Origin of the sequence: Microbacterium forte (assembly GCF_031885415.1) — a bacterium.
GTDB classification, from domain to species: domain Bacteria; phylum Actinomycetota; class Actinomycetes; order Actinomycetales; family Microbacteriaceae; genus Microbacterium; species Microbacterium forte.
In genome coordinates, this window is sequence record NZ_CP116871.1 from 1,422,563 (window position 1) to 1,653,248 (window position 230,686).

Annotated in this window: 209 protein-coding genes and 3 tRNA genes (2 of these 212 cut by a window edge); 66 read left to right on the forward strand and 146 right to left on the reverse strand. The window is 67.9% G+C overall.

Annotation, left to right across the window (positions count from 1 at the left end; all coding sequences use genetic code 11):
- The 4 genes in view from OB895_RS06950 to OB895_RS06965 are tightly spaced (at most 30 nt apart) and all read left to right on the forward strand, a layout consistent with a single transcriptional unit that may run on beyond the window.
- Positions 1-505 carry the 3' end of a sigma-70 family RNA polymerase sigma factor gene (locus tag OB895_RS06950; RefSeq protein ID WP_311879605.1) on the forward strand. It extends 1,661 nt beyond the left edge of the window, so the window shows 505 of its 2,166 coding nt (coding positions 1,662-2,166); its start codon lies beyond the left edge, outside the window; it ends in the stop codon at positions 503-505.
- 30 nt (positions 506-535) lie between these two features.
- Positions 536-907: a YrdB family protein gene (locus OB895_RS06955; RefSeq protein ID WP_042539325.1), complete on the forward strand. Its 372-nt coding sequence runs from the start codon at positions 536-538 to the stop codon at positions 905-907.
- Positions 904-2,268 carry an FAD-binding oxidoreductase gene (locus OB895_RS06960; RefSeq protein WP_311879607.1) on the forward strand — a complete coding sequence of 455 codons (1,365 nt, stop codon included), beginning with the start codon at positions 904-906 and terminating at the stop codon, positions 2,266-2,268. The genes OB895_RS06955 and OB895_RS06960 overlap by 4 nt, the downstream gene beginning before the upstream one ends.
- Entirely contained in the window at positions 2,261-2,668 is a 408-nt protein-coding gene (locus OB895_RS06965; RefSeq protein WP_042539321.1) for an NUDIX hydrolase, read from the forward strand. Before OB895_RS06960 ends, OB895_RS06965 begins: the two co-directional genes overlap by 8 nt.
- A 12-nt stretch (positions 2,669-2,680) precedes the next feature.
- On the opposite strand, the gene nagB is transcribed toward OB895_RS06965, so the two are convergent.
- From nagB to OB895_RS06990, 5 genes are all read right to left on the reverse strand, one after another.
- Positions 2,681-3,460 carry a glucosamine-6-phosphate deaminase gene (gene nagB / locus OB895_RS06970; protein ID WP_311879610.1) on the reverse strand — a complete coding sequence of 260 codons (780 nt, stop codon included), beginning with the start codon at positions 3,458-3,460 and terminating at the stop codon, positions 2,681-2,683.
- Positions 3,453-4,418: an ROK family protein gene (locus OB895_RS06975; protein WP_079112412.1), complete on the reverse strand. Its 966-nt coding sequence runs from the start codon at positions 4,416-4,418 to the stop codon at positions 3,453-3,455. The genes nagB and OB895_RS06975 overlap by 8 nt, the downstream gene beginning before the upstream one ends.
- A 58-nt stretch (positions 4,419-4,476) precedes the next feature.
- On the reverse strand, positions 4,477-5,664 hold the full coding sequence (locus OB895_RS06980; protein WP_042539314.1) for an ROK family transcriptional regulator: 1,188 nt from the start codon (positions 5,662-5,664) through the stop codon (positions 4,477-4,479).
- A 79-nt stretch (positions 5,665-5,743) separates the two neighbouring features.
- A complete protein-coding gene (locus OB895_RS06985; protein WP_311879611.1) occupies positions 5,744-8,998 on the reverse strand; it encodes a family 20 glycosylhydrolase in 3,255 nt (1,084 codons plus the stop codon).
- A complete protein-coding gene (locus OB895_RS06990) occupies positions 8,989-10,206 on the reverse strand; it encodes an alanine racemase (RefSeq protein WP_311879613.1) in 1,218 nt (405 codons plus the stop codon). The genes OB895_RS06985 and OB895_RS06990 overlap by 10 nt, the downstream gene beginning before the upstream one ends.
- Before the next feature lie 25 nt (positions 10,207-10,231).
- Here OB895_RS06990 and OB895_RS06995 point away from each other — a divergent pair, with 25 nt between their 5' ends.
- Positions 10,232-10,639, forward strand: coding sequence for a RidA family protein (locus OB895_RS06995; RefSeq protein ID WP_042539310.1), 408 nt, complete (start codon positions 10,232-10,234; stop codon positions 10,637-10,639).
- Between the two features lie 96 nt (positions 10,640-10,735).
- Positions 10,736-12,256: a L,D-transpeptidase family protein gene (locus OB895_RS07000; protein ID WP_376708837.1), complete on the forward strand. Its 1,521-nt coding sequence runs from the start codon at positions 10,736-10,738 to the stop codon at positions 12,254-12,256.
- Positions 12,257-12,411: 155 nt separating this feature from the next.
- Here OB895_RS07000 and OB895_RS07005 read toward each other — a convergent pair whose 3' ends face one another.
- Positions 12,412-14,631, reverse strand: coding sequence for an NADP-dependent isocitrate dehydrogenase (locus OB895_RS07005; protein ID WP_042539464.1), 2,220 nt, complete (start codon positions 14,629-14,631; stop codon positions 12,412-12,414).
- A gap of 180 nt (positions 14,632-14,811) precedes the next feature.
- Between OB895_RS07005 and OB895_RS07010 the strand changes: the two genes are divergently transcribed.
- The 7 genes from OB895_RS07010 (at position 14,812) to OB895_RS07040 (ending at position 23,513) form a co-directional block, all read left to right on the forward strand.
- Positions 14,812-15,270, forward strand: a complete 459-nt coding sequence (locus tag OB895_RS07010; RefSeq protein ID WP_309686644.1) for a GNAT family N-acetyltransferase — start codon at positions 14,812-14,814, stop codon at positions 15,268-15,270.
- 210 nt (positions 15,271-15,480) lie between these two features.
- Entirely contained in the window at positions 15,481-16,494 is a 1,014-nt protein-coding gene (locus OB895_RS07015) for a LacI family DNA-binding transcriptional regulator (RefSeq protein ID WP_311879616.1), read from the forward strand.
- Positions 16,495-16,618: 124 nt separating this feature from the next.
- Positions 16,619-17,926, forward strand: coding sequence for an ABC transporter substrate-binding protein (locus OB895_RS07020; protein WP_042539304.1), 1,308 nt, complete (start codon positions 16,619-16,621; stop codon positions 17,924-17,926).
- A 58-nt stretch (positions 17,927-17,984) separates the two neighbouring features.
- Positions 17,985-18,950: a carbohydrate ABC transporter permease gene (locus OB895_RS07025; RefSeq protein ID WP_153302285.1), complete on the forward strand. Its 966-nt coding sequence runs from the start codon at positions 17,985-17,987 to the stop codon at positions 18,948-18,950.
- Positions 18,950-19,837, forward strand: coding sequence for a carbohydrate ABC transporter permease (locus OB895_RS07030; protein ID WP_079112406.1), 888 nt, complete (start codon positions 18,950-18,952; stop codon positions 19,835-19,837). The genes OB895_RS07025 and OB895_RS07030 overlap by 1 nt, the downstream gene beginning before the upstream one ends.
- On the forward strand, positions 19,837-22,071 hold the full coding sequence (yicI, locus tag OB895_RS07035) for an alpha-xylosidase (protein WP_311879618.1): 2,235 nt from the start codon (positions 19,837-19,839) through the stop codon (positions 22,069-22,071). Before OB895_RS07030 ends, yicI begins: the two co-directional genes overlap by 1 nt.
- Positions 22,068-23,513, forward strand: a complete 1,446-nt coding sequence (locus tag OB895_RS07040; RefSeq protein WP_311879619.1) for a GH1 family beta-glucosidase — start codon at positions 22,068-22,070, stop codon at positions 23,511-23,513. Before yicI ends, OB895_RS07040 begins: the two co-directional genes overlap by 4 nt.
- A 39-nt stretch (positions 23,514-23,552) precedes the next feature.
- Here OB895_RS07040 and OB895_RS07045 read toward each other — a convergent pair whose 3' ends face one another.
- The 8 genes from OB895_RS07045 to OB895_RS07080 form a co-directional block, all read right to left on the reverse strand.
- Complete coding sequence (locus OB895_RS07045) at positions 23,553-24,356, reverse strand: hypothetical protein (protein ID WP_079112403.1); 804 nt, start codon at positions 24,354-24,356, stop codon at positions 23,553-23,555.
- A gap of 111 nt (positions 24,357-24,467) precedes the next feature.
- Positions 24,468-26,282 (reverse strand): ABC transporter ATP-binding protein, encoded by a 1,815-nt coding sequence (locus OB895_RS07050; protein ID WP_311879621.1) that lies wholly within the window; start codon positions 26,280-26,282, stop codon positions 24,468-24,470.
- Positions 26,279-28,210, reverse strand: coding sequence for an ABC transporter ATP-binding protein (locus tag OB895_RS07055; RefSeq protein ID WP_311879622.1), 1,932 nt, complete (start codon positions 28,208-28,210; stop codon positions 26,279-26,281). The genes OB895_RS07050 and OB895_RS07055 overlap by 4 nt, the downstream gene beginning before the upstream one ends.
- A gap of 367 nt (positions 28,211-28,577) precedes the next feature.
- The gene (locus OB895_RS07060) at positions 28,578-29,075 is read right to left on the reverse strand and encodes a methylated-DNA--[protein]-cysteine S-methyltransferase (RefSeq protein ID WP_311879624.1); all 498 of its coding nucleotides are present in this window, start codon (positions 29,073-29,075) and stop codon (positions 28,578-28,580) included.
- Positions 29,072-30,571, reverse strand: coding sequence for a DNA-3-methyladenine glycosylase 2 family protein (locus OB895_RS07065; RefSeq protein ID WP_311879625.1), 1,500 nt, complete (start codon positions 30,569-30,571; stop codon positions 29,072-29,074). Before OB895_RS07065 ends, OB895_RS07060 begins: the two co-directional genes overlap by 4 nt.
- A 154-nt stretch (positions 30,572-30,725) precedes the next feature.
- A complete protein-coding gene (gene purH, locus OB895_RS07070) occupies positions 30,726-32,333 on the reverse strand; it encodes a bifunctional phosphoribosylaminoimidazolecarboxamide formyltransferase/IMP cyclohydrolase (protein WP_311879626.1) in 1,608 nt (535 codons plus the stop codon).
- A 40-nt stretch (positions 32,334-32,373) separates the two neighbouring features.
- A complete protein-coding gene (gene purN / locus OB895_RS07075) occupies positions 32,374-32,961 on the reverse strand; it encodes a phosphoribosylglycinamide formyltransferase (protein ID WP_079112399.1) in 588 nt (195 codons plus the stop codon).
- Positions 32,962-33,005: 44 nt separating this feature from the next.
- Positions 33,006-34,391, reverse strand: coding sequence for a cell division protein PerM (locus OB895_RS07080; RefSeq protein WP_311879628.1), 1,386 nt, complete (start codon positions 34,389-34,391; stop codon positions 33,006-33,008).
- Positions 34,392-34,482: 91 nt separating this feature from the next.
- On the opposite strand from OB895_RS07080, the gene OB895_RS07085 reads away from it, so the two are divergent.
- Together OB895_RS07085 and OB895_RS07090 are read left to right on the forward strand one after the other, a co-directional pair.
- Positions 34,483-35,940, forward strand: a complete 1,458-nt coding sequence (locus OB895_RS07085; protein WP_311879630.1) for an NCS2 family permease — start codon at positions 34,483-34,485, stop codon at positions 35,938-35,940.
- A 120-nt stretch (positions 35,941-36,060) separates the two neighbouring features.
- On the forward strand, positions 36,061-36,990 hold the full coding sequence (locus tag OB895_RS07090; RefSeq protein WP_311879632.1) for a homocysteine S-methyltransferase family protein: 930 nt from the start codon (positions 36,061-36,063) through the stop codon (positions 36,988-36,990).
- 48 nt (positions 36,991-37,038) lie between these two features.
- Here OB895_RS07090 and sucD read toward each other — a convergent pair whose 3' ends face one another.
- The 5 genes from sucD to OB895_RS07115 all read right to left on the reverse strand — a co-directional run bounded on the left by sucD (position 37,039) and on the right by OB895_RS07115 (position 42,344).
- Positions 37,039-37,941: a succinate--CoA ligase subunit alpha gene (gene sucD / locus OB895_RS07095; protein WP_042539277.1), complete on the reverse strand. Its 903-nt coding sequence runs from the start codon at positions 37,939-37,941 to the stop codon at positions 37,039-37,041.
- A gap of 27 nt (positions 37,942-37,968) precedes the next feature.
- Entirely contained in the window at positions 37,969-39,135 is a 1,167-nt protein-coding gene (gene sucC / locus OB895_RS07100) for an ADP-forming succinate--CoA ligase subunit beta (RefSeq protein WP_042539275.1), read from the reverse strand.
- A 140-nt stretch (positions 39,136-39,275) separates the two neighbouring features.
- Entirely contained in the window at positions 39,276-40,715 is a 1,440-nt protein-coding gene (locus tag OB895_RS07105) for a hypothetical protein (protein WP_153302146.1), read from the reverse strand.
- Positions 40,708-41,922 carry a S8 family peptidase gene (locus OB895_RS07110; RefSeq protein WP_311879637.1) on the reverse strand — a complete coding sequence of 405 codons (1,215 nt, stop codon included), beginning with the start codon at positions 41,920-41,922 and terminating at the stop codon, positions 40,708-40,710. Before OB895_RS07110 ends, OB895_RS07105 begins: the two co-directional genes overlap by 8 nt.
- Positions 41,922-42,344, reverse strand: coding sequence for a hypothetical protein (locus OB895_RS07115; protein WP_079112394.1), 423 nt, complete (start codon positions 42,342-42,344; stop codon positions 41,922-41,924). Before OB895_RS07115 ends, OB895_RS07110 begins: the two co-directional genes overlap by 1 nt.
- 147 nt (positions 42,345-42,491) lie before the next feature.
- On the opposite strand from OB895_RS07115, the gene OB895_RS07120 reads away from it, so the two are divergent.
- Together OB895_RS07120 and OB895_RS07125 are read left to right on the forward strand one after the other, a co-directional pair.
- Positions 42,492-43,154, forward strand: a complete 663-nt coding sequence (locus tag OB895_RS07120; RefSeq protein ID WP_311879638.1) for a TetR/AcrR family transcriptional regulator — start codon at positions 42,492-42,494, stop codon at positions 43,152-43,154.
- A 78-nt stretch (positions 43,155-43,232) separates the two neighbouring features.
- Positions 43,233-44,468, forward strand: coding sequence for an acyl-CoA dehydrogenase family protein (locus OB895_RS07125; RefSeq protein ID WP_311879639.1), 1,236 nt, complete (start codon positions 43,233-43,235; stop codon positions 44,466-44,468).
- Between the two features lie 27 nt (positions 44,469-44,495).
- Here OB895_RS07125 and OB895_RS07130 read toward each other — a convergent pair whose 3' ends face one another.
- Entirely contained in the window at positions 44,496-45,380 is an 885-nt protein-coding gene (locus OB895_RS07130; RefSeq protein ID WP_079112391.1) for a helix-turn-helix transcriptional regulator, read from the reverse strand.
- Positions 45,381-45,503: 123 nt separating this feature from the next.
- Between OB895_RS07130 and OB895_RS07135 the strand changes: the two genes are divergently transcribed.
- On the forward strand, positions 45,504-46,448 hold the full coding sequence (locus OB895_RS07135) for an SDR family oxidoreductase (RefSeq protein ID WP_311879640.1): 945 nt from the start codon (positions 45,504-45,506) through the stop codon (positions 46,446-46,448).
- A 9-nt stretch (positions 46,449-46,457) separates the two neighbouring features.
- On the opposite strand, the gene OB895_RS07140 is transcribed toward OB895_RS07135, so the two are convergent.
- Positions 46,458-46,943 carry a hypothetical protein gene (locus OB895_RS07140; RefSeq protein ID WP_056375837.1) on the reverse strand — a complete coding sequence of 162 codons (486 nt, stop codon included), beginning with the start codon at positions 46,941-46,943 and terminating at the stop codon, positions 46,458-46,460.
- A 41-nt stretch (positions 46,944-46,984) separates the two neighbouring features.
- Here OB895_RS07140 and OB895_RS07145 point away from each other — a divergent pair, with 41 nt between their 5' ends.
- Both OB895_RS07145 and OB895_RS07150 read left to right on the forward strand, forming a co-directional pair.
- Positions 46,985-48,436 carry a phytoene desaturase family protein gene (locus OB895_RS07145; RefSeq protein WP_311879643.1) on the forward strand — a complete coding sequence of 484 codons (1,452 nt, stop codon included), beginning with the start codon at positions 46,985-46,987 and terminating at the stop codon, positions 48,434-48,436.
- Between the two features lie 52 nt (positions 48,437-48,488).
- Positions 48,489-49,532 carry an ATP-dependent DNA ligase gene (locus OB895_RS07150; RefSeq protein WP_311879645.1) on the forward strand — a complete coding sequence of 348 codons (1,044 nt, stop codon included), beginning with the start codon at positions 48,489-48,491 and terminating at the stop codon, positions 49,530-49,532.
- A gap of 3 nt (positions 49,533-49,535) precedes the next feature.
- Here OB895_RS07150 and ligD read toward each other — a convergent pair whose 3' ends face one another.
- The 6 genes from ligD to OB895_RS07180 all read right to left on the reverse strand — a co-directional run bounded on the left by ligD (position 49,536) and on the right by OB895_RS07180 (position 59,387).
- Positions 49,536-50,588 carry a non-homologous end-joining DNA ligase gene (gene ligD, locus OB895_RS07155; RefSeq protein ID WP_311879647.1) on the reverse strand — a complete coding sequence of 351 codons (1,053 nt, stop codon included), beginning with the start codon at positions 50,586-50,588 and terminating at the stop codon, positions 49,536-49,538.
- A gap of 40 nt (positions 50,589-50,628) precedes the next feature.
- Positions 50,629-51,753 carry an SseB family protein gene (locus OB895_RS07160; RefSeq protein ID WP_311879649.1) on the reverse strand — a complete coding sequence of 375 codons (1,125 nt, stop codon included), beginning with the start codon at positions 51,751-51,753 and terminating at the stop codon, positions 50,629-50,631.
- 26 nt (positions 51,754-51,779) lie between these two features.
- The gene (locus OB895_RS07165) at positions 51,780-54,233 is read right to left on the reverse strand and encodes an ATP-dependent helicase (protein ID WP_042539251.1); all 2,454 of its coding nucleotides are present in this window, start codon (positions 54,231-54,233) and stop codon (positions 51,780-51,782) included.
- 157 nt (positions 54,234-54,390) lie between these two features.
- Positions 54,391-57,219 carry a lamin tail domain-containing protein gene (locus OB895_RS07170; protein ID WP_311879920.1) on the reverse strand — a complete coding sequence of 943 codons (2,829 nt, stop codon included), beginning with the start codon at positions 57,217-57,219 and terminating at the stop codon, positions 54,391-54,393.
- Positions 57,220-57,360: 141 nt separating this feature from the next.
- Positions 57,361-58,380: an ABC transporter permease gene (locus OB895_RS07175; protein ID WP_042539247.1), complete on the reverse strand. Its 1,020-nt coding sequence runs from the start codon at positions 58,378-58,380 to the stop codon at positions 57,361-57,363.
- A complete protein-coding gene (locus tag OB895_RS07180) occupies positions 58,377-59,387 on the reverse strand; it encodes an ABC transporter ATP-binding protein (RefSeq protein ID WP_311879651.1) in 1,011 nt (336 codons plus the stop codon). Before OB895_RS07180 ends, OB895_RS07175 begins: the two co-directional genes overlap by 4 nt.
- Positions 59,388-59,485: 98 nt before the next feature.
- Here OB895_RS07180 and OB895_RS07185 point away from each other — a divergent pair, with 98 nt between their 5' ends.
- Both OB895_RS07185 and OB895_RS07190 read left to right on the forward strand, forming a co-directional pair.
- Entirely contained in the window at positions 59,486-59,881 is a 396-nt protein-coding gene (locus OB895_RS07185; RefSeq protein WP_042539456.1) for a YccF domain-containing protein, read from the forward strand.
- A 32-nt stretch (positions 59,882-59,913) separates the two neighbouring features.
- Positions 59,914-60,375 carry a hemerythrin domain-containing protein gene (locus OB895_RS07190; RefSeq protein WP_153302145.1) on the forward strand — a complete coding sequence of 154 codons (462 nt, stop codon included), beginning with the start codon at positions 59,914-59,916 and terminating at the stop codon, positions 60,373-60,375.
- Between the two features lie 9 nt (positions 60,376-60,384).
- Here the strand turns inward: OB895_RS07190 and OB895_RS07195 are convergent, their stop codons facing one another.
- Positions 60,385-61,371, reverse strand: a complete 987-nt coding sequence (locus OB895_RS07195; protein WP_079113916.1) for a glycerophosphodiester phosphodiesterase family protein — start codon at positions 61,369-61,371, stop codon at positions 60,385-60,387.
- A gap of 87 nt (positions 61,372-61,458) precedes the next feature.
- Between OB895_RS07195 and OB895_RS07200 the strand changes: the two genes are divergently transcribed.
- Both OB895_RS07200 and OB895_RS07205 read left to right on the forward strand, forming a co-directional pair.
- Positions 61,459-62,385, forward strand: a complete 927-nt coding sequence (locus tag OB895_RS07200; protein ID WP_042539242.1) for a Bax inhibitor-1/YccA family protein — start codon at positions 61,459-61,461, stop codon at positions 62,383-62,385.
- A 161-nt stretch (positions 62,386-62,546) separates the two neighbouring features.
- Positions 62,547-62,819, forward strand: coding sequence for a GlsB/YeaQ/YmgE family stress response membrane protein (locus OB895_RS07205; RefSeq protein WP_042539239.1), 273 nt, complete (start codon positions 62,547-62,549; stop codon positions 62,817-62,819).
- 78 nt (positions 62,820-62,897) lie between these two features.
- Here the strand turns inward: OB895_RS07205 and OB895_RS07210 are convergent, their stop codons facing one another.
- From OB895_RS07210 to OB895_RS07260, 11 genes are all read right to left on the reverse strand, one after another.
- The gene (locus OB895_RS07210) at positions 62,898-64,187 is read right to left on the reverse strand and encodes an RNA polymerase sigma factor (protein WP_311879653.1); all 1,290 of its coding nucleotides are present in this window, start codon (positions 64,185-64,187) and stop codon (positions 62,898-62,900) included.
- 1 nt (position 64,188) lies between these two features.
- Positions 64,189-64,617, reverse strand: a complete 429-nt coding sequence (locus OB895_RS07215; RefSeq protein WP_042539235.1) for a YciI family protein — start codon at positions 64,615-64,617, stop codon at positions 64,189-64,191.
- A gap of 113 nt (positions 64,618-64,730) precedes the next feature.
- Positions 64,731-65,669 (reverse strand): L-lactate dehydrogenase, encoded by a 939-nt coding sequence (locus OB895_RS07220; protein WP_042539233.1) that lies wholly within the window; start codon positions 65,667-65,669, stop codon positions 64,731-64,733.
- A gap of 81 nt (positions 65,670-65,750) precedes the next feature.
- Positions 65,751-67,337, reverse strand: a complete 1,587-nt coding sequence (gene guaA / locus OB895_RS07225; protein WP_042539232.1) for a glutamine-hydrolyzing GMP synthase — start codon at positions 67,335-67,337, stop codon at positions 65,751-65,753.
- Positions 67,334-67,804, reverse strand: a complete 471-nt coding sequence (locus OB895_RS07230; protein ID WP_042539231.1) for a DUF3817 domain-containing protein — start codon at positions 67,802-67,804, stop codon at positions 67,334-67,336. Before OB895_RS07230 ends, guaA begins: the two co-directional genes overlap by 4 nt.
- Before the next feature lie 41 nt (positions 67,805-67,845).
- Positions 67,846-68,823 carry a class I mannose-6-phosphate isomerase gene (locus tag OB895_RS07235; protein ID WP_311879659.1) on the reverse strand — a complete coding sequence of 326 codons (978 nt, stop codon included), beginning with the start codon at positions 68,821-68,823 and terminating at the stop codon, positions 67,846-67,848.
- Positions 68,820-70,016 (reverse strand): ADP-dependent glucokinase/phosphofructokinase, encoded by a 1,197-nt coding sequence (locus OB895_RS07240; protein ID WP_311879661.1) that lies wholly within the window; start codon positions 70,014-70,016, stop codon positions 68,820-68,822. The genes OB895_RS07235 and OB895_RS07240 overlap by 4 nt, the downstream gene beginning before the upstream one ends.
- Positions 70,017-70,046: 30 nt before the next feature.
- Positions 70,047-70,910, reverse strand: a complete 864-nt coding sequence (locus OB895_RS07245; RefSeq protein ID WP_042539225.1) for a ketose-bisphosphate aldolase — start codon at positions 70,908-70,910, stop codon at positions 70,047-70,049.
- Between the two features lie 46 nt (positions 70,911-70,956).
- Positions 70,957-71,802, reverse strand: coding sequence for a carbohydrate ABC transporter permease (locus tag OB895_RS07250; RefSeq protein ID WP_042539223.1), 846 nt, complete (start codon positions 71,800-71,802; stop codon positions 70,957-70,959).
- Between the two features lie 2 nt (positions 71,803-71,804).
- A complete protein-coding gene (locus OB895_RS07255) occupies positions 71,805-72,728 on the reverse strand; it encodes a carbohydrate ABC transporter permease (RefSeq protein ID WP_042539221.1) in 924 nt (307 codons plus the stop codon).
- Between the two features lie 83 nt (positions 72,729-72,811).
- Positions 72,812-74,104, reverse strand: a complete 1,293-nt coding sequence (locus OB895_RS07260) for an ABC transporter substrate-binding protein (protein ID WP_042539219.1) — start codon at positions 74,102-74,104, stop codon at positions 72,812-72,814.
- Between the two features lie 249 nt (positions 74,105-74,353).
- Here OB895_RS07260 and OB895_RS07265 point away from each other — a divergent pair, with 249 nt between their 5' ends.
- Complete coding sequence (locus OB895_RS07265) at positions 74,354-75,157, forward strand: DeoR/GlpR family DNA-binding transcription regulator (protein ID WP_042539216.1); 804 nt, start codon at positions 74,354-74,356, stop codon at positions 75,155-75,157.
- 89 nt (positions 75,158-75,246) lie between these two features.
- Here the strand turns inward: OB895_RS07265 and OB895_RS07270 are convergent, their stop codons facing one another.
- From OB895_RS07270 to OB895_RS07280, 3 genes are all read right to left on the reverse strand, one after another.
- Positions 75,247-79,875: an ExeM/NucH family extracellular endonuclease gene (locus tag OB895_RS07270; protein ID WP_311879666.1), complete on the reverse strand. Its 4,629-nt coding sequence runs from the start codon at positions 79,873-79,875 to the stop codon at positions 75,247-75,249.
- 236 nt (positions 79,876-80,111) lie between these two features.
- Entirely contained in the window at positions 80,112-80,870 is a 759-nt protein-coding gene (locus tag OB895_RS07275) for an SURF1 family protein (RefSeq protein WP_311879921.1), read from the reverse strand.
- 57 nt (positions 80,871-80,927) lie between these two features.
- Entirely contained in the window at positions 80,928-82,043 is a 1,116-nt protein-coding gene (locus OB895_RS07280; RefSeq protein WP_042539210.1) for a GuaB3 family IMP dehydrogenase-related protein, read from the reverse strand.
- A 76-nt stretch (positions 82,044-82,119) separates the two neighbouring features.
- Here OB895_RS07280 and OB895_RS07285 point away from each other — a divergent pair, with 76 nt between their 5' ends.
- The gene (locus tag OB895_RS07285; protein WP_079112378.1) at positions 82,120-83,199 is read left to right on the forward strand and encodes an FAD-dependent oxidoreductase; all 1,080 of its coding nucleotides are present in this window, start codon (positions 82,120-82,122) and stop codon (positions 83,197-83,199) included.
- Position 83,200: 1 nt separating this feature from the next.
- On the opposite strand, the gene OB895_RS07290 is transcribed toward OB895_RS07285, so the two are convergent.
- The 9 genes from OB895_RS07290 to guaB all read right to left on the reverse strand — a co-directional run bounded on the left by OB895_RS07290 (position 83,201) and on the right by guaB (position 93,149).
- The gene (locus OB895_RS07290) at positions 83,201-84,889 is read right to left on the reverse strand and encodes an ABC-F family ATP-binding cassette domain-containing protein (protein ID WP_311879668.1); all 1,689 of its coding nucleotides are present in this window, start codon (positions 84,887-84,889) and stop codon (positions 83,201-83,203) included.
- A 69-nt stretch (positions 84,890-84,958) separates the two neighbouring features.
- Positions 84,959-86,743 (reverse strand): sensor histidine kinase, encoded by a 1,785-nt coding sequence (locus OB895_RS07295; RefSeq protein WP_042539204.1) that lies wholly within the window; start codon positions 86,741-86,743, stop codon positions 84,959-84,961.
- Complete coding sequence (locus OB895_RS07300) at positions 86,740-87,087, reverse strand: response regulator (RefSeq protein ID WP_042539202.1); 348 nt, start codon at positions 87,085-87,087, stop codon at positions 86,740-86,742. The genes OB895_RS07295 and OB895_RS07300 overlap by 4 nt, the downstream gene beginning before the upstream one ends.
- The gene (locus tag OB895_RS07305) at positions 87,084-87,227 is read right to left on the reverse strand and encodes a hypothetical protein (protein ID WP_171821987.1); all 144 of its coding nucleotides are present in this window, start codon (positions 87,225-87,227) and stop codon (positions 87,084-87,086) included. The genes OB895_RS07300 and OB895_RS07305 overlap by 4 nt, the downstream gene beginning before the upstream one ends.
- Positions 87,224-88,726, reverse strand: a complete 1,503-nt coding sequence (locus tag OB895_RS07310; RefSeq protein WP_228385658.1) for a glycosyltransferase family 2 protein — start codon at positions 88,724-88,726, stop codon at positions 87,224-87,226. The genes OB895_RS07305 and OB895_RS07310 overlap by 4 nt, the downstream gene beginning before the upstream one ends.
- Entirely contained in the window at positions 88,711-89,424 is a 714-nt protein-coding gene (locus tag OB895_RS07315; RefSeq protein ID WP_042539200.1) for a PHP domain-containing protein, read from the reverse strand. The genes OB895_RS07310 and OB895_RS07315 overlap by 16 nt, the downstream gene beginning before the upstream one ends.
- Positions 89,421-90,410, reverse strand: a complete 990-nt coding sequence (locus tag OB895_RS07320) for an ATP-grasp domain-containing protein (protein WP_311879671.1) — start codon at positions 90,408-90,410, stop codon at positions 89,421-89,423. The genes OB895_RS07315 and OB895_RS07320 overlap by 4 nt, the downstream gene beginning before the upstream one ends.
- Positions 90,410-91,468: a response regulator gene (locus OB895_RS07325; protein ID WP_231567489.1), complete on the reverse strand. Its 1,059-nt coding sequence runs from the start codon at positions 91,466-91,468 to the stop codon at positions 90,410-90,412. The genes OB895_RS07320 and OB895_RS07325 overlap by 1 nt, the downstream gene beginning before the upstream one ends.
- A 178-nt stretch (positions 91,469-91,646) precedes the next feature.
- Positions 91,647-93,149: an IMP dehydrogenase gene (gene guaB / locus OB895_RS07330; RefSeq protein WP_042539194.1), complete on the reverse strand. Its 1,503-nt coding sequence runs from the start codon at positions 93,147-93,149 to the stop codon at positions 91,647-91,649.
- A 299-nt stretch (positions 93,150-93,448) separates the two neighbouring features.
- Between guaB and OB895_RS07335 the strand changes: the two genes are divergently transcribed.
- From OB895_RS07335 to OB895_RS07350, 4 genes are read left to right on the forward strand one after another with little or no spacing between them, the layout of a single operon-like run.
- Positions 93,449-94,765, forward strand: coding sequence for a branched-chain amino acid ABC transporter permease (locus OB895_RS07335; RefSeq protein WP_042539449.1), 1,317 nt, complete (start codon positions 93,449-93,451; stop codon positions 94,763-94,765).
- Between the two features lie 5 nt (positions 94,766-94,770).
- Positions 94,771-95,748, forward strand: a complete 978-nt coding sequence (locus OB895_RS07340) for a branched-chain amino acid ABC transporter permease (RefSeq protein ID WP_042539192.1) — start codon at positions 94,771-94,773, stop codon at positions 95,746-95,748.
- 46 nt (positions 95,749-95,794) lie between these two features.
- Positions 95,795-96,760, forward strand: coding sequence for an ABC transporter ATP-binding protein (locus OB895_RS07345; RefSeq protein ID WP_042539447.1), 966 nt, complete (start codon positions 95,795-95,797; stop codon positions 96,758-96,760).
- Positions 96,757-97,524 (forward strand): ABC transporter ATP-binding protein, encoded by a 768-nt coding sequence (locus OB895_RS07350; protein ID WP_042539190.1) that lies wholly within the window; start codon positions 96,757-96,759, stop codon positions 97,522-97,524. Before OB895_RS07345 ends, OB895_RS07350 begins: the two co-directional genes overlap by 4 nt.
- Before the next feature lie 192 nt (positions 97,525-97,716).
- Here the strand turns inward: OB895_RS07350 and OB895_RS07355 are convergent, their stop codons facing one another.
- From OB895_RS07355 to OB895_RS07365, 3 genes are all read right to left on the reverse strand, one after another.
- Entirely contained in the window at positions 97,717-98,991 is a 1,275-nt protein-coding gene (locus tag OB895_RS07355; protein WP_042539188.1) for an ABC transporter substrate-binding protein, read from the reverse strand.
- A gap of 143 nt (positions 98,992-99,134) precedes the next feature.
- Positions 99,135-100,073, reverse strand: coding sequence for an EamA family transporter RarD (rarD, locus tag OB895_RS07360; protein ID WP_056375809.1), 939 nt, complete (start codon positions 100,071-100,073; stop codon positions 99,135-99,137).
- A gap of 100 nt (positions 100,074-100,173) precedes the next feature.
- The gene (locus OB895_RS07365; RefSeq protein WP_311879675.1) at positions 100,174-101,589 is read right to left on the reverse strand and encodes an MFS transporter; all 1,416 of its coding nucleotides are present in this window, start codon (positions 101,587-101,589) and stop codon (positions 100,174-100,176) included.
- 102 nt (positions 101,590-101,691) lie between these two features.
- Between OB895_RS07365 and OB895_RS07370 the strand changes: the two genes are divergently transcribed.
- Positions 101,692-102,567: a helix-turn-helix transcriptional regulator gene (locus tag OB895_RS07370; protein WP_042539184.1), complete on the forward strand. Its 876-nt coding sequence runs from the start codon at positions 101,692-101,694 to the stop codon at positions 102,565-102,567.
- Positions 102,568-102,651: 84 nt separating this feature from the next.
- Here OB895_RS07370 and groES read toward each other — a convergent pair whose 3' ends face one another.
- Positions 102,652-102,948 carry a co-chaperone GroES gene (gene groES, locus OB895_RS07375; protein ID WP_039394204.1) on the reverse strand — a complete coding sequence of 99 codons (297 nt, stop codon included), beginning with the start codon at positions 102,946-102,948 and terminating at the stop codon, positions 102,652-102,654.
- 144 nt (positions 102,949-103,092) lie between these two features.
- On the opposite strand from groES, the gene OB895_RS07380 reads away from it, so the two are divergent.
- A complete protein-coding gene (locus OB895_RS07380) occupies positions 103,093-104,301 on the forward strand; it encodes a class I SAM-dependent methyltransferase (RefSeq protein ID WP_042539182.1) in 1,209 nt (402 codons plus the stop codon).
- A gap of 17 nt (positions 104,302-104,318) precedes the next feature.
- On the opposite strand, the gene OB895_RS07385 is transcribed toward OB895_RS07380, so the two are convergent.
- From OB895_RS07385 to coaA, 11 genes are all read right to left on the reverse strand, one after another.
- Positions 104,319-105,527: a hypothetical protein gene (locus OB895_RS07385; RefSeq protein WP_042539181.1), complete on the reverse strand. Its 1,209-nt coding sequence runs from the start codon at positions 105,525-105,527 to the stop codon at positions 104,319-104,321.
- Positions 105,511-106,593: a hypothetical protein gene (locus tag OB895_RS07390; RefSeq protein ID WP_311879678.1), complete on the reverse strand. Its 1,083-nt coding sequence runs from the start codon at positions 106,591-106,593 to the stop codon at positions 105,511-105,513. The genes OB895_RS07385 and OB895_RS07390 overlap by 17 nt, the downstream gene beginning before the upstream one ends.
- Positions 106,594-106,596: 3 nt before the next feature.
- Positions 106,597-107,103: a hypothetical protein gene (locus OB895_RS07395; RefSeq protein WP_311879679.1), complete on the reverse strand. Its 507-nt coding sequence runs from the start codon at positions 107,101-107,103 to the stop codon at positions 106,597-106,599.
- The gene (tsaD, locus tag OB895_RS07400; RefSeq protein ID WP_311879680.1) at positions 107,103-108,173 is read right to left on the reverse strand and encodes a tRNA (adenosine(37)-N6)-threonylcarbamoyltransferase complex transferase subunit TsaD; all 1,071 of its coding nucleotides are present in this window, start codon (positions 108,171-108,173) and stop codon (positions 107,103-107,105) included. The genes OB895_RS07395 and tsaD overlap by 1 nt, the downstream gene beginning before the upstream one ends.
- The gene (gene rimI, locus OB895_RS07405) at positions 108,170-108,676 is read right to left on the reverse strand and encodes a ribosomal protein S18-alanine N-acetyltransferase (protein WP_311879682.1); all 507 of its coding nucleotides are present in this window, start codon (positions 108,674-108,676) and stop codon (positions 108,170-108,172) included. Before rimI ends, tsaD begins: the two co-directional genes overlap by 4 nt.
- Positions 108,673-109,296 carry a tRNA (adenosine(37)-N6)-threonylcarbamoyltransferase complex dimerization subunit type 1 TsaB gene (gene tsaB / locus OB895_RS07410; protein WP_311879684.1) on the reverse strand — a complete coding sequence of 208 codons (624 nt, stop codon included), beginning with the start codon at positions 109,294-109,296 and terminating at the stop codon, positions 108,673-108,675. The genes rimI and tsaB overlap by 4 nt, the downstream gene beginning before the upstream one ends.
- A 20-nt stretch (positions 109,297-109,316) precedes the next feature.
- Entirely contained in the window at positions 109,317-109,814 is a 498-nt protein-coding gene (gene tsaE / locus OB895_RS07415; protein ID WP_311879686.1) for a tRNA (adenosine(37)-N6)-threonylcarbamoyltransferase complex ATPase subunit type 1 TsaE, read from the reverse strand.
- Positions 109,811-110,917, reverse strand: a complete 1,107-nt coding sequence (gene alr / locus OB895_RS07420; RefSeq protein WP_311879688.1) for an alanine racemase — start codon at positions 110,915-110,917, stop codon at positions 109,811-109,813. The genes tsaE and alr overlap by 4 nt, the downstream gene beginning before the upstream one ends.
- Complete coding sequence (locus OB895_RS07425) at positions 110,914-111,273, reverse strand: holo-ACP synthase (protein ID WP_042539168.1); 360 nt, start codon at positions 111,271-111,273, stop codon at positions 110,914-110,916. Before OB895_RS07425 ends, alr begins: the two co-directional genes overlap by 4 nt.
- Positions 111,274-111,340: 67 nt before the next feature.
- Positions 111,341-113,188, reverse strand: coding sequence for a glutamine--fructose-6-phosphate transaminase (isomerizing) (gene glmS, locus OB895_RS07430; protein ID WP_042539166.1), 1,848 nt, complete (start codon positions 113,186-113,188; stop codon positions 111,341-111,343).
- A gap of 57 nt (positions 113,189-113,245) precedes the next feature.
- Positions 113,246-114,190 (reverse strand): type I pantothenate kinase, encoded by a 945-nt coding sequence (gene coaA / locus OB895_RS07435; protein WP_042539164.1) that lies wholly within the window; start codon positions 114,188-114,190, stop codon positions 113,246-113,248.
- A gap of 36 nt (positions 114,191-114,226) precedes the next feature.
- On the opposite strand from coaA, the gene OB895_RS07440 reads away from it, so the two are divergent.
- Positions 114,227-115,171, forward strand: a complete 945-nt coding sequence (locus OB895_RS07440) for a Ppx/GppA phosphatase family protein (protein WP_311879691.1) — start codon at positions 114,227-114,229, stop codon at positions 115,169-115,171.
- A gap of 34 nt (positions 115,172-115,205) precedes the next feature.
- Here the strand turns inward: OB895_RS07440 and glmM are convergent, their stop codons facing one another.
- From glmM to OB895_RS07485, 9 genes are all read right to left on the reverse strand, one after another.
- A complete protein-coding gene (gene glmM / locus OB895_RS07445) occupies positions 115,206-116,564 on the reverse strand; it encodes a phosphoglucosamine mutase (protein WP_056375796.1) in 1,359 nt (452 codons plus the stop codon).
- A gap of 14 nt (positions 116,565-116,578) precedes the next feature.
- Complete coding sequence (gene rpsI, locus OB895_RS07450; RefSeq protein WP_042539158.1) at positions 116,579-117,064, reverse strand: 30S ribosomal protein S9; 486 nt, start codon at positions 117,062-117,064, stop codon at positions 116,579-116,581.
- Positions 117,065-117,091: 27 nt separating this feature from the next.
- Positions 117,092-117,538: a 50S ribosomal protein L13 gene (rplM, locus tag OB895_RS07455; RefSeq protein ID WP_042539156.1), complete on the reverse strand. Its 447-nt coding sequence runs from the start codon at positions 117,536-117,538 to the stop codon at positions 117,092-117,094.
- Positions 117,539-117,716: 178 nt separating this feature from the next.
- On the reverse strand, positions 117,717-118,385 hold the full coding sequence (locus tag OB895_RS07460) for an endonuclease/exonuclease/phosphatase family protein (protein WP_311879695.1): 669 nt from the start codon (positions 118,383-118,385) through the stop codon (positions 117,717-117,719).
- A gap of 77 nt (positions 118,386-118,462) precedes the next feature.
- Entirely contained in the window at positions 118,463-119,356 is an 894-nt protein-coding gene (locus tag OB895_RS07465) for a hypothetical protein (RefSeq protein WP_311879696.1), read from the reverse strand.
- Between the two features lie 173 nt (positions 119,357-119,529).
- Entirely contained in the window at positions 119,530-120,825 is a 1,296-nt protein-coding gene (locus OB895_RS07470; RefSeq protein WP_311879698.1) for a hypothetical protein, read from the reverse strand.
- Entirely contained in the window at positions 120,822-121,670 is an 849-nt protein-coding gene (gene truA, locus OB895_RS07475; RefSeq protein ID WP_056375792.1) for a tRNA pseudouridine(38-40) synthase TruA, read from the reverse strand. Before truA ends, OB895_RS07470 begins: the two co-directional genes overlap by 4 nt.
- 41 nt (positions 121,671-121,711) lie before the next feature.
- A complete protein-coding gene (locus OB895_RS07480; protein WP_042539145.1) occupies positions 121,712-123,253 on the reverse strand; it encodes an APC family permease in 1,542 nt (513 codons plus the stop codon).
- A 99-nt stretch (positions 123,254-123,352) separates the two neighbouring features.
- A complete protein-coding gene (locus OB895_RS07485) occupies positions 123,353-123,718 on the reverse strand; it encodes a winged helix-turn-helix transcriptional regulator (protein ID WP_042539143.1) in 366 nt (121 codons plus the stop codon).
- 94 nt (positions 123,719-123,812) lie between these two features.
- Between OB895_RS07485 and OB895_RS07490 the strand changes: the two genes are divergently transcribed.
- On the forward strand, positions 123,813-124,658 hold the full coding sequence (locus tag OB895_RS07490; protein ID WP_079112367.1) for an SDR family oxidoreductase: 846 nt from the start codon (positions 123,813-123,815) through the stop codon (positions 124,656-124,658).
- 103 nt (positions 124,659-124,761) lie between these two features.
- Here OB895_RS07490 and OB895_RS07495 read toward each other — a convergent pair whose 3' ends face one another.
- The 7 genes from OB895_RS07495 to OB895_RS07525 all read right to left on the reverse strand — a co-directional run bounded on the left by OB895_RS07495 (position 124,762) and on the right by OB895_RS07525 (position 130,285).
- Positions 124,762-125,115 (reverse strand): hypothetical protein, encoded by a 354-nt coding sequence (locus OB895_RS07495; protein ID WP_056375788.1) that lies wholly within the window; start codon positions 125,113-125,115, stop codon positions 124,762-124,764.
- Entirely contained in the window at positions 125,112-125,735 is a 624-nt protein-coding gene (locus OB895_RS07500; RefSeq protein WP_042539137.1) for an Asp23/Gls24 family envelope stress response protein, read from the reverse strand. The genes OB895_RS07495 and OB895_RS07500 overlap by 4 nt, the downstream gene beginning before the upstream one ends.
- Positions 125,732-126,298, reverse strand: coding sequence for an RNA polymerase sigma factor (locus tag OB895_RS07505; protein ID WP_311879703.1), 567 nt, complete (start codon positions 126,296-126,298; stop codon positions 125,732-125,734). The genes OB895_RS07500 and OB895_RS07505 overlap by 4 nt, the downstream gene beginning before the upstream one ends.
- Before the next feature lie 123 nt (positions 126,299-126,421).
- Positions 126,422-126,889 carry an Asp23/Gls24 family envelope stress response protein gene (locus OB895_RS07510; protein ID WP_311879704.1) on the reverse strand — a complete coding sequence of 156 codons (468 nt, stop codon included), beginning with the start codon at positions 126,887-126,889 and terminating at the stop codon, positions 126,422-126,424.
- 157 nt (positions 126,890-127,046) lie between these two features.
- Positions 127,047-128,240 carry a M20 metallopeptidase family protein gene (locus tag OB895_RS07515; protein WP_311879706.1) on the reverse strand — a complete coding sequence of 398 codons (1,194 nt, stop codon included), beginning with the start codon at positions 128,238-128,240 and terminating at the stop codon, positions 127,047-127,049.
- Positions 128,241-128,243: 3 nt separating this feature from the next.
- Positions 128,244-129,680, reverse strand: coding sequence for an MFS transporter (locus tag OB895_RS07520; RefSeq protein ID WP_311879708.1), 1,437 nt, complete (start codon positions 129,678-129,680; stop codon positions 128,244-128,246).
- Positions 129,677-130,285, reverse strand: a complete 609-nt coding sequence (locus OB895_RS07525) for a TetR/AcrR family transcriptional regulator (protein WP_042539127.1) — start codon at positions 130,283-130,285, stop codon at positions 129,677-129,679. The genes OB895_RS07520 and OB895_RS07525 overlap by 4 nt, the downstream gene beginning before the upstream one ends.
- A gap of 105 nt (positions 130,286-130,390) precedes the next feature.
- On the opposite strand from OB895_RS07525, the gene OB895_RS07530 reads away from it, so the two are divergent.
- Both OB895_RS07530 and OB895_RS07535 read left to right on the forward strand, forming a co-directional pair.
- A complete protein-coding gene (locus OB895_RS07530) occupies positions 130,391-131,005 on the forward strand; it encodes a TetR family transcriptional regulator (protein ID WP_079112364.1) in 615 nt (204 codons plus the stop codon).
- Complete coding sequence (locus tag OB895_RS07535; RefSeq protein WP_042539122.1) at positions 131,006-132,682, forward strand: MDR family MFS transporter; 1,677 nt, start codon at positions 131,006-131,008, stop codon at positions 132,680-132,682.
- Positions 132,683-132,746: 64 nt separating this feature from the next.
- Here OB895_RS07535 and OB895_RS07540 read toward each other — a convergent pair whose 3' ends face one another.
- The gene (locus OB895_RS07540; RefSeq protein ID WP_056375780.1) at positions 132,747-132,929 is read right to left on the reverse strand and encodes a hypothetical protein; all 183 of its coding nucleotides are present in this window, start codon (positions 132,927-132,929) and stop codon (positions 132,747-132,749) included.
- A 125-nt stretch (positions 132,930-133,054) separates the two neighbouring features.
- On the opposite strand from OB895_RS07540, the gene OB895_RS07545 reads away from it, so the two are divergent.
- Positions 133,055-133,618, forward strand: coding sequence for a GNAT family N-acetyltransferase (locus OB895_RS07545; protein WP_311879712.1), 564 nt, complete (start codon positions 133,055-133,057; stop codon positions 133,616-133,618).
- A gap of 45 nt (positions 133,619-133,663) precedes the next feature.
- Here the strand turns inward: OB895_RS07545 and OB895_RS07550 are convergent.
- From OB895_RS07550 to OB895_RS07585, 8 genes are all read right to left on the reverse strand, one after another.
- A tRNA-Met gene (locus tag OB895_RS07550) sits at positions 133,664-133,737 on the reverse strand.
- Between the two features lie 34 nt (positions 133,738-133,771).
- Positions 133,772-133,843: transfer RNA gene (locus OB895_RS07555), tRNA-Thr, on the reverse strand.
- 67 nt (positions 133,844-133,910) lie between these two features.
- Complete coding sequence (locus OB895_RS07560) at positions 133,911-135,038, reverse strand: M23 family metallopeptidase (RefSeq protein WP_311879713.1); 1,128 nt, start codon at positions 135,036-135,038, stop codon at positions 133,911-133,913.
- A 280-nt stretch (positions 135,039-135,318) separates the two neighbouring features.
- Entirely contained in the window at positions 135,319-136,113 is a 795-nt protein-coding gene (locus OB895_RS07565) for an inositol monophosphatase family protein (RefSeq protein WP_311879714.1), read from the reverse strand.
- Entirely contained in the window at positions 136,110-137,009 is a 900-nt protein-coding gene (locus tag OB895_RS07570; RefSeq protein ID WP_311879715.1) for a hypothetical protein, read from the reverse strand. Before OB895_RS07570 ends, OB895_RS07565 begins: the two co-directional genes overlap by 4 nt.
- A 167-nt stretch (positions 137,010-137,176) precedes the next feature.
- The gene (locus OB895_RS07575) at positions 137,177-137,971 is read right to left on the reverse strand and encodes an enoyl-CoA hydratase/isomerase family protein (protein ID WP_311879716.1); all 795 of its coding nucleotides are present in this window, start codon (positions 137,969-137,971) and stop codon (positions 137,177-137,179) included.
- A 46-nt stretch (positions 137,972-138,017) separates the two neighbouring features.
- Positions 138,018-138,509, reverse strand: a complete 492-nt coding sequence (locus OB895_RS07580; RefSeq protein ID WP_079112358.1) for an FBP domain-containing protein — start codon at positions 138,507-138,509, stop codon at positions 138,018-138,020.
- A gap of 177 nt (positions 138,510-138,686) precedes the next feature.
- Positions 138,687-139,394: a FadR/GntR family transcriptional regulator gene (locus OB895_RS07585; protein WP_042539105.1), complete on the reverse strand. Its 708-nt coding sequence runs from the start codon at positions 139,392-139,394 to the stop codon at positions 138,687-138,689.
- Positions 139,395-139,531: 137 nt separating this feature from the next.
- On the opposite strand from OB895_RS07585, the gene OB895_RS07590 reads away from it, so the two are divergent.
- From OB895_RS07590 to OB895_RS07600, 3 genes are all read left to right on the forward strand, one after another.
- Positions 139,532-140,941, forward strand: a complete 1,410-nt coding sequence (locus OB895_RS07590) for a GntP family permease (RefSeq protein ID WP_376708829.1) — start codon at positions 139,532-139,534, stop codon at positions 140,939-140,941.
- A gap of 7 nt (positions 140,942-140,948) precedes the next feature.
- Entirely contained in the window at positions 140,949-141,467 is a 519-nt protein-coding gene (locus OB895_RS07595) for a gluconokinase (RefSeq protein ID WP_311879718.1), read from the forward strand.
- A gap of 223 nt (positions 141,468-141,690) precedes the next feature.
- Positions 141,691-141,987 carry a hypothetical protein gene (locus OB895_RS07600; RefSeq protein WP_153302142.1) on the forward strand — a complete coding sequence of 99 codons (297 nt, stop codon included), beginning with the start codon at positions 141,691-141,693 and terminating at the stop codon, positions 141,985-141,987.
- Positions 141,988-142,089: 102 nt separating this feature from the next.
- Here OB895_RS07600 and OB895_RS07605 read toward each other — a convergent pair whose 3' ends face one another.
- The 5 genes from OB895_RS07605 to OB895_RS07625 form a co-directional block, all read right to left on the reverse strand.
- Positions 142,090-142,563: a heme-binding protein gene (locus OB895_RS07605; RefSeq protein WP_079112356.1), complete on the reverse strand. Its 474-nt coding sequence runs from the start codon at positions 142,561-142,563 to the stop codon at positions 142,090-142,092.
- Between the two features lie 54 nt (positions 142,564-142,617).
- Complete coding sequence (locus tag OB895_RS07610; protein WP_153302141.1) at positions 142,618-142,779, reverse strand: hypothetical protein; 162 nt, start codon at positions 142,777-142,779, stop codon at positions 142,618-142,620.
- A 24-nt stretch (positions 142,780-142,803) separates the two neighbouring features.
- Positions 142,804-143,667 carry an FHA domain-containing protein gene (locus OB895_RS07615; protein ID WP_311879721.1) on the reverse strand — a complete coding sequence of 288 codons (864 nt, stop codon included), beginning with the start codon at positions 143,665-143,667 and terminating at the stop codon, positions 142,804-142,806.
- Between the two features lie 15 nt (positions 143,668-143,682).
- Positions 143,683-143,949, reverse strand: coding sequence for a hypothetical protein (locus tag OB895_RS07620; protein WP_042539097.1), 267 nt, complete (start codon positions 143,947-143,949; stop codon positions 143,683-143,685).
- Positions 143,950-144,043: 94 nt separating this feature from the next.
- A complete protein-coding gene (locus tag OB895_RS07625) occupies positions 144,044-144,541 on the reverse strand; it encodes a MarR family winged helix-turn-helix transcriptional regulator (protein WP_311879723.1) in 498 nt (165 codons plus the stop codon).
- 79 nt (positions 144,542-144,620) lie between these two features.
- Here OB895_RS07625 and OB895_RS07630 point away from each other — a divergent pair, with 79 nt between their 5' ends.
- A complete protein-coding gene (locus OB895_RS07630; protein ID WP_311879724.1) occupies positions 144,621-146,738 on the forward strand; it encodes an MMPL family transporter in 2,118 nt (705 codons plus the stop codon).
- A 331-nt stretch (positions 146,739-147,069) separates the two neighbouring features.
- Here the strand turns inward: OB895_RS07630 and OB895_RS07635 are convergent, their stop codons facing one another.
- A complete protein-coding gene (locus OB895_RS07635; protein WP_079112351.1) occupies positions 147,070-147,267 on the reverse strand; it encodes a hypothetical protein in 198 nt (65 codons plus the stop codon).
- Positions 147,268-147,387: 120 nt separating this feature from the next.
- Here OB895_RS07635 and OB895_RS07640 point away from each other — a divergent pair, with 120 nt between their 5' ends.
- Positions 147,388-149,328 carry a hypothetical protein gene (locus OB895_RS07640; RefSeq protein ID WP_311879726.1) on the forward strand — a complete coding sequence of 647 codons (1,941 nt, stop codon included), beginning with the start codon at positions 147,388-147,390 and terminating at the stop codon, positions 149,326-149,328.
- A 32-nt stretch (positions 149,329-149,360) separates the two neighbouring features.
- Here OB895_RS07640 and OB895_RS07645 read toward each other — a convergent pair whose 3' ends face one another.
- Both OB895_RS07645 and OB895_RS07650 read right to left on the reverse strand, forming a co-directional pair.
- Positions 149,361-150,422 (reverse strand): hypothetical protein, encoded by a 1,062-nt coding sequence (locus OB895_RS07645; protein ID WP_153302139.1) that lies wholly within the window; start codon positions 150,420-150,422, stop codon positions 149,361-149,363.
- Between the two features lie 171 nt (positions 150,423-150,593).
- Positions 150,594-151,658 (reverse strand): hypothetical protein, encoded by a 1,065-nt coding sequence (locus OB895_RS07650; protein WP_079112348.1) that lies wholly within the window; start codon positions 151,656-151,658, stop codon positions 150,594-150,596.
- A 99-nt stretch (positions 151,659-151,757) separates the two neighbouring features.
- Between OB895_RS07650 and OB895_RS07655 the strand changes: the two genes are divergently transcribed.
- Positions 151,758-154,109 (forward strand): hypothetical protein, encoded by a 2,352-nt coding sequence (locus OB895_RS07655; protein ID WP_153302138.1) that lies wholly within the window; start codon positions 151,758-151,760, stop codon positions 154,107-154,109.
- Between the two features lie 21 nt (positions 154,110-154,130).
- Here the strand turns inward: OB895_RS07655 and OB895_RS07660 are convergent, their stop codons facing one another.
- Positions 154,131-154,604 carry a hypothetical protein gene (locus OB895_RS07660; protein WP_194286009.1) on the reverse strand — a complete coding sequence of 158 codons (474 nt, stop codon included), beginning with the start codon at positions 154,602-154,604 and terminating at the stop codon, positions 154,131-154,133.
- A 232-nt stretch (positions 154,605-154,836) separates the two neighbouring features.
- Between OB895_RS07660 and OB895_RS07665 the strand changes: the two genes are divergently transcribed.
- On the forward strand, positions 154,837-157,149 hold the full coding sequence (locus tag OB895_RS07665) for a KAP family P-loop NTPase fold protein (RefSeq protein WP_194286008.1): 2,313 nt from the start codon (positions 154,837-154,839) through the stop codon (positions 157,147-157,149).
- A 1,064-nt stretch (positions 157,150-158,213) separates the two neighbouring features.
- Here the strand turns inward: OB895_RS07665 and OB895_RS07670 are convergent.
- The 3 genes from OB895_RS07670 to OB895_RS07680 form a co-directional block, all read right to left on the reverse strand.
- Positions 158,214-159,389: a hypothetical protein gene (locus OB895_RS07670; protein WP_079112341.1), complete on the reverse strand. Its 1,176-nt coding sequence runs from the start codon at positions 159,387-159,389 to the stop codon at positions 158,214-158,216.
- 251 nt (positions 159,390-159,640) lie between these two features.
- A tRNA-Tyr gene (locus OB895_RS07675) sits at positions 159,641-159,725 on the reverse strand.
- A gap of 86 nt (positions 159,726-159,811) precedes the next feature.
- Positions 159,812-160,741 (reverse strand): PfkB family carbohydrate kinase, encoded by a 930-nt coding sequence (locus OB895_RS07680; RefSeq protein WP_079112340.1) that lies wholly within the window; start codon positions 160,739-160,741, stop codon positions 159,812-159,814.
- A gap of 85 nt (positions 160,742-160,826) precedes the next feature.
- Here OB895_RS07680 and OB895_RS07685 point away from each other — a divergent pair, with 85 nt between their 5' ends.
- A complete protein-coding gene (locus tag OB895_RS07685) occupies positions 160,827-161,417 on the forward strand; it encodes a hypothetical protein (RefSeq protein WP_042539089.1) in 591 nt (196 codons plus the stop codon).
- Positions 161,418-161,545: 128 nt separating this feature from the next.
- On the opposite strand, the gene rpoC is transcribed toward OB895_RS07685, so the two are convergent.
- The 7 genes from rpoC to OB895_RS07720 form a co-directional block, all read right to left on the reverse strand.
- Positions 161,546-165,421, reverse strand: coding sequence for a DNA-directed RNA polymerase subunit beta' (rpoC, locus tag OB895_RS07690; protein ID WP_042539086.1), 3,876 nt, complete (start codon positions 165,419-165,421; stop codon positions 161,546-161,548).
- Between the two features lie 85 nt (positions 165,422-165,506).
- Positions 165,507-169,010 carry a DNA-directed RNA polymerase subunit beta gene (gene rpoB, locus OB895_RS07695; protein WP_042539084.1) on the reverse strand — a complete coding sequence of 1,168 codons (3,504 nt, stop codon included), beginning with the start codon at positions 169,008-169,010 and terminating at the stop codon, positions 165,507-165,509.
- Positions 169,011-169,231: 221 nt separating this feature from the next.
- Positions 169,232-169,846 (reverse strand): hypothetical protein, encoded by a 615-nt coding sequence (locus OB895_RS07700; protein ID WP_079112339.1) that lies wholly within the window; start codon positions 169,844-169,846, stop codon positions 169,232-169,234.
- Between the two features lie 44 nt (positions 169,847-169,890).
- Positions 169,891-171,597 (reverse strand): ABC transporter ATP-binding protein, encoded by a 1,707-nt coding sequence (locus tag OB895_RS07705; RefSeq protein WP_079112338.1) that lies wholly within the window; start codon positions 171,595-171,597, stop codon positions 169,891-169,893.
- The gene (locus OB895_RS07710; RefSeq protein WP_079112337.1) at positions 171,594-172,559 is read right to left on the reverse strand and encodes an ABC transporter permease; all 966 of its coding nucleotides are present in this window, start codon (positions 172,557-172,559) and stop codon (positions 171,594-171,596) included. The genes OB895_RS07705 and OB895_RS07710 overlap by 4 nt, the downstream gene beginning before the upstream one ends.
- A gap of 34 nt (positions 172,560-172,593) precedes the next feature.
- Positions 172,594-173,598, reverse strand: a complete 1,005-nt coding sequence (locus OB895_RS07715) for an ABC transporter permease (protein WP_079112336.1) — start codon at positions 173,596-173,598, stop codon at positions 172,594-172,596.
- Between the two features lie 86 nt (positions 173,599-173,684).
- Positions 173,685-175,358, reverse strand: coding sequence for an ABC transporter substrate-binding protein (locus OB895_RS07720; protein ID WP_042539074.1), 1,674 nt, complete (start codon positions 175,356-175,358; stop codon positions 173,685-173,687).
- A gap of 167 nt (positions 175,359-175,525) precedes the next feature.
- Here OB895_RS07720 and OB895_RS07725 point away from each other — a divergent pair, with 167 nt between their 5' ends.
- Positions 175,526-176,446 (forward strand): sugar kinase, encoded by a 921-nt coding sequence (locus tag OB895_RS07725; protein ID WP_079112335.1) that lies wholly within the window; start codon positions 175,526-175,528, stop codon positions 176,444-176,446.
- Positions 176,447-176,453: 7 nt separating this feature from the next.
- On the opposite strand, the gene OB895_RS07730 is transcribed toward OB895_RS07725, so the two are convergent.
- Genes OB895_RS07730 through OB895_RS07750 form a run of 5 tightly spaced genes read right to left on the reverse strand, consistent with a single transcriptional unit; the run spans position 176,454 to position 181,957 of the window.
- Complete coding sequence (locus OB895_RS07730; protein WP_042539070.1) at positions 176,454-177,320, reverse strand: MurR/RpiR family transcriptional regulator; 867 nt, start codon at positions 177,318-177,320, stop codon at positions 176,454-176,456.
- Between the two features lie 14 nt (positions 177,321-177,334).
- A complete protein-coding gene (locus tag OB895_RS07735; protein WP_079112334.1) occupies positions 177,335-178,846 on the reverse strand; it encodes a glycoside hydrolase family 3 protein in 1,512 nt (503 codons plus the stop codon).
- Complete coding sequence (locus tag OB895_RS07740; protein WP_042539066.1) at positions 178,843-179,676, reverse strand: carbohydrate ABC transporter permease; 834 nt, start codon at positions 179,674-179,676, stop codon at positions 178,843-178,845. The genes OB895_RS07735 and OB895_RS07740 overlap by 4 nt, the downstream gene beginning before the upstream one ends.
- Positions 179,673-180,650 carry a carbohydrate ABC transporter permease gene (locus OB895_RS07745; protein WP_079112333.1) on the reverse strand — a complete coding sequence of 326 codons (978 nt, stop codon included), beginning with the start codon at positions 180,648-180,650 and terminating at the stop codon, positions 179,673-179,675. Before OB895_RS07745 ends, OB895_RS07740 begins: the two co-directional genes overlap by 4 nt.
- 14 nt (positions 180,651-180,664) lie before the next feature.
- On the reverse strand, positions 180,665-181,957 hold the full coding sequence (locus OB895_RS07750) for a sugar ABC transporter substrate-binding protein (RefSeq protein ID WP_311879736.1): 1,293 nt from the start codon (positions 181,955-181,957) through the stop codon (positions 180,665-180,667).
- A gap of 143 nt (positions 181,958-182,100) precedes the next feature.
- Here OB895_RS07750 and OB895_RS07755 point away from each other — a divergent pair, with 143 nt between their 5' ends.
- The 4 genes from OB895_RS07755 to OB895_RS07770 all read left to right on the forward strand — a co-directional run bounded on the left by OB895_RS07755 (position 182,101) and on the right by OB895_RS07770 (position 185,443).
- Entirely contained in the window at positions 182,101-183,351 is a 1,251-nt protein-coding gene (locus OB895_RS07755) for an LCP family protein (protein ID WP_079112332.1), read from the forward strand.
- A 17-nt stretch (positions 183,352-183,368) separates the two neighbouring features.
- Entirely contained in the window at positions 183,369-184,229 is an 861-nt protein-coding gene (locus OB895_RS07760) for a spermidine synthase (protein ID WP_079112331.1), read from the forward strand.
- Positions 184,230-184,330: 101 nt separating this feature from the next.
- Positions 184,331-184,858: a hypothetical protein gene (locus OB895_RS07765; protein WP_042539055.1), complete on the forward strand. Its 528-nt coding sequence runs from the start codon at positions 184,331-184,333 to the stop codon at positions 184,856-184,858.
- 96 nt (positions 184,859-184,954) lie between these two features.
- The gene (locus tag OB895_RS07770) at positions 184,955-185,443 is read left to right on the forward strand and encodes a SprT-like domain-containing protein (RefSeq protein WP_042539053.1); all 489 of its coding nucleotides are present in this window, start codon (positions 184,955-184,957) and stop codon (positions 185,441-185,443) included.
- Positions 185,444-185,540: 97 nt separating this feature from the next.
- On the opposite strand, the gene OB895_RS07775 is transcribed toward OB895_RS07770, so the two are convergent.
- The 11 genes from OB895_RS07775 to OB895_RS07825 form a co-directional block, all read right to left on the reverse strand.
- Complete coding sequence (locus OB895_RS07775) at positions 185,541-186,062, reverse strand: DUF3054 domain-containing protein (protein ID WP_079112330.1); 522 nt, start codon at positions 186,060-186,062, stop codon at positions 185,541-185,543.
- A 137-nt stretch (positions 186,063-186,199) separates the two neighbouring features.
- Positions 186,200-186,856 carry a 2-phosphosulfolactate phosphatase gene (locus OB895_RS07780; protein WP_079112329.1) on the reverse strand — a complete coding sequence of 219 codons (657 nt, stop codon included), beginning with the start codon at positions 186,854-186,856 and terminating at the stop codon, positions 186,200-186,202.
- Positions 186,857-186,938: 82 nt separating this feature from the next.
- Positions 186,939-188,411: an ABC transporter permease gene (locus OB895_RS07785; RefSeq protein ID WP_079112328.1), complete on the reverse strand. Its 1,473-nt coding sequence runs from the start codon at positions 188,409-188,411 to the stop codon at positions 186,939-186,941.
- The gene (locus tag OB895_RS07790; RefSeq protein WP_042539048.1) at positions 188,408-189,169 is read right to left on the reverse strand and encodes an ABC transporter ATP-binding protein; all 762 of its coding nucleotides are present in this window, start codon (positions 189,167-189,169) and stop codon (positions 188,408-188,410) included. The genes OB895_RS07785 and OB895_RS07790 overlap by 4 nt, the downstream gene beginning before the upstream one ends.
- A 94-nt stretch (positions 189,170-189,263) precedes the next feature.
- The gene (locus tag OB895_RS07795; protein ID WP_042539046.1) at positions 189,264-189,899 is read right to left on the reverse strand and encodes a response regulator; all 636 of its coding nucleotides are present in this window, start codon (positions 189,897-189,899) and stop codon (positions 189,264-189,266) included.
- Positions 189,896-191,071, reverse strand: a complete 1,176-nt coding sequence (locus OB895_RS07800) for a sensor histidine kinase (RefSeq protein WP_079112327.1) — start codon at positions 191,069-191,071, stop codon at positions 189,896-189,898. The genes OB895_RS07795 and OB895_RS07800 overlap by 4 nt, the downstream gene beginning before the upstream one ends.
- 80 nt (positions 191,072-191,151) lie before the next feature.
- Positions 191,152-191,943 (reverse strand): class I SAM-dependent methyltransferase, encoded by a 792-nt coding sequence (locus OB895_RS07805; RefSeq protein ID WP_311879740.1) that lies wholly within the window; start codon positions 191,941-191,943, stop codon positions 191,152-191,154.
- 42 nt (positions 191,944-191,985) lie between these two features.
- The gene (locus OB895_RS07810; protein ID WP_079112325.1) at positions 191,986-193,143 is read right to left on the reverse strand and encodes an AMP-binding protein; all 1,158 of its coding nucleotides are present in this window, start codon (positions 193,141-193,143) and stop codon (positions 191,986-191,988) included.
- A 16-nt stretch (positions 193,144-193,159) separates the two neighbouring features.
- Positions 193,160-194,071, reverse strand: a complete 912-nt coding sequence (locus OB895_RS07815; protein WP_042539039.1) for a 1,4-dihydroxy-2-naphthoyl-CoA synthase — start codon at positions 194,069-194,071, stop codon at positions 193,160-193,162.
- Between the two features lie 79 nt (positions 194,072-194,150).
- Positions 194,151-195,110 (reverse strand): permease prefix domain 1-containing protein, encoded by a 960-nt coding sequence (locus tag OB895_RS07820; protein ID WP_042539037.1) that lies wholly within the window; start codon positions 195,108-195,110, stop codon positions 194,151-194,153.
- Between the two features lies 1 nt (position 195,111).
- Positions 195,112-195,444, reverse strand: coding sequence for a PadR family transcriptional regulator (locus OB895_RS07825; RefSeq protein ID WP_042539035.1), 333 nt, complete (start codon positions 195,442-195,444; stop codon positions 195,112-195,114).
- Between the two features lie 113 nt (positions 195,445-195,557).
- Between OB895_RS07825 and OB895_RS07830 the strand changes: the two genes are divergently transcribed.
- Both OB895_RS07830 and OB895_RS07835 read left to right on the forward strand, forming a co-directional pair.
- Positions 195,558-196,577, forward strand: coding sequence for a GNAT family N-acetyltransferase (locus OB895_RS07830; protein WP_079112324.1), 1,020 nt, complete (start codon positions 195,558-195,560; stop codon positions 196,575-196,577).
- 58 nt (positions 196,578-196,635) lie between these two features.
- Positions 196,636-197,613: an o-succinylbenzoate synthase gene (locus OB895_RS07835; protein WP_079112323.1), complete on the forward strand. Its 978-nt coding sequence runs from the start codon at positions 196,636-196,638 to the stop codon at positions 197,611-197,613.
- A gap of 9 nt (positions 197,614-197,622) precedes the next feature.
- On the opposite strand, the gene OB895_RS07840 is transcribed toward OB895_RS07835, so the two are convergent.
- Entirely contained in the window at positions 197,623-198,246 is a 624-nt protein-coding gene (locus OB895_RS07840; protein WP_042539029.1) for a TetR/AcrR family transcriptional regulator, read from the reverse strand.
- A 121-nt stretch (positions 198,247-198,367) separates the two neighbouring features.
- Between OB895_RS07840 and OB895_RS07845 the strand changes: the two genes are divergently transcribed.
- The 3 genes from OB895_RS07845 (at position 198,368) to OB895_RS07855 (ending at position 203,890) form a co-directional block, all read left to right on the forward strand.
- Positions 198,368-201,169 (forward strand): MMPL family transporter, encoded by a 2,802-nt coding sequence (locus tag OB895_RS07845; protein WP_079112322.1) that lies wholly within the window; start codon positions 198,368-198,370, stop codon positions 201,167-201,169.
- Positions 201,166-203,130 (forward strand): YhgE/Pip domain-containing protein, encoded by a 1,965-nt coding sequence (locus tag OB895_RS07850; protein ID WP_079112321.1) that lies wholly within the window; start codon positions 201,166-201,168, stop codon positions 203,128-203,130. The genes OB895_RS07845 and OB895_RS07850 overlap by 4 nt, the downstream gene beginning before the upstream one ends.
- A gap of 163 nt (positions 203,131-203,293) precedes the next feature.
- Positions 203,294-203,890, forward strand: a complete 597-nt coding sequence (locus OB895_RS07855; protein WP_228385655.1) for a 2'-5' RNA ligase family protein — start codon at positions 203,294-203,296, stop codon at positions 203,888-203,890.
- A gap of 15 nt (positions 203,891-203,905) precedes the next feature.
- On the opposite strand, the gene ccsB is transcribed toward OB895_RS07855, so the two are convergent.
- The 5 genes from ccsB to OB895_RS07880 form a co-directional block, all read right to left on the reverse strand.
- Positions 203,906-204,883 carry a c-type cytochrome biogenesis protein CcsB gene (gene ccsB, locus OB895_RS07860; protein WP_079112320.1) on the reverse strand — a complete coding sequence of 326 codons (978 nt, stop codon included), beginning with the start codon at positions 204,881-204,883 and terminating at the stop codon, positions 203,906-203,908.
- Between the two features lie 4 nt (positions 204,884-204,887).
- Positions 204,888-206,672: a cytochrome c biogenesis protein ResB gene (gene resB / locus OB895_RS07865; protein ID WP_153302135.1), complete on the reverse strand. Its 1,785-nt coding sequence runs from the start codon at positions 206,670-206,672 to the stop codon at positions 204,888-204,890.
- 28 nt (positions 206,673-206,700) lie between these two features.
- A complete protein-coding gene (locus tag OB895_RS07870; RefSeq protein WP_079112318.1) occupies positions 206,701-207,477 on the reverse strand; it encodes a cytochrome c biogenesis CcdA family protein in 777 nt (258 codons plus the stop codon).
- A gap of 16 nt (positions 207,478-207,493) precedes the next feature.
- Entirely contained in the window at positions 207,494-208,147 is a 654-nt protein-coding gene (locus OB895_RS07875; RefSeq protein WP_079112317.1) for a TlpA family protein disulfide reductase, read from the reverse strand.
- A 64-nt stretch (positions 208,148-208,211) separates the two neighbouring features.
- A complete protein-coding gene (locus tag OB895_RS07880) occupies positions 208,212-208,616 on the reverse strand; it encodes a MerR family transcriptional regulator (RefSeq protein WP_079112316.1) in 405 nt (134 codons plus the stop codon).
- Between the two features lie 60 nt (positions 208,617-208,676).
- Here OB895_RS07880 and OB895_RS07885 point away from each other — a divergent pair, with 60 nt between their 5' ends.
- Complete coding sequence (locus OB895_RS07885; protein ID WP_311879746.1) at positions 208,677-209,576, forward strand: NAD(P)/FAD-dependent oxidoreductase; 900 nt, start codon at positions 208,677-208,679, stop codon at positions 209,574-209,576.
- Positions 209,577-209,664: 88 nt separating this feature from the next.
- Here the strand turns inward: OB895_RS07885 and OB895_RS07890 are convergent, their stop codons facing one another.
- Together OB895_RS07890 and OB895_RS07895 are read right to left on the reverse strand one after the other, a co-directional pair.
- Positions 209,665-210,294 (reverse strand): histidine phosphatase family protein, encoded by a 630-nt coding sequence (locus OB895_RS07890; protein ID WP_042539013.1) that lies wholly within the window; start codon positions 210,292-210,294, stop codon positions 209,665-209,667.
- Position 210,295: 1 nt separating this feature from the next.
- Positions 210,296-210,670, reverse strand: coding sequence for a DUF5684 domain-containing protein (locus OB895_RS07895; RefSeq protein WP_042539011.1), 375 nt, complete (start codon positions 210,668-210,670; stop codon positions 210,296-210,298).
- Between the two features lie 129 nt (positions 210,671-210,799).
- Between OB895_RS07895 and aspS the strand changes: the two genes are divergently transcribed.
- Complete coding sequence (gene aspS, locus OB895_RS07900) at positions 210,800-212,581, forward strand: aspartate--tRNA ligase (RefSeq protein ID WP_079112314.1); 1,782 nt, start codon at positions 210,800-210,802, stop codon at positions 212,579-212,581.
- A 232-nt stretch (positions 212,582-212,813) separates the two neighbouring features.
- Here aspS and OB895_RS07905 read toward each other — a convergent pair whose 3' ends face one another.
- On the reverse strand, positions 212,814-213,644 hold the full coding sequence (locus OB895_RS07905; RefSeq protein WP_042539007.1) for a sulfite exporter TauE/SafE family protein: 831 nt from the start codon (positions 213,642-213,644) through the stop codon (positions 212,814-212,816).
- A 169-nt stretch (positions 213,645-213,813) separates the two neighbouring features.
- Here OB895_RS07905 and OB895_RS07910 point away from each other — a divergent pair, with 169 nt between their 5' ends.
- The 5 genes from OB895_RS07910 (at position 213,814) to OB895_RS07930 (ending at position 218,031) form a co-directional block, all read left to right on the forward strand.
- Positions 213,814-214,953: an ABC transporter substrate-binding protein gene (locus OB895_RS07910; protein ID WP_079112313.1), complete on the forward strand. Its 1,140-nt coding sequence runs from the start codon at positions 213,814-213,816 to the stop codon at positions 214,951-214,953.
- Positions 214,950-215,897 (forward strand): ABC transporter permease, encoded by a 948-nt coding sequence (locus OB895_RS07915; RefSeq protein ID WP_311879753.1) that lies wholly within the window; start codon positions 214,950-214,952, stop codon positions 215,895-215,897. Before OB895_RS07910 ends, OB895_RS07915 begins: the two co-directional genes overlap by 4 nt.
- Entirely contained in the window at positions 215,894-216,688 is a 795-nt protein-coding gene (locus tag OB895_RS07920) for an ABC transporter permease (RefSeq protein WP_042539000.1), read from the forward strand. Before OB895_RS07915 ends, OB895_RS07920 begins: the two co-directional genes overlap by 4 nt.
- Positions 216,685-217,764 carry an ABC transporter ATP-binding protein gene (locus OB895_RS07925; protein ID WP_042538998.1) on the forward strand — a complete coding sequence of 360 codons (1,080 nt, stop codon included), beginning with the start codon at positions 216,685-216,687 and terminating at the stop codon, positions 217,762-217,764. Before OB895_RS07920 ends, OB895_RS07925 begins: the two co-directional genes overlap by 4 nt.
- Before the next feature lie 87 nt (positions 217,765-217,851).
- Entirely contained in the window at positions 217,852-218,031 is a 180-nt protein-coding gene (locus OB895_RS07930; RefSeq protein ID WP_042538996.1) for a YegP family protein, read from the forward strand.
- A gap of 83 nt (positions 218,032-218,114) precedes the next feature.
- Here the strand turns inward: OB895_RS07930 and OB895_RS07935 are convergent, their stop codons facing one another.
- The 3 genes from OB895_RS07935 to OB895_RS07945 are packed head-to-tail and all read right to left on the reverse strand — an operon-like array spanning position 218,115 to position 220,514.
- Entirely contained in the window at positions 218,115-218,870 is a 756-nt protein-coding gene (locus OB895_RS07935) for an amino acid ABC transporter ATP-binding protein (RefSeq protein ID WP_042538994.1), read from the reverse strand.
- Entirely contained in the window at positions 218,867-219,664 is a 798-nt protein-coding gene (locus OB895_RS07940; RefSeq protein ID WP_079112312.1) for an amino acid ABC transporter permease, read from the reverse strand. The genes OB895_RS07935 and OB895_RS07940 overlap by 4 nt, the downstream gene beginning before the upstream one ends.
- A 34-nt stretch (positions 219,665-219,698) precedes the next feature.
- Positions 219,699-220,514, reverse strand: a complete 816-nt coding sequence (locus OB895_RS07945; protein ID WP_056375690.1) for a transporter substrate-binding domain-containing protein — start codon at positions 220,512-220,514, stop codon at positions 219,699-219,701.
- Positions 220,515-220,750: 236 nt separating this feature from the next.
- Here OB895_RS07945 and OB895_RS07950 point away from each other — a divergent pair, with 236 nt between their 5' ends.
- Genes OB895_RS07950 through OB895_RS07960 form a run of 3 tightly spaced genes read left to right on the forward strand, consistent with a single transcriptional unit; the run spans position 220,751 to position 226,774 of the window.
- Positions 220,751-221,551, forward strand: coding sequence for a hypothetical protein (locus OB895_RS07950; RefSeq protein ID WP_079112311.1), 801 nt, complete (start codon positions 220,751-220,753; stop codon positions 221,549-221,551).
- A complete protein-coding gene (locus OB895_RS07955; protein ID WP_079112310.1) occupies positions 221,541-225,470 on the forward strand; it encodes a Pls/PosA family non-ribosomal peptide synthetase in 3,930 nt (1,309 codons plus the stop codon). The genes OB895_RS07950 and OB895_RS07955 overlap by 11 nt, the downstream gene beginning before the upstream one ends.
- Entirely contained in the window at positions 225,467-226,774 is a 1,308-nt protein-coding gene (locus OB895_RS07960; protein ID WP_079112309.1) for a M1 family metallopeptidase, read from the forward strand. The genes OB895_RS07955 and OB895_RS07960 overlap by 4 nt, the downstream gene beginning before the upstream one ends.
- A 44-nt stretch (positions 226,775-226,818) precedes the next feature.
- On the opposite strand, the gene OB895_RS07965 is transcribed toward OB895_RS07960, so the two are convergent.
- The 8 genes from OB895_RS07965 to OB895_RS08000 form a co-directional block, all read right to left on the reverse strand.
- A complete protein-coding gene (locus OB895_RS07965) occupies positions 226,819-227,442 on the reverse strand; it encodes a 4'-phosphopantetheinyl transferase family protein (RefSeq protein ID WP_079112308.1) in 624 nt (207 codons plus the stop codon).
- A 44-nt stretch (positions 227,443-227,486) separates the two neighbouring features.
- Positions 227,487-227,786, reverse strand: coding sequence for a Dabb family protein (locus tag OB895_RS07970; RefSeq protein WP_042538983.1), 300 nt, complete (start codon positions 227,784-227,786; stop codon positions 227,487-227,489).
- Entirely contained in the window at positions 227,783-228,073 is a 291-nt protein-coding gene (locus OB895_RS07975) for a glutaredoxin family protein (protein WP_042538981.1), read from the reverse strand. Before OB895_RS07975 ends, OB895_RS07970 begins: the two co-directional genes overlap by 4 nt.
- Complete coding sequence (locus OB895_RS07980; protein ID WP_042538979.1) at positions 228,070-228,372, reverse strand: rhodanese-like domain-containing protein; 303 nt, start codon at positions 228,370-228,372, stop codon at positions 228,070-228,072. Before OB895_RS07980 ends, OB895_RS07975 begins: the two co-directional genes overlap by 4 nt.
- 83 nt (positions 228,373-228,455) lie before the next feature.
- Positions 228,456-228,554 (reverse strand): 30S ribosomal protein bS22, encoded by a 99-nt coding sequence (locus tag OB895_RS07985; protein WP_003792170.1) that lies wholly within the window; start codon positions 228,552-228,554, stop codon positions 228,456-228,458.
- 136 nt (positions 228,555-228,690) lie between these two features.
- A complete protein-coding gene (locus OB895_RS07990; protein WP_042538977.1) occupies positions 228,691-228,882 on the reverse strand; it encodes a helix-turn-helix domain-containing protein in 192 nt (63 codons plus the stop codon).
- Positions 228,883-228,959: 77 nt separating this feature from the next.
- Positions 228,960-229,886: a cyclase family protein gene (locus OB895_RS07995; protein WP_311879762.1), complete on the reverse strand. Its 927-nt coding sequence runs from the start codon at positions 229,884-229,886 to the stop codon at positions 228,960-228,962.
- A gap of 267 nt (positions 229,887-230,153) precedes the next feature.
- The gene (locus OB895_RS08000; RefSeq protein ID WP_042539424.1) at positions 230,154-230,570 is read right to left on the reverse strand and encodes an ArsR/SmtB family transcription factor; all 417 of its coding nucleotides are present in this window, start codon (positions 230,568-230,570) and stop codon (positions 230,154-230,156) included.
- Between the two features lie 103 nt (positions 230,571-230,673).
- Here OB895_RS08000 and OB895_RS08005 point away from each other — a divergent pair, with 103 nt between their 5' ends.
- Positions 230,674-230,686, forward strand: partial view of a TrkH family potassium uptake protein gene (locus OB895_RS08005; RefSeq protein WP_042539422.1) — the beginning only. It continues 1,418 nt past the right edge of the window; only the first 13 of its 1,431 coding nucleotides appear in the window; it begins with the start codon at positions 230,674-230,676; its stop codon lies off the right edge, out of view.

Below are 230,686 nucleotides of genomic sequence, written 5' to 3' on the forward strand. Positions count from 1 at the left end.
GCTGGGTGACGCCGGAACCGGAACGATCGAGCTGCGACCCGGACTCGTGCAGATCCTCCTCGGCGCGACGGTCGAGATCCACTATGCGACAGAGGCCGGTCCGGTCCTGCCGGTCACCACCAGCCTCTCGGCGCTCGGGGTGACCCTCGAATCCGTCCTGCTCGCGCCTGCCTGCGGTGCGCCAGCCGAAGATCCCGTCGAGGACGCGCCGGCGGTCCCGACCCCGGACGACACGGTCGTGCCTGCACCGGAGCCGACGGACGAGGCCGCCCCCGCTGCACCCGACGAGGCCGCCCCCGCGGCTCCCGTCGAGGCTCCCGACGCGGAGGTCGCTCCCGAGACTCCGGCTCCCGAACCGGCCGCGCCCGTCGAGCCCTCCGCTCCGGTGGAGACGGCTCCTCCGGCCGAGCCGGCGGTCGAAGAAGAGACCGCTCCCGTCGACGAGACTGCACCCGCAGTCGACGAGGCCGTCCCCGCGGCAGACGAGGCCGTCCCCGCGCTCTGACCCGTCATCTGCGGCGAATAGACTGGATCCATGCCCCAGGATCCCGCCTCCGTCCCCGGCGTCGACCGCCCGAACATCACCGCCCTCGACATCGTCCGATCGGTCGTCCTGATCGTCGCCGTGGGCACGCTCGCGCTGTGGGGATTCGCCCTGTGGCCGTTCCCGTGGAACGTCGTCATCGGCATCGGTGCTCCCCTGGTCGTGATCCTGGTCTGGGCTCTCTTCCTCTCCCCGCGTCCCGTGCTGCGCCTGCACCCGTTCCTGCGGGTCGTCGTCGAGCTGTTGATCTACGTCGGGGTCACGATCGCGTGGTGGCTGATGGATCAGCCGATCATCGGCACCGCATTCGCCGTGGTCGCAGTCGGCGCCGGAGTGGTGAGCGGGCGGCGTCGCATCCGATGAGCGCTCTCGACCAGCTCGTCGCCGCACTCGGCGACATCGTCGACACCGATGCCGCGATCCTCGAAGAAGCCCGCGCCGACCGGTCAGGGCACGCAGCGCCAGGTCAGCCCCTCGCGGTCGTGCATGCCGAGACCGTCGAACACGTCCAGACCGTGATGCGCATAGCCACCCGCACGGCCACGCCCGTCGTGGTGCGCGGGGCCGGCACCGGTCTCGCCGGTGCCGCGAACGGCGGCGAGGGAGAGATCGTGCTCTCCACCCGCCGTATGACCGCGATCCGCGAGATCCGCGCCGATGACCTGCTCGCCGTCGTCGAACCCGGCATCCTCAACTCCGACCTCAACGACGTCCTCGCAGAGCACGGACTCTGGTGGGCCCCCGACCCCGCCAGCCGGGCGATCTCGACCGTCGGCGGCAACATCGCCACTGGAGCAGGCGGGCTGCTCTGCGCGAAGTACGGCGTCGTGAAGGACGCCGTCCTCGGGGTAGACCTGGTGCTCGCGGACGGCCGCCTGATGCGCCTCGGTCACCGCAGCGTCAAGGGCGTGACGGGGCTCGACCTCACCTCGCTCGTGATCGGCTCGGAAGGCACTCTCGGCGTGGTCGTCGGCGCCACGCTGAAGCTGCGCCGACTCGTCGAGGGAACCACCTGCACGGTGACGACGATCTTCCCCGACGTGCGCACAGCGGCATCCGCATCCGCCGCGGTCACCGCGTCCGGTGTGCAGCCGGCGATCATGGAGCTGATGGACTCGGCGAGCCTCGCGGCTGTCGCCGCCCTGCTGGAGCTGCCCTCCCCCGCCGCCGGAAGCGCGCAGCTGACGATCCAGACGGATGGCCCGGCCGCCGTCGCCGAGGCGACGACGATCGCCGAGATCCTGACTTCTCACCGCGGTGTGACTCAGGTCTCGCACGACCGCGACGAAGGCGAGCGCCTGCTGGCGATACGTCGCGCCATGCACCCTGCGATGTCCGCTCTCGGCACGACCCTCATCGAGGACGTGTCGGTGCCGCGCAGTGCGATGCCCGCGATGTTCGACGAGATCGCCCGTATCGAGAAGGCCTACTCGATGACCATCCCCACGGTGGCGCACGCGGGAGACGGAAACCTGCACCCGAACTTCATCTTCGAGGGCGCCGAGCCACCCGCTGAGGTCTGGGCCGCCGCAGACGAGCTGTTCCGGGCCGCGATCGCCCTCGGTGGCACGCTGACCGGCGAGCACGGGATCGGAACCCTGAAGAGCCGCTGGCTGGCCGACGAGCTCGGAGACGACCAGTGGGAGCTGCAGCGTCAGATCACCCGGGTGTTCGACCCGCTCGGCATCCTCAACCCCGGCAAGGTGTTCGCACCCGATGCCTGACATCCACGTCAGCGCGGCGGTCATCGTCGACGACACCGGCCGGGTGCTGGTGGTCCGCAAGCAGGGCACGACGCGCTTCATGCAGCCCGGCGGCAAACCGGAGCCCGGCGAGACGCCGTCGCAGACACTGATCCGCGAATTGCACGAAGAGCTCGGCCTGCGACTCGACGAGGCCGACCTCGAGCCCCTCGGCACGTTCGTCTCCGAGGCGGCGAACGAGCCGGGTCACCGGGTCGTGGCCGAGGCGTTCTCGGTGTCCATCGCCGCCGCCGAGGTGGTCGTGCAGGCCGAGCTCGCCGAGCTGCGGTGGATCACCCCCGCCGACGCCGAGACGCTGCCGCTCGCGCCGCTCAGCGTCGAGCACCTGCTGCCGCTCGCGTGGCCCGCGACGCGGGCCTGAGGGCCGATCGGATCAGATGCCCTGCCAGCTCGGCTTGTTGGCGTAGGTGTAGCGGTAGTAGTCGGAGAGCTTGAGGCGAGACGCGGCGGCTTCGTCGACCACGACGGTGGCGTGCGGATGCAGTTGGATGGCCGAACCGGGGAGGATGGCCGACAGCGGCCCCTCGACGGCGTCCGCGACCGCCTGAGCCTTGCCCTCGCCGAAGGCGAGCAGCACGAGGTGACGCGCGCGAAGGATCGTTCCCAGACCCTGCGTGATGCAGTGCTTCGGCACGTCGTCGATCGAGTCGAAGAAGCGCGCGTTGTCTTCGCGCGTCTGCACGGTGAGTGTCTTGACGCGTGTCCGCGAAGCGAACGACGACCCCGGCTCGTTGAATCCGATGTGTCCGTCGGTGCCGATGCCGAGGATCTGCAGGTCGACTCCTCCGGCTGCCTCGATGGCGGTCTCGTAGTCGTCGCCCGCGTGCTGGATCGTCTCCTGTGCGCCGTTGGGCACGTGGATCCGGCGCGGGTCGAGCCCGAGGGGCTCCACGACCTCGCGGGTGATGACCGAGCGGTAGCTCTCGGGATGAGCCGGGTCGAGTCCCACGTACTCGTCCAGCGCGAAACCGCGCACCTGCGAGACATCGCGACCCGTGAGCTTCTCGCGCAACGCCTTGTAGACGGGAAGGGGCGTCGAGCCGGTGGCGAGGCCGAGCACGGCGTCCGGACGCCCGTCGATCAACTCGACGATCTCGGCGGCGACCAGTGCGCCCGCTGCTTCTGCGTTCTCGACGATGACGACTTCAGCCATGGGAAACGATCTCCTTGGAGGGGGTGGTTGCGCCGACGACCGCTGCCCCGAAGGCCGCGGCGGGAGAGCCGGCAGGGAGCAGTTCGATCCTGTCATCCAGGTGCAGCGAGCGCATGAAGGGCGAAGCCTCGGCGCCGGTCTGGAGGGCTCTGCGGACGCCCGCGAAGAGTCTCTCTCCGAGCGAGGTGAGGCCGCCGCCGATGATCACACGTTCGACGTCTGCGGAGAGCACGAGGGCCCTGACCGCCGCCGCTGCGCCGTGGAACAGGTCGGCGCGCAGGCCCGCGGCGCGCTCATCGCCCGCCTCGGCCGCGTCGAGGATGTCGCGCACCGGCAACGCCCCCGGTCGATCCCAGGCACGGGCGAGCGCGCCACCGCCGCAGAAGGTCTCGATGCATCCGCGCTGCCCGCAGCCGCAGAGCCGTCCGTTCGGGTCGACCGAGAGGTGTCCGACCTCGCCGGCGGTCCCCCGCGCGCCACGCCAGATCGTGCCGTCGATGACGATGCCGGCAGCGACACCCGTGCCGAGGTTGAGATAGGCCATCGAGCCGTCGACGCCGCGCAGCACCGCAGCACCGAGCGCGGCTGCCTTCACATCGTTCTCGACCCGCACCGGGATCCCCAGCTGTCGACCGGCGAGACCGGCGAGATCCAGCGACTCGACACCGAGGTTCACGGCATGCAGGACTCTGCCGGTGTCCGCGTCGACGAGCCCGGGGATGCCGACGCCCACCGATTCGACGGCGGAACGGGCGAACCCTCCGTCGACGGCGAGTGCGTCGACGGCGTCGATGATGCTGACCACGACCGCCTCCTCGCCCCATCCGGTCGGACGGCGCAGGCGCGCCAGGATGTCTCCGTCGGGCGACACGGCCACGGCATCGATCTTGGTTCCGCCGACGTCCAGGCCCACTCGAACGGGTCGACCGGACAGGCCGACGGGGATCGCACCCGTCATCGGATGGCGCTCCTGCTCGTCTTCGTGTCGAGGCTGCGGTCACGTCCGCAGATGCAGGTCACGAGACGCCCAGCTGGCTGGAGAGCACCATCACGGCAGCGCCGCGCAGAACGATGTCCTCCTGATGCGTGCGTCGGATGAGCGCATCCTCGAAGACGCCCTCGAGCGTCCGTGCGTGCAGGGTCTCGACCGCGGCGTCGATCAGCACGCCGTCGAGCAGATCCTCCGGGCCTGAGAGCACGACTTCGGACAGATCCAGGGCCGCCACGATCGGGGCTATCGCGATGCCCATGCGTGTTCCGGCGTCGCGGAGGATCTCGTCACGTGACTCGGGAGCGGCCGCGATGGCCGGGCGCAGTCGCGTCTCGCTCAACCAGGCTTCGAGACAGCCGTCCTTGCCGCACGCACAGCGGGGACCGCCGTCTGTGCCGACGACGACGTGCCCGATCTCGCCTGCGGCGAAGCGGCTGCCGAGAAGCGGCTGGCTGCCGGTGATGACCCCTGCTCCGACGCCTCGACCGATCTTGATGAGCATGAAGTCGGCCTTCGCCTCGCCGAACGTGTATTCGGCGAGCACGGCGGCGTTGGCGTCATTGCGCACGAGCACCGGCAGGTCGAGATCGATGCCGAGCTTCGCCTCGAGAGGCAGGTTGCTCCACCCCAGGTTCGGCGAGCTGAGCACGACGCCGTCTGGGCGCACGACACCCGGGCTGCCGATTCCGACGCCGAGGATGGGCTGTGTCGCCGTCTCGGCGAGCGCGCGCGCCAGCTCGAGGGTGGCGGCGTAGGCGGCGTCGCCGTCTGCGCTCTCGGGCCGTGGCACTTCGCGGCGCTCGAGCACGTCGCCGTCGAGACTGAGCAGAGCGCCCACGAACGCATGGGGGCCCGAGAGATCGAGTCCGATGATCTGGTGACCGACGCGGTCGATGTCGATGAGGATCGGAGGCTTGCCCGGTCCGACCGTCTCGCGCACTCCCATCTCGACGACGATGCCGTCGGCGATGAACTCGGCGACGAGGTCTGAGATGGTGACTCGCGTCAGGCCGGTCTCTCGTGAGAGGTCCGCACGACTCATCGCGCCCGAGTGGTAGAGAGTCTGCAGAACGAGAGCGCGGTTGTGGCCGCGAGCGTGCTCCGGGAGCACCTTCGATCGAGAGCGCAGGTGGCGCCCGGGGCCGAAGGCGTGTGCGCTCGCGGCGACGTAATCTGGCGACGTCGAAGGACGCGATCCATCCGATACGGACATGTTTGTTAGTAGACCTTACGAACAAAAATTTCGCAACCCCTGCCTCTTGTAGCACAGGGAGGGTTACGGAAACGTTACATTATGCCGAGAGTACCCCGTCGGCGGTGCCGTGGGACCCGGACAGGCGCTCCACGAGCCCGGCCACGATCTCCTGCCGAGCCTCACGAGTGAGGGGCTTCCCCGGTACTCCAGGACGCCTCTGCGTCGGTGTCGGACCGTCGAGAGGACGATACCGCACCCCCGACTCCGCGAGGCGTCTGAGGTGGGTCGGAAGCCTGCGGGCGAACCCCTCGTACGGGGGAGGTTCTCCGCCGTCCCACAGTCGCTCGGCGATCGCCGCGAGACGAGGGAACATCGCGAAGTCGACACGGTCTCTCGTCGGGAGGTGCTCGGTCCACACGTTGGCCTGCCCTCCGGACGCGCCGTCCTCGACGCGCAGCGCATACGCGCGCTCGATCGGCAAAGGCGGTCCGACCCTGATCGGCTCCTCCCCCGACTCCGACTGCGGGTAGTCGAGATACACCTCGAGATCGGGGCACGCGATCACAGGGATGCCGCGCCGCAGGGCCTCCCGCATGGCGACAGGCCCACGCCACGCGAGGACCTGCACTCCTTCGGGGACGTCGCCCTCGAGCACCTCGTCCCAGGCGAGGGCGGTGCGTCCGCGGCTGCGGACGTGCGCCACGAACTGATCCGTGAACCACGGCTGCACATCGTGCGGAGTCGCGAGACCGAGCTCGCGCATCCGTTCGCGCGCAGCGGCGCTCTGCGTCCACTCGGTCACCGGAACCTCGTCACCGCCGATGCCGATCCACGGAGAATCGAAGAGATCGCACAGCGCGTCGATCGCCGCCCGCCCGAAGGCGAGAGCCTCGTCCGTCGGGGCGAGCGTCCGAGGATTCACGCCGAAGCGCGACCACGGCACGACGACAGGCTCGCCGACGTCGGTGTTGCCCAGCTCGGGATAGGCGGCGAGACCCGCCTGGATATGCCCCGGCAGCTCGACCTCGGGCACGACCGTCACGAATCTCTGGGCGGCGTAGGCGACAAGGCGGCGCAGCTCGGCATCCGTGTAGTGCCCCTCGTGCACACCGGCCTCGACCGTCGCGTGAGGACCGTGGCCCCGCTGCGTCTCCTCGCGGCGACCGCCCACTTCGGTCAGACGCGGGAACCCCGGCACCTCGAAGCGCCATCCCTGGTCGTCGGTGAGGTGCAGATGCAGGTGCGTGAGGTGGTGGTCGGCCATCAGATCGACCAGTCGCTCGAGATCCTCGGCGGGGCGGAAGTGCCGCGCGACGTCGAGCATCACTCCCCGCCAGGCGTAGGCGGGCGCGGACTCCCAGACCCCCGCGGGGACCCGTGCACGATCAGCGCCCGGTTCGCGCAGCTGCCGCAGCAGGGTGACACCTCGGAACACTCCTGCGGGGCTGGCACCCGAGACCTGGATCCCGTGGGCGGCGACGGTCACCCGGAAGGCTTCTGCGCCCACGCGCTCTCGGGCGAACGGCTCGTCGGAGAGCGACTCGTCGATGCGGAGGGTGATCACGGCGGGCGAGTCCGGAGCCGCGCGAAGGCCGCCGAGACGGGTCGCGCTGATGGCGAGCGCGTCGGGAGCCGTGACCGGTGTGCGAGCAGTCCAGTCGAAAGGGGCAGCGGCCGGATCGATCACCGAGCGGATGTTCGGGACAGGCGCACGATGGGGCGCGGGAGTCATGGTCAGAGCACGACCCGGCGTCGCACCGGACGCGCGACCCGCCACCACCACGGGCACACCGCCGACGAGCACCTCGTCGATCCCCACCGGTGCGCGGTGCGGTTCATCGAACGTCGCCCCCGCCGAGATGGTCTCGGGATCGAACAGCACCAGATCGGCCGTCGCTCCTCCGCGGATCAGGCCTCGTGGTGCGTCGCCCCGATCGAGGCCCAGTCGCATCGCCGGCGTGCCGGACAGATGCCGAACGGCCTGTTCGAGGGAGAGGACACCGAGCTCGCGCACATAGTGCCCGAGATAGCGGGGGAAGGTTCCCCGGCCCCGCGGGTGCGGTCGCGCCCCGATCAGGATCCCGTCGCTGCCGCCGCAATGGCGCGGGTGCCGCATGATCGCGCGGACGTTGTCCTCGTCTCCGATGTGCATCAGGATGCCGGTCGCACCGCCGTCCTCGATGATGGTGTCCAGCACGACGTCCACGGCGCGTCTGCCGGACGATGCGGCGATCTCGTCGACGGTGCGCCCGACGAGGTCTGCGAGGTCGGGCGAGGAAGTGCCGGAGATCTGGATCGCCGACCAGTCGGCGCGTTCTCCATGGAATCCGTCGCAGCCGATCTCCTCGAGCTCGACGCGCACGGCCTCGCGACCCGCCTCGTCGAGGGCGGCGATGGTCGCCAGCAGGTCACCTGTCTCGGCGAGCCTGCTCGGAAGCAACGCCGACAGCGTCGTGGCGCCGGGAAGGTAGGGGTACGTGTCGAGAGTGACGTCGACGCCGTCGTCGAGCGCCTCGTCGACGAGTGCCAGCAGCTCCGCCGCGCGTCCGCGATTCGGCGCGAAGTTCATCGTCGCGTGCGTCAGATGGATCGGGCACCCCGTGCGGCGACCGATGTCGAGCGCCTCACGGTAGGCGTCGAGGGCTCCCCCGCCATAGCTTCGGGTGTGCGGCGCCCAGTATCCGCCACGCTCGGCGACGACGCGGCAGAGCGCCTCCAGCTCGGCGGTGTCGGCATACATCCCGGGGGTGTACGTCAGCCCGCTCGACATCCCGAACGCTCCCGCGTCGAGCGCCTCGCCGAGGATGCCGGACATCTCCGCGATCTCCTCGCGGGTCGCCGCGCGGTTCTCGTGGCCCACCACCATCATCCGCAGGTTGCCCTGAGGCACCAGGACGGCGGCGTTGGCCACCGACACCTCGTCGATCGCGGTGAGCAGATCACCCATCGAGCGCCAGGGGGCAGCGGACGGCATGCCGTTCCAGCCCGCGATCTGAGCGGGGATCACTGCTGCTGCCGCATCGTCGAGCGGCGCATAGCCGAGTCCGTCCTGGCCGAGCACCTCCGTCGTGACGCCCTGCAGGATCTTGGCGTCGTGCGCGGCTCCGCGCAGCACGGCCAGCTCGCTGTGCGCGTGCATGTCGATGAAACCGGGCGCGAGGACCAACCCCGTGGCGACGATCTCGACCGCATCCGCCGGCAGCTCCAGCCGCCTCTCGTCGCCCTCGCGGATCACCGCCACGATGCGCGATCCCTCGACCGCGACATCGGCGACGTACCGCTCGGCGCCGGTGCCGTCGACCACCGTGGCACCGCGGTAGACCCGCACCGGCTTCTCGGCGCTCAGAAGCATGTCGCCACCGCTCCGATCACACGCGGATCCGCTGCGTCCGGGTCGTCGATCATCGCCACCACTCGCCACTTATCGAAGGCCGTGCACGGGTGCGACAACCCGAGGCGCACGACGTCGCCGACGGCGACACCCGCGCCGTCTGCGAGGTCGAGGAACGCGTGCTGATCATTGAGAGCGGTGATCCGTCCTTCAACCGACTGCGGCACGGGCAGATCTAGGTCGAACGGCACGTCGCGACGCCCCGCATCCAGGAGTGCGAGTCCGTGCTCTGGCTGAGAGACGACGCGCGACCAGGCATGCATCGCCGATCGCAGCGGTTCTGTCGATGTCAGCGGACCGAACGGCGACATGCGCGAGTAGAAGCCGTCGTCGTGGATCTGGAATGCCCCCGAGCGCAGCACGATGTCGGCATCCCCGCGCTGCGGGGCCAATACGGCCGCGGCTCGGTCGGGAAAAGCGCTGCCGCCTGCGCTGAGCACGGGGCGGACGTCGGGCGGGTAGGCGAGACGTCGATGCAGCTCGACCAGCGTCGACAGATAGGCGTCGACGGCCGCGACCGATGCGTCTTCCCGGTCGGGGCCGAACGGCCCCTCGTATCCCGTGACGCCGGCGAGCCGCAGACCGGGTGCCTCGAGGATCGCCTGGGCGATGCGCTCGCCCTCCTCCACGCTGCGGGCACCGGTGCGGCCGCCCCTGCCGCCGAGTTCGACGAGCACGTCGAGCGGGCGATCAGCGCCCTCGAGCGCGTCTGCGAGGATGCCGACGGTGCCGACGGAGTCCGCCCAGCACAGGATCCGCAGATCGCGATCCGCAGCGAGCAGTTCGCCGAGATGGCGTGCGGCCGTGCCATCGGTGACCGAGTTCGCGATGAGCACGGTGGAGACCCCTGCCTCGACGGCGACCTCCGCCTGCCACGGCGTCGCGACCGAGATGCCCCACGCCCCCGCGTCGAGTAGTCGCTGCCACAGTGCCGGTGCCATCGTCGTCTTGCCATGCGGCGCGAGGAGAACACCCTGTCGCTCCGCCCACGCGAAGACGGTCGACTCGTTGTGCGCGAGCGCGGCCTCATGCACCGTCAGGACCGGAGTGACGAGGTCGGAGAGGTGCAGACCCGCCCCGGCGACCTCCGAGAGTCGGAGCCCCGCGGATCGCGAAGGGAAACCCTTCGCCCAGGTGCCGAGAACAGGATCCGGGATTTGTAGAGGCATCTAACAAGGCTACTAGGCTGGCCTCATGACCGCGAAGATCCGAGTGTCGACCGACGCCGCCCCCGCCCCCGCCCACACCTTCTCGCAGGGCATCCGCAAGGGCCCGATCGTGCAGGTCTCCGGTCAGGGTCCCGTCGATCCCCAGACGAACGAGTATCTCTTCCCGGGCGATGTCGCAGCTCAGACCACGCGCACCCTCGAGAACGTCAAGGCGATCGTCGAGGCGTCGGGAGCGACGTTCGACGATGTCGTGATGCTGCGCGTCTACCTGACCAAGCGCGAGGACTTCGCGATCATGAACGACGCGTACGGCGCCTTCGTGACCGCGCACACGACCAGCGGCGTCCTGCCGTCGCGCACCACCGTCTTCACCGGTCTCCCGCGCGAGGAGATGCTCGTCGAGATCGACGGGCTGGCGGTCGTCACCGACTGACGCGAGAGGGATCTCCACAGGTCCACGGACCGTTGCCTCCCCGTTATACGCGATCGCGTAGCATATTGCTAAAGACACGCGAGAAACCGGGGGGTGATGTTCGTGACCGATCTGATCTCAGCGCAGGATGCGAAGACCGAGAAGCTGACCGAGGCGACCGCCTCCGGCGACCAGCTGCAGAACGGCGCGCCCGGCGACTCCGGCAATGCTCCCACCGACTCCCAGCCGCCGAGCAGCGGCGACCGGGAGCTCGCCTGGGCACCGAACGAGCCCGCTCCCAAGAAGAAGCGTCTCGGCCTGTGGATCGGCCTCGGCATGGGAGCCCTGGCCCTCGGCGCAGGCGCCGCATCGATGATCCTGATCGCCCCGGGCACGACTGTCGCCGGAATCCCCGTCGGCTGGCTCACTCCCGGAGCCGCCGCAGAGACCATCCAGGCTCACGTCGCCGAGACCGAGGTGACTCTCACCGGAGCCGGTGACGACATCGTCCTGACAGGAGCCGACCTCGGTGCCGCGATCGATGCGACCGCGCTCGCCGACGCGGCCTTCGCGGAGCGTCCGCTCTGGAACGTCACCGCATGGATGGGCGATCCCGTCGCCGGGGACATCACTCTCGACCCCGCCACCGCGGAATCCGCGCTGCGCGAGGCAGTGCCCTCAAGCTTCGAAGACCCGGTCGATGCCGGCGTCGTCTTCGACGCCGCGGGCGGAGGCTATGCGATCACGCCTTCGGCACCGGGCACGGGTGTCGACGTCGACGGCCTCACCGCCGCGATCGTCGCGACGATCGCGGACGGCGGGAAGAGCCTCGAGTTCTCCGGAGATCCGGCCGAAGCTGCCCCCGCCGTCACCGACGAGGACGCCACGACCGTTGCCACCTCACTGAACACGATGCTGGGTTCGATCGGCTTCTACATCGGCGAAGAGCGCACGGTCCCCGTCGACCCGGCGACCGCCTCGACCTGGATCTCGGTCGTCGAGGAGGAGGGAGAGCTGAGCGTCGTCGCGGATGAAGCCGCGATCCAAGCGACGATCGACGCCCTTCCCGCAGCCGTCAACCGGGAACCCGTCAACGCGACGAACATCGTCGACTCCGGGGGCGAGATCCTCCGCACCGTCGCCGAAGGCGCCAACGGCCGCACGATCGGCGACACCTCGAGCCTCGCATCCGACGTCGCGGCGAAGCTGGAGGCCGGCGAGGGCGTCTTCCCCATCGAGGTGACCGAGACCCCGTTCGAATCGGTCAACCTGGTCCGCAAGATCGATGTGGACCTGAGCTCTCAGACGGCGACTCTCATCGAGAACGGCGCCGTCGTCCGTTCGTGGGCGATCTCGTCGGGCAAGAGCGCGACGCCCACCGACACCGGCAACTTCCGGGTCTACGCGCATGTGCGCGAGCAGACGATGAAGAGCCGCGAGCCGGACGGGTCGATCACCGAGACGCCGAACGTCCCCTGGGTCACGTACTTCAACGGCGACGAGGGCTTCCACGGCACCTACTGGCACAACGACTTCGGCAACCCGCGCAGCCACGGCTGCGTGAACATGCCGATCGACGTCGCCAAGTACGTCTACGAGTGGTCGCCGGTCGGCCTCGAGGTGTCGGTCCACTACTGAGCCTCGCTCGCGACAGAGCTGGCGACCAGTCGGCCCTGAAGGCCGCGGCCTTGCGTATCGCCCGGCTCTGAAGGCCGCAGCCTTGCGTGTGGTGGAAGAACGACGAAGGAGGGGCAGGATGCGCGTGCATCCGGCCCCTCCTTCGTCTGTCCGTGTCAGCTCAGTGCGTCGACGATGCCGTTCAGCGTCGTGGACGGGCGCATGACGGCCTCGACCAGTGCGTCGTCGGGGCGGTAGTAGCCGCCGATCTCGACGGGCTTGCCCTGCACGGCGTTGAGCTCGGAGACGATCTTCTCCTCGTTCTCCGCGAGCGTGGCGGCGATCGGCGCGAACGACGCCGCGAGCTCGGGGTCCTTCGTCTGCGCCGCGAGCTCCTGCGCCCAGTAGAGCCCCAGGTAGAAGTGGCTTCCGCGGTTGTCGATCGTGCCGAGAGCGCGACCAGGAGAGCGGTCCTCTTCGAGGAAGGTTCCCGTCGCAGCGTCCAGCGTCTCCGCGAGGACGCGGGCCTTCTCGTTGCCCGTGCGGTCTGCGAAGTGCTCGAGCGATGCGGCCAGCGCGAAGAACTCGCCCAGGGAATCCCAGCGCAGGTAGTTCTCCTCGACGAGCTGCTGCACGTGCTTGGGCGCAGAGCCACCGGCACCGGTCTCGAACAGTCCGCCGCCCGCGAGCAGCGGGACGATCGACAGCATCTTGGCGCTGGTGCCGACCTCGAGGATCGGGAACAGGTCGGTGAGGTAGTCACGCAGCACGTTGCCCGTCACCGAGATGGTGTCGAGGCCGTGACGCATGCGCGCGAGCGTGTAGCGGGTGGCCTCTTCGGGGGCGAGGATCGTGATCGTGAGCCCCTTGGTGTCGAGCGTCGCGAGACCCTGGTGCACCTTGGCGATGATCTGCGCGTCGTGCGAGCGGTTGGCGTCCAGCCAGAACACCGCGGGCGCTCCCGAGGCGCGAGCGCGCGTGACGGCGAGCTTGACCCAGTCCATGACCGGAATGTGCTTGGTCTGCGTCGCGCGCCAGATGTCGCCGGCGCCGACCTCGTGCTCGATCAGCACGGTGCCCTCGCTGTCGAGGACCTGGACCGTGCCGGGAGCGGCGATCTCGAAGGTCTTGTCGTGGCTGCCGTACTCCTCGGCCGCCTGGGCCATGAGCCCCACGTTCGGCACGGTGCCGATCGTGGCGGGGTCGAGCGGGCCGTTCGCGATCACATCGTCGATGACGGCCTGGTAGACGCTCGCGTACGAGGAGTCCGGGATGACCGCGAGGGTGTCGGCCTCGCCGCCATCCTCGCCCCACAGCTTGCCGCCGTTGCGGACGAGCGCGGGCATGGAGGCGTCGACGATCACGTCGCTGGGCACGTGCAGGTTCGTGATGCCCTTGTCGGAGTTCACGTACGAGACGCGCGGGCCCTCGGCGAGCGCGCGGTCGAAGGCTGCGGCGATCTCCTCGCCGCCGGCGATGCCGCCGAGACCCGAGAGGATCGACCCGAGACCGTCGTTCGGGTTGAGGCCCGCCTCAGCGAGCTTGTCACCGTACTGAGCGAACACGTCCTTGAAGAACACCCTCACGACATGCCCGAAGATGATCGGGTCGCTGACCTTCATCATCGTGGCCTTGAGGTGCACCGAGTAGAGGATGTCGTCGTTCTTCGCCGTCTCCATCGTCTCGGCGAGGAAGGCGTCGAGGTGCGCGGCCGAGAGGAACGTGGCGTCGATGATCTCGCGCGGAAGGACCTTCAGCCCCTCCTTCAGAATCGTCACGGTGCCGTCAGCGGCGGTGTGGCGGAAGCTCAGGACGTCGTCGTGTGCGGCGACCCAGGAGCGTTCGTTGTGCTTGAAGTCGTCGTGACCGAGCGTCGCGACGCGGGTCTTCGAGCCCTCCGCGAACGGCTTGTTGCGGTGCGGGTGCTTCTTGGCGTAGTTCTTGACTGCCAGAGGCGCTCGGCGGTCGCTGTTGCCCTCGCGCAGCACGGGGTTGACCGCGGAGCCCTTGATGCGGTCGTAGCGAGCGCGGACGTCCTTCTCCTCGAGGGAGGTCGGCTCGTCCGGGAAGTCGGGGATGTCGTATCCCTGCGACTGCAGCTCGGCGATCGCGCCCTTGAGCTGCGGGATCGAGGCCGAGATGTTCGGGAGCTTGATGATGTTCGCCTCGGGGAGCGTCGCGAGTCCGCCGAGCTCGGCGAGCGAGTCGCCCACCTGCTGCTCGGGAGCGAGCTTCTGCGGGAATGCGGCGAGGATGCGTCCGCCGAGCGAGATGTCGCGGGTCTCGACCTCGATGCCCGCCTGCCCCGTGAAGGCCTTGATGATCGGCAGGAAGGAGGCTGTGGCGAGAGCCGGTGCCTCGTCCGTGTAGGTGTAGATGATGGCGTCGTCGGTCACCAGGAGGTTCTCCGTTCGCGAGGGCATATTTGTCTCGATACCAAGATACCTGAGGCGCTCCCGGCGCACGTTCGCCGCGAGGAGGCGCCGACATCGACTTCCGGCATTCTGCGCGTGCGCACCCCTGACGAAAGTCGAGGTTTCTGCGCGGGCACCCCCGCGAGGGGCTAGCCTGTGACTATGTCCGAACTGCGCATGGTCGAACTCTCAGCTGCGACGATCGTCGCCGTGAACAACCTGTCGCTGAAGCCCGGACAGGAGCAGTTCCTCGCTCCGGTGTCCTACGGCATCGCGGCGACGGTCATCAACCCGCAGACCTCCTGGCAGCGGGTCGTCCTCGAAGACGATCAGGTCGTCGGGTTCGTCAGCGCCAACTTCGACGCCGAGGCTCCGGAGGAGCATTTCCGTTCGGTGCTGTGGCGCATCAACGTCGACGCTGAAGGCCAGGGCAAGGGCGTCGGCCGCTTCGCGGTCGAGAGCCTGCTCGAGGAGGCCCGCAACCGCGGCTTCGACCACGTCAACGTCATCTACGAGGCCGGAGAAGACGGCCCGGAGGCGTTCTTCCTGCGTGTCGGGTTCACTCCGGTCGGCGAGACCGAGTACTCAGAGGTCATCGCCCAGATCCGCGTCACTTCGTAGACCGGCGGCGGGGTCTCGAATCCCCTCCCCCATCGAGGCCCCGTCGCCCTGTCAGGTGACGTGATGGGACCGCTCCCGCAGCCTCGAGCACGAATTTGTTGCGGATGACCACAAAAGTGTTGCGCGCGGCGTCGAACTCTGCCTATCATCACTTTCGGAAGCGCAAGCGAAACGCTTCGACGATGAACCGATAGCGACGATGGAGTCCTGATGACGACGATTCACGAGGTGGCCCAGGCCGCCGGAGTGTCGATCAGCACGGTCTCCTACGCGCTCAGCGGCAAGCGCCCGGTCTCGGAGAAGACGCGTCGGCGCATCGAGGACGCGGTCCAGACGCTCGGTTACGAGCCCGATGCCGGAGCACGGATGCTGGCTGGCCGCCGCACGCAGATCTTCGGACTCACCGAGCCTCTCCGTGCCGACACCCACGCCCCCACGCACATGGCCTTCGTGCTCGCTGCAGCAGTCGCCGCCCGCCGCCGTGGCTACGACATCCTGCTGCTGACCGACGAGCAGGCATCCGAGGGGATGAACCGCGTCGCCGCGAGCAACCTCGTCGACGCCATCCTCGTGCTCGACGTGGCGCCGGACGACGAGAGAGCGGAGATCGCCCGATCCCTGCGTTCCCCGACCGTCTTCATCGGCATCCCGAACGACGCGGACGGTCTGACCTGCGTCGACCTCGACTTCGAAGGCACAGGGCATCTCGCCGTCGACCGACTGGCCGATGCCGGGCACACCTCCGTCACCCTGCTCGGACAGACCGAGGTCTCGTACCGCAAGTCGAACTTCCCCCGACGACTGCTCCTCGGCGTGCAGGACCGAGCGGCCCAGCGAGGAGTCGACCTCGACTGGGCGACGACCGGAGACACGACGACCGACGCGTCCGCTGTGCGCGCCGCCGCCGAGCTGGCATTGAGCCGCGGCGTCCGTGCGTTCATCGTGCACGCCGTCGGCGATGTGCACGAGATCCTCCTCGAGACGATCGCAGCCCACGGGCTGACGGTCGGCGAGGACGTGTCGGTGATCTCGGCCGCCGCCTCGTTCGACACGTCCTCGCTCGCGGTTCCCGTCGACACGATCCCGCTCGTGCCGCAGAAGTCGTGCGAGCTCGCCGTCGATCTCGCCGTGCGGCGCCTGGAAGAGCCGGGCACGCCCGCCCAGATCCATCTCATCCCCCCCGAGTACCACGTCGCCGGCTCGATCGCCCCCGCCCGGGAGTGACCACCCGCCGAGAACGCAGCCGCATCGCTGTTGTCGAAACGCTTCGACGACAGCCTCATCACAACTGAACACCCGACCCACTGAAGTGTCCGGCCCCAGGGCCACTGAGAAAGGAGTGCCGACGATGGCACGCACCACACGCAGGACGAAGACGCTGGCGGCCCTCGCCGCGCTCACCGCGACAGGCATCGCACTGAGCGGCTGCACTGCCGGTTCGGCAGACGAGGGCGGCGACGGAGACACCCTCAAGCTCTGGCATTACGAGGGTGCGGACAGCGCCATGGGAAAGGCCTGGGCCGAGGCGATCGCGATCTTCGAAGAAGAGACCGGAGCGACCGTCGAGTTCGAGGAGAAGTCCTTCGAGCAGATCCAGAAGACGGCCAGCCAGGTGCTCGACACCGACGCGGCACCCGACCTCATGGAGTTCAACAAGGGCAACGCGACGGCGGGATTCCTGGCCTCCACCGGACTGATCACGGACATCTCCGACGCGGTCGAGGAGTACGGATGGGATGAGAAGCTCGCTCCCTCGCTGCAGACCACCGCGAAATACTCCGAAGACGGCGTCATGGGCGGCGACACGTGGTTCGGCGTCCCGAACTACGGCGAGTTCGTCGGCGTCTACTACAACCAGGATGCCTTCGCCGCGGCGGGTCTCGAGATCCCCACCACCTACGAGGAGTTCGTCGACGTCCTCGACGCGTTCGTCGCGCAGGGCGTCACCCCGCTCGCCGAGGCCGGCGCCGAGTACCCCCTCGGACAGCTCTGGTACCAGCTCGCGCTGCTCGAAGGCGATCGCGGCTTCGTCGACTCCTACCAGCTGTACGACGGCGAGGTCGACTGGCAGGGCCCGGAGGTCACTGCCGCGTCCGAGACGCTCAAGGACTACGTCGAGAAGGGCTACATCGCCTCGGACGTCTCCTCGGTCAAGGCCGAGGACGCCGGCGTCTCGTTCATCAACGGCACCTCGCCGATCTTCGTGTCGGGATCCTGGTGGTTCGGTCGCTTCGTGTCGGAGGCGACCGGCTTCGACTGGACGATGACCGCGTTCCCCGGCGCCGACCTGTCGCTCGGCTCGTCCGGCAACCTCTGGGTCGTCCCCGAGAACGCCGCGAACAAGGAGCTCGCCTACGAGTTCATCGACATCACGATGCGCCCCGAGATCCAGGCGATCATCGGCAACAACGGCGGCCTCCCGGTCGCCGCCGACACCGCCGACATCACCGACGAGAAGAGCGCGGCGCTCATCGAGACCTTCAACGGCGTGCTCGACGCAGACGGGCTCTCGTTCTACCCGGACTGGCCCGCTCCCGGCTTCTACGACGTGATCGTGCAGGAGCTCCAGGGTCTGATCACGGGCACGCAGGATGCGGAGACCACCAACACGAACCTCGGCGAGCAGTACGACGAGGGCACGTCCGAATTCCGTTGATCCGCCCGCGGGGGCGACGACCGCACGGCGTCGCCCCCGCATCCTCCTGGAGATGAACATGTCACTCGTCACCCGACGCGAGGGCCGCACGAAGCTGCCGCCCGAAGAGCCGTCGATCCCGCAGCGCAGCGGCGGGACCGGGGCCTACTGGTTGTACCTGCTCCCCGGCTTCGTGCTTCTGCTCGTCGTCGTCATCGTCCCGCTGATCTGGAACGTCTACCTGACCTTCACCAAGTGGAAGGGAGTGCGCGCCCCCGAGTTCATCGGTCTCGAGAACTGGCAGAAGATCCTCACCGACAGCGACTTCTGGACCTCGTTCACGAACTCCGTGTGGATGATCCTCGCCATGGTCGTGGTGCCGACGATCGTCGGCCTGATCGTCGCAGCCCTGCTCTTCGACGTGGTCGGGCGCAAGTTCGGCGGCAAGGTCGGCAGCTTCCTGCGCGCGACCTACTATCTCCCCCAGATCCTCCCCATCGCCGTCGCCGGCATCGTGATCGGCTGGATCGTCCGGCCGGGTGGCGACGGCGCGCTCAACCAGATCCTCGGTTGGTTCGGCATCCCCGCCTACGACTGGCTCGGCCAGATGCCGTCAGCCCTCATCGTGCTGATGGTCGTCATGGTGTGGGTGCAGCTCGGCTACCCCGTCGTCGTCTTCATGGCGGCGCTCCAGCGCGTCGATCCCGAACTGTACGAAGCCGCCGAACTCGACGGCGCGAACTGGTTCCAGCGATTCACCGCGATCACGATGAGCATCATCCGCCCGGAGATCTTCGTCGTCACGCTCACCTGCACGATCGCCGCCCTCAAAGTCTTCGGCCCCGTGTACATCATCACGCGCGGCGGCCCCGCCGGTGCCACTCTGGTGCCCGCCTACTACGCCTACCAGGAGTTCTTCACCAAGCGGAACGTCGGCTACGGCGCGACCATCGCCACCGTGCTGACCATCGTCGTGGTGATCGTGTCGATCATCTTCATCCGCGTGCAGAACTCGCTCGAGCGCAAGGAAAGGGCGGGTCTCTGATGCACGCCACCACCGCCATCGTCACCGGCAAGCCCTCCCAGAAACGCCCTCGCGGCGGGATGACCAGGAAGCGCCCCGTCGACTGGCTCATGCTCGCGCTCGTCGTGATCGGCGCACTGCTCATCATCGCGCCGTTCTACCTCGTGCTGGTCAACTCGTTCAAGTCCCCTGTCGACTACGCCACATCGGGTCCGCTCGCCTTCCCCGAGACGCTGGACTTCGGCGGGATCATCAAATTCTGGGAGCGGGTGAACTTCCCCGAGAAGGTGTGGAACTCGATCTTCATCGCCGGCATCGTCTCGGTGCTCGCCGTCGTGATCTCGATGCTCAACGCCTTCGCGATCGGCATCGGCCGCGTCCGCGGGCGCAGCTGGATCGTGCTGCTCTTCCTGCTCGCCAACCTGCTGCCGCAGGAGGCGCTGCTCTACCCGCTGTACTACATGTTCAAGTCCGTCGGCCTGTACGACAACGTGTGGTCGGTGATCATCGTCTTCACGGTCATCCAGGCGGCTTTCGGCACATACCTGCTGTCGTCCGTCTACGGCACGTTCCCCAAGGAGATCCTCGAAGCGGCATCCATCGACGGTGCGAATCGCTGGCAGATCCTCTGGCGGATCGTCTTCCCGATCAGCCGCCCGACCCTGTCGGTGCTGCTCATCTTCTTCTTCATCTGGACGTGGAACGAGTTCCTGATCCCGCTGACCTTCCTCGCATCGAATGCGAATCAGACGGTCCCCGTGGCGATCAGCGTACTGCAGGGCGACCGGCTCATGGACGTCACGACCACGAGCGCCTCCGCCCTCCTCGGCATCATCCCCACGCTCATCTTCTTCCTCATCTTCCAGCGCACCCTCACACGCGGCATCACGGCAGGAGCAGTCAAGTAATGAAGTTCACCGACGGGTTCTGGCAACTGCGTCCTGGGGTCACCGCGCTGTACGCGCAGGAGGCCTACGACATCGCCGAGACCGACGACACCCCCGACGGACCCGGCATCGTCATCACAGCACCCACCATGGTGATCGCCAAGCGCGGCGACACCCTGAACCGGCCGGTGCTGACGACCACGCTCTCATCGCCCGCCGAGGGGGTGGTGCGCGTCCGCATCGCGCACCACGAAGGAGGCCGCTGGCACGGCGGCTTCGGTCTTCCCGGGGCAGGATCCGGAGCGGCATCCGTGTCCCTCACCGAGGGGGGTGGCGCTCTCGATGCCGGTTCGCTCGTCGCACGGATCACGAAGGGCGCGCCCTGGGACCTCGCATTCGAGGTCGACGGGAGACGCGTGACCGGAAGCGCGCACAAGGCCCAGGGATACGTGCGCCTCGCCCCGGACGCGCAGGTCGACGCCGGCATCGTCGACAATGCACGACAGGGCGGTTCGAGCCCGAACGGAGCCGTCTTCGTGCACGAGCAGCTCGACCTCGGAGTCGGCGAGCTGATCTACGGCCTCGGCGAGCGCTTCGGTCCGCTGGTGAAGAACGGCCAGTCGGTCGACATCTGGAACGCCGACGGCGGCACCTCCAGTGAGCAGGCCTACAAGAGCATCCCGTTCCATCTCTCGAATCGCGGCTACGGCGTGCTCGTGAACGACCCGGGCCACGTGTCGTACGAGATCGGATCGGAGTCGGTCGAGCGCGTGCAGTTCTCCGTCTCCGGCGAGGTGCTCGAGTACTTCGTCATCGCTGGTCCGACGCCGAAGGATGTCCTGGGACGCTACACCGCTCTCACCGGACGACCACCCGTGGTGCCGGCCTGGTCGTACGGGCTCTGGCTGTCGACGAGCTTCACGACCGACTACGACGAGAAGACCGTCAACTCGTTCATCGACGAGATGGCGGCGCGTGAGCTGCCGGTGTCGGTGTTCCACTTCGACTGCTTCTGGATGCGCGAGTTCAACTGGACCGACTTCGTCTGGGATTCCCGGGTGTTCCCCGACCCCGAGGGCATGCTGTCGCGACTGCACGACAAGGACCTGCGCGTCTGCGTCTGGATCAACCCGTACATCGCGCAGCGCTCCCCCCTCTTCCGTGAGGCGGCTGATCAGGGCTACCTCGTGATGCGCCCCGACGGGTCGGTCTGGCAGTGGGATCTCTGGCAGGCGGGAATGGGGCTCGTCGACTTCACCAATCCGGATGCGACCGCCTGGTACCAGGCGAAGCTCCGCGAGCTCATCGCACAGGGCGTGGACTGCTTCAAGACCGACTTCGGCGAACGCATCCCCACCGAGGTGGTCTGGGCCGACGGCTCCGACCCCGAGCGCATGCACAACCTGTACACCGATCTCTACAACCGAGCCGTGCACGATGTGCTCGTCGATGCGCGAGGCGCAGACGACGCCGTGCTGTTCGCGCGCTCGGCGACTGCCGGCGGGCAGAGCATGCCGGTGCACTGGGGCGGCGACTCGACGTCGACCTACGCGTCGATGGCCGAGACCCTGCGCGGCGGGCTCTCGCTCGCACTGAGCGGCTTCGCCTTCTGGAGCCACGACATCGGCGGATTCGAGGGCACTCCGGATGCCGGTGTGTTCAAACGCTGGACGGCCTTCGGTCTGCTCGGCTCGCACTCGCGCTTCCATGGATCGAGCTCCTACCGGGTGCCGTGGGCATTCGACGAGGAGGCCGTCGACGTGACGAGGCGATTCACGCACCTCAAGATGCAGCTGATGCCCTACCTGTATCAACAGGGCATCATCGCATCGAGGACGGGCCTGCCCGTGATGCGGCCGATGCAGCTGGAGTTCCCCGATGACCCGGCCGTCGGCTACCTCGACCGGCAGTACATGCTCGGCACCGACCTGCTCGTGGCGCCCGTCTTCTCCGAGGACGGATCGGTCGAGTTCTATCTGCCGGAGGGCGAGTGGACCTCGCTGCTGAGCGGCGAGACCGTCTCGGGCGGGGGCTGGCGCCGAGAGACCCACTCCTTCGACTCGCTTCCGCTGTACGTGCGACCAGGCACGGCACTCCCCTGGGGTGCCCGCACCGACAGACCCGACTACGACTATCACGACGGCCTGCGACTGCGGGTGTTCCCTGGCGGATCGGGCTCGGCGTCCGTGACCGTCACGAGCCCGGACGGCCGTGAGAAGATCTACGAAACCGACCTGACTGAGGTGACCCGGTGACTCTCTCTCCTGCCGATGACTACCGCGGATCCGGACTCGTGCTGCCCGAGGGCTTCACGTTCGGATCGGCTACCGCCTCCTACCAGATCGAGGGGGCGGCCGACGAAGACGGGCGCACGCCGTCGATCTGGGACACGTTCAGCAAGACGCCGGGGAAGGTGTGGAACGGCGACACCGGCGATGTGGCCTGCGACCACTACCACCGCGTCGATGAGGACCTCGATCTGATGTCGGATCTCGGACTGCAGGCGTACCGATTCTCGATCGCCTGGCCGCGGATCGTTCCCGCGGCGGACGGCGCAGTGAACCAGGCCGGGATCGATTTCTACTCTCGTCTTGTCGACGGACTGCTCGAGCGGGGCATCAAGCCGGTGGCGACCCTCTATCACTGGGACCTCCCCCAGTACCTCGAAGACGCAGGCGGGTGGACCTCCCGGTCGACGACCGACGCCTTCGAGCGATACGCGTCGATCATGGGCGCGGCGCTCGGCGACCGGGTGCACACCTGGACGACGCTCAACGAGCCCTGGTGCTCGGCCTATCTGGGATACGGGCAGGGTGGTCACGCGCCCGGCCGCCACGAGCCGGCCTCCGCCCTGGCGGCCGTGCACCACCTGAACCTCGCGCACGGGCGCGCGATCCAGGCGCTCCGCGCCACGTCGACCGGCGACCCCGACTACTCGGTGACACTGAACTTCCATGTGCTGCGCGGCGTGGGCGACGGCGCAGACGAGGCCATGCGCCGGATCGACGCTCTGGCGAACCGCGCGTTCACGCATCCGATGCTGCGCGGCGAGTATCCCCCGGATCTCCTCGAGGACACGGCCTCGGTCACGGACTGGTCGTTCGTGCACGACGGCGACCTCGCCACCGTCAACCAGCCGATCGATGTGCTCGGAGTGAACTACTACTCCACCGCGACGGTGCGGCTCTGGGACGGCGTCTCGGAGAAGCAGCAGAACGACGGACACAAGGGCACGGCCGGAGGCACCGCGTGGCCGGGCAGCGATCAGCTGGTCGAGTTCGTCGAGCAGCCGGGGCCCTACACGGCGATGGGGTGGAACATCGCGCCGGAGGGACTCGAAGAGCTGCTCGTCTCCCTGTCGGAGCAGTTCCCCACCCAGCCGCTGATGGTCACCGAGAACGGCGCCGCGTTCGACGACGAGGTCGCTGCCGACGGCTCAGTGCCCGATCCCGAGCGCACGGACTACCTGCGACGTCACTTCACCGCCGCTCACCGCGCGATCGAGCGGGGTGTCGACCTGCGGGGCTACTTCGTGTGGTCGCTGCTCGACAACTTCGAGTGGGGGTACGGCTACGCCAAGAGGTTCGGCATCGTGCGCGTGGACTTCGACTCGCTCGAACGCACCGTCAAAGATTCGGGGCGCTGGTATCGCGAGCTCATCGCCTCACGCACGATCGGGGCCTGGCCCTTCGGATGAGCACCACCGGCCGCCGCCTTTCCTCCTCGGAGGCGGCGGTCACTGCTTGCCTGGCCGCTTGCGCTCGTTCCAGGCTGCGAGTGCCGATGCCGCGGCGCCGGCTGCGCGATCGATCGCGTCGGCGGAGCGGCTGATCATGTCCTGCGCGGCGTCCTGCCAGGCCGACGACGGCTGGGGGGCCTCGCCCGCCTGAACCCTCGCCGAATGCTCCGCGGCCTCGAAGGCGCGCTCGAGGTCGGCGACGGCGTCGCGGTAGGCGGCGAAGTCCTCAGCGCTGACCCGCCCGGTGGCGGCGCGGCGCATCTCGACCGCATGCGCTGCCGCCCGGAGATACGCCGCTGTCGCGGGCTGCTTGACGTCGGTCATCGCCGGGTACGCGATCTGCAGGCCCGCATCGGTCTCATAGTTCATCCATCGCACGACGATCGCCTCATGCTGTGCCTGGAGACGCTCCAGGGGGCGAGGGGCGGATGCTGCGGGGATCGCCGCGCGCGCGGCGTTGAGCCGAACCTGCTTGGCGCGCACGTCTGCGGCGGCGGCCTTGGCATCGTTCTCCTTGGCGCGCAGCATCCGCTTGGCACCGGCCACCTGCTCGGGAGTCGCACGGCGCGCGCTGCGCTCGGCCGAGATGCGCGCGACGTCGGCCCTGGCCAACTTCACGGCCATCCGTCGTTCGACCGCCGTCTGCTGCGCGGCCTTGAGATCGTGCCGGGCCGCGTCGTACTCGAGCCGACGGCCGCTCTTCGTGCTGCGACGACGCAACCCGACCGCCCCGGCCGCGACTCCGCCGGCCGCGACGGGCGCGATCCACCACAACTCGACGGCGAGAAGCAACGGATCCATACTTCGATGCTACCCAGGCCGACGCCTCACCGCTCCGCCGTCTCCCCGACGTACGACCGAGGCCACGACCGATGATCGGTCGTGGCCCCGGTGTTCAGGAATCGGGCTCGTTCACACCAGGGTCTCCTGCCAGGCGGCGTGCAGCTGCGCGAACTTGCCCGTGCCGCTGATGAGCGCCTCGGGCGTGTCATCCTCGATGATCTTCCCGTGCTCCATCACCAGCACCCGGTCGGCGATCGCGACCGTCGAGAGACGGTGCGCGATGATGATCGCCGTGCGGTCCTTGAGCAGCGTCTGCAGCGCGTCCTGAATCAGACGCTCCGAGGGGATGTCGAGCGACGCGGTGGCCTCGTCGAGGATCAGCACCGCAGGGTCGGCGAGGAACGCTCGGGCGAACGAGATCAGCTGACGCTGACCTGCCGACACACGACCACCGCGCTTGTTGACGTCGGTGCGGTACCCGTCGGGCAGCGACGAGATGAACTCGTCCGCCCCGACGGCGCGGGCAGCCGCGCGGATCTCGTCGAGCGAGGCGTCGGGCTTTCCGAGAGCGATGTTGTCGGCGACCGTTCCGCTGAAGAGATAAGCCTCCTGCGTCACCATGACGATGGCCCGGCGGAGATCCTTCGGGTGCAGGTTGCGCAGGTCGACTCCGTCGAGCGTCACCTTTCCGATCGACGGGTCGTAGAACCGGGAGATCAGCTTCGCGAGCGTGGACTTCCCCGCTCCGGTGGTGCCCACCAGAGCGATGGTCTGCCCAGCGGGGATGTCGAGCGAGAAGTTCGGCAGGATCGTCTTCTCACCGTTGTAGCCGAACGTCACCCCATCGAACTCGATGTGTCCTCGCGACTCCCAGAGATCGACCGGCTTCTCAGGATCCGGAACGGTCGGCACCTCCTCGAGCACGCCGGACACCTTCTCCAGCGCCGCCGTGGCGGACTGGTAGGAGTTGAGGAACATCGCGATCTCCTGCATCGGAGCGAAGAAGTTGCGCACGTACAGCACAGCCGACAGCAGCACGCCGACGGTGAGTGCCCCCTCGGACACTCGGATGCCACCCCAGAGCACGACGATGCCGAGCACCAGAGCCGCGACGCCCATCAGACCGGGCTCGAACGTGCCGAACAGCAGCATCGAGCGTCGGTTGACATCCCGATAATCGCCCGCGATCTTCTGGAACGCCACATCGTTGCGGGGTTCCTTGCGGAACGCCTTCACCGCTCGGATGCCCGTCATCGTCTCGACGAACTGCACGATCACCTTCGCGCTGATCACGCGCGACTCGCGGTAGACGAGCTGAGAGCGCGAGTAGAACCAGCGCATCAGGAAGAACAGCGGCACGCCGCCGATCGCGAGGATGAGCCCGGACTGCCAGTCCCACACGCACAGTGCGATGAACGTGAACAGGCCGAACAGCACGCCGGAGACGAGCTCGTTCAGTCCGCCGTCGAGAAGCTCCTTGATCGAGTCGAGATCGCTCGTCTGGCGCGAGATGATGCGACCGGACGTGTACGACTCGTGGAACTCCAGGCTGAGGCGCTGAGTGTGCAGGAAGATCCGCTTGCGGAGGTCCAGCAGCACGGCCTGCGTGAGCTTGGCCGCGATGATGACGTACCAGGCGATCATCGCCGCCGCGACCGCCCCGGCGAGGAGGTAGATCCCGCCGATCATGAAGGTCGGCATCCAGTCCGCGCGCTCGAGCACGGCGGGCAGGGCCCGGTCGAGCCCGATGCTGATCAGGATCGGGCCGGCGACCTGGAGCGCCGTCGAGATCACGAGCACGATCGCCGCGAGCGCGATCTGCGCCTTGAGGGGACGCACGAGCGAGCCCAGCAGTCGGAGCGAGCGACGCCGGATGGCCCGGCTCTCCTCCTTGGTGTAGCTGGAGCGGTCTTCGTCCTGGGTTCCGGTGATCGCGGTGCTCATCGCTGCACCTCCTTCTCGGTGATGATGTCTTGGTCGGCGGCATGCTCGCGGATCCCGGCCTGAACTGTGGCGTCGATCTCAGCCTGCTCGTCGCGGATGATCGGGATGGCGCCCGTACGCGCCGCCTCCTCGGCCTCGAGGCTCGAGATGACGTGCCGGTAGTGACGGCTCGTCCTCAGCAGTTCGCTGTGGGTTCCGACGGCGGTGACGCGGCCGGCCTCGAGCAGCGCCACGCGGTCGGCGAGGGCCACGGTCGAGGGGCGGTGCGCCACGATCATCGCCGTGGTGTCTGCCAGCACGTGCCGCAGCGCCTCTTCGACGAGAGCCTCGGTGTCGACGTCGAGCGCGGACAGCGGGTCGTCGAGCACGAGCACCTTCGGGTTCGCGGCGACGGCCCTGGCGAGTGCCAGACGCTGACGCTGCCCACCGGAGAGGCTCAGCCCCTCCTCGCCGATGACGGTCTCGACGCCCTCGGGCAACGAGTCCACGAAGGCCGCCTGGGCGACCTCGAGAGCCTCGCGCAGCACACGCTCGCCCTCCTCGCTGTGCACGTCGAGGTCGGCGCGCCCCAGCAGCACGTTCTCACGAACGGTCGCCGAGAACAGCGTGGCGTCTTCGAAGGCCATCGCGATGTGCTGGCGCAGCTCGGCGAGCGGCAGATCCCGCACGTCGACGCCGTCGAGCGTGACCCGCCCGCCGGTGACGTCATAGAGACGCGTCGGCAGCGTGGTCAGCGTGGTCTTGCCGCTGCCGGTCAGTCCGACGAGCGCCATGGTCTCGCCCGGCCGCAGCACGAGATCGATGCCGTCGAGCAGGTCGCGTTCGTGCTCTCCTGCGTCCTGGTACCGGAAGTGCGCCGCCTCGAAAGCCAGCTCGCCGCGGGGTTCCGCGATGTGCACCGGGTGCTCGGGGTCGGTGATGGAGTTCGTCTCGGCGTAGATGTCGAACACGCGGTCGGTCGCCGTGCGCGCATCGAGCATGAACGAGAACAGGAAGCCGATCGACTCGATCGGCCAGCGGAGCACCACGGCCATGGCGAAGAACGCGAACAGCTGCGCCTGATCGATCTCGCCCTGCGAGATGAGCCAGATGCCCGACATCAGGCTGAGGCCGAAGGCGATCTGCGGCATGAGGTCGAGCCAGAACCAGATCGACGCGATCGCGCCGGCCTTGCTCATCTCGGTCTCGCGAAGCGTCTCGGCCTGACGACTGAAGCGACCGAGGGCGTGCTTGCCGCGACCGAAGGCCTTGAGCACGCGGATGCCGTGCACGCTCTCCTCGACGCTGGTCGCGAGGTCGCCGGCCTGGTCCTGGCTGCGGCGCGTGAGCGCGCCGTAGCGCTTCTCGAAGAGATAGCCGCGGATCCACAGCGGAATGGCGGTGACGATGAAGATGACGCCCAGCAGCCAGTGCCAGCGGAACAGCAGCACCGAGCCGATGATGATCGTCAGCACGTTGACCACGAGCAGCACGAGACCGAACGCCAGCCACCGGCGGATCAGGCCGATGTCCTGCATCATGCGGCTCAGCAGCTGCCCCGACTGCCAGCGGTCGTGGAACGAGACCGGCAGCGTCTGGAGTCGCGAGTAGAGCTCGGTGCGCATCTTGTACTCGACCTGCGTCGCGGGGTTGAGCACGAACTGGCGGCGCAGCCACACCATCAGCGCCTCACCGAGGGCGAGACCGAAGACCGCGAGCGCACCCCAGGCGATGGCGTCGAGCGCGCCGGTCTGCACCGGTCCGCGCATGATCTGCTCCAGCACGATCGGAATCATCAGCGCGATGATCGCGGCCACGAGGGCGCTGGCGGCACCTCCGGCGAGCCGCCAGATGACGGGCTTCACGAAGGGCTTCAGGCGCCACAGGGCTGCCGGCGTGGAGAGGGACGAGGAGGAAGAAGCGTTCTGCGATGAAGGCGAGGAAGACATGTCTCTCAGACGAGTTTCGTATGGGGAAGCGGTTGCTGAAGGGGGCGGACGCAGCAACGGACTCTCGGAGTCCGGCATCCGGTGAGGTCGTGCGTGTCGGAAAGTGGCTCTAGCGGAGCGGGCGCACCGGGGTCGAGCCGAGAGCGGCGATCTGCACAGCGGCGATCGATGTCATGGTGTCCTCCTCAGGCTCGGCGATGTCGTCCCGGTCGGTGCGACAGCCCACCAGCCTATTCCTGTGAACAAGCTGAGCGCAAGAGAGATTCCCGATTCCTCGACGCCGTCTTCCTCTGGCGACATCGCATGCCGGGATGCCCGTCTCGGTGACGGGCGATAGCGCTTCAGCGCCGGCCGACGATTCTGCGACTCACCCCCGCGCGGCTTCCCTCTCCAACAGACTCGCCTTGACGTCGAGGCCCCACGCGAACCCGCCGAGCGTGCCGTCGGAGCGCAGCACGCGATGGCACGGGACGAACAGCGCCGGAGCGTTGCGCGCGCAGATCGAGGCAGCGGCCCGCACCGCCCGAGGGTTGCCGAGCCGCGCCGCGAACGAGGTGTAGGTCAGCGGCTCCCCCGGCTCGATCTCACGCAGCGCCGACCATCCGGCCAGCTGCAGCGTCGTGCCCGTCTGCTTCACCGCGACCGCGTCGATCGCCGAGAGGTCTCCGGCGTAGAACTCGAGCGCCGCGGCTGCCGCATCCGTGTCGCGCTCGCGCACCTGAGTCGGTCGCCCCTGGGCCGAGAGGCGGGCGACGATCGTCGCCTGATCGGCAGTCCATCCCGAGGAAAGCACTCGCTGATGCTCGTCGGCGAGGATGGTGAACGGCCCGTCCGGGGTCTCGATGGTCTGGATGATGGCGTTCATGGGGTCTCCTTCACAAGGGTGGTGGTCTGGGACGCGCGCGTCCGTCGCACAGGGCGGGCCGGTGCTGCGCGCCAGAGATGTGCGCTGAGATAGCTGCGCCACGGGGCGGTGCGCTCCGCCCACGCGACGAGCGGCCGCGGATCGCCCGGAAGCCCGGACGCGGCGGCCCCTGCGCGCAGTGCGACATCGCCGGGGAGAAGCACGTCGGGGTCGCCGAGCACGCGCATCCGCACGTAGTCGGCCGTCCAGGGACCGATGCCCGGCATCGCGAGCAGGGCGGCTCGCTGCTCGACGCCGTCGTCTCCGACCGTGAGCGGGAGCGAGCCGTCGGCGAGAGCTGCCGCAGCACCGACGATCGCCCTGATACGAGCCCCCGGCCCGCGCAGCACCTCGGCCCCTCGCTCGGCGATCGCCGACATCGTGGGGAACAGAAGCCCCTGCTCCGTGCGCTCCCCCAGCGCCTCGGTCAGGGCCGTCAGGGCAGTGCGAGCGGCGACGACCGTGATCTGCTGACCGATCATCGCGCGGATCAGCATCTCATGCGGATCCGCCGAACCGGGCACACGGATGCCGGGAGTGCGCGCGACGAGCGGAGCGAGCTGCGGATGCGCGCTCAGCGCCTCGTCGACGGCAAGAGGGTCGGCGTCGAGATCGAAGATCCGTCGCACGGTCGACACCAGCGGAGCGAGGTCGCCGAGCTGCGCGACACGGGCACGCAGGTGCAGTCGCTCCGTCGCATCCTGCCTCACCTCGAACCATGCGGGCCCGCCCGCCATGCGCAGATGACGCGAGAACGACGTGGCCGTGGCCTCTTCGACCCCCGACACCGCACGGGCCGCCATCCAGTGGAAGACGCCGGCCGCATCGAGAGGACCGCGATACGGGAGGACGAGGTCGATCGCGCCGGGAGCAGCCGACGCCGGCGTCTTCCGACGGGCCCTGAGCTCGCCCGGCGTCAGGCCGAACACCTCGCGGATCGTGTCGTTGCACTGCCGGATGCTCGCGAAGCCCGCGGAGAACGCGACGTCGGAGATCTGCATGTCCGTGCCGACGAGCAGCATCCGCGCCGTGTGCGCCCGGTGCGCCCGCGCGAGGGCGAGAGGACCCGCACCGAGCTCGGTCGAGAGCAGCCGGGTGAGGTGCCGGGTCGAGTATCCGAGACGCACGGCGAGCCCGGAGACCCCCTCGCGCTCGACCACGCCCGAGGCGATGAGACGCATCGCCCGAGCCGCGACGTCGCTGCGCAGATCCCACGCGGGTGAGCCGGGGGCCGCCTCGGGGAGGCATCGTTTGCACGCCCGGAAGCCCGCCTCGTGAGCCGCCGCGCTGGTCGGGTAGAAGGTGACGTTCTGCGGCTTGGGTGTGCGCGCGGGGCAGCTCGGCCGGCAGTAGATGCCGGTGGAGCTCACGGCGGTCACGAACTGACCGTCGAAGCGCGTGTCACGTGCGCTGATCGCGCGATATCGCTCGTCGAAGTCGGTCACGGGGAAGCTCATGGCTCCACTCTGTCATGCTCCTCCGACGCCGACTGGCGGAAATCGGACATCACTGTGGACTTCGATCTCGACCCCCTGCAGACAGCGCGAGACCCCTCGCGCCGACGTCGACGCGAGGGGTCTCGGAGGTGCTGCGACCCTGGGGCCGGACTCCTCAGTGGAAGAAGTGACGCTCTCCGGTGAAGAACATCGTGACTCCGGCCTTGCGTGCGGCGTCGACGACCTCTTCGTCGCGCACCGAGCCACCGGGCTGCACGATCGCCGTGACGCCCGCGTCGATGAGCACCTGCGCGCCATCGGCGAAGGGGAAGAACGCATCGGATGCAGCGACCGAGCCCGCTGCCCGGTCACCGGCACGCTCGACGGCGAGCCGGCACGAGTCGACACGATTGACCTGGCCCATGCCGACGCCGACCGTGGCGTTGTCCTTCGCGAGGACGATGGCGTTCGACTTCACCGCGCGGCACGCCTTCCACGCGAAGATCAGGTTCTCCATCTCCTCGTCGCTGGGGCGCTCGCCCGAGACGAGCTCCCAGTTCTTCGCGACCGACACGATGTCGTCGGGGAAGCGGTCGGCGTCCTGCAGCAGAAGCCCTCCCGAGACCAGGCGCACGTCCATGCGCTCCTGCTGCCAGTCCTGCGGAAGCTGCAGCAGACGCAGGTTCTTCTTCGCCTTGAACACCTCGAGCGCTGCGGGCTCGAACGACGGAGCGACGATGACCTCGGTGAAGATGTCCTTGAGGTTCTCGGCCATCTTGAGCGTCACGGTGCCGTTCGCGGCGATCACACCGCCGTACGCCGACACGGGGTCGCACTCATGCGCACGGATGTGCGCGCTCGCGATCGGGTCGAGGGCGTTGGGCGCGGTGGTCGCGATGCCGCACGGGTTCGCGTGCTTGATGATCGCGACGGCCGGCTTCACCATGTCGTACGCGGCGCGCAGCGCGGCATCCGCATCGACGTAGTTGTTGTACGACATCTCCTTGCCCTGCAGCTGCGTCGCCTGCGCGATGCCGTGGCCGCCGACGCGCGTGTAGATCGCGCCGCGCTGGTGCGAGTTCTCGCCGTAGCGCAGGGTGTTGAGACGCTCGGCCTGGATCGTGAGGTGGGTGGGCAGGTCCTCGCCCTCACCGAGCGTGCCCTCGGCGAACCAGGAGGCGACAGCCGTGTCGTACGCGGCGGTGTGCGCGAAGGCGCGGGCCGCGAGCTCGCGGCGCTGCGTCAGCGTGGTGCCGCCGTTCTCGATGGCGCTGATGATGCCGGGGTACGACTGCGGCGAGACGACGATCGCGACGTTCGCGTGGTTCTTGGCCGCGGCGCGGACCATGGCAGGCCCGCCGATGTCGATCTGCTCGACGACGTCGTCGCCCTCGGCGCCCGAGGCGACAGTCTCGACGAAGGGGTAGAGGTTCACGACGACGAGCTCGAACGGCGCGATGTCGAGGTCGGCGAGCTGACGCTCGTGATCCTCGAGGCGGAGGTCGGCGAGCAGGCCGCCGTGGATCTTGGGGTGCAGCGTCTTCACGCGCCCGTCGAGCATCTCGGCGACGCCGGTGACGGCGGCGACATCGGTCACCTCGAATCCGGCCTCGCGGATGGTGGAGGCGGTCGAGCCGGTCGAGACGATCTGCACACCCGCATCGGCGAGCGCCGCCGCGAGCACGAGCAGATCGGTCTTGTCGCTCACCGAGACGAGCGCCCGGCGCACCGGGACGGTGTCGCGGTCGCGGTACAGCGAATGATCGTGGCGGGGTCCGGCCATGAGGGGCTCCTTCGTGCGAGGGGGGCGTGCGTGGATCGGGTCAGGATGCGGAGGTCAGCGAGAGCTCGCCGGTCGCGATGCGGCGCACCACGTCGATGAGCAGTCGGCGTTCGACGGGCTTGATGCGCTCGTGCAGGCTGTGCTCGGTGTCGCCTGCGACGACCGGCACCCTCTCCTGGGCGAGGATCGGCCCGGTGTCGACGCCGTCGTCGACCACGATCACGCTCGCGCCGGTCTCCGAGACGCCCGCGGCGAGCGCATCGCGCACTCCGTGTGCACCGGGGAACTCAGGCAGGTAGGCGGGATGCGTGTTGATGAGCCGCGGCGCGAGGTCCGCGACGAGCGCAGCGGGAAGCAGGCGCATCAGGCCGCTGAGCACGACGAGGTCTGCATTCCAGACCGCGAGCTGTCGGCCGAGTTCTTCACCCCACGCCTCACGAGACTCGTGCTCGTGCCAGGGAACCGTGAAGCTCGGGATGCCGAACTCCTCGGCGTGGGCGAGGCCATCGGCTTCGCGGTCGGCGCCGACGACCACCACCCGCGCAGGAAAATCGGGGTGGCGAGCAGCCTCGAGGAGGGCGCGAAGGTTCGAGCCGGTGCCCGAGATGAGAACGGCGACCGTGAGCACGCGCCCAGTCTATCGGGGCCGGCGCCGGGGCCTGACCCCGCGTGTCAGCCGACGGGATCCCCGGGGTCGCGCTGGGGCAGCCGGAATCCCCCCGCGCCATCCAGCGGCGCGGTGTCGTAGTCGGACGCTGCATCGGGCCAGCGAACCATCCCGTCGCCGGGCTCACTCGAGGCGGAATCGGATGCCGTCATCTCGGCGACCCACCGGTCGGTGCGCTCCTCCGCGAGCTCGTCCCGGTTCCGAGGCGACAGGAGCAGGATCGCCGCACCGAGCAGGACCTCGCCGCCCAGAGCGAGGGCGAAGGGCAGCGCCGCCGGTCCGGCTTCGGCGAGCCGCCCCGGTCCCATCGATCCTCCTGCGAGCAGGGCGGCGACCCCGGCGACCGCGGCGGTCAGCACACCGATGCCCGCGGCGATCACCGCACGAGGAGCCATTCCGAGAGGGGTTCCCTCCCACACGAGTCGCGAGCGGACGGCCCATCCTGCGAAGGCTCCCGCTCCGATCGGGAGGATGATCACGATGAGCATCCAGATCGACGTGCTCTCGGGAAGAAGACCGAGCACGGGGATCCCCGGGACCACCCCGAGCTGGGTGCCCGCGGGAGACACCGCAGTGCCGACGCCCACCGCGAATCCGGGGCCGGCGAGCCAGGAGGCCGCCCAGACGATGATCGTCGGCAGATAGGCGAGGTGTCCGAGCGTGATGACTCCGGCGCCGAGCGCGTCGACGCGAGCTGCCTGGAACAACGCGACCATCTCCCCGCCCCGTGCCGCGACGAGAACGGCGACGGCGACCGCCGAGACAGCGGTGACCCCCACCACGGCGAAGGCCGCCCCGCGGACCGCTGCGCTCGGCACCGGTCCCCAATCGCCCCAGGAGTCGACGACGTCGTGGATGCGGTCCAGGACGCCGCCGTCGCCGTCTTCCCAGGCGATGCGCACGGCCCCGCACGCGGCGCCCACGAGATAGACCGCGGTCGGAAGCAGGATGCCCTCTGCGACGGGCGTCTCGACCGCGGCGAGATGCGAGGTCAGCGCGACTCCGGTCGCGATCGCCGCGAACGCGAGGGAACCGGCGAGCGTGCCGAGCAGCCACGCACCCGCGCGGGCGGCACGGGCGCCGGAGCGAGCCGCGAACAGCAGAGTGAAGACGAGAAACGCGAGCGGAGTCACCGAGAGCGTGAAAGCGGCAGCGTCGGGCGCGATGCCCGTGGTGCGCAGCACCTCGGTCGAGACGTCGATGCTCAGCGGCACACCGTGGCCGAACTGCCACAGTGAGCCAGTGAGCGGCCAGAGCGCTCCCCAGTCGGCTGTCACTCCGAACGAGAGCGTCCAGAGCAGGGTGAGCGGCGCCAGCAGAACCACGAGACCGACCGCCGCAGCGATAGCGGCATCGAAGGCGGCGAGGAGCGCGACGAGGAGGCGTTGCATATCGAATCGAGACTACGACGAGAACCCTGTCGTCGCCTGGGGGCGCGCGCGACTCGCGCGACACGATATCGTCTCCTGCGGAGGTTTCCCGATGACAACTGCCCCGTCCCCCACCCGCTCAACCGCCGAACCCACGAACGCCCTGGACCGCTTCTTCGAGATCAGCAAGCGCGGATCCACGATCGGCACCGAGATCCGAGGGGGTCTGGTGACCTTCGTCACGATGGCCTACATCGTGATCCTCAACCCGATCATCCTGTCCGGCTCGGCCGATGTCGCAGGCAACACCCTCGACTTCAGCGCCGTCGGCGCCGCGACCGCGCTGACCGCCGGCGTGATGACGATCCTGTTCGGTCTCATCACCCGCCTGCCCTTCGGCTTCGCTGCCGGCCTCGGCATCAACGCCTTCGTCGCATTCTCGGTCGTCGGCCAGGTCACCTGGCCCGAGGCCATGGCGCTCGTCATGATCAACGGTCTCGTGATCGTGCTCCTCGCTGCCACGGGCCTTCGGAAGATGATCTTCGACGCTGTGCCGTTCCAGCTCAAGATCGCGATCACGGTCGGAATCGGCCTGTTCGTCGCCTTCATCGGCTTCGTCAACTCGGGCTTCGTGACCGCCACCGGCAGCGCGTCCCCGCCGGTCGGTCTGGGCGTCGGCGGCTCCGTCGCGACCGTCCCGACCGTCCTCTTCATCGTCACGCTCATCGTCACCGGCATCCTGGTCGCCCGCAAGGTCAAGGGCGGGCTGCTCATCGGCCTCGTCTCGGGCACGGTGCTCGCGGTGATCGTCGAGGCGATCTGGCACCTCGGCGCCGCGGCAGACGGCAACGCCGGAGGCTGGGGCCTCACGGTCCCCACGCTCAGCGGCTCGCCGTTCGGCCTGCCCGACCTGAGCCTGGTCGGCGCGGTCGACTTCGGCTTCGACTTCAGCAAGGTCAGCCTCGTCGCGATCGTCATGATCGTCTTCACCCTGGTCTTCTCGAACTTCTTCGATGCCATGGGCACCATGACTGGTCTCGCCAAGGAAGCCGGTCTCGCGAACGAGAACGGCGACTTCCCCCGCATCAAGTCGGCGCTGGTCGTCGAAGGTGTCGGCGCGATCGTCGGTGGTGGCACGTCGTCGTCGTCGAGCACCGTGTTCATCGAGTCCGGAGCGGGCATCGGAGAGGGTGCGCGCACCGGCTTCGCGAACCTGATCACCGGTGGCATGTTCCTGCTGGCGATGTTCCTCACACCGCTCACGTCGATCGTGCCGACCGAGATCGCCGCCGCAGCGCTGGTGATCGTCGGAGCCATGATGATGGCCCAGATCAAGTACATCGATCTGACCGAGTTCAGCGTGCTGCTCCCGGTGTTCCTGACGGTCACGGTGATGCCGCTGACCTACTCGATCGCCAACGGCATCGGCGCCGGCTTCGTCAGCTGGGTCCTCGTGCAGGCGTTCTCCGGAAAGGCCAGGAAGATCAGCCCACTGCTCTGGGTGGTCGCCGCCGGTTTCGTCGTGTTCTTCGCCCGCGGACCCATCGAGGCACTGTTCGGCGTCGCCTGAGCGACTCAGGAACAACGAGGGGCGGATGCTGCGGCATCCGCCCCTCTGTCGTGTGCAGGCCCCGTGGCGCCACCCTGTGCGCAGTGCTACAACGGAAGGACCCGAGGAGAGCAGGCACCGATGTCCGCACCCGTTGTGCCGGTCCGTCACGTCACAGACGGCGGCCTGGAAACCGATCTGATCTTCCATCACGGCGTCGATCTGCCGGACTTCGCCGCCTTCGTACTCCTCGACGATGATGACGGCCGCCGGCTCCTGGGCGAGTACTACCGCGGCTACGTCGAGATCGCCCGAGCACACGGCGCCCCGCTGCGGCTCGAGACCCCCACCTGGCGTGCGAGCTCGGACTGGGGCGCCCGGCTCGGATACGACACCGACGCCATGCATCGGGTCAACGTCGATGCGGTGCGGCTGCTGCAGCGGATCGCTGCCGAGTCCGGCCTGCCTGTGGTGCAGATCGTCGGCATGCTCGGCCCCCGAGGAGACGGCTACCGACCGGGGGCGTGGGATCCCGTGACCGGACCGGATGACGCCTATCGCTATCACCGCGACCAGGTGCGCGCCCTCGTCGAGGCGGGGGCAGACGTGATCGCCGCGTACACGCTCAACGACGCGGCGGAGGCGCAGGGCATCGTCCGCGCCGCCCGCGAGGCAGGCATCGCCGTCGAGATCTCGTTCACCGTCGAGACCGACGGACTGCTCGCGTCAGGCCGCACACTCGCGGAGACGATCGCCGAGGTCGAGGCGTCGGATCCGCCCGACGGTTACGCCCTCAACTGCGCGCACCCGGATCACTTCGAGCGCGCTCTGGATGCCGACACCGCGCCACGTATCGTCGGCATCCGCCCCAACGCCTCACGCCTCTCGCACGCCGAGCTCGACGAGTCGGAGATCCTCGACGACGGCGACCCCGTCGAACTGGCCGACCGCATGGCTCAGCTCCTCGAGCGGATGCCGTCGGTGCGCGTCATCGGAGGATGCTGCGGCACCGATTCACGGCACGTCGCGGCGATCTGGGAGCGGCTCGGCAGAGACCCCGTCCGGGCATAGAAGAAGGCCCCGGAGTGGAGTCCAGGGCCTTCTCCTCGATTATAGCTCTTAGAGCGACTCGACGATCTCACGCATGAGAGCGGCGGTCTCGGACGGCGTCTTGCCGACCTTGACCCCGGCGGCCTCGAGGGCCTCCTTCTTCGCCTGAGCGGTGCCTGCCGAGCCCGAGACGATGGCGCCTGCGTGGCCCATGGTCTTGCCCTCGGGGGCCGTGAAGCCCGCGACGTAGCCGACGACGGGCTTGGTGACGTGCGCCTTGATGTACTCGGCCGCACGCTCTTCAGCGTCGCCGCCGATCTCGCCGATCATCACGATCGCCTTGGTCTCGGGGTCTGCTTCGAACGCGGCCAGCGCGTCGATGTGCGTCGTGCCGATGACCGGGTCGCCGCCGATGCCGATGGCGGTCGAGAAGCCCAGGTCGCGCAGCTCGAACATCATCTGGTAGGTCAGGGTGCCCGACTTCGACACGAGGCCGATCGGGCCCTTGCCGGTGATGTTCGCGGGCGTGATGCCGACGAGCGCCTCACCGGGGGTGATGATGCCGGGGCAGTTCGGTCCGATGATGCGGGTCGTGTTGCCCTTGCTCTGCGCGTAGGCCCAGGCCTCGGCCGAGTCCCCGACGGGGACGCCCTCGGTGATCACGACGAGCAGCGGGATCTCGGCGTCGATGGCCTCGATCATCGCGTCCTTGGTGAAGGCACCGGGGACGAAGGCGATCGACACGTCGGCGCCGGTCTCCTTCATGGCCTCGGCCACGGAGGCGAAGACGGGGAGCTCGACGGCGTTGCCGTCCTTGTCGGTGTGCGAGACCGTGGTGCCGGCCTTGCGCGCGTTCACGCCACCGACGACCTGGGTGCCGGCCTTCAGCATGAGCGCCGTGTGCTTGGTGCCCTCGCCTCCGGTGATGCCCTGGACGATGACCTTGGAATCCTTGTTGAGGTAGATCGACATTTCTTTAGTCCTTGTGTCTCTCTGCGATCAGGCGTTGGCGAGTTCGGCGGCCTTGTCGGCGCCCTCGTCCATGGTGCTGGCGAGCGTGACGAGCGGGTGCGCGTACTCGGCGAGGATCGCGCGACCCTCGTCGACGCGGTTGCCGTCGAGGCGCACGACGAGCGGCTTGGAGGCTGCGCTGCCGAGGGTCTCGAGAGCGCCCTTGATGCCGTTGGCGACGGCGTCGCACGCCGTGATGCCGCCGAAGACGTTCACGAACACGCTCTTGACCTGCGGGTCGCCGAGGATGACGTCGAGGCCTGCGGCCATGACCTCAGCCGAGGCGCCACCGCCGATGTCGAGGAAGTTGGCGGGCTTGACGCCGTTGTGGTTCTCACCGGCGTAGGCGACGACGTCGAGCGTCGACATGACGAGTCCTGCACCGTTGCCGATGATTCCGACCTCGCCGTCGAGCTTCACGTAGTTCAGACCGCTCTTCTTGGCCTTGGCCTCGAGCGGGTCGGCTGCGTCCTTGTCTTCGAGCGCTTCGTGCTCGGGGTGACGGATCTCGGAGGCGTTGTCATCGAGTGTGACCTTGCCGTCGAGAGCGATGATGTCGCCCTCTTCGGTGCGGACCAGCGGGTTGACCTCGACGAGAGTCGCGTCTTCGCCCTTGTAGACGTCGAAGAGCTTGACGAAGACATCGGAGACCTTCTCGATGAGGTCTTCGGGGAAGTTGGCTGCACGGGCGATCTCGACGGCCTTCGCCTTGTCGATGCCGGTCAGCGGGTTGACCTCGACGCGTGCGAGCGCCTCGGGGCGCTCGACCGCGAGCTCCTCGATCTCCATGCCGCCCTCGACCGAGCAGAGGCTCAGATAGGAGCGGTTGGCACGGTCGAGCAGCACGGAGAAGTAGAACTCCTCGGCGATACGCGCACCCTGCGCGACCATGACGCGCTTGACGACGTGGCCCTTGATGTCGAGTCCGAGGATGGCCTTGGCCGCCTCGTATGCCTCTTCGGGGGTCTTCGCGACCTTGACGCCGCCGGCCTTGCCGCGACCACCGGTCTTCACCTGGGCCTTGACGACGACGACTCCGCCGATCTTCTCAGCGGCTGCCTTCACCTCCTCAGGGGTGTCGGCGACGATGCCGGCGAGAACCGGCACTCCGTACTTTTCGAAAACGTCTCGTGCCTGGTACTCGTACAGATCCACTGTGGTTCCTTCACTGGGCTGCTGTCTGGTAATTCTCTCGATGTCGAGACATCGACCAGTCGCCCAGCCTACTACCTCGAACTGAACGCTCCCGGCGGCCAAGAGGCCGCCGGGAGCGCATACCGGTATGGAGATCGGGTTCAGCGGAGCGTGTCGCGACTGCCCGCCTGGGCCGAACGCGAGCGGGGCCCTGTCTCCTCATCGTCTTCGAGCTTGGGGGCGATCGGGCCGCCGAGACCCGAGCGTTCGCGCCGCTTCTCGTCGTCGCCTGCTCCGCCCATCATGCCGGGAGCCATCGAACGACCACCCGCGCCGGCGGCCGAACCGCCGGCAGAGCCGGATGCCGAACCGGATGCGGATCCTGCCGCCCCGATGCCTCCGGGGCCGGTCGCACCACTCATGCCGAGCAGTCCACGTCCGGCAGTGGCCGCACCAGCACCGGCTCCTGCGCCGCTCCCACCCGCGCCGAAGAGGCTCGCGCCGCCCGTGCCGCCGAGAGACGCCGAGCGCGTGCCCAGGAGGGCCGCGGCTCCCGCACCACCCACGACCGCTGCGCCGAGCGTGCCCGAACCACCGGATCCGCCGGTGAGCAGACCTCCGCCACCGCCGCCGCCACTGGCACCGCCACCGCCGGGGTACCCGGGCAGGGTGCCGCCGATCGGCGAGTCCACGCTGGGGTCACCTGCGCCGCCGCTTCCGGATCCGCCTGGGTCGACGGTGCCCCAGCCGTCGTCGCCGCCGGTGCCGACGCCGCCCCCGCCGTTGCCACCGCCTGAGTCACCGTTGCCGAAGTCGGTGTCACCCACCGATCCGCCGTTGCCACCGCCTGAGCCGCCGTTGCCACCGCCTGAGCCGCCATTGCCGACGCCCGAGCCGCCGTCGCCTCCGGGCACCCACCCTCCGCCAGGCTGCGCCGTCCAGCTGCCGCCGCCGGTGCCGCCCTGCGGCGAGCCGCCACCTGCCGACGGCCCATTGCTGCCGACCGGGGGAACACGGGAGTCGATCCCGTCCACGTCGATCACGGGAAGGGGGACAGAGGAGGTGTTGACCGTCACTGTGCCGGGGTCCTGGAAGTTCTGTCGCGCCTCTCCGGTGAGCGAGCCGCGGATGGCCTTGAGCTCCTCGATCGCCGCGGCCTCCCGCTCTGCGGCGAGCCGCGCCTCTTCACGCGCCACAGCCTCGCCGGTGTCGAAGGCGCCCCATCCGTCGGTGATCCCGGCGAGATTGCGTTGGGCATCGGCGATGAATCCGTCCGCAGATGCTGACGGCAGGCGCCGCAGCGCAGCGGATGCGGCGCCCGCCGCACTGTCCGCGGCCCTGCGGAGGCCCGAGCGCATGTCCGTCAACGCCGTCTCGATGGCGGTCGCGTTCTTCTCCATACGCTCCAGGAGAACCTGCGCCTCGCCCACCGAGTCGCCGGTCCAACCGGGGATCTCCCGCACGGCCTGGATCGCTCTCCGCAGCTCCGCCACCGCCTGCAGGCGGGACTCCATCTCAGGGTCCGTGAACGAGCTCATCGATGACAGCGCCCGGAGCTCATCCTCGAACATCGTCGGTGTGCACACATTGGGGTCATACATCTGCGCGTCCTCCACTCTTCTTGCGGCCGATCAGTATTGCAGTCGCCGCGACGGCGATCACGATGACCGCTCCGCCGCCCAGCATCCACGGAAGCGCACCGGGACCCGAGCCGTCTTCGGCACTCGGCTCTCCGGTCGGCTCGGTGCCGGTCGCCGAGAACACCTCCTCGAACGAGGGCGACTGGTCGTCCTTGAAGAGAGGGTTCTCATCGGGATACTGCGTGGGATCCTCCTGCACGAGACGGGTCGCATTGATGATCCCGTGCCCGAAGGTGTCCGACCACTGCAGCTCATGCGGGGTCGAGCCTGTGTTGCGGATCATCGACTGCAGCAGCTGCGACCCGCTGGCATCCGGCCACTTCTGCTTCGCCAGTGCAAGAAGGCTCGCGACGATCGGAGTGGCTGCCGAGTTGCCTGACCACGCCGACATCCCCCACGTCTGATCGAAGCCGAGGCCTGCGACGTCGATACCCGGCGCGACGATGTCCACGTCCTCGTTGACCATTGCGGAACCGTCGAGCTGCGTCGCCGCCTGCGCCGACGCATCGACGGACGCGACGTTCACGACGCCGTTGATGGTGGTCGTCACGAACTCCCAGACGGTGTCGCGGTTCGGCAGTCCGGCTACGACGAGCACGCCCTCGCGCAGTGCGGCGGCGACGCTGTCGACGGAATCCTGCGAAAGCTCATCTGCGAGTCGATTCAACCCACCCGACATGGTGACGATGTCCGCGCCCTGGGCGACGGCATCGTCGAGGGCAGCAGGGAACGTGTCTCCCTCGCACGAGTCCTGCAGGATGCCGTAATAGAGGATCCGCACGCCGGGAGCGATCCCGACCGGACCCGCACCCGAGTCCGATGTGCCGTTTCCGACGATCAGCGACGTCACCGACGTCCCATGCTTCAGCCCCTCGAAGTCGTCGCGATTCCCCGAGAGCGGATCGGGACAGCCCTCGGCTTGCCTCACCTCGATGTCCGCACCCTCGAGCGTGGAGACCTCCGGGTCGAGGGCGGCGTCGAAAACGGCGACGGTCACGCCGTCACCGGTGATCCCCGCGTCGTGGATCGCCTGGATCTTCATCGCGTCCAGATACCAGAGCGGCCCGTCTGCCGAGAAGTCCTGCGCCGCAGCCGCGCTCGGTGCTGTCGCCGCTGCCGCTGCGATCGCGAGTGCCATCGCGACGGCACCCCATCGACGAACACTCATCAGTACGTGACCGACTCGGTGCCGTCGTCCTCCGTCGTGCCCGAGGATGCCTCTGGACCCGATTCCGCCGGAGCGGAACCGGTGCTGGTCAGGTGAGCGGTCGGCGTGAGTGCCGGGTCGTCGACGACCTGCGCGATCTGAGCGAGAGACGCGGAGAGGTTCTGCTCTGACTCCTGCTTCTGGTCCACGACGGCTTTGAGCGCATCCCGGAAGGCGGCGGTGTTGACGCTGAGCTCGGCGATCATCGCCTCGAGGCCGGCGGCATAGTCGGACGCGGAATCGATGTAGGGCGCAGTCGTGTTGGTGCGCAGGCCTTCGATCTGCGTTCCGCGCGACCCCACTCCGGCCGCTTCGATGCTCTTGACGAGCGTATGGATGTTCTCGAGCATCTGCTCGAAGTCAGCACCGATCTGCGCTGCCATGATCTTCCCCTCCGTCAGGGACGCGAGCGCGCCCCACCCTCCGGCGACCCATGTTAGTCGACGCTATCGACAGTGCACAGAGCGCGTCGCCGCGGTCGGTGTATTACGGCGTCTGCACCGCGTGAAGCCGAGGTCTAGGCTCGTCCCATGCATGAATCCGCAGAACTGCGCACCGGCGTCGTGGCCGCTGCGCTCGAGCTGTTCGCAACACAGGGGTTCGATCAGACCTCCGTCGAGCAGATCGCGAAGGCCGCAGGGGTCTCACGGTCGACGTTCTTCCGCCAGTTCGGCGGCAAGGAGGACGTCGTCTTCGCCGACCACGAGGTTCTGCTCGATCAGCTGCGGACCTTCCTCTCCGAGGGGCATGACGACCCCTGGGGCGCAGTGTGCGCAGCATCCGAATCGGTCTTCGCCCACTTCGCGCACGACCCGGAGCTCGCGCGTCGGCGCTATCAGATCGTGCGTCAGGTGCCGGTGCTCCGTGAACGCGAGATCATCACGGTGTTCCGCTACGAGCGACTGTTCGACGACTACCTGCGCAGCTCGCTTCCCGGCATCGACCCTCTGGATGCCGTCGGATTCTCCGCCCTCGTCACCGCGGTGCACAACCATGTGCTCCGGCAGCTGCTGCGCGGCAAGAAGAAGGTGCCGCTCTCGACGTTGCAGACGGCGCTCGCCGACGTCCGCCGCCGTTACGGTGTGCCATCGGAGGCGGTCACCGAAGCGCCGGACGATGTCGTCGTCGCCGTGTTCCCCCGTTCGATGCCCATCGCCGAGGTCACCCGGCGCCTACGCACGCAGCTCGACTGACCCCGCCTGACTCCCGTCGAGGGAGTCGTGGAACCGAGTATCGAGGAGTACGATACTTGGTGTCACGAAGGAGTCACCATGAGCACCGCAGCCTCCCCTCTCCCCGGCGAGCGCGTCTCGTCGTACGACATCACCGGACGCCAGGACAGCGACTACTACGCCGTCTTCGCCGACATCCCCGACGCCGATCGCCGGGCCTGGGATCGCGCCAAGGCGTACATCGACGAGGTCGGACCGCAGATGGCGGAGGCCTGGGACCGCGCCGAGTACCCGCTCGACGCCGCTCGCCGCATGGGCGAGATGGACCTGGTCGTCGACGGCATCGAGCATCCTTCACTCACCCGCCTCTCCCCGCTCGCCGCCGGGCTCGTGAACATGGAGATCTCCCGCGGCGACGGGTCGCTCGGCACCGTGCTCGCGGTGCAGGGCGGGCTCGCGCTGCGCACTCTCGCGCTCTTCGGCTCACCCGATCAGCAGCAGAAGTGGCTGACGGCCCTCGCCGACGGCTCGGTCTTCGGCTCCTTCGCACTCACCGAGCCCGACCATGGGTCGGACTCCGTCTCGCTCGAGACCGTCGCACGCCGCGATGGCGACGAATGGGTCATCCGCGGTGCGAAGAAGTGGATCGGCAACGGCGCCTCGGGCGGCATCACGTTCGTGTGGGCCCGCGTCGATGACGAGACGGCGGCCGAGCACGGCGCCGTCCGGTGCTTCCTCGTCGAACAGGACACCCCCGGATACACCGGGACGCCGATCCGCGGCAAGGCATCGCTCCGAGCCATCCACCAGGCGCACATAGAGCTCGACGACGTGCGCGTGTCGCTCGACTCCGTGCTGCCGGGGACGAAGAGCTTCAAAGACGCGTCGGTCGTGCTCTACGCGACCCGTTCGGGCGTCGCCTGGTCGGCTCTCGGTCACGCGACCGCCTGCTACGAGGCCGCGCTCGCGTACTCGACCCAGCGCATCCAGTTCGGCAAGCCGCTGGCCAAGTTCCAGATGGTGCAGGAACGCCTCACCCACATGCTCGAGGATCTCACCGCGATGCAGCTCTACTGCCGTCGCCTCGCAGACCTCGAGACCGCCGGCGAGCTGCGGCCCACGCAGGCGTCACTGGCGAAGTTCCACAACACGCGCGCAGCACGGCGCGTGGCCGCGATCGCCCGCGATCTGCTCGGCGGCAACGGCATCCTGCTCGAGAACGGCGTGATGCAGCACATGGCCGACATCGAGGCGATCCACACCTACGAGGGCACCGAGAGCGTGCAGGCGCTGCTGCTCGGCCGTGACATCACCGGGATGAGCGCTTTCGCCTGACCCGGCGCGGTGCTCGCCTGTCGGGAGTCAGCCTTCGGACTTCCCGCCTGAGGTGGTCGGTGAAGGATCGCCGACGAATCTCTGACCACCGATCACCGAGAGGAGCCGCAGCTTCTCGTGGCTCTCGCTGCCCGGCGCCGCGGTGTAGACGAGCAGGGAGTGCGACTGCTCCGGATCGACGAGCGTCTGGCAGGTGAGCTCCAGCCGCCCGAGCTCGGGGTGCATGAAGCGCTTGGTGGCGCCGGGGCGGAGACCCACCTCGTGCTTCTTCCAGATTCGTCGGAACTCCTCGCTCCGATCGGTCAGAAGGTCCACATAACGCGCCGCTCGAGATCCCGGGCCCCGACGAGCGGCGATCTCGCGCAGCCCCGACACCCACAGCCGAGAGAGGAACGGGTGATCCTCCGGGTCGTAGATCGACCGCGCGGAGGGGTCGGTGAACCATCGATATCCGATGCTGCGCGAAGGTCCGCGGAGTCCGACGAGATCCCCCACCAGGGCGCTGCCCAACGGGCTCTGACGCAGAGTCTCACCGAGTTCCGTGACCACCTCGGCGGGAGTGTCGTGCAGTCGATCGAAGATCCGCAGCATCCCCGGGCTCACATGGTCGCTCTCGGCCCCTCGCGCCGGCGGCGTGTGACCGGCGAGGGCGAAGAGATGGTCTCGCTCTGCCAGTGAGAGGTGCAGTCCCTGGGCGATCGCCGCCACCATCTGGTCGGAGGGCTGAGGTCCGCGTTCCTGTTCGAGCCGTGCGTAGTAATCGGTCGACATGTGGCACAGCGAAGCGGCTTCCTCCCGTCGCAGGCCGCCGGTGCGTCGCCGCTCTCCGCGTGCGAGCCCGACATCCTCGGGTTGCAGCGCCTCGCGCCTCGTTCTCAGGAACTCCGCGAGCCCCCGCCGGTCCACCGCCATGCGCTTCTCCCGCCGTCGACTCCGTTCTACCAGCCGGCCCCTTTGCGATCCACGGATCGACGATCCCTGGTTCGCACGACGGACACGGGAGAGCATCGGAGCCGACGAAGAAGAAGAGAGAACATGCCACGCAAGAACGCAGAGCCGACCATCCCGCCGTTGCACGGCGCGCGCGCAGTGATCACCGGAGCAAGCGACGGAATCGGGATGGGAATCGCCACCCGTCTCGCCACCGCAGGCGCGGAGGTCGTGATGCCCGTCCGCAACCGGGCCAAGGGCGACGTGGCGATCGCACGGATCCGCGAGACGGCTCCGAATGCGCGCATCTCGCTGCGGGATCTCGATCTCTCGTCGCTCGGCTCGGTCGCCGCACTCGCCGCCACGTTGCGAGATGAGGGAGAGCCGATCAGCATCCTCATCAACAATGCCGGAGTGATGACGCCCCCTGACCGCAGAACCACGGCGGACGGCTTCGAGCTGCAGTTCGGCGCCAACCATCTGGGGCACTTCGCGCTCGTCGGACGGCTGCTCCCCCTGCTCATGGTCGGCGCGGCCAGGGTCGTGTCGCAGATCAGCATCGCGGCCGACAGCGGAGGCATCAACTGGGACGACCTGCAGTGGGAGCGCTCGTACAACGGGATGCGCGCGTACAGCCAGTCCAAGATCGCGTTCGGGATGTTCGCGCTCGAGCTCCAGCGACGCAGCGAGGCCGAGGGATGGGGCATCGCCAGCATGCTCTCGCATCCGGGGGTCGCACCGACGAACCTGCTGGCCGCGCAGCCGGATCTCGGCCGCGCGACTCAGACGTCAGGGCGCCGCGTCATCGACGCGCTCTCGCGCCGAGGCCTGATCGTCGGCACGGCCGAGTCCGCGGGACTTCCTGCGGTCTACGCGGCGACCTCAGCGGATGCCGTCGGCGGAGGGTTCTACGGGCCGTCGGGGATCGGTCACCTCGGCGGCCCGCCCGCACCTCAGAAGCTCTATTCGCGTCTGCGGGACGATGAGTCGGCCCGGAGGATCTGGGACGTGTCGCAGAAGCTCACCGGCGTGCCCTTCGAGGCACCGTGATCGCGGGCGTCAGTCGCAGCCACAACCCCCGGCCGGCGTCTTCACCATGAAGCAGACGTCGCACACGCCGTAGTCGCGCTCGCTCGTCTTCGTCGCACGCTCGGCCTTCGGCGCCGCCGCGACTCGGGGAGTCGTGCTGCGCTTCGCCTTGACCGGAGCGATGGGACGGAACTCGCTCGGGTGCGTCACGAAGAAGTACGGAGCACGGCCTTCGCTCGGCCGCAGACGCAGGGGCGTGGAGCCGACGACGACGACCTCGTCTTCGGCGAAGCCATTGGTGTAGGTCTTGCCGATGTGCAGCGAGGCGCCCTCGCCGCGGCGGATCGCCTCGATGTAGCGGCCTCGGTCGATGTAGGACGAGATGCCGACGGCATCCGTGATCGCCGCGATGAACTCGTGGTTCTCTTCGGCGATGCGGTGCGCTCGGAGCGCCTCCGCGAGGGTTCGGTACGGACGGGAGTTGCCTGTGGGGGTCGGGCCCTGAACTTCATTCATTTCCTCAAGGATCTCACGCCCGGGCATGGAAGACTGGCCGAATGGCACGCGCGACGATCATCGGCTCCGGACCGAACGGCCTGGCGGCGGCCGTGACCCTCGCCCGCGCGGGGTACGAGGTGCGCGTCCTCGAGGCGGCGCACACCATCGGCGGCGGCGTCCGCACAGCCGAGTCGACCCTCTCCGGCTTCCGCCACGACGTCTGCGCCGCGGTTCATCCGGCCGCGCTGTCGTCGACGTTCTTCCAGGCGTTCGGCCTCGCCGAACGGGTCGAATGGATTCTTCCCGACATCTCCTACGCGCACCCGCTCGACGGCGGCAGAGCCGGCATCGCCTGGCGCGACATAGAGCGCACCGCCGCGGCGCTCGGTGCCGACGAGCGCGCCTGGCTGTCGCTTCTGCGCCCGCTCAGCACACATGTCGAGGGTGTCGTCGACTTCACCGGCAATCAGATGCTGCGAGTTCCTCACGAGCCGATCACGGCTCTCCGGTTCGCACTGCGGATGCTCGATCAGGGCACGCCCCTGGCCCGCCGCACCTTCCGCACCGAAGAGGCCGCCGGCCTGATGGCGGGCGTCCTGGCGCATGCGAACACTCCCCTCCCCTCCCTCGCCGGCGCAGCCGCCGGACTGCTGCTGGCCGCGCAGGCGCACGCGGGGGGATGGATGTACCCGCGAGGCGGTGCGCAGAACATCGCCGACAGCATGGTCGCCGACATCGAGGCCCATGGCGGATCCGTCGAGACAGGCGCCCACATCACCGACCTGGCATCCCTCGACTGGGGCGACCCCGCCCGCGGCGATCTGCTGATGCTGAACACGTCGCCCCGGCTCACCCTCACTCATCCCGACATCCCCGCGTCGTACGCGCGGGCGATCCGCAACTATCGCTACGGACCGGCTGCGGCGAAGGTCGACTTCGCTCTCGACGGGCCCATCCCGTGGGCCAACGCAGAGGTCGGGCAGTCGCCCACCGTGCACATCGGAGGATCGGCCGCGGAGATCTGGGAGAGCGAGAACGCCGTCGCCCGTGGTCGCATCAGCGATCACCCGTACGTGCTGTCCGTGCAGCCGTCGGTCTTCGATCCGAGTCGGGCGCCCGAGGGCAAGGCGGTGCTGTGGGCGTACATCCATGTGCCGCAGGGCTCCGACCTCGACGCCACCGAGCTCGTCACCCGTCAGGTCGAACGGTTCGCGCCCGGCTTCCGCGACCTCGTCCTCGCCCACCACTCGGTGCCCGCGTCGTCGCGCGAGGCGATCAACCCGTCGGAGATCGGCGGAGACATCCTGGGCGGCGCCTTCACCATCCCGCAGGCGCTGCGCAGACCCGTGCTCGGCACAGCGCCCTGGCGCACACCGATGCGCGGCGTGTATCTCGCTTCGGCATCGACCCCGCCGGGTCCAGGGGTCAACGGCATGGCCGGGTGGCACGCTGCCCGAACGGCGCTGAAGGATGCGGGCGCCCGCGTCTCGCTCGGCGACCTCTTCGGCTGACATCCCCGAAGTCCCCCTTCTGCGACAGCGTCGGCGACGCCAGGATGGACCCATGCGCTACGAGATCCCCTCTCCGATGCTGGCGAAGGCGGCGGCATCCGTCCCGGACCCCGCGAAGACCACCGGCGGACTGCTGTTCGAGCCCAAGTGGGACGGATTCCGTGGGCTGATCGCCTGGGACGGCGAGACAGTCGAGATCGGCTCCCGCGGAGCGAAGCCTCTGACCAGGTACTTCCCCGAGCTCGTCGAAGCGATCCCCCGGCTTCTCCCTGGCCCGTGCCTGCTCGACGGCGAGATCGTCGTCGCCACGGGGACTGAGGGCGCGCAGCGACTCGACTGGGAAGCGCTGAGCCAGCGCATCCATCCCGCGGCCTCGCGAGTCGCCAGGCTGGCCGCAGAGACGCCCGCGATGTTCATCGCGTTCGACCTGCTGGCCGTCGACGATGAAGACCTGTCGAGCACCCCGTTCGCCGAGCGGCGCGAGCGCCTGGAGACGCTGATGGCCGGGGTCGAGCATCCGTTGCACATCACCCGCACCACCCGCGATCGTGATGCGGCCGTGCGCTGGCTCGCGGAGTTCGAAGGCGCAGGCCTCGACGGAGTGGTCGCCAAGCCGCTCGATCAGCCGTACGCGCCGGGCAAGCGCACCCTGGTCAAGGTCAAACACGCCCGCACGGCCGACGTGGTCGCGCTCGGATATCGTGTGCACAGATCCGGATCGGGGGTCGGGTCGCTGCTCGTGGGCCTCTACGATTCCGACGGCACGCTGCGCCAGGTCGGCGGCGTGGCGGCATGGAGCGATGTGCGCCGGAGGGAACTCGTCGAGGAGCTCGCCCCGCTGGTGGAGCGCGACGATGCAGGCGATGCCGTCACCGGAGAAGGAGAGCGCTCGCGCTTCAGCGGCTCGAAGGACGTGTCGTTCGTTCGACTGCGACCCGAGCTCGTGCTCGAAGTCCGCTACGACCAGCTCGAGGGTTCGCGGTTCCGGCACACCGTGCAGTTCGAGCGCTGGCGCCCCGATCGAGATGCCCGTTCGTGCACCTACGATCAGCTCGAGACCGTGGAGGGATACGACCTGGCCGAGGTCATCGGCTGAGCCTCATTCGTCGATCGGGTCGCCGTTCGCATCCCAGTTCGCCTCGACCTTCTTGCTGGGCTGCACACGCGGCGGCTCCCCCGGCATCTTCGGGAACTCGGGCGGGAACGACAGCTCGCCCAGCCCCGCCTCCAGGTCGCGCTCCCACCACTCCAGCAGGGTGTCGATGCGGCCCGGGCTGCTCTGCTTGCCCGCCCACGGGTCACCGATCTCATCGAGTCGTTTCGGGATGCTGCGCACGGTGAACGCGGCGGGGTCGAGGCCGTCGAGCTCATCCCAGTGCACCGGCGTCGAGACCGTGGCTCCGGGAAGAGCGCGAGGGCTGTAGGCACCGGCCATCGTGCGGTCTCGGTTGGCCTGGTTGAAGTCGATGAAGACGCGCTCCCCTCGTTCCTCCTTCCACCAGCTCTTCGTCACCTGCTCGGGCATCCGTCGCTCCAGCTCTCGGCCGGCCGCGATCACGGCGTGCCGCACGTCGAGGAACTCGTGCGTCGGCTCGATCGGGGCGAACACATGCAGCCCGCGGTTGCCGCTGGTCTTCACGAACGCGTCGAGACCGACCTCGCTGAGCACCTCTCTCAGCGCGTGTGCGGCGGGAACGGCGTCGGCGAACCCGGTTCCCGGCTGCGGATCGAGGTCGATCCGCAGCTCGACCGGGTTGTCGGGGTCGGAGGCGAGCGACGCCCACGGGTGGAACACGATCGTGTTCATCTGCGCCGCCCAGACGATGGCGCTCGGTCGATTGAGCACGATCTGCGGATGCCGTCGCCCGCTGTTGTAGGTCACCGTGACAGCGTCGACATAGTCGGGCGTGCCCTTGGGCGGGTTCTTCGAGAAGAAGCCGTCGCTGCCGAGTCCGTCGCGGAAGCGCTCGAGCGAGACGGGACGGTTGCCGTTCGCCTCGAGGAACGGAGCACTCACGAGCTGGAAGTACTCCGCGAGCTCGGCCTTCGTGATGCCGTCCTTCGGCCACACCACCCTGTTCGGGTTGGAGAGCACGACCTCGCGCTCCCCATCAGGATCGATGACGGTCAGGGGCACGCGTTCTGAGGCCATGCTCCGACCCTAGGGGGCAGGTGCGACGCGCGGAAGCCCGTCAGTCGTCGATATCGATCGCCAGGATCAGCACGGAGGTGAGCGCCTCGCGCTCGACCACGATGCTGGGCCCGGCCGGGTCGATGATGACACCGGCCATATCGACGTGGCTGGACAGGATCTTCGCCAGCTGCAGCGGCTCGAAGGGCAGCGGTCGATCGCCACGTCCGAGCGCGAGCACCTCGAGCGGGTGCGAGAACAGCTGGAGGAACCGCTTGCCGTCAGGCGTCTGCGCTTCGGCGATGCCGACCTGCCCGCCGGGGTTGCCCTCGTTGACGGCCACCCACATGCGCTTGGTCGCGAGCGCCTCGCCGACCTTGGAGGCAGAGTCCTGCTCGCGCGGTGCGGCGATGAGCGACTTGACGGTCATGTCGACATCCGCCTGCTCGAGAGCCTTCTGCAACAGCTCGGTCGGGAACACCACGCGGTGCGGTGCCGAGGCGTTGTCGACGATGAGGCCGGCGAAATCTCCGGACACCACCTGCTGCAGTACCGAGGTGACCGGCTGTGCGACGGCCGATGTCGCCGTCGGGTCCTTCTCGAGCTGCACGGAGTCTCGCACGGCGGCAGCCGAGCTGAACGCCAGCATGAACTGGCGCTCACCATCGCGCACGACGGCGACCGCGAGGGGCTTGCCCTCACTGATCTGTGCCCGAGCATCGCCGTTCACCCGGATGTACATGTGGCCCTGCAGCGCCTGGCGGAGAACTCCGAGAAGCTGCTCGTTCGTCGCGCCCTGCTCGACCTCCTTGAGCGATTCGCGCAGCAGGACGTTGTCCTTCATACCCGCGACGGTCTCGGTCTGCTCGGGCGGCAGCGCAGGTGCCAGCGGGAGCTTGCGCTCGGGCTCGGCCACGGGCGCAGGAGCGGGCGCCGCGGGAGCAGGCGACGCATTCGGTGCGGATGCCGCGGGAGCCGCGTCGGGATCGGGCAGCTCGACCTCGGGTCCGGCCTGCGCGCCGACGCCGCGGAACGCCTGCACGGAGATCCCGATGGTGGGCGCGACCTCGGCGGCTTCGGAGGGTGTCTCCGCGACCTCCGGAGCGTCGACGACAGACTCCTCGGTCTCGGTGTGGTCGGCGACGACATCGTCAGCGGACTTCTTGCGGCGAGAGAACAGGGCCATATCAGCCAGCCTAACCCGCTACAGGGCTAGATCTTCTCGATCGGCGCGACCTTGATCAGCAGCTTCTTCTGGCCGGCGGAATCGAAACGCACGTGAGCGATGCGCTTCGCCCCCTCGCCCGTCACCGCGTCGACTCGCCCCTCGCCGAAGTCCGAGTGGCGGATGCGGTCACCGGCGGCGAGTTCGAGGTCGCCGTTGTCGCGCATCTTCGCCGTCACCCTGTTGGGGAACTTGTCCATCGCCGTGGACAGCGGCTTGAGCGAGTCGCGTCCTGGCAGCTGCTTCACCCCGAAACGGTCGCCCGAACCGGAGCCCCCGAATCCGCCTCCCCTGCGTGCGTTGAGCGCGCGGGACTGCATGCCCCCGCGGGAGTTGACGTCGCCTGGCGACTGGCGCCAGTCGATGAGCCCGGCGGGGATCTCCTGCAGGAATCGGCTGGGCATCGCGACCGAGACCTCTCCGAACTGAGCCCTGGTCATCGCCAGCGACAGGTGCAGACGCTTGCGAGCGCGGGTGATGCCGACGTAGAAGAGTCGACGTTCCTCCTGCGGGCCGCCCGGCTCACCGGCCGAGATGCGGTGCGGGATGAGGTCCTCTTCGACGCCGGTCACGAACACCGCGTCGTACTCGAGCCCCTTCGCGGTGTGCATCGTCATCAGGGACACCGAGCCCGACTCGTCGTCGAGGTCGTCGGCGTCGGAGACGAGGGCGACCTCCGTGAGGAAGTCGACGATCGTCCCGTCGGGGTTGTTGCGGGCGAAGTCTCGTGCGACGGCGACGAACTCGTCGAGGTTCTCGACGCGCGCCTCGTCCTGAGGGTCGCGGCTCGCACGCAGCGCGTCGAGGTAGCCGCTCTTCGACAGCAGCACGCTGAGCCCGTCGGCGACGGCGGTGGGCGCGGGGACCTCACCGGAAGCGGGGAGCATGATCTCGGTCGCTTCGGCCAGCACGGCATCGAGCTGGGCGATGCCGGCCTGGATCTTCGGGCCGAAGCCCAGCTGATCCGGCACCGAGAGCGCTTGGCGGAAGGTGATGTCATGCTCTTCGGCGAAGCGGGCGATCGCCGTCTCGGTGACGTCGCCGATGCCCCGGCGCGGCTTGTTGAGGATGCGTCGCACCGCCATCTCGTCGGCGGGGTTCGCGACCGCGACGAGATAGGCGAGTGCGTCCTTGATCTCGGCGCGCTCGTAGAACTTCGTGCCGCCCATGATCTTGTAGGGCACGGCCGAGCGGATGAAGATCTCTTCCAGGGCGCGCGACTGCGAGTTCGTGCGATAGAAGACCGCCATCTCGGAGTACGGCATTCCGGCCCGGTGCAGCACCTCGACCTCGTCGGCCACGAACTGCGCCTCATCGTGCTGCGAATACCCGGTGAAGCCGACGATCATGTCACCGTCGCCCTTGTCGCTCCAGAGCTTCTTGTCCTTGCGGTCGAAGTTGTTGCCGATCACGGCATTCGCCGCGGAAAGGATGTTCTGCGTGGAGCGGTAGTTCTGCTCGAGCAGCACGACACGGGCGCCCGGGAAATCGCGCTCGAACTCGCTGATGTTGCGGATGTCGGCACCGCGGAAGGCGTAGATCGACTGGTCGGAGTCGCCCACCACGGTGAGCGAGGCGCCCTCGAGCTCGGGAGTGGTCTCAGGCTCGAAGATCATCATGCCGTTGGAGGCATACGGGTCTGGGCTCTCGCCCGTCACGGGCCGCGTCAGCTCGTGGATGAGCGCGTACTGGGCGTGGTTCGTGTCCTGATACTCGTCGACGAGCACGTGACGGAAACGACGGCGGTAGGTGTCGGCGACCTGCGGGAACGCACGGAACAGGTGGACGGTCTGCCCGATCAGGTCGTCGAAGTCGAACGCGTTCGCCTTCTGCAGCTGCCGCTGGTAATCGGCGAACAGCTCGACGAAGATCCGCTCGGCCGGGTCGCTCATGTTCGCCTGACGCGCATAGGCGTCGGCGTCCGACAGCTCGTTCTTGAGCTTCGAGATGCGCGACTGCACGGCTCCGGGGGTGAGTCCGTATGCGTCGGCCTCGTGCTGCTTGACCAGACGCTTGATGAGGGCGCGCGAGTCGCCCGAGTCGTAGATCGTGAACGACTTGGTGAACCCGAACTGCTGGGCCTCTCGGCGGAGGATGCGCACACAGGCGGAGTGGAAGGTCGAGATCCACATGCCCCGAGCGGCGTCGCCGACGATCGCCTCGACGCGCTCGCGCATCTCACCGGCCGCCTTGTTGGTGAAGGTGATCGCGAGGATCTGGCTGGGCCAGGCCTCTCGCGCCCTCAGCAGCGAGGCGATGCGGCGGGTGAGAACGCTGGTCTTGCCCGAACCGGCTCCCGCGACGATCAGCAGCGCGGGTCCGCGATAGGTCACCGCCTCGAGCTGCTGCGGGTTGAGGCCGGCGAGGAGGTCGTCCTGTCCCTGCGCTCCCGTGGAGCGGGGGCCGACGGATCCGGGAACGATGAGGGGGGCTTCGGTCATGGCTCTATGAGTCTAGGCCGCGCCACCGACACTGCCGTCGGGTGGAAGTCCCGCAGGGACGACGAGGCGCGGAACGCCCTCTCCGACGGTGCGCGCGAAGACGGCCTGGCGCACGAGTCATCGTGCACCAGGCCGTCCGTCGTGCGGAGGCGTCGAATCAGGCCGAACGACGACGTCGGCGGGCGACCAGCGCGCCGACGACGACGAGCAGCAGCGCCAGCGAGATCATCGCCACGGGCACTTCGACGCCGGTTGCGGCGAGCCCGCTCGGGTCGGTGACGTGGTTGTCGTCGCCGGAGTTCTCACCCGGGTCCTCTCCCGGGTTCTCGCCGGGGTTCGCTCCCGGGTCCTCTCCCGGGTTCTCGCCGGGGTTCTCGCCGGTGACCCCGGGGAGGGTGCCGACGCGCAGCGCCTCCGAGGCGAAGCCGTCGGCGAACCACCAGACCGGGCGCTCACCGTCGACCGACAGCGAGGCCGGAGCCGTCGCGAAGCCCTCGTTGTTGATGTCCGGCATGCCGGCGGGGCGGGCGAAGTGCGCGAGTCCGGGCTGGGCCGTGCCGTTCAGCGTGATCTGCGCCGACTGCCCCTGACAGCCGTCATCACAGACCGCCCACAGCACGTCGAGCACGCTGTCGTAGTCGAGCGCCATGACCCCGGCGAGCCCCGGTGCGATCTCCGAGACGAGAGTCGCCTGGCCGTCAGCGCCGAGCGCGAACGCGTAGACGTGGCCGTTGTCCTCCACCGCTACGAAGAACAGACCGTCACCGTGGCCGGCGTAGTCCGCCGGGTCGTAGGCCGAGCCGCTGTTGACGTCGAAGAGCGCGCCCTCGAGCGCGCTGTCAGGCACCCACTGCACCGCCTCCATGCCGAGGTTCGCTCCCACGGCAGGAAGCAGCGCGGTCAGATCCCACTCCTGCTCGGCGACGAGATCGCCGGCAGAGGCCTCGGGATCCACCTTGAGAAGGGTGTTCTGGTTCACGCCCTTGGCACTGTTGTCGCGCTCTGAGGCGACGTAGACCGCCCCGTCGCCGTCGACGGTGATGCCCTCGGTGTCGGGGCCTGCGGCGCCCGGGTCCGAGGCATCCTTCTGGAACCGCACGCGCTTGCCCGATTCCCAGCCGGGGATCTGCGAGAACGAGCCGTCGGCATGGGCCTCGAGCTTCCAGATGCGTCCGTCACCGTTGTCGACGGCCCAGAGGAACGATCCGTCGGCGGTCTCCTGCACGTCGAGCCCCGAGCTGTCCTCGAGGAAGGTCGGCGCGGTGTCGAGCACCCGGACCTCGGCAGAACCCGGCCAGGGAGAGACCTCGATCTCTCCTGCACAGGTGTTGGCCTGGCCCTTGGTGCTCTCCGCGGTGACGGCGAATGCGCCGGTCGCATCGGGGCAGCGGCCCCAGGTGGTCGCGGCGTGCCCCGCACCCCAGGTGGTCGAGTCGACGAGAAGACCGCCGTCGAACAGGCGCACGGTGTCGCCGTCGCCCAGACCGAAGCCGAGGTCGGCACCCTCGATGACGAGGTGTCCGCCGGCGCTGATGGTGATGCCGGCCGGGATCGCGTAGGAGTGCGTGTCGTCGTCGTCCTTCACGACGATGCCGGAGACATCGAGGTCGGATGCCGTCGGGTTGACGAGCTCGACCCAGTCACCCGGCGAACCGCCGTCGGACTCGACCTCGTTGATGCGCACCGCGTTGCCGCACGCGTTGCGCTGCCCCTTGGTCGAGACCGCGATGTCGATGAAGTCGCCGCTGCCGTCTGCGCAGCGGGCGAGGACGCCTGCCGCGTGCGCGTCGTACACATGCTCGTCGACGACGTTGAGGTTCGCGTCGCGCACGGTGACCGTGTCGCCGTTGCCGAGGCCGAAGACGAAGTCCGTGGGCTGGTCGAAGACGAAGTACGCGCCCGGTTCGAGAACGGTTCCCACGGGCAGCGGAGTCGTCTCCGCGGCGTGGCCGACCGGATCGCCGTCCATGAGCGTCCAGCCGGAGAGGTCGACCGCCGTGCTGCCGGAGTTCACGACCTCGACCCAGTCGGTCGCGTCGCCGTTGGACTCGATCTCGTTGATGACCACATCGGGCATCACGCACGAGTTCGCGCCGCCCATGGTCGGGTGGGCCAGCACGAAGGCGCCCTCGCCGTCAGGGCAGCGTGCGAGAGTCGCGGCAGCGGCGTCGCCGTCGATCGCCGCGTGGCCCTCCCACGGAAGAGTGTCGTCGATCTGCGCGCCGACGGCGTCGAACAGTCGGATGCGGTCTGCGCTGCCGATCCCGATCGGGTCGCGGAACGCGGTCTCGGCGCCGTCGACGAGGCCGATCGTGCCCTCCTCGACCACGAGGAATCCGCCGGCGGCGATCTGCGCCCCCGGCAGGAACTGCCAGCGGTGGTCGTCCGAGTTGTCGCGGATCTCATAGCCGGAGATGTCGAGCGCGGCGTCTCCGGAGTTGTGGAACTCGACCCAGTCCGCGGGTTGCGAATCGACCTCGTTGATGACGATCGAACCGCCGACAGGGGCGTCCGGGGCGAACACGTTGGCCGCGCCCTTCGTGGACTCGGTGGTCTCGGCCCACTCGACCGTGCCCGCGACCTCGCGGGCACCCCAGGTGACAGCGGCGTGAGCGGTCCAGGCGGTCTCGTCGACGAGGGTCGCGCTCCGGTCGAACAGGCGGACCTGGTCGTCCTTTCCGAGACCGAAGGCGAAACCGCCGACGCCGTCCGCTGCCTCATCGAGCACGAGGTGGGCGCCGGGTTCGACGAGGGAACCGTCGGGGAACACGTACGACTCGTCGTCGCCGTCGTCCTTCACGACGAACCCGCTCAGATCGACGAAGACGTCGGAGGTGTTGACGAACTCGATCCAGTCTCCGGGAACGCCCCCGCTGGATTCGACTTCGTTGATCCGGATGCCGAGTTCGGCTCCGGTGGCGGCGAGGGCACGGCGAGCAGAGCGGCAGCGCTGAGCGCGCAGACCGTCGTGACCGCAGCCGCGGATTTCAAGCGGGACATGGGGCTCCTGGGGGAATCAGACGGGTATGACTCCACATCAGCGATGCCGCATGGCCGCCCGACGACCCGCAGGTGCACGGATGGTGAACGAGCGGTGGCGGTTCACATCCGAGCAGCGGGTCGCCGGTCAGGCGATGCGCGTTCCCGGAGGCAGCCGCTTGGCCGGCGTCCGGGTGCGCGACCACGCTCCGGCGAAGAGCCCACCGGCGATGAGGATCTGCACGCCGAGGCCCACGAACCAGCTCGGGACCGTGCTGGCGATGATCTTCTCGGGGGTCGGATACTCGAACACCTCGTTGGAGCACTCGTCCCAGCTCTGCTCGACCGGCGGCTGCTGGGCCGTGCGGACCCCGAGCTTGATCTGCCCGAACATGTCGACGGGGTAGCCGTCGGCGTTGAACTCGGTCGGTGTGGCGTCGGCGAGGACCACGAACGGGTTCGCGGCGAGAACCCACCAGACGTAGTCGAAGCGCGGAACCTCCTGCGTGTAGGTCTCCCAGGAATCGCAGTCCACGATGCCGTTCGGGTCGTACGGACGGCTCTGCTGCTCGACGTCGGTCCGCACCGCCAGGCCGCCGAGCGCGAACACGACCAGAGTGCCGATCGTGAGGCCGGCGACGACGAGGTACGTCGTCGCGACGGAGAAGAGCGGGCGGGCGATCAGGCCGCTCAGCCCGACACCGATCGCCGCGACGACGATGATCTCCACCACGAGCACCAGCAGCGAGACGAGCAGCACCACGGCATTCGCTCCGCCGCCCAGCAGCGAGATCGCCAGGAAGGGAATCGCGACGATCAGGAACGCGAATCCCGTCGCGACCGCGGCGGCGAGCTTGCCGAGCATGATGTCGCCGGTCGAGGCGGCCGTCACCTGGACGGCCGCCAGGGTCGCGGCGTCGCGATCCCCGTTGATGGCGTTGCCGCTGAGCGTGGGCGACACGAGCACGACGAGCAGGAGCACCATGTTCACGACGATCGAGAAGACGCCCGCGCCGACGAAATCGGCCCAGGAGTAGACCGCGAATGCGAGCACGGTGACGCCGAGAAGGAGCACCCCGAAGATTCCGAGGAGCACGTACCAGCCGACGCTGCGGAGTCTCTGCGTCAGTTCGAGACGGGCGATGATGCGGATGTTCGAGATGCTCATGCGCCTGCCTCCCCGTTGTCGGTCGCTGCGGGCGGGGAGGGCGGCGCCGTCGGAGGAGCCTGCGCCGCAGATCGCGCTGCGGCCGCAGCCGGGTCGTTCAGGGTGAGGAAGGTGTGCTCGAGCGCGCTCTGCGCGGGGGCGAATTCCGAGATCTGGAGACCCGCCTGCACCAGGGAGCGCAGGCCCAGTGCGGCCGCCTCCTCGGAGTCGAAGCCGACGAGCACTCCCCCGCGATCGGCACCGAGCGACTCGATCGGCAGTCCGAGGGTCTTAGCCACCTGCCAGGAGTCCGCGTTCTGGCGGGCGGCGTCGGCCCCCAGCAGCCGGACGCGCCAGGCACGCCCTGTCGACTGCCCCGGCGCGGCATCGACCACCGAGCCCGCGACGAGGAACACGGCGTCGTCGACGACCTCCTCGAGCTCCGACAGGATGTGACTCGAGATCAGCACCGTGCGTCCCTCGGCCGCGAAGCTCCGCAGCAGCGTCCTCAGCTGGATGCGCGCCTCCGGATCGAGACCCGATGCGGGCTCGTCGAGCAGCAGCACCTGCGGATCGTGCACGAGCGCGCGGGCGAGGCCGAGCTTCTGCTTCTGGCCGCGCGACAGCACTTTGGCCGGAGAATCGGCGAGATCTCGCAGACCGACGAGCTCGAGCAGCTGCGCCGCCCGGGCGGCTGCGTCCGGCACCGGGATGCCGTACAGCCGTGCCGTCGTCGTGATCGTCTCGCGAGCGGTCAGCGACGGCCACGCGCCGAGGGCGTCCGGCATCCACCCGAGCAGCCGTCTCGCCGCGAGCGCGTCCTCCGACGGGTCGACTCCGGCGATGCGAATCGTCCCCGCGTCCGGAGCCAGGAGCGACGCGAGCATCAGCAGCAGCGTGGTCTTGCCCGCACCGTTGGGGCCGACGAGTCCGGTCACCCGCCCTGGCTCGGCGCGCAATGTCGCGGAGCGCACCGCCTGCACGCTCCCGAACGATCTGCTGACACTGTCGACGATGATTCCGGTCATCGGGGCAGTCTCGCATCTGTTCTCGCCGGATCACGGGAGGCCGAAACGGATACACAGCGAATCGGCAGATGTTCAGGCTGCGGTGCGAGGATCGAGACGTGCGAACGATCCTCAACATCATCTGGCTGATCTTCGCCGGATTCGGTCTCTTCCTCGGCTACATGCTGGCGGGCATCCTGCTGTGCATCCCGATCGTGACGATCCCCTGGGCCATCGCCTCGTTCCGCATCGCCCGCTACGCGATCTGGCCGTTCGGACGCGAGATCGTCAGCAAGCCGACCTCGGGGGTCGGCTCGTTCCTCGGAAACGTGCTGTGGGTGATCCTCGCGGGTTGGTGGCTGGCGATCGGCCACATCGTCTCGGGTCTGCTGCTCTGCGTCACGATCATCGGCATCCCGATGGGCATCGCCGACTTCAAGATGGTGCCCGTCTCGCTGATGCCGCTCGGCAAGGAGATCGTGTCTCGCAAGGGCGCATTCGACCGCACCCTCTGACGGATCGCACCGTCCGACCTAGACTGGCCGGAATGGATGCCGACCGCCTGATCGCCTGGGACGAGGAACTGCGCCGGGCCCACACCCGACTCCGAGCGGCCCTGGAGGCGACGCGAGCGGCTCTCGACGAGGGCGACGACCGCCCGGATGCCGCCTCCGATCTCGCCCTCTTCTGCATCGGCTTCTGCTCCGCGCTCGACGGCCACCATCTGAGCGAGGACCGCGCCCTGTTCCCGGCCCTGCGTGCGGAGCACCCCGAACTCGGCGACGTGATCGACAAGCTCATGCAGGATCACTCGATGCTCGCGCACCTGCTCGGCGCACTGCGAACCGCCGTCGAGGACGGCGAGAGGGCCGAGACGATCGAACGACACCTCGGCGGTGTCGCCGCGATCATGGAGTCGCACTTCCGATTCGAGGAGCGCGAGATACTGGCCCCGCTGCGCGCACTGCATCTCGATCGCGCGGTGCCGGACGTGCTCGGCCCGCTCTGAGCACGCCGCTCAGTCTCGGAAGAACCCGACACCGAGATCCGGATGGTCGACGAACACCCCGTCGACCCCGGTGCGCGCGATCGCGCCCCACTCGGCCTCGTAGTCGCCGTAGGCGCTCTTGCCTCCGGCACCGCGGTACTCCGCCGAGAGGAAAGCGTTCTCGGGGCGGCACGTCCACGTGAAGACCGTGAGCCCTCGGGCATGGGCATCGGCGACGATCGAGTTGCCGGCGGCGAGCAGCATCCGCTTGTTCACGCTGATGCCGTCGACCTGACCGACCAGTCCGTCGAGCCCCTTCGGGGTGACCGTGGCCTTGTAGGTCAGCGCGTGCTTGCCCTGCGCGACCAGAAGGTCGTAGGGGCGCCCGGAGGCCTCGATCAGGTAGATGTACGAGGCGGCGATGCCCCGCGCTCTGAGGTCGCCGAGAATCGTCGACTCGAAGCACTCGATGATCAGAGGAAGCTCGTCGCTCGCCCATCCGGCAGCACGCAGGTCGCGCTCGATCAGCGGCGCGAGGTCGAGGCCGATCCCCGCGAAGTACGTGGCGTGCTTGACCTCGAGCACGACGCCGATCTCGCGCCCGTGCTCGACCGACCCGGCGCGCACGATGTCGAGCACATCGGTGAGCCGCAGAATGGCCTGCGAGCCGTTGAAGGTCGCGCTCGACAGCCGCACCTCTGGCAGTCGTTCGCGGCTGCGCAGCGTCGAGAGCTCCTCCCATGTGAAGTCCTCGGTGAACCAGCCGGTCAACGCCTGACCGTCGACGCGCTTGGTCGTCTTGCGGTCGGCGAACTCGGGGCGCTCCGCGATGTCGGTGGTCCCCGAGATCTCGTTCTCATGCCGCACCACGAGCACGCCGTCCTTGGTGGCGACGACGTCGGGTTCGACCGCATCCACCCCCATCGCGAGGGCGAGCTCGTAGGAGGAGCGACTGTGTTCCGGACGGTAGCCGGGCGCACCGCGGTGCCCGATCACGAGAGGCGATTTCCTGGGCACGCTCTCAGCGTAGGACACCCTGATGACCCGGCATTCCGGGTATCGTGGAGGAAAGCGACCTACAACCCACTTTGGAGTGAGGCCCACATGAGCAACTTCGCCTTCAACAACCCGGCGTTCCAGCAGCAGGATCCGCGCAACGTCGCGACCTACCCGGGTGCGCCGCAGGGCGCTCAGGGTGCGCAGGCCGCGTCGCTCCAGCACGGAGCGATGGATGCCGCCGCCAACGCGCAGCTGGAGGGCATGTACGCCGCTCCCCCCGCTGGCGCGATCGAGACCGACCGCATGTCCGTCGAGGACACCGTCTGGAAGACCGCCGGACTCTTCGCCATCCTGCTCGTCACCGCCGCCGTCGGCTGGTTCGTGACGCTCGGCGGCGTCGTCGCTCCTGAGCAGAACCCCTACGACCAGTTCCAGCCGAACATGCTGCCCTGGATCGTCGGCGCGCTCGGCGGCTTCGTCCTCGCCATGGTGATCTCGTTCACGTCCCGCAAGAAGGTCCGCCCCGCGCTGATCTTCGCCTACGCGGCGTTCGAGGGCCTCTTCATCGGTGGCATCTCGGCGTTCTTCGAGGTCATCTGGCCCGGCATCGTCGTCCAGGCGACGCTCGCCACCGTCTCGGTCGTCGGCGTGACGCTGGCGCTCTTCGCGAGCGGCAAGATCCGCGCGTCGAAGAAGGCCACCAAGATCTTCATGATCGCCATGGTCGGCTACCTGGTCTTCTCGCTGCTCAACCTCGTCCTGATGTGGACGGGCGTGCTGCCCCAGGGCCAGGCCTTCGGTCTCTACAGCGCTGAGATCATGGGCATCCCGCTCGGCCTGATCATCGGCGTCCTGGTCGTCATCATGGCCGCCTACTCGCTGGTGCTCGACTTCGACCAGATCCAGCAGGGCGTGCGCAACGGCGCTCCCCGCAAGTACGGCTGGCTCGGTGCCTTCGGCATCATGGTCACGGTCGTCTGGCTCTACGTCGAGATCCTGCGCATGATCGCGATCGTCCGCGGCAGCAACTGACGCGAATCGCTTCGCCGTGAGGCCCGTCTCCCCCTGGGAGGCGGGCCTTATTGCATATCCGGGGGCCGCAGCGCAAGGGGTTGGCTGATAATCAGCTGGGAGGGCACTATGGGTAACACGAGCCCTGGCACCCCGGGGCTCACGAAATAAAGGAGCTGAACATGAGCTTTCTCGGATTCCTTCTTCTCGGCCTCATCGCCGGAGCAATCGCAAAGCTGATCCTGCCCGGAAAGCAGGGCGGCGGATGGCTCATCACGCTGCTGCTCGGCGTCGTCGGCGCCTTCCTCGGCGGCTGGCTCGGAAGCCTGATCCTGAACCGTCCTCTGACCGAGTTCTGGGACCTCGGCACCTGGCTCCTCGCCATCGGCGGCTCGATCATCGTGCTGCTGATCTACGGCCTGGTCGTCAACCGCGGCAGCAAGGCCCGCAGCTGACACACCGAAGTACCGGAACCGCCCTCTTCTCCAGCGTCGCTGGCGAAGGGGGCGGTTCTCTGCGTATGGGGGCTGTGCTCAGCGCCCTTCGGCCTTGGCCCGCAGCAGTGCGCGCTCTCGATCGTTGCCCGCGAGCGACGCTGCCACCGCGAATTCGCTGCGAGCCTCGTCGTCGCGCCCGAGCCGCAGCAGCAGCTCGGCCCGCGTGGCGGGAAGAAGATGGTACCCCGCGAGCGCGCCCGAAGATGCGAGCCGGTCGATGATCTGCAGGGCGGAGGCCGGCCCCGTCGCCATCGCGACGGCCGCCGCACGATTGAGTTCGACCACGGGCGACGGAGCGATGCGGCCGAGCGCCTCATACAGCACCACGATGCGATCCCAGTCGGTCTCGTCTATCGATGCGGCGACCGCATGGCATTCGGCGATGGCGGCCTGAAGTCCGTACGGGCCACGACCCGCGCCGAGGGCGTCCGCTGCCCCCAGGGCGGCACGCCCGCGGACGATGCGGCCGCGATCCCAGCGACGACGGTCCTGATCGGCGAGAAGCACGGGATCGCCGTGCGCGTCCACCCGGGCAGGGAAGCGTGCGGCGGTCAGCTCCATGAGGGCGACGAGGCTGTGCGCGTCCCGCTCCCGCGGCATCAGAGCCGCCACCACGCGTGCGAGTCGGATCGCCTCCAGACTCAGCTCAGGGCGCATCCAGTCGGGCCCGCTGCTGGCCGCATGACCCTCGTTGAAGATCAGATACAGCACGCCCAGGATCGCTCCCAGTCGTGCCGTGTGCTCTTCGCGAGGCGGCATCTCGAAAGGGACGTTCGCCGCCGCGAGGGTCTTCTTGGCCCGCACGATGCGCTGCTGCACGGTCGCCGTCGGCACGAGGAAGGCCCGGGCGATCTCCTCGCTCGACAGACCGCCCACGACGCGCAGGGTCAACGCCACCTGAGCTTCGCGCGAGAGCACCGGGTGGCACGAGATGAAGATCAGCCGGAGCACGTCGTCGTCGACGGCATCCGGGTCCCAAGGGGGCGCGTCCGCCGCCTCGGCCTGCTCCCGCTCGAGGTCGTGGGCGAGCACGGCCATGCGGTCGTCCAGCCGTTCGCGGCGGCGCCAGCCATCGATCGCCTTGCGCTTCGCGACCGCCGTGAGCCAGGCCGCCCCGTTGCGAGGCACACCGTCGACGGGCCACTGCTGCAGAGCATCCAGCAGGGCTTCCTGCGCGAGGTCCTCTGCAAGGCCGAAGTCGCCCACCACGCGCGTGAGCGTCGCGACGATCTTCGCCGATTCGATGCGCCACACGGCGGCGACGGCTCGCCGCGCACCCTCATCAAGTGCGGAGCGAGCCGTCTCGCGGTGCGGTGTGTCGGTCATCTCACTGCTGTGCGCGACGCGCCTCTTCCTCTTCGCGCCAGCCCTTCTCCTTCTCGATCCACTCGTTGTCGGCCGGGAAGTCCGACTCATCGGTCACGCGTCGCACCTCGAGGAACGACCCGGGTCCGAGCGGCGCCCTGCTCGCCCACTCCGCCGCCTCTTCACGACTCGAGACCTCGAGGATCCAGAAGCCGTTGAACAGCTCCTTCGTCTCTCCGTAGGGCCCGTCGGTGATCAGCGGCGTCTCGGCGCTGAAGTCGACGACGAATCCCTCAGCGGCGTCGCTCAGGCCCTCGCCTGCAGCCAGCACGCCGGCCTTGATCATCGACTCGTTGTACTTGCCCATGGCCTCGATGACCTGCTCGAACGGCATCTCCTTGTACGCCTCGACCGCTTCGTCGTTCGAGCGCATGATCAGCATGTACTTCATGGTGTTCTCCTTGGTGGTGGGGCCGCCTGTCGACCCTCTCAGTGAAGACGTCGAACGGGGATGCCTCAGATCGACATCGTGCCGAAAGAACTTCGAGAGTCTCTCGAGGCCGATCAGCCGAGTTCCTCGACCGCCACGCGGATCGCGTCGGCCGAGGCCTGCAGAAGGGCTTCCTCGTGGTCGCTCATCGGTGTCTCCGCGAGCGGAACCGCGCCCGCCGCGCCCACGACCGACGGCACCGACAGAGCCACTCCGTGGATGCCGTACTCGCCGTCGAGCACCGTCGCGACCGGAAGAACGGCACGCTCGTCGTGCAGCACGGCCTCGGCGATCCGGGCGCAGCTGACGCCGATCGCGAGGTTCGTCGCGCCCTTACCGCGGATGACGGCATACGCCGCGTCGCGCACCTCGATCGCGATACGGTCGAGCTCCTCGGTGGTGAACGGCTCGTCGGCAGGCCAGTCCAGGATCGGCACCGACCCGATCGTCGCGTTCGACCACAGCGGGAACTCGGTGTCGCCGTGCTCCCCCACGATGTCGGCGTGCACGCTCGCGGTGCTCACGTTCGCGCGATGCGCGAGACGCCAGCGCAGACGCGAGGTGTCGAGCACCGTGCCCGAGCCGAACACCCGGTGGGGCTCAAGCCCCGAGACGCGCTGCGCCACGACCGTCATCACGTCGGCGGGGTTCGTGACGATGATGAACACCGCGTCCGGAGCGCGCTCGACCAGCTGCGGCATCAGCGTCTCGAGCAGTCGCGCGTTGATGCCCGAGAGCTCCATGCGGGTCTGCCCGGGCTGCTGCTTCGCCCCCGCCGTCACCACAATCACGTCGCTGCCCTCGACGACGGCGAGATCAGAACCGCCGCTCACCGCCGCCGACGTGAACTGCGTGCCGTGCGCCAGGTCGAGCACCTCGGCGTCGACCTTGTCCGTCGCGATGTCGTAGAGCGCGACTTCGGCCGCACTCCCCCGGATCAACGCGGCATAGGCCACGCTCACCCCCACGCTGCCTGCACCGATAACCGTGATCTTCGTCCGTGCCTTGGTCATACGCTCATCCTGCCCGAAATACCGCGAACGGGCACGGACCGCGATGGTCCGTGCCCGTTCATGGTCATGCGAGCAACGAGCTCACTCCCACTCGATGGTTCCCGGCGGCTTCGACGTCACGTCGAGCACGACGCGGTTGACGTCGCGGACGCCGTTGGTGATGCGGTTCGAGATCTTCGACAACACGTCGTAGGGCAGACGCGTCCAGTCGGCCGTCATGGCGTCTTCGCTCGACACCGGGCGCAGCACGATCGGGTGGCCATAGGTGCGGCCGTCGCCCTGCACGCCCACCGAGCGCACATCGGCGAGCAGCACGACGGGGCACTGCCAGATGTCTTGGTCGAGGCCGGCCTTGGTGAGCTCCTCACGCGCGATCGCGTCGGCTTCGCGAAGGATCTCGAGGCGGTCCTGTGTGACCTCGCCGATGATGCGGATGCCCAGGCCGGGTCCGGGGAACGGCTGACGGCCGACGATCGCCTCGGGGATGCCGAGCTCGCGGCCGATCGCGCGCACCTCGTCCTTGAACAGGGCCCGCAGCGGCTCGATGAGCTCGAAGTCGAGGTCGTCGGGGAGCCCGCCGACGTTGTGGTGCGACTTGATGTTGGCCGTGCCCGCACCGCCACCCGACTCGACGACGTCGGGGTACAGCGTGCCCTGCACGAGGAACTTGACCGGGGCGCCGCCCGAGGCCTTCGCCTCGGCGACGAGGTCGAGCTGCACCTTCTCGAAGGCGCGGATGAACTCGCGACCGATGACCTTGCGCTTCTCCTCGGGGTCGGTGACGCCCGCGAGGTGACCGAGGAAGACATCTGCCGCATCGACCGTGATCAGACGCACGCCAGTGGACTCGACGTAATCCTTCTCGACCTGCTCGCGCTCGCCCTTGCGCAGGAGGCCGTGGTCGACGAAGACCGCGGTCAGCTGGTCGCCGATCGCCTTGTGCACGAGGGCGGTCGAGACCGCCGAGTCGACGCCGCCGGAGAGCGCTGAGATGACGCGGGCGTCGCCCACCTGCTCGCGGATGCGCTCGACCTGCTCGGCGATCACGTTGCCGCTGTTCCAGTCGGATGCGAGACCCGCGCCCTTGTGCAGGAAGTTCTCGATCACGCGCTGGCCGTGGTCGGAGTGCTTGACCTCGGGGTGCCACTGCACGCCGTAGAAGCCGCGCTCCTCGTTCGCGAATGCCGCGACCTTGGTCGCATCGGTCGTGGCGAGCACGTCGAAGCCCTCCGGTGCCTTGGCGACCTGGTCGCCGTGGCTCATCCACACGTTCTGCTCGGCCGGCTGGCCGCCGAGCAGCGTGCCGCCGTCACCCGAGACGACGGCATCCGTCGCTCCGTACTCGCGGAGGCCGGTGTTCGCGACCTCGCCGCCGAGGGTCTGCGCCATGTACTGGAAGCCGTAGCAGATGCCGAGCGTGGGCACGCCGAGCTCGAAGACCGCGGGGTCGAGGCGCGGAGCGCCCTCCTCGTAGACCGACGACGGACCACCCGAGAGGATGATCGCGACCGGGTTCTTCTCAGCGATCTCGGCGGCCGTGGCGGTGTGCGGCACGATCTCGCTGTAGACGCCGGCCTCACGCACCCGACGGGCGATCAGCTGCGCGTACTGCGCGCCGAAGTCGACGACGAGCGTGGGGCGCTGCTGGGTCTCGGACTGTTCGGTCACCGGACACCTTCCGTGGCAGGGGCGGGGGCCGAGGCGGCCTCCCTCGAAGCGAGGTAGGCCTTGACGTCGCGGGCGACGATGGCCTCCATGAAGAACGACAGCAGCGGGATCACGCCGCCGAGCGCGAGCAGGATGAAGCGCAGGAACGGCCAGCGCATGAGGCTCCACATCCGGAAGCACGCGAAGAGGTAGACGACATAGAACCAGCCGTGCGCGACGAGGATCGAGAGCGAGATGTTGAGTCCGTCGCCGGTCGATTCGAGGCCCTCGGGCCCCTCGACCACGGGTGCGAACCACAGCAGACCGCCGGATCCCCCTGCGAAGAGCTCGAGTCGGATCGGCGTGTACTTCAGCACCATCTCGGCGACCAGCAGGAGCAGCATGACTCCGGTGATGATCGACGCGATCTGGTAGAACTTCAGCGCACCACGGATCGCCGGAAAGCTGGCGACTTTCGGTTCGGGCATGACTCCAGTCTACCCGGGCGGAATCCGCGTCGATTCCGGCCTCAGGGCGTCGGTGGGCGCGCCACGAGCAGCTCGCCGACTCCGGTCGCGTCGAGTGCTCCGGCCGCGTGCGGAACGACGAGAGTGGCCCCCGTACGGTGCTCGACGCCTCCGATCACGACGTCGCCCGCGCTCACGATCAGGACCGAGAAGCCCTGGTCGATGACGGTCGGGCCGTCGACGGGGACACGCTCGAGACGGAAGTACTCGTCGGCGGGGTGAGGGAAGACCGAGTCGGATGCCGGAGCGGGGCCGATGAGCTCTCCGAGGTCGCTGCGCGACCGCCCCCTGCGGTTCACCGCGGCGAGCGCGACCTCGAAGCCGAGTCCGAGGTGACCGACCGCGGCTCCGTCGATCGCGTAGTCGTGCCACTCGAGGAGGATCGAGAGATCCTCGGGCTGCTGCAGTTCGAGCAGCAGGATGCCGGCGCCGATGGCGTGCAGCTCACCCGGGGGCACCCAGACGACGTCGCCGGGGTGGACGTCCACCGCGTGGAGCAGGTCGAGCAGCGCCGCCGAGTCCTGCCGATCGACGAGGTCCGCCAGCACGTCGGCCGCGACGTCGTCTCGCAGTCCGACGTGCACAGTGCCGCCCTGCAGGATGTACCAGGCCTCCGCCTTGCCGTGTGCGGTACCGAGGTGCGTCGCCGCGAAGTCGTCGTGCGGGTGCGCGTGAACCGGCAGGCGTTGCCCCGCGTCGAGGAGCTTGACCAGCAGGCGCGTGTCGGCGCCCCATCGTGCGACGTGGCGCTCACCCAGCCACGCGATCGGGTCGTCGGCGACCGCCTCTCGCAGCAGCCGTCCGTCGGGGAGTCTGGTGAGTCCGACGAGCGCCTCGCCGTTGACGGTGGTCGTCGACGCGATCCAGTCCTCGGGTTCGCGAGGTGCGGAGGCCCGCTCTCCCCGGAAGCCGCTGACGCGCGCTCCCCCGCGGTAGAAGCGCTCAGCCGGTCGGTTCGACGGCAGCAGGATCGGATTCACTCGGTCTCCCTCGATCGCACGGCTCCGGCGAGGAATCCCCCGACGAACGTGTCTCCGAGGCCGACCGTGGTCGGCGATGCGACATCGAGCGAGAACGCCGCGACGCCCACGGCATCGGGCAGCGCATCCTCGACGGCGGCGACGAGCGCCTGCCCTCCCCCGTGGCGGGGCAGGGCTGAGGTCTCCTCGACGTCGCGCTCGGTCAGCCGGTCGCCGATGCGGTAACGCGTGGCGGCGACACGCACGGCGCTGTCGAGCGCGGCACGGTGCCGACCGGCATCCGGCCCTGTGGCGATCGCCCAGTAGCGTGTGTGCACGACCAGGGCGCGCGCGGGGATGATCATCTGCGCTTCGTGGAGGGCGCGGATGACGTCGGACTGGTCGAGCAGATTCACCGACCGGCCGACGTACTCCTGCAGCTCGTCTTCGTTCATGCCGTAGACGTCGATCTGCGGTAGCAGGCGAGCCCGGACCGTCTCGGCGAAGCTCCGAGTGTAGAAGCCCGCGTCTTCGTAGTAGACGAGGGAGTCATCGGGCAGGCTCTGCATCGCCGTTCGCACCTCGGCGAGCCGGAACTCGAGCAGATCATGATCCTGCATCGTGTTGAACCCCGAGACGAGGAACACCCCCGCACCCGCGAGGGCGTCGGCGAGGTCGGGCGCCAGCAGCATGCGCCGATTCGGCGGGTCGTTCGCGAAGATCAGGCGGTTGGGTGCGGGCGACAGGACGTCGCCGTCTGTGAGCCGCACATGCGCGCCGACCGGGTACTGCACGATGAGGTGCGGATCGAGGGTGTCCTCCGTCGCCGAGCAGATGTACGACATCGACTCCGGAAGCAGCCGGCGCACGTTGTCGTCGATGCTCACCAGGTGCTGCACGCTCGGGATGCCGAGGGCATCGAGCACGAGACCGGCTCGCACCCCGGTGCCTCCGAGCGTGATCGTGTGCGCGAAGTGCGACACGAACGCCTCGATCACCTCGGACGAGGCGACGAACCGCTCCGCCCCGGTTCCCGAGGCGACGAACGCGAGCACCGCCACCAGCAGCGAGCGTTCGTCGATGATCGGCGCCGTGGTCGTCAGTTCATGCCGGCGCACACCGTGCGCGTGCGCCAGCCTGTCGAACACCGACGAATCCCACGTGAGCTCGTAGTCGACTGTCCCGCCGAGTCCGAGTACGAGCGTTCTGTCCACGTCGCCGATCATCCTTCCGAGGTCCGAGGTTCAGTACAGCGACGCCTTGCCGTCTGCGCCGAACAGGTCGATCTTCTCAGCAGCCGTGGCCTTCATGGCCTCGAGGGCCGCCGGCTGGATCGCGTTGGGTTCGCGCAGACGCTGATCGGTGCCGAGGATCTCGCGCATGCGGTTGTGGTACGAGACCTTGATGTCGCTCGAGATGTTGATCTTGTTGACGCCCAGCTCGACGGCGCGGCGGAGCTCGGCATCCGGGTTCGAGGAACCGCCGTGCAGCACCAGGGGGATGCCGACCGCGGCCTTGATCTCCTCGAGCAGATCGTGACGCAGCTCGGGGTTCTTGTCGCTCGGGTAGAGACCGTGCGAGGTGCCGATCGCGATGGCGAGGCTGTCGACGCCGGTCTCCTCGACGAAACGCACCGCGTCTTCCGGGTTCGTGTAGATGATCTCCGCGGCACCCGACTCGCCGTAGCTGTCGTTGGCGCCGATCGTGCCGAGCTCGCCTTCGACCTGGATCCCCACGGCATGAGCCGCATCGACGACCTTGCGGGTCAGCGCCACGTTCTCGTCGAACGGCAGCAGCGAGGCGTCGATCATGACCGAGGTGAAGCCGGCCTTGATCGCGGTGATGATCTGCTCGTAGCTGCCGCCGTGGTCCCAGTGGATCGCGACGGGCACGCTCGAGCGGTGCGCACGGGAGTGCATCGCCGCGATCAGATCGGTGGTGATGTGAGACACCTCGTCGGGGTGGATCGCGATGATGACCGGGGCGGCCTTCTGCTCGCTGATGTCCATGACCCCGTTGAACATCGCCCAGTCGCTGATGTTGAACGCCGGGATGGCGAAGTTGTTCTCGTTGGCGACATCGAGGATGGATTTGCCGGTGTAGAGCACGTGTTTTCTCCTGTTTCGTGGTGGTCGGTTGTCCGTCGGCGCGACGTCAGCTCTTCACTGACCCCGCCGTGAGACCGCTGATGAAGTACCGCTGGAAGATGAGGAAGAGGATCAGCACGGGGATGGACCCGAGCACGCTCATCGCCATGATCTGGTTCCACTCGTATGAGTGCTGGCCCATGAGCAGCTGGATGCCGATGGGAACCGTGCGCATGTCGATGGTGCGGGTCAGCGTCAGCGCGAACAGGTACTCGTTCCACGCGATCATGAACGTGTAGATCCCGACTGAGACGATGCCGGGAACCGAGATCGGCACCAGGATCCGCCAGAGGGCGGTCATGGACCCGGCGCCGTCGACACGGACGGCCTCGTCGAGCTCCTTCGGCAGGGTGTTGAAGTAGCCGGTCATCATGATGATCGCGTAGGGCAGCGTGAACACCATGTAGGTGAGGATCAGGCCGAGGTACGAGTTGTACAGCCCGAGCGCAACCATGAGTCCGAAGTACGGGATCAACAGCGTGATCGGAGGCACGGCCTGCACGCTGACGATCACCACGTTCAGGATGCGCTTGCCTCGGAACTCGAACCGGCTGAACGCGTAGGCCGCCTGGATCGCCACCAGCAGGGTGAGGATCGTAACCGACCCCGCCACGATGTAGCTGTTCAGGAAGAACCGCATGGTCTCGGGGTTCGTGAAGATCGCGATGTAGGCGTCGAACGAGAACGTGTCGGTGATCAGCCGCGGGGGAAGCTCGAAGATCTGCGTGTTCGATTTGAACGAGCTCGACAGCATCCACAGCACGGGACCGGCGGCGAAGACCGCGCCGATGATGAGACCGATGGTCAGGCCCGTCTTGGCGACACGGCGCTGGGCGAGGGCGGTGAGAGCCATGATCAGTCCCTCGCTTTCTGGTGACGGACGTAGAACACGGCGAGCACCATCGACATCAGCAGGACCAGGACCGCGGAGGTCGCCGCGAGCGAGAAGTCGTATTTGGCGAAGGCGAGCTTGTAGGTGAAGGTGCTGAGCACCTCTGTGACATCGATCGGTCCGCCACCCGTGGTCATCCATATGAGGGCGAACTGCTGCGAGGTCCAGATCAGGTCGAGCAGCACCAGGCTGATGATGATGGGACGCAGCTGCGGGATGGTGACGTTCCAGAACCGCTGCACGCTGTTCGCGCCGTCGACGGTCGCAGCCTCGTGCAGTTCGGCCGGAACTCCCTGGAGGCCCGCGAGCAGGCTCACCATGAAGAACGGGTAGCCGGCCCAGATGTTGATGAAGATGATGGTGCCCAGCGCGAGCTGCGGAGAGGCGAGCCACTCGATGTCGGTGTTGAGCAGGAAGTTGACCACGCCGTTCGGGGCGAGGAGCATGCGCCAGAGCACGGCGATCACCGCGACGGTGAAGAGCCACGGCAAGACGTAGAGAGCCCGGAAGAGCGAACGTGAGAACCGACCGAGCAGGGGGCTGTTGAGCATCATCGCGAACGCGAGACCCAGCACGAGGTGCGCTGCGACGCTCGCCACCGTGAAGAGGATGGTGTTGCCCGTCGCCTTCCAGAAACCGGGATCCGAGAGGATCTCGACATAGTTCTGGATTCCGACGAACTCCGGCGACTTGTTCAGGATCACGTTGTCCTGGAACGAGTACCCGATCACCATCACGATCGGGATGATCATCAGCACGAACAGCAGGATGATCGTCGGCGAGAGGAATCCGTACGACTCCGTGGTCTTGCGCAGCTGTCGGCGTCGCCGCGACAGCGCGACCCCTGTGACGATCACCTCGGTGTCGTCTGACATCTTCAGGCTCATGGGAACCGGTGCTCCTTGGTTGGTCGGGTGCCGCACCGGACTCGTCGCGATGCGGCACCCCGTTCAGGTGGGGAGGCGGAGGATCAGAACTCCGCTTCCCAGGCCCCTTGCGCGGTCTTGAGCGCGTCGTCGATCGACTGCTGCCCGTCGAAGGCCGACTGCAGCTGCTCACCGAGCAGACGCATCAGCTCTTCGGCGACGGGGAGTCCGGTGAACTCGTTCGCCGGGTAGCCCGCCTGGTAGATGTCGAACGCCTGCTTGAACAGCTCGTCGTCGTTCACGAAGTCGGGGACCGACTTCGAGTTGCCGGGGAAGGCCTTCGCCATCGTCGAGAGCTCGGAGTTGGTCTGCTCGCTCATGAGGAACTCGACCAGCTTGAACGCGGCGTCCTTGTGCTCCGAGTTCTCGGCCACGCCGATCCCCCAGGATGCATACGGGATGCCCCGCTCGCCGTCGTATCCGTCTTCAGCCGGAAGCGCCGAGATCGAGAACTGCAGATCGGGGTTGGTCTCGCGGATCAGGTTGATGTGCGCCAGCGAGTCGATCATCATGCCGACGCGGCCGTTCGTGAACTCCTCGACCTTGTCCTGCTCCTTCATCGTGAAGGAGCCCGAGGCGATCGAGCCGTCGTCCCACATGCCGCCGATGAAATCGACCGCCGAGGTCACGTCGTCGTTCGTCAGATCGGGCTGGCCGTCCTTGAGCATCGAGCCGCCAGAGGCCCAGACCCACGACATGACGTCGTTCTGCACGCCGTTCGGAGCCTCCAACGAGAGGGGGAGGACCCAACCCGAGACGTCGCCACCGAGGGCCGAGACCTTCGAGGCTGCGTCCGCGAACTCCGTACGGGTGGTGGGTGGAGCAGTGACGCCCGCGTCGGCGAGCAGGGTGTCGTTCGTGAACATCGGGTAGACGAAGTTCACGACGGGGATCATGTAGGTGCTGCCGTCGACCTGGATCTGACTCGCCAGCTCGCTGTCGTCGTAGTCGTTCTCCTCCATGAGGGCGGTCAGGTCGGCGATGACGCCCTGCGACGCGAAGTCGTTGACCCATGCGCCGTCGAGGCCGACGACGTCGGGCATGGTGCCGGATGCCGCGCCGGCGAAGAGCTGCTCCTTGGTCGATGCGTACGGTCCGCTCACGAGCTCGACCGTGATACCGGGGTTCGCGTCTTCGAACTCGTCGATGAGCGCTCGGAACTCGCCGTCGGGGAGCTCCGGCTCCCACCACTGCGCGAATTCGATCGTGACGTCTCCGCCCCCGCCGTCGGTTCCGCTGTCGCCTGCCGCGCACCCAGCCACGGCCAGGACTGTCACGGCTGCTGTCGCGGCGCCGGCGAGCTTGAGAATGCGGCGCCCTCGTCCCACTGTGATCATCACTTCTCCTCTTCGAGATCGTGCCGCACACGCGCTTCGATGCTTGTTCATGCGGTTTTGAGCAATGTTATGCGTTCATTTGCCGGAACGTCAAGCATTTCTTTGCACTATTCGGTGGATGTAATCACAGATTCGTTCCCGTATCGCCGTCACGGCGCGGGCTGCGGACACGATCCGCGCCGCAGCGAATCTGCAGTTTTCTGCTGAACTCTGCCGAATTTCTCGCTCGTATGTGCTAGAGATGGGTGCATGGAAGCAACCGCACCGTCGCCCAAGCGCCGCCTTCCGGCGGGTCGGAAGGCGGATCTCGCCTCGTATGTAGAGCAGGTGGGAGAGGTGACCGTCGGCGGCCTCGCCGAGCATTTCCACGTCTCCATCGACACGATTCGCCGCGATCTCGACCAGCTCGACCGTGAAGGCGTCGTCATCCGCACACACGGAGGAGCTGTCAGCGCGGAGGGGCAGCTGAAAGACCGGGCGCTCGACGTCCGCCTGCGGATGCAGACCGAGGAGAAGGAGACGATCGCGCGCCTCGCCGCGGGACTCATCGACGATGGAGCAGTCGTGATGCTCAACGCCGGCACGACCACCCTGGCCCTCGCCCGGGCGCTCCGCAACCATCGGGATCTCACGATCGCGACGAACAACCTGCGGATCCCCGCCGAGATCTCCCCTTCCGCCTTCCGCGACCTCTACGTGTTCGGCGGCGCTGTGCGAGCGATCACCCAGGCCACCACCGGACCCGTCACGTTCATGATGACCCCGGGGGGACCCGAGGTGGACATCCGTTGCGATCTGGCACTGATCGCCGTCGGCGCCATCGACGAGGCCGGCTTCTCGACGTCGAACATGGGCGACGCGAACATGATGGCCGAGATGATCCAGCGCGCCGATCGCACCGCGATCCTCGCGGACTCGTCGAAGTTCGGGCGGCGACTGTTCGCCCAGGTGACGACTCTGGACCGCGCGGACTACCTGGTGACGGACACTCCCCCGGAATCGGCGTTCGCGACCGCCCTCGCTCAGGCCGAGGTCGAGGTCATCTCCGCCTGAACGGCAACCTCGCCCACGCACGACGAAGGCCGCCGGGATCGCTCCCGACGGCCTTCTTGTGTGTCAGGCGGGCATGCCGCCTGTCGAGGTCAGAACCAGCCGTTGATGAGATCCCACAGCCAGTCGATGATGCCACCGATGATGCCGCCCGCACGGTTGACGGTGACCGTGGCTGTCGCCTCGTCGCCGTCCGCCTGCGACACGGCGACCGTGTACTTGCCGGGCTGAGTGCTCTTCGGCACTGTCACGGACGTCGAGAAGGTGCCATCGGCCCTGACCTGGACGGTGCCGACCTCGACGGCCGAGCCCTTCTTCGGTCGCAGCTCGACGGTCACGGTCTCGCCGGGCTCGTAGCCCTCACCGGTGATCTTCAGCTTCTTGCCGGCGGCCACCTTCGAGGATCCGAGGTCGATGGAGCCGGCGAACTCGACCGGCTCCTCACCCGCGATCGTGAACGGCACCTGCACGGTCGTCCCCGTACCTGCGACGGCCACGGTGAGCAGCTGCTCTCCGAAGACGCCCGAGGGAACCGCGAAGCTGAGCGACGCGCGCCCCACCTCGTCGGTCGTGTCGACGATGGTCGGGTCGACTGCACCCGAGGCGAGCTGAGTGCCGCCGAGCGACAGAGTCACCTCACCCGGCGCCTGCTCCCCCGCGCTGAACGCCAGCGACGAGAGTGCGACGGTCACCTGGTCGCCGGCGCTGTAGCCGTCGGCATCCGGCGCGCTGACCGAGACACCCACCGCACGCTGCGCGAGGTCGGGCGTCGCCGTCTTGTTCGCGTCGAACCAGTCGACCATCGACTGCAGATCGATCTTGCCGGTGTCGCGCTTGCCCGTCCCCTCCTTGAAGGTGAAGAAGTTGTCTCCACCCGCGGCGAGGAACGAGTTGGCTGCGACCGTGTAGTTCGCCGCCGGGTCGATCGCGGTTCCGTTGAGGGTGATCGACGTGACGCGCGAGCCCTGGGCCGCGGCCGGGTCGTACGTGTAGACGAGCCCCTCCGAGACGCCGAGCTTGAGGAACGGACGGGCCGACCCTGCGGGCTGCCACTGCTCCTCGAGCACGCCCTTCAGCTGCACACCGGTGAGCGTCAACGTCACCAGCGTGTTGGCGAACGGCTGCACCGTCGCCGCCTCGCGGTAGGTGACGTTGCCATTCGGGTCGCTCGCATTCGACGACGCGTATGTCAGGTTCGCACGGATGCCACCCGGGTTCATCAGCGCGATGTCCGCACCGGTGGACCACTTCTGCACGTCGGCGACGAAGTTGCCGATGGTGGACTCGCCACCGCGGTTCTCCGAGCCGTTCGTCTGGCGAGCCCGGTTGAAGTCGGCCGTGATGTCTCCGACCTTCACCGCACCGAGCACATCCGCCTCGGCCTTCGCCTTCGCCACGATGTCGGCGACCTCCGGAACCGCTGGGTAGAGCGGCTGGCCGGCGGCGGTGAGGGGCTTGATCTCGTTCGTGATCGAGATCAGGTCCTTCGTCTTCGGGTCGACCTGGAGGTTCATGAGCCCCAGGTTCTCGCCGTACTGGCCGGCCGAGACGACGGGACGACCGTCGATGACGTGGTTGTACGCGAGGTGGGTGTGCGCCGACACGATCGCGTCGACATCCTCATCGACCCCGTAGACGATCTCGCCCAGGGGCGAATCCGGAGTGATGCTCGACAGTTCGACGCTGGACGCGCCCTCGTGGACGAGGAGGATGACGACATCCGCCTCACCGTTGGAGGAATCCCCGTCACGCAGGTCGTCGGCCACGGCGTTCACCGAGTCGACGATGCTGCGCACCTCGAGATCGGCGATGCCCTCGGGGGAGACGAGCGAGTCGAGGTCCTCCGTGACAGCCCCCACGAAACCGACTCGCACGCCGTCGAGTTCCTTGACCCAGGCCGGGGCGAGCGCGGGCTCGCCGGTCTCTGTCACGAACACGTTCGACGAGATGTACTCCCAGTCCGCGCGGTCCTGCACACGGTCGCGCAGGTCCTCCCAGCCCTGGTCGAACTCGTGGTTGCCCGCCGCGCTGACGTCGAGACCTGCAGCGTTGAGCGCGTCGATCGTCGGGTTGTCGTCGTTGATGAACGAGGTGAACGTCGACGCGCCGATCAGGTCGCCGGCTCCGGCGAAGATCGTGTTCGGGTTCTCCTCACGGAACTGCTTGACGGCGCCCGCGACCACTGCGGCACCGGCGGCAGCGCCGTCGGCTTCGATCCGACCGTGGAAGTCGTTGATCGTGACGACGTCGATGCTCACCGGCGGGATCTCCGAGGAGACGCCGACGATGATCGGGTCGTGGTCGCTGGAGCGGAACGGCGTCCCCGCCTCGGTGGCACCGAACGCGTAGCCGCGATCGCTCCACTCCGGAGAGTTGATGCTCCACACCCCCGCGCCCGTGATCGACGCGGCCAGCGACGGCGATGCGAGCACGTGGTCGAGCGAGCCGAGCTCGCCGTCGAACGAGTAGGTGTGCTCGTCGGGTGCCTTCTCGCGCGCGACATCGCTCCAGCCCTCGCTCGTGAAGACCTCGATCGGGTCTTCCTTCGCGTAGGCGTTGAAGTCGCCGATGAGCAGGATGTCGCTGCTTCCTGTGGTCTCCTCGATCTCCGTGGTGAACCCCTTGAGCGAGTTCGCCTGCTTCACGCGGTCGGCGTTGAAGAAGCCCTGTCCGTCTGCGGGCTCTGCGCCCCCGCCCTCGGGCGCCGACTTCGACTTGAAGTGGTTCGCGACCACGGTGACCACACGGCCGTCGATGTCGAAGGCCTGCGCGATCGGCTCGCGGGCGTTGCCCCACACCGTCTCGTCCGTGACAGTGAGGCTCTCGCCCACGGTGCTGACGTCGTCCTTCTTGTAGATGATCGCGCTCGTGATGAAGTCCGTGGTCGCCGAGTCGTTCAGCTCGTCGGGGGTGCGGACGTAGTCCCACTCCTCGCTGCCCAGAGCATCGTTGAGTCCGTCGACCAGATCGGCGAGCGCCTCGTCGAGCGAGCCGCCGAGCTTGATCGAGTTCTCGATCTCCATGAGAGAGACGATCTCTGCGTCCAGCCCGTTGATGGCCGCGACGATCTTGGACTTCTGGATGTCGAACTGGGCCGCGTTCGCCGCGCCCCGAGCGTTCGAGTTCTCGCTCTTGAGCGTCGTGAAGTAGTTGAACACGTTGAACGACGCGACCTGCACGTCGCCGCCCACGGTCGGTGCCGTGTCGGGGCGGGGGTTCGTCGCCTCGAAGCCCGCCTTCAGGTCGGCCGACGACGTGCTGTCGATCGGCACGACCGGCTGCAGACGCCAGTCGTCGAAACCGTACTGGAGCACATATCCGCTGTCGCTGAAGTCGACGGTGTCGCCGTTGCGGACGACGACGTCCTTCGTGAAGTACGGCTGGTCGTTCGGGTGCCCGCTGTTCGAGACCTGGATCGACCATCCGTCGTCGAGCAGGATGCGGTTGGCCCGATTCGCCGCCGCGATCGCGGAGGCCTCGGCGCCGGGACGCACGGTCTCGGTGCTCTTGACGTTCAGGTCGGCTCCGGCGTTCAGCCAGAGCGTGCCGAAGTTGTAGAGCTGGTGGCTGGACGCGAGGCGGTAGGTGCCCGCGGGCGCCACGTACATGTTCTCGTACTGCTCGCGATCGGTGCCGACGGTGACGTCTGGCAGAGGTGTGGCCTCGGGAACACCGGCCGCTGCCTGCACCACCGAGATGCCTGACAGCGCAGTCGGGTTGATCTGGGTCTGGCCGAAGTACTCGCTGACCGAGCCGGTGATCGAGACGAGGTCGCCGATCGCGAGCGTGGGCGCGAGCGCGTTGAGGAAGACGAAGACGCCGTCCGATGCTCCCGGTGTGGCGTCGGTCGCTCCGCCGGATCCCTCGGTCTGGATGACGATGCCCTTGTAGCCGCCCGTCCGGTAGTCGGCCGTGACGACACCCTCGACCGTGACGGTCTGGCCGTTCAGCGGCGAGACGTCGGTCGTGCCCTGCACGTCGGCGATGGACACCTCGGTGGGCTCGGGTTCGGGCTCGGGGTCGGGATCGGGAACCGCGCCGGCGTTCTGCGGCGTGATGGTCGGCGACAGGCTGAAGTCGGCCTTGTTGTCGTCGGTGTCCTTGCCTCCGGTGCGGTTGAGCGACTTCACGTCGGTGTTGCCCGTGGGCGGCGTCGCCGCTGCGGTCTCGAAGGTGTTCGAGGTGCCGTAGCCGAGCACGTCGATGACGCCGTCGACCCCGGTGACCGAGCCGGGGGTCAGCGTGACCGCCGCCGTGCCCTCGACCAGTGCGAGCGTGCCGTTCGTGCCGCTCGGGTTGAGGGTGCTCACGGCATCGGCCGTGGGGAGGGCGGCGCCGTTGGCTCCGTTGCTGCCTGCCTGCACGAGATAGTGGCCCCCGGCGGGGATGACGCCGGTCAGCGGTGCGACTCCGTTGGAGCCTCCCGTTCCCGTCGCCGATCGGTACTGCAGCGAGAGCCCGTCGAGGGTGACGGGCGCGGCCGTGGGGTTGTAGAGCTCGATGAACTTGTTCGTGAACGCCGCACCGGCGCTGCCTCCGGAGAGGTACGCCTCGTTGATCACCACCCCCGTCCCTGAGACGTCTGCGGAGGCTGGCGCGGCGATCAGGGCGCTGGCGCCGAGAGCTGCGACGCAGGTGGCGGCGAGGACGCCGAGACGCCCCCGACTTCTGCGATCTGACCCGGGAACCTGCTGGTTCGCGGCGTCGGGAGCGGACATCATCTGTGTTGTCTCCTCGGGTATGGTCTGGCGACGGCTCTCGTGAAACCGCGTCTGTGCGAGCTCTCAGCCGACGCACATGTGAGCGAGCATACGGACGCCTTCGGACATCCTCAACGGAGTTTTCCGATTGGTAACCAAGCCCTCACCGAACGTCCCAAAGGGCCCCTGACGAAGGTGGAATATCGCGTGGAGAAGCGCTCAGATGCGCGCGGCCGATCGCGCGAATGCGCGGTGACTCAGGCCGTCCCGCCGGTGCCGGCGGTTGCGTCCTCGAACTCCTCGACCTCGCGCTCCCACTGGTCCTTCGCGAGTCGGTACCAGAGGTAGAACGCGAACCCGGCGAAGATCGCCCATTCCGCCGCGTAGAAGATGTTCAGCCAGTTCACCGGCGACTGCTCGTCGGGCGCCGGTGACGAGATGTCGGTGAGACCCGCCGTCGCCGTGACGGAGGCCAAGTACGGCCGATAGACATCCAGGTCGTCGACGTCGTGCCAGTGGCTGAGGAGCGCCGCGGTCGACATCCGGTCCATGCGCTGCGGATCGTCCTTCGGTGGCAGGGAGGGGCCCTCGTCCGAGATGACGCGTCCGACGATCGATGCTTCTGCGTCGCCCTCGTTCAGCTCCGCCACGGCCGCATCGGCGACCGCGCGGTCGGCGGTCCAGCCGATCGCGACCGCTATCGACGTGCGCTCCGCGACTCGCAGCTGACCGGTCACCCAATAGCCTTCGACATCGTCGTTGAATCGGCTCGACACGATGAGGAAGTCATCGGGGATCCACGTTCCGGTCGTCTCGACCTTCTGCCCGACGAGCGGCTCCGGCAGATACTGCCCCGGCTCGACGACATCGGTCAGCGGCCGCACCTGCTCGGTCGCTCCGGCGGGCGGCGGATCGGTCTCGATGGCACGTTCGAGCTGCCATTGGCCGAGCCACGCGAACACGCCGGCGACGACCAGGCACAGCACGAGCATCCCGATCCAGCGTCCCCGGAGCATGACCTCTCGGAGGGTCGGCGGGAACAGAGCAGCAGAAGTCACAGCGTCGTGCGTGGCTCAGGCCTCGTAGGGCGCGAGGACGACCTCGACCCGCTGGAACTCCTTGAGGTCGGAGTATCCGGTGGTGGCCATCGACTTGCGCAGCGCCCCGATCAGGTTCGACGTGCCGTCGGCGACGGGGGCAGGACCGTAGAGGATCTCCTCGAGCGTGCCGATGCCGCCGACCTCGACGCGGCGGCCGCGCGGGAGCTTGGGGTGGTGCGCTTCGGGACCCCAGTGGAAGCCGCGACCCGGTGCGTCCGTGGCGCGGGCGAGCGCGACGCCGAGCATGACCGCGTCGGCGCCCATCGCGAGCGCCTTGACGATGTCGCCGGAGGTGCCGACGCCGCCGTCTGCGATCACGTGCACGTAGCGTCCGCCGGACTCGTCGAGGTAGTCACGACGGGCGGCGGCGACGTCCGAGACGGCCGTGGCCATCGGGGCATGGATGCCGAGCGTGGCCCGGGTGGTCGATGCCGCTCCCCCGCCGAATCCGACGAGGACGCCGGCCGCGCCCGTGCGCATGAGGTGCAGTGCCGCGGTGTAGGTGGCGGCTCCGCCGACGATGACGGGCACGTCGAGGTCGTAGATGAACTTCTTGAGGTTCAGCGGTTCGTCGACGCTCGAGACGTGCTCGGCCGACACCGTGGTGCCGCGGATGACGAACAGGTCGACGCCGGCCGCAGCGACGGTGTCGTAGAACTCCTGCGTGCGCTGCGGGGTCAGGGATCCGGCGACGGTCACGCCGGCCTCGCGGATCTCGGCGAGGCGCTGCGTGATGAGCGCCGGCTTGATCGGCTCGGAGTAGAGCTGCTGCATGCGCGCGGTCGCCTCGCCCTCGTCGAGGGCGGCGATCTCGGCGAGAAGCGGCTCGGGGTTCTCGTAGCGGGTCCACAGGCCCTCGAGGTCGAGGACGCCGAGTCCGCCGAGCTGCCCGAGCATGATCGCCGTCTGCGGGCTCACGACGGAGTCCATCGGGGCGCCGAGCACCGGGATGCCGAATCCGAAGGCGTCGATGGTCCAGGCCGTCGACACGTCCTCCGGGTTGCGGGTGCGCCTCGAGGGCACCACCGCGATGTCGTCGAACGTGTACGCGCGACGCGCACGCTTGCCTCGGCCGAGCTCGATCTCCATGGTCACCACTCCAGACTACCGGGCGCACGCGATGACACCGACGGCTGGGAGACTGAGAAGGAGCTCGGGAGGCAATATGTCGGATTCGATGGAGGTCGCCGTCATCGGCGGCGGCGTGATGGGCCTCGCGACCGCGTGGGAGCTCGCCCGGCGAGGGCTGAAGCCTGTCGTGTTCGACCGTTTCGCCCGCGGACACCACCAGGGGGCCTCGCACGGCGCGACACGCAACTTCAACAACGCCTACGACGAAGAGCACTACCTCGACCTGCTCGTGCGCGCGCGTGAGGGGTGGAATGCCCTGGGGCAGGTCGACGGCGAGCCGCTGCTGCGCCTCCATGGCCTCGTGACCCACGGCGATGTCGACGTCGCCGTGATCGAGCGGCGTCTGATCGATCGCGGCATCCACGCCGAGACGCTGACGGCCGGCGAGGCATCGTCTCGCTGGTCGGGCATGCGCTTCGGCGATGATGTGCTGTTCTCCCGCGATGCCGGTGTCGCCCGTGCATCCGCCGCGCTGGGTGAACTCGAACGACGCATCGTGGCCGCGGGAGGCGAGGTGCGCTGGGAGACCCCGGTGGCGCGCATCGAGGAGACCGACGAGGGCGTCGACATCATGCTGTCCGAAGAGCGGATGCGGGCAGACGTCGCCGTCGTCACGGTCGGCGCCTGGACAGAGCGGATGCTGCCCGGCATCCGCCTGCCTCGGCTGGAGGTCACCGAGGAGTTCCCCGCGCACTTCCGCCCCAGAGGGGACGACGTGTGGCCGTCGTTCAATCACTACGTCGACCCCGACCTCCACCCGGCGACGGTCTACGGCATGCCGACGCCCGGCGAGGGCGTCAAGGTCGGCTTCCACCGCGTGGGCGACGTCGTCGACCCCGATGCCCGTCCGCACGCGGTCACGCACGCGGGGGCTCTCGCGGACTACGTGCGCGAGTGGATGCCGGGTCTCGACCCGGCATCCGCCGTTCCCGTCAGCTGCACCTACACCTCGACGGATGACAGCGCCTTCGTGCTCGATCGGCGCGGACGGATCGTGGTGGGTGCAGGCTTCTCGGGTCACGGGTTCAAGTTCGCACCGGGGGTCGGCGCGACGCTCGCAGACCTGGCGCTGGACCCGACGGCACTCGCGGCTGCGCCCTTCCGCCTGTCCTGACTCAGCGCGCCCGCGCCACCCGACGCTCATCCCACACCGGAGCGTCGGACTCGTACACCTCTCCGTCTGACCCGAACACGAGGAACCGGTCGAACGAGCGCGCGAACCAGCGATCGTGGGTGACCGCGAGCACGGTTCCCTCGAAGCGCTGCAGGGCGTCTTCAAGGGCCTCCGCCGACTCGATGTCGAGGTTGTCCGTCGGCTCGTCGAGCAGCAGCAGCGTCGCGCCGGAGAGCTCGAGCAGCAGCACCTGGAACCGCGCCTGCTGCCCGCCGGAGAGCGATTCGAAGGCCTGCTGCGCCTGGCGGACGAGTCCGTACCGGTCGAGCGCCGAGCTGGCTGCGTCCCTCGGCATCCCCGCTCGCCGCTCGTCGCCTCTGTGCAGGATCTCGAGCAGAGTGCGGCCGACGAATTCCGGATGCGCATGCGTCTGGGCGAACAGCCCCGGCACGACGCGCGCGCCGAGCGTGGCCCGCCCGCTGTGATCGACGGGAGCCAGCTGCTCCCCCGTGGATGTCACGTGGCCCAGCGACGGATCCGGGTCGCTGCCTCCGCTCGCGAGCAGGCGGAGGAAGTGCGACTTGCCCGAGCCGTTCGACCCGAGCACCGCCACCCGATCGCCGTACCAGACCTCGGCATCGAACGGCCGCATCAGGCCGCTGAGCTCGAGCCGCTGCGCGACCACCGCGCGTTTGCCGGTGCGTGCTCCGCGCAGTCGCATGTCGAAGTCCTGAGCCGGCGGCCGCTCCTCCGGCGGGCCCGCCTCCTCGAACTTGCGCAGACGGGTCTGCGCCGCCTGATACCGCGACGCGAACCCGTCGTTCGCCGATGCCTTGACCTTGAGGTTCGCGACGAGGGTGCGCAGCTTCTCATGCTGCTCGTCCCACCGACGGCGGAGCTCGTCGAGCCTGTCCATGCGGTCGCTGCGCGCCTGGTGGTAGGTTGCGAACCCGCCACCGTGCACCCATGCCGAAGCACCGGCACCGCCGGGTTCGAGAGTGATCAGGCGGTCGACCGCCCGCGCCAGCAGCTCCCGATCGTGCGAGACGAGCAGCACGGTCTTCGGCGTCTGTCTCAGCTGCTCCTCGAGCCAGCGCTTCGTGGGCACGTCGAGGTAGTTGTCGGGCTCGTCGAGCAGCAGCACCTCGTCCGGTCCGCGCAGCAGCGCCTCCAGAGCGAGCCGCTTCTGCTCGCCGCCCGACAGCGTCGTGAGGTCGCGGAACCGCGCACGCTCGTAGGGCACGCCGAGAGCGGCGACCGTGCACTGATCCCACACGGTCTCGTGCTCGTACCCGCCGGCGTCCGCGTACTCCGCGATCGCCGTCGCGTAGGCCATCTGGGTGTCGTGCTCATCCCGTTCGATCAGCGCGTCCTCCGCCGCCTCGAGAGCCACCGCCGCCTGACGGATGCGCCGAGGCGCCACTCTCACGAGCAGTTCGTGAACGGTCTGGCCGGCCTCGCCGTGGCCGACGAACTGATCCATCACACCGAGCCCGCCGTCGATCGTCACGACCCCGGCGTCTGCGGCCTGATCGCCTCGGATGATGCGGAGCAGCGTCGTCTTGCCTGCCCCGTTGGGTCCGATGAGCGCGCTCGTCGAACCGGCTCCGACGCGGAACGTCGTCTCGTCCAACAGCGGTCTGCCGTCAGGAAGGGTCAGCGAGACCCCTGCAACATCTATGTATCCCACCGTGCGTGGCCGTCCTTCCGCCCGCATGGCGAGCCGACCAGGCTATCAGCTGCCGGAGCCGACGGCGGGTCAGGAGCGACGGCCGACCACCTGGATTGCCTCGGTGCGGGGCGCCACCGGGAGAAGCATCCGGAACTCGGTGCCGACGCCCTCCCTGCTCGTCACATCCATCGAGCCGCCGTGGGCGAGCACGATCGCCCGAGTGATCGTGAGCCCCAGCCCGACGCCGGGCACCGCGTTCCGGGTCGCGGTCGACGCGCGGAAGAACCGGGTGAACAGCATGCCCTGCTCGTCTTCGGGGATCCCCACGCCGGTGTCGCGCACCGCGAGCTCGACGGCTCCGTCGACCTCGCGCAGGCTCGCGGTCACCCGCCCTCCCGCAGCGGTGAACTTGATCGCGTTCGACAGCAGATTGTCGAGGGCCTGCCCGATACGTCCCGAATCCACGGTCATCAGCACCGGACTCGTCGGGACCTCGGCGAGGATCTCGATGCCCTGCCGCTGCGCGTGCGGCCCCGAAGACGCGACGGCGCTGCGCACCAGCTCGGCGACGTCGGCTTCTCGGCGTTCGAGCGGGAAGCGACCGGACTCGACCTGGGCGGTGAAGAGCAGGTCGCCGACGAGATTCAGCAGCCGCTGCGCGTTGCGCTCGATGATGTCGACGAACTCCTGCTGATCCGACGTGAGCGGCTGGGCCGGATCGTTCTGCAGGAGGTCGAGGAATCCGATGATCGCGCTCAGCGGTGTGCGCAGCTCGTGCGAGATCATCCCGACGAACTCGTCCTTCATGCGTGCGACCTCGACCGCCCGGGTCTCGTCCGTGATCACCAGCAGGTAGCCATGTCGCGAACCGTCGGAGTCCTGATAGGGGGTGACGGTGACACGGGCGGGGACCGTCGACCCGCCCTCCCTCGCCACGTCGATGTGCGAATCCACCGGCAGCCCGGCGTCAGCATCGTCGAAGAGTGCGCGCAGCCCGGGGTGGAGCTCATCGCCCGGCGTCGGCCCATGCTCGGGGACGAACGGGGCGAGCGCGTGCGAGGGGAAGAACCGGTCGATCTGCACCGCGGCGAGCGCGTCGGGCACCTCCATGCCGAGCAGCCGCACAGCGCCCGGATTCCAGGCCGTGATGGTTCCGTGGTTGTCGGTGGCGATGACGGCCTGTCCGGTGATCGAGTTCCACAGGCTCGTGAAGGACTCGGAGAGCGCGCGGTACTGCTGCTCGCTCGACTTCAGCTGCTCGAGGATCTCCTCGTTGGCCGCCAGGGCCGCCGTGCGCTCGACGACGTGGGCCTCGGCCTGGGTGGTGCGAAGACGCTGCTGGCGCGACAGCTCGTTGACGATGGCCCCCACCGTCGCGAAGACCAGCGGACCGATCACACCGCGCAGCCAATCGGCCGGGGCCTCCGGCGGGTCGATGAGGTTCGGCATGACCAGGGCGATCGACGAGAGGACCCCCACGATGAGGACCTGCCTGCGACCGGGAGCGGCGGCGATCCAGACCACGGGGAGGAGGACGAAGGAGGAGAAGAGCGATGCCGGCCCTCCGGTGCCGGTCCGGATGGCTCCCAGTGCGACGATGTCGATCATCGGGATGAGCATCACGATCCAGCCCTCGTACACACCTCGCACCGAGAGCACGGCCGCAAGCGCTGTGACGGCGGCGATGGTGACGAGCCCGAAGATCGCGACTGCTGTGTCCGTCACCGGGATCCCCGGGACGGTCCACATGAGCACGGCCGCGATGGCGACCGCGATCGCCGTCGGCCCCTGCTTCATCAGCGGCGTCGGGTTGTCGAAGTAGCGGCGCCAGCTGCGCTCCATCGACTGCTGCACGGTGCTGGTCGGAGTCATCGTGTCGCTTCTCGCAGGAGCGCTCGCAGATCCGCACCGATGATCGGCTTGGGAAGCGCGGCATCGGCGTCGGGGTAGTCCGCGACGTCGAGCACCGAGCTCACGATGAGGAAGCAGTCGGGGAAGCGGGTCTTGATGAGACGCGCCAGCTCCGTCCCGCTGATGCCGGGGAGCAGCAGGTCGAGCACCGTGACGGCCGGAGAGATCGTCGCGAACGCAGCGATCGCCGTCTCGGCATCCGCCGCTGCGAACACGTCGAACCCCTCGCGGTCGAGGTAGCGCTTCAGCAGCGCCGTCTGGTCTGCGCTGTCCTCGACCACGAGGGCCAGCGGCCGCGCGGTCATCGCAGGAACAGCTCTCGCACGATCACGATGACGACGACGATGCCCAGGGCGAGGAGCGCCTGCGGGATCAGGAGCTTCTCGCGACGGGCGTCGGCGGCGATCTCCTCCTCCTCGGCGCTTCTCGAAGGTGCTTCGGTCATGAGTCGACCCGTCCGATCTTCTCGGTCTTGATCCATGCGGCGTCGGCGTGGCGCCACTCTTTGATGTACGAATCCACGGTGATGGCGCACAGAAGCGACCCATACCCGCAGACGTAGAGCAGGAGGCCGGCGAAGAAGCGGCCGCCCGGCAGTCGTTCCACCGCGCGTGCGAGCCAGATGCCGAGCATCGAGATCGGCCCCCAGAGATAGAAGATGACCGCCCAGGTGAACCGGGTCTCATCCGTGACGGCGATTCCGAGGTCGCTCAGCCCCGCCTCGAACAGCCAGGGGAACAGCGCGATCGCCATCAGGATGAGAGCCCCGAGTCCGGGGAACATCAGCGCCTCGCGCCAGGATTGACGGCCGATCCGCCCGTCGAGCTGCACCGCGTAGAGCATCGAGTACAGATAGATGCAGGCTGCGGAGATCCACATGAACCGGAAGACGAACTCGGCGATGTCGCTGTGCAGGACGAGCAGCACGAGCAGCGCCGTGGCGGCGAGGATCATGAACGCCGGCAGCAGCAGGATGGTGAACCACGCGAGACCGAACGCGAAGCTGCCCAGGTTGTGCACGCGGCTGGGTCGGAACCAGAGATGGCGGTAGATCGAGGTCAGCTGCACGTTGCCTCTCGCCCACCGCAGGCGCTGCTTCCAGAGGCTGTCGATGGTGCGGGGCTCCTCGGCGAGCACGACCGCGTGGGGCTCGAAGACCATACGGCGCCCCGCCAGCTGACCCTCGAACGTCGTCATCGTGTCTTCGGCGAGCGTGCCGGTCGGGATCCGACCGCCGATGGCTTCGAGGTTCGCCCGCGAATGCAGCTGCGCGCCGCCGGCCAGGCACGCGATCGCTCCCCCGACGTTCTGGGTGCGCCGGGCCGAGAGCTGTCCGATGACATACTCGATCGCGATGAACCGGGTGAGGTAGTTGCGGTCGCGGCTGCCCTCGGCGATGTAGGCCGTGACGGCCCCGACCTTCTCGTCGGCCAGGTGCCGGCTCATCTTCCGCAGCGAGTCCCGCGCAAAGATCACGTCGGCGTCCATGATCAGGACCGCTTCGGTCCACTCGTCCGCGAGCACGATGTCGAGCCCGTGATTCAGCGTGTGCGCCTTGCCCTCGCCGCCCTTGTCGCGACGCAGGTGCACGACGCGTCCGGGGTACGCCGCAGCCTTCGCCGCGACCACCTCCGGGGTGTCATCGGTCGACGCATCGTCGATGACGAAGATCCGCAGCCGGTCGGCCGGGTACTCCAGCTGCGTGAGGCGTTCGATCGCCTGCCCGAGCACGAGCCCCTCGTTCCAGGCGGGGATCAGCACGGCGATGCGGGGGTGGTGCGGAGCTGCCTTGCCGTAGTGGTTGCGGAAGGCATGGATCGGGAGCACGAGGAACTGCAGGCCCGTGTTGATGACAGGCAGCGTTCCGACCAGCACGCAGAGGAGCAGGAACACGACGACGACGGTCTCGACCCAGTTCAGCTCGGGCATCAGCGAGCCCTCCATCCGTCGAGGATCTCCACCACGCGCGAATAGCGTCCGACATCGGAGGCCACATGGCTGTCGGTCGACGCGACGATCTCGGCGCCGGCGCCGTGCAGTGCGTCGAGAAGCGGGATACCGGGGCACCCCCACTTCTCGTTCACCTCGACGATCGTGTCGGTCTCGGCCGCCGTCTTCGCCCAGGCCGCGATGCGATCGGCACCGAGGTCGTTCTCGGAGAGACCGATCTTGGGCAGGATCGAGAAGCAGTGCGCCAGCTGGTTCCCCGGGTGGCGGCGCATGGCCGAGATCAGCGCGGAGACCAGCTGATCGAGCGCGTCCTCCGGAGCCCAGCCGCCCTCGATCCGCTCTCGGACGACGCTCGGACCGAGCGGTCCGTCGACGCCGGGGAACTGATGATCGGCGATCAGGATGCGGTCGATCCCGGTGGGCAGCTCGGGGATGTCGAGGTCACCCGAGGCATCGAGGATCTTCGCCTCCACCCCGGTCAGCACGGTGAGACCGTCGGGCACCTGCAGCGACCGCACGGCCGCGAGATAGTCGGGCACCCAGGGTGTGGATCGGCGCACATGGTCGACCAGGCGCACGGTGGCGAGCCCCGCCGCGGATGCCGCCGCGACGTTCTCGGCGAGAGTCGAGACCGCGTCGTCCGAGAACGTCGAATGCACGTGGTGATCGCCTCGGAGCAGCGCGTGAGTCACAGCTCCTCCTGGTGCCCCGCGTGCGCGGAGATGAGGACCTCGTCGACGTCGAGGATCACGTCCTCGAGGAACCGCACCGAGGCGACCTCGCGGAAGGGGATCGTCGACGGGATCTCACGACCCAGGAACAGATCGGCGACGAGCGAGGGGATGTCGACGCCGGCGGCGATCGTGAGCGGAAGAGCACCCGGGAACCGCGGATTGACCTCGAGCAGCACGGCACGGCCAGCGCGGTCCCGCCGGAGCTGCACGTTGGCGACGCCCACGAGTCCGATGGCACGCGCGATCGACGCCGCGGCGCTCTCGAGCTCTTCGTCGTGCACCGTGCGTCCGGCGATCGCGACACCCGAGTCGACCCTGGCGCGGGTGCGCGGCACAGCCGCCACCACCGCACCCGAGGCGTCTGCGATCACATCCACGGAGTACTCCTCGCCGGGGAGGAAGTCCTGCACGATGAGTCCCTCATCCTCGGGAAGCGCGTCGAGCGCCGCGCGGTCGGGGACGACTCGCACGCCACGGCTGCCCGCACCCTGGCGAGGCTTGGCGAAGGCCGGGAACTCCCAGTCGACCGCGCGGGCGTCGGGACCCGCGAGCTCGGTGCGCGGGGTGAGCCCCGTCGCCTCGCAGCGCTCGGCGAGCAGCAGCTTGTCGAGCGCCACCGAGAGCGTGTCCTGCGAGGGCGCGGCGAGCACTGCCGGGGCGAGCTCGTCGCGTCGGCCGGCGAGTGCCGCGAGCTCGACATCCACCGTGGAGATCACGAGGTCGAGTCGATCCTCCTCGACCATGCGGGCGATCGTCGAGACGAAGTCCTCGTCGCGCCCCGGTGGCACGAGACGCCGGTGCGTCGGCGGGACGAGGTAGATGCCGCTGGCCCAGCCGTCCATGTCGGCCGCGAAGACCTCGAGGTCGGATCGGCGCAGGAGCGAGCGGATCACGGCCACGCCGGCAGGGCCTCCTGCACCGGTCACCAGCACGCGCGCGGTCATCAGCTCTCCCTTCGAGTGAGCTCGTGGGCGCCGATGAACTCGGCGGTCTCGCGCACGACCTCGAGCGGCTCCACGGCCGCTCCGCCGCCGAAGCGCGACCAGTATCGAGCGGTGGCCGTCACGAAGTCGGGGTCCAGGTAGTCGCGCGTCGCCGTCTGCGAGCCGAAGCACTCGAGCAGGCGCAGCTTCTGAGCGATGTACTGATCGATCCGCACGAAGCGCGTCGGACGGAAGTCGATGGTGGCCGAGGGGCTCTGGTAGCAGGCGACGGTGCCGACCCTGCGGGTCGCGGCGATCGTCGCCTCGCTCACGGCGCGGTGATCCTGGTGACGGTCGTTGGACGAGTGGGTGTAGACGATCGTCGGCTGCACCTCCTGAACGACCTCCTCGATCAACCGCACGGTGGCACCGCCGCCGGAGATCTCGGTGTCCACGAGGTCTTTGACGAACAGGCGCGCGTTGAGGATCTCGGCCGAGGCGAGCGACTCGTGCTGCCGACTGTCGGCGTCTCCACCGCGCGCACCGCGCGAGAGGGTGAGGATGGTGATCGAGTCGCCGGCCTGGGCGTGCGCCGCGAGGATCCCGCCCACGCCGATCTCGACATCGTCGGGGTGCGCGCCGATGGCGAGCACGACCTCTTTGGTGCGGCCGGCTTCACGTCGCGCGCGACCCTCGGTCGCCAGCCGCTGCACGGCCTCGACGAGCTTCAGATTGTCGAGCGGCTTCGTGAGGAACTCGTCGGCCTGCGCGCGCAGGGCCGACACCGCGTACTCGACCGAGACGTGCGCGGTCATCACGATCACAGGCAGCAGGGGATCATTGCGACGCAGCTCTGCCAACAGCTCGAGGCCGTCGAGACCGGGCATCTCGATGTCGGTGACGACGACGTCAGGGGTGAAGGTCTCGAGTCGCTCGACGGCAGACTGTCCGTCGTGCGCGACCGCGACCTCACAGCCGGCCCGCCTCTCGAGCACGGTCTTCACGAGCAGGGCGACGTCAGGGTCGTCATCGACGACGAGGACGCGGGGAGCATCCTGGGGCATATCTGCGGCTCTCATTGGGGAAGTCCCCTGCCGATCAGCGTCCGGCATGTCACTCCCTGCGCCCTTCGCGCCGAGAGCTCGAGGGGAAGTCGAGCGGGTGTCTCTAAATACTGGCATATCAATAGACCGCAACGACCGCGCAGCACGACAGAGGGCCGGATGCTGTCGCATCCGGCCCTCTGTCTCTTCTGTCTCAGCGCTTGTAGTTCGGCGCCTCGACCACGATCTGCACGTCGTGCGGGTGCGACTCCTTGAGCCCTGCCGCGGTGATGCGCACGAACTTGCCGCGCTGCTTGAGCTCTTCGATGGTGCGCGCACCGACGTAGAACATCGACTGGCGCAGCCCGCCGACGAGCTGGTAGGCGACGGCCCCGACAGGACCGCGATACGGCACCTGACCCTCGATGCCCTCGGGGATGAGCTTGTCGTCGCTCGGCACGTCGGCCTGGAAGTAGCGGTCCTTGGAATACGAGGTCTGCTTGCCTCGTGTCTGCATCGCTCCGAGCGAGCCCATTCCGCGGTACTGCTTGAACTGCTTGCCCGACTGGAACACGATCTCGCCCGGCGATTCGTCAGTGCCGGCGAGCAGCGAGCCCAGCATCACGGCGTCAGCACCGGCGACAAGGGCCTTGGCGATGTCGCCCGAGTACTGCAGTCCGCCGTCGGCGATCACGGGCACACCGGCGGGGCGTGCCGCGAGCGATGCCTCGTACACGGCGGTGACCTGGGGCACGCCGACGCCCGCGACGACACGGGTGGTGCAGATGGAGCCGGGTCCGACGCCGACCTTGACGGCGTCGACGCCCGCGTCGACGAGCGCCTGAGCGCCCTCGCGGGTCGCGACGTTTCCGCCGATCACATCGATGTGCGCGAAGCTCTCGTCGGCCTTGAGCCGCTTGACGAGGTCGATCACGCCCTGAGACTGGCCGTTGGCCGTGTCGACCACGAGCACGTCGACGCCGGCATCGCGCAGCGCCTCCGCGCGCTCCCAGGCGTCTCCGAAGAATCCGATGGCCGCGCCGACGCGCAGGCGCCCCTGGTCGTCCTTCGTCGCCAGCGGGTACTTCTCGCTCTTGTCGAAGTCCTTGATGGTGATGAGGCCGGCGAGCCTGCCGTCGTCGTCGATGAGCGGCAGCTTCTCGACGCGGTGGTGCGCGAAGAGCGCGATGACCTCGCCTGCGGCCACGCCCACCGGTGCGGTGACGAGGCCCTCCGACGTCATGACGTCCTTCACGAAGGTGGTCTGACGCTCGAAACCCGACACGAACCGCATGTCGCGGTTGGTGATGATGCCGACGAGGCGGCCGTCGGCGTCGACGACAGGAAGGCCCGAGATGCGGTACTTGGCGCAGAGCGCGTCGACCTCTTCGACGGTCGCGTCCGGCGACGTCGTGATCGGGTCGGTGATCATGCCCGACTCGCTGCGCTTGACGCGGTCGACGTGCGCGGCCTGATCGGCGATCGAGAGGTTGCGGTGCAGGATGCCGATGCCGCCCTCTCGTGCCATCGCGATGGCCATCCGAGACTCGGTGACGGTGTCCATCGCGCTGGACAGCAGCGGTGTCGCGACCGAGATCCGGCGGGTGATCCGCGACGAGGTGTCGGCCTCGCTGGGGATGACGTCGGTGTGCCCCGGGAGGAGCAGCACGTCGTCGTACGTGAGTCCGACGAAGCCGAAGGGGTCGTGCTGGTCCATGGATTGTCCTCCTGCGGGCGCGATCTGGGGGCGAGGGTGTACCAATTCTAAGCGTCGGGAGCCTGAGGAAATTCCCGGTCGTCGCGCGCTCCCGCGCAGCACGACACGCGGAGACGCTCCGGATTCGCAACTTCGTGATGGGATCGTTCTCACCGTGAGCAGATCGTGCCTTGGTTGAAACAGAGCCGACACATTACGCTCATACCGTCGTACATCAGGGCCGATGCACAACTCCGTCATGGCCTGTGTACTGGGCTGGAGGTTCTGTGCGTCCGACGATCTCGGCGAATCGAAGCGGAATGCGGTGGGTCATCATCCTGCTCGCGTCGCTCCTCGCCATCGCTTTCCTGTGGTTGCAGCCTCCTGCAGCGGCCTCCGCCGAAGAGACGGACGACGGGCAGGAGATCACCGACTTCTACTTCGCCGGCGTCATCACCTTCGACGACGACCCGGTCGAAGGCGTCGTCATGACGATCGAGGGCGGCGGCTTCGAGGGCGAGACCGAGACCGACGCAGAGGGCAAGTGGCGCCTGTACGTGCCTGAGAAGGACACCTACACGCTCACCGTCGACGAGGAGACGCTCCCCGACGGTGTGATCGTCGACGCGGCGCAGCTGCCGGAGGGCACTCAGCCCATCGCCGGCACGACGGCGTCGTTCGAGGTCGAGTTCGGTCTGACCGGCACCAAGATCCTCAACCTCTTCCTCGGCGAGGGCGAGAGGATGACGACGTCCTTCATCGATCAGCTCCTCTCGCGTCTCGTGGGCGGTCTGAACTTCGGTCTGCTGCTCGCACTCGCCTCGATGGGCGCCGCGCTCATCTACGGCACCACCCGGCTGTCGAACTTCGCGCACGCCGAGATGGTCACCTGGGGCGGCCTGGTCGCCCTCGTGACGACGAGCTTCTGGCATCTGCCGCTGTGGCTCGGGATCATCGCGGCTGTCATCGGCGGCGGCCTCTTCGGCTGGGCACTGGACGCCGGCATCTGGCGTCCGCTGCGAAGACGAGGGCTCGGGGTCGTGCAGCTGATGATCGTCAGCATCGGCCTGTCCCTCGCCCTGCGCTACGCCTTCCAGTACATGATCGGCGGCGGCACCCGCCAGCTTCCCGGTGCCAGCCCCGAGCCCTTCCGGTTCGGTCCGATCTCGCTGTCGTACATCGACCTGATCGGAATCGTCGTCAGCATCGTCGTGATCGTCGGGGTCGCGTTCTTCCTCACACGCACCCGCATCGGCAAGGCCACCAGGGCGATCTCCGACAACCCGCAGCTCGCGGCCGCGTCGGGCATCGACGTCGACAAGGTCGTTCGCTACGTCTGGATCCTGTCCGGCACCCTCGCGGCGATCTCCGGCATCCTCTGGGCGTACTTCCGCCCCGGTGTGAAGTGGGACATGGGCATGCAGATGCTGCTGCTCATCTTCGCCGCCATCACCCTCGGCGGCCTCGGCACCGCGTTCGGCGCGCTCGTCGGCTCCCTCATCGTCGGCATCGCGGTCGAGGTCTCCACCCTCTGGATCCCCTCGGATCTGAAGTATGCGAGCGCCCTGGTCGTGCTCATCGTGATCCTCCTCGTCAGACCGCAGGGCCTGCTGGGACGCAGGGAAAGGTTGGGCTGATCGCCATGGACTTCGGAAGCATCTTCTCGAACACAGCCGCTTATCTGTTCAGCCCCGTCACCCTGGCGTACGCTCTGGCGGCGACCGGTCTGGCCGTGCACTTCGGATACGCGGGACTCCTCAACTTCGGTATGGCCGCCTTCATGGCCATCGGCGGGTACGGCTACGCCATCTCGGTGCTGACCTTCGGTCTCCCCTGGTGGATCGGCATGCTGATCGGCCTGCTCGGCGGCGCGCTGTTCGCCGTCCTCCTCGGCATCCCGACGCTGCGGCTGCGAGCCGACTACCTCGCCATCGCGACGATCGCGGCCGGTGAGATCGTGCGGCTGCTCTTCACCACCCAGATCTTCGACGAGTACACCAACTCGGCCGACGGTCTCGCGCAGTTCAACGGCGGGTTCCGCGACGCCAACCCCTTCCCACCGGGCACCTACGGGTTCGGGCCGTGGACCTACAGCGCGAACGACCTGTGGAACCGCGTGTTCGGACTCCTCGTGCTGCTCGTCGCGATCCTGCTGGTCTGGTCGCTCATGCGCAGCCCGTGGGGGCGCGTGCTCAAGGGCATCCGTGAGGACGAGGACGCCGTGCGCTCGCTCGGCAAGAACGTCTTCGCCTACAAGATGCAGGCGCTCGTGGTCGGTGGTGTGATCGGCGCGGCCGGAGGGATCGTGTTCGTCCTCCCGTCGGCTGTGGTCCCCGGCAGCTACACGACCTCGCTCACGTTCTTCCTGTGGACCGCCCTGCTGCTCGGTGGAGCAGCCACGGTGTTCGGCCCGACGCTGGGCGCGATCCTCTTCTGGGTCGTGTTCGCGTTCATGGCCAACCTGCTGCCGTCCATGGCGAAGGCGGGAATCCTGCCGATGTCCGACAGCCAGGCCTCGACCCTGGTGTTCATCTTCGTCGGCATCGCCCTGATGCTGCTCGTGATCTTCCGACCTCAGGGCATCCTCGGAGACAAGAGGGAGATGACCTTTGTCAAATGAACTGACCCCCGACGAGAGCGCCGAGACGGCGCCCGCAACCGGGAGCATCCGACGCCCCAAGACCACCGGTCTCGCGAAGGGCCCCGCGGCCCCCGGCGTGCCGAAGGTCGACCCGATCCTCGTGGCAGACGCCGTGCAGCGACGCTTCGGCGGCCTGACCGCCGTCGACGTCGATCACGTCGAGATCCCGCGTGGCGCGATCACCGCGCTGATCGGTCCGAACGGCGCGGGCAAGACGACGCTGTTCAACCTGCTGTGCGGGTTCGACAAACCCAACGCAGGCACCTGGTCGTTCGACGGGGTGAGCCTCTCGGGCGTCCCCTCGTTCAAGGTGGCGCGCATGGGACAGGTGCGCACGTTCCAGCTGACCAAGTCGCTGTCGCTCCTCACGGTGCTCGAGAACATGAAGCTCGGGGCTCCGGGGCAGCGCGGCGAGGGCTTCTGGTCGAGCCTCTTCCCGTTCCTGTGGCGCAAGCAGGACCAGGAGATCGAGGGCAAGGCGCGCGAGCTGCTCGCCCGCTTCAAGCTCGACGCCAAGGAGAAGGACTTCGCCGCATCGCTCTCGGGCGGGCAGCGCAAGCTCCTCGAGATGGCCCGCGCTCTGATGAGCGACCCGACCCTGGTGATGCTCGACGAGCCGATGGCCGGTGTCAACCCGGCCCTCACGCAGTCGCTGCTCGACCACATCCTCGATCTCAAGGGCCTCGGGATGACCGTGCTGTTCGTCGAGCACGACATGCACATGGTCCGCCACATCGCGGACTGGGTCGTGGTCATGGCGGAGGGTCGCATCGTCGCCGAGGGACCCCCGGACGAGGTCATGGAAGACCCCGCGGTGGTCGACGCCTACCTCGGCGCGCACCAGGATCTCGATCTCGGTGCCGTCACCGGTCGCATCCCCGTGATCGAGAATGCCGCAGCCGCCAAGCTCCGCGAGCAGATCGAAGCAGAAGCCGAGGCGGAGCTCGAAGCGACGAGCACCCGCGATTCCGACCAGAAGGGCACCGCATGAGCGCCGCCACCCCCGCAGCGTCGTCGCCGTCACCCGACGACATCGTCGTCGAGCTCAAGGACGTGCACGCCGGATACCTCCCCGGAGTGAACATCCTCAACGGCGCGAACCTGGTCGCACGTCAAGGAGAGCTGATCGGCATCATCGGCCCCAACGGCGCGGGCAAGTCGACCCTGCTGAAGGCGATCTTCGGCATGGTCAACATCCGCGGCGGCGACGTCACCCTGAACGGGGACAGCATCGTCGGGTTGAAGGCAGACAAGCTCGTCAAACGCGGCGTCGCCTTCGTGCCGCAGACGAACAACGTCTTCCCCTCGCTCTCGATCGAGGAGAACCTGCAGATGGGGCTCTATCAGAACCCCAAGATCTACGCAGAGCGCCTCGAGTTCGTCACCGGCATCTTCGCCGAGCTCGGCAAGCGCCTCAAGCAGCGCGCGGGCTCGCTCTCGGGCGGTGAGCGCCAGATGGTGGCGATGTCGCGGGCGCTCATGATGGACCCGTCGGTGCTGCTGCTCGACGAGCCCTCCGCCGGCCTCTCCCCCGTGCGCCAGGACGACGCGTTCATCCGCGTCTCCGACATCAACAAGGCGGGAGTGACCACGATCATGGTCGAGCAGAACGCACGTCGCTGCCTGCAGATCTGCGACCGCGGCTACGTGCTCGACCAGGGCAAGGACGCGTACGAGGGCACAGGGCGCGACCTGCTGAACGATCCGAAGGTCATCGGCCTCTACCTCGGCACGCTCGGCACCGACGCCGCCTGAGGCGGCAGACAGAGAGAGAGGGGCGGATGCTGCGGCATCCCGCCCCTTCTCTCTGTCTGCGGCTCTGTCCGGGTCTCAGTCCGGGCCTGCGGGACGGGGAGGGTCGGCCACGCCCGGTGACCCCGTGGCCTTCGCAGATGCTCGGGACACGACGAAGGCCCCGGATGCTGAATCCGGGGCCTTCGCTCGTGATCAGTTGGTGCGGGAGATCAGGTTCTCGGCGTCGTACACGTACGTGCCGATCGAGGCGCCCTGCGGGTCGCCGTTCTCGTCGAACGTGATCTCGCCCGAGTATCCGTCGTAGTCGGCCGTGCCGCCTCCGTTGATGATCTCGGCGCAGTCGGCGAAGCTGGTGCACTTCTCTCCGTCGCCGGTGCCACCCGAGACCTCAGCCATCTTCGCTGCGATGTCCGCGCCCTCGGTCGAGCCGGCCGCGAGCGACGCGAGCGAGACGAGCACGACGGCGTCGTACGCCTCAGCCGCGTAGGTGAAGTCGTTGACCTCGGGGTTGCCCTCGCCGGTCCAGTACGCCTGCAGACGGTCGGTGAAGTCATCCTCGAGTGCCGGGCCGGGCTTGGTGCCCTGTGCGCCCTCGAGCGAGAACGGGAAGTTCGTGTCGGGCGAAGAGCCGTAGTCCGACAGGTTTCCGTCGACGAGGTAGAACTTGTCCGGCGAGATGCCCGCGTTCACGAGCAGCGGCGCGATCGTCTTGAACTGGTCGAACGACACGATCGCGACGGCGTCGGGGTTCTGCGCCTTGATGGTCTCGACCTGTGCGTCGAACTGACCGTCACCGACGTTGTACGACGCGTCGGCCACGACCTCGCCACCCGCGTTCTCGAACGTCGACTTGATGTTCTCGAAGAGACCGGTGCCGTAGGCGTCGTTCTGGTAGATCACGCCGAGGGTCTTGTGCCCGTCTTCGGCGATCAGGTTGCCGAGGACCTCGCCCTGCAGCAGGTCGCTGGGAGCGGTGCGGAAGTAGAGTCCGTTGTCGTCCCAGTCGGTGAAGTCGGGGCCGGTGTTCGAGGCCGAGATCTGGAGGATGCCTGCGCTGACGTTGCCGTCGAGGATCAGACGCGAGACGCCGGACGCCGCGGCACCGACGATGGCCGTGACGCCTGCGCTCTGCAGCTTGCTGATCGACGTCTCGTAGGCCTTGGTGTCGGTGTCGCCCTCGTCTTCGGCCGTCAGGTTGATCGTGATACCTGCAGCAGCGTCGTTGACCTCCTTGACGGCGAGGCCGACGCCGGATTCCATGGGCGGGCCGAGGAACGACAGCGAACCGGTCTGCGGCAGCAGCGAGCCGAGCTCGAGCGTGAGGTCGGCCGTCGATCCGCCGCCTCCGCCGTCGGACGGCTCCTCGGAGGGCGTGCTGCTGCAGCCTGCGACGACGATCGCCGAGGCGCTCAGCAGCGCGACTCCTGCGAGAATCTTGGCGCTGCGCGAGCGCGTGAATGCGGTCATGATGCTCCCTTGCGTGACTGGCCGTGGATTGTGACCACGGTCGGGTGCTCTAACACTAGGACTGAAAGGCTTCGCGTAGGGGTCGCCGATGTTTCGGTGCGTTAACGATCCGACACCGAGTTCCGCAGGCGTGAACCGGAGGTTCAGACCAGTGCCGGCTGAGCGATCCGACGCCCTCGCCGCGCGGCGAGCAGCAGGTCGATCACGAACACCAGGATCGCGACCCAGACGATGATGAACCCCGCCCACCGCTCGGGCGGCATCGGTTCGCCGAGCACGACCGCACCGATGATGAACTGCATGATCGGCGTGATGAACTGGATCATCCCGATGACGGTCAGGTTGATGCGTCGGGTGCCGGCGGCGAACAGCAGCAGCGGCACCGCCGTCGCCACTCCCGCGAATGCGAGGAGCACCGCGTGCCAGACGCCGTGGGAGCCCATCGTGATCCCGTCGGGGGTGGCGGCGACGAGGATCAGCTGCACGACGGCGATCGGGATCAGCCAGAACGACTCGAGGGTGAGTCCGCTGACCGCGTCGACTGCGGGGCCGATCTTCTTCTTGATGAGTCCGTAGACCCCGAACGAGGCCGTCAGCGAGAGAGCGATCCACGGGAACTCGCCGTAGAAGAGGACGATCACGATCACCGCGACGGCGGCGATGCCGATCGCGGCCCACTGCAGCCTGCGGATGCGCTCCTTGAGCACGAACACCCCGAGGAGCACCGTCGTGATCGGGTTGATGAAATACCCGAGGCTCGTCTCGACGATGTTCTCCGAGAGGGTGCCGATGAGGAACACCTGCCAGTTGACGTAGATCAGGACGCCGGCGAGAGCAGTCCATGCCAGCAGCCTCGGCTGCCGGATGATCGCGCCGAACGCCGCCCAGCCGCGCATCACGGTGAGAAGCAGAAGACAGAAGACGAGCGACAGCAGCACCCGCCACGCGACGACCTCCCACGGCCCCGTGGGTGCGAGCAGAAGGAAGTAGAGGGGCAGCACGCCCCAGAGCAGATACGCACCCCCTGCGTACGCGACTCCCGCCGTCTGAGTGGCTCGGGAGGCGGCGTTCGTCGGGGTCACCGCACAACCCTATGCCCGTCGGTGAGCGGCATCGCACCCGAAGCCGTCGCCGACCGGACATTGGCAGGAATCGATGCAACGGTGGCGCCTCCCCGGCCGTTCAGCGGCCTCGCCGACCCCTGAGCACGACCGCGACGAGGAGGGCGGTCGAGAGCGCCATCGCCGCATTGAGTCCGATCGCCATCTGCAGCCCGGCGAGAAGACCCGCGGCGGCGAACGCCGCGACCACAGCCGCCATCACCGGCGTGCCCAGTGCGATGCCCACCTGCTGGCTCATCGTGACGAGACCGGTCGCCAGGCCCTGCTGTTCAGAGGGAACCGACCCCGTCGCCGTCACGACATAGCCGACGATGGCCACGAGGTTCGCCACGCCACCGAGGAACGTCAGAACGAGGAGCGGAATCGCCCAGGCATGCTCGTCCGATGCGAAGGCGAGCGGGAACGTGGCGCCGGCCTGCACGATCAGCCCGACGACGATCGCGCGCGACGATCCGACCCTTCCGATGACGCGGGGCGCGAGAAGGCCACCGAGCACGGTGCCGATACCGAGCACTCCGAGCATGAGTCCGGCAGCGATCGGGGTGTACCCGAGGATCTCCTGCAGATAGATGGTCAGCAGGAAGACGAGTGACGTCTCAGTGGCGAAGGCGAGGAGACCGGCGAGGTTGCCCCAGGCGATCTCCCCTCTCCTCAGCAGCGAAGGTGCGATGAGCGGTTCGATCGCTCTCTTCTCGGCGAGCGCGAACAACACGAAGAACACCGCGGAGACCCCGAGCGGCATCCACGTGCCCGGTTCGCCCCAGCCGACGCGCCCCGCGGAGTCGATGCCGAAGACGAGTGCCACCAGAGCGGCTGTCACGGTGATCGCGCCGACGACATCGAGCCGAGCCCGTGCGACGCGACGCGGCTCGTGAAGGACGAACGCCCCGACGAGCAGGGCTGCAGCGGCCATCGCGACGTTGACGAAGAACGCCCAGCGCCACGAGACGCCTCCGGTGAGCAGCCCGCCGAGCACCGCTCCCGACGTGAAGCCCGCCGCCATGAGCGCACCGTTGAGCCCGAGCGCCCGCGAGCGCGCCCGCCCCTCGGGGAACATCGTGGTCATCAGCGCGAGAGCCGCCGGAGTGACCATCGCCGTCGCGACGCCCTGGCCGACGCGGGCGGCCAGGAGAACACCCGGTGTGGTCGCGAGTCCGCCGACGACCGATGCCGCACCGAGCAGCGCGAGCCCGGCGATGAACAGTCGTTTGCGCCCGAGCAGATCGGCCACCCGCCCGAAGAACAGGGTGAACGACGCGGCGCACACCGCGAACGCGGTCACGATCCACTGGAGCGACGCGGTGTCGAACCCCAGTTCCCGCCCGATCGGAGGCAGCGCGACGTTGAGGATCGAGAAGTCCACGGCGAGGGTGAAGTTCGCCGTCAGAAGGACGCCCATGGCGAGCGCCTGCGACGGGGTGAAGCGATCGGTCGCCTGCGGCGCCGTGGCGGGGAGAGTCGAGTCGGAATGAGTCACGCTGCTCAGACTCCGCCCGGCGGCACGGGGCAACCAGTCCCCTCTCGTGACTAGCACCGCCAGGGACAGGCTGCGCGTGCGGCGGTCGTGGAGAATGGCTCCATGGATCCGCACCCCGCGTTCACCAGGCCGATCGCCTCAGAACGGCCGGTGACCGAGCTCGGCGAGTTCCTGCGCTCCCGGCGGGATCGCGTCACCCCCGACGACGTCGGGGTTGCCAGCTTCGGCCGTCGCAGGGTTCCGGGCCTCCGTCGCGAAGAGCTCGCACGACTCGCCGGGGTCTCGGTCACCTACCTGACCCGCTTGGAGCAGGGCCAGTCGCAGAACGCATCCGACGCGGTCATCGACAGTCTCGCCCGCGCGCTCCAGCTCGATGCCGACGAGCATACGCATCTCCGAGCGCTCGCACGCCCGCGATCAGCCGCTCCCCGCCGTCCCCGAAAGACCGAGCAGCCGCATCGAGGCGCCTCGCAACTGCTGCACGCCATGGGAGTTCCTGCTGTGCTGCTGGGCCGTTTCAACGACATCCTCGACTGGAACAGCGCCGGCCACCTTCTGATGGCGGGCCACATCGAGGTCGATGCGCCGTCTCGGCCGGCCGGGCGCCCCAACCACCTCCGGATGCTGTTCCTCGATCCGCACACACGAGACCTGTACGCCGACTGGAACGAAGAGGCCGCGTTGGCCGTGGCATCGCTGCGCTACGTCGCCGCACGATTCGTCGACGACCGACAGCTCGCCGAACTCATCGGCGAGCTCAGCCTGAGCAGTCCCGACTTCGCGAAGCTCTGGGCCGGACACATGGTCAAGCTCTGCACGAGCGGCAGCAAGCGCTTCCGCCATCCTGTCGTCGGCGAACTCACGCTCGGCTACGAGGTCCTTCACCTACCCGAGGGAGATGGCCAGCGGATCCTCGCATACAGTGCGGCTCCCGGCAGCGCTGCCGCGGCGGCCGTCGATCTGCTCCAGTCGCGCTGAATCCGGCCGCGGTCGTCTGACACGGTCCGGACACGCAGGAAGGCCCGGATGCGTGATGCATCCGGGCCTTCCGAAGACGTTGTCTCAGCGGACGACGACTGCGAGCACGTCGCGAGCCGACAGGACGAGGTACTCGTCTGCGCCGAACTTCACCTCGGTGCCGCCGTACTTGCTGTAGAGAACACGGTCGCCCACGGCGACGTCGAGCGGAACGCGGTTGCCGTTGTCATCGATGCGGCCGGGGCCCACGGCCACGACCTCGCCCTCCTGGGGCTTCTCCTTGGCGGTGTCGGGGATGACCAGGCCACTCGCGGTGGTCTGCTCTGCCTCGACCTGCTTGATGACGATGCGATCCTCGAGCGGCTTGATGGAAACCGACACGGTCTACCTCTTCTTTCTTGACGCTGACAGGAAGACTTTTCGCACTCTCAACCCGAGAGTGCTAATTCAGTCTAGGCGCTCCGCTGGCACTCACGCAATGCGAGTGCCAATCGGACGAACTGACCGCCGCCCTAAGCTGGAGGCGTGGAGATCTCCGAGCTGCGCGCCCTGCTCACCCCCGAAGGCCTGAAGGCGCTGGACGAGCTCGGCCCCGTCGATGAGATCGCCGACGTCGCTCGGATCGTGTCTCGGCTGCGCGCCGCAGGGCACTCCCCCGAGCTGGTCTCCGCCGTGGTGGGGCAGGCACGTCTCCGCGCCAAGGCGAGGGGCAAGTTCGGCGACTTCGCGGCGCGGATGCTGTTCACCCGCGCCGGGCTCGAGCAGGCCACCCGGCTGAACGTCGCCGCACGGCACGCGCAGCGGCTGCGGCGGGTCGGCATCACCCGTGTCGCCGATCTGGGCTGCGGCATCGGCGGAGACGCCCTCGCGTTCGCGGGCGCCGGACTCGACGTGATCGCCGTGGATGCCGACGAGGTGACCGCAGCGATCGCCGCCTACAACCTGGCGCCCTTCGGAGACAGCGCGGTCGTGACGCACGGCACCGCCGAGGCCCACGTGCCCGCCGACGGCGACGAGACTCAGGCGATCTGGATGGACCCGGCCCGCCGCACCGGGGGTCACAGCGAGACGCGGCGGGTGTCGTCCGATGACTACTCTCCCCCGCTCGACTGGGCATTCGACGTGGCCTCCCGCACCTCGACCGGCATCAAGCTCGGGCCCGGCCACGACCGGGACTCGCTCCCCGTCGACGCCGAGGCGCAGTGGGTGAGCGCAGAGGGCAGCGTCGTCGAGCTGGTGCTGTGGACGAGAGCGCTCGCTCGCGACGGCATCCGCCGGTCCGCTCTCGTGATCCGCGGCGAGCGCTCGCACGAGCTCACCGCAGGAGCAGATGCGGAGGATGAGCCCGTGCGTGAGCTCGGCGCCTTCCTCCACGAGCCGGACGGCGCGGTGATCCGTGCGCGCCTGATCGGCGACGTCGCGCGCAGTCTCGACGCGGGGATGCTCGATGAGCGCATCGCGTACCTCACCTCCGACACGGCGCTCACGAGTCCGTTCGTGCAGTCGTTCCGGGTGCGTGAGACGATGCCTGCCAATCCCAAGGCGATCAGCGCCGTCCTCAAGGCGAACGATGTCGGGTCTCTCGAGATCAAGAAGCGCGGTATGGACATCGACCCCGCCGCCTTCCGCAAGAAGCTGACGCTGCGGGGCGATCAGGCGGCGACGCTGATCCTCACCCGCATCGGCGATCAGCGCCGCGCGATCCTCGCCGATCGGGTGCCTGCCGCCGAATAGCGCCAGGCGAGGCCGCCCTAGCCCTCGGAGTCGTCGGACGGGATCTCGACCTGGATCGGATCCTGCTTCTCGCCGCCGAGCTCGAGCGTCTCCCCCGGCTCCACCGTCTGCTCGGCGGCTACTGCTGCGTTGTCGCCGGAGACGACGAGGTATGGCGTACCGCTCGGCGTGTAGGCGAGGCGCACGCTCCACTCCGCGGCGACGGTCCCCGTCTCGTCGACGGTGACCCCTCGGGTCTCGATGCCGTCGCCGGAGAACTGCTGGTCGCCCGACACGCGGCATTCGACGCTCTCGACGGCGTCGATGATCAGACAGTCCTGGATGTCGTCGCTCTCGAGGCGCTGTGCACGCCAGACAGGGGCATCGCGGAAGTAGCCGACGACCGAGAACGAGTACTCCTCGAAGCCCTCCTCGATCAGCTGCTCGGCCCGTTCCCGCTCGTCCCCTTGGAACTGCGACAGCCAGGAGTTCTGGTCCGAGCGCCAGCGCTGGATGATCCCGACGACCTCGCCGTTCATCGCCCGCGCGGCGGATGCCCAGATCTCCTCCGGACTCTCCTCGCCCTCGCCGGGTGCGGTGACACTCGCACTGATGCCGATGCCGTTCCCGTTGTCGAGATCCGCAGCCGGCTGACACTGATCCGCCGACTTGCCTGCCGCGTCGAGCGTGATGCAGATCGTCTCGCCGTCTTCCTTGGTGGCGTACCAGACGAGGGCGTCCTCGTCCCGTCCGATCGCGCGCAGGCTGCCGGGATCGAACCCGCCCTCCGCCTGCAGCTCGGCGCGACGCTGCTGCTGCTCGGAGGTCAGCGCCACGGCGTCACCGGTGTGCCCGAAGACCGCCCATCCGACGCCGAGACCGATCACGAGCATCGCGGCGGATGCGGCGACAGCGGCCTTCCAGTGCTGTCGGATCGCTGTGCGAAGTCCGCCGGCCTCGCGAGGCTGCTGCCGGCCGGCTTCCTCATCGGCGGGGCTCCCGCTCGGTGGGCCGGAGACGGGCGGCTCGGCATGCGGGAGCGGAGCATCCTCTGCTCGACGCGGGGCGTCGACCGCGTCGGCGCCCGGGCCGGCCGCAGCTGCGGCGAGGACCGTCGCGTCCGGTTCGACGCGCATGGACTCGAGTTCGCGCAGCCTGGCCGCTTCGACCTCGGTCAGGCCGCCGTCGCGACCATAGGCCTTGCCCTGCAGGGCGCGCAGCTCGGCAGACTCACTCTCCTGCAGCATCGTCGCTCTCCCAGCCCCTCGTCACGGTGAGGTACTGCTGACCGTAGCCGAACTGGTACTCATAGCGGGTCGTCTCGCCGTCGTCTGCGACGTCGAGCACGAGCGTCCGGTCCGCATCCGCGAGCATCAGGCTGTCGTCGCACACCATCGGAGGGTCAGGCATGGACCCGTCATAGACGAGACAGTATCGCTGGGTGGAGGTGTCGATCCCGGTCCAGATCGGCACCTCGTCGTCATAGCCGACGACGAGGATCGTGCGGCGATCCAATCCGGTCTGCGCGGCGAGCGTCGTCGCGGCTTCCGCCTCCGCCTCGCTGGCGAACATCGACGTCGACTGCGACGACGTGATGTAGCTGCGGGTGATGACCGCGGGCTCGCCATCCTGCGTGAGGAACATCTGCGCCTGGATGTCGTAGGCCTGGGCCTCGCTCACGGGCTTCGCGAGCGTCGCGTTCACACCCTGGATCGTCGCCTGCTCCCGCGTCGTGCACGCGGGAGCCGTCGCGTCCTCGTGGCCGAGCACGAGGCACACGTCCGCGCTCTCGTTCTTCGTCGCGAACCAGATCACGACGCCCTCCTCCTCGGCGACGGCTCGCACGGAACCCGGGTCGAAGTCGCCCGACGCGACGATCGCGCTCTGCCACCCCTCCTGCTGCGCACTGAGCTGCATCGGGGCAGGACCACGATCGGCGAAGATCAGCCAGCCGAGCACGAGGCCCACCACGATGAAGGCTGCGGTGATCGCGACGGCAAGACGCCAGTGCCGTCGCAGCGCGGCGAGGGCGGAGTCGCCGTGGGGCGCCCCGGTGGTGCGGTCCTCAGACACCGCGGTCCCGGCTCCCTCGACGACGGTCGACGCGGCGGGCTCGATGTGTGCGGGCTCGATGTGTGGGGGTGCAGGCGCAGCCGGCTCCGGTTCTCTCGGTGCGGGCGGCTCCGTCCGGCGGAGCTTGCCGGCCTCGAGTTCGCGCAGCCGCGCGGCCTCGACCTCATTCAGCGCACCGGCTCGACCGTAGGCCCGCGCCTGGAGAGCCCTCAGCTCGACGGATTCATCCGCGTCGAGCATCCGCTATCCGAGTCTCTCGAACTGCATCCCGGCCCAGACGAGCCAGCCGAGGCTGTAGACGGTCGCGCACAGACCGAGCACGAGCGCCCAGCGTGCGATGGCGCGGCTCTCGACCGGTCGGCGCAGCGACATGATCGACGCGATCACGGCGACGATGGCTATCGGTATGCCCCAGCCGACGAAGAAGGACGAGACCAGGGCCACGATGGCGGCCATCAGAGCCCAGGGCGCGAGGCGGGTGTCGTCGACGACGGACGCGTCGGTCGACGGCGCCCAGTCGGTGCCGCGCCCGATGTCGTCTGCCACGGGCCCGCTGACGACCACCGGTTCGACTCCGACCGGTCCCGTCGGCAGCTTCGTGTATCCCTCGCGGCGGGACCCCGGTATCCGCGCCGAACCGGACGGATGCTCGACCTCGCCGCTGAGGCGCTCGATCCTGGTCGGAGGCAGCACGGCATCGGACCCTGGTTCTGCGCCCACGGGATCGGGCGTGCGTGGCGCGTCGCTCATCACATCACCGCGACGCGCTCGTCGACCTGGATCTCGGTGACCGGAAGAGTGGAGTCGGCGCCGAACGCGAGCGTCGACGGGCGTCGGCCCGACGAGATCAGCTCCGCAGCCAGAGCCGCGATCATCGCCCCGTTGTCGGTGCAGAGCGACAGCGGCGGGATGCGCACGGTCACGCCCGCCTTCTCGGCCCTCGCGAGCGCGACCTCGCGGAGTCGTCGGTTGGCGATGACCCCGCCGCCGAGAAGCAAGCGCGGCACGCCGAGGTCTGCGCACGCGGCGAGCGCCTTCGTCACGAGCACGTCGACGACCGCCTCGCGGAAGCTCGCGGCGACGTCGGCCACCGGCACAGGCACGCCGTCTGCCTCGCAGCGTTCGACCCAGCGAGCGACGGCCGTCTTGAGCCCGGAGAACGAGAAGTCGTAGCGGTGCTTCGCCAGGTCCGATGCGCGAGACAGACCCCGAGGGAACCGGATCGCATCGGGGTCTCCGTCGAGTGCCGCCCGGTCGATCTCGGGGCCACCCGGGTACGGCAGCGACAGAAGTCGAGCGACCTTGTCGAACGCCTCCCCCGCAGCGTCGTCCATGGTCTCGCCCAGCATCTCGACGTCGGTCGTGAGGTCGCGCACGTGCAGCAGCGACGTGTGCCCACCCGACACGAGCAGCGCGATCGTCGGGTACTCGAGAGGCTCGGAGTCGGGGGTGAGGATGTCGGCGGCGATGTGGCCCACCAGGTGATTGACCGCATACAGCGGCTTGTCGAGCGAGACGGCGAGGCCCTTCGCGGCGCCGACGCCGACCATGAGCGCCCCTGCGAGGCCCGGCCCGCTGGTCACGGCGACCGCATCGAGGTCGTCGAGCCGCACCCCGGCCTCCGCCAACGCGGCGTCGATCGACGGCTGCAGGGCTTCGAGGTGGGCTCGGGCGGCGACCTCGGGCACGACGCCGCCGTAGCGGGCGTGCTCGTCCATGCTCGACGCGATCGTGTTCGACAGCAGCGTGCGTCCGCGGACGATGCCGATGCCCGTCTCGTCGCAGCTCGTCTCGATGCCCAGCACCAGCGGCTCGGTCATGCGGTGGCCTCCTTCGCGGCATCCTCGGCAGGCTCGTCACGATGCGCCGAACGCGGATGCTGCAGCACGAGGCGCATCACGATCGCATCGACGTCATCGGGCTGGTAATAGCGAGGGCGGCGGCCGATCTCCTCGAACCCCTCGGAGAGGTAGAGGCCCTCGGCGCCCGGATTGTCGGCGCGCACCTCGAGGAAGACCTCTCGGGCTCCGCGTTCGGCTGCGGCGTCGAGAAGCGAGCGCAGCAGCGCGCGCCCGCGACCGGCGCCACGGTGCTCGGCGTCGAAGGCGATGGTCTGGATGTCGGCATCACTCGACCCGTGCAGCGCGCGGACTCCGCCATAGCCGATGATGACGCCGTCGTGCTCGTCGACCAGATACAGGCCGTGCGGGCTGGCGAGCTCCAGCGCCATGGCCTGGGAGCTCCACGCGTCGGTCGGGAACGAGCGATCCTCTATCGCCATGATGGCGTCGAGGTCGTCGGGCGTCGCTGCACGCAGAGTCATCGCCCCACCTTCTTCGGCGCTCCGGGCACGGTGACATCGGGCTGTCGCAGATACAGCGGCTCGGCCCCCGCGAGCGTGCGCCCCGCCGCCACCGCGCGGGCGCCCACGCGGGCGAGGTCGACAGCCGACAGCGTCTCGACATCGATGCGACGGATGCCATCGAGGTGCTCGTCCGCATCGACCCTCGCGACCAGCACCGTGTCGGCGACCATGTTCGGGATGCCGTCGGCATCCGTCCCCTCGAACACGGTGACGGCCACCTCTCGCCGGCGGGCGTCCGTGACGATGGCGAACGGGCCGGTCACGGCGTCTCGATCGATCGCGGTGAGCGCCGCGGCGAAGTGGCTCGGCACGGGAACGACCGGGATGCCGCGGCCCATCGCGAACGTGCGCGCGGTCGCGATGCCGATGCGGAGTCCGGTGAAGGGGCCAGGGCCCATGCCCGCCACCACGTGGTCGATCGATCCGCTTCCGGTCTCGCCGAGAGCTCGCACGAGCAGCTCGCCGATGACCTCCGCGTGACCGAGAGGGTCGGCGGTCGAGGCGTCGGACAGACGGGTGCCGTCGTCGTCGATGAGGGCGACGGCGGTGCCCAGGGAGGTGTCGACGGCGAGGATCACCTCTCCAGGGTAGTCGCCGTTCAGCCGGTGATCGCTGAGCGCCCTGCGCGCGTGATCGTCACGTGCCGCGGGGCATCCGCGTCGAGCTCGGAGGGGTCGAGATCGTCGTCGCCGCCGACCGGGCGCTCGAACTCGATGTCCCACCAGGCCTCGGCCAGGTCCTCAGCCATACCGCGTCCCCACTCGACCACGACCACCGATCGTGCGAGGTCGAGGTCGAGGTCGTCGAGCTCGGCGCCTGAGCCGAGGCGGTAGGCATCCACATGCACCAGGGGGGCCCGTCCGACGAGCGAGGGATGCGTGCGTGCGATCACGAACGTGGGGCTCTGCACCGGCCCTCGCACTCCGAGTCCTTCCGCGAGCCCTCGAGTGAACGTCGTTTTCCCGGCCCCGAGGGGACCGGTGAGGATCAGCAGATCTCCGGCTTCGAGCTGCTCGCCGATGCGGAAGCCGAGCTGCTCCATGGCATCGGATGTCTCGATCTCGATGTGCCCGAGGAGGGCCGGGTCGACGCTCATGCCGACCGCCGGGGCACGCGCGGGCCGATGCGCGTGACGATCTCGTAGTCGATGGTCGACGCGGCGTTGGCCCACTCGGCTGCGGAGGGAACCCCGAGGGTCGGGTCGCCGAACAGCACGACCTCGTCTCCGATCGACACCGGGGAATCGCCGACGTCGACGACGAACTGGTCCATGGCGACCCGGCCGACGTTGGTGAACCGACGACCGCCGATCGACACCGGCAGGCGTCCGGAGGCGTGGCGAGGCACCCCGTCGGCGTAGCCGAGCGGCACGAGCACCAACGTCGTGTCGTGCGGGGCGCGGTGGTCGTATCCGTACGACACCCCTGCGCCGGCGGGCACGCGGCGCACAGCGGCGATCGCGCCTCGCAGGGTCATCGCAGGACGAAGCCCCAGCTCGGCCGACGAGCGGTCCTCGAAGGGCGAGAGGCCGTAGATGCCGATGCCGATGCGCACCGCATCCAGTCGCATCTCCGGCAGGTCGATCGCGGCCGCGGTCGCCGCGATGTGCCGGATCTCGGGGTGGATGCCGAACGAGGCCGCCGCGGCGACCGCCTCCTCGAACTTCGCCAGGGCCTCGCGGTCGTCTTGAGGCGAGGTGTTCGAGAGGTGACTGAAGAGCCCGATGATGCGCAGTCGTCCGATGCGCTCGAGACGCGCAGCCTCGGCGAGCACGCGCCGCCAGTCGGCCGGTGCGATGCCGTTGCGCGAGAGCCCCGTCTCGAACTTCAGGTGCACGCCGACCGGACGATCGACCGACGCGACGGCACCGGCAGCCTCGAGCTGGTCGAACGACGAGATGCCCACCTCGACGTCATGAGCTGCCGCCTGATCGAACCGCTCGCTCGGAGCGTGCAGCCACGCGACGATCGGCGCCGTGATGCCCTGGCGGCGGAGCTCGAGAGCCTCGGGGATCTCGGCGACACCGAGACGGGTCGCGCCGCCGGCGAGGGCCGCGACGGCTACGGCCGCGGCGCCGTGACCGTAGGCGTTCGCCTTGACGACCGCGATGACCTGCACGCCGGTGAGACGGCGGAAGTGGCGGACGTTGTCGCTGATGGCATCCAGCTCGATGCGGGCCTCGCGGAACGGAACGGTCACAGGGGCTCTCCTTCGGCGACGACGAACGCGGCGGCGAGTCCTGCGTCATGGGTGAGGGTCAGATGCAGTCGGGTGATCCCGCGCTCGGCGACGACGTCGGCGGTGGATCCAGACAGCACGAAGTGCGGGCGGCCCGATGCCTCGGAGGCGATCTCGATCTCGATCCAGTGCACCCCGTCAGAGCCGCCCAGGGTCTTGATCAGGGCCTCCTTGGCGGCATACCGCGCTGCCAGGGACGGAAGGCGCAGCGCCCGCTCCCCCGGCGCGAACAGCCGCTCCAGCAGCCGCGGCGTGCGCTCCATCGTGCGCTCGAACCGCGGGATGTCCACGAGGTCGATGCCGGTCCCGATGATCACCCGTTCAGCCTAGTCGCGGCATCCGCTTCCTTCGGCTCCTGCCCCGCCCCGACCCCCGAGACGGGGTCTATTCGACGGTGACGGACTTGGCGAGGTTGCGTGGCTGGTCGACGTCGAGGCCCTTGGCCGTGGCGAGGGCCATGGCGAAGATCTGCAGCGGGACGACAGCGAGCAGCGGCTCGAACATCGCTCCGGCGAGCGGAATCCGGATGACCTCGTCGGCGAACGGCAGGACCGCCGCATCGCCTTCTTCGGCGACCACGATCACGCGCGCTCCGCGAGCACGGATCTCCTGGATGTTCGAGACGACCTTGGAGTGGACCACGGCCGAGTGGCGCGGAGACGGCACCAGGACGAAGACCGGCTGCCCTGGTTCGATCAGGGCGATCGGACCGTGCTTGAGCTCTCCGGCGGCGAAGCCCTCGGCATGGATGTACGAGATCTCTTTGAGCTTGAGCGCACCCTCGAGCGCGATCGGGAAGCCGACGTGGCGACCGAGGAACAGGACGGAGCGGGTGTCGGCCATCCAGCCGGCGAGCTGCGTGACGTGCTCCTGCTCGCTCTCGAGGACCTTGGCGATCTTCTCGGGGAGGGCTGTGAGCTCCGCGACGTCGACGGATGCGTCCTGCACCGATCCGCGCACGCGCCCCATGTGCAGACCGAGCAGCAGCAGAGCGGTGATCTGCGCCGAGAACGCCTTGGTCGACGCGACCGCGACCTCTGGACCCGCATGCGTGTAGACCACGGCATCGGACTCTCGCGGGATGGTCGCTCCCTGGGTGTTGCAGATCGACAGGGTGCGCGCTCCTCGCTCTCGCGCGTACTTGACGGCCATCAGCGTGTCCATGGTCTCGCCGGACTGGCTGATCGAGATGACGAGCGTGTCATCGCCGATCACCGGGTCGCGGTAGCGGAACTCGTGCGCCAGCTCGACATCGACGGGGATCCGCGCCCACTGCTCGATCGCGTACTTGCCGACGAGCGCCGAGTACGCGGCCGTGCCGCACGCGGTGATGATGATGCGGTTGATGCCGATGAACAGCTCGTCGAGGCCGTCGAGCTCGGGGATGACGACCTGATCTCCCCGGATGCGACCGCGGATCGTGTTGGCGACCGCCTCGGGCTGCTCGGCGACCTCCTTGGCCATGAAGCTGGACCATCCGCCCTTCTCCGCGGCGGCGGCGTCCCAGGAGACGTCGAACGGCTCGGCCTGGACCGGCGTGCCGGCGAAGTCGGTGACCGTGACGGCATCCGGCGTGATCGAGACGATCTGGTCCTGCCCGATGGCGAGCGCCTTGCGCGTGTGCTCGATGAATGCGGCGACGTCGGAGCCGAGGAAGTTCTCGCCCTCGCCGAGGCCGATCACGAGCGGCGAGTTGCGTCGCGCGCCGACGACGAGTCCGGGGTGGTCCTGGTGCATCGCGAGCAGGGTGAACGCACCCTCGAGGCGGTTGACCACGGCGCGGAACGCACCCTGCAGGTCGCCGCCGTTGGTGCGGTACTCACGACCGAGCAGCGCTGCTGCGACCTCGGTGTCGGTCTCGCTGCGGAACGCCACGCCGTCGGCGAGCAGCTCGTCACGCAGCGAGGCGAAGTTCTCGATGATGCCGTTGTGGATCACGGCGAGCTTGTCGTCATCGGCGAGGTGCGGGTGCGCGTTCTCGTCGGTGGGGCCGCCGTGGGTGGCCCAGCGGGTGTGCCCGATGCCCGTGTTGCCGTCTGCCAGGGCGGCATCCTTCAGCGAGTCGCGCAGCATCGCGAGCTTTCCCGCCTTCTTGCGCATGCCGAGCGAGCCCTCGCCGTCGATGACCGCGACGCCTGCGGAGTCATAGCCCCGGTACTCGAGACGGGCGAGCCCTGCGAGCAGGATGTCCTGGCTGGGGCGCGGGCCCACGTATCCGACGATTCCACACATGTGGTCAAGAGTAAGGCGGGACTTTTGCGAAGGTTCCGAACGAAACCTCGAGCCTGCTCAGAGCTTGCGGAGAAGCACGCTCTCGACGCTGTGATCGACGCCCTTGTTGAGCACGAGACGCGCTCGGTGCTTGGTCGGCATCACGTTCTCGACCAGGTTCGGCATGTTGATCTCGTTCCAGTAGCCGAGTGCGGTCGTGATCGCCTCCTCGTCGGTGAGGTGCGCGAAGACGTTGAAGTACGACGACGGATTCGAGAAGGCTCCCTGGCGCAGGGCGAGGAAGCGGTCGACGTACCACTTCTCGATGTGCGAGGTGTCGGCGTCGACGAAGATCGAGAAGTCGAAGAGATCGCTGACGGCCACATCGTTCGGTGCGGGCGGCGGCTGCAGGACGTTCAACCCTTCGACGATCACGACGTCAGGACGCCGGACCACCACGTGCGCATCGGGGACGATGTCGTAGCGCATGTGCGAGTAGAACGGCGCCCGCACCTCTGCGGCCCCGCTCTTCACCTCGGTGAGGAATTCGAGCAGAGCTCGCCGGTCGTAGGACTCGGGGAACCCCTTGCGGTCCATCAGACCTCTGCGCTCGAGCTCGGCGTTCGAGTGCAGGAACCCGTCCGTCGTGACGAGCTCGACGCGCGGGGTGCCCGGCCACCGACTCATCAGCTCACGTAGCAGACGAGCGATGGTCGACTTGCCGACCGCGACGGAGCCCGCGACTCCCACCACGAACGGGGTCGTCGAATCGTCCTCCTGCAGGAACGAGCTCGTCGCGGCTCCCAGGCGCTTCGTGGCCGTCGCGTAAAGGCTGAGCAGCCGACTCAGGGGCAGATAGACCTCGCGCACCTCGGCGAGGTCCAGGCGGTCTCCGATGCCGCGGAGCTCGACGACCTCGGTCTCGGTGAGCGGCTGATCGAGACCCGCCGCCAATCGCGCCCATTCGTCGCGTCCGATCTCGCGATACGGAGACAGAGGCAGCGTGGGGTCGGCGGTGGTCACGGATACATCGTAACGGCGCACGAGTAGTCTCTATCCGTGCGCCTCGGAGTCCTCGACATCGGTTCCAACACCGTCCACATGCTCGCCGCCGATGTTCGCCCCGGGGGTCGGCCTCTGGCGACGACCAGCGATCGCACCGTCCTGCGGCTGATGCGGTACCTCACAGACGACGGTGCGATCTCCGAGGAGGGCGTACGAGCACTCGAGGTGGCTGTGGTTCGGGCGCGAGAGGTCGCGGAGGCCGAGCGGGTCGACGAGCTGCTCGCCACCGCGACGAGCGCGGTGCGCGACGCCCGGAACGGGGCCGACGTGATCGCCCGCATCGAGGCTGCCCTCGGCCAGCCGTTGCAGGTGCTCGACGGAGAGACCGAGGCCCAGCTCACCTTCCTCGCCGTGCGGCGCTGGTTCGGCTGGTCGGCCGGACAGCTGCTGCTCCTCGACATCGGCGGCGGATCGCTCGAGGTCGCGGCGGGCGGGGATGAGCTGCCGGATGCCGCGGCATCCGTCCCCCTCGGAGCCGGCCGGATGACAGTGCAGTTCCTCCCGCATGATCCGCCGGGTGAAGACGACGTCGAGCGTCTTCGGGAGCACGCGACCGCGACGCTCGCCGAAGTGCTCCCCCAGTTCGCCGCGCTGCCTCGCCCCGATCACGTCGTCGGCTCGTCGAAGGCGATCCGCTCGCTCGCCAGACTCGCGGGCTACCCGGTGCCGGGGTGGTCGGGAATCCAGCGCATGGTGCTCCCGCGGGTGTCGCTGGGATCGTGGATCCCGCGGCTGGCCCGTCTGCCCGCGTCCGCGCGACAGGAGCTCCCCGGCATCACCGCGGATCGCACGTTCCAGATCGTCGCCGCGGCGGTATCGCTGCACACCGCCATGACCGCGCTCGATGTCGACGAGCTCGAGGTGTCTCCGTGGGCGCTGCGCGAGGGGGTGCTGCTGCGATACATCGAGCAGCTGAACTGGAGCGCGCCGCGCGGCTGACCTGTGGTCGGTGCCGCGCGGCGCGCTCGACGGTTCAGAGGGAGAGTCGCTCCCGCACGACGGCGACCAGCCGGTCGGCGTACGCCTGAGCGGATTCGGCATCCGCCGCCTCGACCATGACCCTGACGAGGGCCTCGGTTCCGGACTTGCGGAGCAGCACGCGACCGGTCTCGCCGAGTTCGGCTGCGACCTCGCGCACTGCCGCCTGCACGACGGCGTCGGACTCGAGCGCGTCCTTGTCGACATCGCGCACGTTGATGAGCACCTGCGGGTACACGGTCATCACGCTCGCGAGTTCGGCGATCGTCTTGTTCTGACGTGCCATCTCGGCAACCAGGTGCAGCCCCGTGAGCAGGCCGTCGCCCGTCGTGGCGAACTCGCTCATGATGACGTGGCCCGACTGCTCGCCTCCGAGCGCGTAGCCGCCACGGTCCATGTCCTCGAGGACATAGCGGTCGCCGACCGCGGTCTGGCGCACGGTGATGCCGTGCTCGCGCATGGCGACGTGCAGGCCGAGGTTGCTCATCACCGTGGCGACGAGCGTGTCATCGGTCAGGTGACCGCGCTGCTTCATCGACACCGCGAGGATGGCCATGATCTGGTCGCCGTCGATGACGTTGCCCTGCGCATCGACAGCCAGGCACCGATCGGCATCGCCGTCGTGGGCGATCCCGATGTCGGCCCCGAGCCGCACGACGGCCTCGGCGAGCTGGTCGAGGTGGGTCGACCCGACGCCGTCGTTGATGTTCAAACCGTCGGGGTCAGCACCGATCACGGTGACATCGGCACCCGCATCGCGGAAGGTCTCGGGAGACACCCCCGATGCGGCGCCGTGGGCGCAGTCGAGCACGACCTTGATGCCGTTCAGCCGGTTCGGCAGCGAGCCGAGCAGGTGCACGACGTAGCGGTCTTCGGCGTCGGAGAATCGATCGATCCTGCCCACGCCCGCACCGGTGGGGCGCAGCTTCTCGCCCGCCATCGCCTCTTCGATGCGCTGCTCGACGACGTCGGGCAGCTTCACACCGCCGCGGGCGAAGATCTTGATCCCGTTGTCGGGTGCCGCGTTGTGCGAGGCGGAGATCATCACACCGAAATCGGCGTCACGGTCGGCGACGAGGAACGCGAGCGCAGGAGTCGGAATGACACCGGCCTCGAGCACGTCGACGCCGGAGGAGGCGAGCCCTGCGGCGACCGCCGCCGTGAGGAAGTGACCGGAGACACGAGGGTCACGGGCCACCACTGCGGTGAGTCGCTTGCCTTCGGCTTTGCGGGCCTCCGCAGTACGGCCCTGGCCCAGGACGACAGCAGTCGCCTGGGCCAGGGTGAGCGCGAGGTCGGCGGTGAGGATGCCATTGGCGAGTCCTCGCACACCGTCCGTGCCAAAGATCGGCATCGGAGCGGTTGACCTTAACGCTTCGAGTACTGAGGCGCCTTACGGGCCTTCTTGAGTCCAGCCTTCTTGCGCTCCTTGACGCGAGCGTCGCGCGACAGGAAGCCGGCCTTCTTCAGCGTCGGACGGTTGTTCTCCTCGTCGATGCCGTTGAGCGAACGGGCGATGCCGAGACGCAGCGCGCCGGCCTGACCCGAGGGGCCACCGCCGGAGATGCGCGCGATGACGTCGTAGCCGCCGGCGAGGTTGAGGATCGTGAACGGGTCGTTGATCAGCTGCTGGTGCAGCTTGTTCGGGAAGTAGTCCTCGAGCGTGCGGCCGTTGACCGTGATCGTTCCCGAGCCGGGGACGAGACGCACGCGGGCGATGGCCTGCTTGCGACGGCCGACAGCGGCACCCGGGACGCTGAGCACGGGGCGGGGGGCCGCCTCGACTGCGTCGGTCTCGGGAGTCGAGGTCGAGAAGTTCTGGGGGTTTTCGGTGGTGTCCTGGATGTCAGCCACGAGTATGTCCTTAAGTCTTTACGGCGCTTACTGGGCGACCTGGTCGAGGGTGTACGTCTGCGGCTGCTGCGCGGCGTGCGGGTGCTCGGCACCGACGTACACCTTGAGCTTCGACAGCTGCTGACGGCCCAGGCTGTTCTTGGGGAGCATGCCACGGATGGCCTTCTCGACAGCGCGGATCGGGTTCTTCTCGAGGAGCTCGGCGTAGGTGACCGACTTCAGTCCGCCCGGGTAACCCGAGTGGCGGTAGGCCAGCTTCTTCTGGAGCTTCTGACCGGTGAGCGCGACCTTGTCGGCGTTCACGATGATGACGAAGTCACCCGAGTCGATGTGGTTGGCGAAGGTGGGCTTGTGCTTGCCACGCAGGAGCGTAGCGGCGTGCGAGGCCAGGCGGCCGAGAACGACGTCAGTGGCGTCGATGACGACCCAGTCACGCTGGACCTCGCCGGCCTTCGGGGAGTAAGTGCGCGTCACGATAGTGCTGCTTTCTTGTTCGAACGGAGAAGTTCGTGAATCCCACTCCGGGGTGGTTCTTCCCTACAGGGATGAACACGCCAGTGGAGGGCTCACGTTCGTTAGTGCTCGGCAGTCGAGCACCAAAGTGACAGCTTACGTCATTCCGGGCGTTCTCCCAAACCGAGCCGGTCGGCGATCAGTCGAACCGGGTCGTCACCAGGATCGGACGATGGTCGCTCATCCCCTGCGGAAGCGTGGTGACCCGCTGGATCTCGAAGCCGGCGGACGTCGCGAAGTCGTAGTGTCCGCGGAACACGCGGTACCGGGTGTAGGTGTGGTCGTCGCTCAGCGTCAGCGCGTACCCGTGCTCACGGATCGTCTGACCGAGGTTCTCCTTGAACACCGGGTAGTTGTAGTCCCCGACCATCAGCTGCGGCAGCTCTTCGCCGAGCGTCGCCAGCTCGGTGAGGGCCGCCCGGATCTGGTGCCGACGCAGGGAGTTCAGCGCTGTCAGCGGCGCCGCGTGGAACGACGCGGCGATGAACTCGCGCCCCGCGTCGATGTCTCTCAGCCGCGCACCCAGAACCCGCTCATGCGCGGGCTTCGCGATCCGGTCGTGCAGCGACTTCTTCAGCTCGATCGTCTTGACCTCCTGAAGATGGAACTCGCTGGCCCGATAGAACATCGCGAGTCCCAGCCGATTCCCCTGCGTCGCGTCGGCGATGGTGAGGTCGCCGATCGCCTCGGGCAGATCCGCGACATCGCACTCCTGGAGACACAGGATGTCAGGATCGTGCGCCGAGACCAGCGCCGCCAGTTCTCCTGCGGCGCGGTGCTTCTGCAGGTTGTATGAGAGGACCTTCATCGCACCTCACGCTAGTGGCTCAGTCTTGGATTCCGGTGGAAATCGCCGTTCGATCGGTGGAGTTCACCCATTCGGCATCACTCGTCGTATCCCCATCGGAGTCCCAGGATCCCTGGGCCGAACCCGTGCCGGGCGAGATGGACCGAGCCGCTGTTCGTCGAGCGCATCACCGAGATGTACTCCCCCTCGGTCTCGATGTACTCCTCGCACCAGCTGGGGAGGGCGTCGGGATGGAAGCGCACCCAGATGAGGCTCTCGCGAGCCGGTCTCGACGTCGCATGCCAGGCCGACTGCCGCGGCGGATATCCGGGCGGGAAGGTCTCGGTGAACTCGAACAGCGTCGTTCCGCCGGTGGTGATCGGCTCGTCGAGCGCGATGACCACGCCAGACACGAGCCGGCCCCGATGCAGGTATTCTCGATCGATCCTCCCACCGACGACGTCGGAGATCACCGACATGACATCGGTCTCGATCGGCGCCACGTCGATGAGGGGCACCTCGGTGATCGTGCCTCTCGTCGCCTGCACGAGCGAGCGCATGATCGTCTTCTCGACCGCGCCGTCGGCACCGACGAACGCCGTCATGTGGGTCGAGAGGTCGCGCAGGGCGTCCTGCGGCGCGGCACGCAGCTCTCGCAACGTCTCCTCGGTCTCGCGCTGCTCGCGCTCCTCGTCGAACGGCAGACGTGGAGGTGCGATCGGTCCCAGGCGAGCGGTCGGGATCAGCAGGCTCCCGAGGTGTCCTCGATGCAGACCGAGGCGATCCTCTAAGCCGTCGACGACGCTCAGCGATTGCGGGCCTTCGGGCTGCCGATCACCGGAGCGCCAGTAGCTCAACGTCGCCATGGATACCGGGTTGCCGTCGTCGATCAGCTGGCTCCGCAGCCGCGCGAGGGTGATTCCCCGGTCGGAGATCGCCGCACGGAGCGCAGCGGCGAATGCGCCGCCCTGATCCCCCAGCCGATCCGTCACAGTCCCCCGCCGCAGTGTGAAGATGCCCTTCGTACGATCAGCATACGGTTCAGCAGTGTCACACCCCTCCGGCCTGCAGGAGTCGTCACCGCCGCGCCCGGCCTGGGGACCCGCCGTCCGCGGCGGTGCTGCCGCGTCGTGGCCGCCCCCGGGGAAGGGCGGCCACGAACGGGTCACCTGCGGCGTCGGCGCTCCCGCGTGATCGCGGCGGGCTTGTCTTCGTCCACGCGTCCGACGTCGCCCGGGAACAGGGCGTCACGCGCGAGCTGTCGCTCTCTGCGGCTGCGTCGTGCATCCGCCCACCCGACCGCGAGCCCGAGAGCGATCAGCACCACGGCTGTGAGAAGCACGGCGCGCGTGTCCATGGCGGCCCACTCCGCCCAGAGCGCCCCCATGCCCACGACGACGGCACCCGCGCCGACGGCCGTCAGACCCAGCTGAAGGCGCACCATCGATCGGTTGCCGGAGAGCAGCGGCTCGACCAGGCTCACGTCGACACTGCGTGATGCTCCATCCGAGACCCAGCTCGCCAGAGCACGCTCGCGGGCGAACTGCAGGACCACTCCTCCGACCCAGGCGAGGATGCCGAGGGCTGCGCACACGGCGAGCGCCGCTCCGCTGCTGAGGCTCAGCACGTCGATGCCGTTCTCGATCGGCTCGTTCCAGTAGACCGGATCGCAATTGCGACACTGCTGACGCATGAAGACCGAGATCATGAAAGCGCCCAGGGAGACGAGTGTGGCGGTGAGCAGCGCCCGGGCCACGCGACCGAGAGTCCGCCTGCTCGGAGTCGAGAGCCACTGCGGAACGGCCGCTCGGATCGCCGCCTCGCGACGATCCGAGTCGGACGCCTCCGCTCGAGGGACGAGCTGCTTCCACCGCGACCAGTGGTCGCGCATCCGCGCATCGTCGCGTTCGACGAGTCGTCTCCCCAGCCTCCGCAGCATCGCTGCGGCGAGCGCCAGCACCGCGAAGACGAGCAGCACCGCCCAGACCACGCCGTCTTCGCGCAGGTCCTCTGTGAAGACGACGGCGAGCGCGAAGAGGGCTCCGAGCCCGACCAGGCACCAGAACAGCACGGTTCCCGTGGTCTGGAGGTATGCGGCGGGGGCCTTCGCGAGCTCCGTCCTCAGTGATCGCTGCGGCACGGCATCCGGGTTCTCCCGTGCGCTCGCCTCGACCGCACGGAGGGCGGCGAACCGCTCGGCGACCAGCACGAAGGGCACGACGATCGCGAGCACCGCGGCGATGAGCAGGATCACCCCCATGCTCGCGCGGAACAGCGGATCGAGGTCGATCTGCCAGTACAGGGAGGACAGTGCCTCCTCCCCCACGATGCCGACCACGACGATGCCGAGGAACGTGTAGAGCGTGCCGATGCTCAGGCCGACACAGGTGTCGAGCGCCGCCCGCCAGAACGCCCATCCTGGCGACGAGACCTCGACGAACACGGCCGTGGGCCGGGTCATGCGCTCGTGCCGTCGCGACGAGCGCGCGTCTGCTCCGCCCTGGTCGACAGGAGCTCGTCGGCCGGGTATCCGACCTCGGTGAGCGTCAGCCCCCTGGCGGCCAGCACCTTGAACTCGCTCGTGCGGGTGAGCGCGTCGCGCAGCACGACCAGATCGTCGACGTCGAGACGCCCCTCACCCACGGCGACGCATGCGCCCACCAGCGCCCGCACCATGCTGTGGCAGAACGCGTCGGCCTTCACCTCGGCGACGAGCACGCCCTCGGAGTCCCGCGACCATCGGTAGTCGAGGAGGGTCCGGATGGTCGTGGCCTCCTCGCGGGGCTTGCAGTATGCCGCGAAGTCGTGGAGCCCGATGAGCGTCCGCGCCGCGGCATCCATCGCCTGGTCGTCCAGAACACCCCGGTGCGCGGTCGTGTCGTGGCGTCGAAGGGGGTCGTAGCCCGCGGTCGAGTCGGCGAGCCGATATCGGTAGCGACGCCAGACCGCCGAGAAGCGGGCGTCGAATCCGTCGGGAGCGATGGAGGAACGGGTGACGGTCGCATCGGGGTAGGCGCCGAGCACACCGCGCATGCGCCTCGCGATCGACGCCGCGGGGTCTTGCGGGGCGCGGCCCTGACGCGACTCGATGCGCGACCACTGCGCCTCATCGAGGTCGACGTGCGCCACCTGGCCCACGGCGTGCACTCCGGCATCCGTCCGCCCTGCGACGACGAACTGCACGTCGGAGCCGACGATGCGAGCGAGCGCGGCTTCGAGAGTCCCCTGAACGGTGCGCAGGGTCGGCTGCTTCGCCCACCCGCGGAAGTGGGTGCCGTCGTAGGCGATGTCGAGCCGGATGCGCACGGATAAAGCCTAGGGCGTACCCGCGCGCGATCCGGCTCCGCTCAGATGCCGCCGTCGATCGAGCGGATGACCTCGCCCGGCTCGTCCGGCACCATGACCTGGGTGTCGCGGTTCAGGCTCTCGCCGCGGAAGAACCGCTTAGAACGCGGGAACAGGTACCAGGCGAACATGAGCACGAGACCGAAGGCGAGCGAGCCGATGCCGATCACGAACGTTCCGCCGATGCCGAAGAGCACGGTGTAGCCGTAGTCCACATCCCACATGTCGATCGCCGACTGCACGAACGCCCCCGTCAGCATGAGGCCTCCCAGCAACGGGAAGAGGCCCTTGAAGAAGAAGTCACGCGCCGAGGTCGTGAGGTCCTTGCGGAAGTACCAGACGCAGGCGAAGCCGGTGATCGCGTAGTAGAACGCGATGGCGAGGCCGAGCGACAGGATCGAGTCCTGCAGGATGTTGTCGCTGATCAGGGTCATGCCGACGTAGTACACCGAGGCGACGACGCCCATGACGATCGTCGAGAACGACGGCGTCTTGTAGGTCGGGTGCACGTCCTTGAACTTCGCGGGCAGAGCGCGGTAGACGCCCATCGCGAGTGTTCCGCGTGCGGTGGGCAGGATCGTCGTCTGCGTCGAGGAGATCGCCGAGATGATCACGGCGACCACCAGCACCCAGCCGAAGGGTCCGAGAAGTCCGTCCTTGATCGCGAGGAAGAAGTCGTCGGCGTTGGCCTCGTTGCCGAGCCCGGTGCCGGTGTCGCCCAGGCCCGCGTACATCATGGCCGCGATCGTGACGCCCACGTAGGTGAACAGCAGGATGACGGTGGTCAGCAGCGCGGCACGACCCGGGATGCGCTTGGGGTCCTTCGTCTCCTCGTTGAGCGCGAGGCAGGTGTCCCAGCCCCAGTAGATGAAGAGGGCGAGCAGGATCGACTCGGTGAAGCCCGACCACGAGGTGAATCCGAACGGGTTGAGCCATTCCATGTCGAACGGGGTGGGATCGGGCGCGGTTCCTGCGAAGAACTGCCACAGGGCGGCCACCACGAAGATCGCCAGTGCGAGGTACTGGATACCGAGCAGGACGTTCTGGATGCGCTCGCCGATCTCGACACCGCGCCAGCTCACCCACGTCATGGCGGCGATGAAGAGCACGGCCACCAGGATGATGCGCCAGTCGTTGTTCTCGAGGTCGAAGCCGATCAGCGACCAGAAGTAGACCGAGGCGATCTGGGCGAGATTCGCGAGCACGACCATTCCGGCGACCGCGACTCCCCAGCCGCCCATCCAGCCGACCCAGGGCCCGAAGGCCTTGGTGCCCCACGTGAACGTGGTGCCGCAGTCGGGGACGGCGTTGTTCAGCTCGCGGTAGGCGAAGGCGATCAGCAGCATGGGCACGAAGGCGATGATGAAGGCGATCGGCGCCTGTGCTCCGACCGCGAGCACCACGAATCCGAGCGTGGCCACCAGCGAGTAGACCGGTGCGGTGGATGCGAGCCCGATGACGGTGGACCCCCACAGCCCGAGCGAACCGGATGCGAGCCCCTTGCCGTCGGGGCGTTCAAGATGGATCGGCGTCGTAGCTGACATGCTCAGAACATACGGCTACCACGTATATCGCGTCAATCCTTTTCTCTCACCGACGGATTTCGTGCTCACCTGCGCCTAGAGGCGACGGAATCCGTCGAACTAGCCCCGATCGATCATGTCATCGGCGTGCTCGGCGACCCACTCGACGAGCGGCAGCATCCGCCGCATGAGGTCACGGCCGAGCGGAGTCAGGCTGTACTCGACGTGCGGGGGCACCGTCGGGAAGGATTCGCGGCGCACGAGCCCGTCGTCCGCCAGGGTGCGCAGGGTGGAGGCGAGCATCTTCTCGCTGATGCCGCCGACCTCGCGGCGCAACTCGCCCCAGCGACGGGTCCCGTCGGAGAGCGACGAGAGCACCAGCACTCCCCACTTGCTCATCACGTGGTCGAGGATCACTCGTGTGCTGCATCCAGGCTCGAAGATCTGCGGGGTGGCTTCCCGGATCTGCGCATAACTAACCGTCATGTACGTACCTTACTTCAAAGTGGGTACCCATCAGCTGGAATGTTCGTCGCGGGTGGGGCGGTTGTCGCTCATGTCACCTACGAAAGGACACCCCATGACCATCCTCGTCACCGGCGCGACCGGCAACCTCGGACGCCTCGTCATCGCGAGCCTCCTCGAGCGCGGCGCCGACCCGCAGTCGATCGTCGCCGGCGCGCGCGACGTCGCGAAGGCCGAGGATCTCGGCGTGCGGGTCGCGCGACTGGACTACACCGACCCCTCGTCCGTCGCTGCAGCCGTCGAGGGCGTCGACAGCGTCCTGCTCATCTCGGGTTCGGAGGTCGGCCAGCGCGTCGCCCAGCACCAGTCCGTCATCGATGCCGCCAAGGCCGCCGGAGTGACGAAGTTCGTCTACACCAGCGCTCCGAAGGCGACGACGAGCGATCTCGTGCTCGCCCCCGAGCACAAGGCGACCGAAGAGCTCATCGCGGCCTCGGACCTCCCCTCGGTGATCCTGCGCAACAACTGGTACACCGAGAACTACGCCGCCGACGTCGCCCGTGCTGCCGAGACCGGCGTGCTCGCCTCCGGAGCCGGTGACGGACGAGTCGCCTCCGCGAGCCGCAAGGACTTCGCCGAAGCGGCAGCCGTCGTGCTGCTCGAGGACGGTCACATCGGCCAGGTGTACGAGCTCGGCGGCGACGTCGCGTGGAACTACACCGAACTCGCCGGTGCGATCGCCGAGGTCACGGGCCGCGAGGTGGAGTACCAGCCGCTCACCGCCGACGAGCAGCTCGCCGGCCTCCAGGCAGCCGGCCTCGACGAGGGCACCGCAGGATTCGTCGTCGCTCTCGACTCCGGCATCGCCGCAGGCGCGCTCGCAGACACGGACGGCACCCTCGCCCGGCTGATCGGCCGACCGACCACCCCCCTCGTCGACGGCATCCGCGCGATCGCCTGATCAGCCGTTCACCCTGATCACCCGTTCGCCCTGATCACCCGTTCACACAGCGAGAGGCGCCGATCCTCACCCAGGATCGGCGCCTCCGCGCGCTCACGCGCACTCAGTCCGACGATGCCTCCCGCGGATGGACGTACGCGATCGTGAGCGCGATCTCGACGGGCCCCAGCCCGTCGTCCGCGAGGACCTTGTCGATCGCCGCGCGGACATCTCGGAGCAGCTCGAGGGCATTCGCCGAGTACTCGACACCGAGCGATGCCTCGACCTCGACCCCGTCGTCATCCGTTCGGACGGCCACGAGAGCCTCATCGCTCCGGCTGATGCCGATCGCCACGGCCCCTTCTCCGACGATGTTCGACACCAGCGAGCCCGCTCGGTAGACGTTGCGCACGCCGGGCGTCGCCAGCACCGCCGCCTCGATCCGCTCGGCGAGTCCCGGTAGGGCTGTGGTGCTCATGAGGTCTCCTCCGCTGCACTGCTGATCCGTTGGATGTCGCGCACCGTGACGTCGATCGAGGTCACGGTGAGGTCCGTCTGCCGGTGCAGACGCTCCGCGATCTCGGCGCGAAGCCGCTCGACCGCGGTCGGGATGGACTCCCCGTAGATGGCGTTGACCTCGATCGCGATCCGGATCGGCTCGCCCACGACGGTGACGTCTCCGTCGAGAGTCGACCGACCGACCATGATGCCGGGCACGGCGTTCTCCGCCGAGCGGATGAGTCCCCGAACCGCGCCTTCCGTGATGCCGAAGTCCACGGAGGGGTCGGATTCGTCGAACGGGATGCGGCGTCCTGCACGGGCATCCAGCGCGATCCCCGAGAGGATCCGGTCGACCCAGCTGTCGTCGACCTCCGGCCTCGCCGCGGCATCCGCTTCGATCAGCTGTCCCCCCAGACCCTGCAGCCGCTCGAGCGCGTCCAGTGCGAGCTGGCACCCCGGCGAGCCCTCGATCGACGGGTCGACGGGAAGCCTGCCGGCCTCGAGATAGTCGCTCAGCTCTTCGAGGGTGTGCCCGTCGAGATCGCTCGGCTCGAGTCCGAGCTGACGCACGTCGGGAGCCTTCTGCTCTTCAGTCATCGCCAGGCCTCCATTCGCACGATCATGAACTTTCTGGCTCGAGCGAGAAGGCCACGTGCCGTCGACACCGAGATGTCGAGCTCCGACGCGATCTCGTCGTACGAGTAGCCGCCCATCTCCCTCAGCACCCAGCATTCACGCTGAGCAGCGGGCAGCTCCTGCAACGCCGCGCCGAGCGCCTCGATCCCCGCGCGCGCCTCCACCACGCGCGCGGGCGCGCTGTGCGACGGAGCCGCCTGCTCCATGTCGTCGACGTCGAGCATCGATCGCAGCGCGCGGATGCGGTCGACCGCCTTGCGGCTCACGATGCGCATCAGCCAGCTCTTGACCTTCGCCGGGTCGTCGAGCTCGGAGAACCGCTGCCATGCGGTGACGAACGTCTCCTGGACGATGTCATCGACATCGGCCGACGCGTTCAGCATCCGCTGCGTGTACGCACGCATCATCGGCGTGTACCGCCGCACCAGCACGGCGAAGGCGGCCACGTCGCCGTCCATCGCCCGACCGGCGACCATCCGGTCATCCGCCTGCTCGAGAGCAGAGCGAAATCGTTCCCCAGCCATACGTCGACTCCCTCTTCCATGCCCCGTGAGAAGTTCGGAGCAGACGCACCGTCGGATCGGATCGACGATCCGACGGAGCGGTCACGAGATGCTGATCCGGTCACCCGTACGCATCTCGAGGGGCTACAGGACACGTGTCTCCGTGCCGTCGTCTGTGGCGACCGTGTCGGCGGTCGTGTCGTCGTCGGAGGGGATGTGCACGTCGTTGATGGTGACGTTGACCTCGACAGCCTGCTTGCCGACGTACTCGCTCATCGCGACGGAGATCGCAGCTCGCACGTCGTCGGCGACCTTCTGCAGCGACACCGGATACTCGGCGACGATGGTCACATCGACGGCGACCTGGGTCTCGCCGACCTCGACGCTGATGCCCTGGGTGAGGTCCGTCGAGTTGAGAGCGTCGCGGATGGCACCCACAGCGCGCGCTGCTCCGCCACCGAGGGCGTAGACGCCGGGAACCTCACGAGCCGCGATGCCGGCGATCTTGGCGACGACGCCGTTCTCGATGATCGTCGCACCTGTCGAGGCGACGGTCGAACCTGCCGGGGCGACCTGGACCTTGGGCTGCTGTGCGTTCGAGACGTTCGCCATCATGTGCTCCTTCATCAGTGTGGGATCCCCGGCGGGGAGGGCCGCAGTGCAGCGACACCACTAAGACGGATGCTACGAACGATTCGTCACAAATTGGACGTGAATCATGACGGAGGCCGCTCCCCGAGCGGGGAGCGGCCTCAGATCAGAGTCGATGTCAGCGCGCCGTGCGGGCGAATGCGACGGATGCCAGTGCCGCGGACTGGTCGCCGAGCACCGCGTCGTCGAACACGACCCGCGGCGAGTGGTTCCACTCGATCGTGCTCGGAGCGGCATCGGGCGGCGAGGTCATCAACGCGATGAACGTGCCGGGAACCTCGTTCAGCACGAACGCGAAGTCCTCCGACCCCATCATCGGCGTCGGCATCATCACGACCCGCTGCTCCCCGAACGCACCCCGCAGGACGTCGACCGTCGCGGACGTCTCCTCCGGGTCGTTCACCGTCACCGGATACATCGTGTCGAACCGGACCTCCGCCGACAGCCCATGGGCGGCCGCCACTCCCTCGATCACTCGAGGGAGCCCCTCCTGCAGCGTCGCGAGCGATGCCGGCGACATGTTGCGGACCGTCGCCGCCAGCTCGACCTGCTCAGGAATGACGTTGACCGCCCCGTCTCCCGTCGAGAGTCGGGTCACCGACAGCACGACGGGGTCGAACGCATCGAACCGCCGTGTCACGAAACTCTGCAGCGCGAGCACGATCTCGGCCGCCGCGGGCACCGGGTCGAGCGTCTGGTGCGGCTGCGATCCGTGCCCTCCTCGCCCCCTCACCGTGACGAAGAGCTGATTGGATCCGGCGGCCACCGCTCCGCCTCTCGTCGCGAAGAGGCCTCGGGGCCCCGGGGCCACGTGGATCGCGTAGGCGGCGACCGGCCGCTCTCCCGCAGCGTCGAGCAGCCCCTCTTCGATCATGATCTTCGCGCCGCCATGCCCCTCCTCCCCCGGCTGGAACATGAAGATCACCGAGCCGTGCAGCTCATCACGCCGTGCGGCGAGCAGCTTCGCCGCACCGACCAGCCCTGCGGTGTGCAGGTCGTGACCGCACGCGTGCATGGTGCCGTTGACGGAGGCGAAGTCGAGGCCGGTCGTCTCCTCGATCGGCAGGGCGTCCATGTCGCCGCGCAGCAGCACCGCAGGCCCCGGCAGCCCGCCGCGCAGCACCGCGACCACCGAAGTCGTGCGGGTGCCGGTGGTGATCTCCAGCGGCAGCCCTGCGAGGGCGTCGAGCACCTTCTGCTGCGTGCGAGGGAGGTCGAGTCCGAGCTCGGGGTCGGCGTGCAGGGCGCGCCGCAGCGCGACGAGGTCGGGCAGGATCGCGACGGCATCCGCCGCGAAGTCTGGGGTGGTCAAGGGTCAGCCTTTCGTGAGGGAGGTGTCGGTCTCGTGCGGCATCCGCATGAACGCCAGGGCGAGCGCGGCGACGATGAACGCCCCGGCGCAGACGCTCCAGATCGTGATGTAGCCGCCGATCGACGAGCTGAGGGATCCGGATGCCGTGAAGCCCGCGAGCAGCACGGCGAACACCGCACCGGCAGCAGAACCTCCGAGGGTGCGCAACGAGTTGTACACGCCGGTCGCGATGCCGGTCGAGTCGCTCGGAGCCAGTTCGGCGACGAGCGCGGGAAGTGCACCGAGGAGGAACCCCATGCCGATGCCGTTGATCGCCGAGATCACGAAGATCTGCCAGAGCTCATCGTGGAACGCGATCTGGATGAGAGATCCCGACGCGGCGAGAACCGCACCCGTCACCAGCACCGCACGGATGCCGATCCGGCGCGCGATCGGCGCGAAGGTCGCCGCCCCCACGGTCGCGAGGATCGTCACGACCGCCGTGACCGCCGACGCTGTTCCCGCGGACGCCGCGAAGCCGTAGCCCGCGGTATCGGGATCGGCCGTCAGGAACGTCGTCGAGGGAGCCTGCGCACCGAACATCACCATGCCGAACAGGAATGCCGTGAGGTAGACGGGCCCGAGGCGCGGCGAGACGATCAGCCGCACATCGATCGCGGGTGACGTGACGCGCAGCTCCCACAGCACCCAGAGCACGAAGATGACGACTGCCGCAGCGAGGGTGGCGATCGTCGCTGCCGAGGCGAACCCGTCAGTCGACGCCAAGCGCAGACCGAACAGCAGCACGACCATCGCGAGTCCGATGCCGATGAATCCGACGATGTCGATCTTCGCCCCGGTGCGCGAGGTGGATTCGGGCACCTTGAAGAAGACCGCGTAGACGCTGACTGCGACGAACAGCACGGGCACCAGCAGTGTCAGCGTGAGTGTGGGCAGGATCGCGGAGAAGATGCCGGCCGAGATCGTCCCGAGAATGGCGCCGCCCGTCAGGCACGACACGAGCAGGCCGATCGAGGTGCGAGCCGTCTCGCCCTTGATGCGGTTGTGCACGAGAGCGATCTCGAGCGGCAGCCACACCGCGAGTGGCCCCACGAGGATGCGAGCGGCGAGCACCAGCGGGTAGCTCGGCAGGAACGCGGTGACGAGAGTGCCGATCAGCACCGCGACCACGGCGATCCGGAGCATCCGGCGATGCCCGAAGATGTCTCCGAGCTTGGAGAGCAGCGGCACGCAGACTGCTGCGGCCAGGGTCTGGACCGTGAGGAACCAGGTGATGTCGGCGTCGGAGACCTGGAGATGGCCGGCGATCTCGCCGAGCAGAGGGGCGTAGAACCCCTGGACGAATCCGCTCGCGAGTTCGCAGAAGACGAGGAAGCCGACGACCGCGCGAGCGCTCACGTTCGGCAGGGATCGGGTGAGGGGTGGAGTGTCAGTGGTCAAGGAGAAGCCTGTTCATCAGCGTCTGCAAGGCGACGCGGCGGGGTGCTGACGAGAGCGTCGATGATGTCGACGTAGTGGCGCTCATCGATGTGGATGCGCTTGACGGACTGCCGGTACAGGGTGAGCCCGGCGATCGTGTCGAGGAGGATGTCGTGGTGGACGTCCTCCGGGAGCTCGCCGCGGGCGATGGCTCGATCGATGATCTCGACGCCCTGCCTACGGCGGTGCTGGAAGAAGGAATCCCACAGAGTGGGAAAGACATCCGGCTCGAACATCGCGCGCAGGCCGTGGCTCTGTTCGGGAGACAGCTCCTGGTTGCGCTGGTTCTGCAGCACGTGTTCGAGCAGGTCGGCACGGATGTCTCCGCGATCGGGCATTGCTCCGATCTCGACCTGCGATCGGAGCACCGCGGCGACGAGCGCGCCCTTGTCGGCGTAACGGCGATAGATCGCGGTCTTGCCGCAGCCGACCGCCTTCGACACCTGCTCCACGCTGAGTGCCTGATAGCCGTTTCGGCCGAGCATCTCGCCTGCCGTCGCGAGGATGCGTCGAGTGAGGTCCTCGTCGGTGGGACGGCCGGGCTTCTCGATCGGATCGGAGGTCATGGCCCAACGATACGATACGGAGTGTTTCGTAAGTATTACGGATATGAAACGATGTCACTCGCGCTCACAGTGCACTCTTAGATTCGGAGTGCAATATTGCACTCTATGAGTGAGAGTGCAGATTCACTGCGAGAGCAGCGCAGGCGCGCGACGACGCGCGCGCTCACCGATGCGGCACGCCGACTGACGACGGAGCGCGGCTTCGCCGGTTTCACGGTCGAGGAGCTCTGCGCCGAGGTGGGCGTCTCGCGGCGCACGTTCTTCAACTACTTCGAGAGCAAGGAGAACGCCGTCTTCGGGTTCGCCGCGATCGACTCCCGACAGGAAGGCCTCGAAGCGGAGTTCGTCGCCCAGAGCGGCGACCTCCTCGATGATTTCCTCCGGCTGACGATCGCCCGATTCGAGCTCTTCAACCCGCTCGACGACGCGCCCGCCATGTTCGCGGTGATCGAGCAGGAGCCTCGGCTGCTCAAGGCCGCGTTCGAGCAGCTGGCGAAGAACGAGCGTCGCGACATGGAGCTCGTCGTGCGGCGAAGCGGCGAGGGCGCTGCCGATGCCGAGTTGCACGCCGAGGTCATGGTCCACACCGTCGGCGCGCTGGTGCGCCTGTGCATGGACCAACTGCTGCACCATCACTCGACCGATTCCTTCAGCGATCTCGTCAGGCGTCGCCTCGAGATCGCTCGCGCCGTGTTCGCACCATCACAGAAAGCCGACTGAATGTCCGCCACAGCCACCAAGGACGCGCCGTTCCTGCTCACCAAGCGGCGCATCTGGATCATCTTCAGCGCCCTGATCGCCGGGATGCTGCTCTCGAGCCTCGACCAGACGATCGTCTCGACCGCCATGCCGACGATCGTCGGACAGCTCGGCGGCGTCGACCATCAGGTCTGGATCACCACCGCCTACCTGCTGGCGACCACGATCGTCATGCCGATCTACGGCAAGTTCGGTGACGTACTCGGCCGACGCAATCTGTTCCTCGTCGCGATCGCGCTGTTCACGCTCGCGTCGGTCGGCTGCGCCTTCGCCACCGACTTCTGGATGTTCGTCACCTTCCGCGCGCTGCAGGGCCTCGGCGGCGGCGGACTGATGATCCTGTCGCAGGCGATCATCGCCGACATCGTCCCCGCGAACGAACGCGGCAAGTACATGGGTCCGCTCGGCGCCGTGTTCGGTCTCTCTGCGGTGGCCGGTCCGCTGCTCGGAGGCTTCTTCGTCGACCACCTGACGTGGCAGTGGGCGTTCTACATCAACATCCCCGTCGGCATCGCGGCGTTCATCATCGCGCTCGTCGCGTTGAAGCTGCCGAGCAAGAAGGCTCAGAAGCCGATCGACATCTTCGGCGTGATCTTCCTGTCGATCGCGACCACCTGCCTGATCTTCTTCACCGACTTCGGCGGCGACAAGGAGTTCGGCTGGGATTCCCTCGCGACCTGGGCCTGGGGCGCGGGTCTCGTCGTGGCCGCGACAGCCTTCGTGATCACGGAGGCGAAGGTGCAGGACCCGATCATCCCGCTGAGCCTCTTCCGCAACCCGATCTTCGTCAACGCGACCGCGATCGGACTCGTGCTCGGCATCGGCATGTTCGCGGCGATCGGCTTCGTGCCCACGTTCCTGCAGATGTCGTCCGGCACGTCGGCCGCGGCATCCGGTCTGCTGATGATCCCGATGATGGTCGGACTGATCGGAACCTCGATCTTCTCGGGCATCGCGATCTCGAAGACCGGCAAGTACAAGATCTATCCGATCGTCGGCACGATCCTCACCGGCATCGCGATGGTGTCGATGACCACACTCTCGGCCGAGACGCCGATCTGGCTGATCTGCGCGTTCCTGTTCGTGTTCGGCGCCGGGCTCGGCCTGATCATGCAGGTGGTCGTCCTGGTCGTGCAGAACGCGGTGCCCGCCGGCGAGATCGGCACCGCGACCAGCACGAACAACTACTTCCGCGAGGTGGGTGCCTCGCTCGGCACCGCGGTGTTCGGCACCATCTTCACCACCCGTCTGACCGAGAACCTGCTCGGCGTCTTCGCCGATGCCGGGGCATCGCCGGAGGACGCATCGCAGGCGGCGTCGACCATCGACCCGGCGACGCTCAACGCGCTTCCCGATGAGGTACGAGACGGAATCGTCACGGCCTACGCGGATGCTCTCGCTCCGGTCTTCTGGTTCCTCGTGCCGTTCATCGTGCTCGCCCTCGTGCTGTCGCTGTTCCTCAAGCAGATCCCGCTGTCTGATCAGGCCGGGCTCGTCGCCCGAGGCGAGGCCATCAGCGGCGAGGAGGCCGAGCGCCTCGAAGCGGAGCAACGAGGAACGCCCGTCCGGACCGCCGCCGGTTCGGATGGCAAGGCGCATGTCGCGGCCGAGAGCGACGCCCCTCCGACCGCTCACTGACGCCTCTCCACAGATCACGGGCCCGCTCCTCACCTCGAGGAGCGGGCCCGTGTCGTCTGCGAAGTCAGGGAAGGTCGCCCACCTCGAGCTCGTCAGGGTGATCTGCGTTGTCGCCGTCAGCCTTCTGATCCTCACCCGGGGTCGCGGGGTCGATCTCGGGATCCGGATCGTTCGTCACGAAGTCGGCGTCCACGCCGGTCGCGTCGATCTCGGCACCTTCGTCCGGGCCTGCCTGAGGGTCTGACATGATCGCTCCTATCGTCGGGGTATCGGACGATCAGTGTGACCGGGTCGGGCCCCGAGCCGGCATCCCCTTGACATCGTCGTGCCGTGCAGCAACCGTTCCGATGGCCGTCGTGCGACCATCGGATCATGAGCGATGCCCCTCTCGTCCTTCCGACTCTCTCCGGCAGACAGGTGCGGCTCCGCGCATGGCGCGACACGGACGTCGCCCTCGTGCAGGAGGCGTCGCGCGACACGCTCATCCCGCTCGTGACCACGGTCCCGCGGACCCCCGACGAGACCGCGGCCGTGGCGTTCATCCGTCGTCAGCATCAGAGGCTCGAGTCGGGCGCGGGTTATGCGTTCGCGATCGCGGACCTCGATGATCGCGCGGTCGGTCACATCGGTCTCTTTCCGGTCGGTCGCACGCGCGCGAGCCTCGGATACTGGGTCGCTGCGTCACAGCGCCGGCGCGGCTTTGCGGCCGACGCTCTCGCCACCCTGACGTCGTGGGCATCGACTCTCGAACGCCTCGACCGTCTCGAGCTCCATGTGGAGCCGGCCAACGAAGGATCCTGGCGCGTGGCGGAGAGCGCAGGCTATGAACGCGAGGGCCTTCTGAAGGCCTGGCAGAGGATCGACGGGCGGCCACGGGACATGTACATGTATGCGCAGCTCACCGAGCGCGCGCGGGTCGGAGCCGGTCGCTCCTGAGCCCGGATACGACAAAACCCCCGGAAAACCGGGGGTCTTGATCTGTAGCAGGAGCGGGGCTTGAACCCGCGACCTCACGATTATGAGTCGTGCGCTCTGACCAGCTGAGCTACCCTGCCACACCGCATCCGCATCGCAGATACGAACGCTGTGAGCCCCGAGTCAGGATTGAACTGACGACCCCTTCCTTACCATGGAAGTGCTCTGCCACTGAGCTATCGGGGCGCGCTGCCCCTCGCGGGGCAACCACACGAGAATACCATCACTGTGGCGTCCTCATGAAATCGAGGTGTCAATACGAGGTGCGACCCGCGTTCTCGCGCAGCCACGGCAGCGGATCGATGGTGCCGCCGTTGATGATGATCTCGAAATGCAGGTGCGCGCCGTACGAGCGGCCGGTGTTTCCGGTGTGCCCGACGATGTCGCCGACCTTCACGGTCTGCCCGGCCGTGACCTGCAGCGACCCGTACTGCATGTGCGAGTAGTGGCTCGTGACGATCTGTCCGTCGATCACGTGGTCGATGTAGACGGTCACGCCGTAGGCGCCACCCTGCTCGGTGGCAGTGCGCACGACGCCGTCGGCGATCGCCTGGATGGGCGCACCTTCGCCGGGGACGAAGTCGATGCCCTCGTGCAGGCGACCCCAGCGCATGCCGTATCCCGAGCTCATCCCCACGCCGACCTTGAAGGGCCACTGGATGGCGGCCTCTGCGTCGTTGGTGAAGACCTCGTTGGAGTAGTTGATGCCCTCTTCGGACGCCACCTGGATCAGGGAGACGGTCGAGAAGCTGTCGGAGCGCGCGAGCGACTCGTTCTGCACGTCGGAGGACGTGACGAAGGCCTGGATCTCATCGTCGGCGCTGTCCGCCGACTTGGAGCCCGATGCGGCGACGAGAGACGTGGCCGCGAGCGACGGCGAGCCCTGCACTGCGGCGACGGCCTCAGCCGGAAGGGTCATTCCGACCGCGAGGAGCCCAGCCAGGCTCATCACACCGACGGTCGCACCGACCGTGAGGAACTTGCGCGCCGATGGACGACGACGGGCGACGTGCTCGACAGGCGTCTCTTCGGCCGCAGGGGCGTCAGGCTCGACTGTCGGCTCGGACGCGCTCTCCGAGGCGACGCGACGGAATGCGCGGGCCGCGGTCTCGAACGCGTCATCGGTGCTCGGACGGCGGTCACCGGCGTCGTCGCGCTCGGCGCGCAGAGGCTCTGAATCAGCGTCTTCGACCATCGCGGGCATCGCCGCAGGCTCGACGACAGGTTCCACGACCGGCTCGACGACGACCTCGGGAGCCTCAGTCGGCTTCACCGCGACGACGTCTGCGGAATCGGATGCTGCTGACGCTGCGGCGACGGCGGTCGCCGTGATGAGCACCTCTGCGGTGTTCAGCCGTTGGCGGGCGGCGCGGCGCGACATCGGGGTCTCGGATGCGACGGACGCAGATTCGGATACGGGTGCAGCTTCGGAGACGGCTTCCGTCACTCCTGCCGCAGAGGCCTCGAAGGCCGCAGTGCGGGGACGGCTGGACCGGCGCGTGGGCGCAGAGGCAGCCTGGGGATTCTCGAAGGGCAAGTCAGATTCTCTCGGGTTTAAAACGTCAAGCTCGGGGGCGCTTACGACCTTCACCGATTCGGGCCGATGAAAGTAACGATCGGATAAACCCTAGCCTGATCCACCTGTGAATGCCATGAATCGTTCACGTTTCATCGCGAAGAATATCGATCACGCGTCGGTGGACCTCGGTTCCACCCGCGATGAGCATGGGTCTCGTCGAGTCTCGGTCGATCAGCGAGACGCTGCCTCCGGCCTCGACGACGAGCAGCGCGCCCGCCGCGTGATCCCAGGGCTTCAGACCGCGCTCGAAGTAGCCGTCCAGGCGTCCGGCGGCCACGAACGCGAGGTCCAGCGCGGCGGAACCGGCGCGTCGGAGATCCCTGGCGATCGGCATGATCCTGCGGACTGTGGCGAGGTCGCCGTCGTGCGTCGCCGGGTCATAGCCGAAGCCGGTCGCCAGCAGCGCACCGGCCGGCGTCTCGGTCGTGACCGAAAGCCTCGCCTCTTCCAGAAACGCGCCGTGGCCCGTCGCCGCGGTGAACATCTCTGCGGATGCCGGGGCGTAGACGGCCGCGGCGAGCGCCTCCCACTCCCCCGCGACAGCGCTGCCGCGCACCGCCGCGATGCTCACCGCGTAGGAGGGAATCCCGTAGGCGTAGTTCACCGTGCCGTCGATCGGATCGACGACCCAGGTGATTCCGCTCTCACCCCGTTCGGCCTCGGATTCCTCACCGAGGAAGCCGTCGCCCGGCCGAGCCGCCCGCAGCCGTTCACGGATGAGCATCTCGACCTCGCGGTCGGCGTCGGTCACGATGTCTGCGAGCGTCGACTTCGTCGCGGCGAGGTGCACGCCCTCGGCGCGACGCAAGCGCGCCAGGTCGCCGGCCTCGCGTGCGATCCGAGAGGCGAGGTCGACGAGCTCGAGTTCGAGGCTCACTGCGGCGGGAACGGCGGAGCCGGCGGATAGGCAGCGGGCGCCTGCGGCGCCGGAGGCGCGGGCTGCGTCTGCGAGTACGGCTCAGGGGCAGTCGGGAAGGGTGCGACCGGGAACGGCTGCGGGGCGGGAGGTGCGGGCAGCGCCTGCTGGGGGGCCTGCGGAGGCTGAGCCGACGGGTGACCGGTGTAGTAGGCGTTCCAGTCCGGCGAGCCGTCAGGCAGCACGGGCAGCGGGGTGCGACCGTCGGCATACGTCGGCCATGCGGGGGCGGCGGCGACGCCGTGATCGGCAGCCCGGGGGCCCGCAGGCTTGCGAGGAGCGAACAGAGCGTTCAGCAGGGGGATCAACGTGGTCCCCACCGCCGCGAGGATCGTGAGCGCCACGACGATGCGCCAGTAGAGCTCGCCGTAGTCGAACGTGTTCGGGAACGTGAGGAAGAAGATCAGCAGGCCCACAAGACCACCGAGGAACACGATCGTCGCGATGTAGATGATCCGGGTGAACGTCGTCACGTGCCGCTGGGCGGCCGGAGTGAACAGCCGCACATGCAGCAGGGCGAGTTGGAGGATTCCCACGACCAGGAGCAGCTGGAAGAAGCGCTCGGCGCCGGTGAAGAACTGATCGTCCTCCGGCAGCCAGATCTTGACGGCTCCGACCAGCAGAGCGACGATCCAGCTGACCATGCTCGACAGAGCGAGCCAGTCGGGACGGTTCGGTGCGAGTCCTGCCTCGAGGATCGCGATGCCTGCGAAGGCGGCGAGCAGGAGGATCGTGAGGAAGGCCCGGCCGATCAATCCGTCCTGATCACCGACCAGCACCCACACGACGCAGACGAGTGCGGCGGCGATGAGCGCGCCGATGGCGATCCAGATCGCCCCTCTGATGAGGAGGGACATGTTCTTCTTCTCGATCGGCACAGGGGGCTGCGGGGATATCTCCGGCTGCGTCATCGCGTTCCTCTCGTTGGGCGGCGTTGCGTTCATCCTTGCATGCGCCGGCGCGAGGGCAGCAGTGGCGGCGCGATCCGTGGATACATCGGGGCGAACCGGCTCGCGTGCAGTGATCAGCTCTTGCGTGCGGAGGAGGCGGCGAAGGCGGCGATCCGGGCCTGGGCGTCCGGCGTCGCCATGGCGGCCCCGATCGACCGCGCCTCCTCGCTCAGCTGCTCTGCGAACGTCCGCTCGGGCTGCGAGCGGACGAGTCGCTTCGCGTGTCCGTAGGCCTCCGCTGCCCCGGCAAGCCAGAAGCGTGCGACCTCCTCGGCACGGGCTCGGACGAGATCGGCTTCGTCCGCGGAGTCCGCCCCCTCGACGGCCTCTGCGACGAGGCCCCACTCCACCGCCTCGGCGGCCGACAGCAGGCGGTCCTGCAGCACCAGCTGCAGCGCTCGACGCTGTCCGACGGCTCGAGCGAGCTGGGCCGAGACCGAGAGGTCGGGGGTCAGCCCGATGTTCGCATACAGACTGCCGAGGCGAGACCGCGATCCGACGACGGCGTAGTCACTGCTGAGAAGGATGCCGAGTCCACCGCCCGCCGTCGTGCCATGCGCCGCGGCGACCACGGGCACTGCGGACTCCGTCAGGGAGCGGATGCCGGTGTTGATGACTTCGGCGAGCGCGGTGATGTCGTCGGCCGACCCCATCGTCGTCGCCATGTCGATCACGTCGCCACCCGCGCAGAACGCGGGACCCGCCGCGTCGATCAGGATCGCCGTGACGTCCGACCGTGACGTGGCCTCTGCCGTCGCATCCCGCCAGGCGTACGCGAGATCGGCGTTGAACGCGTTGAGCCTCGCGGGGCGGTTCAGCGTGAGCCTGGCCAGCCCCTCAACGACGGCGAACAGGATGGCATCGTTCATGGCTTCTCCTTCGAGCACAGGACGTTGGCCACCAGGCTAACCGCGATCAGCGCTCGTCCCGCACCCGCTTGGTGAAAGCCTCCATACGCCGTCGAGTGCCGTCGAGGCGCATGTCCACCTGTCCGGGTGCCAGCACCTCGCTGGGGGCGAGGGGGTGTGCGAGCCTCACGTTCTCGTGGCACGAGAGATCAGCGCAGATGTAGGTTCCCACTGAATCTCCGCGCATCCCGGCCTCGCCGGCTCGCCGGGCCGAGAAGAGCGCGACCTGGTTTCCGGGCTGCATCGTGTGGCAGATGTTGCACATGCCCGAACGCCCGCGGCCGGGGTCGGAGACTCGGAGGACGACTCCGAAGATCTCCCCGTCGTGCTGGGTGAGGACGTAGCCGCGGCGCCCAGCGCTCGGATCGCGCCATGCGAAGAAGTCGAGGTAGTCCCAGTCGATCAGCACCAGATCGAGGGGCATCTCCATGACTCTCAGCTCGTCCGCATCCGCGTTGACGAAGGACGCACGGATGTCTGCCTCGGTGAGCGCTCGCATCCGACCAGTCTATGAACCCCTCAGCCGCCTGCGTCCGCACATCGCCATCACGAGACCCCTGCAGCGGCCGGGGTGAGTGCTCGGACAGGCGCGCGCTGCGTGCGCCCCCCTTATGATCCTGACTCTCAGGCGGTCTTCAACTCCCCGCCTCCCGAGACACCGACGCAGCCGGTCGGACTACTCAGCGGCGCGCTGCATGGCCTCGTCAGCTTCCGAGACGATGTTGCGCATGGCGACAGCCGCCGCATCCGCGTCGCCGCTCGCCACTGCGAACGCGACATCGCGATGCCACTGCACCGCGTTCTGGTCGGCCACGTGAGGCATGAGGGAATGAGCGGTGCGCCCGCGGAGGACCGCCTCCACCGTGCCGCCGAGCGCGGCGAGCATCCCGTTGCCCGAGGCCTCCAGGAGGAGCCTGTGGAATCGGATGTCGGCTGTCAGATAGCGCTCGCGATCGGCCTCGTGGTCTTCTTGCCCCATCGCGACGACGAGCGACACGAGGTCGACCTTCTGCTCGGAGGTGGCCGTTCCTGCAGCGAGGCCGGCAGCGAGTGGCTCGATGACGGAGCGCAGCTGGCTGAGCTCGCGCAGCTGTTCGTCGCGGCCCGGTCCTGCGAGGCGCCACGCGATCACCTCAGGGGCATAGACGTTCCAATCGGCGCGAGGCCGCACCTCGACTCCCGACTTGCGACGCACCCAGACCAAGCCGAAGGACTCGAGGACTCGCACTGCTTCCCGCGCCGCGGAGCGTGAGACACCTCTTTCGCTGGCGAGCTCGACTGTGAGCATGCGCGAGCCCGGGGGGTGCTCGCCATCGACGATCGCGCGACCGAGCTCGGCAACGAGCGAGTCGTGGACGGGGCTTGCGGGGCCGGCGACGGTCATATGTCGAGTATGCCGGTCGCGACTGCGTGACGTGGGACGTCTCACACGATTGTTTCGTTTATGTTGCGCATGACGTGGTATGCGTGCTTATTATGTACGGCATAAGGTCGTAAACCACGCCCGGATCAAGGAAGCTCATGGCACTCTTCACCCCCGCCGCCGACGCGCTCATGATGGCAGCCGCCGACACCGCAGCCCCCGACCGCCCCGCCGGTCAGCTGATCACCGCCGCCGTGCTGGGGATCGCGATCATCATCGTCCTCATCACCTGGGTGAAGCTGCATCCCTTCCTGTCGCTCACCATCGGCGCGCTCGCCACAGGTGCGATCGCCGGCATGGACATCGCCGCGTCCGTCACCAGCTTCTCGACGGGCTTCGGCACCACCATGGGCGGAGTCGGCATCCTGATCGCACTCGGCGCGATCTACGGAAAGCTCCTCGCCGACTCCGGCGGCGCCGACCGCATCGTCGACACGCTCGTCAGCCGCGCCAGCGCGCGTTCGCTGCCCTGGGTGATGGGACTCATCGGCGCCGTCATCGGCCTTCCGATGTTCTTCGAGGTCGGCCTCGTGCTCCTCGTGCCGGTCATCATCCTCGTCGCACGCCGCTCCGGTGCGCCGCTCATGCGCATCGCGATCCCGACGCTTGCGGGCCTCTCCGCCATGCACGGCCTCGTGCCGCCGCACCCCGGTCCTCTCGCGGCGATCGACGCGCTCGGTGCCAACCTCGGCCTCACCCTCGCCTTCGGTGTGATCGTGGCGATCCCGGCCGTGATCATCTCGGGCCCCCTGTTCGCACGCTTCGCGGAGCGCTGGGTCGATGTGCCGGTGCCCGAGCTGTTCGTCACCGAAGAGGACGAAGGACAAGAGCAGCGTCGGCGCCCGTCGTTCGGAGCCACGCTCTTCAGCATCCTGCTGCCCGTGTTCCTCATGCTCGCCAAGGCTGTCGCCGACATCTCGGCCTCGGGGTCGGATGCCCCCTGGAAGCTCGCTCTCGACTTCCTCGGCACGCCGGTCATCGCACTGCTCATCGCCGTGCTCGCCGGCTTCTTCATCCTCGGACGCGGCGCCGGCTTCGACCGCACGAAGATCAACGACATCGTGGGGTCGTCGCTCGGCCCGATCGCCGGCATCCTGCTGATCGTCGGCGCTGGTGGCGGGTTCAAGCAGGTGCTGGTCGACACCGGCATCGGCAACGTGATCGCCGAGTTCGTCTCCGGGTCTTCGGTCTCGGTGCTGATCCTCGCCTGGCTGGTGGCCGTGGTCATCCGTATCGCCACCGGGTCGGCGACCGTCGCGACGATCACCGCCGCCGGCATCCTGCAGCCGCTCACCGAGACCCTCGACTCGCCCATGGTCGCGCTGCTCGTGCTCGCGATCGGCTCGGGATCGGTGTTCCTGTCGCACGTCAACGACGCGGGCTTCTGGCTCATCAAGGAGTACTTCGGCCTCAGCATCCCGCAGACTCTGAAGTCGTGGACGGTGCTCGAATGCCTCATCTCGGTCACCGGTCTGGCCGGGGTCCTCGTCCTGAGCCTCTTCGTCTGAGCGCGCCATGATGTCCGTCAACGCACCCGTCCTCGTCTTCATGGGCGTCGCCAGCACCGGCAAATCGACCGTCGCCGCCATGCTCGCCGGACGCCTCGGCTGGGCCTTCGAAGAAGGCGACGATCTGCACCCCGAGGCGAACGTCGCCAAGATGGCCGCTGGCCATGCGCTCGACGACGACGACCGCTGGCCGTGGCTCGACCTCATCGCCGAATGGATCGACGAGCGCATCGAGGCCGGCGAGCCCGGCATCGTCACCTGCTCGGCCCTGAAGCGCAGCTACCGCGACGTCCTGCGCCGAGATGCGGTCACGTTCGTGCACTTCGCGGGCGAGCGCGACCTGATCCTCGATCGGATGCTGCGCAGGGAAGGCCACTTCATGCCGACGACCCTTCTCGACTCGCAGTTCGCCACCCTGGAGCCGCTGGAAGACGACGAGAGGGCGATCGAGATCGACATCGCTCTGACGCCCGCCGAGCAGGCCGCACAGATCGCCTCGCGGCTGCGCCTGCACCCCGACTACTGAGACGATCCCTCGGGTCGCGACACTCAGAGTCATGGGGAACTCGATGCGGCACCCGGTAGGAGCACTGCTCGTGGCGCTCCTGCTCAGTACCGGACTCGCAGGATGTTCACCGCAGACCGCCGGAGGTCCGAGTCAGCACGGTACGAGCAGTGACGCACCAGGCGCCGAGACCGGGGCGAACGCTCCCTCAGCTTCCTCGCGAGCGTGCGAGGAGTCGGTGATCATGCTGACGGTCGACTCCCCGTCGCCGCGGGCGGGACAGACCGTCACCGTATCCGTCGATCCTGCCGGGTGCAGCATCGACGAGCAGTGGGCGGGAGAACTGATCGTCCGCACTTCCGGTGGTGACACGACGACCGGCTCACGCCTCGAGATCGGAGCGGCCTCCGTCTCGGTCGATCTGCCACCCGATCTCACGGGGCCAGCGCTGCTGATGCTCGAGCCCGATCAGGACTGCGAGCAGGCAGGTGCGACCGGCGACTGCCACTATCCGTACGTCGAGGTCCAGATCGGCCCCTGACCACGGGCGGAATGGACCCAGTCGTCATCGGGCGTTCGCGCATCGACGACGTTGGGCAGCCCTCACTGCGTCACCCGACTCGCCTGTCACCCGACTCGCCCGTCACCCGACGAGCAGTCCCAGCGCCGTGATCCCCTCGACGACGAGGTCGTGATCATCCGCTGAGGGAAGCCCCGACACCGTCGCGACGGCGACGACGCCCACCCCTTCGACACGGACGGGGACCGCGCCACCGGCGACCGCATACGTGACGGGGTCGAGCCATCCCGGCTCGAACATGTCGCGCCCGCCGCTGGCGACACGTGCTTCGAGCAGCGCAGTGCTGGTCTCGAACCTCAGGGCGGTCGCTGCCTTCTTCTGCACCCAGGCGTCGTTGTCAGCCGTCGCGCCAGGCAGCGACGCGTGGAACAGGACGCCCGACGCAGTGCGCACATCGACCGCGACGGGAGCTCCCTGAGCCAGCGCGCGCTCGGCTATGGAGCGCCCGAGTCGCCACGCGTCCGCTCGGTCGAATCGCCGCACGACCAGTTCGACGTGCTCCTTCTCCAGCTGTGCGAGCCTCGTCTGGTCAGTCATCAGCAGCGCCTCTTTCGTAGATGGTTCGCCTGCGACTGTAGCTGGCGCATACAGCTACTCACGAAGCGCGCGCCGGGCCCTGAAGACTGCGAGCACGATCAGCAGCATCGCCGTGAGGAGGACGCTCAGGATCGCGCTGTTCGCCGCGAACAGCCACCGGTCATATGAGGTCTCGATCGGATCGCGCCACGCCCGCTGATACTCAGGCGGTGGCAACGCTCATCCTGTGGGCGGAAGCGGTCAGCCGAGCTCGCCCGATCCGTACGGACGCACCGGTTGCTGCTTCTGGAACTCGTACTCGCCTCCCTGGCGTCCGCCGAAGGGACGCCCATGGTCGGCGAACTCCTCGCGGTAGTACGCCAGGCGCCATGGCCCTATCTCGATGCGAGATCCGGTGCGCAGGATCCTGGCGTTCTCCGTGCTGTGCGGCAGATTCGGTCGGCCGCCGCCGGTCGCCGCATACGAGTAGAGGACATACTCGTCGTCCTCATTGTGACGGACTTCGGCGTGGCGGGCTTCGAGTCCCTCCAACCGGAGGTCGGCGTCCGGTCCGGAACCGATGACGGTGCGCCCCGGGAGCAGGTCGAACTCACGCGGCCTGCTGGAGTTCCAGTCGCCTGATCCGACCGCGAAGATCAACCGCGGACGACCGGAGCCGGGAATGTAATGGGTCGTCGTGACTCGCCGCCGAACTCTCCGGGCGACTGTGGGGACGAGGGGAAACGGCGTCGACGGAGGGACGGGAAGCCGGAAGCCGCTCCCGCGTTCCCGATGCTGCGCCTCCGACAGGAGCGTCGAGAGATGCCCCAGCTTGATGTGCGAGGATCCGGCGATCGCCCGGCCCATGGGCCCCGATCTCACATCCCCGAACTGAACGAGAGTCCCCCGCGGCCCTTCCACACGCACACGGATTCCGCGTCGCGCGAGCCCATCGGCGAGCGGCACGAGCTGAGTCAGGTCTCGACGGCTCATGCTTCCGAGTCCAGGGGTGGATTCAAGGGAGACGACGACCTCCTGACCCTCAGCCCTGACGCTGAACCGTGTCGGAGGGCCGCCGTCGGGGCTGGTCTGCTCGACCTGCAGGTCGATATCGAGGCGAATCATCGGAGGAGCTCGTGCTCAGACCGAGCCCGCGCCACCGGACGCGCTGTCGCTGGTCGTCACCCGGAGCGTGCCGTTGAACTTCCAGGTCGCCCGCGGCGCATCAGGCCCGATATCCCGAGGCACTTCGACGGTCATGTCGTCGAACGTGTAGTTGACGGCGGCTCCTCGACCGGTGAGGTAGGCCCACATCTCCCGCCCGAGGTCTGTCCAATCGGTGATCGAGGCACCGGTCGGCCCCGACGCCGAGTCGAACAGCTCTGTCGGTTCATTCGGATCGCTCATGGCGTGCTCCTTTGCTAAAACCATGTCCTGTGGATCAGATTATGCGCCTGCCGTTCCGAGGTGTCCAGGGATTTCTGAACACTGTCTAGAAATCTCAGCGTGGAGCCGGTGGATCGGCGCCGGCGTGTGCGCGCAGTGACTCAGTGACCCGTCGGAGATACCTGGTGATCACATCCTGTTCCTGTGGCGTAAAGGAGTCCAGCTCCGCATCGACACCCATGATCATGGGGATCAGGCGACCCATCGCTTTGTCGCGCGACTCGGGGCGGGGAGCGACGAGGATGCCGCGACGATCGTTCGGCCGAGGCTCTCGAGACACATGCCCGAGCGCGACGAGTCGATCGACGGACGTGGTGGTCGCTCCCGCAGAGAGCCCCACTCTCCGAGCGAGCTCGGTCGGAGCGAGCGGCCCGCTCATGATCAGGTGCTCCATGACCTGGAGGTCGGTGGGATTGACGCCCAGCTCGTCGGCGAGGGAGGACTCGAACAGCTCACTGAGTTCGAGGAAGTCCCGCAGCAGCGCCGTCGCCGGTCGGGCAGGCGCGAACGCCGCTCTCTCGGCCTCCGGTGATGGACCCTCGCTCGCTTGCATGACCTCCACGATATCGCTACTCTCTTTCGATAGTCATATAATTCGACTATCGAACTACTATCCAAGGTGGGGAATTCTCGTGAGTGCTCTGACCCGTTTCCTGACGTCCGCCAAGACGTCGTGGATCATCCTCGTCGTGACCGCCGTCGCAGCCGCCGCGCTCTTCGCGCTCGCGGGGAGCGAGGAGTCCGAAACCGCCCCTTCCGTGGGGCTCCCCTCGTCGGCGGAATCGGTCAAGGTCGATGAGCTTCTGGAGGAGTTCACGAGTGCGGAGGCGACCTCTGCGCTCGTCGTGTTCGCCGCCGAAGATGGCGAGCTGGACGCTGACACCCTCGCTCTGATCAATGAGAAAGCCTTCGGCGATCTGGCGGATCTCTCACGCGACGGTGCCGTCCCACCCGCGCAGATCTCAGACGACGGAACGGTCGCACTGGTGATCGTGCCCCTCGAGCCGGAGCCCGACGTCGCCGCACAGTCCGACCGCGCACAGGAGATCCGCGACATCTCCGCCGCAGACATCGATGGGGTACGCGTCTATCTGACCGGCGCAGAGGGTTTCGAAGTCGACATCGCCGCTGTCTTCGACGGAGCGGACTTCACCCTGCTGCTCACCACCGTCATCGTCGTCGCGGTGCTTCTTCTGATCACCTACCGGAGCCCCTGGCTGTGGATCGTCCCACTGGTCGTCATCGGGCTGGCAGACGCCCTCGCCGGGATCGTCGCGCGACAGGTGGCCGGCGCCGTAGGCATCCAGCTCGACGCGTCGATCACCGGCATCCTGTCGGTGCTCGTCTTCGGCGCGGGAACGAACTACGCACTCCTGCTCATCGCCCGATACCGGGATGAACTGCGGTTGCACGAGGATCGCAGGGAAGCCATGCAACGGGCTCTTCGCGGAGCGGGTCCCGCAATCATCGCCAGCGGATCGACCGTCGCTCTCGCTCTTCTCACGCTGCTCCTCGCCGAGATCGCCGGCAACCGCGCGCTGGGGCTGGCGTGCGCCGTGGGAATTCTCGTCGCCATGTTCTTCGCTCTCTTCGTGCTCCCCGCCGCCCTGGTGCTGTTCGGTCGCGGTCTCTTCTGGCCCTACATCCCCCGGTTCAACTCGCCCGATGCCATCTCGCGCAGCGTCTGGGGCAAGCTCGGTCGCGGAGTGTCCAAGCGACCGGTCCTGGTGGCATCCGTCGGCTTCGTGGCGCTCGGAGCAATGGCCAGCGGCCTGCTGTTCGTCCAGACCGGGCTGTCGCAGAATGACCGTTTCCTGCAGAAGCCTGAGGCGGTGCAGGGTCAGGAGGTTCTCGCTGACGCGTTCTCGGCGGGAACCACCTCCCCCGCTATCGTCGTCGTTCCTCTCGATGATGCGGACGCAGCCGCCGCTGCCCTCGGAGATCTCGACGGCGTCGATTCGGCGACCATGGGAGAGACGACGGATGAGCTGGCGCGGATCGATGTCACCCTCGATGCCAGCGCCGAGACCGAGGCGGCGTTCGCGACAGTCGAGCGCATGCGCGACGCCCTCGACGACGTCGGATCCGGCGAGGGCCTCGTCGGTGGCCTCGACTCTCAGGCGCTCGATGTCGCCGATGCGCAGGCTCGCGACCAGGCGCTCCTCATCCCGCTCATCCTTGCGCTGGTCTTCGTCGTCCTCGTCCTTCTCCTTCGGGCGTTCGTCGCTCCGTTGCTGCTTCTGATCGCCGTCGTGGCCAGCTTCTTCTCGGCCATCGGGCTGAGCTGGTGGCTCTTCCAATCCCCGCTCTTCGAGTTCCCCGCCATCGACACGAACGTGCTGCTGTTCAGCTTCCTGTTCCTCGTCGCGCTCGGCGTCGACTACAGCATCTTCCTCGTCACTCGAGCGAAGGAGGAGGCCGCGCACCTCGGGACCACGCAGGGAATGATCCGCGCTCTCGCCGCGACGGGCGCCGTGATCACCAGCGCCGGCATCCTGCTGGCCGCGGTGTTCGCCGTGCTCGGAGTCCTGCCACTCATCACGCTGACGCAGATCGGCATCATCGTCTGCATCGGCGTGCTGATCGATACTCTTCTCGTGCGAACCGTCATCGTCCCGGCGCTCGCCTTCATCACCAAAGACAGCTTCTGGTGGCCGCGCCGTCCGCCGCTTTCCGATGCCGAGGCCACCCGGAACGGTGCCGACGCGCTCTCCGCCGAGCAGAGGCCTGACGTCGTGAGCGTCGGCTAGGACGGCGGGCTGCGGCTCAGGCAGGCCCGAGGACGAATCGACCTGAGAGCACCGAAACGAGAAACGCCCCCGAAGCACGGGGGCGTTTCTCATCGTGTGGTGGGTTGTTCGCGTATCTCCACAATGCCCTGAGTCTTCAGCAGCCATGCACCGCATGTACGAGGCCAATCCTCTGGCGCGACGTCGTTATTCCTCTGGACCACCACGAAGCGTGGTGGATTGCTTCTCTGATCTGGATCCTTGCTAAGAGGATCCGACAGGTCCAGCGCCATCGTGATGTCCACCACGGCGTACCTCTATATCGATGTGTGTGTCGCCCTCGCGGCGGCACCTACCGTCGAGCGTTCAGCGCGTTCCGCACGAGGGACATCACGACATCGTTCCCGCGGTATTGCGTCCACGCTGCGGAGATCGTGCGACCTGCCATGCGAGCTGCCTCCGCCATCCCTTCTCGAAAGTCGCTGTCCGCGAAGATCTCCTTGCACAGATCGCTGGCGTCTCGCTCGGTCGTCACAGAGTTGATGGTCATGATGTCCTCCTTGTTCCGCCCGGATCGGCGCTGGGACCATGCTCAGGCGAAACTCGTATGGACAGAAACGGATCGCTGTCCAGACAGTCGCTCGCGTTGTCCAGATGAGATGATCAGGACGTGACCGCGGACCTCGTATTGGACTCCATGCTCTGGAAGGCGTTGCCCCCAGACCTAGAAGATCGTTCGGATCCACACGCGCGAGAGGTTCTGGTCGTCGCCTGGTATCTCTACCTGTTGGCGAAGGGCGAAGGGCTGTCCGACGCATCCGAGACCCCCCTCCACGCCCGTGTTACGATTCCCGCCGAGGTCGTCCTGTTTCTCCAGCACTACTTCACAGACCTCGACAATGAAGAGGCCCTGCGTACCTCGCTGTACACGGCGCTGGTCGAGGTCGCCGCCGAACCAGCGGGTCGTGAGACCACGGACATGCTGCTCGGTATCTCTCAGGTGTTCTGGGCCCTGTCGTACGACAAAGAGGACCGACCTGACCTGCCCATGAAGGGCGGGCGAGAACTCCTGCCCGAGACGCCTGAGCATCCTCGTCAGCTCGCGTGGATCGGCATCGATGAGCTCGACGGCGACTTCGCCCGGGTGAAACGCCAGGACGAACGAGCCCTTCTGGCGAAAGGAATGTTCAAGAGCCCCGACCGCGTCTTGTTCAAGACTTCCGGTAGCGGTCTGCGACGTCGCGGCGCTGGCATCGCGGTACGCGTGGCGCGTCATATCGTGCGAACGACGCCGGGAGATCCTCCCCCGCTCAGCGACGCACGTGTTCGGCCTGCCGGGAGCAAGCAGGCGATCCAGCTGACACCCCTGGTATCTCGAGCAAAGCCATCAACTGATCCCCCACCGGCTCTGCCGCAGAGCAAGGCGAATGAGCTTCAAGCGCTCGTGGATCGGATGGCCTTCCTCGCGGAAGCTGTGCCGCACGAGCACGAAGTCTCCCACGCGGCCGCGCTCCTGATGGCGGGCTTCCAGTCGAGTCGAACGGGTAAACGCGAGCAGGCGATGTCCCAGTTCGCGAAGTCTGCAAGCATCAGTGAGACTCTCGGCGTGCTCCATCCAGACGATCCCGACCATGAGGTGCTGCTGGCGATGGCGCTGTTCATGGACGCGTCCGTGCGGCTCATGTCCGAGACGGATGCTGACGAGGTTCTGAGCCGCGCCACCTCACTCGCTCTCGATCTTGCTGACCGCGACGACGACCATGCGGACCTTGCGGCATCCGTACTCACGCTCCAAGGACTCATGGATATGCACCTCGGGGACCTCGAGAGCGCGCGGAAGCGTATGCGCCGCGCCGTCAACATTTCCACCAAGATCTCGAGACGACCCGATAGCGATTCATCTTCCGAAGCGCTCCTCGTCAGCAATCTCGTCGGCGTTTCCGTTCTCGACCTTCAGGCGGGTCTCGCGGACGAGGCCCGAGTCTCCGTTACTCAGGCTCTGACGATTTCCTCGCGAGCGCACGCGACTGAACCCGAGAACTACGCAATGTCCATTGCGCACACCGGAGTGCTCGTGACGGCCAGTGAGATCTTCGACCAGCTGGATCAGCCCGAAGAGGGACTCGCCGCTGCGGCGTCGGCGGCGAGCATCGCCCAGACGCTTGAAGCGAACGACCACTCACGCTTCACCCTCGGGCTCAGTCAGGTGGCAGCCGCGCGCTGCTGCCTGTCGCTGGACAGACTCGATGACGCCGTCGATTGGCTCTCGGGCGCAGTGACGCAGTTCGAACAGCTGGCGGATGCGGGTGTCGGTGCCCGCGGCATGTTGGATGTGATTTCTGTGCACGCCGGCGCGCTGCTCACACGAGGCATCCTGCTCGAACAGGCCGGCCGCACCGACGAAGCTGAAGCATCCCTTCTGAGGGTCGCTGGTGTGCTCGACGGCAGAGCCGAGTTGGGTGATCAGCTGATTGTGCGCGAGTCATTCAACAGGCTCGCCGATCTGTATCGGGCAACCGACCGTGAGCCTCTCGCTGAGTACGCCGCGAAGCGAGTCGACGACGTGCTGGAGGAAGCCCTGGGCCTGCCAGTGACGGCCGGCGACGAGTAGCGAACTCCAGCCATCGGACTCACGCGGTCCGGTCAGCTATTCGGGCCTGCCAGAATCCACGTGAGGCCCTGGGCCCAAGTGAAGGCAGTGACCTCGGCGAACTGCTGCACCGCTGATTCGACCAGGGGATCCTCGCTAAATGGCTCGCCACCAAGCAGCCGGGGCTGGCTGCTACGCCACGTCTCCACCCATTGGGGCACACCCTGGACAGCAGCATGGGCGATGCCCAAGGTCTCGGTCAGCGGCGCTGTTCGCCCTTCAAGTTGCGCGAACCATACGTCAGCGGGGCTTGCTTTCACCGGCTCCGGCTCTGGGTTCTGTAGCGACGTCTTGCCTGTCTTGAAGTTGAAGGCTTTGTGCCCCGACTGTAGCTGTGTCGCTTCGACGATGACGCTGTTCGCAATGATCTTGCCGGCGATCATTGTGTCCCAGAGCTCCTGCACCGTATGGAACTCCGGCGCCGCATACACGATGTGCGCGGCGGAACCGCTCGCCGCTGCCAGCTCATGCAGGGTCGCTAGCTGATTCTTGGGTGTATCGAAACGGAAGCGGTAGTAAAGGCCACCGAAGTACGTGTGGTGCATCGCCCGAGAACTTTTCAGAGCATCCGATCGCTTGTACTGGATGAACAGATTGAACACAGCGTCAGGCAGTTGATTAGGCGCTCGGTGATGAATCGAGACGCCGGAGCGATGGGTGAGACCCATGGCTCGCCACGCAGTGTTCCGGGACTCAAGCGCCGTCATTACATCGAACCCGAGCATGGCCTCCAGCCGAGCTCCTGGCGCGAAGTGCCGAAAGGGCGAGCCCTCAACTCCTTGAGCGAGCTCAGCATTGAATGCCGACTCGTAGCTCTTCTCTTCGAAGAATGACTTCACCATCAATGTTCTCCCAGGGACGTCTAGTGCGCAATCGCGCGCATCGATGGTGATCAGCGTGGGCTGTCGCTCACCGACGATCCAGGCCATCACACCGCGAGCCTCCGACTTCATGAGCATAGTGACGACAGTGACGATTCCGGAGCGGCGGGCACGAACGCCGCGCTCGACGGGTGTCGGCCCCGTCGGACAATCCTGCAGGTCGCGCTCTGGCACCGCACCCCTGGAGCGTTCAGGACCGCCGCAGCTTCAATCCCGCTGACGCTGCGCGACGCTGGACCTCCGGTGAAAATCGTGTCTGGGTTCGCTCTGGCGTGACTACCCCCTGGTTAACTACACGCCGGGCGGGGTGCTCGCGCCTGGGGCTGAGCACCCCGCGCACCCGGCTCACACGTCGACGGAAGGTTTCTCAGCGCTCTTCGAGCGCTGATTCTTGCGGGTTCCCTTCTTGGCCGACGCGCCCGCGCGACGTTCCCTGCCGAGCAGTCCCCATGCGGTTGCTGGCAGCGTCTCGCGGCCACCTTCACGCAGGAAGCTCGCGTACACGAACAGGTAGCGAAGCAGGAGGCCGACACCGGCGAAGAACACCACGATAACGCCGGCCCGCAACCATTCCGGGAGCGTCGTCACCTCGAAGCCCATGACGATCACGGGCAACGCGATCCCGAGGATAGCGAGGACAGTCAGCACCTGGATGGCGAGTGAGAACCCTGCCGGTTGACGGCTGGCGTCCAACGCCTCCCGCGCCAGTTTCGCTTCCTCTCGCGCCGCCCGACTGTCCGCGTCTGCCGCTTCGATGCGGTCTGTCAGCTGCCTGCGTCGTGACGGGAGATCGGACCTGGGCGTGAAGGTCGGGAAGTCCTGAGGGTTGAAGCCGGCCGCTGCGATCCCGCTCATCAGTCGGTCCTGCGCGCTCATCGCGGCTCGGGCTTGCTTGCGTGCGTCATCGCAGGTGTGGTCATACGCCCACTCCCACACATCTACGTTGCCCACAGGGAGATCGTGGTGAGCGCTGTAGAACTGAGACCAGCTTGGATGTGTCTTCGTAGTGGGCACGAGTTTGTGGAGCCGCGGGATGGCTTGTCCCATCTCGTTGACGATGGCGTCCAGGCCCTGCCTCACCCGGTTACCGTCGAAGTCGGCACGTGATTTCCCCGTGAGAGCGAACAACTGGTCGAGAGGTAGTTCAAGGTTGGCGGCGACTATCGCATCGTAGACGTCCCACTGGTTGATGAGCTCGTCGACGTTCATACCTTCGAGGGCGGCCTCGAACTCTGTCTTACGAGCGTCGGCGCTCGCTTGTCGTGCATGCAGGTCGGTGACCCGCCTGCGAGCGGCTTCCTGTTCGGCGTGGAGTCCGACGTACCGAGACGCGAGAAGACCGCCGACAATCGCGATCATCGCAGCAGACCCTTGCGCGATGGAGCTCAGGAGCCAGTTCACGTCACCCATGGACTCATTGTGTCGGAAACCACAGACGTAACGAGGCACTCCGGGGCCGCGAGGCAGGTGCGCTTAGATACAGGTGTGACGACATCTGAGGTGGCCTTCGTGCCCGCGACGTTCGCCTTGCGCCCGCCCCGCGTGGCCATCGTCTTCTTGGACGATGATCACTGGCGCGATTGGGTCGCGCGTGCGCTTCTCATCGCCTCTGATTACTGGGGCGGCGGCGGGTTCATCCTCGTCCCACATTCGGAGACAGGGGAGCCCGCGCCCGAGTTCGCTGAGATCGTCCGTGCCTACGACCCTGATCATGTCGTGACGCTGGAGATCCCGGTTCCAGAGTTCGAGGAGTGGTATCCGGGGAGCGTCGCCGTAAGTGGCGTGCCCGACGGCGAACGCGCCGATTTCATCCGCAGCATCCACGGAGACACGACCAGCTCCGCAAGCTCCCGCGCGCGCGACATCGTCGCGTCCTGGTGCTCGCCGATGCGCAACGCCCGCATGGTGCGCGACCAACCTGCGCGCCAACGTGAAATGCACAAGTCACTTCGCGCGGCGAAGCGTGACGAGCGAATCCCCCGCGGCTTGCCTGTCGCACCGCTCCCCTCGCGGCCGGTCCTGGCGGCATCGTCGACATGGCGGACAGACCTCGGTCTGTTCCTCGCCGGCCGCATCGGAGTCATTCACGACGACGAGCAGGATCGTCCCGAACCGGGACCGGAAGTGATCCCCTGGGCAGTGCAGCACGAAGGTGTGAACGCACCCGAGGCGCTGAGGTATGCCCCCGCCGACTTCCCGGCGATGGCAGGAGATGCCCCGACACTCATCGACTCTCATCCGGGCTTGATGCGAGTGTCCCGCGGATTCGTGCGTGACGTGGGCGGCGTGGTGGTCGGGGATACCGGCACGGACTTCGCTCTCGCTCTCGCGTACGACAAGGTCCTCGGGCGAGGCTATTGGGTGACGACAGCGATGATGGACGACCCGGAGGTGCTCCGTGAGCTGCGTTCGTCTCTGTGGTGGGTGATCAGTCAGGTGGAGCAGCAGGCCGCAACGCTCACGTTCTCCAGCGCGTCGCTGGACGAGGCGGCGGTCGCGGCCGCCGCCGAGCGGTTGCAGGAGCCGGTGTATGAGTTCGAGCGTGGAAGCCGGCGCCGCGACATGGTCGAGGAGTCCGAGACGGTACAGGTGCGCGCGCCCCTCATCGAACACGCATTCACTGAGGTCGTACTCAACGAACACGTTGGTGTGTCCGCCGTCATTCCGATGTCGACGGCAGAGGACGGCACCCTCGAAGCGATGACCGGCGTAGAGGCCCCGGTGCCTTCCTCTCTGATGTACCCCGTCGACTCCGGGCGGGTGCCGTATTGGTATGTGGATGTCTCGTTCGGTCGGGTTACTGCACCATTCGCTCGCAACCTTCCCGGTTCAGCCTTGCTAACCGTGGATGACGGACGCTACCCCGAAGTGACTACCCGGGCGAGCAAGGATGGCATCTCCTATAACCCCGCGTCGCTGGGGTTCGTGTCCAGCGGGTCGCTCCTGCCCGGACGACTGGGGAAGCCGCGCCTCCGTGCGTTGTCGATGCGCGCTTGGGTCGAGGGCATGGCGCACGCCGAGGGGCTCGGAGTGCGGCTGTCGGCCGCCGGCCGGCAGTCCGAGCTGGTGAGTAGACGCCTGGGATCCCGAGATGCGCTGCTTGATCTCGTCACCCCCGCGACGGTGGTCGCGCTCCGAGCCTTCATACCGCACAAGAAGGTGCCGACCTCCCGCGAGGCGGGGAATGTGGTGATTGGCCTGGATCCGTATCTGTCGTTCGAGAGGATGGCGTCGCTGATGCCGTCCGAAGCCGCAACCGTCGCGCTCATCGACACTCTCTCCGCAGCTCGGCTCCTCCGGCGCGGACTCATCCTCGACTGCAGCGAATGCGGGCGAGTGTCGTTCGTGGATGCGGATCGCGTCGGCCAGCAATATGAGTGCCCGCAGTGCGCGGCCACGAATGTGCTCAGTTCCGAACGGTGGCGCCTAGGAAACGAGCCCCTGTGGTTCTACGACCTGTACACGCCGTTCCGGGACTTGCTGCGCGACCACGGCGATGTCCCCGTCCTCGCGGCGGCGCGGCTTCGCAAGAACGGCCGCGGCTACTCGGACGCACCTGAGTTGGAGTTTTTCGAGCTGGACTCCGGGACTCCCGTGGCCGAGGTGGACGTCATCGCACGCTCCGGCAGCGAGGTGATGGTAATTGAGGCGAAAAGCAACGGGACGTTCTCGGGCTCACGCGGCCCGCAGACGAGGAAGCTCCTGCGCGTCGCGCGGGCTCTCCGTGCGAACCGGATCATCCTCGCGACCTCGTTGCCCGAATGGAACGCGACCGATGTCGCTCATCTCGCGCGGGAGGCGGCGAAAGCGGTCCCGTTCTCGATGGTCGGCACCACCATGACCGACCTGGACACGAACTAACCGGGCCCACGTGCGGCGGCATCACATGCCGAGAAACCGGCCGGCCTCCGCCGCGGCCGCTCGACGCAGCACCACGCTGTCCATTCCCCGCAGTGCACCACGTACGAGGGACTCCTCCCACACCAGGCCTGCCCCCATCGCGGTCCGCTCTGACACACGTTGCGCCGGGATCTGCCCGCCGCGGCACAGGAGGTGAAGAAGTGTGTGGATGGCAGCGGTGAGTGCCGCGTCATGAGCGCGCATCGCCGTCAGCAGTCTCTCGTTTCGCAGGATGTCGACGCGTGTGCTCTTCACCAGCATGGCGGTATCCCGGGTATCGCACTCCAGGGATAACACCCACTCGAGCGGGACGATCCTGCGCGCGACGATGTCGTTCTCCCACGCTCGCCGCACAACGCGGAGATTGGAACGCAGGCTCCGTGCCCTGTCCCAGGCAACCGACACCGCGACTTCGCAATGCAACGCTCGCGCTGCGCTGACGGAAAAGATCGGCATCTTCAGACTGGTCCGGCATCGCGCCGCGGCGTCTGGTCGCGCGGGTGACCACGACTCTGGCGGCCCGACGCCCTCGGCTGGTCCTAGAGCAGGAGCAACGAGACGGCATTTCGCCTATACAGACTCGCTGCGCAGTCCCACAGCCAGCTGTCGATCCGATATGCGGAAGCAGAAGCCACCTCGGCGAGCTGCAGCCCGCACGGCCTCACGCTCAGTACGCCATGCTTGGACCATGACGGAACGCCCCAATGAACCTGCGCGCGAGGGCCGCCGCACCCGCCGGTTGTTCGATTTCGGGTCCCGCCGGCCCGAGCGCAATGCGCAGACGGACAGCCGCCAGGCTGACCTTGCCGAAGAGTCGAAGCCGTCTTGGTTCAGCGACGACTCCAATGCGGCCATCGCGCCGAAGTATGGTCGCGCGGACTTCCTCGCTCGCGCATGGGAGATCATCGACGAAGCGCGAACGCAGAAGTCATCCACCGTGTTTGGGCTCGTCGGCCCGTGGGGATCCGGGAAATCCTCCATGCTCGACTGGATTCGAGGGCAAGCGGCAGAGAGCGATGCCCTGCAGCCGTGGAGAGTGCTGACCTTCAACCCGTGGGACTATCCGGACTCAAGTTCTCTGCAACTCGGGTTCTTTGCAACGCTGCAGACCAGTTTCGGCGACTCGAAGTTCAGCGCCGCACGCACGCTCATCAGCGAACTTGGCGTCGCGGTCGCCCCGTTCACGGCTGTCACAGCCGCGTGGGGTTTGTTTGACCCGAGCAAGGTCGTCGAAAGTGGGGCGAAGCTTCTCGGCGGCGATCGGAGTGCGGACAGCGCGCGCCGCAAGCTGGTGAAGACGCTCGAGGAGCAGAAGACCCCGGTACTCATCGTCATCGACGACATCGACCGCATTTCCGCCGATGAGCTTCTCTTGGCACTGAAGCTCATCCGGCAGCTCGGCCGGCTGCCCTACGTGCACTATCTTCTTTCCTACGACGAGTCGACGATCTTGGACGTGCTAACCCGCACCAACCTCATCGGTAACGATGAGCTAGGACGCGCGCGCGACTACATGGAGAAGGTTGTCCAAGTGCGCTTCGACGTCCCTCGGCTGCGGCCTTCGGATGTGTTCGCTCTCACGAATGAGGCGCTGCTCGCCCTCGAAAGCGCGGGTCACGCGTTGAGAGGACCCGACCGTGCGAGATTCCAGGAAGCGTACGAACGCTTCCTCTCCCATCGACTGTCCACACCCCGTGCTCTGCGCAGGTACTTCGCTCAAGCACGAATCCTCAGCCCACGGTTCGCCGAGGAAGTCGACCTCGTCGACTTCTTGATCGTCACGTGGATCCGCACGTTCGAACCGGGCGTATACGCCCTAATTCAGCAGCACAGGAGCGAGCTGATCGGGATGCCAACGAGCGGTGGCATGCCGCCAACAAACAAAGCGGCGCGTGAATCCTCGGTGGAGGCTGCTCGTATTCGTTGGAACCACTTGTTGGATCAGGCGGGGACGAGGGCGTCTGATACGGGGACAACCCTGGCTGCCCTCGCAGAACTGTTTCCGCGATTCGCGCAAGCGACGGAACGACCCTCAGCGGGTGGTTCGACACAGCGGCCTCACATCGGGTCCGAGCAGTACTTCGACCGGTACTTCACCGCGGGCGTCCCGGACGGAGACTTCGCGGACAGTGTTGCTAGAGAAGCCATTGCGGACTTCGAGAGGGGCGCCGGGCGCTCGTCGGCCGCAGCAGACGGGTGCACGGAGGGGCTGAGCAAGAATCGCGTTCTGACGTCATCGAAGATCGCTGCGGCCGCCGCCGCAGCAGAAATTGTCAACCCCGAGACCTTCGCATGGCTGGCCGAGATCGCGGAGATCGATCTCACTGCCCCGGAACCGCTGGAATCGACGTATGCCATTCGTCGACTCATCGCGCAAAGGCTGCGCGAACTCCCAGCGGACTCGGTTACTTCCGTCATCGAGGCGATGTCGGGCGGAAGCCGCGGTGCGCTCGTGGCGACGGCCGTGTATTGGGCAGCTGACGACTCGCCTGACGGGTCACGCCCGCTGCTACTCTCCACCGACGTGCGACATGCGGTGACTCGCGCGATCCGTCAGCTTCTGGACGCTACGGGAGCGACGGCAACGGACATGCCCTGGCGTATCCGTGAAGCCCTGACGGGGTGGAATGTCATCGACTCCCTCGGATTCGCCTCGTGGATTCATGAGCAGGCGAGGCGTTACGGGGATCTCGAGGTTCTCGGGTATTTCGTGCGACTAACCGTGTCCTTCGACAAAGGTGCGGAGCGCGCTCGCATCGAAGGGTTCGACCTCCCGGAGGCCTCTCACCATTTCGATCTCTCCCAGGTTGCGCAGCGGTACGCGCGTGAGATCAAAACGAACGTGTCCAGCTCGACGAAGCTGGTGGACACTCCGGAGAACCGACGGTCAATTGTGCTCGCCGCAATCGGACGCGAGATGCGACTGCGGTCCGCGACGCCTGCACCCGGAGGACAAGAACCTAGCGACGAGCCACAGGATTATGAAGGCGACGGCGACTGACCCGGTCCAGGCGAGGGCTGGGCGTACTGCGCAGCTCTCGAACGCGCCCCGCACGCCCGCGCTGTCGCGCCAGGCAGCGTGCTCAGCCCCGCTGGTGTTCTCATGTGCAGAGACGTGACCGCCTGCCGCCCACGAGTGGTGGATATCAGCGCTCGAGGTTTCAGTGCGTGAGCACGGCAGCCTATTCGCTGGTGAGTTCTCGGCAGTTGCCGCTGCGCTCGCATCCCAGTCGTCGTTGACGGCTTCGCGACGGGAGTCCGTCTGCACCCTCTCACCGATGTCCCCCGCGAAGATGCTCGGAAGCTCCCGTGGCTGAAGGTTCTCGTGAACGGGGTAGAACCGCGTGTCGAAGTGAGGTTTCCGCCAGGGGGGCTTGCCGTCGTTCACTCCCGCAACGCAGACGTCGTCGTCGGCGGCGCACTGACGGGCGTGCTCCAGGCGCTGCAGTTTCGAGGCGCCACGGCGCCGGACGCTCTCGCATGCCCCGCGCAGCATTCGGCGATAGATGCGCACGCGATGGAGGTCGCAGTCGGATGGGTCGCTTCGGGATTCGTCCTCCCCACGGACCCGGTCATCGAACAGTCGAGAGTCACCCAGGCGATGTCCACGCTTGGCTGGATGAACCGACAGGCGCACGTCGAATTATTGGTGCACGCGGCACCGAGCAGTTGCTCTTGTCGCTGCGCTTCGTTGCGCCGGATAGCCTTTCCGCGTCACCGGGGATCAAGTAGGCGAGGTTCGCGACCGGGGGCGAGCCGTCCCTGTCTGACATCGCAGACACCGCGCGCACGAGACAGAGCCCGTCTCATATGGAGGAGCGCCGAGAACCTGCACCCACGCAGAAACGGGTGGGGCGGTTTCCCGCCCCACCCGTCAGATGACGCGCTCCCAGCTGTCGGCGGCGACCCTACGGCGCTTCAGCGCCAGCAAAGTACCGAGGGCGGCGAGGATGCACGCCGAGTCGGGCGCAACGGCAACGCGATCCCGTAGCTGGCAGTCCGCAACCGCTCCCTGTGCGTGGGCCAGTCGGCTCTCGCCCCACCGGTGTCGGGCCGCAACCGACCTCAGGGCCTGCTGCGGGAAGCCTTCGCGAGGACCTTGTCCGCCTTACGAACCTTCTTGAAGGTGCGCAGCCGTGTTTTCTGAAAGCGCAGGTGGGTGACGATGGCCGCCGTGCCGAGAAGCCACGTCCAGCGGGGACCTCGGAAAACGGGAAAGTAACTAGCGAGCCAGAGCACGATGTGGATTACGCTCAGCCCGGAAAGTGCGATCTCGACCCCTCCGAATCTCGCGCCCGCGCTGACGCTCACCACGGAGAGCAAAACCGCGAATCCCGCGACAATAAAAAGGTACGCGGCTGCACCGGCGAAGATCACCCATCGCGTGACGTAGACAGTCCCTTCAGCGTCCAACCACCCCACCACTGGAGGTCGCAGGCGTGCGAGCTGAAGGGCATTGATGTGGACGATCACGAGCATTGCAATAGGCAGCAGCGGGTACACAAGCAGGAGCGTCCACCAGTCGCTGCCCGCAGCTCCGCCGACCGCAGCTGCCACGAACACGACGCCACCTGAAGCGACGATGGACGCCGCGTACCAGCCCACAACGATGAGGACCGCGCGGTTGGTGCGAAGTCGTGAGAGGTCCGCGGGGGCACCGGAACGTTTCTCCCAGCCAGCACGGATCTCGTCGAACACCGCGCGCACACGCTGCTGCCGGTACTCGGACTCTTGAGCGCGAACCTCCGCCCCCAAAGGGAGCACCTCGACGATGACCGCGGCGACAAGAACGCAGACGAGTGCCAGAACCGCCGCAGCCAGAGTGTCGGCACCATTCAACTCCCCAACGACGAAAGCGAAGCCGGCAACCCATCCCCATGTGGCGGCCAGCCCTCCGATGAAGATGACGATCTGAGTAACAGTGGCGGCCCCGAACTGCGTTGCCTCAAGCACGGCCAGGGCGAGCAACGCCGCGACGAACGTCGGCAGTACGACTCCCGCACTCTCCGCGAACGGAATCACGAGCGCGTAGGAGAAGTTGCGGATCGCCCTCTCCGATTCGACGCTCGACGGTTCTGGAGCCCCAGCGCCCAGATACTGCGACAGCCCTACTGCGACAAGCGCAGCGGCAACGAGCAGCCCGGCGCCCACAAGCGTCCAAGGCCGGCGCCGGACGTCCGTCGAAACGCTACGCGCAAGCGTCTGTTTCGCAGCCAAGATCCGCTTGCTCCCTTTCGACATAGACGCATGGTATCGGTGCTCAGGAGGATGCTTCTTCTCGGTCGAAGTCATCGTCGCCGGGGAGGACAGGGCCGTGCGGTTGTACGTCGGGTCCCGGATCGTTCCGGGCGTGCGTGCGACGCCGCGGCCAGCAGTCGGGGCGGGAGGATGATCGGCGCCACGAGAGAAGGGCCGCCGAGTGATACTGGCGGCCCTTCTCATGTGGTGTTTAGATCCGAGAACATCTGAGATCTAGATCCGAGGAACTTCTCTGGTGGCGAGTGAGGGATTCGAACCCCCGAATGCTGAGCAGTCTGATTTACAGTCAGATCCCTTTGGCCGCTTGGGTAACTCGCCAGAGCGCACCCGTCCGACTTCGACAGCCAACCGGGGGCACGATAGATAATCATACCTGCCGAGGGCAGGCGCGAGAAATCGAGCGGTCAGCTCCCGAAAACGCCCTGGTCGGGGTCGGCCAGCGACTCCGGAGTCCGCAGCAGGCCGCCCTCGGCGCGGCAGGTCGCGGCGGCCACATCCATAGCTCGGACGAGCAGCTGCCGCCACCCGTCAGCGTCGGAGGGCGTGCCGTGCGCCAGTCCCGAAGCCACGGCTGCGAGGGTCGCATCGCCGGCCCCGACGGTGTCGACGACGCGGCCGGGCAGCGTCGAGATGGGCGCCGTGACGATTCCGGCATCCGACTCGAGAGCCGCGCCATCCGCACCCGCGGTCGCGAGAACCGCGCTGACACCGAGGGCACGCAACCGTGCCCTGAGTGCGTCGAGATCGCCGTCATAGAGAAGCGACGCATCATCGGCGCCGACCTTGACGATCGATGCCCCGGCAGCCGCACGCTCGAAACCGCGCACGAACTCGGCACGATCACTCAGCATCCCCGAACGCGGGTTCGGGTCGACAGCGAGTCGAGCATCACCGACGGCCTCGAGCAGCGCATCGACCTCAGCAGGCACATCGAAGGGGAAGCAGCTGACGGCCACGAGACCCGAGTCGGCGATCGCCTGGACGGCTTCGCCCGAGTACCGGATGCTGCGCCTCTGCGCCGCCTCGTTGAAGACGTAGACGGGCTCGCCGTCCGACGCACGCTGCACGATCGCACGAGACGAGCCCAGCGGCGCCTCGCTCGCGATCAGTCGCACGTCGTGATCGTCGAGGTACTCGCGGATGTGCGCACCCGCTTCGTCCTCTCCGACCATCGCGATCAGCGTCGTCGGCACGCCCAGCCGGCGAAGGCCGACGGCGACGTTCAGCGCCGCGCCGCCCACCAGCTCTCGCACTCCACCGCCGTCGTGGATCTCGTCGATCAGTGCGTCTCCGACGACGACTGCACCGCGTGCTCGGGAGGATTCATCACTCATTCTGCCGACACTACCGCGAGAGCGGCTTCTGGGCCCGCTTGCGCGGCTTCCCTGCACTGCATCCCATCAGCGCTACGGTGAGCGCATGAACCCTCGAATCGCCGCCGGAGCTGCGGCTCTCCTGCTCGTGACGCTGCTCACCGGCTGCGGTTCCACCGGCTCAGGATCCGCCGGCCCGAGCGAATCCGGGGAGCCGTCGTCGAGTTCTTCGCCCGATGGATCGACAAGTCCGTCACCCTCCCCCACTCCGACCGAGACGCCGATCGCTCTGCCCTCCGATTGTCGCGCCATCCTGTCGGACGACGTGCTCGCCCAGCTCGACGGCATCCCGCTCAACGATGCGGCCCTCGGGCCCTCCGGAGTGGGCGACGACGGCACGCTGACCTGCATCTGGGCGGACCCGAAGGCCGACACCACCCGTCTCGTCACGACGATCTCTCTGATGAGCCGCGGCCCGGCCCTCGACATGCTGAACGCTCTCGTCGCCGACGAGGGCTTCACGTGCTTCACGCCGGACGGCGGCACCCGCTGCGAGAAGACCTGGCCGAACACGCAGTACCCGGTCACCGACGGGCGCACCCTGTTCTGGCGTGACGACGTGCTGATCGACTCCGAATACTCCAACCTGGCCCCCGAGGGCTATACCTCGAGCATCGTGGCGCACCTCTTCGACTGACGGCATCCGGACACGAAGAAGGCCCCGGGCGAATCGCCCGGGGCCTTCTCACTCACTCACTCAGTACGTCAGTTTTTCGACTCGCTCGCGCTACGCGCGTGCTCGCTCAATCATGACCCGCAAGCGGGTCAATTGTACGTACCCGGCGTGATGTCGTCCGTCGAGAACGCGTCGAAGTCGACGTAGCCGAAGTCGCCGTCAGCGTACGCGCCGTCGGATGCGAAGATCCGGTTCGGGTAGCGCTCGCTCTTGGCTTCCTCGGTGGCCTCGACCGTGACGTCGCGGTACTTCGAGAGACCGGTTCCGGCGGGGATGAGCTTACCGATGATGACGTTCTCCTTGAGACCGACCAGCGGGTCGCGCTTGCCCTGCATCGCAGCCTCGGTGAGCACGCGGGTCGTCTCCTGGAAGGAGGCGGCCGACAGCCACGACTCCGTCGCGAGCGACGCCTTCGTGATACCCATCAGCTCCGAACGGCCGGACGCCGGGCGCTTGCCCTCTGCCACAGCCTCGCGGTTGATCGCCTGGTAGCGCTTGAGGTCGACCATCTCACCCGGAAGCAGGGTCGTGTCGGCGTGATCGACGACGGTGACCTTGCGGAGCATCTGACGGACGATGACCTCGATGTGCTTGTCGTGGATCGGCACACCCTGCGAGCGGTACACGCCCTGGACGCCACCGACGAGGTAACGCTGCACCTCGCGGGCACCCATGACACGCATGACCTCCTTGGGGTCGAGCGTTCCGACCAGGAGCGGCTGACCGACGCTGACGTGCTGACCGTCCTCGACCAGAAGCGTCGCACGCTTCAGAACCGGGTAGATCACTTCCTCGTCACCGTTGTCGGGCGTCAGGATGAGCCTCTTGGCCTTGTCCGTCTCGTCGATAGTGATGCGACCGTCGGCCTCTGCGATCGGCGACGCAGCCTTGGGGGTACGCGCCTCGAAGAGCTCCTGCACGCGGGGCAGACCCTGCGTGATGTCATCGGCCGAAGCCGAACCACCGGTGTGGAAGGTACGCATCGTCAGCTGGGTACCGGGCTCACCGATCGACTGGGCCGCGATGATGCCGACGGCCTCTCCGATGTCGACGGTCTTACCCGTCGCGAGCGAACGGCCGTAGCACTGCGCGCAGACACCGACAGCGGAGTCACACGTGAGCACCGAGCGCACCTTGATGCTCTCGACACCCAGCGCGACCAGCTTGTCGATGAGCACGTCACCCACGTCGTCACCGGCAGAAGCGAGAACCTCGCCCTTGCTGTCGACCACATCGGAGGCCAGCGTACGAGCGAACACCGAGTTCTCGACGTTCGCGTCGCGCACCAGCTCGCCCTGCGAGTTCGGAGCGGCGATCGGGAGCTCGAGGCCCTTCGACGTGCCGCAGTCCTCTTCGCGGATGATGACGTCCTGCGAGACATCCACCAGACGACGGGTCAGGTAACCCGAGTCGGCGGTACGCAGAGCGGTGTCGGCCAGACCCTTACGGGTACCGTGCGTCGCGATGAAGTACTCCGCCACCGACAGACCCTCGCGGTACGAGGAGATGATCGGACGCGGGATGATCTCACCCTTGGGGTTGTTCACCAGACCACGCATACCGGCGATGTTCCGGATCTGCAGCCAGTTACCACGAGCACCGGACGACACCATGCGGTTGATGGTGTTGTCCTCGGGGAAGTTCGCCCGCATCGCGGCCTGAACCTCGTCCGTCGCCTCGGTCCAGATCTTGATGAGCTCCTGGCGACGCTCGGTGTCGGTCGTCAGGCCCTTCTCGTACTGGGACTGGACCTTCGCGGCCTGCTTCTCGTAGCCGGCGACGATCTCCGCCTTGTTCGGAGGCGTCAGGATGTCGCTCAGAGCGACGGTCACACCGGAGCGAGTCGCCCAGTAGAAACCGGCGTCCTTGATGCGGTCCAGCGACGCAGCCGTCTCGACCTTGGGGTACTCCTCGGCCAGCTTGTTGACGATCTGCGACAGCTTGTTCTTGTCAGCCTGCTCGCGGACGAACGGGTATCCCTTGGGAAGCGTGTCGTTGAAGATCGCCTGACCGAGCGATGCGTCGACGAGACCGTGACGCTCGTAGCCCTCGGGAGCTTCGCCCTCGAGGAAGGTCAGACCCGGGATGCGGATGCGGACCTTGGCCTGCAGGTCAAGGGTTCCCTCGTCCTTGGCCAGGATCGCCTCGCCCACCGAACCGAATGCACGGCCCTCACCGGCTGCGCCCGCCTTGACCGTGGTCAGGTGGTGCAGACCGATGATCATGTCCTGCGAAGGCAGGGTGACCGGGCGGCCGTCGGACGGCTTCAGGATGTTGTTCGACGCGAGCATCAGCACGCGGGCCTCGGCCTGAGCCTCGACCGACAGCGGCAGGTGGACAGCCATCTGGTCACCGTCGAAGTCGGCGTTGAACGCCGCGCAGACGAGCGGGTGCAGCTGGATGGCCTTGCCCTCGACGAGCTGAGGCTCGAAGGCCTGGATGCCCAGACGGTGCAGGGTGGGTGCACGGTTGAGCAGCACCGGACGCTCGCGGATGATCTCCTCGAGCACGTCCCAGACCTCGGGACGGGTGCGCTCGACAGCGCGCTTGGCTGCCTTGATGTTCTGCGAGTGACCGAGGTCGATCAGGCGCTTGATCACGAACGGCTTGAAGAGCTCCAGAGCCATCTGCTTGGGCAGACCGCACTGGTGCAGCTTGAGCTGCGGTCCGACGATGATGACCGAACGGCCGGAGTAGTCGACGCGCTTTCCGAGCAGGTTCTGACGGAAGCGACCCTGCTTGCCCTTCAGCATGTCGCTGAGGGACTTCAGGGCGCGGTTGCCGGTTCCGGTGACGGGACGACCACGGCGACCGTTGTCGAACAGTGCGTCGACGGCCTCCTGCAGCATCCGCTTCTCGTTGTTGACGATGATCTCGGGGGCACCGAGGTCGATCAGACGACGAAGACGGTTGTTGCGGTTGATCACACGACGGTAGAGGTCGTTGAGGTCGGAGGTCGCGAAGCGGCCACCGTCGAGCTGCACCATCGGGCGCAGCTCCGGCGGGATCACCGGAACGACATCCAGCACCATGGCGGCCGGGCTCATGCCGGTCTCCAGGAACGAGTTGACGACCTTCAGACGCTTGATCGCGCGGATCTTGCGCTGGCCCTTGCCCTCGGAGATCTGCAGGTGCAGGCTCTCCGCCTCGGCTGCCAGGTCGAACGCCGCGAGGCGACGCTGGATCGACTCGGCGCCCATGTAGGCCTCGAAGTACTGACCGAAACGGTCCTGCAGCTCGTGGAAGACGTCGTCCTCGGGACGCAGTGCGCCGACCTCGAGGGTGCGGAAGTCTTCCCACACGCGCTCGAGCTTGGCGATCGCCTCGTCGGCACCCTTGCGGATGAGCGACATCTCCTTCTCGGCGGCGTCCTTGACCTTCTTCTTCGCGTCGGCCTTGGCGCCCTCCGCCTCGAGGGAAGCGAGCTCCTCCTCCAGGCGTGCCAGACGCTCGGCGATCTTCGCGTCGCGACGGTCTCCGAGCGTCTTCAGCTCGAGACGGATGTTGTTCTCCTGCGTGCCCAGGTCGCGGTGACGAGCATCCTCGTCGACCGAGATGACCATGTAGGCGGCGAAGTAGATGACCTTCTCGAGGTCCTTCGGCGCCATGTCGAGCAGGTAGCCCAGACGCGAGGGAACACCCTTGAAGTACCAGATGTGGGTGACGGGAGCGGCGAGCTCGATGTGACCCATGCGCTCACGACGGACCGAGGACTTGGTGACCTCGACGCCGCAGCGCTCGCAGACGATGCCCTTGAAGCGGACACGCTTGTACTTTCCGCAGGCGCACTCCCAGTCGCGGGACGGGCCGAAGATCTGCTCTCCGAAGAGACCGTCCTTCTCCGGCTTCAGGGTGCGGTAGTTGATGGTTTCAGGCTTCTTGACCTCGCCGTAGGACCAGGCGCGGATGTGGTCCGCGGTGGCCAGGCCGATGCGAAGCTCATCGAAAGTGTTTGACTCGAGCACAAATTCTCCTGTGTAGGAATTCTTCTGAAGAAATCGGGGAGGTGGGCCGCCGACCGGGCATGCTGCTCAGTCGGCGGCCTGAACCTTAGATCTCGTCGATCGAGGCGGCCTCGAAGCGGCTGGAGATGTTGATGCCGAGCTCCTCCGCAGCGCGGAAGGCCTCGTCGTCGGTGTCACGCAGGTTGACGAGCGTGCCGTCTGCCGAGAGGACCTCGACGTTCAGGCAGAGCGACTGCATCTCCTTCATGAGCACCTTGAAGGACTCGGGGATGCCGGGCTCCTGGATGTTCTCGCCCTTGACGATGGCCTCGTACACCTTGACGCGGCCGAGGATGTCGTCGGACTTGATCGTGAGGAGCTCCTGGAGCGCGTATGCGGCACCGTAGGCCTCGAGGGCCCACACCTCCATCTCACCGAATCGCTGGCCACCGAACTGCGCCTTACCACCGAGCGGCTGCTGGGTGATCATCGAGTACGGACCAGTCGAACGCGCGTGGATCTTGTCGTCGACCAGGTGGTGGAGCTTCAGGATGTACATGTAGCCCACCGAGATCGGCGCCGGGAACGGCTCGCCGGAGCGCCCGTCGAACATCTGGGCCTTTCCGGTGGAGTCGATCAGGCGCACGCCGTCACGGGTCGGGATGGTCGAGTCGAGGAGACCTGCGATCTCCTCCTCGCTCGCACCGTCGAACACCGGGGTGGCGACCTTGGTGCCGGGTGCGGCCTCGAAGGCGTCCTTCGGGAGCTTCGTAGCCCACTCCGGGTTTCCTTCGACCTTCCAGCCCTGCTTCGCGATCCACCCGAGGTGGGTCTCGAGCACCTGACCGAAGTTCATTCGACCCGGGATGCCCAGCGGGTTCAGCACGATGTCGACGGGGGTTCCGTCCGCGAGGAACGGCATGTCCTCGATCGGGAGGATCTTCGCGATGACACCCTTGTTGCCGTGACGACCGGCGAGCTTGTCACCCTCGGTGATCTTGCGCTTCTGGGCGATGTAGACCACGACTCGGCGGTTGACACCGGAGCCGAGCTCGTCGTCGCCGTCCTCGGCGTTGAACTCCTTGACGGCGATGATCGTGCCCTGCTCACCGTGGGGCACCTTCAGAGAGGTGTCACGGACCTCGCGGCTCTTCTCGTTGAAGATCGCGCGGAGCAGACGCTCTTCCGCCGACAGCTCGGTCTCGCCCTTCGGCGTGACCTTGCCGACGAGGATGTCGCCGGGGCGGACCTCGGCGCCGATGCGGATGATGCCGCGCTCGTCGAGATCCTTCAGCAGCTCAGGGCTGACGTTGGGGAGATCACGGGTGATCTCCTCCTTGCCGAGCTTCGTGTCGCGGGCGTCGACCTCGTATTCCTCGATGTGGATCGAGGAGAGGGTGTCGTCCTTCACGAGGTCCTGGCTGAGGATGATCGCGTCCTCGAAGTTGTAGCCTTCCCACGTCATGAACGCGACGAGGAGGTTCTTTCCGAGGGCCAGCTCGCCGTTCTCGGTGGCGGGGCCATCAGCGATGACCTCTCCGACCTCGACGCGGTCGCCCTCGTTGACGACGACCTTCTGGTTGTACGACGTGCCCTGGTTGGAGCGGTCGAACTTGCGCAGGTGGTAATCCTGCGTTCCACCCTCGTCGAGCATGACGGTGACGCGGTCTGCGGAGACCTCGGTGACGACACCCGGCTTCTCAGCCGTGAGCACGTCGCCGGCGTCGATGGCGGTGTAGCCCTCCATACCGGTTCCGACGAGCGGCGAGTCGCTGCGCAGCAGCGGCACAGCCTGACGCTGCATGTTGGCGCCCATGAGCGCGCGCTGCGCATCGTCGTGCTCGAGGAACGGCACGAGCGAGGTCGCGACCGACACCATCTGGCGAGGCGAGACATCGATGTAGCCGATGTCCTCCGGGAGGAACATGTCGACCTCGCCGCTGCCGCCCTTGGGGCGGGCCAGGACGTGGCTCTCGATGAAGCGACCGTTCTTGTCGAGCGGGGCATTGGCCTGCGCGATGTTGAAGTCGACCTCTTCGGAAGCCGTCAGGTAGTCGATCTCCTCGGTGACGACGCCCCCGGTGACCTTGCGGTACGGGGTCTCGATGAAGCCGAACGAGTTGATGCGCGCGAAGGTCGCGAGAGCACCGATCAGACCGATGTTCGGGCCTTCCGGGGTCTCGATGGGGCACATGCGGCCGTAGTGCGACGGGTGGACGTCACGGACCTCGACACCTGCGCGGTCACGGCTCAGACCACCGGGGCCGAGAGCCGAGAGGCGGCGCTTGTTGGTCAGACCCGCGAGCGGGTTGTTCTGGTCCATGAACTGCGAGAGCTGCGAGGTTCCGAAGAACTCCTTGATCGCTGCGACGACGGGGCGCACGTTGATCAGGGTCTGCGGCGTGATCGCCTCGATGTCCTGCGTGGTCATGCGCTCGCGGACGACGCGCTCCATGCGGGAGAGACCGGTGCGGACCTGGTTCTGGATCAGCTCGCCGACCGCGCGGATGCGACGGTTGCCGAAGTTGTCGATGTCGTCGGTCGCGATGCGGATGTCGGCCTTCTTGCCCGAGCGGATGCCGGGGAAGGTCTCTTCCGTGCCTGCGTGCAGACGCACGAGGTACTTGATCGTCGCGACGATGTCCTGAACCGTGAGGACCGAGTCGGTCAGCGGTGCGTCGAGACCGAGCTTGTGGTTGATCTTGTAACGACCCACCTTCGCCAGGTCGTAGCGCTTCGGGTTGAAGTAGAAGTTGTCGAGAAGCGCACGCGCGGCCTCGGCAGCGACCTGCTCGCCCGGACGCAGCTTGCGGTAGATGTCGCGGAGCGCATCTTCCTTCGTGACGATGGTGTCCTTCGCGAGCGTCTCCTCGATCGAGGTGTAGCCGGCGAACTCCGTGAGGATCTCCTCGCTGGTCATGCCCAGCGCCTTGAGGAACACGGTGACCGACTGCTTGCGCTTGCGGTCGACACGGACGCCGACCTGGTCGCGCTTGTCGATCTCGAACTCGAGCCATGCACCACGGCTCGGGATGACGCGCGCCGACACGATGTCCTTGTCGGACGTCTTGTCGGGGGTCTTGTCGAAGTAGACACCCGGGGAGCGCACGAGCTGCGAGACGACGACGCGCTCGGAGCCGTTGATGATGAACGTGCCCTTGTCGGTCTGGAGCGGGAAGTCGCCCATGAAGACCGTCTGGGTCTTGATCTCGCCCGTGAGGTGGTTCATGAACTCGGCCTCGACGTACAGCGGAGCGGCGTAGGTCTTGCCACGCTCCTTGCACTCCTCGATCGAGTACTTCTCCGGCTCGAGGTACGGGTTCGTGAACGACAGCTGCATCGTTTCGCCGAGGTCCTCGATCGGGGAGATCTCCTCGAAGATCTCGCCGAGGCCGCTGTTCTCGTTCACGTCTGTGCGGCCGGCCTTCTTGGCCTCTGCGACACGAGCCTTCCAGGCGTCGTTGCCGACGAGCCAGCCGAAGGATTCGGTCTGCAGAGCGAGAAGGTCAGGGACCGTCAGCGTGTCGGAGATCTTGGCGAACGAAAGACGGGATGCTCCGCGTCCGTTCTTAGTGGTGGTGGTGGTGGATGCGTTGCGAGCAGCAGCCAAGGGAATAACCTCCGTGAGCCCCGCAGGGCTTCTCGATTCCTTTGTCGTCAGGTGAGTGTGCGCCCGGATGCTCAACGAAATGCCGACCACCATATGAGGGCAGGGAGAAGCGAGCGCAACTACCAACTATACGCGCGAACTTGCGACATGGCAAGCTCAATCCTTGACGTTCTTCGGATGCTGCGGTATTGGCGCCCTCAGGACGCCTCGTCGGACGTCGGTCAGACCCAGGTCCAGGTGACGAGGATCGACTCGGCGACCGCCTGCCGCTCGTCGGGAGTCACCGTGTCGCTGAACGAGAACGTGACGACGTAGGTCTGGTCGTCGGTGCTGACGTAGTACTGCTCGACGCTGTAGGTCGTGCCCTCGCTCGTCATCGACGCCGACAGGTGAGCGGACTCGGAGTCTGCGATCGTCACCCGGTCGTTCACGACGATGTCGGTCGCGCCGGCTCCCTCGAGCTCGGTCACTCCGGCGCTCTCGACGAGGTCAGGAGTGACGAGGCCGGCAGGCGACTCGAGGACGTTGACGTTGTCGGCGAACCCGTCCGTGTCCTGTCGGTTCGCGGCGAGCGTGTCCGGGCTGAAGCCGGCGATCTCCTGATCGGGCACGGCCCACCCCTCGGGGACGACGTAGGTGTACCCGTCTCCGGTGATCGTCTCTCCCGTGGCGGGTGCCGCGTCGAGACTCGTCGATTCCTGCGTGCTCGGAGCACTCGACTCCGCCGGCTCCTCGCCCGTCGAGGTCGACGACTCCGTGGTAGGGAAGGAGCATCCGGTCAGGACGAGCGATGCAGCGAGGAGGATGACTGCCGCGGACGGAAGGGGAGAGCGCATGGCCACAGCCTATATACCGGCTGTGACCATGCGCTCTCGGAGCCTCAGGAGGCGATGTTGAGTTCGTTCCCCGGGATCGACGCCAGCAGGCGGCGCGTATACGGGTCGCGCGGGTTCGTGAAGATCTCCTCCGACGAAGCCGCCTCGACGAGAGATCCGTCCTTCATCACGCACACGTAGTCGCTGATCAGTCGCACGACCGCGAGGTCGTGCGAGATGAACAGATAGCTGAGCCCGTACTCGGTCTGCAGGTCGCCGAGCAGTGTGAGGATCTGGTCCTGCACGAGCACGTCCAGCGCCGACACCGGCTCGTCGCACACGATCAGATCGGGCGAGAGGGCGAGCGCCCTGGCGATCGCGACACGCTGCCGCTGCCCGCCGGACAGCTCCGACGGATACCGCCGCAGCATGGACTGCGGCAGGGCCACATCGTCGAGCAGCTGGCGGACGCGCTTGCGCCTGTCGGCGCTGCTCCCCCGCTTGTAGAAGTCGAGCGGCTCGGAGATCAGGCGCTCGATCGTGAACATCGGGTTCAGGCTCGAGTACGGGTCCTGGAAGATCGGCTGCACCCGCTGACGGAAGTCCTTCGTCTCCGCGCGGTCGAGGGACGCGATGTCCTTGCCCCCGTACCGGATGAGGCCGCTCGTCGGCTCGATGATCTTGAGCAGCATCCGCGCCGTGGTGGTCTTGCCGGACCCGGACTCGCCCACGATGGCGACCGTCTCACCCCGAGGGATCGCGAGAGAGACGTCGTTCACGGCGACGAAGTCCTCCTTCTGCCCTCGGACCGGATACACCTTGGTGAGGTGCTCGAACTCGACGATGTGGTCGGCGGCCGGAACCCCGGGCGTCACCTCGTCCGCCAGGGCCGGAGCATCCGCCCCTTGAGCGGGCCGGTCCTCGACACGGAACGCCTCCGGCCGCAGGCGCGCGGCCGCGACCGACGGTGCCGCCGCCACGAGCGACTGCGTGTACGGATGCTGCGGCGCCTCGAGGATCTGCTTGGCCGGCCCCTGCTCGACGACCTTGCCCCGGTGCATCACGACGACGCGCTCGGCGCGCTCGGCCGCGAGACCGAGGTCATGCGTGATGAGCAGCACGGCCGTGCCCAGCTCGCGCGTCATCTGACCGATCTGGTCGAGGATCGTGTGCTGCACGGTGACGTCGAGCGCACTCGTCGGCTCGTCCGCGATCAGCAGACGAGGTTTGCACGCCAGACCGATCGCGATCAGCGCGCGCTGGCGCATGCCACCCGAGAACTCGTGCGGATACTGCTTCGCACGGCGTTCGGGGTCGGGCAGGCCCGCGGCGCTGAGCGCCTCGACGACCTTCTCCTTCACGTTCTGCCTGGTGGCGAGACCGTGCGCGAGGAGGGTCTCGGCGACCTGGGTGCCGATCTTGGCGACCGGATTCAGGTTGGACATCGGGTCCTGTGGCACGAGGCCGATGTCACGCCCCCTGATCGTGCGCAGCTCGTTCTCGGAGGCGCGCGTGATGTCGCGGCCGTCGAGGCGGATGCTGCCGGCGGCGACGCGGCCGCCCCCGGCGAGCAGCCCGATGATGGCCATCGCGGTCGTCGACTTGCCCGACCCCGACTCCCCCACGATCGCGACGGTCTCACCCGGAGCGATCTCGAGGTCGACGCCCTCGACCGCGTGCACGACGCCGTCCATGGTGGCGAAGTCGACGGCCAGGCCCTCGACGGACAGCAGGGGCGCGTTCGGCGCCCGGTTCTCGTTCGCAGCGTTCATCGTGCTCTCGTCCTCGGGTCCATGGCCTCGCGCAGCGCCTCACCGAACAGGGTGAAGCCGAGCGCGGTGACCGCGATGCAGATGCCGGGCAGGAATGCCAGCCACGGCGCGATGGCGAGCTCGGCCTGCGCGTAGGTGAGCATGCGCCCCCACTCGGCCGTCTCGGGGCGACCGCCGCCGAGACCGAGGAACGACAGCGCCGCCGCATCGATGACAGCCGTCGCCAGCGTGAGCGTCCCCTGCACGATGACCGGGCCGATCGCGTTGGGCAGCACGTGCGACATGGTGATCTGACCGCGTCCGAGGCCCAGCGTCTGGGCCGAGAGCACATAGTCGCTCGATCGCTGCTGCAGCATCGACGCGCGCAGCAGGCGCGCGAAGATCGGAACCTGCGACGCACCGATCGCGATCATCACCGCGAAGGGCGTCTGACCCAGGATCGCGGCGATCGAGACGGCCAGCAGCAGGTTCGGCACCGACAGGATGATGTCGACGACGCGCATGATGAACGTGTCGACCCATCCGCCGAACGTGCCGGCGAGAAGACCGAGGATCATTCCGCCGACCAGACCCAGGGCGGTCGAGATGACACCGATCAGCAGCGACGCCTGCGCACCCCAGATGAGCTTGGAGAGCACGTCGCCGCCGAAGCGGTCGAGGCCGAGCGGGAACTCGGGCAGCTCCCCCGGTCCCGGGATGTGCGTCGGCGTGATGAACTTCGCGCCGGGCAATGCGGTCTCGGGATACGGAGCGAGCACGGGAGCGAGCACCGACACCAGGATGAACACCAGGACGATGCCGGCGCCGATCCAGGCGGTGGGGTTGCGGCGGAGGCGGCGGAACACATCGTGCCAGAATCCGCCAGGGCCCTCTCTGAGCCCTGCTCGGCCGACGGCGACGGTGTCGACGACCTCGCCGCTCGCTGCGGATGGTCCTTGCGCGGGTGGGAGCGAGATGGTCATGACGCCACCCCCTTTCGGAGAACGAGACGGGACATCACTGCACCCGCACTCTCGGATCGATGAAGCTGTACGACACGTCGACCGCCAGGTTGATCAGCGCGTAGGCGATCGCGATGAAGATGATGAACCCCTGGAGCACCGGGAAGTCCCGCGTGAAGATCGCCCTCGCGAGGAAGGATCCGATGCCGGGGAACGCGAAGACGGTCTCGGTGAGCACCGCCCCCGAGATGAGGAGTCCGGTCTGCAGACCGATCGTCGTGATCACGGGCAGCATCGCGTTGCGCAGGATGAAGCGACTGCGCAGAGTCGACGAACCGACACCCTTCGCGCGGCCCGTGCGCACGTAGTCGGCGTTCTGCACCTCCAGGACACTCGCCCTGGTGATGCGGACGATGATCGCGAGCGGGATCGTGCCGAGCGCCAACGCCGGGAGGACGAGGTGCATGAGCGCGTCCCAGGACGCGTCGAACTCGCCGGTGATGATGCCGTCCCAGACGTAGAACCCCGTCGGGTGCGTGGCATCTATTCGAGGGTTCTGACGGCCGTCCGAGGGAAGCCACCCGAGCTGCACCGCGAACACGTATTTCAGGATGAAGGCCAGGAAGAACACCGGGATGGTGATGCCCACGAGGCTCAGCACCACCGACGCGTGGTCGGTGAACTTGCCGTGGCGGCGAGCCGCCCAGTAGCCGAGCGGGATGCCGACGCCGACCGCGAAGATGAGCGCGAGAACACTCAGCTCGATCGTCGCGGGGAAGCGACGGAAGAACTCCTCCGTCACGGGCCGGTTCGTCTGGATCGATGTTCCGAAGTCGCCCTGGAGGAGGCGGCCGACCCAGATGAAGTACTGCTCCAGGATCGGCTTGTTGAAGCCGTAGAGTTCGTTGACCCTGGCGACGGCCTCCGGAGTCGCCTTCTCGCCGAGAAGAGCGACGGCCGGGCCGCCTGGCAGGGCCCTGACCCAGGCGAACAGCAGGATGCTGAGGCCGATCAGAGTGGGAATGAGGAAAAGCAGTCGCCTGCCGATGGTGCGCAGCAAGAGGTCTCCGTTGATCAGAAGGTACGCCGGTCCCGGGCCTCCGCGGCGAGCGCGGAGACCCGGGTGGGCATCTCAGTCGGTCAGACCTACTCGGTGAGGACGATGTCCGTGAAGACCTCGTCGTTCACCGGGCTGGCGGGATAGCTCTCGACGCGAGGGTCGAAGGCCAGTGTCGGCGCCGGGTGCGCGATCGGCACACCCGGGATGAACTGCGCGACCATCTCGTTGATCTCCTCGTAGAGGGCCGTCTGGTCCTCGAGGTTGGAGACACCGCGAGCCTCGTTCAGCTTCTGGAACAGCTCGGGGTTGTCGAAGCCCCACTCCGAGCTCTGCTGACCGAAGAAGACGCCGACGAAGTTGTCGGTGTCGTTGTAGTCACCGGTCCAGCCCAGCAGGTGGATGCCGTGGTCGGCCGTTCCCGTGGTGCGGTCGAGGTACTCGACCCACTCCTCCGAGACCGGGGTGGTCTCGACGCCGACCTCGGCGAGCTGCGACGAGAGCACCGTGAAGATCTGCTCGGGGTCCGGCATGTACGGACGCGAGACGTTGACCGGGTAGTTGAAGGTCAGCTTCAGCGGGTTGGCCTCGTCATAGCCTGCTTCTGCGAGCAGCGACTTGGCCTTCTCGGGGTCGTAGTCGTAGGTCGTGACGTCGGGGTTGTATCCGTTGACGGTGTCGGGAACGAACTCGATCGCCTTCTCGGTGCCCTCGGGGAGGACCTGGCTGATCAGCGCATCCTTGTCGACCGCGTACGAGAGCGCCTCACGGACCTTCGGGTCCTGCAGCTCGGGGATGGCCTGGTTGAAGGCGAGGTAGAGGATCGTGAAGGGAGGGCGCGACACCATGGTGAAGCCGTCGTCCTCGAGTGCCTTGGTGTCGGCAGGACCCACGAGGTCGTAGCCGTCGATCGATCCGGACTCGAGAGCCTGACGACGCGCGGTCGGGTCGTCGATCGTGCGGAAGATGATCTCGTCGATCTGGCCCGCCTCGCCCCAGTAGTCGTCGTAGGCCTTGAGCGTGACCTGCTCGCCCGGCGCCCACTCGTCGAACTGGTACGGGCCGGTGCCGACCGGGTGACCCATCGCGTACTCGGAGAGCACGGGAGCCTCGGCGGAGCCGCTCACGTCGTCGGCGCCGAACTCCTGGAGTGCCGACGGGCTCTGCATCGAGAACGACGGCAGCGACAGCGACGCGACGAATCCGGCGAACGGCTTGTTCAGGTCGATCGTGACGGAGTAGTCGCCGTCAGGGGTGCAGGACTTGTAGACGGCGTCCGCCGGGCTGTCGGCGTAGCCCTTGAAGAGCTTGTTGTAGTAGTAGCCGAACGCCTCTGATGCCGCGAGGCCGGTCCAGTTGTACCAGCGGTCGAAGTTCGCACACACGGCCTCGGCGTTGAACGGGGTGCCGTCGTGGAAGGTGACGTCCTCCTTCAGAGTGAATGTGTGGCTCATGCCGTCTTCCGACGACTCCCACGACTCGGCGAGCAGCGGTGCCGGGTCGGCCGTGCCGGGTTCGGTGCCCACGAGGCCCTCGAACATCTGCCGCGAGACGCGGAAGCTCTCGCCGTCCTGGGCGAATGCCGGGTCGAGGCTGGCCGGGTCGGAGGATGCGGCGAACACGAACGTGCCGTCGACATCGCCCGCAGCCTCTCCGCCGTCGTCGCTGCGCTCGCTGGCGACGCATCCCGAGAGGACCAGCGCCGCCAGTGCGGCTCCGGTGACGGCGAGGAGTCCTCGCCGACGCGTGACTGAGTGGTGCATTGTGTGACCTTCCTGTCGAGCGCTACAGTGCGCGTCCCGAAGACATCGTCGACTTCGGAACGGTGATGCCTCGACGCTACCCAGTGCGCATTCCGATGCAAACACCTCCAGGTTGCATTCCTGTTACGGAAGTTACGTGGTCGTGCCCATCCGGTAATGTCCACAACGTGCCCGACACATCTCCCCTCGCCGTCTGCGTCGGCGAGGGCCTCGTCTCTTTCGTCCCCGCCACTGCCGCTCCTCTCGAGGACGTGCGCACCTTTCACCGATCGCTCGCCGGGGCGGAGTGGAACACCGCGATCGCACTGGCATCGGCAGGAATCCGCACCGCTGTCGTGTCCCGCGTGGGCGACGACGGTTTCGGTCGGTTCCTCACGGCCGAGCTGCGCAGACACGAGGTCGACGATTCGGCCGTCGACGTCGACGCCGAAGCCCCGACCGGTCTCTACGTGAAAGAGCTGTCGCCTCGCCCAGACGGCTCGGTCGACGGGACGATGCACTACTACCGCTCGGGCTCAGCAGCCTCGGCGCTGTCGCCCGCGACACTCGAATCCCCCGCAGCATCCGTCCTTCTGGCTCAGGCGGCGCTGGTGCACACCTCCGGGATCACGCCTGCTCTCTCGGCTTCCGCGCGGGCTGCACAGGATGCGCTGTTCGATGCACCCCGCGACGGTCGGCTGCTCAGCTTCGACGTGAACTGGCGCCCCGCGCTCTGGCGCGGACGCCAGGACGAAGGGCGCGCCGTGATCTCGGACTACGTGCGCCGCGCCGACATCGCGTTCTGCACTCGACCCGACGCAGAGTCGGTGTTCGGCACCGCCGAGCCGGATCGGCTGCGCGAGCTGTTCCCCGAGCCGAGGTATCTGCTCGCCACGAGCCCCGACGGCGCCGTGGCGTTCGACGGAGCGGAACGCACCGACAGCAGGTCGCTCGACGTCCCCGTCGTGGAATCCATCGGAGCCGGCGACGCGTTCGCCGCCGGGTTCCTCGCCGGCGTGCTGACCGGGCTCTCCCTCACCGGCAGCCTCGCCCGCGCGCACAGGATCGCGACCAGAGCGCTGGTCAGCACCCGCGATCACATCGACTGATCGGCCCCTACCGGCGGCGCCGAGACGCCGCGGCGTCGTGCGTGAGCTGCAGCGGGATGACCACGGGTTCGCCCCGGTGCTGCACGACGCGCACGAAGAGGATGTCGACCAGTGCCAGCTGCGCGATGCGGCTCGACATCGCGGCCATCCGGAACGGCGACTCCTGCGCGTAGGTGATCAGCACGATGTCGGCGGCGAGCGCGAGCGTCGAGTCGGGCGCGCTCGTGATCGCCACGGACAGCGCACCCGCGTCCCGGGCGATCTCGACGGCGCGGACGACCTCCTGGGTCTCGCCGCCGTGCGAGAAGGCGATGACGACGTCGTCCGAGGTCCTCAGCGATGCCGTCGTGAGGGCCAGATGCGGATCAGCGGAGTGCGCGACCGAACAGCCGATGCGCGCGAGCTTCTGCTGAAGGTCCTGGGCGGTCAACGACGAGGCCGCCTGCCCGAACAGATCGACGTGGCGGGCTGCCACGACGGCCCTCGCGACCCGGTCGAGTGCGTCCGCATCGAGCCCGCGCGCCGTCTTCTCGATCGCGTCGATCTCCTGAGCTGCGAGCTTCGCGGCGATCGCCGACGGCTCGTCGTCCGGGTCGATCGCCGTGGTGTCGAGGCCGAAACGCGCCCGCTGCGCCTGGGCGAGCGTGACCGTGCGAGCGACCGCCACCCGCAGCTCCCGGTACCCGCTGAAGCCGAGCGACTGCGCGAACCGGGCCACGGTCGACAGAGACGTGTGACAGAGCTGCGCGAGATCGTTGATGGCGAGATCGACGACGAGCGTGGGGTCACCGAGGATCGTCTCCGCGACCCGTGCTTCTGCAGCACTCAGTCGAGGAACGGATCGGCGCACCAGCGCGAGAACATCGTCGTCCACGGTGTCATCCTGCCTCAGTCAGGCGGTCCTGCGCTCGCGGGCGACCGAACGGCGCGGTGCGAAGCCCCGCCGGTGAGTCGATCTCTGGCGGCCTGAGCACCGATCCTGCTCGCGGATCCGACCTCCACGACGGGGAGCGGCAGTGGCCGCCTGGCCGCGAGTCCGACGTTGACCACGACGGCTTCGGGGTCGCGCAGAGCGGCGCGTTCGACCAGCGAGCGCTGCGCGTCATCGGTGTCAGGCCGATCCACGAGGATGACCGTCAGCCCCTCGGCGAGGACGGCTCGATCGAGAGCGGAGTCCTGCTCGTCGATCGACGAACGCGCGACGTCGACACGAACACGGTGGCCGCCTGCTGCGAGCGTCTGAGCCACATACGCGGACGCGCTGTCGACAGCGAGAGTCGAACGACGGCGGGCGTCGACCACCGCGAGCACTTCGGCATCCGCGGTCGCGCCGGTGATGGCTCGTCGGACGATCTCCGATCCGTCGTAGCCGACGGGAGGCGCGGTCGTGGCACGAGTGCGGAGGGTCTCGGCCAGACGGGCGACCCGCTGGGCCGCAGCGGCGAGTCTCTCGCGCGGCAGCGAGCCGTCGCTCACCGCCGCGAGGATCCCCTCGCGAGCGGCGAGGAAGTCCCGTCTGTCCTGGTCGGGGAGCGTGGCTTCACCCCGGTTCGTCGGGTTGCCGATGCACAGCAGATCGACGCCGGCCGCCAGGGCGCGTGCGGCGCCCTGGCCGATGCCGACGGTCTCGCGGATCGCCGCCATGTCGAGGGCGTCCGAGATGATGACGCCGTCGAAACCCCAGTCCCGCAGCATCCCGAGCACCCGGGGATTCAGCGTCGCCGGTTCCTCCCCCCACGCCGGAACGACGATGTGCGCGGTCATGATGGCGTCGACCCCCGCGGCGATCGCGGCACGGAACGGCTCGAGGTGCACGCGCTCGTACTCGGCGATGTCGAGCGAGATCTCGGGCAGCGCGTGGTGCGAATCCAGATGCGTGTCGCCGTGTCCGGGAAAGTGCTTGACGCATGCGGCGACGGCATTGCTCTGCAGTCCGTCGACCGCCGCCTGCACGTGACGGGCGACGAGTTCTTCGTCGCTGCCGAAGGAACGGACCCCGATCACGGGGTTCCGTGGATCCGTGTTCACATCGGCGACGGGCCCGAGCACCACGTTGACGCCGACCGAGGCGACCCGTCGGGCGAGCTCCGCACCGGAGTCCCTCGTCGCATCGACATCGTCGACGATGCCGAGCTGGGCGGCCCCCGGGAGGGTGGAACCGGTCGCCGACTCGAGGCGCGTGACGTTGCCGCCCTCCTCGTCGATCCCGATCAGCGCGTCCGGGTTAGCACGAAGGATCTCGTCGCTCAGGGCAGGCAGCCCATCACCGACGTTCTGGCTGAAGTACACCGCTCCAGCCAGGCCGTCGCGCAGCTCGGCGAGGAGCCAGTCCGGCGCCTCGGTGCCGAGGAACCCCGGCCAGAGCACCGCGTTGGCGAGGCGGACGAGCTCGTCGGTCATCCCTTCACCGCTCCCGCGACCATGCCTGCCGAGAGGCGACGCTGCACGATCACGAAGAAGACCATGACGGGGATCGTGATGATCGTCGACGCGGCCATGATGCTGCCCCAGTCGTTGGAGTGCAGACCGAAGAAGGACTTCAGACCGATCGAGACCGTGTACTGGTCGGTCTCGCTGCCGAGGATCGTCATCGCGAAGATGAACTCGTTCCAGGCCGTGATGAAGCTGAAGATGCTGGTGGCCACGAGGCCGGGCATCACGAGAGGCAGCAGGATCGAGCGGAACATCCGCCACCAGCTGGCCCCGTCGATGTACGCGGCCTCTTCGAGCTCGACCGGCACCGCGGCGACGAACCCGCGCAGCATCCAGATCCCGAACGCGAGCGAGAGCGCGACGTAGACGACCATCAGACCGAGGATGCTGTTGAGCAGTCCGAGGCTCTTGACCTGAAGGAAGAGCGGGATGACGAGAGCCTCGAGCGGGACCATCTGCACGACGAGGATCATCATCAGGATGGTCGTGCGGAACTTGAACTTGAACCGGGCGACCGCCACTGCCGCGAGCAGACAGACCAGAGCACTCACCAGAACCGTCACCAGGGCCACGATGGCCGAATTGCGCAGGTAGGTGCCGAAGCCGCCGTCGGTGAGGACGAAGGCGAAGTTGTCGAACGTGAATTCCTGGGGCAGCAGCGACTGACCGCCGCTGGATGCCTTGGCATCGAACGCGCTGGAGACCATCCAGTACACGGGGAACAGCGTGAAGATCAGGACGGCGGCGATCGCGATGCCGGTGCCGAGGCGCGACATGGCGGACGGGCGGGGGTTCACAGCTCGTCCTCCTTCATCAGGGAGCGGATGTACACGATCGTGATTCCGATCAGCACGAGGGTGAGCAGCACGGCGAGGGCGGCGCCGAACCCGTAGCGGTTCTGGCCGAAGGATTCGACGTACGACCAGACGCCGAGGTTGAGCACCGACCGGTTGCCTCCCCCACCGCCCGGCATGAGGTAGACCTGCGCGAAGACCTTGAAGTCCCAGATCGTCGACAGGATGATGACGACAGAGAAGACGGGCTTGAGCGTCGGGAAGATGATCTTCCAGAAGCGCATCCAGGCGTTCGCCCCGTCGAGCGCGGCCGCCTCGAGCATCTCCTTCGAGACGCCGAGGAGACCGGCGAGCACCGTGATCGCGACGAACGGGAAGCCGTGGTGCACGACGTTCAGCAGCACGATCGCGTAGAACGACCACTGGTTGGTGAACCAGTTGACCGGTTCGTCCATCAGACCGAGGTTCTGCAGGGTGGTGTTGAAGATGCCCCGGTCGGCGTCGAAGATGAACGTCCAGACGTAGGTGCCGGTGACGGCCGGCATGGCCCACGCGACCATGATGCAGCTCGAGACGATGGTGCGCCAGACCGTGCCCAGCTTGGCGAGCAGGAGCGCGACCAGCGTGCCGACCGCCACCGTGACGAACACGGCGACAGCGGCGAAGCCGACGGTGTTCGGCAGGACGACGGTCCACAGCGTCGGGTTGGTGAGCGCCTCGACGTAGTTGTCGACGCCGATCCAGTTGTTCTCGCCCGTGTTGATCTCGCGCAGACCGTAGTCCTGCAGCGAGAAGATGAAGACCTGGATGAGCGGCCAGAGCATGAGCACCGCGAGGATGACCAGCCCGGGAGCGAGAAGAAGCCAGGGGCGGGCCGTGAGCAGCGAGAGTCCTCGCCGCCGGGGCCGGCCGCCGGCCACGGAGGCGGAGGTGGACTCCGCCTTCGTGGCCGGCAGTGGCGCTTGCACCATCGACATGAAGGGATACAGCCTTACTTGTTGAGCAGCTCGGTCATCTCGGCTGCGGCATCCTTCGTCGCCGTGGCGACGTCCTTCTGCCCGCCGAGGATCGCCTGGATCATCGAGTTGGTGGTCTTCTTCGCCTGGACGGCTCCGAAGTTCGGGGTGACGGGCACGGATGCGCCGCCCTCGACCATCTGCTGTGCGAACGGAGCGACGAGCGGGTCGGTCGAGGCGAGGGCCTCTTCCATCGCCGACTGGACGCCCGGGAAGTAGCCGGTCTCGTCAGCCCACTGCTCGGCGAACTCGCCCGTGGTCATCAGCTTGACGAACTCCCACGCGAGGTCTGCGTTCTTCGTCGTGTTGAAGACCGACAGGTGCGAGCCTCCGAGCACGGAAGGAGCGATTCCGCCGTCCTCGCCCGGAATCACTGCCGCGCCGATCTTGCCGTCGAGTTCGGGGTTCGCCTCGATCAGCGCCTTCGGGGTCCACGAGCCCGAGAGCATCATGGCGACGTTCCCCTGCGTGAACGAGTCACGGAGGTCCGTCTCCTTCCACGTGGTGGCGCCGGCCGACGAGAAGCCGTGCTCGGTCGCGAGTCCGGTGTAGAACTCGATGCCGGCCTGCGACTCCTCGCTGTCGAGCTCGCTCGTCCAGGTCTTGCCGTCGAGGGTCGCGACCTCGCCGCCCGCGCCCCAGACCCAGGGGTACACCTGGAACTCGGCGTCGCCCGCGACGGGGAACGGCAGCATGTCGGGCTTGGCTGCCTTGATCGCCTCACCGGCGGTGACGATGTCGTCCCACGTCTTCGGAGCCTCGAGACCGAGCTCCTCGAACACGTCGGTGCGGTAGACGATCGAGCGGACACCGGCGTACCACGGCATGCCGTACAGCTCTTCGTCGTAGGTGCCGGCGACCGCGAGACCCTCGACGAGGTCGTCGCGCAGGCCCTTCTCAGCGTCGACGTACTCGTCGAGCGGCTCCAGGGCACCTGCGTCCGCGAACTCCGCCGTCCAGGTGGTGCCCGTCTCGGCGATGTCGGGCGTGGTGCCGCCGGCGATCGACGTGACGAAGCGGTCGTGAGCGTCAGCCCACTGGATCTCCTCGATCTTGACCGTGGCCCCGGTCTCGTCTTCGAAGGCGCTCGATACCTCGTCGTAGAACGCCGTCGCGTCGGGGTTCGTGCCCTTCATGATCCAGACGGTGAGCTCCTGGCCCTCTCCGTCGACGGCTCGGCCGGTGTCTGCTCCGCCACCGGCACAGGCCGCCAGGCCCAGTGTGGCCACGGCGCCCAGCGCCATGACCGGAAGAATGCGCTTGTGCATCAGGGATCTCCTCTTTGAACGTCCTGGCGGCATCGGGTGCCTACCACGTAGGAAAAAGTATTCATCACTAACTAATTCCCTGCAAGTTATTCTCGGAAACGTCATGCGGCCGTAACATCGGCCTCCGCGGGTAGGCTCACGGCATGTCAGGGGCCCTCGACGACGCGAAGCGCTCGACGGTCGCGCGCCACGCGGATCTTCCTACGCCCAGTGCGTTCTCGACTCTCTTCAGACTCCTCGGAGTCGCCCTGGCGGTGATCCTCGTCTCGTCCGTCGCGGTGGCGGGCTTCGTCGCCGCGGACGTGCTGAACCGGGTCGGCGAAGGTGCGGTCACCCTCGAGGACGACGTGGAGGTGGCTCCTCCGTCGCTGGGCGCGTACCCGAGCGACAAGGCCTTCAATCTTCTCATCGTCGGGACGGACGAGTGCGGAGAGGTCTCGACGAAGATCCTCGGCGATCGATGCGCCCAGAGCGAGCAGGGAGCCCTGAACGACGTGACCCTCCTGGTCCACGTCTCGGCGGCGCCTCGCGCAGTCACCGTCGTGTCGTTCCCCCGCGACCTCGGGCTGGAGGTGCCCGAGTGCGAGAGGGAAGACGGTTCGACCGCGTCGGCGATGTCGAAGGGGCGGATCAACGAGGTCTTCGAGCACGCCGGTGTCTCGTGCGTCGCGAAGACCGTGACCGATCTCAGCGGACTGCCGGTCGAGTTCGCCGCCAAGATCAGCTTCGACGGCGTGATCGCGATCACCGATGCGATCGGCGGAGTCCACGTGTGCGTCGCGGGTGAAGGCATCCACGACACCCTCGCCGGTGTCGACCTGCCGGTCGGCACGCACACGGTGTCGGGCGCCAGCGCCCTCGCATTCATCCGCACACGGCACGGAGTCGGCGACGGGAGCGACCTCGCCCGCATCTCGAATCAGCAGCAGTACATGTCGCGACTGGCCAAGAAGATCCTGAGCGCCGAGACGCTGACCGACCCGTCGAAGGTGCTTCGGCTGATGGACACGGTCGCCGACAACATCGTGCCGAGCGAGTCGCTGAGCAACGCCCTGACCCTCACACAGCTGGCGCTCGCCCTCAAGGATGTCGAGTTCTCGGACTTCGTGTTCGTGCAGTACCCGAACCTGACGGACCCGGAGGACAGCGACAAGGTCGTACCCGATTACGACGCCGCGGCCCCGCTCTGGGCGGCGCTCATCGCAGGAGAGCCCGTCACGCTCGCCGGTGACGTCGCGACGCATCGGAGCGTGGAGCTCGCGACGCCGCCTCCCGTCGACGAGCCGGTCGAGACGGCGACCGAGGCGCCGGAGGCGCGGGCGACCCTCCCCCCGGAGATCTCGGGGCAGACCCTCGACCAGGAGACCTGTTCGGTCGGCGTCCAGGCGGAGTGAGCGCGTAGTCTCGGAGAATGGGCAGGACGCGCGCGAAGGACACCGAACACCCGCAGGCCCGCCTCGACCACGGAGGCATCGCCCGCATCGTGCCGTCGGAGTTCACCACCGGGTTCGAGCTCATCGTCGACGACACCCCGCAGTCGCACGTCGACCTCGATGACCCCACGCACCTGCACTTCGAGTACATCGTGCGCATGGGCGCAGTCATCGACCAGCTCGCGGGCGGCCCCCTCACCGCGGTGCACCTCGGAGCGGGAGCGCTGACGATCCCCCGCTACATCGAGGCCACACGGCCCGGTTCGCGGCAGCAGGTGATCGAGCTCGAGGCTCCGTTGGCAGCACTCGTGCGCGAGCATCTTCCGCTGCCGAGAGGCGCGTCGATCAGGCTGCGGATCGGTGACGCCCGCGAAGGCGTCCGCCGTCTTCCGCCGGCCATCGTCGGCAGCTGCGATCTGGTCGTGTCCGACGTCTACTCGGGCGCCCAGACGCCTGCCCACCTCACCAGCATCGAGTTCTACCGCGAACTCGCCGAGCTGCTCGCACCGGGAGGCGTGCTGCTCGTGAACGTCGCCGACGGCCCCGGCCTCGCCTTCGCTCGACGTCAGGTCGCGACGATCGCGGAGGTGCTTCCCGAGATCGGCGTCCTCGCCGACACCCAGGTGCTCAAGGGCCGCAGGTTCGGCAACCTGGTGATCGCGGCATCTGCCGCTCCCCTCCCGACCGAATGGCTGCCGAGGATGCTGGCCGCCGGACCGCATCCGGCGAAGATCGCCCAGGGCGCCGAGGTGACCGCGTTCGTGCAGGGTGCACGTGTGGTCACGGATGCGGATGCCGTGGCCTCGCCTCGCCCGGATGCCTCGCTGTTCCTCCGCTGAGCACCTCGATCGAGATCGGATGCGAGGGTGCGGGGCGTGCCGCCCCGACGACGGCGCCGTCGCGAGGCACACTTGACGGGGGACGCTGCGGAAGGAGAGCAATGAGTTTCATCAGAGGCTATGACCACGAGAGCCTTCGCGAGCGCGTCGATCTCGATGAGTGTGCGGCACGGCTGGAGGAGATCGACGGTCAGCGCAGCCTTCCGGCCCTGCTCGAGCGCGTCTGGCTGCTGAAGGTGCTCGACCGCCTGGACGAAGCCCTCCCCCTCGCTGACGAAGCCGTGCGACAGGCTCGCATGGCCGGAACCCGCAAGGACGTTCTGCGTGCCCGGGTGCTGCACGCCACGATCCTGCAGTACCGCGGCGCACACACCGCCGCCGCACAGGAGCTCGCCACGTGCGCAGCCGAGGCGGAAGGGCAGCGCTGGGTCTCGATCGCGGCTTTCGCCCATCACCACCACGGCAAGAACGCCTACGAAGCCGGCGACTATGAGACGGCCCGCGAGAGCTTCAAGCAGTCCCTCTTCCTGCGTCGTGAAGCGGGAGCCCAGGACGGAGAGCTCGAGACGGTGCTGCTCGCGATCGAAGCCGCCGAGCGGCGGCGTACGACCCAGCTCGTCGCGGGCTGACGGTGCATCGAGCCGGCTGACGCTGCGCTGAGCGGTCCGACGCTGCGCTGAGCGGTCCGACGCGGCGATGTCGGCGGTATGGCTTAGCCTGATCGCATGGCGGAACTTGACCGGGTGCGCGTCTGGGGCGAAGCACTGATCACGATGCACCTCGACGACAGCTGGTCGTTCGGTTTCGACCACGCCAAGCGCCGGGCGGGGCAGTGCGACTACACGAAGAAACGCATCACCGTGTCGCGTTATCTGGCAGCCCGGTTCGAAGACGACGAGATCCATCAGGTGCTGCTGCACGAGGTGGCGCATGCGCTCGCCGGTCATGAGGCCGCGCACGGCGCGACCTGGAAGCGCGTGGCCCGCGACCTGGGTTATGTCGGCGGAACGACCCATCACGGCGAGACCGCGGTCGAGCTCGCGCCGTGGGTGGGCAGATGCCCCGCAGGTCATGTCACGTACCGGCACCGGCGCCCGTCACGCGCCACGTCGTGCGCGCGGTGCTCGCGCTCGTACGACGCCCGTTATCTCTTCGACTGGACACGTCGCGAGATCTCGGCCGACACGAAGCTCGCCGCCCAGATGTCACGCTGACAGCGTCGACACGCTGCGAGGTCGGAATCACATCGGGCAGGACCGATGCGGGTGCGAGATCGACACCGCATCCCTCACATCGCGCAAGACCGCGCCGTCAACGCGGTTGAGCTCCCGTCTCGGGATCGGCCCCGGGCGCTGACTCTGCCTGTGGCCCGTCCTCGACCTGAACCTCGTGTTCGGCGATCTCGTCATGCACGACTCCATCGACCGGATCCGCCTCGCCGGAGTGTTCGGGTGACGCACCGCTGTCGCTCGTGCGCCCGGCGCGCCGGCGGAGGAGCGCCGCCGCGGCGCGCCAGCCGAGGAGGAAGACTCCGAGCACGAGCGTCGCGACGATGATGAACGCGATCTGAGCGGTGTCTCCCGTTGCGACCCGCAGCAGGAGTCCCCCCGCGACCGTGACGAGCCAGACGACGGCACCCCATCCGAGCGACCACGGACGACGCGGCCGGGCCGGCAGCAGAGCCGCCACGACGTGCCCCACCAGCAGCGCGACGATGAAGGGCCAGGCGGTGATCAGGAACCCTCCGGGGCTCTCGCCGTGCGAGGCACGGCCGATCACGGCGAAGACGAGCACCAGGACGGCATCGACGATGAATGCGGGGACGAACCTCATGCCACGACCCTACGTCGCACGAGGCGAAACCCGTGCCGAGAGCGCGGCCTGTTGCCGACCGCACTGCGAAGCAACGCCGGCGAGCACACATTCGCGGGCTTCCGGCGATCTCGTCGTCGCGAGCCGGAACGAACCGGTCAGTCGAAGGCGACGAAGACCCCATCGCGCAGCACGGGCACGGCATCGATGGCATCGAGCTCGGCAGCGCTCGACGTCGTCGTCGGGACCGCGCCGGAAGCCCGCATCCGATCGGTCGCGGCGACCCCTTCTGCGAGTTCGCGTGCCGATCCGCTGGCGCTGACCATATGGCGCAGCGCCCTCTTCAACGCTCGGAACCCCTCGGCTGCGACGGCCGCGTCGGGCGCGGTGTGGTCGATGCCCAGATCGGTCAGTGCAGCGATGATCGCGCCGGCACCCAGGTGGTCTTCGACTGCGAACCGCACTGCACCGTCGGCGTCGGCCTCGCCCGCCGCGATCACGCTCACCGATGTGCGCGCTTGATTGCGATCCTGCAGCGTGGCGATCGCTCGCGCCACCGCCGAGGCGTTGCGGAGGCTTCCGATCAGCACCACGGCATCACCGGCACGGGTGGCGACCGCGGCGCCATTACGAGACCACCCACGTGCGTCGTCGAGCGAGACCGTGGACCCGGCGGCGACGGCATCCGCCACCGTGGAGGAGAAGCGGAGCACGTCGACGACCACGACGACGTCGGCCGGAGCGAGGCGATCGAGCCCTTCGACGCCCCAGTCGAGGCGCACCTGATACGTGGACTGGTCGAACGGAGACGGCATCCGTCCAGCCTAGAGCGACCGGATACGCCAGAACGCTCCGATGACCGATTCGGTCACAGAGCGTGCTGGCGCACGGCCGCCGTCAGTCTGCAGCGAGCGCGTCGACCGGCGCCACCCGCGTGGCGAGACGGGTCGGCGTCGCAGCAGCGACCAGGGTCAGCACAGCGGTCGCCGCGACGATGATGACGACGGGCAGCCACGGCACGTGAGGTGCGACGAGCCCGGCGGGCTCGAAGTCGGGCAGGGTCGGCACCGATCCGAGCAGCGACTGCGCCGCGATCCATCCGTAGGCGATGCCGAGGATCAACCCGGTCACCGTTGCGGCCACCGTGATGTGCGCGGCCTCCAGCAGAACCATGCGGCGCACCTGACCGTTGGACAGTCCGATCGAACGAAGGAGACCGAGTTCGCGGCGACGCTGCACCACGCCGATCGTCAGGAGATTGACCAGGCCGACCGCGGCGATCACCGCCGACACGGCGACGAGCACCATCATCACCGACGCGAAGGCGTCGAACGGGGTGAAGAACTCGGCGGGCGTCTCGCCGTCGACCTGACCGATCAGCATCTGCTTGACCGATTCGAGAGCGACCGCGAACATCGTGACGAGCGTGACCCCCATCACCACGCCGATCGCCATGCGTGAGGAGCGCTCCGGATAGCGCAGGGCGTTCTCAGCCGCGAGCCGTGCGGTGGCACTCGAGCCGAACATCCGCCCCACCAGACGCAGCACGGGCGGCATGAACAGCACCGATCCGAGCGCGAGTCCTGTGAAGGACAGCAGTCCACCGAAGAAGGCGACGACCACTCCGAGGGGATGCGCGAGCCCCACGACGACCCCCGCCGCCAGCAGGACGCTGCCGGCGCCCAGCAGCACCCACGCACCGATGTGACGCCCGGGGCGGGACATCTCTTCGTGGCTGCGCTCGACCGCTCCGCCGATCGCCTGCAGCGGCGTGACGGCGAGCACGCGTCTGGATCCTGCCCAGGCCGCAGCCCAGGTGGTCAGGGCGACGCCGATCACGGGCAGGGCGATGAACGGCTGTGCGAGGGAGAACCCCGTCGGCACGTTCTCGATCAGTCCGGAGCCGATCTGCACCCCGACAGCTGCGATCGCGAGGCCCGAGAGCAGACCCAGTGCCGCGCCGATGACGCCGACCACGAAGCCCTGCCTGCCGACCTGCGCCCGCTGCGAGCGCGCAGTCGCGCCGATGAGTCGCATCAGCGCGATCTGACGAGTGCGCCCCGCGATGATCGTCGAGAAGGTGTTCGCCGTGACGATCGCCGCGACGTACATCGCGACACCCGTGAGGAGCACCGAGAGCAGCCCGACCACGAACGCGAGCGTCTCGCTGTCGCCGATGAACGGGTCGGCCTGCAGCACCGCTCCGAGATAGGCCGTGGTCTCGACCAGCACCACACCGAAGGCGGCCGAGAGCGTCGCGACCAGGATGCTGGCTCCCATGCCACGGTCGCGCAGCCATGCCAGGCGCGGACCCGTCGCAGACGTCTGAGCGACGACTGTGCGGACCGGAGAGTCGATGACGGCGCTCATGCCGCGACCTCGGCGGCGAGCATGTAGGCCGAGATCTGCTCAGCGCTCTGACGCGGATGATCGGCGACGATCCGTCCGTCGCCGAGGAACAGCACGCGGTCGGCGTAGCTCGCCGCGATCGCGTCGTGCGTGACCATCGCGATCGACTGCCCGTGCTCGCGGCTCGCGGTCGCGAGCAGCTGCAGAACCTCGCGTCCGGTCTTCGAGTCGAGGTTGCCGGTCGGCTCATCCGCGAAGACGAGGTCGGGCGCGGTGGCGAGAGCGCGGGCGATCGCGACCCGCTGCTGCTGACCGCCCGACAGCTGATGCGGTCGGTGCTGCAGCCGCGATCCGAGCCCGAGCGTCTCGATCAGACCATCGATGCGCGCCTTCTCGATCGCGCTCGGCCGGCGACCGTCGAGCTCGAACGGCAGCATGATGTTGCCGAGGGCGGTGAGCGTCGGCACGAGGTTGAACGCCTGGAAGATGAACCCCACTCGGCGCCGGCGAAGGATCGTCAGGTCGAGGTCTCCGAGCTCGGTGATCTCGGTGTCGCCGATCCAGCTCCTCCCCTGCGTCGGGGTATCGAGGCCGGCCATGATGTGCATGAGCGTGGACTTTCCCGAACCGGACGGACCCATGATCGCGGTGAACTGCCCGCGGCGGATGCCGACGCTGACGTCGTCGAGCGCGTGGACGGTGCCCTCGCCGGATCCGTAGGTCTTCGTGAGGTGCTGGACGCGGGCTGCGAGCCCGAGGTCGGTGGTCGTGATCTCCATGCCTTCGACGCTACGGACGGCGGGTGCCTCGCCGCGTCGCCCTGACGACGCATCCGTCTACATCGCAAGGATGATCCCGCGGGCGCTCGTCCGGTCAGGCGAGCCCGTGCTCGAAGGCGAAGACCACGAGCTGCACGCGGTCCCGCAGGGTGAGCTTCGTCAGGATGCGACTGATATGGGTCTTCACGGTCGCCTCGCTGAGGTACTCGCGAGCGGCGATCTCAGAGTTCGACAGACCCCTGGCCGCGAGCGCGAAGATCTCCCGCTCGCGGTCGGTGAGCGCGGAGAACTGCGCGGGCACCGGCTTCGGCTCCTCGGCGAAGTGCTCGAACAGCTCACGGGTCGCGGACGCGGCGATGACGCTCGACCCCGAGTGCACGGTGCGGATCGCGGCGAGGAGGAACTCGGGGTCGGCGTCCTTGAGCAGGAATCCGCTCGCCCCCTGACGGATGGCGCGCGCGGCCGCCTCATCGAGGTCGAAGGTGGTCAGCATGACGATGCGCGGCGGGTCGGGCTGAGCGAGGATCTCGGCGGTCGCGGCGAGACCGTCCATGACAGGCATCCTGATGTCCATCAGCACCACGTCGGGTCGAGTAGCGCGCACGAGAGCGACTCCCTCGCGGCCGTCTCCCGCCTCTCCGACGACGTCGAGGTCGGGCTGCGAGGCGAGCAGCATGCGGACTCCGGCGCGGAACAGCGCCTGATCATCGACGAGGACGACCTTGATCATGCGACTTCTCCGATCGGGAGCGAGGCGGCGACGACGAACTGTGCGCCCTGACGCTCCGCCTGAAGGCTACCGCCGACGAGCTGAGCCCGTTCGCGCATGCCGATCACTCCGTGGCCGACGCCGATCTGCGGCTGCTCGCTGCCCACGATGTTGCGCACCTCGATGTCGACGCGATCAGGAAGCCAGGCGAGATGCACATCGACCGCCCCGTCGCCGTGTCGGATCGCATTGGTGAGCGCCTCTTGCAGGATCCGGTACACCGCGAGCTGGATCGCCCCCGGCGGCTCGCCGGGAGGCATCGGGTCGACCGTGATGCGAGGCTCGACGCCTGCCTGTCGCACCTGCGCGAACAGCGCTTCGAGATCTGCGAGCGTCGGCTGCGGGCCGTCGCCCTGTCGGTGGCGCAGCTGGGTGAGCAGCAGACGCACATCACTCAGGGCGCTGCGAGCGGTCTGCGCGATCGTTCCCAGCGCCTCGGTGGCCATCTCGGGCTTCGCGACCGCCGCGTACCTTGCCCCGTCTGCCTGGGCGATCACCACGGCAAGCGAGTGCGCGACGATGTCGTGCATGTCTCGGGCGATTCGCACTCGCTCCTGCTCCTCGGCCGCGAGCGACTCCGCCTCCAGCTGCGCGGACCGTGTGCGTCGGGCGCGGAGGATGACGCGCCACAGCAGGCCGCAGACCCACGCGAAGCCGAGAGCGAGCACCGAGACGACGAGGAGCAGCGTGCCGGTGGTCAGCTGATCCCAGCCGCTGGTTCCCGAGGTCACGCCGGTGACGACCACCAGGTAGACCGCTGACACGAAGGCGCCGAACAGCGCCGAGCCGAATCCCCACCACAGCACGACCCGCGATCCCCACGCAGCCGTCGCATAGAGCACGAGGAGGATGGCGACGTCGATCGGCAGCGGCCCGAATCCGGAGAGCATCTGCACGATCGCCCCTGCCCAGGCCGCAGCGAGAGCGAGTCCGGGAGCGAGCCTGCCGATCGCGACGCCGCCGAACATCAGGATGCCCGCGATCACGATCGCCGCGACCGCAGCACCGTCGATTCCCTGGCCGATCGTCCCCGGACCGTAGAACACGACAGAGAAAGGAGTGAGGATGCTGAAGAGCAGCGTCGCCCCGACGATGTCGAGCACGAGCGCCGTACGGGAGAGCGGGCGGATCACTCCCCCACGCTACGCGGCAGGGCGTCCGCCTCGCATCCGCCTGCAGATGTATCCGCTCGCAGATGCATCCGCGGAGCGCGTCAGGCGCGGGCGATGATCTCGCCGTGCGGCACGAGGTACCACCCGTCGCCGTCGGCGGCCCAGCGCTTCCACGCGTCGCTGATCGCCTGCAGGTCGCTCGACGTCGCCATCCCGCTATCGACCAGCTGCCGCGCGAGCGCAGACTCGAGGATGCGGTCTGCCCACATTCCGCCCCACCAGGCTCGATCCTCCGGGTTCGCGTACGTCCAGTTGGAGGTCGTCACCGTGATGTCGTCGAAGCCGGCCGCCCGCGCCCAGGCGAGGAGGCGACGCCCTGCATCGGGCTCGCCGCCGTTTGCTCGTGCGGCGCGGCGATACAGGTCGAGCCAGTGGTCGAGCTCCGGGAGCATGGGGAACCAGATGAAGCCCGCATAGTCGGCGTCGCGTACCGCCACGACACCGCCGGGTGCCGCGACCCGGCGCATCTCGCGCAGCGCCTGCACGGGATCGCCGACGTGCTGGAGCACCTGGTACGCGTGCACGACGTCGAAGGTGCCGTCGGCGAAGCTCAGCGCATGCACGTCTTCGACCGCGAAGTCGAGGTTGTGCAGACCTCTGCTCGACGCGAGATCGCGTGAGAGTGAGAGCGCGCTCTCATCGATCTCGGTCGCCGTCACGTGGGCGACGACGCCGGCGAAGTCGACCGTGATGCTGCCGGGCCCCGCTCCGACGTCGAGAAGCGCGGTGGTCTCGGTCAGGTACGGACGGAGGTACTCCGCGGAGTTGGAGATGTCGCGGCTGCTGTGGGAGCGGAGGACGGTCTCGTGATGCCCGTGCGTGTAGGTGGCCATGCCTCAGTCTGGCAAGAACCCCTCGTCCGACCGAATCGACCGTCAGTGCAGTTCGAGGACGGCCCGTCTGATCGACTCGCGATCCGGCTTGCCGGATGCCAGCAGGGCGAGCTCGTCGACCATGATCAGCCGCGCGGGACGCGCATGCTTGCCGAGCTCCTCCGCGACGAGATCCCGCGCGTGCGAGAGCTGCTCGGCCTCGCTGCGCCGCAGCACCTCGCCGCGCGGCGCGACGATCACCGAGGCCTCGCCCCATCGTTCATCCGGCACGCCGACGACCACGGCGCCCGTGAGTCCTGGAACGCTGCGGACCAGCCGTTCGACGCGGTCGAGGGAGATGTTGATCCCGCCGGACACGATCACGTTGTCCGCGCGACCGTGCACCCGCACCACGCCGTCGTCGAAGAGCCCGAGATCGCCCGTGTGGTACCACCTGATGCCGTGCTCGTCGCGCGAGAAGTTCTTCGCGGTCAGCTCCCCGTCGCCGAGGTACCCGTCGGCGAGCATCGGACCGGCGATGCGCAGCTCCCCGTCCACCGTGCGCACCGCGACCGTATCGAGGGGAACGCCGTCGTACACGCATCCGCCGCAGGTCTCGGTGGAACCGTACGTGCGGACGAGCCGGACGCCGAGATCGGCGGCCCGCTCCCGCAGCGGCTCGGGCAGGGACTGCCCCCCGACGAGGATCGCGCGGTAGGCCTGCAGCGCGGCCCGCACCGGTCGGTCGTCGGCGGCGTCGAGCAGTGTCGACAGCTGCGCGGGCACGAGAGACGTGTACAGCTCGGGGATCGCTGCGGAGCCTCCCGACGGACGGAGCATCGACAGCGTCGCATCGGCGAAGGACTCGGGTGAGAACCGACCGCCGAGCGCGACCGGGTGCGTACCGGCGATCAGCGACCTCACCAGAACCTGCAGCCCCGCCACATATCCGGCCGGAAGCGCGAGCAGCCAGCGTCCGCCGCCGACCCTCGCGGTGGTGGCCTCGACGCTCGCCCGCAGCGCCTCGCCGCTCAATGCCACACGCTTGGGGACGCCGCTGGAGCCGGAGGTCGCGATCACCACGGCCGTGCCGTCCGGCACCGATCTCGGCGCGTCACCGAGCATCCCGAAGCCGAGCGCCGGCCCGCCGTCGAGCGCCCGCGCCAGGGCGTCGCGCAGCTCGGCCGGGTCCTCGGCGTCCGTCGGCGTCAGCGCGACCATGTGCGTCTCGATCCGCTCAGTAATGCCAGGGGAACGACGACCAGTCGGCGTCGCGCTTCTCGAGGAACGAGTCGCGGCCCTCGACCGCTTCGTCGGTGCCGTAGGCGAGACGCGTGGCCTCGCCCGCGAACACCTGCTGACCGACGAGCCCGTCGTCCACCGCGTTGAATGCGAACTTCAGCATGCGGATCGCCGTGGGCGACTTGGTGAGCACGGTGCGCGCCATCTTCAGCGCCTCGCGCTCGAGCTCGGCGTGCGGAACGACCCGGTTGACGGCTCCTGCCTCGTACGCCCGCTGCGCCGAGTACTCCTCGGCGAGGAAGAACACCTCTCGGGCGAACTTCTGCCCGGTCTGCCGAGCCATGTACGCCGAGCCGTAGCCCGCATCGAAGCTTCCGACGTCGGCATCGGTCTGTTTGAACCGCGCCTCCTCCGCCGAGGCGATCGTGAGGTCGCAGACCACGTGCAGCGAGTGCCCGCCGCCCGCCGCCCACCCGGGGACCACCGCGATGACGACCTTGGGCATGAAGCGGATGAGGCGCTGGACCTCGAGGATGTGCAGGCGACCGGCACGCGCGGGGTCGTGCACGGTCGTCTCGTCGTCGGAGTACTTGTAGCCGTCGCGGCCTCGGATGCGCTGATCGCCGCCGGAGCAGAACGCCCAGCCGCCGTCCTTCGGACTCGGACCGTTGCCCGTCAGCAGCACCGCGCCGATGCGGGGGTTCTGCCGTGCGTCATCGAGCGCGCGGTAGAGCTCGTCGACGGTGTGCGGGCGGAAGGCGTTGCGCACCTCTGGGCGGTTGAACGCGATACGGGCGACTCCGCCGTCCGTGCTGACGTGGGCGGTGATGTCGGTGTAGTCCTCGGCACCGGGCGCGAGCACCCATTCGTCCGGGTCGAACAGGTCTGAGACGAATGTGCTGGTCACAGCATCCAGCCTATTCCCGCCGGGGTTGCAGACGCAGACGGCGTCGCCCCGAAGAGGCGACGCCGTCTGGGATCTGCAGTCAGGGTCGGCGGGCGCGAGCCGTCTTGATCCATCCGTCCACGATGTCCCAGATCGGGAAGGCAATCAGGCAGAAGCCCGTGATCACCGTGAGGATCCGCATGGTCTCGTCGGTCACCCCGTTGTCGGTGAAGACGAAGCTCAGGAACTCGGGGTTGATCAGTGCTCCCTGCAGCAGCAGCGTGATCGACCAGGCGGCGAAGACCGCGGCGAGCAGTGTGTTGACCACCGCAGCACCGACCGTCCACCGTCGCTTCGCGTAGACCACGACCGCCAGCAGCGCCTCTGCGGCGAACAGCACGAAGAAGAACGTGATGCCCCACGGCCAGAGCCCCGGGTCGAGGATCGCGATCGGATCACCGCCGGTCGGGAAGAAGCCGAGGAGTGCGTCCCAGAACACCGCGCCCACGCCGAGCAGCAGGAAGATGATCGATGCGATCGCATCGGCCCGCCCCGCGCCGTTCTGCGTCGGCTCGGGGAGCTGGTCGACGCTCCACTTCACGCCGGTGTCCGTGCCGGCGCGCTCCAGGATCACGAAGACCAGCGTCACCCAGAATCCGATGTGCACGACCGAGCCGAGTGTCGCGACGACTGCGGTGCCGATGATCTCGCCGGTCGGAGCACCGTCGAGCAGCTGCCCGAGGACCACTCCTCCGAAGACGCACGCCGGGACGATCCACAGCAGCAGCTTGAGCAGCCGCCCCCAGACGAGGTAGTACTTCGGCCCGATCAGATGCAGTGGACGGTCGGCGTAGCCCGCCGCGAGGATCCCGGGGTCGCCGAGCTCGGAGAGGACGGCGCGCTCGGCGGCTGCAGGGGTCTCCCCCTGTTCGAGTTTCGCGTCGATCGCATCGGCGATCGACGCTTCGAGCTCTGCCCGGACGTCGTCCTGCACCTCGGGCGTGAGGCTGCGGATCGTGGCGCTGATGTAGCGCTCGGTGAGCGTGGCTGTCGTGGTCATGTCAGTGCTCCTCGACTGTGAGGGTCGCGATCGCCGCGGTGAGCGATCGCCATTCTTCGGTCAGGGTGTCGGCGAGCCGGATGCCGGCGTCCGATGTGCGGTAGAACTTGCGAGGTCGCGCCTCGTCGGTGTTCCACTCGCTCGTGAGGTACTCCTGCTTCTCGAGCCTGCGAAGCAGCGGGTACAGCGTGTTCGCATCGGTGGCGAAGCCGCGGCGCTCCAGGTCTTCGAGCAGTCCGTAGCCGTACCCCGCAGTGCGCAGCAGCTGCAGGCAGGCCAGCACCACGGTGCCGCGGCGCAGTTCCTGCAGATGCGTGTCGAGGGTCTCGTTCATGTCCGTCACATTACTGTGCGTCACACACCATTGTCAATCACACATAGGTGTGACGCGCCACGAGCTTCCATCCGAGCCGTCAGCCTTCCCGATCGAGCAACTACCGTGGGTGCATGACGATCGAGATCTCCCGCGTCGATCCCTTCGACGACGGCGCGGTGGATGCATGGTGGGGTTGCTACGCCGCAGCCGAACGAGCCGACCGTGGCGCGGACGCCGTCGTCTGGTCTCGGGCAGAGTGCCGCAGCGAGCTGCAGCAGCAATCGGCGGTCGTCGATCGGCGCGCGTATCTGCTCCACGACGGCGCAGACATCGTCGGATCCGCGAGCCTCGGGCTGCCGCTCAAAGACAACACGCACGTCGCGCACCTCGCGATCAGCGTGCCAACCCGCCACCGACGACGCGGCATCGGCGCGGAGGCGCTGGCCCACCTCGAGCGCGAAGCCGTGACATCCGAACGCACGACCGCGCAGGGTTCGGCGTCGTGGCCTTACGAGCTCGGATCGGAGGGGGCCGGCTCCCCCGGCCGCGAGTTCGCGAGGCGCCACGGCTACACCCTCGCTCTCGGCGACGTGCAGAGCAGACTGCCCCTTCCGGTCGACCCCTCGCTGCTCGACCGGATCGAGAACGACATCGCCTCGGCCATCTCGCAGTACGAGATCCGCAGCTGGGTCGGCCGCATCCCCGACGACGTCGTGGAGCGCTGGACAATCCTCGACGCCACGCTCGAGACCGAGGCGCCGACCGGCGAGCTCGACATCGAACCGCAGAAGCCCGACGTCGACAGCATCCGCGAGAGCGAGGAGCTGCTCGATCTTCAGGGCCGCATCTCGTTCGGCACGATCGCCCTCTCCCCGGACGGCGACGCCGCCGCCTATTCGCAGCTCGTCGTGTCGACCGACGACGGCAACGCGTATCAGTGGGGAACCCTCGTGCGCGCCGCCGACCGAGGCCACCGGCTCGGCATCGCGGTCAAGGTCGCCAACCTGCGGATGCTGCACCGCGAGGCCCCTCAGGCACGCGCCGTCTACACCTACAACGCGGAATCGAACGCGCACATGCTCGCCGTGAACACGCTGCTCGGCTTCCGCCCGAGCGAACGACTGGGCGAACTGCAGAAGCGCCTGATCTGAGAAGCATCCGTCGGCACGGCGGATCCCGGAGGCAGCTCCGACAGAGCAGAATGAGCACATGCTCCCACCGCTCGCAGATCTGCTCGGCTCGGCCAGGGTCGTCTCTCTTCCGATGCACACCCGCTTCCGCGGGGTCGACACTCGCGAGGCGCTGCTGTTCGAGGGCCCGGAGGGATGGGCCGAGTTCTCTCCGTTCCTCGAATACGACGATGCCGAAGCGGCGACCTGGCTCGCGGCCGCGATCGACTTCGCGTGGCGGCCGCAACCGGCACCCCTGCGCGAGCGCATCGGCGTGAACGCCACGATCCCCGCCATCGAGGCGTCACGGGTCGCCGACGTGCTGGCCAGGTTCGCCGGGTGCCGCACGGCGAAGGTCAAGGTCGCAGAGCCCGGCCAGACACTGGCGGACGACGTCGCTCGCGTGCGAGCCGTGCGCGAGGCGATGGGGCCGGAGGGACGCATCCGTGTGGATGCCAACGGAGCCTGGAACGTCGACGAGGCCGAGCATGCGGTGCACGCGCTCAACGAGTTCGACCTCGAGTACGTCGAGCAGCCCTGCGCCACGGTGCCCGAACTCGCCGAGCTGCGCACGCGCGTGAAGTACATGGGCATCCCGGTCGCGGCAGACGAGAGCATCCGCAAGTCGTCCGACCCGCTCGCGGTCGCTCGGGAGAAGGCCGCCGACCTGCTCGTGATCAAGGCGCAACCCCTCGGAGGCATCACTCACGCGCTGCAGATCGTCACCGCCGCCGGCCTCCCCGTGGTCGTCTCGAGTGCACTCGACACCGCGATCGGACTCTCGCAGGGTGCGGCGCTCGCCGCCGCGCTGCCGACGCTCGACTACGACTGCGGGCTCGGCACCGCATCCCTGTTCCTCGACGACGTCGCCGACCTGCGCCCGGTCGACGGCTCGATCCCCGCTGGACGCGTTACGCCGGACGCCGCGGCAGTTGCTCGACTCGCCGCAGACGACGATCGTCGCGACTGGTGGCTCGATCGCCTCAGCCGCTGCTACGAGGTGCTCGCCGCGCGCTGAGCGGCGACGTCACTCCGCGAGCAGCAGCTGCACGAGCCTGCCCAGCTCCTCGCTGCCAGAGTGCCGCAGCTGATCGGAGTCCTGGCCCGCCATCGCACCGCGAACGGTCATGCCCTCCCAGAGGATCATCAGCATGCGCGCGGCCTCCTCGGCCGGAACCTTCAGCTCGAGTGAGCTCACCGAGACGATGTCCGTGATGATCACCGCGATGCTCGAGACCATCTCGCGCTCCTGCACGAGGTAGGCCGAGCCGAACTGATGATCGCGCAGCGCGCGGATGCGGATCTCACTCATCAGCATCACACCGAGCCGGTCGTCGCCTCCCGCATCCATGATGCGCTGGACGAGCTCGACCGGGTCGCACCCCTCTGAGAGGCCGCCCTCAGCGGCGATCTCCTCGACGCGGGCACGCACCCCGTTGACGCGCTGCTCGCCGACGCTGCCGGCGAGCATCAGGAACAGCTCGTCCTTCGACTCGAAGTTCGAGTAGAACGCTCCACGCGTGAAACCGGCGCGATCGCAGACCGCTTCGACGGAGGCGCCGTCGAGTCCGACCTCGGCGAAGACCTGCGCGGCGGCATCCAGAAGCCTGGCGCGCGTGTTCTCTCGGCTTCGCGTGGCGGGTGTCGTCATCGAATCCTCCTGCCTCTCATTCTCACACCCCGCACACAGACTCCGGGGCTCGGATCACCTTACGATACATCTATGTATTGGATACACCTGTGTATCCGGCCCGCATTCCCTGAGGAGCCTCGTGTCCACACTCCTGTCCTCGCTCGGCCGCTGGTCTTACCGGCACCCGTGGCGCGTCCTCGTCTCCTGGCTCCTCGCACTCGGCATCGCCGGCGCCGGCGCCCTCGTTCTCGGGGCCGGCACGGACAACTCCTTCTCGATTCCCGGAACCGAGTCGCAGGCGGGTCTCGAGCAGCTCAACCGCTCTTTCCCCGCAGTCAGCGGAACCAGCGCGCAGATCATCGTGGTCGCCGCGGACGGCGACTCGATCACGGATGACACGTATCGGAACGACATCGACGATGCCGTCGACCAGCTCGCCGATCTCGACGATTCCGTGCTCTCGGCCACCTCCCCGTTCGACGAGATGGTCAGCGGCATGGTCAACGACGACGAGACCGCCGGCATCATCCGCCTGCAGTTCGACGGCCAGGCGAGCGATGTCTCGGACGAGACACAGGACGACCTGCGAGCCGTCGTGGCCGAGCTCGCCGACGAGCTTCCGGACGGATCGCAGACCTCTCTCGGTGGCGAACTGTTCGCCACCTCCATCCCCGGTGTCACACTGACCGAGGCCGTGGGACTGCTCATCGCGTTGCTCGTGCTGATCGTGACCTTCCGTTCGTTCGTCGTCGCAGGGCTCCCGCTGCTCACGGCTGTGCTCGGCGTGGGCATCTCGATGGCCGGCATCTTCGCGGCGACCGCCTTCGCCACGGTCTCGTCGACCACTCCTCTCCTCGCCCTCATGCTCGGGCTCGCGGTCGGCATCGACTACGCGCTGTTCATCATGGCCAGGCACCAGGATCAGGTGCGCGAGGGGGTCGACCCCGAGGAATCCACCGCCCGCGCCGTCGGCACGGCCGGCTCCGCCGTGGTGTTCGCGGGCGTGACCGTGCTGATCGCCCTGATCGGACTCGGCTTCGCCGGCATCCCGTTCCTGACGACCATGGGCATCGCGGCGTCCGCCGCCGTCGCGGTCGCCGTCGCGATCGCGGTGACGCTCACCCCTGCGCTGCTGGGCTTCATGAAGGGCAGGGTGGCGGGTCGGCCGCGCAAGGCTCCGAAGGCGAAGAAGGGCAAGCCCGCTCCGGTTACGCATGTGCGATTCAGCGAGCGCTGGGTGACCGGCGTCACCACCCGCCCGATACTCGTCTCACTCGCGGTCGTGATCGGCCTCGGCATCATCGCGGTGCCGGCCCTGAGCCTGAACCTCGCACTGCCCAACGCCGGCGTGCTGCCGAAGGACTCCGAGGCGCGTCAGAGCTACGACCTCGTGGCCGAGGAGTTCGGCCCCGGCTTCAACGGGCCGATGATCCTCACGGGCACGATCGTCACATCGACGGATCCGCTCACGCTGATGGAGGACCTCGGCGACGAGGTCGCGAAGATCGACGGCGTCAAGGAGGTCGCCCTCTCGACGCCGAACGAGACGGCCGACACCGGCATCGTGCAGATCATCCCCGAGACGGCGCCCGACGACCCTGCCACGGCCGACCTCGTGCGCGAGCTGCGGTCGCACCACGACGAGTGGCTCGACGAGTTCGGCATCGACCTCAAGGTGACCGGATTCACCGCGGTCGGCATCGACATCTCCGACCAGCTCGGCAACGCGCTGCTGCCCTTCGGCATCTTCGTGATCGGCCTCTCGCTGATCCTGCTCACGATCGTGTTCCGCTCGCTCTGGGTGCCGATCACCGCCGCAGCCGGATACCTGCTGTCGATCGTGGCCGCGTTCGGCATCGTCGGCGCGGTGTTCGAATGGGGCTGGTTCGCCGACGCCCTGCACGTCGCGAAGGTGGGCCCGATCATCAGCTTCATGCCGATCATCCTGATGGGCGTGCTGTTCGGACTCGCCATGGACTATCAGGTCTTCCTGGTGTCGCGCATGCGCGAGGACTTCGTGCACGACCCCGACGCGAAGAGTCCTGACCGAGCCGTCCGTCGCGCCGCCGCGCTGCGCGCCGTGCGCAGCGGCTTCACGGGGTCTGCGAAGGTCGTCACCGCGGCAGGACTCATCATGTTCGCGGTGTTCGTCGCGTTCGTCCCCGAGGGTGACTCGTCGCTCAAGCCCATCGCGCTGGGCCTCGCAGCCGGCATCGCGATCGACGCGTTCCTGGTGCGGATGACGCTGATCCCCGCTCTCATGGCCATCCTCGGCGAGCGGGCGTGGGAGATCCCGGCGTGGCTGGAGAAGGTCCTCCCCCGCGTCGACATCGAGGGGGAAGCGGTCGAACGCGAGCGCCACCTGGCCGGTTGGCCGGGAGACGACTCGGTCGTGGCCGCCGACGATCTCTCGGTGACGGATGCCGGCATCGACCGCCTCCACCTGCGCCTCGCTCCCGGCGGATCAGCGGTGCTCACGGGCTCCTCCGCCGGTGCACTGCGCGCGCTGGCTCTGACGATCGCCGGCCGCGCGACGCCCGATGACGGACGCCTCCGGGTCGCCGGCCATCTGCTGCCGGGTCGAGCGGCGTGGGTGCGCGCACATGTCGGAGCGGTCATGACCGCCGATGCCGCCCGCCTGTCGGCCGACCTCTCCGAGGCGCTGCGCGGACGCCCTGCACTCGTGGTGATCGACGGAGCAGACCGACTCTCGCGCCCCGAACGCGATCAGCTGGCGGCGCGACTGCGCGACTCTCGCAGTACGACAGCGATCCTGCTCACCGCGCTCGACCCGAAGATCGGCCTCGAGATCCTCGCAGACGCCGGCCGCTCTCCCGCCGACGTGATCGACGTCGACGCGCCCTCAGCACAGACACGACCCGAGTCCTCGGTGCCCCGCACCGCCGACGGCACCACCGAATCGACCGAGGTGAACGCATGACCCTCCCCATCGAACGCGCCCGCTCGCGCAAGCCCATCACGTGGCTGACGATCCTCGGCATCCTGCTGCTGCCCGCAGCCGTCGGCGGCATCCTGGTCGCGGCACTCCAGAACCCGACCGAGCGCCTCGACTCGATGACCGCCGCGATCGTCAACCTCGACGAGCCTGTGGAGATCGACGGACAGCTGACGCCGCTGGGTCGGCAGCTCGCATCAGGGCTCGTCGAAGGATCGGACGAGCTCGACTCCAACCTCACCTGGGTGATCTCGAACGAGGATGACGCGGCCGACGGGCTCGCCGACGGGTCGTATCAGGCCGTGATCACGATCCCCGAGGAGTTCTCAGCCGCCGCCACCTCTGCAGGGCAGGCGATCTCGGACGGCGGAGGCGATGCCGAGCAGGCCACCATCCGGGTCACCACACCGGACGACGGGCTCGTGGCCGACGATCTCATCACCGGTCAGATCGCGGATGCGGCCGCCTCGAGCATGGGCACGCTGCTGTCGGAGGCGACGACCGAGAACATCCTCGTCGGCTTCACCACGATCGGCGATCAGATCGGAGAAGCCGCCGACGGCGCGGCCGAGCTCGCCACCGGCGCACGGGATGCGGCGACGGGCGCGGCCGCGATCCCCGACGGCGCGACGCAGCTCGCCTCGGGTGCCGCCGAGCTCGGAAGCGGTGCGTCCTCGCTCGCGTCAGGGCTCGACACGCTCGCTGCGAAGACCCGCGAGGCTGCGGGGGGAGCGAGCCAGATCGGCACGGGGCTGACCGCAGGGGCCGCAGAGCTTCAGAACCAGGCAGGGCAGATGCCCGCGCTCGTGGGGGCGATCACGACCGGAACCGATGCGGCGAAGGACGCGGCGACGAAGACAGCGGCCCTCGCGCAGACACTCGGCACGATGGCTGCGAGATGCGACCCCGATGTCTCGGGAGAGCTGTGCGCGCAGCTCGCGACCGAAGCGGCGAACGCGGGAGCAGCGGCGAAGTCCGCGGGAACCGCGTCGGGATATCTCACGGCGGTCGAACCGCAGATCGCGACCCTGCCCGGCGCGTTCACCACCCTCGCGACCCAGCTCGGTGAGGCCGGCGCCGGCGCGACGACTCTCGCGGACGGCTTGAACCAGCTGGCGTCCCAGGGCCTCGACGAGTCCGCCGCCGGCGCACGTGCACTGTCCACGGGAGCCGTTCAGCTGTCCGACGGGACGACCGAGCTCGCGACCGGAGCCGCCGACCTCGCGACCGGCCTCGACACCCTCGCCACCGGAACGGACGATCTCGCCGGAGGCCTGCGCACCGCATCCGACTCCCTCCCGTCGTTCAGCGACTCGGAGTCGACCTCCCTGGCCTCGGTGATCGCCGACCCTGTGGCGTCGAAGGGAGCCGACGGTGCAACGATCTTCGGGCCGACGGCGATCCCGCTGCTCGCGGCCGTGGTGCTGTGGTTCGGCGCTCTCGCCTCGTTCCTCGTGATGCGGGCCCACACCGCACGCACGCTCACGTCGCGGCGCTCCTCTGCCGGGCTCGCGCTGCGCGCTTTCGCCCCGGCGGCCGCCATCGGCGCCGCGCAGGGCCTGCTGGTCTCACTGATCGTGCAGATCGTCGCGAGCTACGACGCCGCCACCTGGTGGGCGTTCGCCGGAATCGCGGTGCTGGCGGGAATCGTCTTCGCCGCGGTCAACCAGGCGCTCGTCGCAGTCTTCGGCGGCATCGGTCGCTGGATCAGCGCTCTCGTCGGGGTGCTCGCGATCGCGACGGGACTGATCTCGACGGTGCCCGGCTGGCTGGCGGATCTCGGTGCGTCTCTGCCGACCTCCCCCGCGTTCGCCGGGCTGATCACCGCGAACGGAGGCGCAGCCGCCGGCCTCATCGTGTGGGGTGTGCTGTCGCTCGTCGTGACCACCATCGCGGTCGCCCTGCGTCGCACGACGTCAGTGAAGGCGGCCATGGCGACCGCCTGAGCGTCCTCTCCGGGCACGCAGCCCTGGCACACCTTCGGATCACATCCGACGATGCGCCGTGCATGGCACTCGATGCACGGCGCATCGTCATACAGCTCCGAAGCCGCGCTCGCCCGGGCAGAGGCGGTATTCGCATACTCCCCGACGCACGTACGATCAGAAGATGCGTCGCCCGTTCATGACCTCTCCCGCCCAGCTCGAGTCACTCGAGGGGCAGCAGTATCTCGTGCTGCGCCCGACGAGAGCGGTGTCGGACGTCTACCGGGCCGAGCAGAGGTCGGCACTCGGCCGAATGGATGCTCCGCACCCGCACACCGAGCACGTCACGCTTCGCGCATTCCACGAGCCCGAGCGCCGGGAGGAGCTGCTCGCCCTGATCCGCGAATGGGCAGTGGCGCAGCGCCCGATCGAGGTCGTCGCCGAGGCCGTCGACGTGTTCCCGGCTCCGTGGCAGGTCGTCATCCTTCGCCTGAGACGAACCCCCTCGCTCGTGTCGGCCTACGCGAACCTCAGCGAAGCTCTCGAGGGCACCGACTTGCGTCGACTCGACGAGCGCAGCACGGAGGACTGGACGTTCCACCTGTCGGTGATCTACGCGAAGACGCTCGCCCCCGCGGCATGGACGGAGCTGTCGCACAAGTCCCGTCGCTCGCTCAGCTCACGCCCCGCCGAGACCATCAGCGAGGCCGAGCTCGTCTGGTACGAAGACGGCGCCGAACACTCCGAAGTCATCCCGTTCGGACTGCGTTCGTTCAGATGAGAACCGCTCGGGCGCTCAGCTGAGGCCCGAGTAGGCGTGCAGACCCTTGAAGAACACGTTGACGATCGTGAAGTTGAAGAGCACGGCCGAGAAGCCGACGATCGCCAGCCAGGCCGAGGGGTTGCCACGCCAGCCGCGCGTCGCGCGCGCGTGGATGTACCCCGCATAGAGCACCCAGATCACGAAGGTCCACGTCTCCTTGACGTCGAAGCCCCAGAAGCGGCTCCAGGCGTAGTAGGCCCAGATCGAACCGGCGATGAGCGTGAACGTCCAGAGGATGAAGCCGATGATCGTGAAGCGGTAGGCCATGCTCTCGAGGCGCTCCGACCCGGGGAAGGTGCGCAGGAACCCGGGGCCGGTCTTCTCGGCGCCCTCGGAGATGAGACGCTCCCGGCGGGACTGCATCAGCTGGATCACCGACAGAGCGAAGGCCAGGGCGAAGAACGCGGTGCCGAGGGAGGCCACGAAGACGTGGATCACCAGCCACACGCTCTTGAGCGGGTCCATCAGAGGCGAGACATCGACGTAGAAGTTCGTGGCCGAGAGACCCAGCAGCACGACGACGAGACCGGTGATGAACGTGCCGAGGAAGCGCAGATCGATGCGCGTCAGCACCACGAGGAACACCGCGACGATCAGCAGCGTGCCCATCATCGCGAACTCGTAGAGGTTGGCCCACGGCACTCGCCCGGCCGCGAGACCACGCGTCACCGTGGCTCCGAGGTGGAAGATGAACGCGAGCACGGTGAGCGAGGTGCCGATGCGCGCCATCACGAAGCGCTGAGGGGCGGCATCCGAGCCGGATGCCGAAGCACTCTTGGCGCCGCGCGAACCCGCGCCGGCACCGACCAGTTCGAACTCCCGCACGCTCGCCGCATCGGCCGACAGCTGCGACCGGCGGGCGAGGTCGAAGGCGAAGGCCACGAAGGCCGCCGCATAGACCGCGATCGCCGTCCAGAGCAGGATCGGCGAGATCACTTCGAGATCGAACATGGTGTCAGTCTACTTTCGGGGTGTCGGATGCAGGGTGCTCGGGGTCACCGTCGCGGACGGCCTCGGACGCCGTCGCGGCGTTGTCGGACTCGTCGCCGGTCGCGACCGGCGCCTCGACCGCAGTCGTCACTCCCGCGGCGTCCATCAGACGCGCGTGACCGGCCACGAGGTCGTCGACAGCCGTGGCGAGAGTCGGATCCTCGCCGCGCGCGAGACCGGCGTACTCGAGAGAGACGATGCCGTCCTGCCCCGTCGCCTTGACCCACACTCGGCGCCGAGGGATGAACAGGGCGAGCATGAGTCCGCCCAGCGCGAGAAGTGCGAAGCCGAGCACCCACGGACCCGACGCGTCGCGGTGGATCTGCAGCGAGGCGAAGCGCTTGACCGACTGCGAGGCGTCGGTGGCCCCCGCCGGCGATTCGTCCTCGAAGGTCACGGTCCCCATGCCGTTCGGCAGGTCGGCCGTCTGTCCGGGCGTGAGCTCGATCGATTCGAGGTCTGTCGTCCGTCCGGTGACCTTGGTCATGCCGGTGGTGTCGAGCACGTAGACCGAGCGGGGGATGCCCTCGTTGATGCCCAGGTCGCCGGTGTAGACGTCGAGGGTGAGCGTCGGGTTGGTGAGGTCCCCGAAGCCGGAGAAGAACGCGCCCGTGTCGAGCACACCCGTGGTCGGGTAGAAGAAGCCGACGAGGCCGACCTGCTCGCTGAGACCGTCGGGGATCTTGATGACGCCGAGCGACGTCATGTTGTTGTCCTGGGGCAGGAAGGGCGTGCTGTTCGTGAACACGACCTCCCCGTCGGGGTCGCGCACGGTGATCGTCGGCGCGTAGCCGTTGCCGAGCAGGAAGACGTTGTCGTCGGCGACGCCGAGAGGCTCGTTGACCTTGACCGAGCCGGTGCGCTCCTCGCCGTTCTCCTGCACCGTGACGTTGGCCGAGAAGTCGCCGGCCTGACCCGAGCCGGGCTCGCCGAAGGGCTGGTAGGTGACGTCGAAGCTGTCGAGGCGCATCGAGTACGGCGCGAGCGCCCCGTCGCCGACGAAGCGGCCGCGGTTCATCGAGTCGTAGTCGAGCAGCGTGTTCGCGAACGTCTCGCCCTCGACCAGCACGCGCTGGCCGGTGTAGGCGAACCCTCCCCCGACCCCCACGGTGATCAGCACGCCGACGAGGGCGAGGTGGAAGAGCAGGTTGCCCGACTCGCGCCAGTAGCCGCGCTCGGCCGAGACCGACGCGGTGCGGCCCGAGTCGTAGCGCTCGACGCGGTATCCGAGCGCTTTGAGCTGCTTCGTCGCGATGTCGATCGTCGCCGCAGCGTCGGCTGGCGCGTCTGGCGACGTGCGCTCGACGGCACGGAAGTCGGCGAGTCGCTTCAGACGTGCGGGCGTGCGAGGGGGCCGCGCCTGCAGCGCCTTGGCGTGGTGACGGATGCGCGGGATGACGCAGCCGACGAGGGAGGCGAACAGCAGCAGGTAGATGGCCGAGAACCACGGCGACAGGTAGACGTCGAACATCTTCAGCCCGTCGAGCACGGGGAAGAGATCGGGATTGTCGCGCTCCCACTGGGTGACGCCATTGGGGTCGGCCATCCGCTGGGGGAAGATCGAGCCGGGGATCGCCGCGATCGCGAGGACGAGCAGCAGGATCAGCGCGGTGCGCATCGAGGTCAGCTGACGCCAGCCCCAGCGCAGCCAGCCCACGAACCCGAGGCGTGGCTGGGTGATCGACTCCTCGCCGTCGACGTGGTCTGACGGGCGCAGCGGATCGCTGGACCTCTCGGTTGTGCTGCTCACGTCATCCTTCCGATGCGTCGTGTTCTCATCAGAACGGGAGGGGGACACTGCCGATCACCACCGTCAGTCGAGACATGATGTCGGTCCAGAGGCCGGTCAGCATCAGCAGGCCGAGCACGATCAGCAGCACGCCGCCGATGACGTTCACGACGCGGATGTGGCGACGGAGGAACCCGATCGTCTTGGTGGCCCACCCGAACCCGAGAGCGACCAGCAGGAACGGCAGGCCCAGGCCGAGCGAGTACGCCAGGCCGAGCATGCCGGCACGCACCGGGTCGCCCTGGTTGAACGAGAGGGCGAAGATCGCGGCGAGCGTCGGCCCCATGCACGGAGCCCAGCCGATTCCGAGCGCGATTCCCAGCAGCGGTGCGCCGATCAGGCCGGCCTTGGAGTCGACCTGGAAGCGCAGCTCGCGCTGGGCGAAGCCGAAGAGACCGAGGAACACGAGTCCCATCAGGATGATCACGCCGCCGAGGATGCGGGTGATCAGCTCACCCCACTGCAGCAGGAAGACGTTGGCGAGCCCGCCGAGCGCTGTCAGCGAGACGAACACGAGACTGAAGCCCAGGATGAACAGCAGCACACCGAACACGAGTCGTCCGCGAGCGGGAGCTTCGACCGTCGCGACGCCGCTGCCGTTCTCCGACCGCTCTCGTCGAGGGGTGACCGCTCCCCCGAGAAACCCGAGGTAGCCCGGCACCAGCGGAAGCACGCACGGTGAGAGGAAGGAGATGAGCCCAGCGAGCATCGCTACCGGGATCGCGAGCCACAGCGCTCCTGAGTCGATGATCGTCCCGGGGTTCATGCCGCTTCCGCAAGACTCATGAGTCCTCCGCGAGCGCGTCCTTGACGAGCGTCGAGAGGATCGAGGTGCCGTCGATCGGCCCGATGATGCGGGCGGCGACCCGGCCCTGCTTGTCGAGCACCAGAGTGGTCGGCGTCGCCTGGATCGGCACCGACGACGCGAAGGCGAGCTTCGCCTCGGCGGTGTCGACATCGATGAGGCTCGGGTAGGTCACGCCGAACTCCGCCGAGAACGCCTTGGCGGTGTCGGCCTGATCGCGGGTGTTGATGCCCAGGAAGGCCACGTCGTCTCCGCCGTGCTCCTGCCACACGCTCTCGAGGTCTTCTGCCTCGACCCGACACGGTGCGCAGCCCGCGTACCAGAAGTTCACGACCGTCACCTTGCCCGCGAGCTCGGAGCTGCTGAAGTCGTCGCCGTTCTCGGTCACGCCGCCGAATTCGACGACGGGTTCGCCGCGCTCGGCGACCGGGATCTCGACGATCGCCCCGTCGGCCGCGACGTAGCCGGGATTGTCTCCGCTCAGGAACGAGTCGTTCACGGGATCGGGAGCGCAGGCGCTCAGACCGATGGCTAGTACCGCGGCGAGCGCGGCACCGACCGCACGGCGAGAAGGCCGAATGCGGGAGGGGCGGCCGCTGCGGATCGGAAGAACCGTCGAGGCGAGTGGCACGATTCCCAGTTTACGCGGGGGTTCCTATGCATGGGCCGGACGCCCCGGCCGTGGAAGCCCGCTGTCAGAGCCGGGCGAGCACGTCGGCCACACTCGCGCGGAAGCGAGGACACGTGGCGATGTCGTGCGAACGGCATCCCATCGCATGCTCGGTCATCTCGCGTGATCGGCGCATGTCCTCCATCCGCCGATCGAGATCGTCGAGGTGCTGCTGCAGCACCTCGTGCCGACCGGCGCTTCCGTCGTCGAGGAGCACGGCGATCTGGTCGAGGGTCATTCCGGCCGCCTTGCTGCGCTGGATCACCGCTATGCGCACCACGTCGTCCTGCCCGTATCGGCGCCTCCCGGCGGAGTCGCGTGCGGGTCGCAGCAGCCCGACCGTCTCCCAGTGCCTCAGCACGTTCGTGGGCAGCGCGAAACGGGCAGCCACCTCGCCGACGGACCAGGGACTCTCGACACTTGACTTCATGTTGACATGAAGTCACAGACTGAGGACGAAAGCAACCGCCGCCCCTCGGAAGGACACCACATGTACGACGCGATCGTGATCGGAGCAGGCCCCGCCGGCCTGCAGGCGGCACTGACCCTGGGACGGACGCACCGCTCGACGCTGCTGCTGGATTCCGGTGAGTACCGCAACGGCACGGTGCTGCACATGCACAACGTCGTCGCGAACGACGGAACTCCCCCGGCGGAGTTCCGCGCGACCGCGCGCACTCAGCTCGCCGAGTATGCCGACGTCGAGATCCGTGACGTCGGAGCGCAGTCGGTCTCGGGCGCGGAGGGCGCGTTCTCCGTGATGCTCGCGGACGGAGTCTCCGCCGAGGCGAAGAGCGTTATCCTCGCGACCGGCGTCGCCGACGATCTGCCATCCGTGCCCGGCCTGCGGGAGCTGTGGGGAGTGAAGGCCTTCAGCTGCCCGTTCTGCGACGGCCACGAGCATGCGAGGCGCTCCATCGCCATTCTCGGCCCCGCGCCTCGGGCCGAGCACCTGATCGGGCTTCTGGGTCGCATCGCAGGAGACATCACGGTCTTCCCCGTCGATCAGGCGTTCTCCGCAGAAGACGTGCAGACTCTCGAAGGGCTGGGAGCGCGGGTGAGCGTGGACCTCGTGACGGCGGTAGCGCCGGACGGCGACGATGTGCGGGTCACCACCGATTCCGGCGATCGGACTGTGGCCGGCGTCTTCGTGGCATCGGGCTCGCTCCGCCACCGTGCGCCGTTCGCCGACCAGCTCGGGCTGCACATGCTGCCGTCCGGGTCGATCGAGATCGACGACTTCGGTCGCACCTCACTCGCCGGCGTCTTCGCCGCGGGCGACCTCGCACACCGTGCGTCGCTTCCGGGGCCGATGGCCTCGGTGCTGCTGGCCGCCGCGGCCGGTCAGCTCGCGGCGGTCGGGGTCATCCAGTCGCTGATGGCTCCGTGATCGCGAGCATCTTCGCCGCAGCGCAGTGATGGTCGCTTCCCGACTCGGGGAGCGACCATCACTGCGACCAGAGCCGCTAGCTCAGACTTCAGACCGCCCCGACATCGACTGCCCCACCCGTCGCCGCGGGTTCGGCGTACGCGACCTCGCGCCACACATCGCCGACGAGCTCGAAAGACGTGACGCTCGACAGCGCGCAGCGCCGAGTGCGCGGGTCGTGCTGCAGCGGCAGGCCCGCGACGCGGAGGTGGGTGATCCAGATCGGCGCCTGGTGCGAGACCATCACGAGGTCGCCGTCGTCGACGGATCGCCATGCCTCGGCCATCATGCCCAGCATCCTCTCGGCGATCGATGCGTACGGCTCGCCCCAGCTCGGCAGCGACGGCTGACGCAGGTGCCACCACTTGAGCGGGTTCATCAGCGAGCGGCGCATCTGCGTGCCCTCGAACACATTGGTCGGCTCGATCAGGCGGATGTCGATCTCGGGTGTGAGTCCGAAGCGCTCGGAGAACGGCTCCGCCGACTCCTGTGCCCGCTCGAGCGGCGAGGAGTAGAGAGCTGCGACCGGGCGATCGAGACCGGCGATGTGATCGGACGCGGCTCGCGCCATCTCCCTCCCCGCCTTGCTGAGGTGATAGTCGGGCAGCCGCCCGTAGAGCACGCGCTGGGGATTGTGCACCTCGCCGTGACGGACGAGGTGCAGTCGCGACGCCACCACGTCAGACCGCGCGGTAGCGGGACTCGCCGAAGCCGATGATCAGATACCCGATGTAGGGGAAGACGAAGAGCAGGAAGAACGAGAAGAGCCCGCCCTTGCCGAAGCGCTCACCCAGCTTGATCGCGACGATGATCCCGAAGATGAAACCGACGATCGGGATGAGGTAGAGCAGCGCGAGCCAGCCGGACATCCCGGCGATCTTGACGAGGAAGACGACGTTCACGATGGGGATGATCGCGAGGATGCCGGGGTAGCCGGCCTTCGTGAACACCTTCCACAGGCCGATGACGACGAGGACGTAGAAGACGAGGGCGATCAGGCCCGTCGTGCCGGAGAAGATCGATGCGTAGAGATCCGAGATGCCGTTGGAGTCCATGATGACCCTTTCGCTGGTCGAGCGGCTGTCGTGGCGATCCTACTGACCGATATGCCGCGGGCGGGGAGGCAGCACCCGCCCACGTAGAATGGGCGGGTTCATCATCTCCCAGATCAGGAGGAATCCTCCGTGCTTCGCACCCACTCGGCAGGCTCACTGCGAGCCGAGCATATCGGTCAGACCGTCACCCTCTCGGGTTGGGTCGATCGCCGTCGTGATCACGGAGGAGTCGCGTTCATCGATCTTCGGGATGCGTCCGGCATCGCGCAGGTCGTCATCCGCGATGAAGAGGTCGCGCACCCGCTGCGCAACGAGTTCGTCCTCAAGGTCACCGGCGAAGTCTCCCGCCGCCCCGAGGGCAACGCGAACCCGAACCTCCCCACCGGCGAGATCGAGCTCATCGCGACCGACGTCGAGGTGCTCAACGAGTCCGCTCCCCTGCCGTTCCAGGTGTCCACGGCCGTCGCCGACACCGAGACGGTCGGCGAGGAGGCTCGTCTCAAGTACCGCTACCTCGACCTGCGTCGTCCGGCGGCGGCCTCCGCGCTGCGTCTGCGTTCCGACGTCTACAAGGCGGTTCGCGACGTGCTGCACGGCGAGGACTTCACCGAGGTCGAGACCCCGACCCTCACGCGGTCGACCCCCGAGGGCGCCCGTGACTTCGTCGTGCCCGCCCGGCTGCACCCGGGCAGCTGGTACGCCCTGCCGCAGTCGCCGCAGCTCTTCAAGCAGCTGCTCATGGTGGGCGGTGTCGAGAAGTACTACCAGATCGCGCGCTGCTACCGCGACGAGGACTTCCGCGCCGACCGCCAGCCCGAGTTCACGCAGCTCGACATCGAGATGAGCTTCGTCGACCAGGAGGACGTCATCGCCCTGATGGAGTCGCTGGTCGTCGCGATGTGGAAGACCATCGGCGTCGAGGTGCAGACGCCTCTGCCCCGCATCACCTATGCCGAGGCGATGGCGAAGTACGGCTCCGACAAGCCCGACCTGCGTTTCGGGCTCGAGCTCGTCGAGGCGACCGAGTACTTCGCCGAGACGCCGTTCCGCGTCTTCCAGGCGGAGTACGTCGGCGCGGTGCGCATGCCCGGCGGCGCGAGCCAGCCGCGCAAGCAGCTCGACGCCTGGCAGGACTGGGCCAAGCAGCGCGGCGCCCGCGGTCTCGCCTACGTCCTCTTCAACGAGGACGGCTCGCTGGGCGGCCCCGCAGCCAAGAACCTGTCCGAGGCCGAGCAGGCCGGCCTCGCCGAGTTCGTCGGCGCCTCTGCCGGTGACTGCGTGTTCTTCGCCGCCGGATCGACCAAGGAGAGTCGCGCTCTTCTCGGCGCCGCCCGCGTCGAGATCGGCCGCCGCCTCGGCTATCTGAACCCCGACGAGTTCGCGTTCACGTGGGTCGTCGACGCCCCGATGTTCGAGCCGGCCGCGGATGCCGTGGCATCCGGTGACGTCGCCGTCGGCGCCGGAGCGTGGACCGCCGTGCACCACGCGTTCACGGGGCCCAAGCCCGAGTTCCAGGACACGTTCGACACCGACCCCGGTTCGGCTCTCGCCTACGCCTACGACATCGTGTGCAACGGCTCGGAGCTCGGCGGCGGATCGATCCGCATCCACCGCGAAGACGTGCAGAAGCGCGTGTTCGAGGTCATGGGCATCAGCGACGAGGTCGCGCAGGAGCAGTTCGGATTCCTGCTCGACGCGTTCAAGTTCGGCGCACCGCCGCACGGTGGAATCGCGCTCGGCATGGACCGCGTGCTGCAGCACCTGGCGAAGACCGAGTCGATCCGCGACGTCATCGCCTTCCCGAAGTCGGGCAACGGCTTCGACCCGCTGACGGCGGCTCCGGCGCCCATCACGGCCGAGCAGCGCGCCGAGGCCGGCGTCGACTTCGAGCCCGAGGACGACGAGGCCTGACCCTCTCACGCAGAGGCCCTCTCCCGCTCAGGCAGGAGGGGGCCTCTTCGCGTACCCCGGTCGTTCGGCCGGAACGATGCGACGCGACTCGACCTCACCACGTTTCGTCTCGGGCGGCTCCGCCGGCCTCGCTCAACGACCGATCTGCGCGAGCGGCCGCCCCGCTCATCTCCCGTTCGCTGAGCGAAGACGACGAAGTCGACTGAGACGAAGCGTCGCGACCCGGCCTCGCTCAACGACCGATCTGCGCGAGCGCGGGAGCGATGTTCTCGTTCCACACGTCGACGCCGAGCTTGGCGATCAGGGCGACCACCACGACGAGGAACACGACGCGGATGAAGGTCGTGCCGCGTGAGATCGCCATGCGCGAGCCGAGATAACTGCCGGCGACATTCGCCACCGCGAGGATTCCGCCCAGCAGCCACAGCACGGCACCGTGTGGGATGAAGAGCAGCAGCGCGCCGGTGTTCGTGGCGAGGTTCACGATCTTCGCCTTCGCACTCGCCTGCAGGAAGTCATACCCCAGCAGTGCGACGAGCGAGATCACAAGGAACGTCCCGGTGCCCGGCCCGATGAGCCCGTCATAGAACCCGATCACGAGACCGGCGAGCCCCGCCATGATGTGGTGCTTGTGGCCCCTGAAGCGCAGCCGCGTCGCGGCGCCCATCTGCGGGCGGAACGCCGTGAAGAGGGCCACGACGAGCAGTGCGATCACGATGATCGGCTTGAATGCCGCGGCCGGCAGCACCGTGGCGACGGCGGCTCCGCCGAATGAGCCGACGAGCGCGATCACCGCCATCGGCAGCGCCGTGCGGATGTCGGGTTTCGCTCGGCGGTAGTAGGTGACGCTGCTCGTGGCCGTGCCGAAGACCGAGGCGAGCTTGTTGGTGGCGAGTGCCTGGATCGGTGAGATGCCGGGGATCAACAGCAGGGCGGGAAGCTGCAGCAGCCCTCCACCGCCTACGACGGCGTCGATCCAGCCGGCGGCGAAGGCCGCGATGACGATGAGGATCAGCGTGCCCCAGGTGAGCTGCTCGAGCCCGAGCACACTGCCGATGTCCATCCGTCCAGGATGTCAGACGGCGTGACGCCCCGAGCACCATCGCGGCCCGACCCGCCACACTGCGGACACCTCACGTTCACCGGGACCGCGATGATCGGCAACCCTCGGCTCATAGTGTCCTCTCGCAACCCGAATCCGGCTCACAACGCCGGACACCGAGAGGACCCTGATGACCAACTTCCACCGCCGCGCGCGCATCGGCGCCGGCATCGCCCTGTTCACCACCGCCGCGCTCGGCCTGACCGCCTGCGCCACCGGTGCTGAGACCCCCGCTGCCGGCAGCGACGACGTCGACGCCGCAGCCGCGACCTCTGTCGAGGACTTCGGATCGTTCGCGGATCTCGAAGAGGCGGCGAAGGCCGAAGGCCAGCTCAACGTCATCGCCCTTCCGCGCGACTGGGCCAACTACGGCGAGATCCTCGACCTCTTCGCCGAGAAGTACCCCGAGATCACGATCAACGAGGCATCGCCCGACGTGTCGAGCGCCGAAGAGATCCAGGCAGCGAAGACCAACGAGGGGCTCGACACCGCACCCGACGTGTTCGACCTCGGCCTCACGGTCGCGCTGCAGAACACCGACACGTTCGCGCCGTACCAGGTGCAGACGTGGGACGAGATCCCCGACGCGCTCAAGGAGCCGACCGGGCTCTTCGTCGGCGACTACGGCGGATACATGTCGATCGGCTACGACTCGTCGAAGTTCGACGCCCCCGAGTCGCTCGACGACCTGAAGGACGCCGCCTACAAGGGTGCCGTCGCCATCAACGGCGACCCGACGCAGGCCGGTGCGGCGTTCGCCGCTGTGGGCCTCGCCACGGTGCAGTCCGACGGCACGCTCGACGACTTCCAGCCGGGTATCGACTTCTTCTCAGAGCTCCAGAAGGCCGGAAACCTGCTCAAGGTCGACGTCACCACGGCGACCGTCGCGAGCGGCGAGACTCCCGTCGTCTTCGACTGGGACTACCTGAACGCCTCGCACACCGCCGACAACGAGGACTGGAAGGTCGTCGTGCTCGACGGCACCGGTTACGCCGGCTACTACAACCAGGCGATCAACAAGGATGCCCCGAACCCGGCAGCCGCACGCCTCTGGCAGGAGTTCCTCTACAGCGACGAGGTGCAGAACCTGTGGCTCAAGGGCGGTGCACGTCCGGCTCGTATGGAGGCCATGACCGAGGCCGGCACGATCGACGCCGACCTGGCCGCGGCTCTTCCTGAGGTCCCGAGCGAGACGGTCGTCCCGACCGAGGAGCAGTCGACGAACGCCGGCACGCTGCTCGGCGAGAAGTGGGCAGCGGCGGTCCAGTGACCACTGCCACCACGACGGGGGCGGATGCCACGGCATCCGCCCCCGTCCCCCTCGCTCCGGCCGGCGCCGGGCCCGTCGTCTCGGGGGCCCGGCGCTCGGCGCCGTCCGCGGCCTGGCTCGGTCTCGTGCCCTTCACCGCCTATGTGCTGCTCTTCCTCGCCGTTCCGACGATCCTCGCGATCGGCTCGGGCTTCTTCACGGAGGACGGCTCGTTCACCTGGTCGAACGTCTCGGCCCTCGGCGATCCCGTGGTTCTCACGACGTTCGCGAACTCGGGCGGGCTCTCGCTGCTGACAGCCCTGGTCGGCGCGATCCTCGGAGCCCTCGTCTGCTACGCCCTGCTCGGCATGAACCCCGACGGCGCCGTGCGCTCGACCGTGGATGCCGCGGCCGGCGTGCTGGCCCAGTTCGGTGGTGTGATGCTCGCGTTCGCCTTCATCGCGACGATCGGCATCCAGGGCGTCGTCACGCTCTTCCTCAAGGACGACCTCGGCGTCGACATCTTCGCGAACGGCACCTGGCTCTACGAGCTCCCCGGCCTGATCCTGCCGTACATCTACTTCCAGATCCCCCTCATGGTGATCACGTTCATGCCCGCCCTCGCCGCGCTCAAGCCGCAGTGGGCCGAGGCGAACCTCACGCTCGGCGGCACACGCTCGAGCTTCTGGCTGCGCATCGGCATCCCGGTGCTGGCGCCCTCGTTTCTCGCGAGCCTTCTGCTGCTGTTCGCGAACGCCTTCTCTTCCTACGCCACGGCCGCAGCACTCGCCAGCCAGGGCGCGCAGATCGTCCCGCTTCAGATCCGGGCCGCGCTCACCAGCGAGACCGTGCTCGGCCGCGAGAACCTGGCCGGCGCACTCGCGCTCGGCATGATCGTGATCGTCGGAGTCGTCATGGGCCTGTACTCGATCATCCAGCGACGAGCCGCGAGGTGGCAGTCATGAACCGTCTCGGCCCCTCTCTTGCGACCCGCTGGATCATCGGCATCGCCGTCGGCGCCTTCTTCGCCATCCCGCTGATCTCCACGTTCCTCTACACGCTGCGTCAGACCGACGGCACCCTCGGCCTCGAGCGCTGGTTCGCGCTGTTCGACCCTGCGAAGTCTGCGGCCATCAAGCCGATCTGGATGGGGCTCGGCAACTCGCTGATCCTGGCCGTGGTGACGGTCGCGATCGTGCTCCTCCTGCTCGCGCCGACGATGATCCTGGTCAACCTGCGCTTCGCGAAGCTCAAGCCGGTGTTCGAGTTCGCGGTGCTGCTGCCGATCTCGATTCCCGCGATCGTGCTGGTCGTCGGGCTCGCGCCGATCTACCTGCAGATCGGACGCGCTCTCGGCACGGGCACCTGGACGCTGGCCTTCGCCTACGGCATCACCGTGCTGCCGTTCGCGTATCGCTCGATCCAGGCCTCCATCGACGCCGCCGACCTGCGCACCCTCGCCGAGGCCGCCCGATCACTCGGTGCGAGCTGGCCGACCGTCGTTCTCACCGTGCTCGCGCCGAACCTGCGCCAGGGGCTGCTCGCGGCGTCGCTCATCTCGATCGCCGTCGTGCTCGGCGAGTTCACGATCGCGTCGCTCCTCAACCGCCAGGTGTTCCAGACGGCGATGGTCGTCGTCCAGAAGCAGGACCCGTACGCACCGGCCATCTTCACCCTGCTGGCGCTGCTGTTCGTCTTCCTCCTGCTCCTCCTCATCGGCCGCGTCGCGCGCGGCAACGGAAAGGCCCGCTCATGACCCTCCCCCAGACCGCCGACAACATGCTCCTCGCCGAGGCCGGCGAGGGCACGCGTGTGCAGCTGCAGAGCATCGTGAAGAGCTACTCGGGCAACACGGTGCTGCACGGAGTCGACCTCGACATCGCTCCGGGCGAGTTCGTCTCGCTGCTCGGTCCGTCGGGCTGCGGCAAGACCACGCTGCTGCGGGTGCTCGCGGGGCTCGAAGGTCTCGACAGCGGCGCGGTGCTTCTCGGCGGAAGCGATGTGTCCCGCGTCCCGACGAACAAGCGCGACATCGGCATGGTCTTCCAGTCCTATTCGCTGTTCCCGCATCTGCGCGTCGCGGAGAACACGGCGTTCGGATTGCGCCGCCGTGGACTCGGCAAGGCAGAGGCCTCGAAGCGTGCTCTCGACGCCCTGGCCCTGGTGGGGCTCGCCGACTTCGCCGACCGCTTTCCGCATCAGCTCTCCGGTGGCCAGCAGCAGCGCGTGGCGCTGGCCCGTGCACTCGTGACCGAGCCGAAGGTGCTGCTGCTCGACGAGCCGCTGTCGGCCCTCGACGCGAAGGTGCGCGTGCAGCTGCGTGACGAGATCCGCCGCATCCAGCTGCGGCTCGGCATCACCACCGTCTTCGTGACGCACGACCAGGAGGAGGCGCTGGCGGTCTCCGACCGGATCGCCGTGATGAACGCAGGGACCATCGAGCAGATCGGCACCCCCGAGCAGCTGTACACGACGCCGTCGACCGCAGGTGTCGCCGCCTTCGTCGGTCTCTCGAGTGTCGTCTCGGGCGTCGCCGAGGGCGACCACGTCGTGGTGTGGGGACAGAAGCTGCCGCTGCAGGCTCAGGCCGACGGACCGGTCGACGTCTACCTGCGCCCGGAGAACGTGCACTTCGCGTCCGAGGCGGATGCCGCGACCGATGCGCTCGTGCAGGAGAGCACGTTCCTGGGCAGCATGCGCCGCACGCTCGTCCGCACCGAATCGGGCGAGCTGGTGCGTCTGCAGCACGCCCCCGGCATTCATCCGGCGTTCGGAGATCGTGTGCGGATCGCCGTCGCGCCCGAGCCCGTGGCCGTGCATCCGCGCGGCTGAATCGCGCTCTATCCGTGGGCCAGTACTCCGGGATACCGTGATCCCGAGGGGCGCCGCCCCTTCGACACGACAGAGAAAGGACGCCTCATGGCAGGCAAGTTCGAGCTGTACGCCGACCGCTCAGGTGGGTACAGGTTCCGCCTCAAAGCCGGAAACGGTGAAGTCATCGCGACCAGCGAAAGCTACACCACGAAGGCCGCCGCCAAGAACGGGATCGAGTCGGTGAAGACCAACGCCCCGGGCGCAGAAGTCGTCGACGTCGACTGACTTCCGAGTTCACGCGTCACACACAGAGACCCCCTCCTGCTGTTTCCTCAGGAGGGGGTCTCTGTGTGTGAAGCGTCAGACGATCAGAGCACGCGGGCCAGGAAGTCCTGCGTGCGCGGATGCTGCGGGTTGGCGAGCACCTCGCGCGGGTCGCCCTCTTCGACGATGTGTCCGCCGTCCATGAAGATCAGTCGCGACCCGACCTCGCGGGCGAAGCCCATCTCGTGCGTGACGACGAGCATCGTCATTCCCTCATCCGCGAGTGAGCGCATCACCTGCAGCACCTCGCCGACGAGCTCCGGGTCGAGCGCCGACGTCGGCTCGTCGAACAGCATCATGTCGGGGTTCATGCACAGCGCGCGCGCGATGGCGACGCGCTGCTGCTGACCGCCCGAGAGGTGTCCGGGAAAGGCGTCAGCCTTCTCGGAGAGGCCGACGCGTCCGAGCATCTCCTTCGCGACCCGCTCAGCCTCGGCCTTCGACCGCTTCTTCACGCGCTGCTGCGCGATCATGAGGTTGCCCATCACGTCGAGGTGGGGGAAGAGGTTGAAGCTCTGGAACACCATGCCGATGCGCGTGCGCACGCGGTCGATGTCGACGTCGGGGTCGGTGATGTCGATGCCCTCGATGAGCACCTTGCCCCCGGTCGGCTCCTCGAGCAGGTTCACCGAGCGCAGCAGCGTCGACTTTCCGGAACCCGACGGGCCGATGATGCAGACGACCTCGCCAGCGGTGACGGTGAGGTCGATGCCCTTGAGCACCTCGTTGTCGCCGAAGCTCTTCACGAGCCCCTGCAGGTCGATCGCCGGCGCGTGGACGTCAATCAGATCGGTGATCATCGCTGCCTCGACATCCTTCGTTCCAGGTACGCGCTGAAGCGCGTGAGGGGGATCGTCACGATCAGGTAGAGCGCCGCCGCCATGATCAACGGCGTTCCGTTGGCGTTCTGCGTGCTCGCGTCACGCGCGAAGTTCGTGAGTTCCTTCGACCAGATGAAGGAGCCGGCGACGAAGAGCAGCGAGGTGTCCTTCAGCAGCAGCACGAACTCGTTGGTCAGCGGCGGGATGATGATGCGGAACCCCTGTGGCACCACGATCCAGAACGTCGTCTTCATGGGCGACATGCCGAGCGAGCGGGCGGCCTCGGTCTGCCCCTTCGGCACCGCCTGGATACCCGCCCGGATGGTCTCGGCCATGTAGGCGGACGCCACGAGGATCAGACCGATCAACCCGAGCACCACCGGTCCACCCAGCTTCGTTCCCGGCACGCCGAGTCCGATCGGCAGGATGAAGGCGATGGCGAAGATCGTGAGGATCGCGGGAAGCCCGCGGAACAGCTCGATCCACGCCGTCGCGATCCATCGGAAGGGCCCGATGCTCGACAGCTTCAGCAGCGCCAGCACGACGCCGAGCAGCAGGCCACCGGCGAACGCTACGGCCGTGAACCACAGCGTGTTCACGAGCGCCGTCGTGATGATGCCCGGGAGCATCTTCGCCGCGATCTCCGGATTGAAGTAGAGCTGCGCGATCCGCGCCCAGTCGGTGCTGACGATCAGCCAGACGGCGACCGCGATCAGCACCGCATAGACGGTGTACCGGTAGAGCTTGCTCTTCGTGGTGCGCCTCAACGCCATTGTCAAGGTCTCCCTGTCCTACGTCGCTCGCCGATTACTTCGCGGTGAAGTAGGTGTCGTAGATCGTCTGGTAGTCGCCGCTGTCGCGCAGATCCTGCAGCGCACCGTCGATCGCCTCGCGCAGCGCGTCCTTCTCGCCCTTGGCGTATGCGAAGCCGTAGGACTCGCCGGTCTCGTACTCCTCGACGATCTTGTAGGCGCTGTCGGCCTTCTCGTGCTCGAGGTTCACCGGCTGGTCCTGCAGGATCGCGTCGATCTGCCCGGCCTGCATGGCGGGCCACAGCTCGCCGTCGGACGGGTACTGCACGAGCTGCGCGCCCTCGGCGTTCTCGGTCGCGTACGCCTCACCGGTCGTGCCCTGCTGCACACCGACGTTCTTGCCCGAGAGGTCGTCGATCGACTCGATGCCCGAGTCGGTGCGCACCAGCAGCGACTGCAGCGACTCGTAGTACGGCTCGGAGAAGTCGATGTTCGCCTTGCGCTCGTCGGTGATGGTCATCGCCGAGGCGCCGACGTCGCACTGGCCTGCGGCGAGGGTCGTGCCCGACTGCAGAGCGTCGAATCCGACGTCCTGCACCGCGAGCTCGAGGTCGAGCTCCTTGGCGATCGCATCGAGCAGGTCGATGTCGAAGCCGGTGTAGCCGGTGCCGTTGTCGCCGCCCTCGAACTCGAACGGAGCGTAGGGGATGTCGGAGCAGACCGTCAGCGTGCCCGCCTCGATGAGGCCGTACTCGTCGCCGGCCGCCGGCTCTCCCGAGCCTGCATCTCCGCTGCCCGTCGCACAGCCGGCGAGGGCGAGAGTGGCGGTCGCGGCGAGCGCGATCCCGGCGATGATGTTGCGACGGCGCATGTCAGCTCCTGAACGACGAGGGTGTGAGTGCCCACGGACGGGTAGGAGAACATCTAAACATGCACCACCGGGCCCGACCGGTCGCCAGCCGCCTTCCGCGGATCACATTTGTGTTGCAAGTGTGACGGGATATGACATGGCCCGGGACCGGCGCGGCACCGATTGTTCACCTTGCCTGAGTATCCTCTGTGCCAACTCCCGGGCGGACGCGCTCGGGTCGCACAGGAGGATCGACCATGGCCAAGAAGAGCCCAGCCCACCGGAATGCCGAGGCAGCACTCGATGCCGCCAAGGATGCCGCGAAGGATGCGAAGAAGCTGATCAAGACCCTTCCGAAGAAGGCGGCCAAGAAGCTCAAGCCTCTCGTCGAGGACGCGAAGGACGCGGCGAGCGCCTCGAAGAAGAAGATCGCCGACCGGCCCAAGAAGGTCGCGAAGTCGGCCACCGCCGCCACCGAGCGACTTCAGGAGGCCGCCGCGCGCCTCCAGGCGCCGAAGAAGGCCGACACGAAGAAGGGCGACAAGAAGAAGTCCGACAAGAAGGACGAGAAGAAGTCCGAGGCGAAGAAGTTGGTCGCTGAGAAAGCCGAGACGAAGAAGCCCGAGGCGAAGAAGCCCGGCGCGAAGAAGGGCGACGCGAAGAAGTCCGAGACGAAGAACACCTCGCCCTCGAAGAAGGCCGACGCCACGACGTCCGACGCTCTCTCGTCGCCCGCAGTGACGACCACCGAGGCGAAGACAGCCCCGGTCGCACCGAAGGCAGCGAAGCCGGCGACCGCAGTGACGCCGGCGACGACGAAGGTCGCCCCTGCTCCCGCGGTCCCCTCCACGACCACGGCGACGGCTGCCGCTCGTCCGGCGAAGAGGACGGCCACCGCGAGGACCGCGACGCCGAAGTCCGCCGCACCGTCGTCATCCCCGGAGTCCGAGCTGAGCGATCTCACTGTCGTCGAGCTCCGAGCCCGTGCCCGTGCCGAGGGCCGCACCGGATACTCGCGACTGTCGAAGGCCGCGCTGCTCGACCTCCTTGCGAACTGACGTGCAGGAGGCGCTCGACCGCGCTGCCGAGGCGCCACTCCCCCGCACACTGATCGACATCCTCCGCGACACCACCGAGCAGTATCCCGACGCGTCAGCGGTCGAGGACGCCGACGGCGCGGTGAGCTACGCGGAACTGCTGGCGCAGGTGTGGCGCACGGCTGCCGTGCTGCGAGAGCAGGGCGTGAGTCAGGGCGATCGCGTCGGCATCAGGATGACGTCGGGTCGCCGTGACCTCTACATCGCGATCCTCGGCGCGATGGCTGCCGGCGCGGCATACGTCCCGGTCGACGCGGACGACCCCCAGGAGCGGGCCGATCTCGTCTTCCGTGAGGCGCGCATCGTCGGCATGATCACCGATGCGGGATACCTCCCCGCGGACACCTCTGATGCGAGGCAGCTGTTCTCCAGCGCGGCACCCCACCCGAGCACGTCGGCGGTGCCCGTCGTCACCCCGCCCACCGTCGACGACGATGCCTGGATCATCTTCACCTCCGGCTCGACGGGGGTTCCCAAGGGCGTCGCCGTCTCACACCGTTCCGCAGCGGCCTTCGTCGACGCCGAGGCACGCCTGTTCCTGCAGGATGCCCCACTGGGCCCCGGCGACCGCGTGCTCGCGGGCCTCTCGGTCGCGTTCGACGCATCCTGCGAAGAGATGTGGCTCGCCTGGGGCCACGGCGCATGCCTCGTTCCGGCGCCGAGGGCGCTGGTCAGGTCGGGCGAGGATCTGGGCCCCTGGCTGCTCGGGCACGGGATCACCGTCGTCTCGACGGTTCCCACGCTCGCAGCCCTGTGGCCCCAGGATGCGATCGAGAACGTGCGCCTGCTGATCTTCGGAGGCGAGGCCTGCCCACCAGAACTGGTCGCCCGACTGGCATCCGATGGACGCGAGATCTGGAACACGTACGGCCCGACCGAGGCCACCGTCGTCGCCTGCGCTTCTCTCATGGACGGCACCGGCCCCGTGCGCATCGGCCTGCCTCTGGACGGCTGGTCGCTGGCCGTGGTCGACGCAGAAGGTCAGCGCGTCGCCGACGGCGAAGCGGGCGAGCTGATCATCGGCGGCGTCGGCCTCGCCCGCTACCTCGACCCGGTCAAGGACGCCGAGAAGTACGCCCCGATGCCGACGCTCGGCTGGGACCGCGCCTATCGCTCCGGCGACGTCGTGCGCGTCGAGCCCGAGGGCCTGATCTTCCAGGGCCGTGCCGACGACCAGGTCAAGATCGGCGGTCGCCGCATCGAGCTCGGCGAGGTCGAGGCGGCGCTGCAGGGGCTGAGCTCGGTCTCGGCGGCGACCGTGGTCGTGCAGAAGAGCGATGCCGGCATGCCGATCCTCGTCGGCTATGTGGTTCCCGACGACGGATTCGACCGGCAGGTGGCGCGCGGCGAGCTCGCCGAGATGCTGCCGGCTCCCCTGATCCCGCTGCTCGCGATCGTCGATGATCTGCCCGTACGCACGTCGGGCAAGGTCGACAAGGCGGCTCTTCCGTGGCCCCTCGATTCCGGCGACGCGGGCGAATCCTCGCTCTCCGGAACCGCCGCGTGGCTCGCCGAGCAGTGGTTCGCCGTGCTCGGCATCCGCCCGAGCGATGAGGACGCCGACTTCTTCCAGCTGGGCGGAGGCTCGCTCGCCGCCGCCCAGCTGGTCTCGCGCCTGCGCACCCGCGCACCCGAGTTCACGATGACCGACGTCTACGACCTGCCGAGACTGCGTCAGATGGCCGATGCCGTCGACGAAGAGGCCGACGATGAGGACACCGCGGAACGGGTCTTCAGCCAGCAGACACCCACACCGCGGCGGATGCAGTGGGTGCAGACCATCGCCGGGTTGCCGCTGTTCGTGTTCACCGGCATCCGCTGGCTGCTCTTCCTGCTCACCGCGAGCTGGATCCTGCGCCTGTCACCCGGATTCGAGTTCCTTCCCGCCGTCCCGGTGTGGACGATCATCGTCGGCCTGGTGGTCTTCGTGACCCCGCTGGGCAAGATGACGATCGCCGCGGTCGCCGCCCGCCTGCTGCTCGCGGGACTCCGGCCCGGCGACTACCCGCGGGGCGGCGGCGTGCACCTGCGCCTGTGGCTCGCCGAGCAGATCGCGCAGCAGGTCGACCCGGTGGGACTCGCAGGCGCGCCCTGGGTCGTGTACTACGCCAGGGCGCTCGGCGCGCGCATCCACAAGGACGTCGATCTGCACACGGTGCCCCCGATCACGGGCATGCTCGACATCGGGTCCGGCGCCTCGATCGAGCCCGAGGTCGACCTCACCGGGTACTGGATCGACGGCGACACCGTGCGCATCGGCGGCATCCGCATCGGCGCCGACTCGACGATCGGCGCACGAAGCACCCTCGCCCCCGGCACGAAGATCGGCCGCGGCGCCGAGATCGCACCCGGTTCAGCCGTGTTCGGCCGCGTGCGGTCGGGGCAGCGCTGGGCCGGATCCCCGGCGGCCCGCGTCGGCGGCGTCTCGAAGCCGTTCGCAGCCGGTCGCCCGCCGAGCCGCACCCGTTGGCTGTGGGCCTACGCCGCGTCCTCGGCGTTCCTCGGCATCCTGCCGGTCATCTCTCTGGCGACCGGGGCGTGGGTGGTGGCGCTCGGCATCCGAGGAGCAGACTCCCTCACTGCCACCGTTCCCGGCATCCTGGCGCTGCTCGTTCCTGCTGTGCTTCTCTCGGGCGTGGTCTTCGCCGCCCTCGTGCTGGTTCTCGTGCGCGTGCTCGGGGTGGGTCTCGGCGAAGGCGTGTACCCGGTGCGCTCTCGCGTCGCGTGGCAGGCGTGGACGACCGAACGCCTTCTCGATTCTGCTCGCACCTTCCTCTTCCCGCTGTACTCCAGCAGCTTCACCCCGTTCTGGCTGCGTGCCCTCGGCGCCGACGTCGGTCGCGATGTCGAGGCGTCGACCGTGCTGCTCATCCCGAAGCTCACGACGATCGCCGACGGCGCGTTCCTCGCCGACGACACCATGGTCGCGACCTACGAGCTGCAGGGCGGGTGGATGCGCCTGGGCACGGCGCGGATCGGCAAGCGCGCCTTCCTCGGCAACTCCGGCATGGCGGCCGGTGGGCACAATGTGCCCCGAGACGGCCTGGTGGCCGTGCTGTCCGTCGCGCCGCCCAAGGCGAAGGCCGGATCGTCGTGGTTGGGCTCGCCCGCCGCTCGACTGCGTCGTGTCGTCAACGACTCCGACCTCGAGCGCACCTACCGCCCCCGCACCGGTCTGCGGGTGGGGCGAGCGCTCTGGGAGCTGGGCCGCATCATCCCGGTGTTGGTGACGTGCACGATCGGACTGGCCGTGATGCTCACGCTCGCCGCCGTGGTCGAGGCGTGGGGGCTCGGATGGGCAGTCGTGCTCTCGAGCGCCGTCATGCTCGCCGCCGGCGCGATCGCCGCCCTCGTCACGACAGCGGCGAAATGGATCATTGTCGGGCCGATTCGCGCGGGAGAGCATCCGCTCTGGTCGAGCTTCGTCTGGCGCACCGAGGTGTCTGACACCTTCACCGAGATGGTCGCCGCCCCCTGGTTCGCGAACGCGGCATCCGGCACCCCCGCCCTCGCCATCTGGCTGCGCACGCTCGGAGCCAAGATCGGTCGAGGGGTGTGGACCGACAGCTACTGGCTGCCCGAACCGGATCTCGTGACGCTCGGCGACGGCGCCACGGTGAACCGCGGATGTGTGGTTCAGACGCATCTGTTCCATGATCGAGTGATGAGCATCGACGCAGTGACCCTGGAGAACGGTGCGACCCTCGGGCCGCACAGCGTGATCCTCCCCGCGGCGACGATCGGGGCGGATGCGACGGTCGGCCCTGCGTCGCTCGTGATGCGCGGGGAGTTCGTGCCCGTGGGCAGCCGATGGAGCGGAAATCCCATCGGCCCCTGGCGCGCGGTCAAGGTGCGCTCCTACCAGGCGTCGGACGCATGAACGTCGACCCCTACACCCCGCACAGCGGCGATCGACGCTACGGGGTGCTGCACTACGACCTCGCCATCGACTATCGGGTGACCACGAATCGGCTCGCGGGCATCGCCACGATCCGGCTGCGGATGCAGGAGACGGCCAAGCACGTGTCCTTCGATCTCGTCGGGCTCAAGGCCACGAAGGTGCGGGTGAGCGGCGACCGAGCCGCCTCGTTCCGTCAGGACGACCGGCGACTCAAGGTGGCCTTCGGCGGCGAGCGCGAAAGCGGGCAGGAACTCACCGTCACGATCGAGTACTCGGGGGCCCCCTCGCCCCGACGCACCCGGTGGGGACTCCTCGGCTGGGAAGAGCTGGAAGACGGCGTGCTGGTCGCGTCGCAGCCCACGGGCGCCCCGACCTGGTTCCCCTGCAACGACATCCCGTCGGACAAGGCGACCTATCGTCTGGAGTTCACGGCCGACCCCGAGTACACCGTCGTGAGCGGCGGCGCAGCCACCCGGTCGACGCAGCGGGGTCGCACGCGCTGGACCTTCGACCAGCCGGTGCCGACGGCGACGTATCTGATGACCGTGCAGCTCGGTCAGTACGACGACGACAGGGTCGAGCTCGGCGCGACGCCGGGGCGCCTGTTCCACCCCCGGGCGCTCGCGCCCCGGGTGCGCTCCGACTTCGCCGCGCTGCCGCAGATGATGGAGACGTTCGTCGAGGCCTTCGGCCCGTACCCCTACGAGTCCTACAAGATCGTCGTCACCCCGGACGTCCTCGAGATCCCGCTCGAGGCGCAGGGCATGGCGATCTTCGGCGCGAACCACGTCGACGGGTCGGGTGGCAGCGAGCGGCTGATCGCGCACGAGCTCGCACACCAGTGGTTCGGCAACAGCGTCGGCGTCGCCCGCTGGCAGGACATCTGGCTGAATGAGGGATACGCGTGCTACTCGGAGTGGCTGTGGTCGGAGGCCGCGGGAGGCCCCACCGCCCATGCGAAGGCCCGGTCGCATCACGCCAGCCTCCGCATCCTCCCCCAGGATCTCGTGCTCTCGGATCCCGGCCCCACCGACATGTTCGACGACCGCGTGTACAAGCGCGGCGCACTCACCCTGCATGCTCTGCGTCTGACGATCGGCGATGAGCGGTTCTTCACTCTGACGCGGGAGTGGACGTCGCGCTTCGCCGGGCTCGCGGTGACGAGTGACGACTTCCTCGGGCTGGTCGACGAGATCGCCGACGGCCAGGCGCGCGCGCTTGTGCGGACCTGGATCGACGAGCTCCCGCTGCCCGCCCTTCCTGCTGCGCGGCCCCGGCGCTGACGCTGACGCCGCGCTGACGGTGACGCCGAGCTGACGGTGGAGGATCAGCCGACGGCGACGCTCAGCACGAATCCGGGGGGCCCGACGAGCGTCGCGATCTCCAAAGGACTCGCACGCCCGGGAAGCACTGCTGACCACGCGCACGGGTCCGCGTCATCGGCGCTCGGATGCAGGAGCACCTCCGACGGGTCGATCTCAAAGCCTCGACCATCCGCCTTCACGGCTGCTTCGATGCGCGTCCACGCCGCGAGATCGGCGGCGGCGCCGTCGGGGAACATCGACCCCATTCCGTGGAGGCGTCCGGCCGCCGCCTCATCCTCGACATCCACGCCCAGCAGGATGGACCCCGCTGTCGCCGCGACCACGACAAGATCCTCCGCGTGGCTCACGCTGAGCGACACGCCGGCCGAGCGCGGTCGGCCGTGGTCGGCTCCGCATCTGTCGCAGCGACTGGAGAGCAGGACCTCGTCGGAGCCTCGGATCCTGCGCACGAGCGCGCGGATCAGCGCCCTCCCCGCCAGGAAGCCCTGAGCGCGGCTGCCACTCAGCTGGCGGAGGCGGTCGACCTGCCCCTGCCCCATCGCGGCGGCATCGATCTCGGTGAACCCCCGCAGGTCCGAGGGCCGCGCCCACACGACGATCACGTCGTGCCAGATGATCTCGCCCATGACTCCGCCTGCTCCCGTCGGATCGGCAGCTGCGGTCCGGCGGCTCAGACCTCGAAGTCGACAGCCACGCGCGACGCGACCACCGAGCGCACGTATGCCACGACCTCTTCATGAGCGGGGTGCACCTGGTACTCCTCCAGGGCCTCGATGGAATCGACGTCCGCGACGAGCGTGACGTCCCAGTTCGCGTCCGGATATGCGATGTTCGCGCCCGCGGAGATCGAGCGAAGCTGCGGCACGACACCGTCGAGTGCGTTCAGCCTGCGGGCGACCTCGGAGGCCTGTTCGGAGCGCGTCGCGGGGTCCTCTGCGGCGAGCTTCCAGGTGACGACGTGACGGATCATCGCGCTTCCTTCTTCAGTGCGTCATGCTGCACAGCGGCTTCGAGAGCATCGCGCAGTCGGTCTGCCGACAGGCGCCAGTGCGCGTGCAGCTCTCCGTCGATGAGGACGACCGGGATCTTCTCCCACCACAGCTCGTAGAGCGCGGGGTCGTCCTTGATCGACGCCTCGACGATCTCGATCCGCTCGGCAGCCGCGTCAGGGAGTTCGGCGACGACGGAGTCGATGATCTCGGACGCGACGTCGCACAGGTGGCAGTCGGGCTTGCCGATGAGGGTCAGCGTGGTCACGCCGACGGCACCTCGACCTCGCGGCCCTGAGCGATCCACTCGCCCGTTCCACCCTCGACGTTGGTCGCGTCGTACCCGCGGGATTCGAGCGCCTCGACGACGCGCGCCGACCGTCCGCCCGCCTGGCAGATGACGTCGAACGACTCCGCCGGGAGCTCTTCGAGTCGGTTGCCGATCTCGGACATCGGGATGTTGACCGCCCCGGGGACGTGTCCGGCGGCGTACTCATCGACCTCGCGGACATCGATGAGCGGAGTGTTCGAACGCTCGGCGAGTTCGGTGACGGTGATCGACTTCATGGCATGCTCCTGCGACGAGTGGGAAACCGGGGGGGTAGAGACACAAAGCGCCCGTCCGGAGACAGGCGCTCGTGTCTGGTCGCTTACTTCTTGTTGCGACGCTGGTGGCGAGTCTTACGAAGCAGCTTGCGGTGCTTCTTCTTCGCCATGCGCTTGCGGCGCTTCTTGATGACAGAACCCACGGAAACCTCACTAAGTCAGTGGCTGGGTGTCGTCGGTGACGGACACCCGGGTACGGGCACGGAAAAAATGCCTCGGATCAGTCTAGCAAACAGTGAAGCTCTCGCTGCACGCGCTTACGGGACCGAGCGGAGAGCGTCAGCCGACGTCGGCTATCGGTCGCTGCAGAGCATCGGCCACCGCGGATTCCGGAACCCGGAAACTGCGACCGAAGCGAATGGCTGGCAGCTCCCCAGCGTGCACCATTCGATAGACGGTCATCTTCGACACGCGCATCAGTTCGGCGACCTCAGCCACCGTAAGGAACCGGACATCTGGAACCTCGGGCATCCCACGTACCCCTTTCTCGATTTGTGCACACTCTAGGGGGAATCTGGGACGCGTGTAAACCCATGTGGCCTGTGTGATCAGTGAGCATCGCCGACCGTGGCGAAGGCACGCACCGGGAACGTCCCGAATCCACGCACGGCCGGAGGAGCCGCCGTGAACCGCGCACCACGGGCGGGCACCTCGGACAGGCGGGTCAGGTGCTCGACCACATGGATGCCGGCGGCCAGCAGGATGCTGTGAGCCGGCCGCTCGCCGTCGCTCTCCGTGTCGTCGATGTTGAGCGAATCGATGCCGACGAGTGCGACCCCGGCGTCGGCCAGGAACCGCGCTCCTTCTTCGGTGAGGAAGGGTGCCCCGCGTCCGTACTCCGGAGTCCCGAAGTGCTCACTCCACCCGGTGTCGAGCAGCACCGCGGCGCCTCGGAGCTCACGGTCCGCGAGCGTCACAGCGTCGATCCCCCGGCGCTCGGCGCTCCACGCGTCATGCAGATGGAAGACCTCGGCGGTCAGGCCGACGAGGGAGCTGAGCTCGAGCGAGGCCAGGTCCCCGCCGTCCTCATACCGGTGGAAGGGCGAGTCGAGGTAGGTGCCCGTGTTGCCGATCATCGTGATGATGTCCATCGCGAACTCCGTGCCCTGTGCGTACTTCGAGCGGGAGTCCTCACGCGTGAGGTGCGGAGTGATCGTGGGGGCAGGGAGGCCGGGGTAGGTCACGAGCCCCGCTTCGATCGTGTGGCTGAGGTCGATGACCCGTGGTGACGGAGCGCTCCCCTCCACGCCTCGGCTGCCACGGTGCGCCTCTTCCACGATGCGGAGCCGCTGCAGCTCGACGGCGCTCACGAGAGTGAGCCCGAGATGCCGCACCAGCAGCGCTCCGATCGCATCGGAGTCGATGTCGGGACCGGGAAGGTCGAGACGGAAGCCTTCTCCCGTCATCCCCCCGCCATTGACGAACGAGATCGTGAAGTCGAAGTGCGCTCGGTACGAGGGCGAAGCTGTCGTCATGCTCACATCATGGCAAGCGCGAGACACGGTCGGCGAGACCTGTTGGTTCTCGCCGTTCGGGCACTCCTGACTCGGCGCCCCTCACGAGCGGAGCATGCGGGTCACAGCGGAGACATAGGACGTGTGCCGCTACCGTTCAGACTGCACTGGGATGCTGAATGCACGACTCACGATGGCACCGTCCGAGTCACGCGGGCTGGGGCCCGCGGCCACGCCCCCGATGACAGACCCCCCGCTGTCAGCGGGGGCGAAGTGCGTCCGGGGGCGTCAGCCGCCGAGGCGCTTGAGCGCGGTGGTGACGACGTGCCTCGCCGACGCGGCGGCACGACCGACGACCTCGGCCGCGTGCGCGGCTCCGTCGGGAAGCGGCAGTCCGGGGTAGTCGATGTCCGGCGCATCATCGCCGTATGCGTCCATGAGGAACGGGACGAGCCAGTCGTCTACGACCTCCAGCGGCTCGACGGCGAGGCTGTAGAAGCGGCGCTGGCCGTCTTCGCGCACGCTGACCAGTTCAGCCTCGCGGAGCACCTTGAGGTGCTTCGAGACGGTGGGCTGGCTGATGCCGAGCTCGGCGACGATATGGCTCACGCTCGTGCCGGCGTCCCCTTCGGTGGTGCGTCGCAGGAGAAGCTGGAGGATGTCGCGCCTCGTACCGTCTGCGATCACGTCGAAGATGTCCGTCATGTGATCAGGGTAGTCGTCCCCGGCACGGAGTACCATGACGAAGGCTCGGCGATCGGCGTCGTGCAGCCGCGGTGCGCGGCGAGGGGAAGCGAAGGGGGACTCGATGTCGGGCATCG

Coding starts and splice junctions, on each gene's coding strand:
- yicI (WP_311879618.1), top strand. CDS start 19,837: ATGAAGTTCACCGACGGGTTCTGGCAACTGCGTCCTGGGGTCACCGCG.
- OB895_RS07085 (WP_311879630.1), top strand. CDS start 34,483: ATGACAACTGCCCCGTCCCCCACCCGCTCAACCGCCGAACCCACGAAC.
- OB895_RS07150 (WP_311879645.1), top strand. CDS start 48,489: ATGCGCTACGAGATCCCCTCTCCGATGCTGGCGAAGGCGGCGGCATCC.
- OB895_RS07140 (WP_056375837.1), bottom strand. CDS start 46,943: ATGAATGAAGTTCAGGGCCCGACCCCCACAGGCAACTCCCGTCCGTAC.
- OB895_RS07660 (WP_194286009.1), bottom strand. CDS start 154,604: ATGCCGATCTTTTCCGTCAGCGCAGCGCGAGCGTTGCATTGCGAAGTC.
- OB895_RS07895 (WP_042539011.1), bottom strand. CDS start 210,670: ATGGACTCCAACGGCATCTCGGATCTCTACGCATCGATCTTCTCCGGC.
- OB895_RS07945 (WP_056375690.1), bottom strand. CDS start 220,514: ATGCGCCGTCGCAACATCATCGCCGGGATCGCGCTCGCCGCGACCGCC.
- OB895_RS07960 (WP_079112309.1), top strand. CDS start 225,467: ATGAACGTCGACCCCTACACCCCGCACAGCGGCGATCGACGCTACGGG.
- OB895_RS07810 (WP_079112325.1), bottom strand. CDS start 193,143: ATGGTCGCGCTGACGCCGACGGACGCCGAGGACCCGGCCGAGCTGCGC.
- OB895_RS07680 (WP_079112340.1), bottom strand. CDS start 160,741: ATGAGTGATGAATCCTCCCGAGCACGCGGTGCAGTCGTCGTCGGAGAC.
- ligD (WP_311879647.1), bottom strand. CDS start 50,588: ATGGCCTCAGAACGCGTGCCCCTGACCGTCATCGATCCTGATGGGGAG.
- OB895_RS07390 (WP_311879678.1), bottom strand. CDS start 106,593: ATGCTCGACGCGGATGAATCCGTCGAGCTGAGGGCTCTCCAGGCGCGG.
- OB895_RS06990 (WP_311879613.1), bottom strand. CDS start 10,206: ATGCCTCTACAAATCCCGGATCCTGTTCTCGGCACCTGGGCGAAGGGT.
- OB895_RS07090 (WP_311879632.1), top strand. CDS start 36,061: ATGTCCGCACCCGTTGTGCCGGTCCGTCACGTCACAGACGGCGGCCTG.
- OB895_RS07670 (WP_079112341.1), bottom strand. CDS start 159,389: ATGTCGAAAGGGAGCAAGCGGATCTTGGCTGCGAAACAGACGCTTGCG.
- OB895_RS07230 (WP_042539231.1), bottom strand. CDS start 67,804: ATGCCCGAACCGAAAGTCGCCAGCTTTCCGGCGATCCGTGGTGCGCTG.
- OB895_RS07020 (WP_042539304.1), top strand. CDS start 16,619: ATGGCACGCACCACACGCAGGACGAAGACGCTGGCGGCCCTCGCCGCG.
- OB895_RS07855 (WP_228385655.1), top strand. CDS start 203,294: ATGCGTCGCCCGTTCATGACCTCTCCCGCCCAGCTCGAGTCACTCGAG.
- OB895_RS07000 (WP_376708837.1), top strand. CDS start 10,736: ATGTTCGTGACCGATCTGATCTCAGCGCAGGATGCGAAGACCGAGAAG.
- OB895_RS07540 (WP_056375780.1), bottom strand. CDS start 132,929: ATGTCAGACCCTCAGGCAGGCCCGGACGAAGGTGCCGAGATCGACGCG.
- OB895_RS07320 (WP_311879671.1), bottom strand. CDS start 90,410: ATGACCGCGCGCGTGCTGGTGACCGGTGCAGGAGGCCCTGCCGGCGTG.
- OB895_RS06955 (WP_042539325.1), top strand. CDS start 536: ATGCCCCAGGATCCCGCCTCCGTCCCCGGCGTCGACCGCCCGAACATC.
- OB895_RS07580 (WP_079112358.1), bottom strand. CDS start 138,509: ATGCGAGCGCTCACCGAGGCAGACATCCGTGCGTCCTTCGTCAACGCG.
- OB895_RS07885 (WP_311879746.1), top strand. CDS start 208,677: ATGTACGACGCGATCGTGATCGGAGCAGGCCCCGCCGGCCTGCAGGCG.
- OB895_RS06965 (WP_042539321.1), top strand. CDS start 2,261: ATGCCTGACATCCACGTCAGCGCGGCGGTCATCGTCGACGACACCGGC.
- OB895_RS07300 (WP_042539202.1), bottom strand. CDS start 87,087: ATGACCGCGCGGCCGCTGGCCCTCGTGGTCGAGGACAGCGCAGACCAG.
- OB895_RS07625 (WP_311879723.1), bottom strand. CDS start 144,541: ATGCAAGCGAGCGAGGGTCCATCACCGGAGGCCGAGAGAGCGGCGTTC.
- OB895_RS07870 (WP_079112318.1), bottom strand. CDS start 207,477: ATGAACCCCGGGACGATCATCGACTCAGGAGCGCTGTGGCTCGCGATC.
- OB895_RS07275 (WP_311879921.1), bottom strand. CDS start 80,870: ATGCTCCGGGGACGCTGGATCGGGATGCTCGTGCTGTGCCTGGTCGTC.
- OB895_RS07735 (WP_079112334.1), bottom strand. CDS start 178,846: ATGACCGACGAGCTCGTCCGCCTCGCCAACGCGGTGCTCTGGCCGGGG.
- OB895_RS07560 (WP_311879713.1), bottom strand. CDS start 135,038: ATGTCGCGCCGCGCCGCCCGCCAACGGCTGAACACCGCAGAGGTGCTC.
- OB895_RS07120 (WP_311879638.1), top strand. CDS start 42,492: ATGCATGAATCCGCAGAACTGCGCACCGGCGTCGTGGCCGCTGCGCTC.
- OB895_RS07165 (WP_042539251.1), bottom strand. CDS start 54,233: ATGACCGAAGCCCCCCTCATCGTTCCCGGATCCGTCGGCCCCCGCTCC.
- OB895_RS07175 (WP_042539247.1), bottom strand. CDS start 58,380: ATGAGCATCTCGAACATCCGCATCATCGCCCGTCTCGAACTGACGCAG.
- OB895_RS07130 (WP_079112391.1), bottom strand. CDS start 45,380: ATGGCGGTGGACCGGCGGGGGCTCGCGGAGTTCCTGAGAACGAGGCGC.
- OB895_RS07460 (WP_311879695.1), bottom strand. CDS start 118,385: ATGAAGGTCCTCTCATACAACCTGCAGAAGCACCGCGCCGCAGGAGAA.
- OB895_RS07535 (WP_042539122.1), top strand. CDS start 131,006: ATGTCCGCCACAGCCACCAAGGACGCGCCGTTCCTGCTCACCAAGCGG.
- OB895_RS07010 (WP_309686644.1), top strand. CDS start 14,812: ATGTCCGAACTGCGCATGGTCGAACTCTCAGCTGCGACGATCGTCGCC.
- glmM (WP_056375796.1), bottom strand. CDS start 116,564: ATGCCGATCTTTGGCACGGACGGTGTGCGAGGACTCGCCAATGGCATC.
- OB895_RS07930 (WP_042538996.1), top strand. CDS start 217,852: ATGGCAGGCAAGTTCGAGCTGTACGCCGACCGCTCAGGTGGGTACAGG.
- OB895_RS07685 (WP_042539089.1), top strand. CDS start 160,827: ATGAACCCTCGAATCGCCGCCGGAGCTGCGGCTCTCCTGCTCGTGACG.
- OB895_RS07485 (WP_042539143.1), bottom strand. CDS start 123,718: ATGACGGTTAGTTATGCGCAGATCCGGGAAGCCACCCCGCAGATCTTC.
- OB895_RS07280 (WP_042539210.1), bottom strand. CDS start 82,043: ATGGAGATCGAGCTCGGCCGAGGCAAGCGTGCGCGTCGCGCGTACACG.
- OB895_RS07745 (WP_079112333.1), bottom strand. CDS start 180,650: ATGTCGATGGTGCAAGCGCCACTGCCGGCCACGAAGGCGGAGTCCACC.
- nagB (WP_311879610.1), bottom strand. CDS start 3,460: ATGGCTGAAGTCGTCATCGTCGAGAACGCAGAAGCAGCGGGCGCACTG.
- OB895_RS07260 (WP_042539219.1), bottom strand. CDS start 74,104: ATGATCACAGTGGGACGAGGGCGCCGCATTCTCAAGCTCGCCGGCGCC.
- OB895_RS07180 (WP_311879651.1), bottom strand. CDS start 59,387: ATGACCGGAATCATCGTCGACAGTGTCAGCAGATCGTTCGGGAGCGTG.
- OB895_RS07480 (WP_042539145.1), bottom strand. CDS start 123,253: ATGTCAGCTACGACGCCGATCCATCTTGAACGCCCCGACGGCAAGGGG.
- OB895_RS07065 (WP_311879625.1), bottom strand. CDS start 30,571: ATGAGCTTCCCCGTGACCGACTTCGACGAGCGATATCGCGCGATCAGC.
- OB895_RS07490 (WP_079112367.1), top strand. CDS start 123,813: ATGACCATCCTCGTCACCGGCGCGACCGGCAACCTCGGACGCCTCGTC.
- OB895_RS07385 (WP_042539181.1), bottom strand. CDS start 105,527: ATGCTGCAGGAGAGTGAGTCTGCCGAGCTGCGCGCCCTGCAGGGCAAG.
- OB895_RS07210 (WP_311879653.1), bottom strand. CDS start 64,187: ATGACCGACACACCGCACCGCGAGACGGCTCGCTCCGCACTTGATGAG.
- OB895_RS07030 (WP_079112406.1), top strand. CDS start 18,950: ATGCACGCCACCACCGCCATCGTCACCGGCAAGCCCTCCCAGAAACGC.
- OB895_RS07805 (WP_311879740.1), bottom strand. CDS start 191,943: ATGGCCACCTACACGCACGGGCATCACGAGACCGTCCTCCGCTCCCAC.
- OB895_RS07590 (WP_376708829.1), top strand. CDS start 139,532: ATGGCACTCTTCACCCCCGCCGCCGACGCGCTCATGATGGCAGCCGCC.
- OB895_RS07635 (WP_079112351.1), bottom strand. CDS start 147,267: ATGACCATCAACTCTGTGACGACCGAGCGAGACGCCAGCGATCTGTGC.
- OB895_RS07835 (WP_079112323.1), top strand. CDS start 196,636: ATGCTCCCACCGCTCGCAGATCTGCTCGGCTCGGCCAGGGTCGTCTCT.
- OB895_RS07795 (WP_042539046.1), bottom strand. CDS start 189,899: ATGATCAAGGTCGTCCTCGTCGATGATCAGGCGCTGTTCCGCGCCGGA.
- OB895_RS07045 (WP_079112403.1), bottom strand. CDS start 24,356: ATGGATCCGTTGCTTCTCGCCGTCGAGTTGTGGTGGATCGCGCCCGTC.
- OB895_RS07650 (WP_079112348.1), bottom strand. CDS start 151,658: ATGGGTGACGTGAACTGGCTCCTGAGCTCCATCGCGCAAGGGTCTGCT.
- OB895_RS07505 (WP_311879703.1), bottom strand. CDS start 126,298: ATGGCTGGGGAACGATTTCGCTCTGCTCTCGAGCAGGCGGATGACCGG.
- OB895_RS07190 (WP_153302145.1), top strand. CDS start 59,914: ATGGATGCCGACCGCCTGATCGCCTGGGACGAGGAACTGCGCCGGGCC.
- OB895_RS07295 (WP_042539204.1), bottom strand. CDS start 86,743: ATGACTCCGACCAGCACCGTGCAGCAGTCGATGGAGCGCAGCTGGCGC.
- OB895_RS07160 (WP_311879649.1), bottom strand. CDS start 51,753: ATGGCCCTGTTCTCTCGCCGCAAGAAGTCCGCTGACGATGTCGTCGCC.
- OB895_RS07050 (WP_311879621.1), bottom strand. CDS start 26,282: ATGAGCACCGCGATCACCGGAACCCAGGACGAAGACCGCTCCAGCTAC.
- OB895_RS07215 (WP_042539235.1), bottom strand. CDS start 64,617: ATGAAGTACATGCTGATCATGCGCTCGAACGACGAAGCGGTCGAGGCG.
- OB895_RS08000 (WP_042539424.1), bottom strand. CDS start 230,570: ATGACGGACATCTTCGACGTGATCGCAGACGGTACGAGGCGCGACATC.
- OB895_RS06985 (WP_311879611.1), bottom strand. CDS start 8,998: ATGCTTCTGAGCGCCGAGAAGCCGGTGCGGGTCTACCGCGGTGCCACG.
- OB895_RS07700 (WP_079112339.1), bottom strand. CDS start 169,846: ATGCGCTCTCCCCTTCCGTCCGCGGCAGTCATCCTCCTCGCTGCATCG.
- OB895_RS07770 (WP_042539053.1), top strand. CDS start 184,955: ATGGCGGAACTTGACCGGGTGCGCGTCTGGGGCGAAGCACTGATCACG.
- OB895_RS07525 (WP_042539127.1), bottom strand. CDS start 130,285: ATGACCTCCGATCCGATCGAGAAGCCCGGCCGTCCCACCGACGAGGAC.
- OB895_RS07585 (WP_042539105.1), bottom strand. CDS start 139,394: ATGACCGTCGCCGGCCCCGCAAGCCCCGTCCACGACTCGCTCGTTGCC.
- OB895_RS06960 (WP_311879607.1), top strand. CDS start 904: ATGAGCGCTCTCGACCAGCTCGTCGCCGCACTCGGCGACATCGTCGAC.
- OB895_RS07775 (WP_079112330.1), bottom strand. CDS start 186,062: ATGAGGTTCGTCCCCGCATTCATCGTCGATGCCGTCCTGGTGCTCGTC.
- OB895_RS07570 (WP_311879715.1), bottom strand. CDS start 137,009: ATGTCCCTCCTCATCAGAGGGGCGATCTGGATCGCCATCGGCGCGCTC.
- OB895_RS07750 (WP_311879736.1), bottom strand. CDS start 181,957: ATGCACAAGCGCATTCTTCCGGTCATGGCGCTGGGCGCCGTGGCCACA.
- OB895_RS07255 (WP_042539221.1), bottom strand. CDS start 72,728: ATGAGCCTGAAGATGTCAGACGACACCGAGGTGATCGTCACAGGGGTC.
- OB895_RS07310 (WP_228385658.1), bottom strand. CDS start 88,726: ATGGAGGGCTCGCTGATGCCCGAGCTGAACTGGGTCGAGACCGTCGTC.
- OB895_RS07620 (WP_042539097.1), bottom strand. CDS start 143,949: ATGAGCGATCCGAATGAACCGACAGAGCTGTTCGACTCGGCGTCGGGG.
- guaB (WP_042539194.1), bottom strand. CDS start 93,149: ATGGACCAGCACGACCCCTTCGGCTTCGTCGGACTCACGTACGACGAC.
- OB895_RS06995 (WP_042539310.1), top strand. CDS start 10,232: ATGACCGCGAAGATCCGAGTGTCGACCGACGCCGCCCCCGCCCCCGCC.
- OB895_RS07920 (WP_042539000.1), top strand. CDS start 215,894: ATGAACCGTCTCGGCCCCTCTCTTGCGACCCGCTGGATCATCGGCATC.
- OB895_RS07355 (WP_042539188.1), bottom strand. CDS start 98,991: ATGACCGCATTCACGCGCTCGCGCAGCGCCAAGATTCTCGCAGGAGTC.
- OB895_RS07965 (WP_079112308.1), bottom strand. CDS start 227,442: ATGGGCGAGATCATCTGGCACGACGTGATCGTCGTGTGGGCGCGGCCC.
- OB895_RS07115 (WP_079112394.1), bottom strand. CDS start 42,344: ATGGCAGCGCAGATCGGTGCTGACTTCGAGCAGATGCTCGAGAACATC.
- OB895_RS07940 (WP_079112312.1), bottom strand. CDS start 219,664: ATGGCGTTGAGGCGCACCACGAAGAGCAAGCTCTACCGGTACACCGTC.
- OB895_RS07270 (WP_311879666.1), bottom strand. CDS start 79,875: ATGATGTCCGCTCCCGACGCCGCGAACCAGCAGGTTCCCGGGTCAGAT.
- OB895_RS07595 (WP_311879718.1), top strand. CDS start 140,949: ATGATGTCCGTCAACGCACCCGTCCTCGTCTTCATGGGCGTCGCCAGC.
- OB895_RS07710 (WP_079112337.1), bottom strand. CDS start 172,559: ATGACCATCTCGCTCCCACCCGCGCAAGGACCATCCGCAGCGAGCGGC.
- OB895_RS07760 (WP_079112331.1), top strand. CDS start 183,369: ATGGGCAGGACGCGCGCGAAGGACACCGAACACCCGCAGGCCCGCCTC.
- OB895_RS07025 (WP_153302285.1), top strand. CDS start 17,985: ATGTCACTCGTCACCCGACGCGAGGGCCGCACGAAGCTGCCGCCCGAA.
- OB895_RS07605 (WP_079112356.1), bottom strand. CDS start 142,563: ATGACTGACCAGACGAGGCTCGCACAGCTGGAGAAGGAGCACGTCGAA.
- OB895_RS07510 (WP_311879704.1), bottom strand. CDS start 126,889: ATGGCGAACGTCTCGAACGCACAGCAGCCCAAGGTCCAGGTCGCCCCG.
- OB895_RS07615 (WP_311879721.1), bottom strand. CDS start 143,667: ATGATTCGCCTCGATATCGACCTGCAGGTCGAGCAGACCAGCCCCGAC.
- OB895_RS07820 (WP_042539037.1), bottom strand. CDS start 195,110: ATGACCACGACAGCCACGCTCACCGAGCGCTACATCAGCGCCACGATC.
- OB895_RS07325 (WP_231567489.1), bottom strand. CDS start 91,468: ATGAGAGCCGCAGATATGCCCCAGGATGCTCCCCGCGTCCTCGTCGTC.
- OB895_RS07110 (WP_311879637.1), bottom strand. CDS start 41,922: ATGAGTGTTCGTCGATGGGGTGCCGTCGCGATGGCACTCGCGATCGCA.
- OB895_RS07925 (WP_042538998.1), top strand. CDS start 216,685: ATGACCCTCCCCCAGACCGCCGACAACATGCTCCTCGCCGAGGCCGGC.
- OB895_RS07880 (WP_079112316.1), bottom strand. CDS start 208,616: ATGAAGTCAAGTGTCGAGAGTCCCTGGTCCGTCGGCGAGGTGGCTGCC.
- OB895_RS07720 (WP_042539074.1), bottom strand. CDS start 175,358: ATGCACCACTCAGTCACGCGTCGGCGAGGACTCCTCGCCGTCACCGGA.
- OB895_RS07105 (WP_153302146.1), bottom strand. CDS start 40,715: ATGTATGACCCCAATGTGTGCACACCGACGATGTTCGAGGATGAGCTC.
- OB895_RS06975 (WP_079112412.1), bottom strand. CDS start 4,418: ATGACGGGTGCGATCCCCGTCGGCCTGTCCGGTCGACCCGTTCGAGTG.
- OB895_RS07545 (WP_311879712.1), top strand. CDS start 133,055: ATGAGCGATGCCCCTCTCGTCCTTCCGACTCTCTCCGGCAGACAGGTG.
- OB895_RS07265 (WP_042539216.1), top strand. CDS start 74,354: ATGGAAGCAACCGCACCGTCGCCCAAGCGCCGCCTTCCGGCGGGTCGG.
- OB895_RS07575 (WP_311879716.1), bottom strand. CDS start 137,971: ATGAACGATGCCATCCTGTTCGCCGTCGTTGAGGGGCTGGCCAGGCTC.
- OB895_RS07250 (WP_042539223.1), bottom strand. CDS start 71,802: ATGGCTCTCACCGCCCTCGCCCAGCGCCGTGTCGCCAAGACGGGCCTG.
- OB895_RS07780 (WP_079112329.1), bottom strand. CDS start 186,856: ATGCCGTCTCCGTTCGACCAGTCCACGTATCAGGTGCGCCTCGACTGG.
- OB895_RS07335 (WP_042539449.1), top strand. CDS start 93,449: ATGCGGTGGGTCATCATCCTGCTCGCGTCGCTCCTCGCCATCGCTTTC.
- OB895_RS06980 (WP_042539314.1), bottom strand. CDS start 5,664: ATGTCCGTATCGGATGGATCGCGTCCTTCGACGTCGCCAGATTACGTC.
- OB895_RS07340 (WP_042539192.1), top strand. CDS start 94,771: ATGGACTTCGGAAGCATCTTCTCGAACACAGCCGCTTATCTGTTCAGC.
- OB895_RS07830 (WP_079112324.1), top strand. CDS start 195,558: ATGACGATCGAGATCTCCCGCGTCGATCCCTTCGACGACGGCGCGGTG.
- rimI (WP_311879682.1), bottom strand. CDS start 108,676: ATGACTCTGCGTGCAGCGACGCCCGACGACCTCGACGCCATCATGGCG.
- OB895_RS07285 (WP_079112378.1), top strand. CDS start 82,120: ATGTCGGATTCGATGGAGGTCGCCGTCATCGGCGGCGGCGTGATGGGC.
- OB895_RS07495 (WP_056375788.1), bottom strand. CDS start 125,115: ATGAGCACCACAGCCCTACCGGGACTCGCCGAGCGGATCGAGGCGGCG.
- purH (WP_311879626.1), bottom strand. CDS start 32,333: ATGGCCGGACCCCGCCACGATCATTCGCTGTACCGCGACCGCGACACC.
- ccsB (WP_079112320.1), bottom strand. CDS start 204,883: ATGTTCGATCTCGAAGTGATCTCGCCGATCCTGCTCTGGACGGCGATC.
- tsaD (WP_311879680.1), bottom strand. CDS start 108,173: ATGACCGAGCCGCTGGTGCTGGGCATCGAGACGAGCTGCGACGAGACG.
- OB895_RS07470 (WP_311879698.1), bottom strand. CDS start 120,825: ATGACCCGGCCCACGGCCGTGTTCGTCGAGGTCTCGTCGCCAGGATGG.
- OB895_RS07500 (WP_042539137.1), bottom strand. CDS start 125,735: ATGACTGAAGAGCAGAAGGCTCCCGACGTGCGTCAGCTCGGACTCGAG.
- OB895_RS07705 (WP_079112338.1), bottom strand. CDS start 171,597: ATGAACGCTGCGAACGAGAACCGGGCGCCGAACGCGCCCCTGCTGTCC.
- OB895_RS07970 (WP_042538983.1), bottom strand. CDS start 227,786: ATGATCCGTCACGTCGTCACCTGGAAGCTCGCCGCAGAGGACCCCGCG.
- OB895_RS07135 (WP_311879640.1), top strand. CDS start 45,504: ATGCCACGCAAGAACGCAGAGCCGACCATCCCGCCGTTGCACGGCGCG.
- OB895_RS07665 (WP_194286008.1), top strand. CDS start 154,837: ATGACGGAACGCCCCAATGAACCTGCGCGCGAGGGCCGCCGCACCCGC.
- OB895_RS07060 (WP_311879624.1), bottom strand. CDS start 29,075: ATGAACGCCATCATCCAGACCATCGAGACCCCGGACGGGCCGTTCACC.
- OB895_RS07825 (WP_042539035.1), bottom strand. CDS start 195,444: ATGAACGAGACCCTCGACACGCATCTGCAGGAACTGCGCCGCGGCACC.
- OB895_RS07015 (WP_311879616.1), top strand. CDS start 15,481: ATGACGACGATTCACGAGGTGGCCCAGGCCGCCGGAGTGTCGATCAGC.
- OB895_RS07200 (WP_042539242.1), top strand. CDS start 61,459: ATGAGCAACTTCGCCTTCAACAACCCGGCGTTCCAGCAGCAGGATCCG.
- OB895_RS07935 (WP_042538994.1), bottom strand. CDS start 218,870: ATGATCACCGATCTGATTGACGTCCACGCGCCGGCGATCGACCTGCAG.
- glmS (WP_042539166.1), bottom strand. CDS start 113,188: ATGTGTGGAATCGTCGGATACGTGGGCCCGCGCCCCAGCCAGGACATC.
- OB895_RS07205 (WP_042539239.1), top strand. CDS start 62,547: ATGAGCTTTCTCGGATTCCTTCTTCTCGGCCTCATCGCCGGAGCAATC.
- tsaE (WP_311879686.1), bottom strand. CDS start 109,814: ATGAGCGTCGACCCGGCCCTCCTCGGGCACATCGAGATCGAGACATCC.
- OB895_RS07125 (WP_311879639.1), top strand. CDS start 43,233: ATGAGCACCGCAGCCTCCCCTCTCCCCGGCGAGCGCGTCTCGTCGTAC.
- sucD (WP_042539277.1), bottom strand. CDS start 37,941: ATGTCGATCTACCTCAACAAGGATTCCAAGGTCATCGTCCAGGGCATC.
- OB895_RS07350 (WP_042539190.1), top strand. CDS start 96,757: ATGAGCGCCGCCACCCCCGCAGCGTCGTCGCCGTCACCCGACGACATC.
- OB895_RS07370 (WP_042539184.1), top strand. CDS start 101,692: ATGGATCCGCACCCCGCGTTCACCAGGCCGATCGCCTCAGAACGGCCG.
- OB895_RS07395 (WP_311879679.1), bottom strand. CDS start 107,103: ATGAGCGACGCGCCACGCACGCCCGATCCCGTGGGCGCAGAACCAGGG.
- OB895_RS07765 (WP_042539055.1), top strand. CDS start 184,331: ATGAGTTTCATCAGAGGCTATGACCACGAGAGCCTTCGCGAGCGCGTC.
- OB895_RS07910 (WP_079112313.1), top strand. CDS start 213,814: ATGACCAACTTCCACCGCCGCGCGCGCATCGGCGCCGGCATCGCCCTG.
- OB895_RS07600 (WP_153302142.1), top strand. CDS start 141,691: ATGCTGACGGTCGACTCCCCGTCGCCGCGGGCGGGACAGACCGTCACC.
- OB895_RS07785 (WP_079112328.1), bottom strand. CDS start 188,411: ATGAGCGCCGTCATCGACTCTCCGGTCCGCACAGTCGTCGCTCAGACG.
- OB895_RS07840 (WP_042539029.1), bottom strand. CDS start 198,246: ATGACGACACCCGCCACGCGAAGCCGAGAGAACACGCGCGCCAGGCTT.
- OB895_RS07850 (WP_079112321.1), top strand. CDS start 201,166: ATGACCCTCCCCATCGAACGCGCCCGCTCGCGCAAGCCCATCACGTGG.
- OB895_RS07145 (WP_311879643.1), top strand. CDS start 46,985: ATGGCACGCGCGACGATCATCGGCTCCGGACCGAACGGCCTGGCGGCG.
- OB895_RS07790 (WP_042539048.1), bottom strand. CDS start 189,169: ATGGAGATCACGACCACCGACCTCGGGCTCGCAGCCCGCGTCCAGCAC.
- OB895_RS07905 (WP_042539007.1), bottom strand. CDS start 213,644: ATGGACATCGGCAGTGTGCTCGGGCTCGAGCAGCTCACCTGGGGCACG.
- OB895_RS07530 (WP_079112364.1), top strand. CDS start 130,391: ATGAGTGAGAGTGCAGATTCACTGCGAGAGCAGCGCAGGCGCGCGACG.
- OB895_RS07995 (WP_311879762.1), bottom strand. CDS start 229,886: ATGACGACAGCTTCGCCCTCGTACCGAGCGCACTTCGACTTCACGATC.
- OB895_RS07755 (WP_079112332.1), top strand. CDS start 182,101: ATGTCAGGGGCCCTCGACGACGCGAAGCGCTCGACGGTCGCGCGCCAC.
- OB895_RS07080 (WP_311879628.1), bottom strand. CDS start 34,391: ATGCAACGCCTCCTCGTCGCGCTCCTCGCCGCCTTCGATGCCGCTATC.
- OB895_RS07220 (WP_042539233.1), bottom strand. CDS start 65,669: ATGACCAAGGCACGGACGAAGATCACGGTTATCGGTGCAGGCAGCGTG.
- OB895_RS07950 (WP_079112311.1), top strand. CDS start 220,751: ATGGCCAAGAAGAGCCCAGCCCACCGGAATGCCGAGGCAGCACTCGAT.
- OB895_RS07990 (WP_042538977.1), bottom strand. CDS start 228,882: ATGCCCGAGGTTCCAGATGTCCGGTTCCTTACGGTGGCTGAGGTCGCC.
- OB895_RS07980 (WP_042538979.1), bottom strand. CDS start 228,372: ATGAAGTCGATCACCGTCACCGAACTCGCCGAGCGTTCGAACACTCCG.
- OB895_RS07055 (WP_311879622.1), bottom strand. CDS start 28,210: ATGTCTTCCTCGCCTTCATCGCAGAACGCTTCTTCCTCCTCGTCCCTC.
- OB895_RS07305 (WP_171821987.1), bottom strand. CDS start 87,227: ATGACCGAAGCACCTTCGAGAAGCGCCGAGGAGGAGGAGATCGCCGCC.